The sequence below is a fragment of the Citrobacter sp. CK189 genome (genome assembly GCF_030333505.1).
In the GTDB taxonomy this organism is placed as follows: domain Bacteria; phylum Pseudomonadota; class Gammaproteobacteria; order Enterobacterales; family Enterobacteriaceae; genus Citrobacter_B; species Citrobacter_B koseri.
Genome location: NZ_JAOWFV010000032.1, coordinates 56,291 through 286,976, shown reverse-complemented (window position 1 = coordinate 286,976; position 230,686 = coordinate 56,291). Strand labels below are relative to the sequence as shown.

The following is a 230,686-nucleotide window of genomic DNA, read 5'->3' as shown; positions in this document are numbered from 1 at the left end:
AGGCATTTTGGCTCCGTGTCGTTGAGCAGCAGTTTCCTGGCCTCTTGCCCGCTGGCGCTGAGTTCTGCGCTGTTTGTGGCACGCCAGGCGAAACCGCTAACCCAGTCGTTTATGGGCAGTCAACTGACCCGTATTGAGCACCTTGGCAGCTATGCCTGTCGCAATATCTATCACCGGGCGGATGCGCGTCGCAGTGAACATGCCAGCGCGCAGGCGTGGGATATCAGCGGTTTTCAACTGGCGGACGGTCGAAAAGTTACGGTTCTGCGGGGATGGAAGGATGAGAAAACCGCCCCCTGGCTGCGCGCGATGCTTAACGCCAGTTGCACTTATTATGGCAATGGACTGGGGCCGGAGTACAACGCCGCGCACGCCAACCATTTCCATCTCGGTATGCGCGGATACGGGCTTTGTCGTTGAAGCATAAATCCCTGTTCTGAGCGGGTATATAATGTGACATATTTCACAAATCTGATGAACGGGGAGATAAAATAGCAAAATAGAGGTTACCGCATCTCTGGAACCACTTCTGCTGGCGCAACTTGCTAAGCTGGTGAGCGTTTTCAGCTATTTATCGTTATGAGCACTTATGGAATCCTGGAAGGTTAATCTTATCTCCGTCTGGTTCGGCTGCTTTTTTACCGGGCTGGCGATCAGTCAGATCCTGCCATTTTTACCGCTATATATCTCGCAAATGGGCGTCACTTCGCATGAAGCGCTCTCCATGTGGTCTGGCTTAACCTTCAGTATCACCTTTCTCATCTCCGCGATTGTTTCGCCCATGTGGGGCAGTCTGGCTGACCGTAAAGGCCGCAAACTGATGCTACTGCGCGCATCGCTCGGCATGGCGATCGCGATTTTACTTCAGGCGTTTGCGACCAATGTCTGGCAACTGTTTCTTTTGCGCGGCGTCATGGGGCTTACCTCCGGGTACATTCCTAACGCGATGGCGCTGGTGGCTTCGCAGGTGCCGAGAGAGCGTAGCGGCTGGGCGCTCAGCACGCTTTCCACCGCCCAGATCAGCGGGGTGATCGGCGGGCCGTTAATGGGCGGAGTTATTGCCGATCATATCGGGCTGCGGGCGGTCTTTTTTATTACCGCCACGCTGTTGATGGTGAGCTTTCTGGTAACGCTGTTTTTAATTAAAGAGGGCGTTCGTCCGACTCTCAAAAAGAGTGAACGACTGAGCGGCAAAGCGGTTTTTGCCTCATTGCCCTATCCGGGTCTGGTGATTAGCCTGTTTTTCACGACGATGGTGATCCAGCTCTGTAACGGTTCGATCAGCCCCATCCTGGCGCTGTTTATCAAATCCATGCTGCCGGACAGCACGAACATTGCCTTTTTGAGCGGATTAATTGCGTCGGTGCCTGGCGTTTCAGCGCTCATTTCCGCCCCCCGCCTTGGCAAACTTGGCGACAGGATCGGGACGGAAAGGATTTTGATGGCGACGCTGGTCTGTGCCGTGGTGCTGTTTTTCGCCATGTCGTGGGTGACGACGCCGTTCCAGTTGGGGGTTCTGCGTTTTCTGTTAGGTTTTGCCGATGGCGCGATGCTGCCTGCCGTACAGACCTTATTGGTGAAGTATTCCAGCGATCGAATAACCGGCCGTATCTTTGGTTATAACCAGTCGTTTATGTATCTCGGAAATGTGGCCGGGCCGCTGATGGGGGCATCCGTATCGGCGATGGCGGGCTTTCGCTGGGTATTTGTCGCGACGGCGCTCATTGTGCTGTTGAATATCTGGCAACTGGCGATTGCGTTGCGCCGCCGTCACGCTGCCTGAGATCTGCTGCTAATCGTGATCATGTGCAGAAAGCATTCTGTACATGATCCTTTCTTTGCTGCCAAATCCAATGTAGATCACAAATTGACCATTAGTTGTGTAAGAGAACTTCTTTTTTCTACTGTTACGCGTATACAGTTACGCGTAACAGCTATCGAAAAAGAGGTTTTTGATGAAAAGTATTTTTAGTCTTGCAGGTAAACGCGCATTGATTACGGGGTCAGCGCAGGGAATCGGTAATTTGCTGGCAAGGGGGCTGGCAGAGCATGGCGCCAGCCTGGTGATTAACGACATTACGCAGCAGCGGGCGGAACAGGCCGCGAGCACTCTGACGGCTCTGGGTTATGACGCCGTGGGTTATGGATTTGATGTCACTCACGCGGCGGAGGTGGAAAAAGCGATTGCGCATATTGAGCAGGAAATTGGGGCGATTGATATTCTCATCAATAATGCCGGTATCCAGCGTCGTTACCCCCTGACAGAATTTCCTGAAGCAGAGTGGGATCGCGTTATTGATGTCAATCAGAAATCCGTCTTCCTTGTTTCTCAACAGGTGGCCAAATATATGATGGCGCGCCGGGAAGGGAAGATTATTAATATTTGTTCCATGCAGAGTGAATTAGGCCGGAAAACAATTACACCCTACGCTGCCTCAAAAGGCGCGGTGAAAATGTTGACGCGAGGAATGTGCGTGGAACTGGCGGAATATAATATTCAGGTTAACGGTATTGCGCCGGGCTATTTTGCCACAGAGATGACGGAAGCGCTGGTGAACGACGACGCCTTTTCTGCCTGGCTGTACCAGCGCACGCCTGCCGCGCGCTGGGGAAAGCCGGAGGAGTTGATTGGCGCGGCGGTTTATCTTGCGGCCCCGGCCTCGAATTTTGTTAACGGTCATATTCTCTTCGTCGACGGCGGAATGTTAGCTGCGGTATAGACTCATTATCAAAAGGAATGTGTATGAACGCTCTTGCTAAATTACCAGCCCGGCGCTGGTGGTATTTAATGCCGATTATTTTTATTACTTACAGCTTAGCGTATCTCGATCGCGCCAATTATGGTTTTGCCGCTGCGGCAGGTATTGAAACCGATCTGGGTATTACGAAAGGAACCGCATCCTTAATTGGCGCGCTTTTTTTCCTCGGGTATTTCTTTTTTCAGGTGCCGGGGGCTTTGTACGCCGTTAAACGCAGCGTACGGAAAATGATCTTTTTCAGCCTGATCCTGTGGGGAATATGTGCTGCCGCGACGGGGTTTGTCAGTAATATTCCCATGCTGATGGCGATCCGTTTTACTCTTGGCGTGGTTGAGGCGGCGGTGATGCCAGCCATGCTGATTTATATCAGCAACTGGTTTACGAAAACCGAACGCTCGCGGGCGAATACCTTTTTGATTTTGGGTAATCCTGTCACCGTGTTGTGGATGTCGATTGTCTCTGGTTATCTGATTCAGGCCTGGGGATGGCGCGAGATGTTCATTATTGAGGGCATCCCGGCGGTACTGTGGGCATTTTGTTGGTGGGTGCTGGTTCGTGATAAACCGGCCGATGCCAGCTGGCTGACGGCGGAGGAAAAAGAGACGCTGCAACAGGCGATGGATCGTGAGCAAACCCATATTAAACCGGTACGTAACTACGGCGAAGCCATGCGCTCGCGTAACGTTGTCATGCTGTGCGCGGTACATGCTTTGTGGAGTATCGGCGTGTACGGATTCATGATGTGGATGCCATCCATCCTGAAATCAGCGGCCCAAATGGATATCGTATCCGTCGGCTGGCTGGCCGCCGTGCCTTATCTGGCGGCGATCTGTCTGATGCTTACCGTATCGTGGTTATCGGATAAGTTTCAGAACCGTAAGCTGTTTATCTGGCCGTTGCTGCTGATTGCCGCCATCGCTTTCTTATGTTCCTGGCTGTTGGGGAGCAACGCTTTCTGGCTCTCTTATGGATTGCTGGTGGTTGCCGCAGCTTGCATGTATGCGCCTTACGGCCCGTTTTTTGCCTTAATTCCTGAACTGTTGCCGCGTAATGTGGCGGGCGTGTCGATGGGCTTAATCAACAGTTTCGGCGCGTTAGGGGCATTCCTCGGCGCATGGCTGGTGGGGTATCTCAATGGCCTGACGGGCGGGCCGGGCGTTTCGTACACCTTTATGGCGATTTCCCTGCTGGCCTCGGTGGTATTGATGTATAACGTGCGCGCTAACCAGGCGCCGTCGTCCACATCCTTACAAACCGGGAAAGCGGTGGGCTAATCCGGTCGGATAAGATGCAGTCCCTCGCTGGCTGTGTTAAGGTTCTCTGCGAATTGATCACGCTGTCTTTCGCAGAGAACTTCATGAAAAACAATCGGATGACCTTGCAGGATATCGCCACGCTGGCTGGGCTAAATAAGATGACGGTAAGCCGTTATCTTCGCGATCCCAATCAGGTCTCGCAGCGTAGCCGCGAGCTGATTTCGAAGATCATGGAGGAGAATAATTATATTCCCAATCGCGCCCCCGAGATTTTGCTTAATGCGCGCAGTAAAACGATCGGGGTGCTGATTCCCTCCTTTCGCAACCAGATTTTTGCCGATGTCCTGGCGGGGATTGAGTCGGTGACTTCCGCTCACCAATACCAGACGCTGATCGCTAACTATGAATATGACCCGGAGCGGGAAGAACGCGAAGTGCTTAACCTGCTCTCCTACAACATTGATGCGCTGATTCTGACCGGAAAACAACATACTGAACGTATGGTGCAGTATGTGCGCGCCAGCGGTATCCCCGTGGCGGAGTTAATGGATATCACCGAGCATTGTCTGGATATGCAGGTTGGTATTGATAACGAAAAAGCCGCATGGGATATGACTCAGGCGTTTCTGGAGGCGGGAAAACGCGCCGTGGCGTTTTTCGGCTCAATGGACGACCCGCGTGATGTCAGTCGCTATCGCGGCGTTGAGCGTGCGCTGAGCGAGCAGGGGTTACAGCCTTACCATGTGGTGCCAAAAGCCATTTCGTCACTGGCCTTAGGTCGTCAGTTGTTTTTGCAGACGATGCGCGACAGACCGGATATTAACGCGATTTTTTGCACCAACGACGACTTAGCCGTTGGCGCGCTGCTGGAGTGTCAGTCGCAGCAGATCCCCGTTCCGCAACAGGTTGCTATTGCCGGATTTCATGGCCTGGAAATCGGCCGCGCACGTTTGCAAAAAATAGCGAGCGTGATTACCCCCCGCTACGATATGGGAAGCGTAGCCGCAGATATGCTGATTAAACGTCTGGGCGGAAAAGAGACGCTGGACAGGGTCAATCTGGGATATCAAATATATTATGGCGATACGCTTTAAGTTAAATTATGGCGTATTTACCATAACTTTAATTTATGCAATGGCGTGACTATTTATACCCTGATTTTTTACGGTTGAATTATTTTCTCGCGAGAAACGTTTCGCTCCATTTTGTCAGCGCATTATTTACAGAAAGTCTTTCCTTTATCATAAAAATACTACTTTTACCCTCTAGGCAGTCGTGAACCATAATGATAACGTCAGCATTCCTCGGATAAGGAAATACGGTCATGAAAAATCTCATTTCAGAGTTGTTGCTGAGGCTCGCCCAAAAAGAAGAAGAGTCGAAAGAACTGGTTGCTCAGGTAGAAGCGTTAGAGATTATTGTCACGGCGATGCTGCGTAATATGGCGCAAAATGAGCAGCAGAAGCTCATTCATCAGGTTGAGGATGCGCTCGACGGCGTAAAGCCGGATGCCAGCGTTCCAGATTACGATACGGAATTGCTGCGCCAGTATGTAAAAAAGTTACTGAGGCATCCTCGTAGCTGATCGTATTCAGAGTAAACACTGTCATAACCTTGTCACGTCAGTTACCTATAGTCGCTTTGTTTTTATTTTACTGTATTTATACCCGTTGTACTTCAGGTTGCATATGTATTGGCTTTCTGTAACCCGAATTATTTAGGGTAGGCACATGGAGAAAATAAAGTGAAACAAAGCGCTATTGCTATTGCCCTGTTACCTCTGCTGTTTACCCCCATTACGCATGCCAGGACGTCCGCGATGACGGTGCTGGATAATCGTGCCGCACAGGGAGATATTACCACGCCGGGCGGGGCGCGCCGATTAGCGGGCGATCAAACGGCGGCGCTGCGAGATTCGTTGAGCGATAAACCGGCCAAAAATATTATCCTGCTGATTGGCGACGGTATGGGTGATTCTGAAATCACTGCGGCGCGAAATTATGCGCAAGGGGCCGGCGGCTTTTTTAAAGGAATTGATGCTTTACCGTTGACCGGGCAATACACCCATTACGCGCTGGATAAAGAAACGGGCAAACCGGATTACGTCACAGATTCCGCCGCGTCGGCAACGGCGTGGTCGACGGGAGTAAAAACCTATAACGGCGCGTTAGGCGTCGATATCCACGAAAAAGATCACACCACGATCCTGGAGATGGCCAAAGCGGCAGGTCTGGCGACGGGCAACGTCTCGACCGCAGAATTACAGGATGCGACACCCGCTGCGTTAGTCTCCCATGTAACCTCACGCAAATGCTACGGCCCCAGCCTTACCAGCACTCTTTGTCCGACAAACGCGCTGGAGAAGGGTGGAAAAGGGTCGATCACCGAGCAACTGCTGAATGCGCGGGCGGACGTTACGCTTGGCGGCGGCGCGGCCACCTTTGCTGAAATGGCGACAGCAGGCGAATGGCAGGGGAAAACGCTGCGTGAGCAGGCGCTGGCGCGGGGATATCAGCTGGTGAACGATGCCGCCTCGCTGAAGGCGGTAACGGCGGCAAATCAGGATAAGCCGCTGCTGGGCTTGTTCTCCGACGGCAACATGCCGGTTCGCTGGGAAGGCCCGAAAGCCTCTTATCACGGCAACCTTGAACAACCTGCGGTGACCTGCAAGGCAAACCCGCAGCGCGATGATACCGTGCCTACGCTGGCGCAAATGACGGACAAAGCGATTGAGCTGTTGAGTAAGAATGAAAAAGGCTTCTTCTTGCAGGTTGAAGGCGCATCCATCGATAAACAGGATCACGCCGCCAACCCATGCGGGCAGATTGGCGAAACGGTCGATCTGGACGAAGCCGTACAGCGTGCGCTCGCATTCGCTAAAAAAGAGGGCAATACCCTGGTTGTGGTGACTGCCGATCATGCGCATTCCAGCCAGATTATCGCGCCGGAAAGCAAAGCGCCGGGACTGACGCAGGCGTTAAATACCAAAGATGGCGCGGTGATGGTCATCAGCTACGGCAACTCGGAAGAGGAGTCGCAGGAACATACCGGCAGCCAGTTGCGCATTGCCGCATACGGCCCGCATGCGGCGAATGTCGTCGGATTAACGGACCAGACCGATCTGTTTTACACCATGAAAGCGGCGTTGGGACTGAAGTAAACGGACTCCTGACGGCAATACTTTTGCCGTCAGGTGGTATTTTCGTCGTCAGCAGCCAGACTTAGAGTTAGCCTCCTTCGGTTACGGCGCACGTAACCAGAAGGATGACGTGTAGTGTCAATACTCACAGAAGGATGGTGCTATGAAAATAACATTACTGGTTACCCTGCTGTTTGGGCTGGTTTTTTTAACCGCCGTCGGCGCTGCCGAGAAGACATTAACCCCGCAACAACAACGTATGACGAGCTGCAATCAGCAGGCGACGGCGCAGGCGTTAAAAGGGGATGCGCGTAAGACCTACATGAGCGATTGCCTGAAAAACAGTAAATCTGCCCCTGGTGAGAAAAGCCTGACGCCGCAGCAACAGAGAATGCGTGAGTGCAACCAGCAGGCGACGGACCAGTCGCTGAAAGGCGACGATCGCAGCAAGTTTATGAGTGCCTGTCTGAAAAAATCCGCATAGTGCTAACGGGTGAGCTGAGAAAATCACTCACCCGAAATTTCATACTTCCTTCACAATCCCCCTCTCTATAATTTGGGAAAATTGTTTCAGAATGTTCCCAAAAAATAATGAATGATGAAAACTTTTACAAAAAAGCGGTCGCACAGAGTGAGCCACCTCACTCTCCTCAAAATGACCATCAACGCTCCGGGCTGCGATTCGCCAGGCGGGTGAGACTGCCGCGTGCGGTAGGACTGGGATGGATGTTTCTCCCGATCGCCGCCGTACTGGCTTCACAACCGATTGCGGGAGGATGGTGGTTGTTTCTGGTCGGCTGGTCTTTCGTCTGGCCGCACCTGGCGTGGCAACTGGCGAGTAAAGCCATCGATCCTTTAAGCCGGGAAATATACAACTTAAAGGCGGACGCCATTCTTGCTGGCGTCTGGGTTGGGGTGATGGGCGTCAACGTGCTGCCCTCCACGGCTCTGCTGATGATGATGTGTATGAATTTGATGGGCGCGGGAGGGCTGCGGCTCTTTATTGCCGGTATGGTGTTAATGGTTGTGTCATGTCTGGTGACGTTACAGCTGACCGGAATTACCGTGGCTTTTCGCAGCGCGCCGCTGGAGTGGTGGTTCTCCCTGCCGGTGATTGTGATTTATCCCTTACTGTTTGCCTGGGTGAGTTACCAGACGGCGACCAAACTGGCGGAACATAAACGCAGGCTACAGGTGATGAGCATGCGGGATGGCATGACCGGCGTCTATAACCGGCGTCACTGGGAAATATTGTTGCGTAATGAATTTGATAACTGTCGCCGCTACCACCGGGACGCCACGTTGCTCATCATCGATATCGATCACTTTAAGAGCATTAACGATACCTGGGGGCACGATGTCGGAGATGAGGCGATTATTGCCCTGACGCGCCAGTTGCAGATGACGCTGCGCGGCAGCGATGTGATAGGACGTTTTGGCGGCGACGAGTTTGCGGTGATCATGTGCGGTACGCCAGCGGATAACGCGATTGCCGCGATGTCGCGGGTTCATGAGCGATTAAACGCGTTACGCCTGCCGTGCGCGCCACAGGTTATTTTGCGCATCAGCGTGGGCGTTGCGCCATTGACCACGCAAATCGGACACTACCGGGAATGGCTGAAATCGGCGGATATGGCGCTTTATAAAGCAAAGAACGCCGGACGTAACCGTACCGAAGTGGCGGCCTGACGTCCGGCAACTGGCTCAGGATTTACTGAGTTTCTCTGATTTTTCCATACACTTCGCCATCGCTTCGATAATCGACGCCCGGAACCCTCGCTCCTCCAGCACGCGAACGGCTTCAATGGTCGTCCCGCCAGGCGAGCACACCATATCTTTCAGTTCACCCGGATGTTTACCCGTTTCGAGCACCATTTTGGCTGAGCCCATTACGGCCTGCGCGGCGAATTGATAGGCCTGCGCGCGAGGCATTCCGCCCAGCACCGCAGCATCGGCCATCGCCTCAATAAACATGAAGACATAAGCCGGAGCGGAACCGCTGACCCCAACGACGGGGTGGATCATCGACTCGGCAATCACTTCCGCTTCGCCAAAGCAGCGGAAAATGTTCAGCACGTCAGCGGTATCTTCCGGCGTGACCAGCGCATTTGGCGTTATGGAGGTCATGCCCGCGTTGACTAAAGACGGCGTGTTTGGCATCGCGCGAACAATTTTGCGATCGTGCCCCAGCGCGCGCGCCAGCTGATCGAGCGTGACCCCCGCAGCGATAGAGACGACTAATGAGTCCTTGTTCAGGCTGGAGCTGATTTCGCTCAGCACTTTAATCATGATGCCCGGCTTCACGGCGCCGAAAACGATATCCGCAACCTGCGCGACGTCCTGCGCACTCTGCGCCGCATTGATGCCGTACCGATCGTGCAGCGCGGCGACGTTATCCGGGGACGGGGTATAGACCCAGATTTGCCCGGGGAGAACCTGACCGCTGGCAATCAGGCCGCCCAGAATGGCTTTTCCCATATTACCGCAACCGATAAAACCGATTTTCTTCTCCATTTCGTCACTCCCTATGCGTATTTTTAGTTGGGGTTATTAGCTTAACGTGGATTGAAAGTCTCATGAAGGAGAAACAGCACTTTGACGGAAGACAAAAGCACGAGACAATAGACGATTGCACATGAGCCTGGAGCGGTTATGACAATATGGGTGGATGCGGATGCGTGTCCGAATGTGATTAAAGAGATTCTGTACCGTGCGTCTGAACGTATGCAGATGCCGCTTATTCTGGTGGCAAACCAGAATTTACGCGTACCGCCTTCGCGTTTTATCCGCACACTGCGCGTACCCGCCGGATTTGATGTCGCTGACAACGAGATTGTGCGTCAGTGCGAAGCCGGAGATTTGGTCATTACGGCGGATATCCCGCTGGCCTCTGAAGTGCTGGAAAAAGGGGCGGCGGCGCTGAATCCACGCGGTGAACGCTATACGGAGTCAACGATCCGCGAACGCCTGACAATGCGTGATTTTATGGATACCCTGCGCGCCAGCGGGATTCAGACGGGCGGGCCGGACAGCCTTTCTCCGCGCGATCGCCAGCATTTCGCCGCCGAGCTGGATAAGTGGTGGCTGGAAGTCCAGCGCAGAACGCGCTAAATGTAATGTTATTTTTACACTTTGCTGCTGATGATTTCTTGTTATAGTAAGCGCGTACAATCTTTCACGGTTTTTGTGGAATGATTTATTTACATTTAACGATGTACTAGTTTGGTGGTATGATTATTACTTTGATGACATCAGATCCCGCACCTTTGCGGCTCTCTGGGGAAAGCCCGCTATGACGCAACCTCTCTTTCTTGTTGGCCCTCGCGGCTGTGGTAAAACAACAACCGGTATGGCGCTTGCGCAGGCAGTGGATTTCCAGTTTGTCGATACCGATCGGTGGTTGCAATCGCACGTCCAGATGACGGTTGCGGAGATTGTTGACCGGGAAGGGTGGGACAGCTTTCGCGCCAGAGAAACAGCAGCGCTGAAGGCAGTTACCGCGCCGTCAACGGTGGTTGCGACGGGGGGAGGGAGCATCCTCACCGAATACAATCGTCGCTATATGCGCGAAAATGGCATTGTGATTTATTTAAGCGCGCCAGTGTCCACGCTGGTGAACCGGCTGGAGGCTGCGCCAGAAGAGGGACTGCGCCCGACGCTAACCGGCAAGCCCTTAAGTGAAGAGGTGCAGGAAGTGCTCGAACAGCGCGACGCGCTGTATCGTGAAGCCGCGCATTACATCATCGATGCGAGCCATGCCCCTGACCAGGTTGTTTCTGAAATTCTTGCGGCGTTGTCGCAGGCGGCGCAACGATTGCAGGGCGGCGTCTATAATTAAAGTTCATCCAGTAAAAAGGAAGAACTATGCCAACAAAACCGCCTTATCCCCGGGAAGCGTATATCGTCACCGTTGAGAAAGGAACGCCAGGTCAGACGGTGACCTGGTATCAGCTCCGCGCCGACTATCCCGAACCTAACGCACTGATCAGCGAGCATCCTTCCGCGCAGGAAGCGATGGATGCCAAAACGCGCTATGAAGATCCCGATAAAAGCTGATAAATCCTGAAGTGTGGAACGCCCGGCAAGGCGACTGAGTCACGTCACAACGTACTTGCATCACACTTTTCACTCATTGCCGCATTCTGCTAAAACTGAAAATTAAACGATAACAATATACTACTGGAGTGATTTGGAATCTTTACACAATGCATTGCCGATCTCCTGCTACGCTTTTCTGCATTTGTAGCGCAGGGCAGGTAAGTGTCCAGGCATTTACCCGGGAATTAACGACGAAGTAAAAAGAAGGTGGAACAGAAAATGAGTGCGTCGTTGGCTATCCTCACGATCGGCGTTGTGCCAATGAGCGAAGTGCTGCCGCTTCTGACGGAGTATATCGATGAGCAACATATTACCCATCATAGTCTGTTGGGTGAGATCAGCCGTGAAGAGGTGTTGGCGGAGTACGCCGTTGAGGCCGGAGACGATCCGCTATTAACGTTGCTCAGTGATAACCAAATCGTCCATGTTTCGCGCCAGAAAGTGGAGCGCGACCTGCAAAGTATTATCGAAGTGCTGGATAACCAGGGCTACGATGTCATTTTATTGATGAATACCGCCGCGATTAACAGTATGACCGCGCGTAACACGATCCTGCTGGAGCCGTTGCGTATTATCCCGCCGTTAGTGGCGTCGATTGTTGATGGCCACCAGGTGGGCGTGATTGTGCCGGTTGAAGAGTTACTGGATGTACAGGCGAGAAAATGGCAGGTCTTACAACGTCCTCCGGTCTTTTCTTTGGCGAATCCCGTTCAGGGATCGGAACAACAACTGATTGATGCCGGTAAAGATTTGCTGGAACAGGGCGCGGATGTGATCATGCTGGATTCCATTGGATTTAATCAGCGTCATCGTGATTTATTGCAAAGAGCGCTGGATGTTCCGGTCTTGCTCTCTAATGTATTGATTGCACGGCTGGCTTCGGAATTACTCGGTTAATTTTGCGTGACAGGCAGAAGGTCGCGACCCTATATTGGTGCTTAACGTAACCATGAGAAAGGGCCAGTTTATGCTACAAAGTAACGAATACTTTTCCGGCAAAGTGAAATCGATCGGCTTTACCAGCAGCAGTACTGGTCGCGCCAGTGTCGGCGTGATGGCGGAAGGCGAATATGCCTTTAGCACTGCTGCGCCGGAGGAGATGACGGTGGTCAGTGGCGCGTTGAACGTACTGCTTCCGGGGGAAACCGAGTGGAAAGTCTACGCAGCGGGCGAGGTGTTTAACGTCCCTGGCCAAAGTGAGTTCCATTTGCAGGTGGCTGAACCGACGTCCTATCTTTGCCGCTATTTATAATGGCGCTTCCCTCTCCCGGCGGAGAGGGAATATTCACTTAGCGTTGCGCTTCGCCGCCCAGACCTTCAACCAGGCTTTGAATTAACGCCGCCAACTCACCCGTCATCAGAATGAAATCGGCATCAAAACGCTGAGCGTAGTCTTCGCGATCGATATCTTCGTTTTGATCGCGCAGTTCATCGCTGAACTTCAGGCGTTTGATCGAACCGTCATCGCAGATCAAAAACTGAATGTGCTGCTGCCAGTCGAGCGCCAGTTTCGTGACCACTTTACCCGCTTCAATGTGCACGGCGATCTCGTCGCTGACCAGATCCTGTTTCTTCGCGCGGATCACGCCGCCGTCTTCCAGCATTGCTTTCAGCTCTGCTTCGTCCAGCAACTGGAATCCCTGCGCCACCGTACCGGAACGCACCCATTCGGTGAGCGTCAGCTCGATAGGATTTTCCAGCGCCAGCGGAACCACCGGCAGCGAGCCGAGGCTTTTACGCAGCAACGCCAGCGTATCTTCCGCTTTTTTAGCGCTTGCGCAATCGACCATGATCAGACCGTTAACGGTGTCGATCCACATCATTGTCTGACTAAAACGGCTAAAGGCGCGCGGCAACAGTGAGTGCAGCACTTCATCTTTCAGCGAGTCTTTTTCCGTTTTTTTCAGCTTGCGCCCCTGATCAGCTTCCAGTTTGGCGATTTTCGCTTCCAGCGCTTGCTTGATCACCGGCGACGGCAGAATCTTCTCTTCTTTGCGCGCGCAGATAATAATTTGGCCATTGGCGGTATGCGTTAACGCATCGCTGTGCGATCCCATTGGCGGAACCCAGCCCATTTTTGCCATATCCTGGCTGCCGCAAGGGGTAAACGTCATCGAGGCTAGCTGTTTTTCCATCTCCTCGGCGCGCAACGAAATATCGCGGCTAAGACGGTAAACCATTAAATTTTTGAACCACAGCATGATAATTTCCACGGCCTTGTCGTTAAATCCAGCGGGTATAATAACGAATTGTCGGCGGGCTTGCATTGCCAACCAGAACACCCGCCTCTACTCTGTTGATATTCCCTAAAAATGAGGAGCGATGTGTGCGTATAGGTATCGATTTAGGCGGCACGAAAACGGAAGTAATTGCGCTCGGCGATGCGGGGGAACAGCTGTTTCGCCATCGTCTGCCTACGCCGCGGGATGATTATCGACAAACGATAGAGACCATCGCTTCGCTGGTCGAGATGGCGGAAAAGGCGACGGGCCAGACGGGTACGGTAGGGATGGGTATTCCCGGTTCGATCTCGCCCTATACCGGCGTGGTAAAGAACGCCAACTCAACCTGGCTTAACGGTCAGCCGTTCGATAAAGATTTGAGTGCGCGTTTGCAGCGGGAAGTGCGCCTGGCGAACGACGCTAACTGTCTGGCGGTGTCCGAAGCGGTGGATGGCGCGGCGGCCGGAGCGCAGACCGTTTTTGCGGTGATCATCGGCACCGGGTGCGGGGCTGGCGTGGCGCTGAACGGTCGGGCGCATACCGGCGGCAACGGTACGGCAGGCGAGTGGGGACACAATCCCTTGCCGTGGATGGATGAAGATGAACTGCGCTACCGTGAAGAAGTGCCCTGCTACTGTGGCAAACAAGGCTGCATTGAAACCTTTATCTCAGGAACCGGGTTTGCCACGGATTACCATCGTCTGAGTGGTCATCCGCTGAAAGGGAATGACATTATCCGTCTGGTTAACGAGCAGGACGCGCTGGCGGAACGGGCGCTTAGCCGTTATGAACTGCGCCTGGCGAAATCGTTAGCCCATGTGGTCAACATCCTCGACCCGGACGTTATCGTGTTAGGCGGCGGGATGAGCAATGTCGATCGGTTGTACAACACCGTGCCATCGTTGATTAAACCGTTTGTTTTTGGCGGCGAATGCGAAACGCCGGTTCGTAAGGCGTTACATGGCGATTCCAGCGGCGTTCGCGGCGCGGCATGGTTGTGGCCGCAGGAGTAATCGTTTTTTGCCGGATAAGGCATAATGCCCGGTGGCGCTACGCTTACCGGGCCTACAGCATGCTCTCTGTAGGCCGGATAAGGCGTTTACGCCGCCATCCGGCAAAACAACCGTCATTCCACAGCAAACATCTTATCCAGTTTGCTGTAACCCAGCCCGTTGATTTTCTTCACCTTAATTTGCACAGGAATGCGTTCTTTCATCGCTTCCACATGGCTTATTACGCCAATTGTCTTACCGGTGGCATTCAGCGCGTCCAGGGCATCCAGCGCGGTATCCAGCGTCTCGCTGTCCAGCGTGCCGAACCCTTCATCAAGGAACAGGGAGTCGATGCGCGTTTTGTGGCTGACCAGATCGGACAACGCCAACGCCAGTGCCAGACTGACCAGGAAACTTTCGCCGCCGGACAGCGTGCGGGTATCGCGAACGGCATCCGCTTGCCAGGTATCGACCACCTCCAGTTCCAGCGCTTCGCTGGCCTTGCGCTGGAGCAGGTAACGACCATGCAGGCGAGTCAGCTGATTGTTCGCCAGCCAGACCAGGTTATCCAGCGTCAGTCCCTGAGCAAATTTGCGGAATTTATCGCCCTCTTTAGAGCCGATTAACGCGTTCAGATAACCCCAGTCCTCCACCTGCTGCGAGGCGTTTTCAATCTCCAGCATCAGAGACTGCTGCTGTTGGCGGTTACCCGCATCCTGTTTGAGCTGCTGGCGGATCTCCCCCTGACGCGTCGTATTGTCCCGCAGTTGTCCGGTTAATTGCGTCACGGCCTGCTGAATGTGTTCAGGCGTGAGCGTGAGATCCAGCCCCTCGGGCGGATGTTGTTGATGTTCTGCCAGCGCCTGGCTCGCCTGAGCGGCTAAGGCCTGCGCCTGCTGTAACTGGTTTTCCAGCGCCTGGCGATGTTGTTCGAGGCGGGCGATGGCCTCATCATCCAGCAGCGCGGCAAGGAAGGCGGCGCGATCGTCAAATACGCTGGCCTTGAGCGCGGCGTCAAAGTGCGCCTGCGCCTGTGCTATCCGCTGCATTTCCTGCGCTTCCTGCTGCTGCAAGGTCTGCCACTGGCTCTGTAGCGAAACGCAATCATCATGTACCTGCCGCCAGTTATCCAGCGCCACGCGCTCGTCGCTCTCCGGGAGAATATCTGTTTCCGGTAGTGTTTCCAGCAGGGGAACCAACTGCGCGATGCGCGTTTGTAGCTCGCCCAGTTCCGTCTGGCGCTGTTGCCATGTTTGCGCGTCATCCGCGCGGGCGTTTAACCACGACGCTTCTTCTCCGTCGGCGGGCAGAGATAACCCGTAGCGGCGCAGTTCAGACAGCAGCGTAGTTTGACGCTGGTCGATTTGCTGCTGAAACTGCGTAACCTGCCCGGTATGGGCGGCGATCTGCGCCTGCAACATATGGCGCTGGCTGAGCTGATACAGCTGTTGTTCATAGTCCTGCCGGGCGGTAAGCCACGGTGAAATATCGTCCTGAGGGTGCAGCGTAATTTTCAGCGCGTCACACAGCGTCTGCCATTCTTGAGTGAGCGCTTGCTCCTCTTTTACCAGTGCCTGCGCTTCGCTTTCGTCGCGGTGTAGCTGCTGCGTTAATGTTTCCAGTTGCCCGCGTAAGGCGGCGCCTTCTTCCGCCAGCGTCTTGACCTCTTTTTCCAGTGCATCGCGCCGCGCCTGATTCACGCCGGGTTCGAGTGCCTGATAGGATGCAATCGCCGGATGCGAGGTCGAGCCGCAGAGCGGGCATGGCTGGCCGGATTGCAGCAGCGCTCGCTGGCTTTCCAGATCTTTGATGCGCGCCTCCTGCTCGCAAATCGTTTTCACATCCATGAACTGCTGATTTTTTTCTTTATATTTCTGTCGCTTATCCTCCAGCGCCGCATTGCGTCGGGCCAACTCCTGCTGACTATTCTGGATCGCGGTTTGCAGTTGTTCCCGTCGTTTTTGCTTAGGCGCTATCTGCCCATGCAGGCTGGCGAGACGCTGACGCAGCGGCTGCTGTTGCGTATGCTGCGCCAGCGCTGCCGTGGCCTCTTCTGGCGTAAGCGTCAGAGGATTCGGTGGAAGCGCGTCACGCTTGCGGATATCGCTTGCACACTGCTGCTGCCATTTAAGCAACTGCGCTTTATCGCTGGACTGTTGAGCAAACAGCGCACGCCAGCCTGCCAGTTCACTGCTCCACAAGCGGAAGCGTTCATGTTCGGTGAGCCACCCGGTCAGCGTCTGCATGGTGGCGCGCAGTTCGGCGGATTGTTGTTGAGCGCTGTGTCGAATGCGGCTGCGCAGGTGTAATACGCTTTGTAAGCGAGTATTTACTTCCTGAATTTGCTGACGTGTGCGCCCGGCGGCAGCGGTTTGTTCCTCAATGCGTTCCCAGTGTGGGCGTAACTGCCGGGCAGGATGCGCCAGCTTCAGCGCGGCCAGCTGCGGCTGCGCGTTTTCCTGTTCTTCCTGGGCAACCCGCAGCGCCTGCTGGCGGCGATTCATTTCAGCCTGCAACTCATTCTGACGGGTCATCCAGTGCAGATGTTGCTGGTGAAGCTGCTGGCGGGCGAGCAGCTGTTTTTCTTCGTCAGTGAGCGCCTGCAAACTTTCATTGAGGGAATGCTGCTGCTCCGGCGCTAACAGCGAGACGCCGCTGGCCTGCGCCTGAAGCTTTTCCAGGTCGGTGCGGGCGGTCTTGTGCTTTTCAAACACCAGTGCGGAGATCTGCCCGTAGATTTCGGTTCCGGTCAGTTCTTCCAGAAGCTCGGCGCGCTCTTTTGGCTTCGCATTGAGAAACGCAGCGAACTGCCCCTGCGACAGCAGCATGGAGCGGGTAAAGCGTCCGTAATCCAGCCCGGTAAGCGATGCCGTCATCTCCAGCTTATCTTTGACCTTATCGGCGAGGATTTTTCCGTCGGCGCAGCGCGCCAGCTCCACGCGCGGCACTTGCAGGTTTCCGTCCGACTGATTGCGGGCGCGGTTCTGGCTCCAGAAAGCGCGGTAAGACTCGCCTTTAACCTCGAACTCCACTTCGGCGAGGCATTCGGCCGTATCGCGGGTCATCAGATCGTTTTGCGATTGCGAAACGGTGCTCAGGCGCGGCGTCTCGTGATAGAGCGCAAGACAGATGGCGTCGAGCAGCGTGGTTTTCCCCGCGCCGGTCGGCCCGGTGATGGCAAACAGCCCGTTGCTGGCAAAAGGTTCTGCTGTGAAATCGACTTTCCATTCTCCCTTCAGGGAGTTGAGGTTTTTCAGGCGCAGGCTGAGAATCTTCATGCGTCATGCTCCCCGGCCAGAGAATGTAGGGTGGTGGTAAAAAGCTGCGTCAGACGTTCACGCTGGGGCTCATCCAGCTCTTCCAGCGCCAGACGGCGGGTAAAAACGTCTTCCACGCGCAGTTCGCTCAGGGTTTCACGTCGTTCGTTAGCCATAATGCGTTCGCGATTTTCCCGACTGCGGCGCACCAGCAAAACCTCAACGGGCAGCGACTCCGTTAATGCCTGAATTTTGCGCTGCATATCGTGAAGGTATTCGTCGGTGGTGATTTCAATATCCAGCCAGACGGGAGGCTCCTGGTGAGCATCTCGCCATTGCTCAAGTTGTTCGGTGATGGAGGCCAGATCGCCTTTCAGCACCGCCAGCGGTTGAGTGACGGGAACGGTGAGGTTCTCTACTTGATGTAATTTGCCGTTTGCAAAACTGACCAGATGGACGCATTTGCTTTTGCCGCACTCATCAAAGCTCAGCGCGATCGGAGAGCCGCAGTAGCGGATGTGTTCCGTGCCGCCAATGATCTGCGCCCGGTGAATGTGTCCCAGCGCGATATAATCGGCAGGAGGGAAGTTTTGCGCCGGGAAGGCATCCAGCGTGCCGATATAGATGTCACGTACCGCGTCACTTTTACTGGCGCCAACGGTGGTCAGGTGCCCGGTGGCGATAACCGGCAGAGTTTGATCGCCGTCGCCGCGCAGCTTACAGGCTTCCTGATACTGTTGTTGGTAATAATCAGTGATCGCCCCGAGCAGATGCTGCTGTTTTTCATTGCCCGAAAGCCCCGCCTGGCTGGTGATGATGTCGCGCGGGCGTAAAAACGGAATCGGGCAAAGCACGGCGCCCGGCGTGCCGTCGCGACGGTAAAGGTACTGCGGCGCGTGGCCTGCGCTGGCGACCACGGTGGTGTTGAGAAACGCCAGAATATCGCGGGATTCGTTGAGCGTGGCGACGGAGTCATGGTTTCCGGCCAGCACCACCAGATGACAGCCGGTTTGCTGTAAATTGACAACAAACCGGTTGTACAACTCGCGGGCATAGCTTGGCGGCGATCCTGTATCAAAAATGTCACCCGCGACAATAATCGCATCCACCTGGTGAGATTGCGCGGTTTCCAGCAGCCAGTCGAGAAACGCCTGGTGCTCGGCGGCGCGGCTTTTGCTGTAGAAGTTTTGTCCCAGATGCCAGTCAGAGGTGTGAAGGATGCGCATAACGGTTCCATGACGAAAAAGCGTGGGCAGGATTATAACCCGTCGGGAACGGTAATATCTTGTTTCGTGACTGTCATAAATCAATAACCTGAGCCGAATGTCGACTATCTTTTTCATAAATCTGTCATAAATCTGACGCATAATGGCGCCGCATTGATGACAACGACTTATTTAAACAGGGCAAATCATGGCGAGACGTATTCTGGTCGTAGAAGATGAAGCTCCAATTCGTGAAATGGTCTGCTTCGTGCTCGAGCAAAATGGCTTTCAGCCAGTAGAAGCCGAAGATTATGACAGTGCTGTGAACCAACTGAATGAACCCTGGCCGGATTTAATCCTCCTTGACTGGATGTTGCCCGGCGGGTCGGGCCTTCAGTTTATTAAACACCTCAAGCGTGAAGCGATGACCCGGGATATCCCTGTGGTTATGCTGACGGCAAGAGGCGAAGAGGAAGACCGCGTGCGCGGGCTGGAAACCGGGGCGGATGACTATGTCACCAAGCCGTTTTCCCCTAAAGAGCTGGTGGCGCGTATCAAAGCTGTGATGCGCCGCATTTCGCCGATGGCGGTAGAAGAGGTGATTGAGATGCAGGGGCTTAGTCTCGATCCAACCTCGCACCGCGTGATGACCGGGGAAAATCCGCTCGATATGGGGCCGACCGAATTTAAATTGTTACACTTCTTTATGACGCACCCTGAGCGCGTCTACAGTCGCGAGCAACTCCTCAACCATGTCTGGGGAACGAATGTGTATGTTGAAGACCGTACGGTCGATGTGCATATTCGTCGTTTGCGTAAAGCGCTGGAGCACAGCGGTCACGATCGTATGGTGCAAACGGTACGCGGAACCGGGTATCGCTTTTCGACCCGTTTTTAATACCTTGCCGCCAGACCGGCATCTCGGTGTGGCGGGCGGGTTTACTATTCTGAAGGGAGTGTGACGCGTGCTGGAACGGCTGTCATGGAAAAGGCTGGTGCTGGAGCTGATCCTCTGCTGCATCCCCGCTTTTATCCTCAGTGCTTTTTTTGGTTATCTGCCCTGGTTTTTACTGGCGTCGGTAACGGGATTGCTGATCTGGCATTTCTGGAATTTATTGCGCCTCTCCTGGTGGCTGTGGGTCGATATGAGTATGACGCCGCCGCCGGGACGCGGGAGCTGGGAGCCGCTGCTGTACGGTCTGCACCAGATGCAGTTGCGTAATAAAAAGCGGCGTCGCGAACTGGGAAACCTGATTAAACGCTTTCGCAGCGGGGCGGAATCCCTCCCCGACGCGGTGGTGCTGACAACCGAAGACGGCGGGATTTTCTGGTGTAACGGACTGGCGCAACAGGTGCTTGGGCTGCGCTGGCCGGACGACAACGGGCAAAACATTCTGAACCTGCTGCGCTACCCGGAATTTACGCAGTATCTCAAAACACGCGATTTTATCCGGCCGCTCAATCTGGTGCTCAACACCGGGCGGCATCTGGAGATCCGCGTGATGCCTTATACCGATCAGCAACTATTGATGGTCGCACGCGACGTGACGCAGATGCACCAGCTTGAGGGCGCGCGGCGCAATTTCTTCGCGAACGTCAGCCATGAACTACGCACGCCGCTCACCGTCTTGCAGGGCTATCTGGAGATGATGCAGGAGCAGCCTCTGGAAGGCGCGACGCGGGAGAAGGCGCTGCATACGATGCGTGAGCAAACGCACCGGATGGAAGGGCTGGTGAAACAACTGCTGACGCTGTCGAAAATTGAGGCGGCGCCCGCGCTGCTGTTGAACGAAAGGGTGGACGTGCCGATGATGCTGCGTGTTGTTGAGCGTGAGGCGCAGGCGCTCAGCCAGCAGAAACACACCTTTACGTTTGAAGTGGATGCCCGGCTGAGCGTATTGGGCAACGAAGAACAGTTGCGCAGCGCGATTTCGAACCTGGTCTATAACGCGGTAAATCATACGCCTGCGGGAACGCATATTACCGTGCGCTGGCAGCATGTGACCCACGGTGCGGAGTTCAGCGTGGAAGATAACGGGCCGGGGATTGCGCCTGAGCATATTCCGCGTCTGACGGAGCGTTTCTACCGTGTGGACAAAGCGCGGTCGCGGCAAACCGGGGGAAGCGGATTAGGTCTGGCGATTGTGAAACATGCGCTGAATCATCACGAGAGTCGATTGATTATCGACAGTTCGCCGGGTAAAGGGACGCGCTTCAGCTTTGTGCTGCCGGAACGATTAATTGCCAAAAATTGCGCTTAATTGTGGTTCGTAAGGTTAGCTTTCCATAAGCCAGCGGATGCTGGCTTATTTTCTTTGCAGTAAAGAAGACTCTGCTGAATTTTTCAACGTCTGATGCTTTTTTGTTCGCATGATTAGCCATGACTTTTTCTTATGGATAGCGTTTTGTACTGGTTGCTAATTTCATATCGCTATATTCTTCTGGTTTTTGGATCTCACCTTGCTTTAAAACGTTATAAGCGTTTAAATTGCGCTCCAGATGCTGTCATACCGACTGCATTTACGCGGTAAATCGAAAAACTATTCTTCGCCGCGCCAGCCCAGGAGCATATCCCGCTGGAATTGCTTAAAAATGCCGCTGTATCGTCCCGCAGGGAAGGGCAGAAAATTTAACGTTTTCAACACCACATCCACAGGCAGTAAAACTTTATGACCCATCAGTTAAAATCGCGCGATATTATCGCTCTGGGCTTTATGACATTTGCGCTGTTCGTTGGCGCAGGCAATATTATCTTTCCGCCGATGGTCGGTTTGCAGGCAGGCGAACACGTCTGGACTGCGGCGTTCGGCTTTCTGATTACTGCCGTTGGTCTTCCGGTACTTACCGTTGTGGCGCTGGCGAAAGTCGGCGGCGGCGTTGATAGCCTGAGCACCCCGATTGGTAAAGTGGCTGGCGTTCTGCTGGCGACCGTCTGTTATCTGGCGGTGGGGCCGTTATTCGCAACGCCGCGTACGGCGACCGTCTCCTTTGAAGTCGGGATTGCGCCGCTGACCGGCGATTCCGCACTGCCGCTGTTTATCTACAGCCTGGTGTATTTCGCCATTGTGATTCTGGTATCGCTCTATCCGGGCAAGCTGCTGGACACGGTGGGTAACTTCCTGGCGCCGCTGAAAATCATCGCGCTGATTATTCTCTCCGTTGCGGCAATCATCTGGCCTGCCGGCCCGATTAGCGACGCGATGGACGCCTACCAGAACGCGGCGTTCTCTAATGGCTTTGTGAATGGCTATCTGACGATGGATACGCTGGGCGCAATGGTGTTTGGTATCGTTATCGTCAATGCGGCGCGCTCGCGCGGCGTTAAAGAAGCGCGTCTGCTGACCCGTTATACCGTCTGGGCGGGCCTGATGGCGGGTGTGGGTTTGACGCTGCTGTACCTTGCGCTGTTCCGTCTGGGATCGGATAGCGCGACGCTGGTCGATCAGTCTGCTAACGGCGCGGCAATCCTGCACGCTTACGTTCAGCATACCTTCGGCGGCGCGGGTAGCCTGCTGCTGGCGGCGCTGATTTTCATCGCCTGTCTGGTGACGGCGGTTGGCCTGACCTGCGCATGTGCGGAGTTCTTTGCGCAGTACGTCCCACTCTCTTATCGCACGCTGGTGTTTATTCTGGGCGGCTTCTCAATGGTGGTATCGAATCTGGGTCTGAGCCATCTGATTCAGATTTCTATTCCGGTGCTGACAGCCATCTATCCGCCGTGTATCGCACTGGTTGTATTAAGCTTTACCCGCTCATGGTGGCATAATTCTTCCCGCGTCATTGCTCCGGCGATGTTTATCAGCTTGGTTTTTGGTATCCTTGACGGGATTAAAGCCTCTGCGATTGGTGACATCTTACCGGCCTGGACCCAGCGTTTACCGCTGGCGGAACAGGGGCTGGCGTGGTTGATGCCAACAGTGGTGATGGTTGTTCTGGCAATTATCTGGGATCGCGCCGCAGGTCGACAAGTGACCTCCAGCGCTCACTAAGATCACTGACAGTATGTTTTAACCACGGGGCTACAGGCCCCGTGGTTTTTTTATTATTTTGATGGGTTCGGAATTGATGGAAAGCAATAACAAGCTAAAGCGTGGGCTGAGCACCCGGCACATTCGCTTTATGGCATTGGGATCGGCAATTGGCACCGGATTATTTTATGGCTCGGCAGACGCCATCAAAATGGCCGGGCCAAGCGTGTTGCTGGCCTACATTATCGGCGGGGTCGCGGCGTACATTATTATGCGCGCGCTGGGCGAAATGTCCGTGCATAACCCCGCCGCCAGCTCGTTCTCGCGCTATGCGCAGGAAAACCTCGGCCCGCTCGCGGGTTACATTACCGGCTGGACTTACTGTTTTGAAATTCTGATTGTCGCCATTGCCGACGTGACCGCCTTCGGTATCTATATGGGGGTCTGGTTCCCTACGGTGCCGCACTGGATCTGGGTGCTGAGCGTGGTGCTACTTATCTGCGCCATCAACCTGATGAGCGTGAAGGTATTCGGCGAACTGGAATTCTGGTTCTCGTTCTTTAAAGTCGCCACTATCATCATCATGATTGTCGCCGGCTTCGGCATCATTATCTGGGGGATTGGCAACGGCGGGCAGCCGACCGGGGTCCACAACCTGTGGAGCAACGGCGGGTTCTTCAGCAACGGCTGGCTGGGAATGGTGATGTCGCTGCAAATGGTGATGTTCGCTTACGGCGGGATTGAAATTATCGGCATCACCGCCGGAGAAGCGAAAGACCCGGAGAAATCTATTCCGCGCGCCATCAATTCCGTGCCGATGCGTATTCTGGTGTTCTACGTGGGCACGCTGTTCGTCATCATGTCTATCTACCCGTGGAACCAGGTTGGCACCAACGGCAGCCCGTTCGTCCTGACCTTCCAGCATCTTGGCATTACGTTTGCCGCCAGCATCCTGAATTTTGTGGTGCTGACCGCTTCGCTGTCGGCGATTAACTCCGACGTGTTCGGCGTGGGGCGTATGCTGCACGGTATGGCGGAGCAGGGCAGTGCGCCGAAAGTGTTCGCTAAAACGTCGCGTCGCGGTATTCCGTGGGTGACGGTTATGGTGATGACCATTGCGCTGCTGTTCGCGGTTTACCTGAACTACATCATGCCGGAAAACGTCTTCCTGGTGATTGCTTCGCTGGCGACCTTTGCCACGGTATGGGTATGGATTATGATCCTGCTGTCGCAGATTGCGTTCCGCCGCCGTCTGCCGCCGGAAGAGGTGAAGGCGCTGAAATTTAAAGTGCCGGGCGGCGTGGCGACAACCGTTACGGGCCTGATCTTCCTGGTCTTTATTATCGCGCTTATCGGCTACCATCCAGATACCCGTATTTCGCTGTACGTCGGTTTCGCCTGGATCGCACTGCTGCTGGTCGGCTGGATGTTTAAACGCCGCCGCGACCGCCAACTGGCTGAAGTGGGGTGATTCCCCGCCGGATGGCGCTAACGCTTATCCGGCCTACAGGCAACCGTAGGCCGGGTCAGGCGAAGCCGCCGCCCGGCAGTATCAAACAATATCCTCCCCCGGACTCCTCCCCCAATAAACATTAAGATGATGAGTTATCCTTGATGTCGCTATGGCAAGGTGGCTTCATTTTCATCAAAGGGGATACGTGATGTTGAACGCCTGGCACCTTCCGGTTGCCCCATTTGTTAAGCAAAACAAAGAACAACTGACCATTACGTTATGGCTGAGCGGGGAAAACCCGCCCCAGCGTGTGACGCTACGCGCTGAGAACGATAATGAAGAAATCTCGCTGGCGATGCATCGGCTGCGCAGTCAACCGCAACCGGGCGTCACGGCGTGGCGGGCGGCGATCGATCTCGCCAGCGGACAGCCGCGCCGTCGCTACAGCTTTAAGCTGCTCTGGCACGATCGCCAGCTGTGGTTCACGCCGCAGGGATTTAGCCGTTTCCCGCCCGCGCGGCTGGAGCAGTTTGCCGTCGATGTGCCGGATAATGGCCCACAATGGGTCGCCGATCAGATTTTCTATCAAATCTTCCCGGATCGCTTTGCTCGCAGCCAGCCGCGCGAAGCGGAACAGGATAATGTCTATTACCATCATGCCGCCGGTCAGGATATCGTCTTGCACGACTGGGACGATCCGGTGACTGCGCAGGCCGGGGGATCGACGTTCTACGGCGGCGATCTGGACGGGATCAGCGAGAAACTGCCGTACCTGAAAAAACTGGGGGTGACGGCGCTGTACCTGAACCCGGTCTTTAGCGCGCCAAGCGTCCATAAATACGATACGGAAGATTATCGTCACGTTGATCCGCAGTTTGGCGGCGATCGGGCGCTGCTGCGCCTGCGGCAGCATACGCAGCAGCAGGGAATGCGCCTGGTGCTGGACGGCGTCTTTAACCATAGCGGCGACTCGCACGCCTGGTTTGACAGGCACAATCGGGGAAGCGGCGGCGCATGCCACAACCCGGAATCGCCCTGGCGTGACTGGTACTCTTTCTCCCCGGAGGGCGTGGCGCTGGACTGGCTGGGGTATCCGAGTCTGCCCAAGCTGGATTTCCAGTCGGAAAGCCTGGTCAATGAAATCTACCGCGGTGAAGACAGCATTGTGCGTCACTGGCTGAAAGCGCCGTGGCATATGGACGGCTGGCGGCTTGATGTGGTGCATATGCTGGGCGAGGCCGGAGGTGCGCGCAATAATCTGCAACACGTTGCCGGCATTACGCAGGCGGCAAAAGAGACGCAGCCTGACGCCTATATCGTTGGCGAGCATTTTGGCGATGCGCGGCAATGGCTCCAGGCGGATGCGGAAGACGCCGCCATGAACTATCGCGGCTTCACTTTCCCGCTATGGGGATTTCTCGCCAATACCGATATCTCTTACGATCCGCAGCACATTGACGCGCAAACCTGCATCGCCTGGATGGATAACTACCGCGCTGGCCTGTCGCATCAGCAGCAGTTACGGATGTTTAACCAACTGGACAGCCACGATACCGCCCGTTTTAAATCGCTGCTGGGCAAAGACGTGGCGCGTTTGCCGCTGGCGGTTGTCTGGCTGTTTACCTGGCCTGGCGTTCCCTGCATCTATTACGGCGATGAAGTGGGGCTGGACGGCAATAACGATCCGTTCTGTCGTAAGCCGTTCCCGTGGCAGGTTGAAAAACAGGATGCCACGCTGTTGGCGCTGTACCAGCGTCTGGGGAAACTTCGCCAGCGCACGCAGGCGCTACGTCACGGCGGTTGCCAGGTGATTTATGCCGAAGAAGATGTGGTGGTTTTTGTGCGAGTCTATCACCAGCAGCGCGTACTGGTGGCGATCAACCGGGGCGAGGCCTGTGAGGTCGTATTGCCTGCCTCACCGTTGCTTAACGTCAGCGAATGGCGAGGCAAAGAGGGGAAAGGCCAACTGGCTGAGGGCGTTCTCAGCCTGCCCGCCATTTCCGCTACGGTCTGGGTGAATCACTGATAGAGCTGCGCGACTTCCGGGCTGGCGAGCAGGGCTTCTCGCCACCAGCGCTGCGCCAGACCGTCGCTGTGGTTGCGCCATGCCATATAGGCGACATCTTTCTGCCGAAAAGAGATGACGGATTTTTCCACCAGCTCGCCGGTGGCAAGCCACGGTCTGACAATATGGCGGGGGAGGAATCCGCACCCTAAACCGGCGCGCAGCAGCGTCACTTTGCTGTCGAAGTCATCCACGCGAATTTGCGGCTGCTCATCCATTAAATTGGATTGCAGGGGATGGCAGAAGCGGGCGCTGTCGCTGATCACCACCGCCCGATGCAGACAGAGTTGCTCATTGGTCAGACCGTCCGTGGCGGCGGCCAGCGGGTGCGAAGGCGCGACCACAAATACGTTGTCCAGGGTGCCGAGCATTTTATATGACCAGGCGGCGGAGGTCGGAGGCTCGTTAATTGCGCCGAGAATGATGTCCGCGCCGTTGTGCGTCAGCTCTTCCCACGATCCCGCCAGCGTATGGTGTGTAAAATTGAGGCGCGTTTGCTTATTCAGCGCATAAAACGCATCAATAACGGGCAGCAGCGTCTCGAAAGGGAAGGAATCATCCAGCGCTATTGCCAGCTCTTTTTCCCAGCCAGAGCTTAACTGCACGGCTTGTTTCTCCAGGTCTTTTGCGGCGTTGAGCAGCAGACGCCCTTTTTCCAGCATCATTCGTCCGGTATCGGTAAATTTCGCCCGGTGGCCGGAGCGATCGAGAAGCTCAATATCGAGATCGTTTTCCAGTTTCTGAATCATATAGCTAAGCGCCGCGGGGGTTTTAAACAGCGACCCGGCCGCAGCGGCAAACGAGCCGTGTTTGTCGATAGCATCAAGAATGAGCAGAACGTCCAGATTGATTCGCATGATCTGAAAATATCCTGAAAATGAAATAAGTACGTTGTACAGACTGTCGAAAAACAATGCCAGTGAATAATTTAGACCAAAGCATGGCATTTTTTTGAGGGTGTCTGTTATGCAAAATAAGATGAAATAACCACGTTATTAGCATGGTTCATTTCCTCAATAATGCATTAAAAATGGTCGGCTCTATTCGCCCCGAAGCCGCGTTCTGGTTTACGCCGCGATCCGGCATTTTCACCTTCAGGGATGGCAAAAATGTAATAATCTATGTCATTCTGGTCTGTCCTTGTACAGTGAAGGTGGAAACATGGATGAGCTTTTAATCCTTGGCTGCATTGTTTTATTCTTCGCGCTGGTGGTGGTTCCCATTCTCGCGATTGTCGCGCTCAACCGCAGCGCGGCGGTTCGCTTTGAGCTGGCGGTGTTGCGCCGACGGGTTGAGCAACTTGAACAGCAGCGTGCGGGAGAAGCGCCAGCGGTACAGGTGACGGCGGAACCTTCGCTACCTGCGAAAGAGCGTGTCGCGCCATCGCCGCCTGATGCCATCGAAGCGGCCATACCTGAGCCGGAAAATCCCTGGGCTGCGCAGGAAATCCTCGCAAAACCGCTTCCGGCGCCTGCGAAAAAGGCGAAACCTTCCGCGTTCGGCGGCGTTTTCACCTCGCTGGCGCGCTGGTTTATGCAGGGAAATCCGCTGGCGAAGCTGGGCATTCTGCTCCTCTTTTTCGGTTTATCCTTCCTGTTGCGTTATACGGTTGAACACGCGCTGTTTCCGCTTGAACTGCGTCTTGTCACTGCGGCGCTGTGTGCCGTAGTGCTGCTCGCGACAGGCTGGCGTTTGCGACGCAAACAGCCGGTCTATGCGCTGATCCTGCAAGGCGGCGCGACAGGCGCGCTCTATCTGACCGTCTTTGGCGCATTCCGGCTGTGGCAAATGCTGCCGATGACGCTGGCGTTTGCGCTGCTGGTGCTGATTTGCGCCGCAAGCGTAGGGCTGGCTATTTTGCAAAAAGCGCTTAGCCTGGCGATGCTGGCCAGCCTGGGCGGCTATCTTGCGCCGCTGCTGCTGTCGACGGGCGGCGGGAACTATGTGGCGCTGTTCTCGTTCTATCTCCTGCTGTCGGCAGGCATTCTTGCCATAAGCGTCTGGCAGCACTGGCGTGAGCTTAATCTGCTGGGGTTATTATTCACTTTCGGGGTCGGCGGCCTGTGGGGCGTCAGTGACTACCGGCCTGAATACTGGCTCAACTGCCAGCTTTTCCTGATTGCCAATATCATTATTTTCGGTGTGCTGAGCGTGGCGCTGTCGCTGCGGGCGCAGGAAAAAGGCAAACATATTGTTGATGGCGTGCTGTTGTTTGCGCCGCCGCTGGTTGGGTTTGGCATGCAGTACGCCATTACCCAACATATGGATTATGGTCCGGCGCTCAGTGCGCTGGGCTACGGCGCCTTCTATATGGCGCTGGCGTGGCTGGCGCTGCGCCGCTACCCGTCGATGGGAAGGCCGCTGGTGCTGGCGGCGCTCGCGTTGGGCGGCGCGTTTACCACCCTCGCCATCCCGCTGGCGCTTTCGGCGCGCTGGACGGCAATGGCCTGGGCGCTGGAGGGGCTTGGCGTATTGTGGCTGGGTATGCAGCAACAGCAGCGGCGGATGAGCTATAGTGGCACTGCGCTCATGCTACTGGCTGTGGGCAGCGCGCTGTGGGCGCTGGCCGATGACGCCGCGCCGCTGACGGTGATGATGATCTTCGCCGTGCTGAGTTTGTGCTGGCTGGGCGGCGCGTGGCTGTGGCGCAGCGAGAAGAAGGAGGTCAGTTGGGCGCTGCTGGCGGGCGGCATCGCCTTCTGGATCGTCGCGCTGACGGGGGCCTCGCAACTGGCGCTGGCGCGTTATGCTGCCGAATGGTCTGGCGTGTTGGCGCTACTCGCCGCGTCCGCCTGGCTATGGCGTTATCTGAGCGGGCGGCTCGCCTGGCAGGCGTTAGGTTACAGCCCCTGGCTGCTGTGGCCTGCGATGCTGCTGGCATTGCTGTACCAGATTGAAGAACGCCAGATTTTCGCCGCAGGCTGGCAAAATCTGGCGTGGTGCGTGGCGCTGCCTTGTGCGGTGCTCATGCTTTATCGTGATGATGCGCATCTGCCGCCGCGCATCTCCCGGACGCTGCATTTATCCTTGTTCTGGATGGTGCTTTTAGCGCTCGGGATGGAGCTGTTCTGGTTTGTGCAGTCGTTGCCGTGGGGAATGGACGCCTGGCGCAGCGGGTTGATGATGGCGGCGGGCGGAATCGTCATACTGCTGGTACACGCCGCGCTGCGCCGCGATTTGTGGCCGTTCAAATGCTGGCCTGCGTTGTACGGCGCGCTGGCGCTGGCGCCCGTGGCAGCGATCCTGCTGTTGCTTCTGGTGCTGGCGAATTTACAGGATGGCGTGGTTTTCCAACAGCGCTATCTGCCAGTGGTGAATCCGCTTGAGGAGGGAGCCGCTTTCGCCTTGCTGGGATTGTTCCTCCTTGCGCGTTTCTCTCGTCGTTTTCTGCCGTCGCCGTTAGCGAAATATCGCGCATGGGCGCCTGTGGTGCTGGCGGCGCTCGCATTCTGGTGGTTGAACGGAGGGCTGATGCGGGCGCTGGCGTGGTATGGCGAGGTGGCGTGGAGCATGGAGACATTGTGGCATTCGCGGTTGATCCAGACCTGTTTCGCCCTGTTCTGGATGCTGACGGCGTTAATTATGATGTTGCTCGCGACCCGTCGCCGTTCGCGGCGGGAATGGTTATGCGGCGCGGTGCTTTTGGGGATCGTCATTGTTAAGCTGATGCTGGTGGATAGCGCGCGCGGCGGCGGGCTGGCGCGTGCCATCGCTTTTATCGGCGTGGCGATCCTGGTACTTATCGTCGGGTATTTCTCACCGTTACCGCCCAAAGCAGGAGAAGAAAAATGAAATGGATGAAAGCGGTAGTCTGGAGCGCGTTGCTGAGTACGGCGTGGCCGGCGTTCAGCCGTGACGAAGCCCCGGAAACGCCGCAGGATTACGCCACCGGCATGATGCTGGAAGCGACGGGTTCATCGCCGTGGTATCGCGTTTCGCTGCCGCTGGCGCTTTACCAACAAAGCGCCTGGCCGGATTTACGCGATGTGCGGGTTTTTAACCGCCAGGGCGATACGGTGCCCTTTGCGCTGACGGCGCAGAAAACGCCGTCTGTCACGCCAGAGACGGTGGCGCTGCGGCTTTTTCCTCTGGATATGTCGCCAGTATCACCGCGGGAAGGGGAGCGCCGTGGAAGCGAATCCTTTGTCTTGCGTTCAAAGACCGGCGTGGAAATTCATCTGGAAAGCGATGACGTTAACGCGGTTGGGCAGAGCTATTTACTGACTCTGCCGGAAGAGATGACGGCGGCCTTTTCGCTGGCGCAACTGCGCCTGAACTGGAACACGCCTGCGGGCAACTGGCAGGGGAAGGCGTCCGTTTATGCCAGCCGTGATTTACGTTACTGGCAACCTGTGCAAGAAGACGCGCCGCTGATGGATCTGACGCGCGATAACGATCGGCTGAAAATGGACACCATCAGCGCCAGCCTGACGCTCTCTGCGGAAGGCCGTCGCTACCTGCTGGTGATTCTCGATTCGCAAAGTCCGCCGCTGACCTTAAACAGCGTAAGCGCCATTGCGGACAGCGGAGAACCGGCGTCGGAGCGTATTGCGCTGGAGGCCCACGCAAAGAACGTGTCGGAAACAGAAGCCGTATGGCGCTGGAATCAGCCGCAGCCGCTGACGTCGCTCAGAATTGCGCTGGAAAACGAGGGCGTTTTACCGGTTGAGCTGGCATGGCGCGGCGGGGAAAAAGAGGCGTGGCGCCCACTGACGAAAACGATCCTGTACCGCCTCGACGGGAAGCGTTCGGAGGATATTTTTCTTTCAGGTCAACAGGTTGAAGCTATCCGTATGACCACCATCAACGCCCGATTGCCGGAAACGCTGCCTGCGCTGAGCGGCGCGCGGGACAGTTATCAACTGGTGTTCAATACGCAGGGGAAAGGCCCGTATATGCTGGCCTGGGGAAACCGGGCGGCGGAAAAAGCCGATGTTGAGCTGGATATGCTGATCCCGGCGTCGCTGCGCAAAACGCAGGATGTTAACGACCTGCCCTGGGCGATGACGCAGCAGCGCGTAACGCTGGGCGGTGAGGCGCGGCTGACGGCAACGTCGGCTGCGGAGCAGCAAAGCCGCTGGAAAACGTTACTGGTGTGGGGGGCGCTGATTGCTGGCGTCGCGGTACTGTTGGTGATGGCGTGGCGAATCTGGCGCGAGGTGAAAAAGGACGGCGCGGCGTAAACGCGACATGTTTGTAGGCCCGGTAAACGGCGTGCCACCGGGCACTACGCCGGATGACGGCGAAACACCTTATCCGGGCTACAAAAATCCGTAGGCCGGATAAGCGCAATAAAAAAGCTCGCCATAGCGAGCTTTTTTCAATTCGAGCCGATTACAGGCTGGCGACGTTTTCAGTCAGGTATTTTGCCACGCCGTCTGGAGAGGCGTTCATCCCTTCTTTGCCTTTTTCCCACTGTGCCGGGCACACTTCGCCGTGCTCTTCGTGGAACTGCAACGCGTCAACCATACGCAGCATTTCGTCGATGTTACGGCCCAGTGGCAGGTCGTTAACCACCTGGTGACGAACCACGCCGTTGGCGTCGATCAGGAAAGAACCGCGCAGGGCAACGCCCGCTTCCGGGTGTTCGATACCGTAGGCTTTCTGGATTTCACGCTTCACGTCAGCAACCATTGCGTATTTCACTGCACCGATGCCGCCTTTATCGACAGGGGTGTTACGCCATGCGTTGTGGACGAATTCAGAGTCAAAAGAAACGCCGACAACTTCTACGCCACGCGCCTGGAACTCTTCATAACGTTTGTCGAAAGCAATCAGTTCAGACGGGCAAACGAAGGTGAAGTCCATCGGCCAGAAGAACAGAACGGTTGCTTTGCCGTTGGTGTGCTGTTTGAAGTTGAAGTTTTCAACGATCTCACCGCTACCCAGTACGGCGGCTGCTGTGAAGTCCGGGGCCTGACGAGTAACCAGTACCATATAAATACTCCTGCAAAGTTAAGGGGTTTGGAACGCAACGCGGGCAAGTATAGGGAGGGGAAGAGGGCAACTCAACGCGGTGCTGACAATCAATGAGACAGGTTTCACCTATCAATTTTTTGCCTGATGGCGTTACGCTTATCAGGCAGCTAAAGCGATTTCTGACGCGCCTGCGCCATCATGCGCGGGTAGAAGCGCCAGAAGCGCGCTTCTAACGCATCGTAGTGCGCATCCAGATCGTACCAGGAATCGCGCAGGGCATCGAGGCGTGGGCGGCGATTCGCCATCCCGTTGAGGACATTCTGGATAAAATCCATATCGCGATAACGCTCCAGCCACTTTTCCGACCACAGATAATCGTTCAGATTCACGAAACGCGGCGGCGAGTCGGGCAAAATAGTGCTGACCTGCGCATGGGCGTAGCCCACGAATGCCTGCAACGGGAAATCGGGAGATATTGTCGACCAGTGGCGCGACAGGAAGTGGTCCCACATCACATCCAGAGTGATGGGGGCTACACGACGGGTTTCGCTGCGAAACCATTCCCGCGCTTCACGCACTTCCGGCAGATTATCGGTCATGACGTCAATCCGCCGATGCATATAAATCCCTTCCACCACGTCAGGGGGAAAATTAGCCTCCGGGTTTCCCCGAACAAAATCGGCCAGCAAATTGCCGGAAAGCGAGCTGTCGGCGAGATGCGCTAAGTGCAGGTGTGCAAGAAAATTCATATCCACTTCATCCTTCAAACTGCCTCTTTGTTGGCTGCGAGTTACTCGGCCCATCCCCGGGCCTCACCCCTGCGACTTACTTGAGTAAGCGCCTGGAGACTCATTCAGTTGCCGCCTCGATACATCCTGAATGATTTTGTCTATAGCTTATATCTCTTAACTTGAGGGGTAACGGTTGCAGGGAGCGCGCCCCGGCACTAGACTACCCGCCTCTTATTTTAGTCTGAGTCAGTGTCATGCGCGTTACCGATTTTTCCTTTGAATTACCCGAATCCCTGATTGCCCACTATCCGCAGCCTGAGCGCAGTCGTTGCCGCTTGCTGTCACTGGACGGGCCGACGGGCGCGCTGACGCACGGTACTTTCACCGATCTGCTCGATAAGCTCAACCCTGGCGATCTGCTGGTCTTTAATAATACCCGCGTCATCCCGGCGCGTCTGTTTGGCCGTAAAGCCAGCGGCGGCAAGATTGAAGTACTGGTTGAGCGGATGCTGGATGACAAACGCATTCTGGCGCATATTCGCGCTTCCAAAGCGCCGAAACCGGGCGCGGAACTGCTGTTGGGCGATGACGAAAGCATTAACGCCACCATGACCGCACGTCATGGCGCGCTGTTTGAAGTTGAGTTCAACGACGCGCGCCCGGTTCTGGAGATCCTCAACGCGATCGGCCATATGCCGCTGCCGCCGTACATCGACCGCCCGGATGAAGACGCCGACCGTGAGTTGTATCAGACGGTCTACAGTGAAAAACCGGGAGCCGTTGCCGCGCCAACCGCGGGTTTGCACTTTGACGATCCGCTGCTGGCCGCGCTGCGCGAAAAAGGCATTGAGATGGCGTTTGTGACGCTGCACGTCGGCGCGGGGACGTTCCAGCCGGTGCGTGTGGAGACCATTGAAGATCACATCATGCACTCGGAGTACGCCGAAGTCCCGCAGGAGGTGGTTGATGCGGTGCTGGCGGCAAAAGCGCGGGGCAATCGGATCATCGCGGTGGGCACCACCTCGGTACGCTCGCTGGAGAGTGCGGCGCAGGCGGCGAAAAACGACCTGATCGAACCGTTCTTCGGCGATACGCAAATCTTCATCTACCCAGGTTATCAATACAAAGTGATTGATGCGCTGGTGACCAATTTCCATCTGCCGGAATCGACGCTGATTATGCTGGTGTCCGCTTTTGCGGGTTATCAGCACACGATGAATGCGTACAAGGCTGCGGTAGAACAAAATTATCGCTTTTTTAGCTACGGGGACGCGATGTTTATCACGTACAATCCGCAGGCTTTGAATGAGCGTGTCGGGAAGTAGGTTCGCGGCACAGGTTTAAACGTCAGACTGTTTTTCTGGCGTATGGAGAGAAAATGAAATTCGAACTGGATACTACCGACGGACGCGCTCGCCGTGGCCGCCTGGTGTTTGATCGTGGCGTAGTGGAAACGCCTGCTTTTATGCCTGTCGGTACGTATGGCACCGTTAAAGGCATGACGCCGGAAGAAGTTGAAGCCACTGGCGCACAAATTATTCTCGGCAACACCTTCCACCTGTGGCTGCGCCCGGGTCAGGAAATCATGAAACTGCATGGCGATCTGCATGATTTCATGCAGTGGAAAGGCCCGATCCTGACGGACTCCGGCGGTTTCCAGGTGTTCAGCCTCGGCGATATTCGCAAGATCACCGAGCAGGGCGTGCATTTCCGCAACCCGATCAACGGCGATCCGATTTTCCTCGATCCTGAAAAATCTATGGAGATTCAGTACGATCTCGGTTCCGATATCGTCATGATTTTCGACGAATGTACGCCGTATCCGGCGGACTGGGACTATGCTAAACGCTCTATGGAGATGTCTTTACGCTGGGCGAAGCGCAGCCGCGACCGTTTTGATGGTTTGGGCAACAAAAATGCGCTTTTTGGCATCATTCAGGGCAGCGTTTACGAAGATTTACGCGATATCTCTGTCAAAGGTCTGGTAGAGATTGGCTTTGATGGCTACGCTGTCGGCGGTCTGGCTGTGGGTGAGCCGAAGGAAGACATGCACCGCATTCTGGAGCATGTCTGCCCGCAAATCCCGGCGGACAAACCTCGTTACCTGATGGGCGTCGGCAAACCGGAAGATCTGGTGGAAGGCGTGCGTCGCGGTATCGATATGTTTGACTGCGTTATGCCAACACGCAATGCCCGTAATGGTCACCTGTTCGTGACTGACGGCGTGGTGAAAATTCGTAATGCGAAGCATAAAAGCGACACCAGCCCGCTCGATGCCGAGTGTGATTGCTACACCTGTCGCAATTATTCGCGTGCCTACTTGCATCATCTCGACCGTTGCAACGAAATATTGGGCGCGCGACTCAACACGATTCATAACCTGCGTTACTACCAGCGTTTGATGGCGGGTTTACGCAAGGCTATTGAAGAGGGTAAATTAGAGAGCTTCGTGACCGATTTTTACCAACGTCAGGGTCGACCTGTTCCACCTTTGAACGTTGATTAATTTTAATAATGAGGGAAATTTAATGAGCTTTTTTATTTCTGATGCGGTAGCGGCAACAGGTGCTCCGGCGCAGGGCAGCCCGATGTCTCTGATTTTGATGCTGGTGGTGTTTGGTCTGATTTTCTACTTCATGATCCTGCGTCCACAGCAGAAGCGCACCAAAGAACACAAAAACCTGATGAGCTCCATCGCAAAAGGCGATGAAGTGCTGACTAACGGTGGCCTGGTGGGTCGCGTAACGAAAGTAGCGGAATCCGGCTACATCGTTATCGCGCTGAATGACACCACTGAAGTGGTTATCAAACGTGACTTCGTAGCTGCCGTTCTGCCGAAAGGCACTATGAAGGCGCTGTAATCTATTGTTTTCCCAAAGGGAACTGCCGTGTTAAACCGTTATCCTTTGTGGAAGTACATCATGCTGGTCGTCGTGATTGTCGTCGGCCTGCTTTACGCACTTCCCAACCTGTATGGTGAGGATCCGGCTGTTCAAATCACTGGCGCGCGCGGCGTCGCCGCCAGTGAGCAAACGCTGATCCAGGTCCAGAAAACGTTACAAGAAGAAAAAATTACCGCTAAGTCTGTGGCTCTGGAAGAGGGCGCTATTCTTGCGCGCTTCGACACCACCGACATCCAGCTGCGCGCCCGTGAAGCGCTGGTTGGCGTGCTGGGTGATAAATACGTCGTGGCGCTTAACCTTGCTCCGGCAACGCCTCGTTGGCTGGCGGCCATTAAAGCCGAGCCGATGAAACTTGGCCTTGACCTGCGTGGCGGCGTTCACTTCCTGATGGAAGTGGATATGGACACCGCGTTAGGTAAACTTCAGGAGCAAAATATCGATAGCCTGCGCAGCGACCTGCGTGAAAAAGGCATTCCTTATACCACTGTTCGCAAAGAAGATAACTACGGTCTGAGCATCACGTTCCGCGATAACAAAGCGCGTGATGAAGCGATCTCTTATCTGAGCGGGCGTCACCGCGATCTGGTGATTACCAGCCAGGGCAATACGGTGCTGCGTGCGGTCATGTCTGATGCGCGTCTGAGCGAAGCGCGTGAATATGCCGTTCAGCAGAACATCAACATTCTGCGTAACCGTGTAAACCAATTGGGCGTGGCTGAGCCGGTTGTCCAGCGTCAGGGTGCGGATCGCATCGTCGTTGAGCTGCCGGGTATTCAGGATACCGCGCGTGCGAAAGAGATTCTGGGCGCTACCGCGACCCTCGAATTCCGTCTGGTAAACACCAACGTTGACCAGTCTGCGGCGGCATCCGGGCGCGTACCGGGTGACTCGGAAGTGAAACAGACGCGCGAAGGCCAGCCGGTTGTGCTGTACAAACGCGTGATCCTGACCGGTGACCATATCACCGACTCCACTTCCAGCCAGGACGAATACAACCAACCGCAGGTTAACATCTCGCTGGATAGCGCAGGTGGCAACATCATGTCTAACTTCACCAAAGACAATATCGGCAAGCCGATGGCGACCTTGTTTGTGGAGTACAAAGACAGCGGTAAGAAAGATGCCAACGGTCGTGCGGTACTGGTGAAGCAGGAAGAGGTGATCAACATCGCCAACATCCAGTCTCGCCTGGGCAACAGCTTCCGTATTACCGGTATCAACAACCCGAATGAAGCCCGCCAGCTCTCTCTGCTGCTGCGCGCCGGGGCGCTGATTGCGCCGATTCAGATTGTTGAAGAACGGACTATCGGCCCGACGCTGGGTATGCAGAACATCAAACAGGGCCTGGAAGCGTGTCTGGCCGGTCTGGTGGTCTCCATTCTGTTCATGATCTTCTTCTACAAGAAGTTCGGTCTGATTGCGACAAGCGCGCTGGTGGCCAACCTGGTATTGATTGTCGGTATCATGTCGCTGCTGCCGGGGGCCACGCTGAGTATGCCGGGGATTGCCGGTATCGTGCTAACCCTTGCGGTGGCGGTCGACGCCAACGTACTGATCAACGAACGTATTAAAGAAGAGTTGAGCAACGGGCGTACGGTTCAGCAGGCGATTGATGAAGGTTATAAAGGCGCGTTCAGTTCCATCTTCGATGCGAACATCACCACGCTGATTAAAGTCATCATCCTGTACGCAGTCGGCACCGGGGCAATTAAAGGGTTCGCGATTACTACCGGTATCGGTGTGGCGACGTCGATGTTTACCGCGATTGTCGGTACGCGTGCCATCGTAAACCTGTTGTATGGCGGCAAACGCATCAACAAGCTGTCAATCTGAGGAGTGCGATGTGGCACAGGAATATACTGTTGAACAATTGAACCACGGCCGTAAAGTCTATGACTTTATGCGCTGGGACTACTGGGCTTTCGGCATCTCTGGTTTCCTGCTGATTGCGGCCATCGTGGTGATGGGCGTGCGCGGTTTTAACTGGGGTCTCGATTTTACCGGTGGTACGGTTATCGAAATCACGCTGGAAAAACCGGCCGAAATGGACGTGATGCGCGATGCGCTGGAAAAAGCGGGCTTTGCCGAGCCGCTGTTGCAGAACTTCGGTAGCAGCCACGACATTATGGTGCGTATGCCGCCGACGGAAGGTGAAGACGGCGGTCAGGTGCTGGGTAGCAAGGTGCTGAGCGTGATTAACGAAGCCACCAGCCAGAACGCCGCCGTGAAGCGTATTGAGTTTGTCGGGCCGAGCGTGGGCGCCGATCTGGCGCAAACCGGTGCGATGGCGCTGATTGTCGCGCTGATCTCTATCCTCATTTATGTCGGTTTCCGCTTTGAGTGGCGACTGGCTGCGGGGGTGGTTATCGCGCTGGCGCACGACGTGATTATCACCTTAGGGATTCTGTCGTTGTTCCATATTGAGATCGACCTGACGATCGTTGCATCGTTGATGTCGGTTATCGGTTACTCGCTGAACGACAGTATCGTGGTATCTGACCGTATTCGTGAAAACTTCCGCAAAATTCGTCGCGGGACGCCTTACGAAATCTTTAACGTGTCGTTGACCCAGACGCTGCACCGTACGTTGATCACCTCCGGGACGACGTTAGTGGTGATTCTGATGCTGTACCTCTTCGGTGGTCCGGTACTGGAAGGCTTCTCTCTGACCATGCTGATCGGTGTTTCTATCGGTACGGCATCGTCGATCTACGTGGCCTCGGCGCTGGCGCTGAAGCTGGGCATGAAGCGCGAGCATATGTTGCAGCAGAAAGTTGAGAAAGAAGGGGCGGATCAGCCGTCTATTCTGCCTTAATCACGCAGTCACGTTATTACTGGAATCCCGGTCGTATGGCCGGGATTTTTTTATCGCTAAAAAAGCCTGCGGTTAAGCGGGCTTCTGCATCCTTCACGGGCAATGGGGTACGCAGAGTGTTAAACTTGCTCATAACCCTACATTCAACGCAGATACAGAGTCACTATGGCGATTATCCCTAAAAACTATACGCGGCTGGAAAACGGCTATCGTGAAAAGGCGCTCAAATTATTTCCGTGGGTATGCGGGCGATGCTCTCGCGAATTTGTTTATTCTAACCTGCGCGAATTAACCGTCCATCATATCGATCACGACCACACCAATAACCCGGAAGACGGCAGTAACTGGGAGTTGCTGTGTCTGTACTGTCACGATCATGAGCATTCGAAATATACCGAAGCCGATCAGTATGGCTCAACCGTTATTGCCGGGGAGGATGCGCAGAAAGATGTCGGTGCTGCGATGCATAACCCTTTCGCTAATTTGAAAGCGATGATGGATCAGAAGAAATAAAAAAGCACCGGCGCGTTGCGCGTTCGGTGCTCTTTCTGTGCCCGGCGTTGTACTGGCCGGGCGGCAAATAAACAGCTTAGAAGTTGTAACCGACAACCAGGTAGCCACCCCAACCGGTAGCTTTAACCGTTTCGGATTGCCATACCGGCTGAGCGCCGTTTTCCCACTGTCCGCCGTTATGGAAGTAACGAGCCACCACAGAGTAGTGCCAGTGATCGTAGTTCAGCGCCAGGATGTGGCTGGATGCGATAGAGTTGCTGGTACGGTACTGAGAGTCGCCCAGATCGGAGCCCCAGTCAAAGTTAGTGAAACCGATGTAGCTCAGGTTACCGCCCCACAGCTCGGTGAGTGGCACAAAGTATTTCACTTTGAAACGGTAGCCGTCCCACTCGTTTTCGTTATCAGCCAGGTAGTTCTGCCACTGGTACTTCGCATAGACGTTCAGGGACAGGCTCATCGGCAGACCGGTTTCGATGTCAGTACCCAGACCCATGTACCAGGTGCTCTGACGGCCAGACTTGTTACGACCCATGTCATAGATGTAGTTGTTAGCGAAATACCACTCTTTGAACGGGCCAAAGCTCAGGTCGGCTCCGGTCAGTTTGTCGATAGAGAAACGCGGTTCAATTTCCATGAACAGCGGGGAACCGTGGTTCCAGATACCCTTCGCGTTGGTGTTACCGCCGAAGAATACCGGCGCATCCATATAGCCGTAGAAATCGAACCAGTCTTTTTTCGCGAATGCTTCATATTCCAGATAGGTATCGTTACGGAGCTGCGGTCCGAAACGGGTATGGTAGCTGCCTACGACGTTAACGCTCTGGTGCCACCAGTCTGAAAGGTATTGCGGTTTGTCATTTTCTGCTGCGTTAACAGTAAAGGACGATGAGAGCGCCAGCACTGCACCGGCTGCAAGTAATGTTTTTTTCATATTGTATGCCACTGTTGAAATCCCTTGAAGGGAATGAAAAAGGCGCAATTTGCGTTTCTAAATATTTCGTGTTTCTGCGGAGCCTATTATAGAAATCATTGCTCACAAAAATATGTCTTGTTTCACAGATCTATCATCTACGTAATCGATTGCGTTCACGTTTGCGTACTTTAAGCGCGGCGATTGTACTGACTTTCATGAATGTTGCCAACTTTTAGCAAAAATTGCGGTGATGTCAGGGGAGTAACAAAAAGCCGGGGAGGGATGTTGCGGAACGCACAAAACGCTCCGCCGGAGGTTTATTGATTAACAGGCTGGATATCGTGAACGCGGACAAAACCTAACTGGTCGGGCGTTAATCCATTTAATTGTAACGGGATGTCCACATCGCTCGGCGCCAGGATGCTGGCCGGGGCGTTAATCAGTTGATTCTGGACATTCACTTCCTGATAGTTATCCGTGGTGCCCTGAATCTGCCCGTATTCGACAGTACCGCTAAACGCCGGTAACGGATCGTTGGACTCACCCTGAATGCGCAGCGTCACGCGTGTGCCGTCGGCATTGGGCGCGATATTCACCAGGGACATACGCAGCGTACCGATCTGACTGTTCAGGCGGGCAGGCGTTTTTGAACCCGGCAGCAGATAGACCCCGCTGGTGGATTTCGCATTCAACATATTTTGCTGAGTAATCTTCACGGTTTCCTGGTTTAACTGCGCCATTTCCGTATTCAGCGTGCTGACGCTTTGGTTCATCTGGCGAACTTCGCTCTGCTGCGCGCAGGCGCTCAGGCTAAAGAGGCTTCCCACCAGGAGAATTCTTAGGTAACGTCTTGTCATGTAGATTATTTCCTTCATGGTCGCGATACCCTAATGGTAGATCGCAAAGGGGTGTAAGGTATCGATCCTTTGTCTCAAAAGTGCTCCGCCTTTGTTGTCGCGCCAGTTCAGGGTAAAATAGATTTCTGTTAACCACCTGGTCAGGACGCCGTATGCATTGCCCATTCTGTTTCGCCGTAGACACTAAGGTTATTGACTCTCGTCTCGTGGGTGAGGGCTCTTCCGTACGCCGCCGTCGGCAGTGTCTGGTCTGTAATGAACGTTTCACTACCTTTGAAGTGGCAGAGCTTGTTATGCCGCGCGTAGTGAAAAGTAACGATGTGCGTGAACCTTTCAACGAAGAGAAGTTGCGCAGCGGTATGCTAAGAGCGCTGGAAAAACGCCCTGTCAGCTCTGATGACGTCGAAATGGCGTTGAATCACATCAAATCACAGCTGCGAGCCACCGGGGAACGCGAAGTTCCCAGCAAAATGATTGGCAACCTGGTGATGGAGCAACTGAAAAAGCTCGATAAAGTGGCTTACATCCGCTTTGCCTCCGTCTATCGGAGTTTCGAAGACATCAAAGAATTCGGCGAAGAGATTGCTCGCCTACAGGATTAAGCCATGCTGGATGAGTTTTACATGGCGCGTGCGCTGAAGCTGGCGCAGCGCGGGCGTTTCACCACGCACCCGAACCCGAATGTAGGCTGTGTGATCGTCAAAGATGGCGAAATCGTTGGCGAAGGCTACCATCATCGCGCGGGTGAACCGCATGCTGAAGTCCATGCGCTGCGTATGGCGGGAGACAAAGCCAAAGGCGCGACCGCGTATGTCACGCTTGAACCGTGCAGCCATCATGGCCGTACGCCGCCGTGCTGCGATGCGTTGATTGCCGCTGGCGTGGCGCGGGTCGTTGCGGCGATGCAGGACCCCAATCCGCAGGTCGCGGGACGTGGGCTGTACCGTTTGCAGCAGGCGGGGATCGACGTCAGCCACGGGCTGATGATGAGCGAAACGGAACAGCTAAACAAAGGTTTCCTCAAGCGGATGCGCACCGGCTTCCCGTATGTGCAGCTCAAGCTCGGCGCATCGCTGGATGGCCGCACGGCGATGGCCAGCGGTGAAAGCCAGTGGATTACCTCCCCGCAGGCGCGGCGCGATGTGCAGCGTTTACGGGCGCAAAGCCATGCGATTCTGACCAGCAGCGCGACGGTGCTGGCCGACGACCCGGCGTTAACGGTTCGCTGGCCTGAACTGGATGCCTCAACCCAGACTCTCTATCCGCAGGAAAACCTGTGTCAGCCGATTCGCATTGTCCTCGACAGCCAAAACCGCGTGACGCCGGAGCACCGTATTGTACAGCAGCCGGGAGAAACCTGGTTTGCCCGTACACAGGACGATTCCCGCATCTGGCCTGAGACGGTTCGCAGCCTGCGGGTGCCGGAGCATAACGGTCATCTGGATCTGGTGGTGCTGATGATGCTGTTGGGTAAACAGCAGATTAACAGCATCTGGGTGGAGGCCGGGCCGGTGCTTGCGGGCGCGCTGTTGCAGGCGGGCGTGGTGGACGAGCTTATCGTCTATGTTGCGCCTAAACTGTTAGGAAGTGATGCGCGAGGATTATGTGTGCTGCCGGGGCTTGAGAAACTGAGCGAGGCACCCCATTTTAAATTCAACGAGATACGCCATGTAGGCCCGGATGTTTGCCTGCATTTGATTCCCGCGTAAAGGCTTCGAAATAGAGAAGCGGCGCGTCGAGTATTATGATAAAATCCGCCCCCCTGCGGGGCCATATCGAACCCGAAGGAAGAATATGAACATTATTGAAGCTAACGTTGCTACCCCGGACGCTCGCGTCGCCATCACCATTGCGCGTTTCAACAATTTTATCAATGACAGCCTGCTGGAAGGCGCGATTGACGCCCTGAAGCGTATTGGTCAGGTAAAAGATGAAAATATTACCGTGGTTTGGGTTCCTGGCGCGTATGAACTGCCGCTGGCGGCTGGCGCATTGGCAAAAACCGGTAAATATGACGCGGTGATTGCGCTGGGTACAGTGATTCGTGGCGGTACCGCGCACTTTGAATATGTGGCTGGCGGTGCAAGCAACGGCCTGGCGCATGTCGCCCAGGACAGCGAAATCCCGGTAGCCTTTGGTGTTCTGACCACTGAAAGTATTGAACAAGCCATCGAACGTGCTGGCACTAAAGCTGGCAACAAAGGTGCGGAAGCCGCACTGACCGCGCTTGAAATGATTAATGTATTGAAAGCCATCAAGGCCTGATTTTTGTAAGGGGAAATCCGTGAAACCTGCTGCTCGTCGCCGCGCTCGTGAGTGTGCCGTTCAGGCGCTCTACTCCTGGCAGTTGTCCCAGAACGACATCGCTGATGTTGAATACCAGTTCCTGGCGGAACAGGACGTAAAAGATGTCGACGTTCTGTATTTCCGTGAACTGCTGTCCGGGGTGGCGACTAACAGCGCGTACCTGGACGGATTGATGAAACCGTACCTGTCTCGTCTGCTGGAAGAGCTGGGTCAGGTAGAAAAAGCTGTGCTGCGTATTGCGCTGTTTGAACTGTCTAAACGTAGCGATGTGCCATATAAAGTGGCCATCAACGAAGCGATTGAACTGGCGAAGACCTTCGGCGCCGAAGACAGCCACAAGTTCGTCAACGGCGTACTGGACAAAGCAGCACCTGTGATTCGCCCCAACAAAAAGTAATCTCCAGGTCGGCTGGTGGCGGGATGTATTCCCGCTATCTCCGGCCTTTTCTTTTTTTCTGCTGAGGCATAACGTATGGCATGCGGCGAGTTCTCCCTGATTGCCCGTTATTTTGACCGTGTTAGAAGCTCTCGTCTCGACGTCGAAACCGGTATCGGTGACGATTGCGCTCTCCTGAATATTCCTGAAAAACAGACGCTGGCGATCAGTACCGATACGCTGGTGGCGGGCAACCATTTCCTGACTGATATCGATCCTGCCGATCTGGCCTGGAAAGCGCTGGCGGTTAACTTAAGCGATCTGGCGGCGATGGGGGCCGATCCGGCCTGGCTGACGCTGGCCCTGACGTTGCCGGACGTTGACGAAGCGTGGCTGGAAGCGTTTAGCGACAGCCTGTTTGACCAGCTGAATTACTACGATATGCAGCTGATTGGCGGCGACACCACGCGTGGGCCGCTGTCGATGACGCTGGGTATTCATGGCTATGTGCCCGTGGGACGCGCGCTCAAGCGTTCCGGGGCAAAACCTGGCGACAGGATTTACATCACCGGCACGCCGGGGGACAGCGCCGCTGGGCTGGCGATTTTACAGCATCGCTTACAGGTGGCGGATGCGAAAGACGCAGACTACTTGATTAAGCGGCACCTGCGCCCGACGCCGCGTATTTTGCAGGGGCAAGCTCTGCGCGACCTGGCGAATGCGGCGATCGATCTTTCCGATGGCCTGATTTCTGATTTGCGGCATATCGTTAACGCCAGCGGCTGTGGCGCGCGGGTGGATGTGGATGCGCTGCGGTATTCTGAGGCGGTTACCCGTCATGTTGATCCCGGGCAGGCGCTGCGCTGGGCGCTTTCCGGCGGTGAAGATTATGAATTATGCTTCACTGTACCGGAGTTGAACCGTGGCGCGCTGGATGTGGCGCTGGGGAATCTTGGCGTACCGTTTACCTGCATCGGACAAATGAGTGCGGATGTGGAAGGCATCAGCTTCATGCGTGACGGAAAGCCTGTCACTTTTGACTGGAAAGGATATGACCATTTTGCCACGCCATAAAGATGTTGCCAAAAGTCGGCTGAGCCTGCGTAATCCGTGGCACTTGCTGGCTACCGGGTTTGGCAGCGGCCTCAGCCCGATTATTCCGGGAACAATGGGGTCGTTAGCGGCGATCCCATTCTGGTATCTGATGACATTTCTGCCCTGGCAGCTCTACTCGCTGGTGGTGATGTTGGGGATCTGTATTGGCGTTTATCTTTGCCACCGAACGGCGAAGGATATGGGTGTTCACGATCACGGCAGTATTGTCTGGGATGAGTTTATCGGGATGTGGATCACCCTGATGGCGCTCCCTACGATGGACTGGCAGTGGGTTGCCGCCGGATTTGTGATTTTCCGTATTCTGGATATGTGGAAACCCTGGCCGATTCGCTGGTTCGACCGTAACGTACACGGTGGAATGGGGATAATGGTTGACGATATCGTCGCAGGGGTTATTTCCGCCGGTCTGCTTTATTTCATCGGGCACCATTGGCCCATCGGGTTGTTTTAAACCTGTAGGCCCGATAAGCGTAGCGCCATCGAGCGTGGTATGGCCGGATGGCGACATACATGCCTTATCCGGCCTACATGCTCATCGGGCAATATTATTTAAATCCGACCACCGGGTGCTGTTTATATGGCGTTTCCAGCTCGGCAATCTGCTCTGGCTTCAACGTCAAATCCACCGCGCCGAGCAACTCATCCAGCTGTTCTTCCCGTGATGTACCGATAATCGGCGCAGCGATGCCTGGTTTACTCAATAGCCATGCCAGCGCCACCTGCGCACGCGTTGCGCCAAGATCCTCACTGACGCCCGTCAGACGCTCTGCAATCCGTGCGTCATTCTCATCGCTCTCGCTGTACAGCGTCTTGCCGAACTCATCGGATACCGAACGCGCGGTGGTTTCTCCCCACGGGCGCGTCAGTCGTCCTCGTGCCAGCGGGCTCCACGGAATCACCGCGATCCCTTCGTGATAGCACAGCGGCAGCATTTCGCGCTCTTCTTCGCGATAGATGAGATTGTAATGATCCTGCATACTGACAAACTGCGCCCAGCCGTGCTGTTTTTGCAGCGCCAGCGCCTGGGCAAACTGCGCGGCGTGCATGGAGGAGGCGCCGATATAGCGCGCCTTACCGGCCTTCACCACATCATTCAGCGCTTCCAGCGTCTCTTCTATCGGCGTGTTGTAATCCCAGCGGTGAATTTGCAGGATATCCACATAGTCCATACCCAGACGTTTCAGGCTGTCATCAATGGAACGCAGGATTTGCGCGCGGGATAATCCTTCTGGCAGGTCGCCGACGCGATGAAAAACTTTGGTGGCGACCACCACTTCTTCGCGGCGGGCGAAATCACGCAGCGCGCGACCCACAATCTCTTCGCTGCTGCCTGCGGAATAGCTATTGGCGGTATCAAAAAAGTTAATACCGCCTTCAAGCGCGCGCTTAATGATGGGGCGGCTGCTTTCTTCCGGTAGCGTCCAGGCGTGATTGCCGCGATCCGGTTCACCGAACGTCATGCAGCCCAGACAAAGGCGAGAAACCCGTAGATCTGTTTTTCCTAAGGTGTTGTATTGCATTGTTCCGCTCCTGTTATACCCGTTATTGATTAAGCATAGCAGGAGCGGGGAGGGGATTATGCCAGCCAGTCCTTGATTTTGGCCTCAATTCCGGCGGCATCCAGACCGAGTTCCGCGCGGGCCTCGTCCTGTGTACCCTGCGGGATAAAGAAGTCCGGCAGGCCGATATTCAGTACCGGAACGACTTTACGATGCGCCATCAGCACTTCGTTAACGCCGCTGCCTGCGCCGCCCATAATGGCGTTCTCTTCAAGCGTGATCAGCACTTCGTGACGTTCAGCCATCTCCAGAATCAACGTTTCATCCAGCGGTTTCACAAAGCGCATGTCGACTAAGGTCGCGTTCAGGGACTCGGCGACTTTTGCCGCTTCCGGCAGTAGCGTACCAAAGTTCAGAATTGCCAGTTTTTCACCCTGACGTTTGACGAGTCCTTTGCCGATCGGCAGTTTTTCCAGCGGCGTCAGTTCCACGCCAACGGCGTTGCCACGCGGATAACGCACTGCCGTTGGGCCATCATTATAGTGATAGCCGGTGTACAGCATCTGGCGGCACTCGTTTTCATCGCCCGGCGTCATAATGACCATTTCCGGGATGCAGCGCAGGTAAGAGAGATCAAACGCTCCCTGGTGCGTCTGCCCGTCAGCGCCGACGATACCGGCGCGGTCGATAGCAAACATCACCGGCAGTTTTTGGATCGCGACGTCATGCAGCACCTGATCGTAGGCGCGTTGCAGGAAGGTGGAGTAGATCGCCACGATCGGCTTATAACCACCGATCGCCAGACCGGCGGCAAAGGTCACTGCATGCTGCTCGGCAATCGCCACGTCAAAGTAGCGGTCGGGGAATTTACGTGAGAACTCCACCATGCCGGAACCTTCGCGCATTGCCGGGGTGATCGCCATCAGCTTGCTGTCTTTGGCGGCGGTTTCGCACAGCCAGTCGCCAAAGATCTTTGAATAGCTCGGCAGGCCGCCGCTGCTTTTTGGCAGGCAGCCGCTGGACGGATCGAATTTTGGCACCGCGTGGAAGGTGATCGGATCTTTTTCCGCCGGTTCATAGCCACGACCTTTTTTGGTCATGATATGCAGGAACTGCGGGCCTTTCAGATCGCGCATGTTCTTCAGCGTGGTAATCAGCCCCAGCACGTCGTGACCATCGACCGGGCCGATATAGTTAAAGCCCAGCTCTTCAAACAGCGTGCCTGGCACGACCATGCCTTTGATATGTTCTTCGGTGCGTTTGAGCAGCTCTTTGATAGGCGGCACGCCGGAGAACACTTTCTTCCCGCCTTCACGCAGGGACGAGTAGAGCTTGCCGGAAAGCAGCTGCGCCAGGTGGTTGTTCAGCGCGCCGACGTTTTCCGAGATCGACATTTCGTTGTCGTTGAGAATGACCAGCATGTCCGGCTTGATATCGCCCGCGTGGTTCATCGCTTCAAACGCCATCCCGGCGGTGATCGCCCCGTCGCCAATGACGCAAACGGTGCGGCGGTCTTTGCCTTCTTTTTCTGCGGCGACCGCAATGCCAATGCCTGCGCTAATGGAGGTAGAGGAGTGGCCGACGCTCAGTACGTCGTATTCGCTTTCACCGCGCCACGGGAAGGGGTGCAAACCGCCTTTCTGGCGAATGGTGCCTATTTTATCCCGACGCCCGGTGAGAATTTTGTGCGGATAAGCCTGATGCCCAACGTCCCAGATTAACTGGTCAAACGGAGTGTTATAGACATAGTGCAGCGCCACGGTGAGCTCCACCGTGCCCAGCCCGGAGGCGAAATGTCCGCTGGAACGACTGACGCTGTCGAGTAAATAGCGGCGCAGTTCGTCGCAGAGTTTCGGCAGACTCTCTTTTGGTAGCAGGCGTAACTCCGAAGTGGAGTCGACCAGTGCCAGGGTCGGGTATTTGGCTATATCAAAACTCATCAGAGGCCTATTAAGTAAGACTTGTTGTTTGTTTATTTATCACGCTGGATTATGTAGTCCGCTAGCGCTTCCAGTGCCGAGGTATCGAGTGAGAGGTCTGCCAGCTGCGTTAACGACTGGCGGGCGTCTTCGATCAGATCCCGGGCTTTATTCCGGGCTTGCTCAAGGCCCAGAAGTGCAGGGTAGGTACTTTTGCCAAGTTGCTGGTCAGCACCCTGACGTTTACCCAACGTTGCAGTATCGCCCACCACATCCAGAATGTCATCCTGGACCTGGAAGGCAAGGCCGATACTTTCTGCGTACTTATCGAGTATCGGCAAGGCGTTTCGTCCGTTTTCTCCGGCACTTAGCGCGCCAAGACGAACCGCAGCGCGAATCAGCGCGCCCGTTTTATGACGATGGATACGCTCCAGCGCCTCCAGCGGCACCTGTTTCCCTTCGGCATCAAGATCCAACGCCTGGCCACCGCACATTCCGGCGATGCCGCTGGCGTTCGCCAGTTCAGAAATCATAGCAATGCGGTCGCGGTCGGCCACTTCCGGCATCGGGGCATCGCTGATGATAGAAAACGCCAGCGTTTGCAGGGCATCTCCGGCCAGAATGGCATTCGCTTCGCCAAATTTGACGTGGCAGGTCGGCAGACCGCGACGCAGGTCGTCGTCGTCCATCGCGGGTAAATCGTCATGAATCAACGAATAAGCGTGAATGCACTCAACGGCGGCTGCCGGGGCATCCAGCGTGGGCAGGCTTACGCCAAACATCCTGCCCGTTGCGTAAACCAGGAACGGGCGCAGACGTTTACCGCCTAATAATGCGCCATACTGCATGGTTTCGACCACGGGAGTGTTCTGAAAGGGCAGTGGTGCGATAAAACGGCTCAGCGCCTGGTTGGCCTGCTCGACGCAGGCCTGTAGCTGCTGCGAAAAATCCATTTACTCATTATCCGGTGTAAAAGGCTCAGGAGATGCATCTTCATTGTCAGACAGCAGAATCTGCACACGCTGTTCGGCCTGTTGCAACTTTGCCTGCCCCTGACGCGCCAGCTGCACGCCACGTTCAAATTCGTTCAGCGCCTCTTCCAGCGGCAGGTCGCCGCTTTCCAGACGGGTAACAATCTGTTCCAGCTCGCTCAGCGCTGTTTCAAAGCTGGCGGGCGCCTCATTTTTCTTCGGCATAATGAATATCTGACTCTCAATATTTTCAGCTCTGATATGGTAACGGACTCAGAGCAATTATCAAATAACGCGCAATGTGCACAGGACGACCATGATGGTGGTATACTTCCGCGCCTGGATGCAGCTTCATGTATGGGCTGCTGTACTCTTTTCTCCACGACAAGCCTTGATGCTTGCTTAAGAACCATTGCCGCCATGAAGTTTATCATTAAATTGTTCCCGGAAATCACTATCAAAAGCCAATCTGTGCGTTTGCGCTTTATAAAAATTCTGACCGGGAACATCCGTAACGTGTTAAAGCACTACGATGAGACCCTCGCCGTTGTTCGCCACTGGGATAACATTGAAGTTCGCGCCAAAGATGAAAATCAACGCCTGGCGATTCGCGACGCGCTGACCCGTATTCCGGGCATCCACCATATTCTCGAAGTCGAAGATGTGCCGTTCACTGATATGCACGATATCTTTGAGAAAGCGCTGGTGCAGTATCGCGATCGGCTTGAGGGCAAAACCTTCTGTGTGCGCGTTAAACGTCGTGGTAAGCATGAGTTTAGCTCCATTGAGGTGGAACGTTACGTTGGCGGCGGTTTAAATCAGCATATTGAATCGGCGCGCGTGAAGCTGACAAACCCGGATGTGACGGTACACCTGGAAGTGGAAGACGATCGTCTGCTGCTGATTAAAGGGCGTTACGAAGGTATCGGCGGTTTCCCGATCGGCACCCAGGAAGATGTCCTGTCGCTGATCTCCGGCGGTTTTGACTCCGGCGTTTCCAGCTATATGCTGATGCGTCGCGGTTGCCGCGTACACTACTGCTTCTTTAACCTTGGCGGCGCGGCGCATGAAATCGGCGTTCGCCAGGTGGCGCATTACCTGTGGAACCGCTTTGGCAGTTCGCATCGCGTGCGTTTTGTCGCCATCAACTTTGAACCGGTGGTCGGCGAGATCCTCGAAAAAGTCGATGACGGTCAGATGGGCGTGGTGCTGAAGCGCATGATGGTGCGCGCGGCGTCGAAAGTGGCGGAGCGCTACGGCGTACAGGCGCTGGTGACGGGTGAAGCGCTGGGGCAGGTTTCCAGCCAGACGCTGACTAACCTGCGTCTTATCGACAACGTTTCCGATACGCTGATCCTGCGCCCGCTGATCTCTTACGACAAAGAGCACATCATCAACCTGGCGCGCCAGATTGGTACGGAAGATTTTGCCCGCACGATGCCGGAATACTGCGGCGTTATCTCGAAAAGCCCGACGGTGAAAGCGATCAAGGCGAAGATTGAAGCGGAAGAAGAGCACTTCGACTTTAGCATTCTCGATAAAGTGGTTGAGGAAGCGAGCAATGTCGATATTCGCGAAATCGCCCAGCAGACCGGGCAGGACGTGGTGGAAGTGGAAACCGTCAGCGGTTTTGGCCCGAACGACGTGATACTGGATATTCGCTCCGTTGATGAGCAGGATGACAAACCGCTGAAAATCGAAGGCGTGGATGTGGTTTCTCTGCCGTTTTACAAGCTGAGCACGAAGTTTGGCGATCTCGACCAGAGCAAAACCTGGCTGCTGTGGTGTGAGCGCGGCGTGATGAGCCGTTTGCAGGCGCTCTATCTGCGTGAGCAGGGCTTCCAGAATGTGAAGGTGTATCGTCCGTAATTGTTAGCATGATTGCAGGCCTGATATGCATCGCGCTATCAGGCGCAACGTATTGCCGGATGACGGCGTAACCGCCTTATCCGGCCTACGCACCGCCATCCGGCGCTATTCGTAGTAATTATAAATTCCCGCCGCCATCACCAGCTGTGACGCCACTTCATGGGCTTTTTCACGGCCAACCAGCAGATCGATAATTTTCAGTCCGAAGTCAATCGACGTCCCTGGCGCCTGGCTGGTCAGCAGCTTCACGCGCGGGTCCCACACCACACGTTTATCCTGCCACTGTTCGGCGGGAATGTTGTCTTTCAACGCCGGGAAGCCGGTCATATTGCCGATGGGAAAGATATCGTGCGGAACGAGAACCGTGGCGGCCGCTGCGCAAATCGCGGCGACAATACGCCCGGAACGGTGGAACTGCTTAACGGTTTCGACCAGCAACGGGCTGTCGCGAAAACACTCCGCGCCCTTAATGCCGCCAGGCAATACAATGATGTCGTAATCGCCGTCGGCCACCTCGACCAGCGGCGCATCCGCCAGCAGTTTTACGCCACGCGAACAGACAATGGTGAGATTTCCGTCGCTGGCGACGCTCGCGGTCGTGACCTGAATACCACCACGAACCAGCAGATCGATAGTGGTGACCGCTTCGGTCTCTTCACTACCAGGGGCGAGGCATACCAGTGCCGATGCGCTCATACTCACTCTCCTTTCGCTTTACCATTTCAAACAGACGGGCATTTTCCGGGACGGCGATGCCATGCGCGCGGGCGCGTTTTAACAAATAACCCGTAATATAGTCGATCTCGGTATGACGCAGGGCACGCATGTCCTGCAACATAGACGAGATATTTTCTGCCGTACTCTCAATCACTTGATCGACATAATAACGTAAATCGTCCGCCGACGTATGGTGTCCTTCGCGCTCGATAACCGCAGCGACCTCCTGACATATCGCCATTACCGCTTCCGGGTGGTGGCGTAATTCGCCGTTGGGGCAGTCCCATAGCGCGGTAAGGGGATTAATCACACAGTTTACCGCCAGTTTGCGCCACATCTCTGCGCGAATGTTGTTGTGCCAGGCGACGTCAGGCAGCACGCCCTGCAAAATATCGGCCAGATAGCTGTAGTCCCCGTCCTGCTCACGCGCCGGGCCAATATGGGTAGTGCCGTTGGCGACATGAATGATGACATTCCCGTCGCGTCTGGCGGCATGCGTCGTGGTGCCCATCAGTAACGGCTGCGGGATGTTTTGCAACTCTTCGATTGTGCCCATCCCGTTGTGAATCAGCAGGATCGGCGTGGTTTCAGGCAGAGTGGCGACCAGACCTCTTACGGCATCGTAGACCTGCCAGGCTTTCAGCGTGACCAGCAGCAGATCGCTGTTGGCCAGAAAATCAGGATCGTTCGCCGTCAGGGATTCGTTAAATATTGAACCGTCCGTCTCTATCAGATTCACGCTGCAATAGGGTTGCGGTACGCGCAGCCAACCCTGTACTTCATGTCCATGTTTGCACAGCGCTGTAAGCCAAAGTTGCCCTAAGGCTCCGCATCCCAGTACGGTAATTTTCATTGTTCCTCCTCACCTGCAACAGCGCCAGGTGTTATGGCCTAAGTATAGCGCCATCAGCTAAGCTTCTCGTTATGTCTCGTTACGGGTATTATGCTTCGCATCAAAAACGAAGGGAGAGGAAAAGATGCCATCTTTCGATATTGTCTCTGAAGTCGATCTTCAGGAAGCGCGTAACGCAGTAGATAATGCGACTCGCGAAGTCGAATCACGCTTTGATTTTCGTGGCGTTGAGGCCACGTTTGAATTAAACGACGCGAACAAAACCATCAAAGTACTGAGCGAATCGGATTTCCAGGTGAATCAGCTGCTGGATATTCTGCGCGCGAAGCTGCTCAAGCGCGGCATTGAAGGCAGTTCGCTGGATGTGCCGGAAGCGTTCGTCCACAGCGGTAAAACCTGGTTTGTGGAAGCGAAGCTGAAGCAGGGCATTGAAAGCGCGGTTCAGAAGAAGATCGTGAAGCTGATTAAAGACAGCAAGCTGAAAGTGCAGGCGCAAATTCAGGGGGAAGAGATCCGTGTGACCGGAAAATCCCGTGACGATCTGCAATCCGTCATGGCGCTGGTGCGCGGCGGGGATTTGGGACAGCCGTTCCAGTTCAAAAACTTCCGCGATTAAGTTGTGATGCCTGATGGCGCTGCGCTTATCCGGCCTACGGACAATGCGGTCTTGTAGGCCGGATAAGGCGCAGCCGCCATCCAGCATTATGCCCGGTGGCGCGATGCTTACCGGGCCTACAACGTGCGTGCTCTGTAGGCCGGATAAGGCGGTAGCCGCCATCCGGCACTTCTCACGCCAGCCTGATCGCCTGCTCAACCTCAAAACGGTTGGTCACTTTGCTGTCGATCTTCACATAGGCGGAATGCTCTTTCTCTGCGATCAGTACCTCACTCACACCTTCAGTCGCCAGCAAACGCTGTTTCAGCGCGTTATCGGCGGCAATCTCCGGCGGAATTTCCACGCGTAAGCTGCTGACATACGGCGGTTCTTTCATCGTACTTGCTACCGCCAGCCAGACGACGGTCAACAATGCGCCAGCCAGAAATACCGCCTGACCGCCGAACAGACCATTCACCCAGCCGCCCAGCGAGCCGCCAATCGCGACGCCGAGGAACTGGCTGGTGGAGTAAACGCCCATCGCGGTGCCCTTATAACCAGCAGGAGACTCTTTGCTGATCAGCGAGGGGAGGAGGGCTTCCATCAGGTTAAAAGCGAGGAAGAACAGCTGTACCCCGGCAATTAACCCCCAGAAGTGCACGCCTGCGCCCCACAGCACGACTTCGGCAATCAGTATCAACGCGACGCACAGCAGAAAGACCCGCTTCATCCGGCGTTTGACTTCGGCGTAGATAATGAACGGGACTACGGAGCCAAATGAGATCAGCATTGTGACCAGATAAATCTTCCAGTGTTCGGCGGCGGGGAAACCGGCAGCGGCAAGCTGGCCGGGGAGGGCGACGAAGGTCGACATCAGCAGAATATGCAGACACATGATGCCGAAGTTAAGCTTCAACAGCTTAGGTTCGGCCAGCACTTTGCTGAAACTGCCTTTCACCATGCCGGATTCACGGTTCAATACGTGGGTCGTGCTGTTGGGGACAACCCAAACGGTCAGGGCGATGCCGAGCGCGGCGAGTGCGGCAATCATCCAGAACAGGGCGTTCAGCCCCAGTTTGTGGGTGACGATCGGCCCAAGCACCATCGCAATGGCGAAGGTAATACCAAAACTGACGCCGATAAACGCCATCGCTTTGGTTCGGTTTTGCTCGCGGGTTAAGTCAGACAGCAGCGCCATGACGGCGGCGGCGATTGCGCCAGAGCCTTGCAGCGCGCGGCCAAGAATAATCCCCCAGATGGAGTCAGACAGCGCGGCGATCACGCTACCCAGCACGAACACGGCCAGACCTCCGATAATTAACGGCTTACGCCCGACGCGGTCTGAGAGTAACCCAAAGGGGATCTGGAAAACGGCTTGCGCCAGGCCGTAAATACCGATAGCAATGCCGATCAAGGCTTCGCTGGCGCCCTGAAGCGCCATACCATAGGTGGTCAGAACCGGCAGGACCATAAACATGCCAAGCATGCGCAAAGAAAATACAGTCCCTAAACCCCAGGTGGCGCGCAACTCACCCGGCGTCATTTTGTAATCGTTCATTCCCACCTCTGTATAAAATCCGCGACTAGTGTAAAGCGGTAAACGGGTGGGGTAAATACGTGCTTAATGAACAAATGTTGCGTTTGTGAGGGGGATTTTATCAGGCAATAAAATGCCGGATGGCAACGCGAAAGCGTTTTATCCGGCCTACTCGCTGAGCGCGTTGCGTAATGCCCAATGGCGCTGTGCGGTTTCCGTAGGCCGGATAAGGCGTAAGCCTCCATCCGGCAGAAGATTTGTTGCAGGGCGGGTGTTACCAGACCGAAGCCAGCAGGCTGTGTGAGTCCGGCACCATAAAGTCGACGGACATCATCACGCTTAACGCAGTGATGGCGATGATGGAAAAGCCGAACAGCTTACGCGCCCAGACTTTGTCATCTTCCACTTTGTAACCGCGCAGAGCCATACCGAGCCACCAGACGCTCACGGCTGCCGCGACCACCAGATATTTATATCCGGCATAGCCACCCAGGGAGAGCATCAGCGTCGCAACGGCAAAGGCGATGATGTACAGCGTGATATGGTTCTTCGCCACCGAGATGCCTTTCACCACCGGCAGAACCGGAATGTTGGCAGCCTGATAATCCTTGAAGCGGAAAATCGCGATGGCGTAAGAGTGCGGCATCTGCCACAGGCTAAAGATCGCCAGCAGAATCAGCGCGCCGCTGTCGAACTCGCCCGTTACGGCGCAGTAGCCAATCACCGGCGGCGCAGCGCCGGAGAGAGAACCAATCAGCGTGCCGTAAACGGAGTGGCGTTTCATGTACAGACTATAAATGCCGACATACACCACGAAGCCCATCACCCCCAGCCAGCAGGCCAGAGGATTCGCGCCAAACCACAGCAGCATAAAGCCAGCAATACCCAGCAAGGTGGCGTACACCAGCGAGACAGCAGGAGAAATCAGGCCTTTGACCAGCACCCGATTCTTGGTCCTTTCCATCTTCCTGTCGATATCCCTGTCGATGTAGTTGTTAAATACACAACCCGACGCCACAACCAGTGACACCCCGACCAGCGTATAGATAAACAGGGGATAGTCGATGCTGCCTTTAGAAGCCAGCAGGAATCCCCCAATCACCGAGATCAGGTTGCCAAAGATGATGCCTGGTTTCGTTACTTGCAGGTATTGCTTAAACATCATAACCGCCGCTCTTAGTGCATCATCATATTGTAGTTCAGGTTCCACATAATCCAGATGGAGCCCACCACCAGAATGGCAATGATCAGCACGGTAAAGACAAAGGCCGTCATGTTCCAGCCTTCGTCAGATTTCGTATTCATGTGCAGGAAGCACACCAGATGCACCAGAATCTGCACCACTGCCATCGCCAGGATAGTCCCCAGAATCACGGCCGGGGAACCTGTACCCGTCATCACCATCCAGAACGGAATGACCGTCAGGATGATCGACAGAATAAAACCTGTCATGTAAGTTTTTACGCTGCCGTGGGACGCGCCGCTGTGATCGGTAGAATGACTCATTACATCGCCCCCATCAGATAAACAACAGTGAACACACAGATCCACACCACATCCAGGAAGTGCCAGAACAGGCTCAGGCACATGATGCGGGTACGGTTAGTGCTGGTCAGGCCGCGACGGGCGATCTGCACCATCAGCACGGCCATCCAGATAAGACCGGAGGTGACGTGCAGACCGTGCGTACCGACCAGCGCGAAGAACGCAGACAGGAAGCCGCTGCGATCCGGGCCCATGCCTTCAACAATCAGGTGATGGAATTCGTAGATTTCCATCCCGATAAATCCGGCACCGAACAAGAAGGTCAACGCCAGCCAGGAGACAACCTGGCTCTTGTTATCCTTGTGCATGGCGATAGCCGCCATGCCGTAGGTGATGGAGCTGAACAACAGCAGGAAAGTTTCAACCAGAACGAACGGCAGTTCAAAAATGTCCTTACCTGTCGGGCCGCCTGCGGTGCCGTTCACCAGAACGGCATAGGTCGCGAACAGAATAGAGAACAGAATGCAGTCGCTCATCAGGTAGATCCAAAATCCGAAGATTTTGGTCTGGCCTGCATCGTGGTGCCCGTGTTCGTGCGCGTGGGCAGTCGCGTGCGTTTGCGCTAAAGTATCAGTTGCCATTTTTCAGCCCTGCCTTAGAAATCTCATCGAAATGCTGGTTTTCCAGTTTTTCGACTTCCGGGACTGGTACGTAGTAGTCCACGTCCTCGTCAAAGCTCTTAACAATCCAGCTGATGATCATGCCTGCGAAGCTTGCAATCGCCAGCCACCAGATATGCCAGATCATGGCGAAACCAAAAATAGTGGAGAAGGCGGCGATAACGATGCCCGCACCGCTGTTTTTCGGCATATGAATTTCTTCATAATGCGCAGGCTGTTTGTACGCTTCGCCTTTTTCTTTCATTTCCCAGAAGGCATCACGCTCGTGAACGTGCGGCACAACGGCAAAGTTATAGAACGGAGGCGGAGAAGAGGTTGCCCACTCCAGCGTACGCGCGCCCCACGGGTCGCCGGTCAGGTCGCGGTTCTGCTCGCGGTCGCGAATAGAAACGAAGATCTGAATCAGCTGGCACAGGATGCCCAGTGCAATCAGCGCGGCGCCACAGGCGGCAATCAGCAGCATTGGATGGAACTGCGGGTCAATCTGCTGGCTGAGACGACGGGTCATCCCCATGAAGCCCAGCACGTACAGCGGCATAAACGCCACGAAGAAGCCGATGATCCAGAACCAGAATGCGCGTTTACCCCAGGTCTCGTTCAGCGTGAAGCCGAACGCTTTTGGCCACCAGTAGGTCATACCGGCGAAGCACCCGAAGACCACACCGCCGATGATAACGTTATGGAAGTGCGCAATCAGGAACAGGCTGTTGTGCAGAACGAAGTCCGCGCCCGGAACCGCCAGCAGAACGCCAGTCATACCGCCGACCGAGAAGGTCACGATAAAGCCGATCGTCCACAGCATCGCTGAGTGGAAGACGATACGCCCCTGGTACATGGTGAACAGCCAGTTGAAGATCTTAACCCCGGTCGGGATCGCGATAATCATCGTGGTAATACCGAAGAAGGCGTTTACGTTCGCGCCCGCACCCATGGTGAAGAAGTGGTGCAGCCAAACGATGAACGACAGAACGGTGATACACACGGTCGCCCAAACCAGCGAGGTGTAACCAAACAGGCGTTTACGCGAGAAGGTTGCGGCGATTTCGGAGAACACCCCGAAGACCGGCAGTACCAGGATGTACACTTCCGGGTGGCCCCAGGCCCAAATCAGGTTGATGTACATCATCATGTTGCCGCCCATATCGTTGGTAAAGAAATGGGTGCCCAGATAGCGATCCAGGGTCAGCAGCGCGATGGTGACAGTCAGAATTGGGAAGGAGGCGATAATCAGGATGTTCGCGCACAGCGATGCCCAGGTAAATACCGGCATCTTGAACATGGTCATGCCTGGCGCACGCATCTTCAGAATCGTCACGAAGAAGTTGATACCGGTCAGCGTCGTACCGATACCGGATAGCTGGAGACTCCAGATCCAGTAATCGACCCCGACACTCGGACTGTACTCTATTCCCGAGAGCGGCGGATAAGCCAGCCAGCCGGTCTGCGCGAACTCACCAACGCCCAGAGACAGGTTAACCAGGATAACGCCGACAACGGTGAACCAGAAGCTCAGGTTGTTCAGGAACGGGAACGCAACGTCACGCGCGCCGATCTGCAACGGAACCACCAGGTTCATCAGACCGATAACGAATGGCATTGCCACGAAGAAGATCATGATCACGCCGTGAGCGGTGAAGATCTGATCGTAGTGATGCGGCGGCAGGAAGCCTGCTTCGCCCGCAGAAGCCAGCGCCTGCTGGCTACGCATCATGATGGCGTCGGCAAAGCCGCGTATCAACATAACAATTGCGACGATGACATACATGATGCCAAGACGCTTGTGGTCAACCGAAGTAAGCCACTCTTTCCATAGGTAGGTCCACTTACCGAAGTAAGTGATCAAGGCTAAAAGCGCCAGACCCCCGACGATAATGGCAGCGATCGTAACCATGACGATAGGTTCATGGAACGGGACTGCATCCAGTGTCAATTTTCCGAACATCGTTTTCTTCCTCGGCCCCTTAGTGAGCGGATTCCGCGTGGCTCATGTCCATGCCTTCCATGCCTTCATGCGAGCTGTGCTCACCTTCCGGTTGGGTCATGTCCATGCTCTTACCGTGAGCCATAAATTTGTTAATGACGTCTTTAAACAAATCCGGTTTCACGTTGGAGAAATATTCCACCTGGTTGTATTCGCTTGGCGCAGCCACTTTCTCGAACGCAGCCATGTCGCTCATGGTGTTCGGTGACTGTTTAGCTTTAGCAACCCACTGGTCGAATGTGGCGCGGTCCGGCGTGGCGATAGCTTTGAACTTCATACCGGAGAAACCAGGGCCGCTATAGCTTGCGGAAATACCATCATAGGTACCGGCTTCGTTGGCGATCAGATGCAGTCGAGTCTGCATACCGGCCATGGCATAAATCTGGCTACCCAGACGCGGGATAAAGAAGGAGTTCATCACGGAGTTGGAGGTCACTTTGAAATAAACCGGAGTGTTCGCCGGGAAGGCGATTTCATTCACGGTTGCAATGCCCTGTTCCGGGTAGATGAAGAACCATTTCCAGTCCATGGAAACCACTTCGATGGTAATGGGCTTCTCGTCATGCGCCAGCGGCTTGCTTGGCTCAAGAGCGTGAGTGGTTTTCCAGGTAAGTACAGCAAGGAAAATGATGATCAGAATCGGCACCGTCCAGACCACAGCTTCCACTTTATTGGAGTGTGACCAGTTCGGGCTGTACTTCGCATCTTTATTGCTCGCACGGTACTTCCAGGCGAAACCAACAGCCATCAAGATGGCGGGAATCACGACAATCAACATCAGGCCAAAAGCCGTCAGTATCAGTGAACGTTGTTCCAGTCCAATCTGTCCTTTGGGGTCAAGAAGTGCAGAATTACAGCCACTGAGTAATGCAGTGCCTGCAATTAATGACAACCATCCCAAACTTTTATTGTATTTCCTGAGTCTCATTTAACGACCTCAATTCCACGGGACCTGGTGGCGTTTAAAGTGTGTGGGCATTTTACGGGAAGGTTACATTACTGTAAACATGATTGGATCTGTGTTACTGGGTTCTGCCGGGCATGTCACATATGTTGCAGGATATGTCGCGTTGACTTTAAGAACCTGTTGCAACATCACGTTATAACGAAAGAGGGCAGGAAAGCAGGGCTTACAGGGTAATTGGTATAACCAATGCGAAATTAAAACAATTGTTTAACAATTAATTATCAACAAAGAGACAAATGAAAAACAAAAAATAAAACTATATTGGCTGAATCGAGTAAGGAAAATAAAATCTATAAAAGGCGTCAATAATTTCCAGATGCTATTGCGCACAAAACAACAAATATTATTTTTCGCAACTGCTGCTTATTTAGCCGTTATAATTTCGCTCTGTTATTACAACGGCAAATAACGTTGCCCGCTTACACAAGACGTGTTTTGCGTAGCGCCAGATAATCCAGCACCCCGCCGAACAAAATGCCGCATATCGCCACCATGACCCCCGCCTCAAGCAGTTCGGGCAGGAAGGAGAAGCGAGTGTAGTCCACGGCGTTCATCGTCAGCAGCAACAGCCATACCGCCAGCAGGCCGCAACCGATCATTAGCGTCAGCAGCGCCAGACCATACGCCCCGCGAAATTCCGTACGGGGGATGAAGCTTTCGCTTTCCCAACTGTGTTCAAGGGTTTGACGACAAACCAGCAGAAGCAGAAGGCCAGGCACGGCCGCTGCGACAGAAAAGAGATAAAACGTGGGCCAGCCATGCGCTTCGACAAACCATCCGGCAACGGGGCCGACATACACGCGTCCCACCGCAGAGAGCGCGGAGAGCAGGGCAAACTGGGTGGCGGAAAACGATTTGTTGCACAGCGTCATTAACAATGCGACAAAGGCCGCCGTTCCCATCCCGCCGCACAGGTTCTCGAAGAAGACCGCTGCGGCCATGCTGAACATATGCTTGTCCGTCACGGAAAGCAGCCAGTAACCGGCGTTGGAAACGCCTTGCAAAATGCCGAAAATCAGCAGCGCGCGGAAAAGGGAAAGGCGCTGCATCAGGATGCCGCCGTACAGCGCGCCGACAATTGTCGCCAGCAGTCCCAGCGTTTTATTGACCACGCCGACTTCACCGGCATCAAAACCAACGCCGCGAATCAAAAAGGTGGTGGTCAGGCTCATGGCGAACGCGTCGCCCAGCTTATACAGCACGATTAACAACAAGATCAGCCAGGCGTTGTTGCGGCCAAAAAAGTCGCGCAGCGGAGCGGCGACCGCCTGTTCCAGCGTTTTAGGCACTGGAATGGAATCTTCAGGTTCAGGGGCCAGGAGCGTGGCGATAATACAGGGTACAAGCAGCGCCGCCATCAGCCAGTACATCCCCTGCCAGCCGAGCCAGCGATCCGCCAGCCACAGCGCCAGACCACCGGAGACCAGCATCCCTAGCCGATAGCCCAGTACGCTAATCGCCGCCCCGGTGCCGCGTTCTTCCGCAGGCAGAACATCTGTTTTCCACGCGTCAAAGACAATGTCCTGAGATGCGGAACAGAAGGCGATGATAACCGCCAGCGCCGCCATCCAGCGCAGCTGCGTGCCGGGTTCCAGAAAACCCATCGCCGCAATGGCGAGCAGCAGCAGAATCTGCGTGGTAATCAGCCAGCCGCGACGACGACCTAAAAAAGGTGGCGTGTAACGGTCCATGACCGGAGACCAGAGGAATTTAAAGACGTAGGCCTGGCCCACCAGAGAGAAGAAACCAATGGTTTTGAGATCGATATTCTCAACGGTCATCCAGGCCTGTAGCGTGCCGGAGGTGAGCGCGAGGGGTAAACCTGATGCAAACCCCAGAATCAACAGGATAGCTGAACGCGGTTGCTGAAAAATACGTAAATATTGGTTGGGCATGGGCATCTACAGGCCCGACAAGCGCCGGGCCATCTGGACAGAAATTAACGTGCGTTCTGCTTAATGAATTCGTGAATGCTGGTGTCCTGAGACATATCAGCGATGGTGTCGGTCAGGACGCTGTTAACCGCGTTGGCGATATTCTGGTTGGACGCCTGGAATGCGCCTTCAACAGAGTAGCTCGCACGGTAGTTTTTCGTCATCTTGTTGCCGTTTGCCGCCGTCGCGATGATGGCGATATCCGCTTTGGTGGCGATGTTGTAGCGAACGTTACCCTGAGATACATCGGCATACAGCTGATTTACGATGATTTGCAGGTTAACAGCGCCGTTTGGCCCCACCATATAACCGCGTGCGGTCATCTGTTTTTCCAGCACTTCTTGCAGCAGGAAGCGCAGATCGCGGGAGGCGGTCAGAGTAACCAGTTGGTTATTACGCGTAACTTTCGCCAGCGCCTGATCCTGACGCTGGTCGGCGCCGTTGATGCTCACAGTAACGCCCATCAGGCTTGGATCTTGTTGCGGCAGTGTGATTTTCGGCGATACGTCAATGGTTGTCGGCGGTGTTGCGCACCCTGCCAGCATAACCAGAGCAATTAATGGAAAGAGGATTTTCTTTAACATGTTCGGGCTCTCAGTGACTCTTAAGCGTGATAGATAAAAATTCCCGCCATCATAACATTGCCAACGGCGAGGGGAAGTGGTCAACGCATGTAAATTCATCGCGTTGTCTGTTTTCTGACCCTCGGTACACCTTACTTCGGGTTTTCGCAACCAAATGAATGGATAAGTCAGTAAACTTCATACGTTTGAATGAAAATATCAGACGAACGCTAAATTTTTGTTGTCATGATGTAATGTAAACGGTAAAAGCGGCTAGTATTTAAAGGGATGGGTGACATCTCAGCGTTGTCGGAGGAGATATTTCATGATGATACGTGAGCAAATAGAAGAAAAATTAAGGGCAGCGTTCGAACCCGTGTTCCTCGAAGTTGTGGATGAAAGCTATCGTCACAATGTTCCGGCAGGCTCTGAGAGCCACTTTAAGGTTGTGCTGGTCAGCGATCGCTTCACTGGCGAACGTTTTCTTAATCGCCACCGGATGATTTACGGTACGTTAACGGCAGAACTCTCCACAACCGTACATGCGCTGGCCCTGCATACCTATACCATTAAGGAGTGGGAAGGATTGCAGGATACGATCTTCGCATCGCCTCCTTGCCGTGGCGCAGGAAGCATCGCGTAGAAAAACGCATTTGCAACTGTTGGCGCTTTTCCAGTCTGTTGCTACAGATTATGTGAAAACGGCCTGCGGGCCGTTTTGTTTTGTCTGAATTTTGAGCGAGATGTACAGTATTCAGACCAAAATTAGCCGGGAATTGTGAAAAAAGCCGCAGCAACGCGCGATAACCGTTCTCGACTCATAAAAGTGATGCCGCTATAATGCGGCGTCTTATTTTTCGGAATGTCTTCGGGATGATTCTGACGACAGGGAATGTGATTGATTATGAGAACATCCCGGTTCCGCGAAGCCAACAACCTGTGCTTGCGGAGTAGAGTTGACCGAGCACTGTGATTTTTTGAGGTAACAAGATGCAAGTTTCAGTTGAAACCACTCAAGGCCTTGGCCGCCGTGTAACGATTACTATCGCTGCTGACAGCATCGAGACCGCTGTGAAAAGCGAGCTGGTCAACGTAGCGAAGAAAGTGCGTATTGACGGCTTCCGCAAGGGCAAAGTACCGATGAATGTTGTTGCTCAGCGTTATGGCGCTTCTGTTCGCCAGGACGTTCTGGGTGACCTGATGAGCCGTAACTTCGTTGACGCGATCATCAAAGAAAAAATCAACCCGGCTGGCGCACCGAACTATGTTCCGGGCGAATACAAACTGGGTGAAGACTTCACCTACGCTGTAGAATTTGAAGTCTACCCGGAAGTTGAACTGACCGGTCTGGAATCCATCGAAGTTGAAAAACCGGTTGTTGAAGTGACCGACGCCGATGTTGACGTGATGCTGGACACCCTGCGTAAACAGCAGGCAACCTGGAAAGACAAAGACGGCGCTGCTGATGCAGAAGACCGTGTAACCATCGACTTCACCGGTTCTGTTGACGGTGAAGAGTTCGAAGGCGGCAAAGCGTCTGACTTCGTACTGGCGATGGGCCAGGGTCGTATGATCCCGGGCTTTGAAGACGGTATCAAAGGTCACAAAGCAGGCGAAGAGTTCACTATCGACGTGACCTTCCCGGAAGAATATCACGCTGAAAACCTGAAAGGTAAAGCCGCTAAATTCGCTATCAACCTGAAGAAAGTTGAAGAGCGCGAGCTGCCGGAACTGACCGAAGAATTCATCAAGCGTTTCGGCGTTGAAGATGGTTCTGTTGCCGGTCTGCGTACTGAAGTGCGTAAAAACATGGAACGCGAGCTGAAAGGCGCTGTGCGTAACCGCGTGAAGTCTCAGGCGATTGAGGGCCTGGTGAAAGCGAACGACATCGACGTTCCGTCTGCGCTGATCGACAGCGAAGTTGACGTTCTGCGTCGTCAGGCTGCACAGCGTTTCGGCGGCAACGAGAAACAAGCGCTGGAACTGCCGCGTGAACTGTTCGAAGAACAGGCTAAGCGTCGCGTTGTTGTCGGCCTGCTGCTGGGCGAAGTGATTCGCACTCAGGAGCTGAAAGCTGACGAAGAGCGCGTTAAAGGTCTGATCGAAGAGATGGCTTCTGCGTACGAAGATCCGAAAGAAGTTATCGAGTTCTACAGCAAAAACAAAGAGCTGATGGACAACATGCGTAACGTCGCTCTGGAAGAGCAGGCTGTTGAAGCCGTTCTGGCAAAAGCGAAAGTGACTGAAAAAGCCACTTCCTTCAACGAACTGATGAACCAGCAGGCGTAATTCGTCGCTTAATTAGCACGAAATTCGCACAAGAGCCCGTCACCTCCAGGTGGCGGGCTTTTTTTTGTCACGCATTTTGCATGGAAGAGTGCGAAAACAGCGTTTCAGTGTTAGCGTTACAACAAAAGATTGTTATGCTTGAATTATGGCGATGCCGTACCCATAACAGAGGGACTAGCTGATAATCCGTCCATAAGGTTACAATCGGTACAGCAGGTTTTTTCAATTTTTATCCAGGAGACGGAAATGTCATACAGCGGCGAACGAGATAACTTTGCACCCCATATGGCGCTGGTGCCGATGGTCATTGAACAGACCTCACGTGGTGAGCGCTCTTTTGATATCTATTCTCGTCTACTTAAGGAACGTGTCATTTTTCTGACTGGCCAGGTCGAAGACCATATGGCTAACCTGATTGTGGCGCAGATGCTGTTCCTGGAAGCGGAAAACCCGGAAAAAGATATCTATCTGTACATTAACTCCCCAGGCGGGGTTATCACCGCAGGGATGTCTATCTACGACACCATGCAGTTTATTAAGCCGGACGTTAGCACGATTTGTATGGGCCAGGCGGCTTCTATGGGCGCGTTCCTGCTGACTGCTGGCGCAAAAGGCAAACGTTTCTGCCTGCCTAACTCTCGCGTCATGATTCACCAGCCTCTCGGCGGTTATCAGGGCCAGGCGACAGATATTGAAATTCATGCCCGTGAAATCCTGAAGGTGAAAGGGCGCATGAATGAACTTATGGCGCACCATACGGGTCAGTCTCTTGAGCAGATTGAACGTGATACCGAGCGCGACCGCTTCCTCTCCGCGTCTGAAGCGGTGGAGTACGGTCTGGTCGACTCGATTTTGACCCATCGTAATTGATGCCCAGGGCGCAGGTGTGCCGCTATAATACTATCCAGGGGCGGCACAACGCTGACAAGCGACTTGCGCCTGAGAATGGCATTTGCGTCGTCGTGTGCGGCACAAAGAACAAAGAAGAGGTTTTGACTCATGACAGATAAACGCAAAGATGGCTCGGGCAAATTGTTGTACTGCTCTTTTTGCGGCAAAAGCCAGCATGAAGTGCGCAAGCTGATTGCCGGTCCATCCGTGTATATCTGCGACGAATGTGTTGATCTATGTAACGACATCATTCGCGAAGAGATTAAGGAAGTGGCACCGCACCGTGAACGCAGTGCGCTGCCGACGCCACATGAAATTCGCAACCATCTGGACGATTATGTTATCGGCCAGGAGCAGGCGAAAAAAGTGCTGGCGGTCGCGGTATACAACCACTACAAACGTCTGCGCAACGGCGACACCAGCAATGGCGTTGAGTTGGGCAAAAGTAACATTCTGCTGATCGGGCCGACCGGTTCCGGTAAAACGCTGCTGGCCGAAACGCTGGCGCGCCTGCTGGACGTACCGTTCACCATGGCGGATGCCACCACCCTGACCGAAGCCGGTTATGTGGGCGAAGATGTTGAGAACATCATTCAGAAGCTGTTGCAAAAATGCGATTATGATGTGCAGAAAGCGCAGCGCGGTATTGTCTACATTGATGAAATCGACAAGATTTCCCGTAAGTCTGACAACCCGTCCATTACCCGTGACGTTTCCGGTGAAGGCGTACAGCAGGCGCTGTTGAAACTGATCGAAGGGACGGTTGCCGCCGTTCCGCCGCAGGGAGGACGCAAGCATCCGCAGCAGGAGTTCTTGCAGGTTGATACCTCTAAGATCCTGTTTATCTGCGGCGGCGCGTTCGCCGGTCTGGATAAAGTGATTGCTAACCGTGTTGAAACCGGCTCCGGCATTGGTTTTGGCGCAACGGTTAAAGCGAAATCCGACAAGGCCAGCGAAGGCGAACTGCTGGCGCAGGTTGAGCCGGAAGATCTGATCAAATTTGGTCTGATTCCTGAGTTCATTGGTCGTCTGCCGGTTGTGGCGACGCTGAATGAGCTGAGTGAGGAAGCGCTGATCCAGATCCTGAAAGAGCCGAAAAACGCCCTGACCAAACAGTATCAGGCGCTGTTTAACCTGGAAGGTGTCGATCTGGAATTTCGTGACGAAGCGCTGGATGCTATCGCGAAGAAAGCGATGGCGCGTAAAACCGGCGCCCGTGGTCTGCGTTCCATCGTTGAAGCGGCGCTGCTTGATACCATGTACGATCTGCCTTCTATGGAAGACGTCGAAAAAGTGGTTATCGACGAGTCCGTCATCGGCGGTCAGAGCAAGCCGTTGCTGATTTACGGCAAGCCGGAAGCGCAGCAGGCATCCGGTGAATAATTAACCAACTCATACAATCAGTTAACGAAAAAGGGGGGATTTTATCCCCCCTTTTATTTTTCCGTAAACATGGCGTTGAATGTGTGGGAAACATCCCCATATACTGACATACATGTTAATGGCTGCGTGAAGCACAGTCGCGCAGTCTGATTACCTGGCGGACACTAAACTAAGAGAGAGCTCTATGAATCCTGAGCGTTCTGAACGCATTGAAATCCCCGTATTGCCGTTGCGCGATGTGGTGGTTTATCCGCACATGGTCATACCCTTATTTGTAGGGCGGGAAAAATCTATCCGTTGTCTGGAAGCGGCTATGGACCATGATAAAAAAATCATGCTGGTCGCCCAGAAAGAAGCATCAACGGATGAGCCGGGTGTAAATGATCTTTTCACCGTCGGGACCGTGGCCTCAATTTTGCAAATGCTGAAACTGCCTGACGGTACTGTCAAAGTGCTGGTTGAGGGGTTGCAGCGCGCGCGTATTTCTGCGCTGTCAGATAACGGCGAACACTTTTCCGCTAAGGCGGAATACCTTGAATCGCCGGCGATTGATGAGCGCGAGCAGGAAGTGCTGGTGCGCACTGCCATCAGTCAGTTCGAAGGCTACATCAAGCTGAACAAAAAAATCCCACCGGAAGTGCTGACGTCGCTCAATAGCATTGACGATCCTGCGCGTCTGGCGGACACCATCGCTGCCCATATGCCGCTGAAACTGGCGGATAAGCAGTCCGTGCTGGAGATGTCCGACGTTAACGAACGTCTGGAGTATCTGATGGCGATGATGGAATCTGAAATCGATCTGTTGCAGGTTGAGAAGCGTATTCGCAACCGCGTTAAAAAGCAGATGGAGAAATCTCAGCGTGAGTACTATCTGAATGAGCAAATGAAAGCCATTCAGAAAGAACTGGGCGAGATGGACGACGCGCCGGATGAAAACGAAGCGCTGAAGCGTAAAATCGATGCGGCGAAAATGCCGAAAGAGGCAAAAGAGAAAGCGGAAGCAGAATTGCAGAAGCTGAAAATGATGTCTCCGATGTCGGCGGAAGCGACGGTTGTACGCGGCTACATCGACTGGATGGTGCAGGTGCCGTGGAACGCGCGTAGCAAGGTCAAAAAAGACCTGCGTCAGGCACAGGAAATTCTCGACACAGACCATTACGGTCTGGAGCGTGTGAAAGATCGCATCCTTGAGTATCTCGCGGTACAAAGCCGTGTAAACAAAATCAAAGGGCCGATCCTGTGTCTGGTTGGGCCGCCGGGGGTAGGTAAAACCTCTCTGGGTCAGTCCATCGCCAAAGCGACCGGGCGTAAATATATCCGTATGGCGCTCGGCGGCGTGCGTGATGAAGCAGAAATCCGCGGCCACCGCCGGACATACATCGGCTCTATGCCGGGTAAACTGATCCAGAAAATGGCTAAAGTGGGCGTTAAAAACCCACTGTTCCTGCTCGATGAGATCGACAAAATGTCTTCCGACATGCGTGGCGATCCGGCCTCTGCGCTGCTTGAGGTGCTGGACCCTGAGCAGAACGTGGCGTTCAGCGATCACTACCTGGAAGTGGATTACGATCTCAGCGACGTGATGTTCGTTGCCACCTCCAACTCCATGAACATTCCGGCGCCACTGCTGGATCGTATGGAAGTGATTCGTCTGTCCGGTTATACCGAAGACGAGAAGCTGAACATTGCTAAACAGCACCTGCTGCCGAAACAGATCGAGCGTAACGCGCTGAAGAAAGGCGAGCTGACGGTTGAGGATAGCGCCATTATCGGCATTATCCGTTACTACACCCGTGAAGCGGGCGTGCGTAGCCTGGAGCGTGAAATCTCCAAACTGTGCCGCAAAGCCGTGAAACAGCTGCTGCTGGATAAGTCGCTGAAACACATTGTGATCGATGGCGATAACCTGCATGACTACCTCGGCGTACAGCGCTTTGACTATGGCCGCGCGGACAACGAAAACCGTGTGGGTCAGGTAACGGGTCTGGCATGGACGGAAGTGGGCGGCGACCTGCTGACCATCGAAACCGCCTGTGTGCCGGGTAAAGGCAAACTGACTTACACCGGTTCTCTCGGTGAGGTTATGCAGGAGTCTATTCAGGCTGCGCTGACCGTGGTGCGTGCGCGTGCGGAAAAACTGGGTATTAATCCAGACTTTTACGAAAAACGTGACATCCACGTTCACGTACCGGAAGGGGCGACGCCGAAAGACGGCCCGAGCGCCGGTATTGCGATGTGTACCGCGCTGGTCTCCTGCCTGACGGGTAATCCTGTTCGCGCTGATGTGGCGATGACCGGGGAAATTACCCTGCGAGGCCAGGTACTGCCTATCGGCGGCCTGAAAGAGAAACTGCTGGCGGCGCACCGTGGCGGGATCAAAACCGTGTTAATTCCGTTTGAGAATAAACGCGATCTGGAAGAGATTCCAGACAACGTTATTGCCGATCTGGACATTCATCCGGTGAAACGCATTGAGGAAGTTCTGACTCTTGCGTTGCAAAATGAGCCGTCCGGCATACAGGTTGTCACCGCAAAATAGTGACCTCGCGCAAATAGCGCTAAGAAAAACAGGGCTGGCAGGGCATTTCGTGCTTGCCAGCCTTTTTTTGTATAGCTAATTTAGATGACGGATCGGGCTTGCCATCATTAACGGGTGTTGTAAGGGCATGGCAGGCCTGATATAACTGCTGCGCGGTCGCACTTTGAAGGATTCCGGTGCGATATAAATTATAAAAGAGGAAGAGAAGAGTGAATAAATCTCAACTGATCGACAAAATTGCTGCAGGGGCTGATATCTCTAAGGCTGCGGCTGGACGTGCGTTAGATGCAATTATTGCTTCTGTCACTGAATCACTGAAAGAAGGTGATGATGTAGCGCTGGTAGGTTTTGGTACTTTTGCTGTTAAAGAGCGTGCTGCCCGTACTGGTCGCAACCCGCAAACAGGTAAAGAGATCACCATCGCCGCCGCTAAAGTGCCGGGTTTCCGTGCAGGTAAAGCGCTGAAAGACGCGGTAAACTAAGAGCTTCTCCCCCTGGGGATGTGACAAAGTACAAGGGCGCATCATCTGATGTGCCTTTTTTATTTGTCCAGTACTACTTTATTTGAGTTTATGCTGGTTGTGGGCTGACAATTACCCCGGTTTCTTGTCACAATACAGCTTTCCGCGCAGCGTTCAGAAAACGCTATGCTGCGTGAAGTATGAATACGCAAAACAGTCACCTACAGCGGAGTGTGGTTACACCATGATGGACAGCTTACGCACGGCTGCTAACAGTCTCGTGCTCAAGATTATTTTCGGTATCATTATCGTGTCGTTCATTTTGACCGGCGTGAGTGGTTACCTGATTGGCGGAAGCAATAACTACGCCGCAAAAGTGAATGACCAGGAAATCAGCCGCTCGCAGTTTGAGAATGCGTTTAACAGCGAACGTAATCGTATGCAGCAGCAGCTGGGCGATCAGTATTCTGAACTGGCGGCGAATGAAGGCTACATGAAAACGCTGCGTCAGCAGGTACTGAATCGTCTTATCGATGAAGCCTTGCTGGATCAATACGCGCATGAGCTTAAACTCAGCATCAGCGACGAACAGGTTAAGCAGGCCATCTTTTCAACGGCGGCTTTCCAGGTTGACGGCAAATTTGATAACAACCGCTACAACGCGATTGTGAATCAGATGGGGATGACAGCCGATCAGTATGCTCAGGCATTGCGTAACCAGCTCACCACCCAACAACTGATTGCTGGCGTTGCCGGTACTGATTTCATGCTGAAAGGTGAAACGGACGAGCTGGCGGCGTTAGTCGCGCAGCAGCGTGTGGTGCGTGAAGCGACGATTGACGTTAACGCACTGGCTGCGAAGCAGCAGACTACCGATCAGGAAGTGTCCAGCTACTACGAGCAGAACAAGAACCGCTTTATGACCCCGGAGCAGTTCCGCGTGAGCTACATCAAGCTGGATGCGGCTGCCATGCAGGAAACGGTCAACGATGCGGATATCCAGTCTTACTATGACCAGCATCAGGATCAGTTCACCCAGCCGCAGCGTAACCGTTACAGCGTCATTCAGACCAAAACGGAAGATGAAGCGAAAGCGGTGCTGGACGCGCTGAACAAAGGCGGTGATTTTGCCGCGCTGGCGAAAGAGAAATCCGCAGACATTATCTCTGCGCGCAACGGCGGCGATATGGGCTGGCTGGAAGACGCCACCACGCCGGACGAACTGAAAAATGCCGGCCTGAAAGAAAAAGGCCAGCTGTCTGGCGTGATTAAATCCTCTGTTGGCTTCCTGGTTGCGCGTCTGGATGATGTTCAGACTGCGAAAGTGAAGCCGTTGAGCGAAGCGCGTGATGACATTGCCGCGAAAGTGAAGCAGGAAAAAGCGCTGGATGCCTATTACGCGCTGCAACAAAAAGTCAGCGATGCGGCGAGCAACGATACCGAATCTCTGGCGGGCGCTGAACAGGCCGCTGGCGTGAAAGCGGTTGAAACCGGCTGGTTCAGCCATGACAACCTGCCAGAAGAGCTGAATTTTAAACCGGTTGTCGATGCTATCTTCAACGGTGGTCTGGTTGGCGAGAACGGTACGCCGGGCAGCAACTCCGATATCATCACCGTGGATGGCGACCGCGCATTCGTGCTGCGCATCAGCGAGCATAAACCTGAAGCGGTTAAGCCTCTGGCTGACGTGAAAGAGCAGGTGGCTGCGCTCGTTAAGCACAACAAAGCAGAGCAGCAGGCAAAACTGGATGCTGACAAACTGCTGGTTGAGCTGAAAGCGGGTAAAGGCGCAGAAGCGATGAAAGCGGCCGGTCTGAGCTTTGGCGAAGCGAAAACGCTGAGCCGTACCGGGCAGGACCCGGTAAGCCAGGCTGCGTTTGCGCTGGGTCTGCCAGAGAAAGATAAGCCGAGCTATGGCGTCGCTAACGATATGCAGGGCAACGTTGTGCTGCTGGCGCTGGACGACGTGAAAGCGGGCTCTATGCCGGAAGAGCAGAAAAAAGCGATGGTTCAGGGTATTACCCAGAATAACGCGCAGATTACCTTTGAAGCGCTGATGAGTAACTTGCGTAAAGCGGCGAAAATCAAAGTCGGCGATGCGCTGGAACAGCAGTAATCACCGAGACGCTTCGCAAAAAACTGCAAAAAGTTGTAACCCTCAAAGGCCGCCTTCGCGGCCTTTTCCATTTCTGATATTTGCTATTTGTTTGCCTTTCGCCGCCCCGCTATCGTGATGCCACTGTTAACACACAAGGAGAAAACAGTATGAAACATGGAATCAACGCACTGCTGGTCACGATGACTCTGGCCTGCGCAGGCATGACGCACAACGCGCTGGCTGCCGGAACGGTAGAGAAAAATCAGGCGGTACAAACAAAGGCGGATTCGTCTGCGTCCACGCAGACTAAAGCCTCCGTGCCTGCAAAGGCCAGCGATGATGAAGGCGCGAGGGTCAGTATCAACACGGCTTCAGCGGAAGATCTGGCGCGGGTGATGAATGGCGTCGGGCTGAAAAAAGCGCAGGCGATAGTCAACTATCGGGAAGAGTATGGGCCGTTTAAAACGGTGGATGATTTAAAGCAGGTTCCGGGGATGGGGAGTTCGCTGGTGGAACGCAATCTGGCGGTGCTGACGCTGTAATAACTTGCACTGTGGCAAAAGTTTGCCAGGATAATGAGGTCATACCAGTTATGGCCTCTGTTCCTATAACAACAACGTAAGGTTATTGCGCTATGCAAACACAAATCAAAGTCCGTGGTTATCACCTTGATGTTTATCAGCACGTTAATAATGCCCGCTATCTTGAGTTTCTTGAAGAAGCACGCTGGGATGGGCTGGAAAACAGTGACAGCTTTCAATGGATGACGGCCCGCAACATCGCTTTTGTGGTGGTGAATATTAATATTAACTACCGTCGCCCTGCCGTGCTGAGCGATCTGCTGACCGTCACCAGTCAGGTGCAGCAGTTAAACGGGAAGAGCGGCATTTTAAGCCAGGTCATTACGCTTGAGCCGGAAGGGCAGGTTGTGGTGGACGCGCAGATTACTTTTGTCTGTATTGATTTGAAAACGCAGAAAGCATTGCCGCTGGAAGGTGAGTTACGCGAGAAACTGGAGCAGATGGTGAAGTAACGGAAAGTTGCCGGATAAGGTGCGTGCACCGCCATCCGGCAAAACGATCACTTTAACCCTGTTTTCTGCTTCATTGCCGCCATCACTGCCGGTTTATCCGCCAGATAATGGTTCAGACCGTTGGCGCGCAGATTACAGGCGGCGCACTGCCCGCAACCGTCACCTTTGATGCCGTTATAACAGGTCAGCGTCTCTTCGCGCACCAGATCCAGCTTGCCCCAGTAATCAGCGAGTGCCCAGGTTTCGGCTTTATCAATCCACATCAGCGGGGTTTCAAAGCGAATATCCTTCGCCATACCCAGGGTGACGGCATGGTTCAGCGCTTTGACAAACTCATCGCGGCAGTCCGGGTAGCCGGAGAAATCCGTCTCGCAAACGCCGGTGATCACCGCTTCGGCTTTCACCTGATAAGCGTAAATTGCCGCCAGAGTCAGAAACAGAATATTACGCCCAGGGACAAACGTATTCGGAATACCGTCGGCATCCGGTTCATAGTCCGGTACGGGAATGTTATCGCGCGTCAGGCTACTGACCGCCAGTTCGCTCAGCAGCGTTACGTCCAGCACCTTATGCGCACGCGCGCCGAGTTTTAAGGCCAGATCACGTGCGACATCAATCTCAGCGCGATGGCGCTGACCATAATCAAAGGTGACGCAGTGCACTTCATCATACTGATGCAGCGCTTGCGCCAGACAGGTTGTGGAGTCCTGGCCTCCACTGAATACAACGACGGCACGTTTCATAACTTATCCTGACAAAAACGAAAAACGCTATGGTAGCGCCTGCGGATGGCCGCGACCAGCTTCTTCACCGCGCGGCGGTGGAAGCCATGCTTTCTCAAACTCAAACCAGCCGCGTGGATTGAGTTGAACACCATTGACGCCCGGCGGCGCGCTAATACGGTAGTGATAGTTAAAAAGCGGCGTAAGCGTGGCGTCATTCATCAGACTCGTGAATACCTGTTGTAACGCAGTATAGCGGTCGTCTTCACCGGGCTGCGTTTGTAAGGCATCCAGCGTGGCCTGAAGATGGGCGAAAGCAGGGGCATCCAGCACATGCGGCCAGAGTTGATCGCAGCGTAGCCACTGCTCAAGCGTATATTCCGGCGCTTCGCCAATCAGTCTGTCGCCCATCATGAGATCCGCTTTTGCCAGCGAAGGGCAGTTATCCCAGTTTTTCGCGTTGTGGAAAATCAACGTTAATTCACAGCCGAGCGTTGCCAGATATTGCTGGAGTTGCTCCGCCATGGTGTGCAACTCAACGGGAAGGTGGTAGACCAGCGTCAGTTTTTTCGGTAATTCAACGGATTCCAGCCCCTTCCATTGCGGCATTACCCAGCCCGGCAGCAGCGCGTTGCTGGGCGTGATCAGATTTTCATCTACCGGCAGCGTCTGTAATAACGACGTATGATGAATGATGTCTACCAGGCGACGCGCCTGTTGCAGGCTGAGTTTCGAGCCTTTTTTAAGCGTCAGGTAGCAAAATCCCAGGCTAATACCGCTGCTCACCTGGCTAAGTGAGGCCAGCTCCTCAGGGTTGCCGATGGCGATCTGTACCGGATGACGGCAACTGGTGCCTAAATCCTGGTCAAAAAGCTGAGGCGTGATCCAGTATTCAATCGCCTTTAGCAGCGGGTGGCAAAGGTGATAATTGTCGTGGCTTTCCAGGCGTACCAGCTCCGGCGTAAATAACGTCAGCCGAAAAGGTCCGGTGCCTGACAGCGGCTGATGCGGGTGCGCCAGGTGGCTACAGTAGCTTGCCAGACGGTGCGCCAGCCAGTAATCAGGGCGATGGAGAATGAACGTCAGGCATTGCGGATGGGTGACTTCAATACGCTTGACGCTGATAAACAATTTATTGAGGGCTGGCAGGTCAAGCAGCATCAGCAGGCGCGCGTGCAGTTGCGCAGTTTCTACCGTATCGCCATTATGCCAGTGCAGGGTAGAGCGAATATAAAAATCCCAGCGCATACCGTCGGCGGAGATATCCCAGTGATGTGCTAAATCCCCGCAGGGGCGCTGGCTGGCGTTGTCAAAGCGGGTGAGGCCGGAGAAAATTTGTCCTGCAAGATGCTGTTCTGCGCGACCGGGCAGAAATCCCGGATGCAACGGGTCCAGCGGACGATAGTAGGGAATACGCAGGGTTGGCGTGTCGTTTTGCCACTGCCCGCCCATAAACGGTTGCAGCATGGTACGCAGTTCGCCTGGCGCCAGCTGTGCCAGCTCCAGCACATTAAGCTGCTGACCTTTTTCCAGCGCTTGTTCCATCATGGTATTGCGCAGTGACTCCGGCGTGACCAGAAATTGCAGTTTACCGCGCTTACCCCGCCCGGATTGCGCCTCCCATGTTAACCAACCGGCTTCCTGCGCCTGGCGTAATAGCGTACGGATGTGGCGTTCGCTACAAAAACAGCGCTCCGCCAGTTCCCCAACGGTGACCGACTGAGGTTCTCCGGCTGAGGGCTGCCAGAGACGTTGATATTGTTTTAAACGGTTGAGAAGTCGCATTGAAACCCGGAACAATTCATTTTATCTATTCACTATTACTTCCGTATATCTCAGGTGATACTCAATCACAAGTTAATTGCGTCACAGTGTGGAGAAAGAGATGGCTCGTCTGGCTGCATTTGATATGGATGGCACGCTTTTGATGCCAAACCACCATCTGGGTCATGAGACCCTTGCAACGCTGGCGCGCCTGCGTGAACGCGATATCACTTTGACGTTTGCGACCGGTCGGCATGTGCTGGAAATGCGGCATATTCTGGGGGCCATCTCAATGGATGCGTTTTTGATAACCGGCAACGGGACGCGCATTCATTCGCAGGAAGGCGATATGCTGCATCGCCAGGATCTGGACCCCGCCATTGCGGATCGCGTATTGCACCAGGCGTGGGATACCCGGGCCAGTATGCACGTATTCAACGATAACGGCTGGTTTACGGGGAGCGCGATCCCCGCGCTATTACAGGCGCATGTCTACAGCGGATTCCACTATCAGATCGTGGATGTCAAACGTATCCCGGCCCACCAGGTCACTAAGATCTGTTTCTGTGGCGATCACGACGATCTGATCCGGCTGCGTATTCAACTGAATGAGGCGCTGGGCGAGCGGGCGAATCTCTGCTTTTCCGCTGTGGATTGCCTGGAAGTGCTGCCGCTCGGCTGTAATAAAGGTTCCGCGCTGGCGGTATTAAGCGACCATTTGGGGCTGTCGCTGACGGAATGCATGGCGTTTGGCGATGCGATGAACGATCGCGAAATGCTGGAGAGCGTGGGACGTGGTTTGATTATGGGCAACGCGATGCCGCAACTGATCGCTGAACTGCCTCATCTTTCAGTGATTGGCCATTGTCGTAATCAGGCGGTCTCTCACTTTTTAACGCATTGGCTGGATAATCCGCATCTACCTTATTCCCCCGAATGAGCGATCCTTTCCAGCAAGCCAGGCCCGTAAAGCCTGGTTTTTTTTATGCCGCTTAACGGACGTTCAGCAGTTGGGCAATTTCCGCCTGCCACGGCGCTAAATCGCCAATGTGATCGTTAACCCACTGGGGATTGTAATAGGTGTCGAGATAGCGTTCGCCGCTGTCACACAGCAGCGTGACGAGAGAACCGGTCTCTCCGGCGTCGCGCATTCTGGCCGCGATCTGCAACGTTCCCCACATATTAGTGCCGGTGGAGGCGCCCACTTTACGGCCCAATTGCGTTTCCAGCCAGTGCGCGGTCGCGACGCTGGCGGCGTCGGGTACGCGCAGCATTTCGTCCACCACATCCGGGATGAAGGAAGGTTCCACGCGCGGGCGGCCAATCCCTTCAATTTTGCTGCCCACCGGGCTGCGCAATGTAGCGTCGCGATTCTGCCAGTAGGGCAGGAAGACCGAGTTTTCCGGGTCAACCACCATCAGGCGCGTGTCATACCCATGACAGCGAATATAGCGGCCAATTGTCGCTGACGTGCCGCCCGTCCCCGCGCTCATCACGATATGCTTCGGCACCGGATTCGGCTCACGCTGCATCTGATGGAAAATACTGTCGGCGATATTATTATTGCCGCGCCAGTCGGTGGCGCGTTCGGCATAGGTGAACTGATCCATATAGTGACCGTTCAGTTCGTGCGCCAGTTGCTCAGAGGCGGCGTAAATCTCGCAGGCGCTTTCGACAAAGTGGCAGCGACCGCCATAAAACGCAATTTGTTCGATTTTGCGTTTTGCCGTGCAGGAAGGCATTACCGCGATAAACGGCAGGCCGAGCAGTCGGGCGAACCAGGCTTCGGAAACCGCCGTTGAACCGGAGGAGGATTCAATAATGGTCGTGTTTTCTTTAATCCAGCCGTTACACAACCCATACAGGAACAATGAACGCGCCAGACGGTGCTTCAGGCTGCCGGTCGGATGGGTGCTTTCATCCTTCAGGTAGATCTGGATGCCCGGAAACGCCGGTAGCGACAACCGGATCAGATGCGTGTCGGCTGAACGCTGATAGTCAGCGTTAATTTCATTAATGGCGTTTTTAACCCAGGTGCTATTCATCATTAATTTCCATTTGTCATTTTGTGCCCAGATTAGCGAAAAGCACGGAAAAAATTGTTGCCATTTCACCTTTAAAATAGAATGTAGGGAGAAAAATCTTCTCTGTGGGGTGGGTATGTTAGATAAAATTGACCGTAAGCTGCTGCTTTTGTTGCAGCAGGACTGCACCCTCTCTTTGCAGGCGCTGGCCGATGCCGTTAATCTGACCACCACACCCTGCTGGAAACGGCTGAAACGTCTGGAAGACGACGGCATTCTCCTCGGTAAAGTCGCGCTGCTGGACCCAGAGAAATTGGGTCTGGGGTTAACGGCGTTCGTACTGATCAAAACCCAGCATCACAGCAGTGAATGGTACAGCCGCTTCGTGACGGTGGTCACCGAAATGCCGGAAGTGTTGGGGTTCTGGCGTATGGCCGGGGAATACGACTATCTGATGCGGGTTCAGGTAGCAGATATGAAGCGTTATGACGACTTCTACAAACGTCTGGTGAACAGTGTTCCGGGATTGTCAGACGTAACGTCGAGCTTTGCGATGGAACAGATTAAGTACACAACCGCTCTGCCTATTGAATAATTCTCCCGGAAAATATTGCCGGAAATCATGTCAGGATATAACGCGTGCGATTATTTGCTCAATTAAGCTGGTACTTCCGTCGGGAGTGGCGTCGCTATCTCGGCGCCGTGGCCTTGCTTATCATTATCGCTGTCCTTCAGTTGATCCCGCCCAAAGTGGTCGGGATCGTTGTGGATGGCGTCACTGCGCAACATTTCACTACCGGTCAGGTATTGATGTGGGTGGGCACGATGGCCATGATTGCGGTAATCGTCTATTTGTTGCGCTATGTCTGGCGCGTGCTGCTGTTCGGCGCCTCTTATCAACTGGCGGTTGAACTGCGTGAAGATTACTACCGCCAGCTCAGTCGCCAGCACCCGGAATTTTATCTGCGACATCGCACCGGCGACTTAATGGCGCGCGCGACTAACGACGTCGATCGTGTCGTCTTTGCCGCCGGGGAAGGGGTGCTCACGCTGGTGGATTCGCTGGTGATGGGCTGCGCCGTGCTGATCGTGATGTCAACGCAGCTCAGTTGGCAACTGACGCTGTTCGCGCTGCTGCCTATGCCGGTTATGGCGCTGATGATCAAGCGCTACGGCGACCGTCTGCATAACCGCTTCAAACTGGCGCAGGCGGCATTTTCCAGCCTGAACGATCGTACCCAGGAGAGCCTGACCAGCATTCGCATGATCAAAGCCTTTGGCCTTGAAGATCGACAGTCGTCGCTGTTTGCGGCGGACGCGGAAGACACCGGGAAGAAAAACATGCGGGTAGCGCGTATCGACGCCCGTTTTGATCCCACGATTTATATTGCCATCGGCATGGCTAATCTGCTCGCCATCGGCGGCGGAAGCTGGATGGTAGTGCACGGTACGCTGACGCTTGGGGAACTGACCAGCTTTATGATGTACCTCGGGCTGATGATCTGGCCTATGTTAGCGCTGGCCTGGATGTTTAACATTGTGGAACGCGGTAGCGCAGCGTACAGCCGTATCCGCGCGATGCTGGCGGAAGCGCCGGTCGTCAACGACGGAACGGAGACGGTGCCGGAAGGTCGGGGAGCGCTGACGGTCTCCATTCGTGAATTCAGCTACCCGCAAACCGCGCATCCGGCGCTGGAAAATGTACAATTCCAGCTTGAGCCAGGGCAGATGCTGGGGATCTGCGGGCCGACGGGCGCGGGGAAAAGCACTCTTCTTTCGCTTATTCAGCGCCATTTCGATATTACGCAGGGGGATATCCGTTTTCATGATATTCCGCTGACGCGCTTGCAGCTTGATAGCTGGCGCAGTCGCTTGGCGGTCGTCAGCCAGACGCCGTTCCTGTTCTCCGACACGGTCGGCAATAACATCGCGCTGGGGCGCCCAAACGCGACGCAGGAAGAGATTGAACAGGTGGCGCGGCTGGCCAGCGTGCATGAGGATATTTTGCGTCTGCCTCAAGGATATGACACCGAAGTGGGCGAACGCGGCGTCATGCTGTCCGGCGGGCAAAAACAGCGCATTTCTATTGCGCGCGCGTTACTGCTCAATGCGGAAATCCTGATTCTGGATGATGCGCTGTCGGCGGTGGATGGCCGTACCGAACACCAGATTCTGCATAATTTACGCCAGTGGGGAGAGGGGCGCACCGTGATTATTAGCGCGCACCGCTTATCCGCTCTGACGGAAGCCAACGAGATTATCGTGATGCAGCATGGCCATATCGCCCAGCGTGGCGATCACGATGAATTAGTGCTGCAAACGGGCTGGTATCGCGATATGTATCGCTATCAGCAACTGGAGGCGGCGCTGACTGACGCTCCTGAAATCAACGAGGAGACGGCAGATGCGTAGTTTTGGACAGTTATGGCCGACCCTGAAAAGGCTGCTGGCGTATGGTTCGCCGTGGCGTAAACCGCTTGCCATCGCCGTGGTGATGCTGTGGATCGCGGCGGCGGCGGAAGTCAGCGGCCCGTTACTTATCAGCTACTTTATCGACAATATGGTCGCGAAGAGCCACCTGCCGCTGGGCACGGTCGCGGGGCTGGTGGCGGCGTACATTGGCTTACAGTTTCTGGCGGCGGGGCTGCATTATGCGCAGTCGCTGTTGTTTAATCAGGCGGCCGTCGGCGTAGTGCAACAGCTGCGTACTGATGTGATGGATGCCGCTTTGCGCCAGCCACTGAGCGCCTTTGACACGCAGCCGGTGGGGCAACTGATCTCTCGCGTGACCAATGATACGGAAGTCATCCGCGACCTTTACGTTACGGTCGTGGCGACGGTGCTGCGTAGCGCGGCGTTAATTGGCGCGATGCTGGTCGCCATGTTCAGCCTCGACTGGCGGATGGCGCTGGTCGCGATGGCGATTTTCCCGGCGGTGCTGGTGGTGATGGTGATTTACCAGCGCTATAGCACGCCGATTGTGCGCCGCGTGCGGGCATATCTGGCGGACATCAATGATGGCTTCAATGAGGTCATTAACGGCATGAGCGTCATTCAGCAGTTCCGCCAGCAGGCGCGGTTTGGCGAGAGAATGGGGGAGGCCAGCCGCTCGCACTATATGGCGCGGATGCAGACCCTGCGACTGGACGGCTTTTTATTGCGCCCGCTGCTCAGCCTTTTTTCCGCGCTGATCCTCTGCGGATTACTGATGCTGTTTAGCTTTACCTCGCGCGGCACCATTGAAGTCGGGGTGTTGTACGCCTTTATCAGCTATCTGGGGCGTCTGAACGAGCCATTGATTGAACTGACGACCCAACAGTCGATGTTGCAGCAGGCTGCGGTGGCGGGGGAGCGCGTATTCGAACTGATGGACGGCCCACGCCAGGATTATGGTCGGGATGAGCGCCCGTTGCAGTCGGGCAGGATTGACGTTGATGACGTCTCCTTCGCCTACCGTGACGACAATCTGGTGCTGCAAAACATTACGCTCTCCGTTCCGTCGCGCAGCTTTGTGGCGCTGGTCGGGCATACCGGCAGCGGCAAGAGTACCCTCGCCAGCCTGCTGATGGGGTATTACCCGCTTACACAGGGAGACATTCGCCTTGACGACCGTTCGCTGTCAACGTTGAGCCACGGGGTTTTACGTCAGGGAGTCGCGATGGTGCAGCAGGACCCGGTGGTGATGGCGGATACGTTCCTGGCAAACGTCACGCTGGGGCGCGATATTTCTGAGGAACAGGTCTGGCAGGCGCTGGAAACCGTGCAACTGGCGGAGCTGGCGCGTAGTCTGAGCGAGGGTATCCACACCCGGCTGGGCGAGCAGGGCAATAATCTGTCCGTCGGGCAGAAACAGCTGCTGGCGCTGGCGCGGGTGCTGGTTGATACGCCGCAGGTTCTGATTCTGGATGAAGCCACCGCCAGCATTGACTCCGGTACTGAGCAGGCGATTCAGCAAGCGCTGGCGGCAGTGCGTGAACACACCACGCTGGTGGTGATTGCACATCGCCTGTCAACCATTGTTGATGCGGACACCATTCTGGTGCTGCATCGCGGGCAGGCGGTCGAGCGCGGTACGCATCAACAACTGCTCGAAGCGCAAGGGCGTTACTGGCAGATGTACCAACTACAGCTTGCCGGTGAAGAGCTGGCGGCCAGCGCGCGTGAGGAATCGCTCAGCGCCTGATGGCGCTGCGCTTATCAGGCCTACGGACAATGCGCTCTTGTAGGCCGAATAAGGTGCTTACGCCGCCATCCGGCAATCAACAATCTGGTGCAAAAATGTAACGTACCATGCACCGTTATAGTGCGTTTTTTCTTTTCCTTCCCCAGCCGCACCCTACAAGCCTGAATTATCCCGCGTTTTTCATTTCTGGCACACCCCTTGCAATATCCCTGTCGTGAAGCGGCAGACATTATCGAATTCTGACAGGAGGGGATCTATGAAGCTGGTTACCGTGGTAATCAAACCGTTCAAACTGGAAGACGTCCGTGAAGCACTGTCTTCGATTGGTATTCAAGGGCTGACAGTCACCGAAGTAAAAGGCTTCGGGCGTCAGAAAGGTCATGCCGAGCTGTACCGCGGTGCGGAATACAGCGTCAACTTCCTGCCCAAAGTGAAGATTGATGTGGCGATTGCCGACGACCAGCTTGATGAAGTCATTGAGGTCATCAGCAAGGCGGCCTACACCGGAAAAATTGGCGACGGCAAAATTTTTGTCGCTGAGCTGCAACGTGTCATTCGTATTCGTACCGGCGAAGCCGACGAAGCGGCACTGTAACTCCTGGCACACAGTGATAGGGAACGAAAAGATGAAGATAGCAACGATGAAAACTGGCCTTGCTTCACTGGCTTTGCTTCCAGGTCTGGCAATGGCGGCCCCGGCGGTTGTGGATAAAGCCGACAATGCCTTTATGATGATTTGCACCGCGCTGGTGCTGTTCATGACCATTCCGGGCATTGCTCTGTTCTATGGCGGGTTGATCCGTGGAAAGAACGTGCTGTCGATGTTGACGCAGGTTGCCGTCACCTTCGCGCTGGTCTGTATTTTGTGGGTTGTTTACGGCTATTCGCTGGCCTTTGGCGAGGGGAACAACTTCTTTGGCGACTTCAACTGGGTGATGCTGAAAAATATTGAGCTCACGGCAGTGATGGGCAGTTTCTACCAGTATATTCACGTTGCTTTCCAGGGCTCTTTCGCCTGCATTACCGTCGGGCTGATCGTAGGGGCGCTGGCTGAACGTATCCGCTTCTCTGCGGTACTGATTTTCGTGGTGGTGTGGCTGACGCTCTCCTATATCCCGATTGCGCATATGGTCTGGGGCGGCGGTTTGCTGGCTTCTCACGGCGCGCTGGATTTTGCGGGCGGTACGGTCGTGCATATCAATGCGGCGATTGCTGGTCTGGTGGGGGCTTATCTGATTGGCAAACGCGTCGGCTTTGGTAAAGAGGCGTTCAAACCCCATAACCTGCCGATGGTTTTCACCGGCACCGCGATCCTCTATATCGGCTGGTTTGGCTTTAACGCCGGGTCGGCGGGCATGGCGAACGAGATTGCTGCACTGGCCTTTGTTAACACCGTGGTGGCAACGGCTGCCGCTATTCTGGGGTGGATTTTCGGCGAGTGGGCGCTGCGCGGTAAACCGTCTCTGCTGGGCGCCTGCTCCGGCGCTATCGCGGGACTGGTCGGCATAACGCCAGCCTGTGGTTACATTGGCGTCGGCGGCGCGTTGATTCTCGGTGTCGTTGCGGGGCTGGCGGGTCTGTGGGGCGTGACGATGCTTAAACGTCTGCTGCGTGTGGACGATCCTTGCGATGTGTTTGGCATCCACGGCGTTTGCGGCATCGTTGGGTGTATCCTGACCGGGATCTTTGCGTCCACCACCCTCGGCGGTGTAGGGTTTGCCGAAGGCGTGACGATGGGGCATCAGCTGCTGGTGCAGCTGGAGAGTATCGCTATCACCATCGTCTGGTCTGGCGTAGTGGCGTTTATCGGCTACAAACTGGCGGATATCACCGTTGGGCTGCGTGTACCGGAAGAGCAGGAGCGCGAAGGTCTGGACGTCAACAGCCACGGCGAGAATGCGTATAACGCCTGATCATCAACAGGCCGGAGGCGACGCTTTTGCGTCGCCATTCGGCCATTTTCAATTGCGATTGCGCATCACGCCTTCCTGAACGGTCGATGCGACCATCACGCCATCCCGCGTGTAAAACTCCCCACGAACAAAACCACGGGCGCTGGAAGCTGAGGTGCTCTCTACGCTGTACAGCAACCATTCGTTCATGTTGAAAGGGCGATGGAACCACATTGAATGGTCGATCGTGGCAATTTGCAGACCTTTTTCCAGGAAGCCGATGCCGTAGGGTTGCAGCGCGACGGGCAGGAAATTCAGATCGGAAGCATAACCCAGCAGATACTGATGAATGCGGATATCATCCGGTATCGTACCGTTGGCGCGGATCCAGACCTGGCGCGTCGGGTTCGCAACGTGGCCTTTTAACGGGTTGTGGAACTCTACCGGGCGGATCTCCAGCGGGCGGTCGCTGATAAATTTCTCTTTCAGCACGGGCGGCAGCAGATGCGCCAATGAACGGGCGATCTCCGTCTCCGATTGCAGCGTTTCCGGCGCAGGGGCGTCCGGCATGGTTTTCTGATGCTCAAATCCCTCTTCCGGCGCCTGGAAGGAGGCTGTCATATAGAAAATAGGCTTCCCGTTCTGGATGGCGGCGACGCGACGCGCGCTGAAACTGTTGCCGTCGCGCAGAACTTCCACATCGTAAATAATGGGCTTCAGGCTGTCGCCGGGGCGCAGAAAGTAGCTGTGAAAAGAGTGAACCAGACGTTGTTCAGGTACGGTCTCTTTGGCAGCATACAGCGCCTGACCGACCACCTGACCACCAAAAACCTGACGTAATCCTAAGTCTTCACTTTGGCCCCGAAAGAGTCCTTCTTCAATTTTTTCCAGATCTAACAATGACAGCAAATTATTCAGTGCCTGACTCATACGTGCTCTCCAGGTAACAACGGCGCCGAAGCGAGGTAGGCAGAGTATAACGCAATTTTGAAAGTGGTCCGATGGGTGCAATAGTCTGAATTACGGACTAATTCCAGGCAAAAATAAGTGAGATATGCCACACTTAGTCACGTTATGTCTTTGTTAACCACTCTTCCGGCGGGTAAAGCACCTCCCGCTGATGCATTGATGATAAGGAGAATTTAATGAAACTCGTGCACATGGTAAGTGGTTTAGCGGTTGCGGTTGCTCTGGCAGCCTGCGCAGACAGAAGCGCAGATATCCAGACGCCTGCGCCTGACCCAAATACTTCTGGCGTGGCTACACAGTCAACTATTCAGCAACCTAATGTCTCCGGTACTGTCTGGATCCGTCAGAAAGTGGCCCTGCCACCGGATGCCGTACTGACCGTGACGCTGTCTGATGCCTCACTGGCGGATGCGCCGTCGAAAGTGCTGTCGCAGAAAGCGGTGCGCACCGAGGGGAAACAGTCGCCATTTAGCTTTGTACTGCCGTTTAACCCGGCTGACATCCAGCCAAATGCGCGGATTCTGTTGAGCGCCGCCGTGACGATTAATGACAAACTGGTCTTTATCACCGATACCGTACAGCCAGTCATTAATCAGGGCGGCACGAAAGCGGATCTGACGCTGGTGCCGGTTCAGCAAACGGCAGTGCCTGTTCAGGCCAGCGGCGGCGCAGCGACAACCGTACCGTCAACGTCGCCGACGCAGGTGAACCCGTCTTCCGCCGTACCGGCGCCGACACAGTACTAAGCTCTCACAGGACAACCCTCTCCGGCCGGAGAGGGTTAATAAATCCAGCGATATCGTTGCATATCGATTTGCCCACTCCCCGAGACCACCACGCCTTCTGACAGTAACGCCTGACGTTGGCGTTGCAGGTCTGGCCCGGTCAGGGAGATGGCGCCATGACGATTCACGACCCGATGCCAGGGGAGGGTGCTGCCTTCCGGCAATCGTTTTAATACGCCGCCGACCTGACGCGCGGCACGAGGTGAACCGGCGAGGCGGGCGACGTCGCCATAAGTCGTGACAAACCCTTCGGGGATTGAGGCCACGATTTGCCAGACGCGTTGGGGGAAAGTGTCTTGTCTGTCCATCATTCATTCCTGCGATAATCTTCCAGCATAATCGTGAACCGCCGGGGAGTGAAGCCTCATTGCGCAAGAAAACAGCATCCGATGTTGGATGGGTTGCATTTACAGGGGCCAGCAGTGATAATGCGCCTGCGCGTTGGTTAACAACGCTCTCAATGGGGGCTCTGTTGGTTCTCCCGCAACGCTACTCTGTTTACCAGGTCAGGTCCGGAAGGAAGCAGCCAGAGCAGATGACGTGTGTGCCGGGATGTAGCTGGCAGGGCCCCCACCCAATTCTGCTAAGTGCATGATATCCATCATGTAACCCTCTTTTTTTCGTGCATTGAAACGGCGGTGATACAACTTTTATGTATCACTTAGGACGCTAATCAATGTCGCATCTTATGCTTTCCCGTCACGGGATCTGGTACTACCGCAGGGTCTACCTGACACCTCGGAAACGCCGTGAAATTCGTATTTCTCTTCGTACACGTTCCAGGTGTGAAGCCTTGCTCCGTGTGGAGAAATATTTCACCTCGCAGCCTTTCCACTGTGTTCCGCAGTCCATCCCGGCACACACTGCAACCCCGTCTGCTTCCTTCCAACAACCACAACAGAAGAAGCCTTTCAAGAGCTTGAAGAGTGAACTTGATAAGTATACGAAAAGCAAAGCGGGATCTGTTGGTGTGCGTGAAATACTGACGATCAACAGGTGTGTGAGTGCATATTTGAATTCCACAACGGAGCCTTTCAGCAAGAGAAGCGCGGCGGCGTTTGTTGATGGTCTTGAAGGATCTGCATCTACCAGGAATCGTTACATCAAGAAGAACTCAGCATTTTTCAAATGGCTTGCTACTCGTACTGATGAAGATATTCGAAACCCATTTGAAGGAATGGGAGTGAAGGAAACCACATCACCAATGGATCGCCTTCTTGCGTATACACTCGACGATCTGAAACGATTGCACATTGCTTTACATAGTGTGAGAGACTGGAAACGCTGGATCATTTTAATCGGTCGCTATTCTGGCATGAGGCAGAATGAAATCTGCCAGCTTTACCACAATGACGTGATGAAGGTAGACGGAATCTGGTGCTTTCGTGTTGATAACTTGAACCCTAATCAGACGCTTAAAACGGACAGTTCTCGGCGGTTCGTTCCGATCCATTCGAAACTGCTGACGCTTGGTCTGCTTGATTTCATCGAAGACAGAAAAGGGCATTTATTCCCTGAGCTAACCTTGCACCTTGGCAGTTATGGTCACTACTTCAGCCGCTGGTTCACACGGTTCCGGGGCAGGCATGGTTTACCTGAATACCATTCGTTGCGACACTATAGCAGCCACCACATTTAAACCGCCGGGATTCTCAGAGCAGTTTGCGTCCCAGGTGCTCGGATACTCGAATGCCACGATCACGTACAACCGATACGGGAAGGGCGTTGATGCCTCGCGGTTGGTTGAAGTGATAGAAACTCTTTGAGCCCTGTATCAAGTGGGAGCCAGCATTAACGCTGGCTAATAAAGATCAATGTGCGTTTTTTATAAACAGGGAAAAAATGGCATAGTCTGCTATTAAAATAAGAGCACCAGAGATCAGGAGAAAAAACTTGATTTTTATCCAGGATGTTTTTTGTTTTGGCTGTTCACGAATGAACTTATACAAATCTTTGTTTATGTTTCGAACAAAAAAACTATTCTCTTTGAATAACAAAGCTAATAAAAAATGAATATCTTTCTGAAATGTTAATAATAAACCACCTCTTTCATATGCGGAAATGTCATCAGGATAATATCCGTATTCTTTATAGAAATCTGTGCATAATATTTTATGCTGATTATTTTTCAATGTCGAATACATGAATGACATAAAAATAACCAGTATTCCTACTGGCGTTAATAACATAAAAAGAGTATGCATGTTATTTACCTACGGATTCATATATAGAATCGCCGAAACTTTGGCCTAAATCAGCTCCTTCTTGACCTAACCAATAGCCTCCACCTGTACCCAGTATTACGCCACAAGCTAATGCACCAGCCCCACCAACTTCTACTGTTGCGCCACCTAAGATGAGAGTACATAACCCCATACCTATTGCGCCTCCTGCATATCCTCCAGCAAGACCTCCAGTGAAACTACCGATCTCAGTATATTTTTTCTTAGTACATTCAGCTTCACGACCAGTTGAGCAAGCCTCATTTATCTCATTGATTGAGTGAACCGCACTAAACGCTATTCCAACGTAACCAGTATAACTCATCGCCTTGGTATATTTAGCTGCTCGCTCGATATGCGTTGCGTAACCTTCAATATCACTGATCCCTGTCTCATTCCATTTATGAGTGATTGAACTGGTAGATAAACCAAGCACATTTTTTATTTTCGTATACTTACCAAAATTCATGAACTTATTTAGGAAGCCAACTTTTAGCACACGTTCAAGCTCTTTGAATAACTGAGTACGCCTCACATAAAACTGTTCACCAATTAATGCACCTCGTGTCATGTACGTATTTTTGTAAGTTTCTTGGATCTCTTTGAGAATCTTTTCAATATTCTCAAAATACTTCCCAACCGGATCGGCTGCAAGGCCAATACCTTTATCGGCAATATTAGAGAAGTTGGCTATGGTAGCGTAATGTTTATGCAGGAAGTTAGCTTCCTGGATTGTCAGCGGTTCTAACGCCGCATCGACTCGCGCTTTCGCGGCTTTCATGTGGGCGATCTGTTCGTCGTCCTGCTTATCAGGATCAACCAGCAGCAGAATAGAACCTGCCTTGTATTCCTTACCTGCACCATTCAATGAGCGGTAAAGTTCGCGTGTTCCTTCCGGCTGACCGCCAGCAAACAGGATGCTTCCGAAAGATTCGGTTGTCGATTGTTCAGGAACTACGCAGAAACCAGCATCAACGCCAGTACGTTTCTTTTTAGCTGCCCGTGCGTGTTGTTCTGGCTCAGGTATATCACCACTGAGCATCGGGGATAGGCCCAGTAACGGTGAACGTTGCAGTGCCGCTCGCTTGCCGCACTCATGTACCGGGGACTTAAATGTCGCATTCCCGATGGTGACATTACCGCTGCCGGAGATAACCACCCCGCCACAGCTAATGCCGCACCCCACACTGACCGCTGGCTTGCCATTGATGAATACAGTGGCAGATCCTTCGGCTATGGAGCGGGAGTGGGTTCCACAACCATTTCCGCAGGTGCAAGTATGTGGTGCAGCCGCATCGCCAACTCGGGCGGCAGGCTGACCGTTGATAAAAACATTCGGACTGCCTTCGATAATCGGGGTATCAGGAAAACACCCGTGGCCCTTTGCTATGTCTCCTTTCCTTGCCGCTTCAGGCATAATATATCCTTATATGACAGTTGATTTTTTTAGGTTTTTCTCGTTTGTGACCGTTGCAGAGGTAGGGCTGTTTAGCTTTTGTAGGGAAAGCGAAATTCACTGTTTAAAGTAGTGCTCCGTAGATGTTATACCGCGCAACTCACTATTTTAGATGTGGAAATAACCACGGAGGTCATTTTACAAGCAATAACTACATGCACAACAAGTATTAGACTTAAGTAAAACTACATTTCGTAACAACCAGTTAAGGGGGCTAATCTTCCTCGAAAGACCTGGTGTATTTGCACTCCTGGGATTGCTTGATCTGCATTATCTCTCGTTTCCCTGATTGGTTTGCTGACAAAGATAAGCCAGCGACCCAGGCTCTCTATGATGGTGCTGTGGACGGTTCTGCTAATGCTACGGCGGATTGGATTCAGGATAAGACGGGGTTTGATACTCGAAGCGTTGATCCTGCGATCATGGATTGGTTGGGGGTTGGTGGTAATGCGCCAGTATACACGGTGAATCCTACATTCAATTTGAATCTTGAAGCATCCGTACCGCTCACTATTGCCAGCGATTCGAGCAGACTTGCGGATTATGTCGATTTCATGGCTAAAGCAAGTCAGGCGAGCTTTATGCAATCGCTCACGTTATCAGCGTTAAGCGGTCAGAGCAGCACAGGCGGGTGATGGTATTGCGTGACAGAGATGGACTGTTGCGCAATGAATGGAAGGAGAAGTTGCTGGCGGTAAACCTGCTTGCTCATTCTCATTTCAGGTGGTACAAATAATGTGTTCCACTTGCCTCCATTGCATTGAAAAATAAGGTTTATAGTTGACTGGCAGGGCCCCACCAATTCTGCCGTCCGGCAACCTCTTCATTTTCCTCCTCTTGTCATATTAACGTCATTATTTTGTCATCAAATGCTGGCAGAGTGTTATCGGGACGTTATTAATCAGTTTGTGCCCTGATATTCACGCGGTGACGATAGCTGTGTCGCACACGACGTGTTTTGCCTGTTTACAAGGACTCTTTACGATGGCTACTGCTGTACTAAATGTCAAAATCGATGAGACGTTAAAAGAGAAGCTTCGCCATTATGCCGAAGCAAATAATGAGAACTTAAGTATCACCACAGAAAAACTGCTGCTGATTGCATTTGAGGCCGCAGAAGAGGCGGGAGTCTCGGCGAGTGATATCGACAGTCAGCATACGGAAGAATCCGTGGATGAGCCGCTTACTCCTAAAGAAATCAAAGCATTACGCAGATTACTCAAGAAGAAAAAATGAAACAACAACTCTCAATCGCCAGTAATTATGGCGAAGCCTGCGAATTACTGCGTTCCGGCTATGTGAAGCATGTTCGTCTTAACTGGAATGTTGGTAGTGATGAATTCTTTCGTATTGCCTCCGACTGGTGCGATGCCGGGGCAAAAATAAAGAAAGACGGCGAGAACTTCATTATTTCCCTGAAAGGTTTCCCCGTCCCACGCCAGCAATAAAACGACGATGACAGGCCATATTAGATAATTTTGCGTATTTTCCCTGCGCTGTTTTGTGAGCGCAGGTTGTCCCATATCGGCTGTAATGTCTGAAAAGCCGATCGCAGTGTTTCATCCGGCAGGGTGAACGGCATACGTAAGAAACGATCAAACGCACCCGCGAGACCAAAACGCGTACCGGTGCCCAGTTGAATCCCTTCGCTTTCGGCGCGCATTGCAAAGAGAGTGGCCAGCGTGTCGGGTAACTCCACCCAAAAAGAGAGTCCGCCCTGCGGCTGCCTGAAGCGCCATTCAGGAAAATGCGCGTGCATCAGTTCACAACACAGGTCGCGTCGTTGGGACAGCAACTGCCGTCTGTCAGGAAGAAAGCTGGCGGCATTATCAAGCAGCCAGCCGGTCGCTAACTGCTCCAGTACCGGCGATCCTAAATCAAACGTATCCCGGGTTTGTACCAGCGCGGCGATTGTCCGTGATGAGGCGCGAACCCACCCCAGACGCAACCCGCCCCAGAAACTTTTTCCTGCCGATCCCAGCATAATAATCGGCGCGTCGGCATTGTAATGCGCGAGTGGGGGCGGCGGCGGGGCGTTGTACCACAAATTAACCATCGTCTCGTCCACAACCAGCGTGGTATGCGTTCTGGCAGCAATATCCGCGACCGCTTGCCGCGTGGCGGCATCCATACAGCGCCCGGTGGGATTATGGAAATCCGGCATCAGATAAGCCATTCTCGGCGCGGTCTGCGCAATGGTCGCCATCAGACCGGCGGTGTCCCAACCCTGTTCGGGCAATGAGACGCCAACGGGGCGACAGGAGGCTCCCTGAATCGCGGCGATTGCGAGCGGGTAGGTCGGGTGATCCACCACCACGCGATCGCCTGGGCCCGTCAGGAGTCGCAGGAGCAGCGCCAGCCCGCTCACGGCGCCATTGACCACCATGATTTCATCAGGACGGGTTGGCAAGCCGCGCTCGCAATAGTGCCGGGCGATAGATTCACGTAAAGAGAGCAGACCTTGCGGCAGATACCCGGAACTCAGCAGATGCTGCGGCATTGCGCAAAGCGCCTGCTGGTAAGCCTGGTGAATTTCAGGGCCTGCGCTGAGCGCGGCGGTAGAGAGATCCAATGCCATATTGGCTCCGCCGCGCGTGGGCACAGGGTGGATGGCATCCGGTAAGATCACCCGCGAGCCGCTACCCTGACGGCTTTCCAGATAGCCTTCTTCCCGAAGTTGCGCCATTGCGCTGGCGACGGTGGTTCGGCTGATCTTCAATACGGCGGCCAGTTCGCGTTCGCCGGGCAGTCGGCTATCGAGCGCCAGTCGGCCATCAAGAATCAGCAGACGCAGGGCCTCCGCCAGCTGACGCCAGACAGGAGTACGTGAGGGGGTCTCCTGCCAGTGCCCAAGCAGGCGCTGAAGAGACTGGCTTCCATAGCGGCGTGATGACATAGCAGTCCACTTTTTTAAAACTGGACATTAATCATAGTGCCAATTGCGGTGAAGATGAAAGGTATCTGAACGGGGAGAATGGAAGAATGCTGCGTCGTCTGATTCAACTGTATACCGGTCTGGCTCTTTATGGCGTATCGACCGCAATGTTTGTGCGTGCGGACTTAGGGGCCGATCCGTGGAACGTTTTCCACCTTGGCGTGGCGAATTTACTGTCAATGAACATTGGCATGGTGATTATCGCCGTTGGCGTGCTGGTGTTATTACTGTGGATTCCGCTGCGTCAACGCCCGGGCCTTGGCACCATCAGCAACGTGATCGTTATTGGACTGGCGGCGGATGTTGCGCTGGCCGTATTGCCCGCTTTTGAGTCGTTGCTTGTCCGCAGTGTTCTGTTGATCTCCGCTGTAGTGGTCAACGCGCTGGCGACCAGCATGTATATTGGGGCCGGTTTCGGCGCAGGCCCGCGAGATGGCCTGATGACCGGGATTCACGCGCGCACCGGTTGGTCGATACGCGCCATCCGTACGGCGATTGAAGTTTCGGTATTACTGAGCGGCTGGTTGCTGGGGGGGACGCTGGGCGTCGGTACGGTATTGTATGCGCTGGCTATCGGGCCGCTGATTCAGATCTGCTTGCCGTGGTTTCGCTATCAACCCCGGGCACGCATTCGGGTTCGTCATTCGCCCACAGCAGAGTAACGCGATGGCGACTAGACTTAACAACGACTGACGCGGCCAGAATTGGCTTGCCGCGCAGTACGCTTCGGAGGTTTTTCTCATGAAGTATGTTGATGGTTTTGTGGTTGCCGTACCTGCTGAAAACAAGGAGGCGTATCGGGAAATGGCGGCAAAAGCGGCTCCTCTCTTTAAAGAGTTTGGGGCGTTACGCGTCGTTGAGTGTTGGGCTGATGATGTGCCGGACGGCAAATTGACCGACTTTCGCATGGCGGTAAAAGCGGAAGATCACGAAGAGGTGGTGTTTAGCTGGATTGAATACCCTTCGAAAGAGGTTCGCGACGCGGCGAATCAGAAAATGATGTCAGACCCACGAATGAAGGAGTTTGGCGATGCCATGCCTTTTGATGGCAAGCGCATGATTTACGGCGGATTCTCTCCCATTCTGGATGACTGAAGCGACAGGCTGTGCGGCGTGCCGCCAGCCGTCCCCATTCTAAATCCGTTTTTCCGCCCACAAAATAAATTCTGCGGCGGGCAGCGCTTTGCTGTAAAGCCATCCCTGACCATACTGCACGCCGTGCTGGCGTAACCAGTCCTCCTGATGCGTCGTTTCAATACCTTCCGCCACCATTTTCAGCTTCAGCGTTTTCGCCATTTCAATAATATGCGGCGTCACATTTTTGTAGGCCAGCGCATCAACAAAGGACTTGTCGATCTTCAGAATATCCACGTCCAGATTCTGTAAGTAGCAAAGACTGGAATAGCCAGTGCCAAAGTCATCAAGATAAATCGCGTGACCGGCTTTGCGGTATCTGGCAATGACTGGCGCGCTGGTTTTGGGATCGGCAAACTCACGCTCGGTCAACTCCAGCGCGATTTGCGACGGTGAAATCTGACTCCGGTTAAGCAACTGACTGAGATGTACCGGAAGTTTCTCCGACGCAAGGGTCGTTGCCTCAATATTGATAGAAATGTGCTGCTCAGGGTGTTGTCGCAGCCATGTTCCCATCTCCTCAAAAACGGTCTCTAAAATCAGGTGGGTGAGCGGTTCGGAAAGCCCCGTTTGTTCTGCGAGGGGAATAAATATTTCTGGCGAAAGGTAGCTGCCGTCGGTTTGCGGCCAGCGAGCCAGCGCTTCCGCGCCTGCTATCTTCCCGCTACTCAGCGAAATAATCGGCTGATAATGCACCTTAATATCACGGTTATGGATGGCGTCCAGTAAACGGTGGTGTGGTGATTGTAAGCGGCGAAGAATGCGCAGAATAAACGCCGCCGCCAGCAGGCTCGCCATCATCCCCAGCGGTAGCCAGATAAAAGCCTGGCGATACCAGTTCTTTTGTAGCGGTAGCGTGGAGGCCCAGGTCACGATGGCGATGTTCATTTCAGGAGAGCGCTGAATTGTGTAGACACTGTTGCGATCTTCCCGGTATTGACCGGGCGACTGCTGCAATTGTCGAATAATGTCGGGATCGAGCCGATTGCTACTGGCGGCCACGATGTTATTTGCTTCGCCAATAATAGCGGCATCAATATGCCATGAACTAAATGGGATCACATCAATGAAGGAGGCGGGGTCCATCATGACCACATAGTGTCCTTTACCCACAGCGACCATAAAGCGCTTGAGCCCTAAATCATTTTGCGAGGTAAGCCATATGCGGTAGCCGTCCTGGGTGATCTTTTCCGGTTTGGGGAAAACGAAGGGGGCGCTTTTTTGCTCCAGCGATGAGCAAACAGGCATATTTTGGTCGAGGTATAGCACTTCCTGAATGTAGCGCAGACTGTAAGATATTCGGCGCATTGTCAGTAAATGCGCATTACTACAAGGCGTACCGCGAAAGGCGTTTAGCTGGTCTAACGCCAGTTTGCTCTGGGAGGCAACTTTGTCAGCGCGTAAGGCTACGCGTGATGAATAGACGTTAAGTTCCTCAATAAATTTCTTTTCAACCTGGCGATGAGCGAGCCAGAGGCTTAATCCCACAGGGGCAAGGACAGACAGAATGAGCACCCCTGTGACCAGGCTGACCAAATGTCGTGTTGTCACGGTGATATCCTTATTGATGCAGCATATGGCGAGTATATCTGAACGTAAAAAAGCCCTTCGTTTAATCACGTTATTCTAACTGCTTTTGCTCTTTCTGGCTCAATAAGGGCTTGTTTCGACTTAAAACGTACAATGTTGAAGGATAACCACATCATTATGAGGGTTGAAAAGCGGCAATTTGCAACGTATTTTATTGTTACGTTATAACATAATATTGAGGCTGTCATGAAACCGAATATCCATCCTGCCTATCGCACCGTGGTGTTCCACGATACCAGTGCGAATGAATACTTTAAGGTGGGGTCAACGATCAAAACCGAACGTGAGATTGAACTTGAGGGCGTGACCTATCCGTATGTCACCATTGAGGTGTCTTCTAAATCACACCCTTATTACACCGGAAAACAAAAAACCTTTGATAACGAAGGCAGCGCAGCACGTTTCCAGAAACGTTTCGGAAATTTTATTGGCGCTAAGCGAGGATAAGATGCAGGTACTGAATTCATTGCGTAGCGCAAAGCAGCGGCACCCGGACTGCCAGATAGTTAAACGCAAAGGGCGTTTATATGTGATCTGCAAATCCAATCCACGTTTTAAAGCGGTGCAGGGTCGTAAAAAAAGACGTTAATGATTTGCCAACATTGCAGGGACTACAGTGCGTGCCAGGGACGGTACGCACTTTTTACATCTGCAACAGTGAGAAAACTAACGGCTTGCCTCTGTGCGAGTGAGCGTGAAAACATCGTAGAAAGAGAGTTCGCCTTTACGCGTTATCATCTTCTGTAATTGTGCTTTCTGGTCGCTGCCAACATGCGGTGACTGAAGAATAGCGTGGATCAGCGCAGGGGGAACGAAGCGCGTGTTATACCATTCTCCGTTATAGCAAACCCTGAAATCCAGCACGTCGATATCCTCGTAGCGATAACGCGGGGCGACATCAAAAAAGAAAAAACCATTCAACAGGACGAATAATACGACCAGCAGCCACACTGAATCCACCAGCGTGTCTGATTGCAGCATGACGGCCAGCGTGGCAAACCAGGCGATATACATGCCAATAAACAGCCCCGGATGTTTGCGGATAAAACTAATACTGAAACGCGGTCTGTTGTCGCGTTTCTCGCGAGCATTGAGATCGTCAATCGTTTCCGTCAGCAGGCGCTGTATTTCTGTCATCATTTGCCTTTGTGATTTCTGTAACATTCAGGGAACAGCCCATTTTAGAAGGGCGAACTTCATGAAAAAAGTAACAGATTAACCACAATTTATCATAACAGTTACAATTCGCTTTACAGCGTTTTAATGATTCGCGCGGGATTTCCACCGACCACAACGTTGGCCGGAACGCTTTTGGTCACGACGGCGCCTGATGCGATAACGGCGTTATCGCCAATGGTGACGCCAGGGTTAATCACGGCGCGACCGCCGATCCAGACATTATTCCCGATGGTTACAGGTTTACCCAGTTCCTTACCGCTATTGCGTTCTGTGGCATCCAGCGGGTGCGTCGCCGTATAGATATGCACGCCAGGCGCGAGCATACAATTGTCGCCGATATGAATCGGGCAGACATCCAGCATCACACAGTCGAAGTTAGCGTAAAATGCTTTGCCGAGGTAAATATTGTAACCGTAATCACAGCGGAAGGAGGGTTCAATATACGCACCGTCGCTCTGGCCTAGCAGGTCGCTCAGAATAGCCTGTCGCGCATTCTTCTCGTCCGGTGCGGAGTGGTTGTATCGATGAAGCAACTGGCGCGCCCGCAGGCGGTCGTTGCGCAATGTCTCATCGGCCGGGCAATATAACTCACCGGCAATCATCTTCTGCTTTTCTTCGCTCATTATGCACTCTTCTGTTTGTGGATTAACTGCCGCAGTACAGTAAAGCGCAACGCCTTTTAAGGGAACGTTCCCGTTACCTTGATGTGATCTAAATCACGAGACGTAAAATAGGAATTAACGGTAAATACAGGGAAGCCCTCGGTCAGGCAGAACGAACGTATTCTCCATAGCGTTATGCAAAAATTAGCGAATGAATTTCCACACGGAGGTGGGAATCTTGTCGTAGAGCTTATTCATCGTCAATTCTGCAAGACGGTGATCTGCTGCTGAGTAAAATACAGCCAATTCATTGTCAGACAATTCATATTTATTTTTCTCTATTACACGTTCCAGCGTGTCTATTGTCTGGCAGCGTCGTAAACGCATCAAATAATCTGTTTTCGTTAATGGTTTATCGGACATAAATCTTACCTATGATTGTAATAATTTTTAACATGACAAGCTAACAGGATTCGCCCTGGTGGCATTGACGAAGCAGCGAAACAGGCGGTTTCCTGATTTTCGCCATTTTTGCAGATCCTGCGCATTAATGCCGTAACTGCTGAACAACATAAAGGTGTCATCCAGATATTCATCTATCTGTGCAATCAGCTTATTGTCCTCATTATACTTAATTTTATAATTAAGTGCGAAGGTTGCAATATGCTCTATCAGTTCATTGAGCTGAAGATTGATTGCCGAAGTAGGGTCATTAACCCAACCGTGGTTGCTTTCTTCAAGGTTTGCAAGACAGTCATGATACAGGGTTTCACAGAGAAATTTAAGCTGTGCGATATCATGTCTTTTGGGTGAGTACTCATCCATAACGCATCCCCTTCTTAGTGGCTTGAACTAACCGAACACCTTTCGGGATGGATACAACTAACTGACCTGGAACTTGCGCTCTTCTCCTGATGTTTTAACTATAATCCACTCTAAAAAAGATTTCATCGTCCTATTACGAAAAATTACAATTAGGTAAAAGTATGTTGCCCCAACGCAATTTTACATTTTAACCGTAAAAGACGATGCCTGAAATGAGGCGATCTTTTTATTGTTTTTGCAATCATTGAGTTATCGTCATTTGTGCTAACAACGATTGTTAAGAAGGCTGTTACACTCACGATATACCAGGAATAATCTTAATGATTTCTTAATTAACGGAAAAAATAAGAAATGACCAGACTCTCTAAGAATAGCCTTTAGCACGCTGGGGATTATATGTCTTATTTATTCTACGGTGAATAAACAAACTAACAATAAGCGCTTTTTATGATTTTTATCCAGAAAAAAGGCCGCTTGCGCGGCCTTTTCACAGGAGATGAATCAATGATGCTCTACCGAATGGCTGTGCTCAATGTCTTCGCTCTTGCGGCTAAAGCGGCGGCGTACCACCACAAAGAAGACCGGAACGAAGAAGATAGCCAGAACCGTTGCGGTGACCATCCCGCCCATTACGCCGGTGCCCACAGCGTTCTGCGCGCCGGAACCTGCGCCAGAGCTGATAACCAGCGGCATAACACCGAGGATAAACGCCAGAGACGTCATCAGGATCGGGCGTAAACGCATACGTACCGCTTCCAGCGTTGCTTCTATCAGACCTTTGCCTTCTTTATCCATTAAGTCTTTGGCGAATTCGACGATAAGTATCGCGTTCTTCGCCGACAACCCAATGGTTGTGAGCAGGCCCACCTGGAAGTAAACGTCGTTGGTCAGGCCACGGAAGGTTGCCGCCAGCAGCGCGCCGATAACCCCGAGCGGCACCACCAGCATAACGGAGAACGGAATAGACCAGCTCTCATACAGAGCCGCCAGACACAGGAAGACCACGATCAGTGAAATGGCGTACAGGGCAGGCGCCTGGTTGCCGGACAGTCGTTCCTGATAAGACATCCCGGTCCAGTCGTAGCCGATGCCGGATGGCAGTTTGCTTGCCAGCTCTTCCATCATCGCCATTGCTTCACCGGTACTCTTACCTGGTGCCGCCTGGCCGAGGATTTCCATTGAAGGCAGACCGTTATAGCGTTCCAGACGCGGTGAACCGTATTCCCAGCGCGAGGAGGAGAAGGCCGAGAACGGCACCATCTGACCATCGCTACCGCGCACATACCAGTTTCCGATATCTTCCGGCAACATACGGTATTTCGCTTCAGACATGACGTAAACTTTCTTCACACGACCACGGTCGATGAAGTCGTTCACATAGCTGCCGCCCCATGCTGCGCCCAGCGTCGTGTTAATATCGCTAATGGAAACACCCAGCGCCTGTGCTTTTTCCTGATCGATATCGACCTTGAACTGCGGCGTATCTTCCAGACCGTTCGGACGAACGCCGACCAGCAGATCCGGGTGTTTTGCAACTTCGCCAAACAGCTGGTTACGCGCCTGCGTCAGTTTTTCATGACCGAGGCCGCCCTGGTCAATCAACTGGAAGTCGAAGCCCGTTGCCGTACCCAGTTCGACAATCGCTGGTAGGTTAAAGGCGAACACCATCGCATCTTTAATCTGGGAGAATGCGCCCATCGCGCGACCGGTGATCGCATCGACTTTATTCTCATCCCCCGGACGGTCGGCCCAGTCTTTCAACGAGACGAACGCGATACCGGTGTTCTGACCACGACCAGCAAAACCAAAGCCGTTAACCGCAAAGACGGATTCAACGTTATCTTTCTCTTTGGTGAGATAATAGTCGGTCATCTCATCGAGAACTTTCTGCGTACGCTCCTGGGTTGCGCCCGCTGGCAGCTGCGCCATGCTCAGAAAGACCCCCTGGTCCTCGTCCGGCAAGAAGGAGCTTGGCAGACGAACGAACAGGTAAGCCATGCCGACCACGATGATCAGATAGAGCAGCAGATAACGACCGGTGCTGCGCAGGATGTTGCCTACGCTGTCGGTGTAGTGGTGCGTGCTCTTCTCGAACATGTTGTTGAACCAGCCAAAGAAACCTTTGGTTGACCCGTGGCTGCCTTTGGCAACCGGCTTAAGCATGGTGGCGCACAGGGCTGGCGTCAGGATCAATGCTACCAGCACTGACAGCGCCATTGCGGACACAATGGTGATGGAGAACTGACGATAAATAGCCCCTGTAGACCCGCCGAAGAAGGCCATCGGGATAAATACCGCTGACAGCACCATCGCGATCCCCACCAGCGCGCCCTGAATCTGGCCCATTGATTTTCGCGTGGCTTCTTTCGGCGGCAATCCTTCTTCGGACATTACACGCTCGACGTTCTCTACCACCACGATGGCGTCATCCACCAACAGGCCGATGGCGAGCACCATCCCGAACATTGTTAGCGTGTTTATCGAGAAACCGAACGCCGAAAGCACGGCGAATGTCCCCAACAGCACTACCGGCACCGCGATTGTCGGAATCAACGTCGCGCGGAAGTTTTGCAGGAACAGGTACATGACCAGGAACACGAGGATGATGGCTTCTACCAGCGTTTTCACCACTTCGTGAATGGAGATCGTCACGAACGGGGTGGTGTCATACGGGTAAACGATCTTCATCCCTGACGGGAAGAACGGTTCCATCTTCTTCAGTTCTGCACGGATGGCGTTTGCGGTATCCAGCGCGTTCGCACCGGTCGCCAGCTTGATCCCCAGACCAGACGCAGGCTGTCCGTTGAACTTCGCAATGATGTCGTAGTTCTCACCGCCCAGTTCAATTCTTGCTACATCGCGCAGGCGAACCTGGGAGCCGTCCTGGTTCACTTTCAGCAGAATTTTACCGAACTCTTCCGTAGAGGTCAGACGCGTTTGCGCGATGATGGAGGCGTTCAGTTGCTGGCCTTTCACCGGCGGCGTACCGCCAAGCTGACCGGCCGCAACCTGGGCGTTTTGCGCTTTGATCGCGTTAATCACATCCACTGGCGTGAGCTGGAAGTTGTTCAGCTTCGTTGGGTCCATCCAGATACGCATCGCGTACTGCGAACCAAACAGCTGCACGTCACCCACACCTGACGTACGGCTGATGGCGTCTTTCATGTTCGCCGCAACGTAGTCAGAGATATCCTCCTGGGTCATGGTGCCGTCGGTGTTGATGACGCCCACAACCATCAGGAAGCTGCTGGATGATTTCTCAACGCTCACACCCTGCTGTTGAACCTCCTGGGGAAGCAGCGGCATGGCCAGTTGCAGTTTGTTCTGCACCTGAACCTGCGCGATATCTGCATCCGTACCGGATTCGAAGGTCAGGGTGATCTGCACGGTACCCGTGGAGTCACTGTTTGAGGACATGTACATCAGGTTATCGATACCGTTCATGTTCTGTTCGATAACCTGCGTCACCGTGTCCTGCACGGTTTTCGCATCAGCGCCAGGGTAAGTCGCGGAGATCGTCACTGCGGGCGGCGCAATCGTTGGATATTGCGCTACCGGCAGTTTGAGGATCGCGAGGCCCCCTGCCAACATGATGATAATGGCGATCACCCACGCAAATATAGGGCGATCGATAAAGAAATTAGGCATGTCTTAACGGCTCCTGTTTAAGTTAAGACTTAGACTGTTCAGACGGGTTAGCGCTTGCGGCTTGCTGTTCATTATCCGCGGTGACTTCCTGCGCTTTAACCTGCGCGCCAGGACGCACTTTTTGCAGCCCGGTAACAATCACGCGATCGCCCGATTTGAGTCCATCAGTGACTAACCACTTATCGCCAATCGCCTGGTTTGCGACGATCTGACGGGTTTCCACTTTGTCATCGGCGCCGACAACCAACGCACTGGCATCACCGCGTGGCGTACGGGTAACGCCCTGCTGGGGAACCAGCAATGCATCAGGATTGGTGCCTTCTTCCAGACGTGCGCGAACAAACATACCAGGCAGTAAGGTATGGTCCGGGTTAGGGAAGATTGCGCGTAACGTAATAGAACCGGTGGTTTGGTCGACGGTGACGTCAGAAAACTCAAGCGTACCGGATTGCGGATAGGTAATGCCGTCGCTGGTGACCAGCTCGACTTTCGCTTTGCCGTTCTCTTGCTTCAGTTTGCCGCTCGCCAGCTCCTGTTTCAGGCGCAGGAAGTCGTTGCTTGACTGCGTTACATCCACATAGATCGGGTCGAGTTGCTGTACTGTCGCGAGGGCGGTAGCCTGCCCGTTTTGTACCAGCGCGCCTTCCGTTACGGATGATTTACCGATACGGCCGCTAATCGGGGAGGTCACTTTGGTATACGCCAGATTAATGCGTGCGGTTTCAACGGCCGCTTTTGCCGCCACAACAGACGCATTCGCCTGTTGCGCATCTGCCAGCGCGCTATCGTAGTCTTGTTGGCTGATGTATTTCGTACCCAACAGTTTCTGATAACGTTTAACCGTTAACTGAGCGATATTTGCAGCCGCCTGCGCTTTAGCGAGATCGCCTTTGGCGCTTTCGTAAGCCGCCTGGTAAGTCGCAGGATCAATCTGATAGAGAGACACACCCGCTTCAATGTCGCCGCCTTCCGTAAAGTTACGTTTCAGGATAATTCCGCTTACCTGAGGACGAACTTCCGCAATACGGTATGCATTGGTGCGACCCGGGAGTTCAGTAGTGATCTGTAGAGGTTCAGTTTTGAGCGTCACAACCCCAACTTCTGGCATCTGCTGACCACCTTGTTGGGCCTGTTTGTCGTCACATCCTGTTAGCGCTAAGCTGCCTGAGAGCATCAGAACGACCGCCAGAGGCGTAAACCCTCTGTTTTTGTTCATATGTAAACCTCGAGTGTCCGATTTCAAATTGATCAATGGTCAAAAGTCCACAAACCCATTGCTGCGTTTATATTATCGTCGTGCTATGGTACATACATCCACAAATGTATGTAAATCTAACGCCTGTAAATTCACCGACATATGGCACGAAAAACCAAACAACAAGCACAGGAAACTCGGCAACACATCCTGGATGTAGCTCTGCGTTTGTTCTCGCGACAAGGGGTATCATCCACTTCGCTCGCGGAGATTGCAAAAGCCGCTGGCGTCACACGCGGTGCAATCTATTGGCACTTCAAAAACAAGTCGGATTTATTCAGTGAAATCTGGGAGCTATCAGAATCCAATATTGGTGAGCTTGAGATTGAGTATCAGGCAAAATTCCCCGACGATCCACTATCAGTATTAAGAGAAATTTTAGTCCATCTTCTTGAAGCAACCGTGACGGAAGAGCGCCGACGTTTATTGATGGAAATTATATTCCACAAATGCGAATTCGTGGGTGAAATGGCGGTAGTGCAACAGGCGCAGCGAAGCATCTGCGTGGAAAGCTATGATCGCATTGAACAAACGCTAACACATTGTATTAAAGCAAAAATGCTCCCGGGAAACCTGATGACGCGTCGTGCGGCAATATTAATGCGCGGCTATATTTCCGGCATCATGGAAAACTGGCTCTTTGCGCCGCAATCCTTTGATCTGAAAAAAGAAGCGCGAGATTACGTCGCCATCTTGTTGGAAATGTATCTGCTTTGCCCGACGCTGAGAGCGGCGCCTGCCCTAGAAAGCCCCTGATATCATTCCAGGAATTATCCTGGACATTTTCCGTTCCGCTATTCTGTCCGTCACCGCCGTGATATTCTTGCGGCTTGACTATTTCCGGTCATTCTTCCGGTTCAGAAACCTTCACTCCCATGACTATGTTGCAGCTCTATAAACGTTCATCGCATCTTGTTTTTATCTCAATCATTTTCTTTGTGTTATTGCTGTGCGGTCAGTCGTCGGCGTTTGCCCGTGCGCAAACGAATGGCGATCTGCCGTCGAAAGCAGACGTGCAAAGCCAGCTGGATGCGCTGGGTAAACAGAAAGACCTCTCGGCGCTGGATAAACTGGTCCAGCAGGATCTCATCGATACGCTCGCCACGCTTGATAAAATCGATCGGGTAAAAGAGGAGACCACGCAATTACGCCAGAAAGTCGCGCAGGCGCCGGAAAAAATGCGTCAGGCGACGGACGCGCTGAATGCCCTCAGCGATGTGGATAATGACGACGAAACGCGAAAAACGTTGAGCACGCTTTCGCTGCGCCAGTTGGAACTTCGGGTTGCGCAGGTGCTGGACGATTTGCAGAACTCGCAAAACGATCTGGCGACTTACAATAGTCAGCTGGTTTCGCTCCAGACGCAGCCTGAGCGTGTGCAAAACGCGATGTATACCGCGTCGCAGCAAATGCAGCAAATCCGTAATCGATTGGACGGCACCAGTGTCGGGGACGGCGCATTGCGCCCGAGTCAACAGACTCTGCTACAGGCGCAACAGGCGTTGCTTAACGCGCAAATCGATCAGCAGCGCAAAAGTCTGGAAGGCAATACAGTTTTGCAGGATACCCTGCAAAAGCAACGCGATTACGTCACGGCGAACACCAATCGACTGGAACACCAGCTCCAGCTTTTGCAGGAAGCGGTCAACAGCAAACGTCTGACGCTAACCGAGAAGACGGCGCAGGAGGCGATCTCGCCGGATGAAACGGCGCGTATTCAGGCTAACCCTCTTGTGAAGCAGGAGCTGGATGTCAATCATCAACTGAGCCAGCGCCTGATCACGGCAACCGAAAACGGCAACGCGCTCATGCAGCAGAACATCAAAGTCAAAAACTGGCTTGATCGCGCGCTGCAATCAGAGCGCAATATCAAAGAGCAGATTGCGGTGCTGAGAGGCAGTTTGCTGTTGTCGCGTATCTTGTATCAGCAGCAGCAAACGCTGCCGTCGGCAGATGAACTTGTCGATATGACCAACCGGATTGCGGATTTGCGTCTGGAGCAGTTTGAAGTTAACCAGCAGCGTGACGCTTTGTTCCAGAACGACGCCTTTGTGGCCAAACTGGAAGAAGGGCACACTGACGAGGTTAATGACGAAGTGCATGATGCGCTGCTGCAAGTGGTTGATATGCGCAGGGAATTACTGGATCAGTTGAATAAGCAGCTGGGCAATCAGTTGATGATGGCCATTAACCTGCAAATCAATCAACAGCAGCTGATGAGCGTCTCGAAAAACCTTAAAGAGATCCTGACTCAGCAAATCTTTTGGGTTAACAGTAACCGCCCGATGGACTGGGACTGGATTAAAGCCTTCCCGCAAACGCTGAAAGATCAGTTCAGGTCGATGAAAATTACGGTGAACTGGGAAAAGGCCTGGCCTGCGGTATTCATCGCATTCCTCGCGGGGCTGCCTTTGCTGCTGATCGCCGGGGTGATTCGCTGGCGACTGAAATGGCTAAAAGCGTACCAGGAGAAGCTGGCGGCCGCGGTGGGATCATTGCGTAACGACAGCCAGCTCAATACGCCGAAAGCGATTTTCATCGATCTGATTCGCGCCTTGCCGGTTTGTCTGATAATCCTTGCGGTAGGGCTGATCCTCCTCACCATGCAGTTGAATATTAGCGACCTGTTATGGGCGTTCAGTAAAAAGCTGGCGTTGTTCTGGCTGGTATTCGGTCTGTGCTGGAAGGTGCTGGAGAAAGAGGGCGTTGCCATTCGGCACTTCGGCATGCCGGCGAAATTGACCAGCCACTGGCGCCGCCAGATTGTGCGCATCAGTCTGGCGTTACTGCCGCTGCATTTTTGGTCGGTGGTCGCTGAACTTTCTCCGCTGCATCTGATGGACGATGTGCTGGGGCAGGTGGTGATTTTCCTCAACCTTCTGCTTATTACTCTGCTGGTGTGGCCAATGTGCCGCGATAGCTGGCGTGATAAGGAGTCGCATGGTTTACGTCTGATCACGATTACCGTGCTCTCCATCATTCCCGTCGCGTTGATGGTGTTGACCGCGACGGGCTATTTCTATACCACGCTACGCCTGTCCGGGCGCTGGATTGAAACCGTCTATCTGGTGATTATCTGGAACCTGCTGTATCAGACCGTGTTACGCGGCCTGAGCGTCGCGGCGCGTCGTATTGCCTGGCGCCGTGCGCTGGCGCGTCGTCAGAATCTGGTGAAAGAGGGGGCAGAAGGCGCGGAGCCGCAGGAAGAACCGACCATTGCGCTGGAACAGGTTAACCAGCAAACGCTGCGCATCACCATGCTGCTGATGATTGCCCTGTTCGGGGTGATGTTCTGGGCGATTTGGTCCGATCTGATCACCGTGTTCAGCTATCTCGACAGCATCACGCTCTGGCACTACAACGGCACGGAAGCGGGCGCTGCGGTGGTTAAAAACGTTACGATGGGCAGCCTGCTGTTTGCCATTATTGTGTCAATGGTGGCCTGGGCGCTGATCCGTAACTTACCTGGCCTGCTGGAAGTTCTGGTACTTTCCAGACTGAAAATGCGCCAGGGGGCTTCGTATGCGATCACCACGATCCTCAACTACATCATCATTGCCGTTGGCGCGATGACGGTATTTGGATCGCTTGGCGTATCGTGGGACAAACTACAGTGGCTGGCGGCGGCGTTATCGGTTGGTCTTGGTTTCGGCTTGCAGGAGATTTTCGGTAACTTCGTCTCTGGCATTATTATCCTGTTTGAACGCCCGGTACGCATTGGCGATACGGTGACTATCGGCACCTTCTCCGGGACGGTCAGCAAGATCCGTATTCGTGCGACCACCATTACCGACTTCGATCGTAAAGAGGTGATCATTCCGAACAAAGCCTTCGTGACCGAACGATTGATCAACTGGTCGCTGTCCGACACCACCACCCGGCTGGTGATCCGCCTTGGCGTCGCCTATGGCTCGGATCTGGACAAAGTGAAAAAAGTGCTGTTGCAGGCGGCGACGGAGCACCCGAAAGTGATGCGTGAGCCAGAACCTGCGGTGTTCTTTACCACGTTTGGCGCCAGTACGCTCGATCATGAACTGCGTCTGTACGTGCGTGAACTGCGCGATCGCAGCCATACAGTGGATGAGCTGAACCGGACCATCGATCGTTTGTGCCGTGAAAATAACATCGACATCGCTTTTAACCAGCTTGAAGTGCATCTGCGCAATGAGAAAGGTGACGAAGTGACGGAAGTTAAACGCGAAATCAAAGGCGACGATCCGACGCCATCGGTGGGCTAAGTTCTGTTCAGGGCGGCCAGGCCGCCCTGAGTGTCTCTAATGGGAGAGCGCAGACAGCTCTTCTGGCGAGAGTCCGGTTAGGTGGGTGATCAGATCGGGGGCCAGACCGCTGTCGAGCATTTTGAGAGCGATGCTGCGTGCTTCGGCCTGACGACCTTCTTCTAAGCCCTTCTGCCGTCCTTGCTGCATTCCTTTTTGCAGCCCGTCTGCTCTGCCTTTCTCTTCCAGCCATTCGGCAATGCTCATCAGTTGCTCCTTATACTGGGGGGCGCTGCTGGCCAGTTTGCGGATCAACGCGCCGGGGTTCGTGGTATTCCCAACCTGCAACATATAGTGTATCAGCACGCTGATTTGGCTACGGGTCAGGTGTTCCTGCGTTAATAGCGTGATTAATTGATCCTGTAATTCGGCCAGATCGCGTCGGCGTATATGCTTTTGCAGTAACTCCAGCATCGCCATCCGCCGATGCCGCATGATCTGATTATCCGGCATTACGGTCAGGTCCACCAGCGCAAATTCATTGCTGTAAAGGCTATTGGCAAGCGCGGGCTCACAAAACATATTCTGCCAGTTCAGGCTGTAGGGCCACGGACTAATTGATCCGTGGTAGAACAGTAAGGGAACCACTAACGGCAGCGTGTCGTGCCCGGCATCAAGATGCCGCTGCATGGCGGCGATGGCATAACGCATCAGGCGAAACGCCATGAATTTATCGGGTTTGCTTTGATGCTCAATCAGCGCATAAACGTAGCCTGGTCCATGCGTAGTTTGCAGGGAATAGAGGATGTCTGAATAGCTGGCCCGTAAGTTCTCTTCGACAAAGCTTCCTGACTCCAGCGTCAGGGAATCCAGATTGCAGATGCGAAGAAAGGTGTCAGGTAAATGGATCTGTAAAAAATCCCGCGCGATCGCTTTTTGCGTCAGCAGTTGCCGAAATACCGCATCATGTGGCGTGGTTGAAAGTCGTTCCATGAACAGTCCGTCGTCATTGTGTCCCAACGCAGACTCTGACATTGACGGTGGAGACGCACCAGCTCCCTTTTAATCGCTTTGCGAGGCGTCTTCCGCGTTTTTTAGTTTGTTTTCATAATCACGCTTCACAATTTCCAGCGCGCGTAGCACGGTTTGCGCGGGCAGCTGATTCTCTTCAAGCAGGACGATCAGATCGACGGCCAGTTTGACGTCGTCCGGGGCATTCTCAAGCGACATATTTTCTCCAGTGGTTAACGGGTCAGGCGCGCCAGTACGCGCTCTATTTTTTCCAGCGCATGACGACAGCGCGCCAGACGGCCTTCAAACGCCTCGATTTCCCGGTGCAGCGCCTGCTGCTCGGTGAAGCCGGTGACCTGTGCCAGACGGGCTTTACGCTCCTCGGTCATTTCCAGCAGACGACGCTCAAACTCCTGATGTTTTACGCGTTTACGTTGCCAGCGCGCCAGCCCCGGGGAGGCGCTGTCCCACTCCCTGAGCGACCAGGTCGCGGTTTCCCGTGTTATCGCCTCAATCTGTGAAACCAGGCGCTCCGCCAGCCAGGCAATCTGCGGCAACGTCTGTTGTTCAACTGCATGGCGCAACGCGTCAAGGTTGGTTCCGGCTTCATCCAGATACGCCTTCAATAGCGTGCTGCGGGTGCGAAAAAGATGCCTGTCAAAGCGTGCGCTGAGCGTCGCATGCTGTGCCAGCGGCGCGCTCTGCTGGCGCAGACTGGCGAGCTGGCTTTCCAGCCTGTGTAACAGCATGGCGGTTTTCAATGTAACACTCCGATGAAAATGATAACTGTTATGCTACAGTAGCAGCCTTGTGTGCTACGTACTGTCATTATGAAACGTACTATTTTAATCATCATTGGCTGGCTGGCGGTAGTGTTAGGGACGCTGGGCGTCGTGTTGCCGCTATTGCCTACTACGCCATTTATTTTACTGGCGGCCTGGTGTTTTGCCCGTTCGTCGCCGCGCTTTCATGACTGGCTGCTTTACCGCTCCTGGTTTGGCGGCTATTTGCGTCACTGGCAAAAGCATCGCGCGATGCCGCCGGGGGCGAAACCACGCGCTATTGCATTGATATTGATTACATTCGGTATCTCGCTTTGGCTGGTGCATATGATGTGGGTACGAATACTGCTGCTGGCGATCCTGGCCTGCCTGTTGATTTTTATGTGGCGGATACCGGTGATTGATGAAAAGCAACAAAAGCACTGAAGCGCAATAATCGCTGTTGCAATTGTCTTACGCAGCCAGTAAATTCGACCGTTTTCGAGCACAGGCGCAGACGGTTAAAGGTTAAACAATCGTTACTTTGACCCCCTTAATTCGCGCCGTGAGTAACACCGTAATAGCAGGCATATATCCATGACCGCGACTGCACAGCAGCTTGAGTTTCTCAAAAATAGCATTAAAAGCATTCACGATTACCCGAAACCGGGCATTCTTTTCCGTGATGTCACCAGCTTGCTGGAAGACCCGAAAGCCTATGCGCTCAGCATTGAATTGCTGGTTGAACGATACAAAAATGCAGGCATCACCAAAGTTGTCGGCACCGAAGCGCGTGGCTTCCTGTTTGGCGCGCCGGTCGCGCTGGGCCTGGGCGTCGGGTTTGTTCCGGTGCGTAAACCGCGCAAACTGCCGCGTGAAACGATCGCTGAAAGCTATGAGCTGGAGTACGGCACCGATCAGCTGGAAATCCACGTTGATGCCATCAAACCGGGCGATAAAGTGCTGGTGGTGGACGATCTCCTGGCGACCGGCGGCACAATCGAAGCGACTGTGAAGCTGATCCGTCGCCTGGGTGGGGAAGTGACCGATGCCGCTTTCATCATCAATCTGTTCGATCTGGGTGGTGAGCAGCGTCTGGCAAAACAGGGGATTACCTGTTATAGCCTGGTTCCCTTCCCGGGGCACTGATTCAGGCTAGCTTATTCGCCACTCTGGTTCCGGCCAGTGCCCGACAAAACGCATTTGCGTTTTGAACGCCGCTTGCGGCGGCCCAAAAGGGTGAGCGTCGCGAATAAAGCCTCACAACCTCGCTGTATTTGCGAGGTTGTGTTAGCATTCCCCCCATGAATCCACCTTCCAGCGTTTCAGAGCCAGCCAATGAGTTATCAGGTCTTAGCCCGAAAATGGCGCCCACAAACCTTTGCTGACGTCGTCGGCCAGGAACATGTGCTGACCGCACTGGCGAACGGCTTGTCGTTAGGGCGTATTCATCACGCATATCTTTTTTCCGGCACCCGTGGCGTCGGTAAAACCTCCATCGCCCGTCTGCTGGCGAAGGGACTGAACTGTGAAACCGGTATCACCGCCACGCCGTGCGGCGTATGTGACAACTGCCGGGAAATCGAGCAGGGGCGTTTTGTCGATCTGATTGAGATCGACGCCGCGTCGCGCACCAAAGTGGAAGATACCCGCGACCTGCTGGACAACGTCCAGTACGCGCCCGCGCGCGGCCGCTTTAAGGTCTATCTGATCGACGAAGTGCATATGCTCTCGCGGCACAGCTTCAACGCGTTGCTTAAAACGCTCGAAGAACCGCCTGCACACGTCAAATTCCTGCTGGCGACCACCGATCCGCAGAAGCTGCCGGTGACGATTTTGTCGCGCTGCCTGCAATTCCATCTCAAGGCGCTGGATGTCGAACAAATTCGCCATCAGCTTGAGCATATCCTTAACGAAGAACATATCGCGCATGAGCCGCGCGCGCTGCAACTGCTCTCCCGCGCAGCGGACGGCAGCCTGCGCGATGCGCTAAGCCTGACCGACCAGGCGATCGCCAGCGGTGACGGGCAGGTCTCCACCCTGGCGGTGAGTGCGATGCTCGGTACGCTGGATGATGACCAGGCGCTTTCGCTGGTCGAGGCGGTGGTTGCCGCCAATGGCGAGCGCGTGATGTCGCTGGTGAACGATGCCGCCGCGCGCGGTATTGAGTGGGAAGCGCTGCTGGTCGAAATGCTGGGGCTGTTGCACCGCATTGCGATGGCGCAGCTGTCGCCTGCCGCGCTGGGTAACGATATGGCGGTGATTGAGCAGCGCATGCGTGAACTGGCGCGAACTGTGCCGCCAGCGGACATACAGCTTTATTACCAGACGCTGTTGATTGGCCGCAAAGAGCTGCCTTACGCGCCGGACAGACGGATGGGCGTTGAAATGACGCTATTACGCGCGCTGGCATTCCACCCACGTATGCCGCTGCCGGAACCGGAAAGACCGCAGCAATCTTTTGCGCCGGTCGCGCCAACGGCGGTGATGACGCCGACGCAGGTGCCTTCGCAACAATCCGCTCCGGTACGCCAGGAGGTGCCGTTGCCAGATGCCACCAGCCAGGTGCTGGCGGCGCGCAACCAGCTTCAGCGTGCTCAGGGAGCAACCAAAACAAAAAAGAGTGAACCGGCAGCCGCTTCCCGCGCGCGGCCGGTAAATAACGCTGCGCTGGAAAGATTAGCCTCTGTCTCTGAACGCGTTCAGGCGCGTCCGGCGCCGTCTGCGCTGGAACAGACGCCGACGAAGAAAGAAGCCTACCGCTGGAAGGCGACCAATCCGGTGGTGGAAGTAAAAGAGGTTGTGGCCACGCCGAAAGCGTTGAAAAAGGCGCTGGAGCATGAAAAAACACCGGAACTGGCGACCAAACTGGCCGCGGAAGCGACTGAACGCGATCCGTGGGCGGCACAAATTAGCCAGCTCTCCCTGCCGAAGCTGGTGGAACAGGTGGCGTTAAACGCCTGGAAAGAGGAGAACGGCAATACCATTTGCCTGCATCTGCGCTCCACGCAGCGACACCTTAACTCCACTGGCGCGCAGCAAAAGCTAGCGGAAGCATTGAGCGCCCTGACGGGAACGACGGTTGAACTGACCATCGTTGAAGATGATAATCCGGCGGTGCGAACGCCGCTGGAGTGGCGTCAGGCGATTTATGAAGAGAAACTTGCGCAGGCGCGTGAGTCGATTATCGCGGATAACAACATTCAGACGCTGCGTCGATTCTTTGACGCGGATCTGGATGAAGAGAGTATTCGCCCCATTTGATCGTAAGCCCGGCTTGCGATTGTAAACCATCAAGAGAGAGAGCTTATGTTTGGAAAAGGCGGTCTGGGCAACCTGATGAAGCAAGCCCAGCAGATGCAAGAAAAAATGCAGCAGATGCAGGAAGAAATCGCCAAACTGGAAGTCACCGGCGAGTCTGGCGCAGGTCTGGTGAAAGTGACCATTAACGGTGCGCACAACTGCCGTCGCGTGGAAATCGACCCAAGCCTGCTGGAAGACGACAAAGAGATGCTGGAAGATCTGGTCGCTGCGGCGTTCAACGATGCGGCGCGTCGCATTGAAGAGACCCAGAAAGAGAAGATGGCGTCTGTCTCCTCCGGTATGCAACTGCCGCCTGGCTTTAAGATGCCGTTCTGATGCAAACCAGCCCGCTGTTAACTCAGCTTATGGAAGCACTGCGCTGTCTGCCGGGCGTTGGCCCGAAGTCAGCGCAGCGCATGGCGTTTACGCTGCTTCAGCGTGACCGCAGCGGCGGGATGCGTCTGGCGCAAGCGCTCACCCGGGCGATGTCGGAAATCGGCCACTGCGCCGATTGCCGCACCTTCACTGAGCAGGACGTGTGCAATATCTGTTCGAATCCGCGTCGTCAGGAAAACGGTCAAATCTGCGTGGTGGAGAGTCCGGCGGACATCTACGCCATTGAGCAGACCGGGCAATTCTCTGGCCGCTACTTCGTGCTGATGGGGCATCTGTCGCCGCTCGACGGCATCGGGCCGGACGATATCGGTCTCGATCGTCTGGAGCAGCGTCTGGCGTCAGAACAGCTCAGCGAAGTGATCCTCGCGACTAACCCGACGGTCGAAGGGGAGGCTACCGCGAACTATATTGCCGAACTTTGCGCGCAATATGGCGTTGAAGCCAGCCGTATCGCCCACGGCGTACCGGTGGGCGGCGAACTGGAAATGGTCGACGGCACCACGCTGTCCCACTCGCTTGCCGGGCGTCATAAGATTCGTTTTTAATCAAACGGGAGAACATTCGCGTTCTCCCGCTTGAAAACTCATTTCCCGTCCCCATCTCTCCCTCAACGCATTTTGACCTTGTAAATGGCATTGTTGAGGTATTTATCCAATGAAAGGACAAGAAACTCGTGGTTTTCAGTCAGAAGTAAAACAGCTTCTGCACCTGATGATCCATTCTCTGTACTCCAATAAAGAAATTTTCCTGCGTGAGCTTATCTCTAACGCCTCAGATGCGGCGGACAAGCTGCGTTTTCGCGCGCTGTCGAACCCGGATCTGTATGAAGGCGACGGCGAGCTGCGCGTGCGTGTCTCCTTCGATAAAGATAAGCGTACGCTGACCATCGCCGATAATGGCGTGGGGATGAACCGTGATGACGTTATCGATCATCTGGGAACCATTGCGAAATCCGGCACTAAATCTTTCCTCGAATCAATGGGTTCCGATCAGGCGAAAGACAGCCAGTTGATCGGCCAGTTCGGGGTCGGCTTCTACTCTGCGTTTATCGTCGCGGATAAAGTGACCGTGCGTACCCGCGCGGCGGGCGATAAGCCGGAAAACGGCGTGTTCTGGGAATCGGCGGGCGAAGGTGAGTACACCGTCGCGGATATCACTAAAGACGATCGCGGTACGGAAATCACCCTGCACCTGCGTGAAGGCGAAGACGAGTTCCTTGATGACTGGCGCGTACGCTCCATCATCAGCAAATATTCCGACCATATCGCACTGCCGGTAGAGATTGAAAAACAGGAAGAAAAAGACGGTGAAACGATCGTCTCCTGGGAGAAAATCAACAAGGCGCAGGCGCTGTGGACGCGTAACAAGTCAGAAATCAAAGACGACGAGTATAACGAGTTCTACAAGCACATTGCTCACGACTTCACCGACCCGCTGACCTGGAGCCACAACCGCGTGGAAGGTAAGCAGGAGTACACCAGCCTGCTGTACATCCCGTCTCAGGCGCCGTGGGATATGTGGAACCGCGATCACAAACATGGGCTGAAACTGTACGTACAGCGTGTCTTTATCATGGACGACGCCGAGCAGTTTATGCCGAACTACCTGCGCTTCGTGCGTGGTTTGATTGATTCCAACGATCTGCCGCTGAACGTTTCCCGCGAAATCCTTCAGGACAGCACCGTTACCCGCAACTTGCGCAGCGCGTTGACCAAACGTGTTCTGCAAATGCTGGAAAAACTGGCGAAAGACGATGCGGAAAAATACCAGACCTTCTGGAAACAGTTTGGTCTGGTGCTGAAAGAAGGCCCGGCGGAAGATCATGCCAACCAGGAAGCCATCGCGAAACTGATGCGCTTTGCCTCAACGCATACGGACTCTTCCGCACAAACCGTCTCTCTGGAAGATTATATCTCCCGCATGAAAGAAGGGCAGGAGAAGATCTACTACATCACGGCAGACAGCTACGCGGCGGCGAAGAGCAGCCCGCACCTGGAGTTGCTGCGTAAGAAAGGCATCGAAGTGCTGCTGCTTTCCGATCGCATTGATGAGTGGATGATGAATTACCTGACCGAGTTCGACGGTAAGGCGTTCCAGTCCGTATCTAAAGTTGACGAATCGCTGGAAAAACTGGCGGATGAAGTCGATGAAAGCGCAAAAGAAGCGGAAAAAGCGCTGACGCCGTTCGTTGAGCGCGTGAAAACCCTGCTGGGCGATCGTGTGAAAGAGGTGCGTCTGACGCATCGTCTGACCGATACTCCGGCCATTGTCACCACCGACGCTGATGAGATGAGTACCCAGATGGCGAAGCTGTTTGCCGCTGCCGGTCAGGCCGTGCCGGAAGTGAAATACATCTTTGAACTCAACCCGGATCACGTACTGGTGAAACGCACGGCGGATACCCAGGACGAAGCGCAGTTTAACGAGTGGGTAGAGCTGCTGTTGGATCAGGCGCTGTTTGCCGAACGCGGTACGCTGGAAGATCCGAACCAGTTTATCCGTCGTATGAACCAGTTGCTGGTGTCTTAATCGGCACCGCGTCATGCCGGATGGCGCTAATGCTTATCCGGCCTACGAGCAGGTTGCTTATGTAGGCCCGATAAGCGCAGTGCCATCGGGCATTTTTTATTTTATCCTCTCTTTTTCTTCATTTTCCCGCCGTTAACCGTTTCAGCGCAGGGCGCCTTCCTTGAGCGAATTGCGTGATGGTGGTATCGTTTAGCGCTTTTTTAAAAAATATCGACAACCTTTAAGGGGATTTTCGTAATGCGTATCATTCTGCTTGGCGCTCCGGGCGCGGGTAAAGGAACTCAGGCTCAGTTCATCATGGAGAAATATGGTATTGTGCAAATCTCCACTGGCGACATGCTGCGTGCCGCCGTGAAATCTGGCTCCGAGCTGGGTAAACAAGCGAAAGACATCATGGACGCCGGCAAGCTGGTGACCGATGAGCTGGTGATTGCGCTGGTAAAAGAGCGTATCGCGCAGGACGATTGCCGCAACGGTTTCCTGCTGGACGGCTTCCCGCGTACAATTCCGCAGGCTGACGCCATGAAAGAAGCGGGCATTGCGGTTGACTATGTTCTCGAATTCGACGTACCGGACGAGCTGATCGTTGACCGCATCGTGGGCCGCCGCGTGCACGCGGCGTCTGGCCGTGTTTATCACATCAAATTCAATCCGCCGAAAGTGGAAGGCAAGGACGATGTGACCGGCGAAGAGCTGACCACCCGTAAAGACGATCAGGAAGAGACCGTTCGTAAGCGTCTGGTGGAATACCATCAGATGACTGCGCCGCTGATTGGTTACTACCAGAAAGAAGCGGAAGCGGGTAACACTAAATATGCGAAAGTGGACGGTACTCAGGCCGTTGCCGATGTGCGTGCCGACCTTGAAAAAATCCTCGGTTAATCCGTAAATTGCCCGATGGCGCTACGCTTATCGGGCCTACGGCCTACGATTTTCTTGTAGGCCTGATAAGCGCAGCGCCATCAGGCAAATTCTCATCTTACCTCTCACAGCAATTAGTTCTTCTTCCTCGCTTTTCCGCTACAATTATCAACAATTTGAATCAATAAGAGGCGGTAATGCGTCAGACGAAAACCGGTATCCTGCTGGCTAACCTCGGCACTCCCGATGCCCCAACTCCTGAAGCGGTTAAACGCTATCTGAAGCAATTTTTAAGCGATGAGCGCGTGGTGGATACTTCTCGCCTGCTGTGGTGGCCGCTTTTGCGTGGTGTGATTTTGCCGCTGCGCGCGCCGCGTGTCGCAAAACTGTACCAGTCTATCTGGCAGGAAGGCGGATCGCCGTTGCTGGTTTACAGCAGGGAGCAACAGCAGGCGCTGGCAGAGCGTCTCCCGGATACGCCCGTTGCGCTGGGGATGAGCTACGGTTCGCCGTCGCTGGAAAGCGCGGTCGATGAACTGCTGGCGAACCACGTCGATCACATCGTGGTGCTGCCGCTCTACCCACAATACTCCTGTTCGACGGTGGCGGCCGTCTGGGACGAACTGGCGCGTATTCTGGCGCGTAAACGCAGTATTCCAGGCGTCTCGTTTATTCGTGACTACGCTGATGACAATAGCTATATCACCGCCCTGGCAAATAGCGCCCGTGCCTCGTTTGCCCAACATGGCGAGCCGGACTTGCTGCTGCTCTCGTATCACGGCATCCCGCAGCGTTACGCTGATGAAGGCGACGACTACCCGCAACGCTGTCGCGATACTACCCGTGAACTGGTCTCCGCGCTTGGTCTGGCGCCAGAAAAAGTGATGATGACCTTCCAGTCGCGCTTTGGCCGCGAGCCGTGGCTGACGCCGTATACTGACGAAACGCTGAAAATGCTGGGCGAAAAAGGCACCGGGCATATTCAGGTGATGTGTCCGGGTTTTGCGGCGGATTGTCTGGAAACGCTGGAGGAGATCGCGTTGCAAAACCGGGAAATCTTCCTTGAGGCGGGCGGTAAAAAATACGAATACATTCCGGCGCTCAATGCCGCGCCGGAACACATCGATATGATGCTGAAGCTGACCGCACCGTACCTCTGAGGCTATTTTAACTGCGCCATAAAGAAACGCGCGCCATCCTGTAGCGCATCGTCCGCGGTTTTCATCATGCGTGAATAGTGCAGGAAGGCGTGCAGTGTGCCGGGGTACATCCGGTACTCACTGGGCTGATTATGCGCCTGGAGCGTCTGGTGCAGCAGACGGCTGTCATCAAGTAACGGATCGAACTCCGCGCCGGCAATAAAGCAGGGCGGCACATTGCGGGTCAGATCGTTATTGAACAGGCAATACCAGGGGGATTCGCGATCCTGCTCGTCACGCAGATAGGCGTTTTCATACCTCTCCAGATCCTGACGGGTTAAGCCGTCCCATTCTCCGCCAAACAAACGGCGGCTGGGCGAATCCTGTAACCCGTAGAGACCATACCACAGCAGCGTGGCGACCACGTTCCCGCATACAATCTGCTTATCGCGCAGCCACAGCGCGCTGGCGAGTGCCAGCATAGCACCTGCGGAATCCCCGGCAAAACCGATTTGCGCCATGTTCAATGCGTATTCATCGGCGCGTTGATGAAAGAACCGACATGCCGCGACGGTCTCCTCAATCGCCTGTGGGAAACGCGCCTCGGGAGAGAGCGTATAGTCGATGCCGACGACCGTACACCGCGTATAGCTCGCCAGCAGCCGCATAATGCGGTCATGAGTATCCAGATTGCCGAGAATAAATCCGCCGCCGTGCAGATAAAACAGCGTTGCCCTGCTGTTGTGCTGTGGATAATACAGACGCGTGGCGACCTCGCCGTAGGGTGTGGGAACAGCCGCCGTCCGCGTTGCCATCTGCGGCGCCCCGGCGTTCCAGAACCGGCGCTCGCGGGTGTAGTGCTGGCGCTGCGCCGCAATGTCATCCGCAGGCCATGGCGGCAGCTCCGCCTGATGAACGTTGATGACGGCCCTCATCTGCGCAGAAATAAGATCGAGAACGGGAATTTTGTTTTCCGGCTTCATAACGCGCTCCTTGTGAAATGCCTCCATTGTAGAAAGCGATCGCCAATAAACTGCGATCTCACCGTCCGATATTGAAACTCCGCGCCTCGTCGCGCGGGCAGGGGGGAATGTGCTACCATGCACCGCTCAGTTATCCACCTGTAAACACAATCATGAAATTTCCCGGTAAACGTAAATCCAAACACTATTTCCCCGTTAATGCCCGTGACCCGCTGTTGCAACAAATTCAGGCTGAAAATGAAACCAGCGCGTCATGGGTGGTTGGTATCGATCAGACGCTGGTGGATATTGAAGCGAAAGTCGATGATGACTTTGTGACACGTTATGGATTGAGCGCCGGGCATTCTCTGGTGATTGAGGATGATGTCGCAGAAGTGTTGTATCAGGAGCTGGTGCGTGAAAACCTGATCACCCACCAGTTTGCCGGTGGCACCATTGGTAACACCATGCACAACTACTCGGTGCTGGCGGACGATCGCTCCGTTCTGCTGGGCGTGATGTGCAGCAACATTGAGATTGGCAGCTACGCCTATCGCTATTTATGTAACACATCGAGCCGTACCGACCTCAACCACCTGCAAGGGGTTGATGGTCCCATTGGCCGCTGCTTTACGCTGATTGGCGAATCCGGCGAGCGTACCTTCGCCATCAGTCCCGGCCACATGAACCAGCTTCGGGCGGAGAGCATCCCGGAATCGGTGATTGCGGGCGCATCTGCGCTGGTGCTGACCTCCTATCTGGTGCGCTGTAAACCGGGCGAGCCGATGCCGGAAGCGACCATGAAAGCCATTGAGTACGCGAAAAAGCATAATGTGCCGGTGGTGCTGACCCTGGGGACGAAGTTTGTTATCGCCGATAATCCGCAGTGGTGGCAGGCGTTCCTCAAAGAGCATGTCTCCATTCTGGCGATGAATGAAGAAGAGGCGGAAGCGTTAACCGGCGAGAACGATCCGCTGCTGGCGTCTGATAAGGCGCTGGACTGGGTGGATCTGGTGCTGTGTACCGCTGGGCCAATTGGGTTGTATATGGCGGGCTTTACCGAAGATGAAGCGAAACGCAAAACCCAGCACCCGCTGCTGCCGGGAGCGATTGCCGAGTTTAATCAGTATGAGTTCAGCCGTGCGATGCGGCATAAAGATTGTCTCCATCCGCTGCGGGTCTACTCGCACATCGCCCCGTACATGGGCGGGCCGGAAAAAATCATGAACACCAATGGCGCGGGAGACGGCGCGCTGGCGGCGCTGTTACATGATATTACCGCCAATAATTATCACCGCACCAATGTGCCTAACTCCAGCAAGCATAAATTCACCTGGCTGACCTATTCGTCTTTGGCGCAGGTGTGTAAGTATGCGAACCGTGTGAGTTATCAGGTATTGAACCAGCATTCCCCGCGGTTGACGCGCGGTCTGCCGGAACGGGAAGACAGCCTCGAAGAGTCTTACTGGGATCGCTGAGTTATTGCCTGATGGCGCTGCGCTTATCGGGCCTACAAGAAAATCGTAGGCCGGATAAGGTGATTACACCGCCATCCGGCATCACACCGTTTAACCCGTCACCACTTCGCCTGCGGGCGGGGTTTCCAGCAGCTCCAGCATGGTGCGGGCAATTTCACGCTCGCCCATCACCACCTGATTCGCTCCGCGCTCGGTGATGTATTCCACCTCATCGTCATAATGCGCGCGTGCGATAATCTCAATGTGCGGGCATTTCTCGCGGGCGGAGGCCACGATTTCACCGGCCTCGTAACCGTTCGGAATGGTCAGCAACAGCCAGCGAGCGCAGTCCAGATGCGCCAGGTTCATGATCTCTTCGTTAGCGGCATTCCCCAGTACGGCGCGAATACCGCGCTCACGCAGCTCATCCACGCGGGTACGTGAAGTTTCAATGACCACCAGCGGAATGCCTGCCGCCATCAGTTTTTCGCCCAGCAGGCTACCGACGCGGCCAAAACCGACCAGCAGCGCGTGGTTGCAGATATCCACCGGAATCTGCTTCTCTTCTTCGATCGCTTCTTCCAGCGTCTGCTCTTCCAGCGTTTCCGTTTTGGCGAGGTATTTCTCTAACAGCGCAAACAGCACCGGGTTGAGCATAATCGACAGAATCGCGCCCGCCAGCACCAGGTTCTGCCCTGCCTGCGGCAGCAGATCCAACGCCATGCCCAGACCTGCCAGAATAAAGGCAAATTCACCAATCTGCGCCAGGCTGGCGGCGATGGTCAGCGCGGTGCGCGGCGAGTGCCCGAACAGGCGAACCAGGAAGAAAGCGGCAACCGATTTACCAAAGATAATAATGGCCAGCGTAGCCAGTACCGCCATCGGCTGTTGAATCAGGATTAACGGGTCAAACAGCATCCCGACGGAGACAAAGAACAGGACCGCAAAGGCGTCGCGAAGCGGCAGCGTATCGTGCGCGGCGCGGTGGCTCAATTCTGATTCGTTTAACACCATCCCGGCAAAGAAAGCGCCCAGCGCAAAGGAGACATCAAACAGCTCGACGGCGCCAAAGGCGATGCCCAGCGCCAGCGCCAGTACGGAAAGGGTAAACAGTTCACGGGAGCCGGTAGCGGCGCTGCGCGCCATAATCCACGGCACCAGACGGCGCCCAACCAGCATCATAATGGCGATAAACGCCACCACTTTACCGATGGTGATGCCCATATCAACTGCCAGCGACGCGAAGCCGACATCGCCTTTTTCCAGCATTCCCGCCACGGCGGGCAGAAGAACCAGCGTCAGAACCATCACCAGATCTTCCACAATCAGCCAGCCGATGGCGATTTGCCCGCGCTGACTGTCAATAAGCTGTCTCTCTTCAAGCGCGCGCAGCAGCACCACGGTACTGGCGGTTGAAAGACATAACCCGAAGACGATACCGGTCATGAGCGACCAACCCAACACCGCTGAAAGCGCCATACCCAGCAACGTCGCCACGGCTATCTGGGCGACCGCGCCGGGAATGGCGATGGCCTTTACCGCCATCAGATCCTTCAATGAAAAGTGCAACCCGACGCCGAACATCAGCAGGATTACGCCAAGCTCCGCCAGTTCAGGCGCAAGTTTGGTATCCGCGACAAAACCCGGAGTAAATGGCCCCGCAAGAACGCCCGCTAACAGATATCCCACCAGAGGAGAAATACGCAGTTTATTGGCAAGCATGCCGAGTATAAAAGCGAGCACGAGGCCGCCAACAATGGTGGTAATAAGCGGGGTGGCGTGATGCATTCCGTCTCCTTTGGTCGTTATGTTGATCCATTTTTGGTCGCCCTGGCGTCATCGCTCGCACAGCCTCACAAACGATGGTGCCAGAGAAACCAAAATTCCAGGTAATAGTTTATGACAATTTCGATGTTTATGTTTATGAATAATTGTTGAAATTTGATGAAAAGTGGAATTTAGAATAAAAAAGGCACGGATTGGAAAACTGGCGGGGTGTCTGTGAGCTAAAGGCTTACGGTGACTGGAAGAGAGTGCGACCAAAGTTTACCTTTGGCCGCAGAAAAATCAGGCTTTATGTCGGTTGTCAGGCAAGAATATGGTCAGTATTCCCAGAAGTGGCAGGAAAGCACATATTTTGTAGACCAAATCAATACTGGTGTGGTCGGCGAGCAGGCCTAATACCGCAGCGCCAAGGCCTCCCATACCGAACGCGAAACCGAAAAAGAGCCCAGAAACCATACCGATACGCCCCGGAAGCAGTTCCTGCGCATACACCAGGATGGCAGAAAAGGCCGATGCGAGGATAAAACCAATTATCACGGTTAAAATCCCCGTCCAGTGCAGGGTTGCATAGGGTAAAACGAGAGTAAACGGCGCTACACCCAGAATTGAGCCCCAAATAACATATTTTCGGCCTATTTTATCACCCAGAGGTCCGCCGATTACCGTTCCAGCCGCAACGGCAAACAGGAAGGCAAACAGATGAAACTGTGCGTTTTGTACCGATAATCCGAATTTTTGCATCAGATAAAAGGTGTAATAGCTGCTGATGCTCGCCATATAGAAGTATTTGGAGAAAATCAGGACTAACAGCACGCTGACGGCAAGTATCACTTTATTGCGCGGCAGCGGATTGACGATGGTCGCCTTCGGTTTTCCTTTACTTATCCGGTGTTGCGCGGCATACCAGCGGCTGATCTGTGCCAGCACAATAATGGCCAGCAACGCGGCTAATACAAACCAGGCCACATTACCTTTGCCATATGGCGCGATGATGACAGCAGCCAGTAGCGGCCCCAGCGAGCTGCCGAAGTTGCCGCCAACCTGGAAGATGGATTGCGCCAGCCCGTGGCGTCCGCCGGAGGCCATACGCGCCACGCGGGAAGATTCTGGATGAAATACCGAAGAACCGGTGCCGACCAGCGCCGCCGCCAGCAGCACGGCGCCAAAACTGCCCGCCAGCGCCAGCAGTACCAGACCGCTCAGCGTAAAGCACATCCCAATGGGGAGCGACCACGGCATGGGATATTTATCCGTCCAGTATCCGACGACCGGCTGGAGCAGGGAGGAGGCGAGCTGGAAGGTCAGGGTAATCATCCCTATCTGCATAAAGGTCAGGGAAAACTCTGATTGCAGCAGCGGGTAAATCGCTAAAATTAGCGACTGGATCATATCGTTCAACAAATGAGACAGGCTGATCGCGCCTAAGATGCCAAACGAGGTGCGTGCTTTAGTCGCCGCAGCAGAGGCGCCCGCTAACGGCTGGGTTGGTTCACTCATTGCCATAGAATGTCACTTCTGTTTTGTTTGCGATGTTGGGGATAATCGAATTTGTAATTATTACTCGACTAACATACCTGTGGACGGTGTTTGAAGGAAGTCTCAATTCTGAAAACATTTTCGACTATTATTTCAGATCATTGTAATTTCAGCGGTTGATATTGAGTCAGGGAGAGAAGCATGAAATTTTTGAAACGGGGTGTGGCGCTGGCATTGTTTGCCGCGTTTACGCTGGCAAGCCAGCCTGTTCAGGCTTATGAAAAAGATAAAACCTATAAAATCACCATTCTGCATACTAACGATCACCACGGCCATTTCTGGCGCAGCGAATACGGCGAGTACGGTTTATCGGCGCAAAAAACGCTGGTGGACGGCATTCGCAAAGAGGTTGCGGCTGAAGGCGGCAGCGTGCTGCTGCTTTCCGGCGGTGACATTAACACTGGCGTACCGGAGTCCGACTTGCAGGACGCGGAACCTGACTTTCGTGGTATGAACCTGATTGGCTACGATGCGATGGCCGTCGGTAATCATGAGTTTGATAATCCGCTCAGTGTGCTGCGTCAGCAGGAAAAGTGGGCCAAATTCCCCTTCCTCTCCGCCAATATCTACCAAAAGAGTACCGGAGAACGTCTGTTCAAGCCCTGGGCTATTTTTAAACGCCAGGATCTGAAGATCGCCGTCCTCGGATTGACGACGGACGACACCGCGAAGATCGGTAACCCGGAATTCTTCACCGATATCGAGTTCCGTAAACCGGCCGAAGAGGCGAAGGTGGTGATTCAGGAACTGCAAATGAATGAAAAGCCGGACATCATTATCGCCACTACCCACATGGGGCACTATGACAACGGCGATCACGGTTCGAACGCGCCGGGCGATGTTGAAATGGCGCGTAGTCTGCCAAAAGGCTCGCTGGCGATGATTGTGGGTGGTCACTCACAGGACCCGGTGTGCATGGCGTCCGAAAACAAAAAGCAGGTTGATTATGTGCCGGGTACGCCTTGCGCGCCGGATAAGCAGAACGGCATCTGGATTGTGCAGGCGCATGAGTGGGGAAAATACGTTGGCCGCGCGGACTTTGAGTTCCGTAACGGCGAGATGAAAATGGTCAACTATCAGCTCATTCCGGTAAACCTGAAGAAGAAAGTCACCTGGGATAACGGGAAAAGTGAGCGCGTACTTTACACCCCGGAAATTTCAGAAAATCAGCAAATGCTCTCGCTTCTGACGCCATTCCAGAACAAAGGTAAAGCGCAACTGGACGTGAAGATTGGCAGCGTCAATGGTCGTCTTGAAGGGGATCGCAACAAAGTTCGCTTTGTGCAGACTAATATGGGCCATCTGATTCTGGCCGCGCAAATCGCGCGCACCAGCGCCAATTTCGGCGTGATGAGCGGCGGGGGGATTCGCGACTCCATTGAAGGCGGCAACATTACCTATAAAAGCGTGCTCAAGGTGCAGCCGTTTGGCAACGTAGTGGTCTATGTCGACATGAGCGGTAAAGAAGTAATTGATTACCTGACCGCCGTCGCGCAGATGAAGCCGGATTCCGGGGCGTATCCGCAGTTTGCGAACGTCAGTTTTGTGGCGAAAGACGGCAAACTTCATGACCTGAAAATTAAAGACGAGCCTGTTGACCCGGCGAAAACCTACCGGATGGCGACGCTGAGCTTCAATGCGACGGGCGGCGACGGGTATCCGCAAATTGATAATAAACCGGGATACGTGAATACCGGGTTTATTGATGCGGAAGTGCTGAAAGAGTACGTGCAGAAGAACTCACCGCTGGATGCCAGCGCGTATGAGCCGAAGGGCGAAGTCAGCTGGCAGTAACAGGGCGTAGTGCCGGTACGGGTCAATGCGGTTTGTAGGCCTGATAAGCGTAGCGCCATCAGGCAATCATTCTAAAATCGCTTAATCCCGGCGAGCGATATCGGCGAATTTCGCATCCAGAATTTTGGCTAAATCGCCCGCCGCCAGCTCGATGTCCAGCCCGCGTTTGCCGCCGGAAACATAAATGGTGGCGAACGTTTGGGCTGGCGCGTCAATCAGCGTCGGCAGCCGTTTTTTCTGCCCCAGCGGGCTGATGCCGCCGACCAGATAACCTGTCGTCCGTTGGGCGACCATCGGATCGGCCATATCGACCTTTTTAGCCCCCAGCGCTTTCGCTACTTTTTTCAGATCCAGCTGTCCGGCAACGGGCGTTACCGCGACCGCCAGGTGCTTCATATCGCCGTTTACGGCAACCAGCAGCGTCTTGTAAACCTGATCAGGATTCAGGCCTAATTTGCGCACCACTTCATCGCCAAAATTGGTTTCTGACGGATCGTGATCGTAGGCGTGGATCTGAAAAGTAATGTTGTTTTTTTCGAGTAATTTTACGGCGGGTGTCATAGCAATTATTCCTGGCCCAGACAAAATACCCTTAAAGCATACGCCTGATGGTGGTCTAAAAAATAGTACCATCTTGCGCAATAGTATTGGCAGGATGGTGACTTTGAGCGACAATCGACATAACCAGGGCGCTACGTCCTGGCATAATAATAACGATGAAATTCCTCTTTGACGGGCCAATAGAAATATTGGCCATTTTTTTAACGCATTAGCGCAGGCAAATTGCCTTCCCCGTAAAGATGAAGCGCGCCGACCGCCACGACGTACCGCCCCGGCGGCATGGCATGCAGACGCTCCCGCCAGGCGACATTTCGCTGATGCATCAGCACATCATACAGCGACTGACTGAAGGTATTCGGCAACGAAATAGCATTATTCTGCGGGGGCGATTTCAGCCACCAGCTCATCATCTGTTGCAGCAGTCTGGCATTGGTATGCCAGTGCGTCAGGGTATCATCCAGTAGCGCCAGTCCGTTATCAGGGAGCTGGCACAGCAGATCGATCTGGCTGGAAGCGCCTTCCAGTTCGATGATCGGTTTTTGCGCCTGTTTTGCCGTTTTCAGCAACTGGTAATCAATACCGTATTCCGGTCGCAGCCCCAGTTGTTGCGCCTGAGTCGCCTGCAATATCATGGCGATTTGCCATAACGGCTGGGTCGAAAAGAGAGAAGGGGAAATGCCCAGTTCATGGGTGATTTTATGCAGGCGCTGACGTAACTCGTCGCTAATTCGCTCATCCAGGTCGGCAAAGGCAGGCAGGTCGGTAAAAGGCGAATCGTTGCCTGAAACATCGGCTTCAACAATCAGCGCGTCCGCCTGCCTGAGCTTTTTAAGCAGTTTTGCCGGAAGGGGGGCCATATCGCGCGTTCCCATGTGAATACTGCCCACAAGATGAAAACAGCGATCGCCGGGTAACATGATGTCGATGGCGGGCCAGGTATAATGGTTGCCGCGCAGTGCAGCCCATAACGCTTTTACCCGGTATAACAGATCCATACGCCCTCCCTTAGTGGAAAACCATGCTAGCGTGTGGCTCTGGAAGGTGCAATGCGTGAAATGCCGGATGGCGACGCAAAAGCATCTTATCCAGCCTACGATGAGAGTGCTGCGTAGGCCGGATAAGCGTTAGCGCAGGCGCCTTATTCTTTTGGTTTAAAGCGCAACAACCGGTTGGCGTTGCTCACCACGGTAATTGAGGAAAGCGCCATTGCCGCGCCTGCCACAACCGGGTTAAGCAGCGTGCCGGTGAACGGCCACAGAATCCCGGCGGCAACGGGGATGCCGATGCTGTTATAGATAAACGCGCCGAGCAGGTTCTGCTTCATGTTTCGCAGGGTCGCCCGTGAGATGGCCAGCGCGTCAGCTACGCCCATCAGGCTATGGCGCATCAGGGTTATCGCCGCAGTTTCAATCGCCACGTCGCTGCCGCCGCCCATCGCGATGCCGACATCCGCCTGCGCCAGCGCCGGTGCGTCGTTGATGCCATCGCCGACCATTGCGACCTGACGTCCCTGACTTTGCAGACGCTTAATCGCATCGGCTTTACCGTCCGGCAGCACGCCCGCGATCACCTCATCAATCCCGGCTTCTTTGGCAATGGCGTTGGCGGTGGTCGGGTTATCCCCGGTTAACATCACCAGACGATACCCGGCGCGGTGCAGGCGCTGAAGCGCTGCGACGCTGTCGCTGCGCAGCGGATCGCGGATCGCCAGCAGCGCCGCGGCTTTTCCGTCAATCGCCAGCAATACGGGCGTTGCCCCCTGAGAAGCCTGCGCTGAAATTTCAGCGTCCATTTCGGTCGTGACAACCTGTTGTTCATTCAGCAGCGCCTGATTGCCTAACAGCAACGTATGCCCGTCCGCTTCGCCGCTAACGCCTAAGCCACGTAACGTCCGAAAGTTATTCACCTGAGGCAGGGCGGCGTCGGCGGCTTTTTCCAGGATAGCGTGCGCCAGCGGGTGGCTGGAGCCTTGTTCCAGCGCGGCCGCCAGACGTAAGGCGCCCACCTCATCGGTATCGCCAAATGTCCTGATGGCGACGACCTGCGGTTTACCTTCCGTCAGCGTACCGGTTTTATCAAATATCACGGTGTCCAGCGTGCTGGCGCGTTGCAGCGCGTCGGCGTCGCGTACCAGGACGCCAAATTCAGCGGCGCGTCCGACGCCCGAGATAATCGACATCGGTGTCGCCAGACCCAGCGCACACGGACAGGCGATAATCAGGACGGTGGTGGCGATCACCAGCGTGTAAACAATTTGCGGCGCCGGCCCAAAGACATACCAGATACCTGCGCTCACCAGGGCAATCACCACCACGACTGGCACGAACACCGAGGAGATTTTATCGGCAAGCTGACCGATTTCCGGTTTGCTGCTCTGTGCCTGGCGCACCATGCGAATAATGCGCGACAGGGTGGTATGGCTGCCGACTGCGCTTGCGCGAAACAGCACGCTGCCGTCCTGCACCACGGTTCCGGCGTGAACGCTGTCGCCTTCGCCTTTCTGCTGCGGGATCGGTTCGCCAGTGAGCATCGCTTCATCCAGCCAGGCTTCACCCTGAGTGATTTCACCGTCTACCGGCACACGGTCGCCGGTGGTCAGACGCAGCAACATGCCCGGCTGTACATCCGCCAGAGGTACGCTTTTTTCACCGTCATCAGTGACCACGCGCGCCGTCGGCGGGGTTAAGTCGAGCAATTTTTCCAGCGCCTTAGAAGAGCGCTGGCGCGCGCGGGCTTCCAGCATGTGTCCGAGGTTGATCAGACCGATGATCATCGCACTGGCTTCATAATAGAGATGGCGCGCTTCCATCGGGAACCACTGCGGCCACAGGTTGACGCTCATCGAGTACAGCCAGGCCACCCCGGTGCCGAGCGCCACCAGCGTATCCATCGTGGCGGTGCCGTTCATCAGGCTTTTCCATGCGCTGCGGTAAAAGTGTCCACCCGCAAAAACCATCACGGCAAGGGTCGCCAGGCCGATTGCCAGCCACAGGCTGCGGTTATCGGCGGTGACCATCATGTTGTCGCCGAGCATCCCCCAGACCATCACCGGCACGCCGACCAGCAGCGCGACAATCGCCTGCCAGCGGAAGCGTTTCATGGTAGCGAGTGCGGTTTCCTGCTGGCGTTCGCGGCGTTTAACGTCATCTTCGATCGCTTCTGCGCCGTAGCCTGCTTTCTCTACCGCCTGCACTAAATCTGCGGCGGACGCGCTGCCCATTACCAGCGCAGTGCGTTCCGCCAGGTTTACCCGTGCCTGTGTGACGCCCGGTACGCTTTGCAACGCGTTTTGCACCCGGGAAACACAGCTGGCGCAGCTCATGCCGCTTAACAGCAGCTGTTGGCTTTCATCATCATCGGCCGTCGCTGCCGGAAGCTCAGGGGGAACCGCTGTCAGTGCTTCCGACGGGATTGATGACTCCGCCAGCGGTTTAGCCTTTGGGTGGCTTAACTCCGCGCCGTAACCGGCTTGTTTAATGGTTTCAATAAGCGCTTCGGCACTGGCGCTGCCGGTAATGTGCGCTTCGGTTACCGTGACGTCTGCCTGTTCAACGTCAGGACGTTGTTCAAGACTTTCTTTCACGCGTTTGACGCAGTGACCACAGGACAGACCGTCCAGGGTCAGGTCGATAGTTTGAGACATAACACACTCCTTTATGACAGGATTAACTGACTGTGATAAAGGGTAAACCTTCCAGCAAGGGGAAGGTCAAGAAGTTTGTTTTATACTCGTGTTTTTCAGTGTTCCAGCGCGATAGCGCAGACGTGTTCGAGCGTAGAAAGGTTGCTGTACAGTTCGGGCAAGGTTATTTTTTTTCTGATCACAACCTTAAGGTTGACCTCTATTTTTCCCTTTTTTACATCGCGGATAGTAATGGTCTCAATAATGCTTTTTTGCTGATTAATACTTTCTACCAGCGTTTGTAGCCCTGATTTTTCGTCAAGAATAATGCGGATTTTTACTTTGCCGGGGAGCTGGTTTTTTGTTTGTAAAAAGATCACAAAATAACTGAGCTTTATAGCCAGCAGAAATAACCCTGTGGCAAGCAGGGCATGAAGATAAAAACCGGCTCCGCTGGTAATTCCTATGCCAGCAGAAGCCCAGACGATGGCTGCGGTTGTTAGCCCGGATATCGCATCATCATGGCGATGGAGGATAACCCCGGCACCGAGAAAACCCACGCCACTGATGATTTGTGCGGCCAGGCGCATAGGATCGCTACGGATATTCATTGAAATCTCAGCGTAATACTCCGCAGATTGAATCGAAACAATGGTCAGGGCACAACTGGCTACTGAAATAATCACACATGTTTTAAACCCGACAGGCTTTCCCTTTGATTCTCTTTCAAGCCCGATGATTCCTCCCAGGAAAAAAGCGACGCAAATTTTGCATAATGTAATTAAAATTGGTTCTCCTTCACCAGAGAGGATGAGTGCTAACGTATTCATTTTTCCCCCAGAAAAACATAACCTTATACACTGCGCGAATATCTTCTTTTTCTGTGCAGCATCGCTATGCGCCGTAGCGATGGATGTAGTGTTCAATCAGCGAAAGAAGTTGATGGTTATCGATAGTCTGTAGAATTTTTATCATCGCGCCTTTGGGCTCGGGTATTCCCACGTCCAGGCGTAATGTGTCACGTCCATAACGACAGGTCATACCACGAGTAAGGCCTTCAAGCGAGACGTCCAGAAAGTCTTCTGTCGTTGCGGCGAGCGAGGGATCAAGCAACCAGGCGATCGTCAGAACATCGTGGATCCAGCAGCCAGGCAGATTGCGGGTCTGCATAGAGTAGGTGATCCACGGGCGAATGGTTTTCTCCAGATAGCGACCAAGAACGTTTTCTGCCGCAGCCAGACGATCCAAATCGGTATGAAGCATTTGGGTTTTTGTCGTGACATCCATCGGAACCAATGTGACCGGCGCACCGCTGGTGAGTACGGCATGAGCTGCTTCTGGATCAAGGCCAAAATTAGTGTCTTTCAGGTAGCCAGGAACATTGAATACTCCGCCCATGATCACGATATTCTTCACCACATGAACGAGCTGCGGATAGAGCTGTAGAGCAATGGCGACGTTGGTGAGTGGGCCTGTTGCAACCAGCGTTATCTCACCGGGGTTGTTGCATATCAGCTCACCTATCGCCTCAGGCGCAAGAGGCTTCGTGGCCTGGTATGCCTGCGGAACGGGGACATCAGCCCAGAGTTGGCGTAAGCCATATTGGTCTACACCATGATCAAGCTTTTCCCGCCAGGGCTGCGGATCTTCTCTGAGCGCGCGTGCGGCGCCACGGTAGACAGAAATGGGTACACCTAATTGTTGGACGAAGTCTTTGGCTACTGCATATCCGATTTCTACCGGTGTATTACCAGCCACCGTTGTGATCATCTCCAGAGAGATTTGCGGCGCGGCAATGGCGAGTGCCAGCGCGAGGCCGTCATCGATATTGGCGCCGGGAATGCCATTACCCGGATCGCAGTCGATAATCACGCGCATAGATTTATTTTTATCTGGTTTCAGGTTGTACTTCATGTCCCTGGCAGCCACACGACTCTCCCACTCGTAAAAAAAACTCAAATTCAACGCGGCGAACTTCTCCATCCCAGTTTTTCAACATATCAATTGCCGCACGAGCCATTTTGTCGACAGGCTGTCGGACGGCGGTCAGGGAAGGTACGTTGTAAGCCGATTCTTGTGTTGCGTTAAAGCAGACCAGCGCCACATCCTGTGGAACGCGTAATCCTTGTTCTGCCAGAGCGCGTAAACAGCCAAGCGCCTGCTGTTCGTTGGTTGCGAACAGCGCGCGCGGTGGTTTACCTTGTAACATGCGTTTTGTCGCCTCGTAACCTCCGGCGCGGGTATAGTTAGTCGAAAAGATCCAGGAGGGGTTGATAATTAGCGATGACTCTTCCAGCGCTAGCTGCCATCCCCGGATACGATCCTGGGTGTTCAACATTTCACGCGGACCACAAATAATGCCAATATCGCGGTAACCGTGATCAATCAGATGCTTCGTCACCTGCCAGGCCGCCAGTTGTTCATCTACCTGAATAACACTGACATTCAACCCAGGGTCCACGCGATCCAGCATGACGCAGGGGGTTCCGCTCTCCTGAATCAGCTCAATATAGGGATGCCGGTCAACACTGGTATAGATAAGCCCGTCGACCTGACGGTGTAGCATATTGTTAATCAGTTCACGCTCACGTCCGCTGTTGTCGCCCGCATCGCCCAGCAGGAGCACTTTCCCATCAGAAAATGCTTCACGTTGCAGGGCATGTGCCATTGAGGCGATAAACGGGTTAGAGATGTCTGGCGCAATGAGTCCATAGGTTTGCGTGCTGCCTGAAGCCAGGGCGCGCGCTATACCATTAGGTCGATAACCGGTTTTTTTTATGGCCTGCAATACGCGCTGTCGGGTCGCTTCGGCGACGGGGCGCGGACCGTTATTAATAACGTAACTGACAACAGCGACAGATGTTCCCGCTTCTTTTGCAACATCAGAACGTGTTACGCGTTGTGAATGTGATTGGGTCACAAGGCACCTACCTGATTGAGTTCAGAGTGATCTTTTTTCCTGACAGCATAAGGCGTTATGACCCAAAAATCTTTGGTAAAGAACGCGCAACTCACGTTCTCTGGCCTCAAATTGCATCCTCGGGCAAGTTGAGATCCCGCCCACGAGTCTCTGGCGCGAAGAAAGTCGTCACCAGCCCAATTGCGGCCATCAGGGTGAAATAGACGGCGATAGGCCACCAGTGTCCGTAAAATGAGAGCAGCGCCGAGGCGACAAGTGGCGCCGTACCGCCAGACATAATGGACCCCAGCTCTTTTGCGAAAGCCATTTTAGTATAACGGTTGGTCACACCGAAAAGCTCAACGCCCCATGCAGCCTGAACACCGAAAATGCCCAGTGAAGCGAGCCCCATTCCGGTAATGATCGTCGGGATAACAATCCACGGTTCACGAGAGTCCAGCAGCATGAATGCCGGAAATGCGTACAGAATCAGTAGCAGACAGAACCAACGGTAAGTGATACGTCTACCAAACCGGTCAGAAAGCCAACCCGCCAGCGGAATAATGGCAAATCCCAGAATAGAGGCGATAAATACCGCAACAGTGGGGACAGATTTATCAACCATCAGCACTTTGGCAACATAGCCAATGATGAATCCCTGGGCCAGATAGGAGGGGCCATTTTCGCCGATGCGTAATCCGACCATGGTCCAGAACGCTCTGGTGCGTTGCCAGAAGCTACGGGTGTCATACTGTTGCATCTCCTGACCCTGGCGAAGCGCGTTCTCTCGCTCGGCTTGCAGGAGTGCTTTTTGACGCTCAAAGACGGGCGTTTCACGCATATGGCGGCGAATAAACAGTGCTGCGGCGGCGATGAGGAAGCTGCAAAGAAAAGGGATGCGCCATCCCCAGCTAAGCAAGGCGTCTTTATCCATTTGCAGTACGATGAGCCAGACTAAAGAAGCCAGCAATGTTCCGCTATTTGAGCCCAGAGCGATAATCGAGGAGACCAGTCCGCGATGCTTAACTGGGGCATATTCACCGAGCATGACGGTGCCGCCTGAAAGCTCTGCCCCGGCGCCCAGCCCCTGGGAAAATCGTAAGATGACCAGGCATACCGGCGCCCAAACGCCAATCTGGGCGTAGCTGGGAATTAAACCGATCAACATGGTCGACATGCCCATTAACCCGATAGTGATAACCATGACAGTCTTCCGGCCATGACGGTCGCCTATCCAGCCGAACAACAGCGCGCCGATGGGGCGTGCTATAAACCCGACGGAATAGGCGGCGAAGCTGGAAAGTAGCGCCATAACTGGTGTGGCTTCAGGAAAAAAGACGTCGCCAAAGATAATGCCTGCGGCGAGGCCATACAGCGCAAAATCGGCATATTCCATTGTCGTGCCTAACCAGCAGGAAAATGTCGCTCGCCAGAATTCGCGGCGCCCCTCGGGGGTTTCCAGTCGTTCCTGAGCTGCCTGTTGGCCGTCCGTCAGGGGAACAGAGGATGAATGCGTGTTCATAAGAACTCCTTGAAGTTAGCTGTCGACATAAGTCGCAGGTTTATACTCTTCGCGTTCTACTCGCGTAGATATTATATTTTTACCGCAGATTAATAAATCTACCCGCGTAGAATGACCAGTTGAAAGAATCAGAATTGAGAAAGCGATCACTTATAACAGGCAATTGTTACAGAAAATGGAGCATCAGCATTCGATGCTCCGCAAGTTTTACCGATCGAGGACGATCAGCGGTGAGAGATTTGATGGATCGTTTAAAACCGTGATATCCGCGCCGTAAAGCGTTTTCAGCGCCTGTTGTTTCAGCACCTCCTGCGGCCTGCCGTTATCAATAAGGCGGCCATTTGCCATCAGCACCACCCGGTCGGCATAGCGTGCGGCAAGATTGAGATCGTGCAGCACGCAGCAGACGTTGAACTGCCGTTCACGCACCAGTTGGCGCAGCAGACGGAAAAGATGCTGCTGGTGGTGAATATCCAGCGCGGAGGTGGGTTCATCCAGAAACAGCCATTTGGGCGAGGGCTCGGGTTCCCAGAGCTGAACCAGCAGGCGCGCCAGCTGTACCCGCTGCTGTTCGCCGCCCGACAACTGCCGATAATCACGCGAGGCCAGCTGGCTGCAATCGCACAACGCCATGATGTGCTCGGTTTCATCGCGTGGATTATGCGTCCGATGAGGATGCCTGCCCATGCGAATGACTTCCCGAACGCTGAACGGGAACGCCATATGGCTGTTCTGGCGCATCACCGCGCGGGTCTTCGCCAGTTCCGTCAGCGGCCATTCGGTCAGCGGCTTGCCCAGAAGCGTACAGCGACCAGAGTCGGGTTTCAGATACCCGGTAAGCTGGCGCAGCAGCGTGGATTTCCCGGCGCCATTCGGCCCTAGAATAGCGACGATTTCACCACCAGGCAGAGTCAGCGAAACATTATCCGTTAAACGGCGTCCATGAATGCTGTAAACCAGATTTTGGGCATCAATCATACCACCCTCCGGCTGTTCAGAATGAGCCACAGGAACCAGGGGCCGCCAATCAGGCTGGTCAGAAGGCCGACCGGCATCTCCGCAGGCTGTACCAGCGTGCGTGCCAGCGTGTCGGCAACCAGGAGCAAACATGCCCCTGCAAGTGTAGAGCAGGGAATGAGCCAGCGATGGTCTGCGCCGATGATCATGCGAATTAAATGGGGAACCACCAGACCGATAAAGCCAATCACGCCGCTTACCGAAACGGCAGCGCCCACCAGCAGGGAGCTGAGCAACAACAGCTGCTGACGTTTACGCTTTACGTTTACCCCCAGATAGTGCGCCTCTTCATCCCCTAATTGCAGCAGGTTCAGCGTCCCGGAAAGACAGGCGGTGGCGGCGATGGCGGGCAGCGCGAACGAACTGGCCACCAGTAGCGTCGGCCACTGCGCCTGGCCGAGGCTGCCCATCATCCATAGCGTCAACTGACGTAATTGCTGTTCGTCGCCAACATAGCTCAGTATGCCGATAGCCGCCCCGCACAGCGCGTTAATCGCAATCCCGGCCAGCAGCAGTTGCATCATGCCGCCGTGAGCGTGGCGCAGGCTGATCAGAAAAATAACCGCGCAGACCACCACGCTGCCGGCGACGGCAAAGATCATCTGTTCATAGAGCGCCAGAACGACGGGCAACGAAAGAGGGAAAACGATCGCGACGCCGACCATTAACGCAGAGCCGCTGCTGACGCCGAGCAACCCCGGATCGGCCATCGGGTTGCGAAAAAGTCCCTGCATGATCACGCCCGCCGTCGCCAGCGCGCCGCCAACCAGCACGGCCAACAGAACGCGGGGCAAACGGATGTTCAGCCAGATATCCCGGTACTCTTGGTTAAACAGCGCGCTGAAGCTGATGTTCAGCGCCCCCTGGCTGGCGCCGAACAGCACCAGTGCGATCAGCAAGAGTGAAAGCCCCGTCAATACACTGAGGGAAGAGAGTGAATCCTTGAACACTCGAATCTCCATAACGTCATTGCGGCGCGGATGTCCGCGCCGCGAGGGGATCACACCGGCTTTAGTTCAGGCTCAACCAGACTGTAGATCTGATTGTTAAGCGCAGGCGCGCAGGCCAGTTCATGAATATGGGCGGCGACATCCGCACGCATCACAAACCCGTGGCACTCCTGTCCCTGGTAGCGCTGCGCTTTACCTGTCGCATCGCCATTCAGTAAACCGCCAGGCCGCAGGATGGCATAATCCAGCTGACTGGTTTGCAGCCAACTTTCCGCCAGCGTTTTTTCCCGCACGGCCTGGCCGAATGCGGCTTTCGCGCGAGGGGATAAAAATGCCCAACTGTCGCCGCATCCCAGCGACGTCACCAGAATCATGCGTTTGATGCCCACTTTTTCGGCTTCATCAATAACGGTTCTGTGCGCCAGATAATCCTGGTTTCCCCCCATTGATGAAATGACAAGCGCCTCCGGCCCTGCGGCATGGCAGGCGCAGGACACGACGCTTGCGTCGCAGGCATCGCCAATAAATACCTGAACGCCTTTGCTTTGCAAAAGGGCCGCGGTTTCCGGGTGACGAATCACGGCAACGACCGGGCGCTGTTGCGTCAGCGCGAGTTCAAGCGTTCTGGCACCCACGCCCGTACCGCCGGCACCGAAAAGTAACCACGGTGTCATCAGGCGTTTTCCTTCAGAGAGGAGGCCAGTGTGCGGAAGGCGTCAACCTGTTCGCCCAGTAGCTGACGATGCTCGTCGCGACCGAGGAAGACTTTAAACATGGCGCTGCCCGCCTGGTTGAGGAACAGAATAGACGCGGTGTCCATGCCCATAAATTTGCGCTCCACTAAGGCGATGTGCGTGCAGTTTTCCGCTTTGATATGGCCGGTCATGCCTTTTTTACCGCGCAGATTGAAATAACCGTGACGATGGAAGCCGGAGGGCAGTTCACCGGTAAATTCGAGAATGACATCGGCGGTGTGCACCAGGGTTGTGACTTTGCCCCATTCGCTGACGGTGTCCCAGACGGTATCGAATTTATCGCCGCTGACCAGGGTATGAGAGGGCAGGTTTTTGACTACGTCTAAAAGCGTGGTGTTGTACTGTGCGGCGATCGCTTCCAGCGTTCCGTCCGGCTCAGTGCGCAAAAAATCCTGTAAAGAGACATGGCTCATAAGTTACTCCTTTTATGGTTTATCTACCGCGATGCGCGGTGCGTTAAGTTCCTGAATCAGCTCGTCAAGAGACTGCAAAATATTGCTTGCCCAGAAGCGTCCTTCGTTGGTCAGACGCAGGCAGGTTGACGCATCGCGGGTCAGCCCCGCGTTGTGCCATTGGGTCAGTAATGGAATCAGTTGCTCCGCGTGAGGCGTCAGTTCATCAAGCGGTACGCGCGCCGTTTCAATCCCCGCCTGTAACGTATGGCGCCACTGAAAGCCGCGTTCGGCGGTACGCATCATCATCATTAACGGTTTTTTCCCGGCGGCGATAGTTTCATGCCAGGTGGAAAGGTTTCTCTCCACCATCCAGGAATAGCCGTTGACCGAACCGCCTGCGCCGGAGCCGAAGGCGAGGCAGTCAGCGCCTTGCTTGATCAGCAGGTTGTACAGGTTGCGTTCTCGAGTGGTACGCGCCCAGTGGCTGTTGCTGATGCAACGCCAGCCCGCGCTATCCATAAAATCGCAGCCCTGAAGGTAGAGGTCGCGACGCGCTGAGGGGGAAGGAACGGTCGTCCGGCCACTTTCAACCGCTTTACCGAGCGGCGTATTGGGAAGCAAATTCAGCGCATACAGATCGATCCCATCCAGCCCGATATCGCGGGCTATCGCCAGATCTTCGCCCCACAGGGCGGCATCCTGACCGGGCAGGCCGAACAGCAGATCGCACACCACGGCGGCGCGATCCCGCCGCACCAGGCCGTTCATAAAGGCGATGGCGGTTGGGCCGTCCGAGGTGCGCGCCATTTTCTTGCGGATCTTGCTGTTGAAAGACTGAATGCCGATAGAAAACCGATTGGCGCCCGCATCAAGACAGGCATCAACGCGGGCATCATCAAAGTTGAGCACCCGACCTTCGATAGTGATTTCGCAATCCGGCGCCAGCGGCAGTTTTTCACGCAGCGTGGTGATGATCCTGGCCAGATCCCTGGCCGACAGCGCAGACGGCGTTCCGCCGCCGAAATACACCGCATGAATGGGCGCTGACTGGTGCAGCGTGCTGTCGGCTTCCATCTCTATTTCACGTAGCAGGGCGTCGGTATAGCGTGCGCAGTGATCCTCTTCAAAGCGGTTCTGATAAAAACCGCAGAAAGTACAGTGGGTTGCGCAAAAAGGGATATGTAAATACACCAGTCTTTTGCGCGGTGGAACGGTCTGGCTGATGACGTTCTGCCAGGTTTGCGACAATTGCTCTTTTGCAACAGGAATCGCACCACGCCACGGCATCGTGGCCCGACGATCCTTAAAGGGCTGGTTCCCCTCCAGCGCGAAATGTGGAGTGAGATCCAGCGTGTGTTGAGTATTCATAATTGTAATGCCAAATCCATTTAATGAGGCCAGAGTTGCTGGTGCAGAGTTTCAACGGCGTCAGCGACGCGGGGACCCATCCCCAGAATCAACGCCTGATCAATGGCGACGATCCGCTGATTTTTCCAGGCGGAGGTATGGGTGATACCGGCAATGGCGCGCAGGCGATTGATGTCGCCCTCGACCATCTGTGATGTCACAACAATCACCTGCGGGTTTGCCGCAATCAGCGATTCCGCGCTGTAACTTTTATATTGCGCATGCTGGGCGACATTCTGCGCGCCTGCGAGGGTCAGAATCGCGTCAGCGACGCTGCCCTTACCGGCGATCTGCGGGGCGCTGCCCCCCGCAGAAAGAATAAACATCGCCTTAACCGGCGCGCCTTTCGCCTTCACGCTGTCCTGCACACGATCCAGCCGCTGGCGAATGTGGTTAACCAGCGCGTCGCCCTGCTCAGGAACCTGGAGTGTGTTCGCCAGGGCATGAATATTGGCATACATCTGGTCAACGGTGGCCGGAACGCGCGGCAGGGTGACAACGTTGACTTTTTGGGTGCGCAACTGCTCCAGCACAATATGCGGGCCCGCGTCCTGCCAGGTAATAAAGCTGTCCGGGCGCAGCGATAAAATGCCTTCACTGTTCAGTTGCTTCCAGTAGCCAATATGCGGCAGTGCAGCGGTTTCGGGGGGATAAGAGGTGGTTTCATCCACCCCGACAACGCGATCGCCGATGCCCATCGCAAAAATAAGCTCGCTGAGAGAACCGCCCGCCACCACCAGTCGTTCGGCCGCCTGCACGCTGAAGGCGCTAACCAGCGCCAGTAAGCCAATGACAAGTCTCTTCATCGTCAGAAATTCCACGCAAAACCAATCGCTGCGTTAAAGCCCGCCGCTGGAATGGATTCATGAGCGGTCTGGTAACGTTTATCGGTCAGGTTGTTCAGCGCCAGATTGACCTGATACTGATCCTGCGGACCAAACTCGGTATTAAAGGCGAGGTTAAGCGTCGCCCAGCCCGGATAGCGAATTTCAGTCTCTCCCGTGTTGTCTTTGGCGCTGGATGCCGCACGGATGAAGAGATCGGAAGTGATATTCGCGGCATTGAGCAGCAGCGTGTGTTTCAGACCTGCGCGGCCTGTCAGCATCGGTTCGCCGGTATCCCAGGTTTTCTGCACGTCGCCTTCATACTGACGACGAATCAGGTTGCCGCTCAGATAAGGCGATACGGCCCAGGCGTTGTATTCCGCCGTCAGCTCCATCCCCCAGGTTTTGGCGCGGTCGATATTGTCGTAGTAGTAGGATGAGGTGCTGCTGCCATTACAAATTGCTTGCCCTGAACAGGCGAGACTGGCGATATAGTCTTTGGCTTCGGAGTAGTAAATCGCCCCGTCAATCAGCCACATATTGCCTTTGTAACGCGCACCCAGTTCATAGTTATTGGAGTGCTCAGCCTTCAGGTCAGGATTGCCATAGGTGATTCTGCCGCCCGCAGACGTTTGCATAAACAACTGAACCAGCGTCGGGAAGACATATCCCTGAGCATAGGCTGCGCGTAGCTCAAGATTATCAAAACCGGAGTAACGCAGGCTGGTTGAGGTGACTAACTCATCGTCATGCGCTGACTTTCCACCGGATGACTGCCAGGTTGTGCCGCTCAGACTGTCGCTACGGTTCAGTTTAGAAGAGAGCCAGTACTGACGTGCGCCGACGGTCCAGGTCCAGTCATCGGCAAAACGCCAGTCGTTTTGCGCAAATATTGAGGCGTTACCTTGTTCAGCCTCAATATGTGACAGGGTATTGGTCTGGATATCGAAGACGCCGGTTGCCGCTGTCTGACGCGTGCTGCTATTGGTGTCCTGCTTCACTTTGTCGTGCTGATACTGCGTCCCGATAACCAGTTCGTTGTTCGCTGGCAGTGAGAAGTTGCTCTGTAACGTCACACCCTGCGTGTACTGTTTATCATTGGTGTTGGTCTGATTACTGACTGTCAGCGCCTGAATCATCGGGCTTGGGATGACCTGGGTGGTTTTTACCCGATTCTCAAATTTACGCTCAATGGTCTGGCTGTAAGCGTCGAGGTGGATTTTTTTCAGGTAATCGCCATCGGCATCATAGTCATAGAAAACGCCGACCTTTTCGCGTTCCAGTTTCGGAATTCGGACGCTGAATTCGTCATACTGGTTATCCGCATCGCTAATCCAGGTTTGGGTAGACGTTTTGTAGCGATCGAGTGATAGTCCAAATTTATGGCGATCGAGATTGTAGCCAAGCCAGACGCCCTGGCTGTTGTTGCGGAAATTGGTGTTGGGCAATCTGCCGTCAGGCGTGTCGCGGTTGCCCTGATCGGAATAACTGCCGTTAATGCGGTAGTCGAAGTTGCCGATGCTGCCCCAGGCGGCGGCCGACTCCTCCCAGCCTGCGGTCGCGGAGTTGTAAACGGCTTTGACGCTTCCGCCGAGCGGCTTATCGCCGCCTTTTTTCGTAATAAAGTTCACCACGCCGCCGATGGCCTGCGAGCCATAGAGTACCGAGTAGGGGCCTTTAACGATTTCAATACGCTCAAGCGACGATTCATCAATGAGCAAGCCGGCGCCGTAGTTTTGCCCGGCGCGCTGATAGCTGACGACCTGGCCGTCAATCAAAATTAATACGCGTGAAGAGGCTTCGCCGCGAATGCGGATCTGTTTGCGTCCTGCCAGAGAGTTATCAGTAACCTCAACGCCGGGGATGTCCTGTAGGTCGTCCGCAATCGACACGCTGGTGGAATTCTGTATGGCCTGGCGGTCGATAACCTGAATCGTGGCCGGGCTTTCCCAAAGGCTACTTTCTGAGCGGTTAGCGGTGACGATTAACGTGTCGTCATCCGATACTTTATGATGTTGTGCTGTAGTTGTCGTGGCTGCTGAAACAGCACCTGAAACGCATAATGTCAGGGCCGAAAGAATAAATGGCCGTTGGCTAATCCGTGGCAACATGTGAGAACCTTTATGAGTATGTAAATGATCATCATTATCATTCGCGTTTATATAGAAGATGTATCCACAAGTTCAAGGTTGAAAGGTGTATAATTAATGCACCTTTGATCTGTATCAATATGTTGCAAGCAAGACAGCCATAAGTGTGAGCGAGATCGCACATAACGGTAGGATTGCTAAGGATTTATTGCACAGGCGCCAGGGGCATTCCACCCCGTGATAGCATGGGGGCGATGTGGGTTATAATGAGCTTCGGCATCAACATGCTCTGCGGGGGGGAGATGTGAATATTAGCGATGTTGCGAAAAAAACAGGCTTAACCAGCAAGGCTATTCGATTTTATGAAGAGAAAGGGCTGGTGACGCCGCCGCTGCGCAGTGAAAACGGATACCGCACTTACAGCCAGCAGCATTTAAACGAGTTAACGCTGTTGCGTCAGGCGCGTCAGGTCGGTTTTAACCTGGAAGAGTGCGGTGAACTGGTGAATTTGTTTAACGATCCGGGGCGCCATAGCGCAGATGTGAAAAAACGTACGCTGGAAAAGGTCGCTGAGATTGAACGCCACATCAGCGAATTGCAGGCTATGCGCACGCAATTACTGACCCTGGCGGAGTCATGCCCGGGTGATGACAGCGCCGATTGCCCGATCATTGATAATCTTTCCGGCTGCTGTCATCACAAGGGTAAAGCCCGCCGTTGATCACACGGCCCTAATGCGCAACGTTATCCCTTCGATGGCAATCACCTCCACCTGCGTTCCGGCGCTCAGATCCGCGTCGGCGCTGACGGGCCAGGAGCTGTCGCCGACGCGCATGTGGCCGCGTCCGTTGACCAGCGCGGTTTCCAGAATAAAGCGGTGGCCTACCAGCTGTTTCCCGCGTTGATTAAGGTGACTGTCAGCCGGTTTTTGCTCACGCACGCGCCGTGCCAGCCACTTCCACCACAGCCAGGCCGCCAGCAGCGTCAATACGGCGAACATAACGCCTTGCCACTCCCAGCCGAGCGGCACCAGCCAGACCACCAGGCCAGTAATCACGGCGGCGACACCGCTCCACAGCAGGTAGCCGTTCCCTCCCAGCATCTCGGCGGCCAGCAGTAGCCCACCAAGACTCAGCCAGAAAATATGCGGGTGAACCAGAATCATCGCTATCATGATTTGTTCCGTTCGCTGGTGCTGTCCTTGATAAGTTCGGTGATCCCGGCAATGGAGCCCATCAGACTGCTGGCGTCCAGCGGCATCATGACAACCTTACTGTTGCCCGACGAACCAATCTGCTGCAACGCTTCGGTGTATTTCTGCGCCACGAAGTAGTTCACCGCCTGAATATCCCCGGCGGCGATCGCTTCAGAGACCATCTGGGTGGCGCGGGCTTCCGCTTCGGCGGAACGTTCACGCGCTTCAGCCTGTAAGAAGGCAGACTGGCGTTCGCCTTCCGCTTTCAGGATCTGCGACTGTTTTTCACCCTCAGCTTTCAGAATTTCAGCCTGGCGCACCCCTTCCGCCTCCAGAATGTAGGCGCGTTTGGTACGCTCTGCTTTCATCTGGGCGTTCATGGATGAAATCAATTCCGCCGGTGGACGAACATCGCGGATCTCAATACGCGTAACCTTGACGCCCCAGGGATTGGTGGCCTCATCGACAATGTGCAACAGGCGCGTGTTGATGCTGTCGCGCTGGGAAAGCATTTCATCCAGCTCCATTGACCCCAGTACGGTACGGATGTTGGTCATGGTGAGGTTGATAATGGCCAGCTCAAGATTGCTGACTTCATAGGCCGCGCGCGGAGCGTCGATAACCTGAATAAAGCACACTGCGTCAATGGTGACGTTGGCGTTATCTTTTGAGATAACCTCCTGCGACGGGATATCGAGTACCTGTTCCATCATATTGATCTTGCGACCAATTCTGTCCATAAACGGCACCACCAGGCTCAGGCCTGGTTGCAGGGTTTTGGTGTAACGGCCAAAACGCTCCACGGTCCACTGGTATCCCTGTGGGACAATTTTGACGCCTGCGCCGACTATCACCAACGCCACGAAAATGAGAATAGGGATAAAAATAAGCATTGATAAACCTCCTGTCGTGCTGTCCATGTAAAAAAACGGTCTTTGCGGTCTGTTTAATCAAATTATACCCGATTAATCAAAGTGAGTTCCCCTCTTATAAATTACAGGGATACACTGTTTACTTTAAAGATGTGAAAAATGGATGTGAGATGAAAGAGAGCAGCCCTTTGCTCCAGCTAAGAAAGGTGGGATACCAGGCTGGCGCCACGAAAATTCTCAATAACATCAGTTTCATGCTGAATGCCGGGGAATTTAAACTGATTACCGGCCCATCCGGGTGCGGTAAAAGCACATTGCTAAAGATTGTGGCGTCATTAATCAGCCCGGATACGGGGGATATCCTGTTCGAAGGCGAAGAGATTGCCACGCTTAAGCCCGAAACTTACCGCCAGCAGGTCTCTTATTGTGCCCAGACGCCAGTGCTGTTTGGCGATACGGTGTATGACAACCTGATTTTCCCCTGGCAGATCCGCAACAAAACGCCGGAACCGAAGGCTTTTCTCGCCGATCTGGCGCAGTTTGAGCTACCGGAAACCATTTTACAGAAAAACATTACGGCGCTTTCCGGCGGGGAAAAACAACGTATCTCATTGATCCGTAATTTACAGTTTATGCCGCAGGTTCTGCTGCTGGATGAGATCACCAGTGCGCTGGATGAGCGCAATAAAGAGAATGTGAATGACATTATTCATCGCTATGTTCGCGATAAAAATATTGCCGTGCTGTGGGTAACTCACGATAAAGATGAAATTAATCATGCGGATAATGTGATTACGCTTCAGCCTCATGCCGGAGAAATGCAGGAAGCTACCTATGAACGAGCATAATATAACGAATGAGTCGCTGGCGTTATCGATGATGCTGGTGGTTGTGGCTATTCTGATTAGCCACAAAGAGAAACTGGCACTGGAAAAAGATATTCTCTGGAGCGTTGCCCGGGCGGTAATCCAGCTTGTTATCGTCGGCTATGTTCTGAAATACATTTTTGGCGTCAATCACTCCATCCTGACATTATTGATGGTGCTGTTTATCTGTTTTAACGCGGCGTATAACGCGCAAAAACGCAGTAAATATATTGATAAAGCGTTTACCTCGTCGTTTATTGCGATTACGACCGGAGCGGGGCTGACGCTGGCGGTACTGGTATTGTCAGGATCTATCGAGTTTACGCCGATGCAGGTGATCCCAATTTCCGGCATGATTGCGGGTAACGCGATGGTGGCGGTAGGGCTGTGCTACAACAATCTGGGCCAGCGATTCAGCAGCGAGCAGCAGCAAATTCAGGAGAAGCTCAGTCTGGGCGCAACGCCGAAAACGGCGTCTGCGGGGCTTATTCGCGACAGTATTCGCGCGTCGCTGATCCCGACCATTGATTCGGCAAAAACGGTTGGGCTGGTGAGCTTACCGGGGATGATGTCCGGGTTGATTTTTGCCGGTATCGATCCGGTAAAAGCGATTAAGTATCAGATAATGGTGACTTTTATGCTGCTATCCACAGCAAGCCTGTCGACCATTATCGCCTGCTATTTAACCTACCGGAAATTCTATAATTCGCGCCACCAACTGGTGGTGACGCATTTAAAGAAGATGTGATGCCGGAGGGATCGGTATTTTTAGCGTTTGTAGGCCCGATAAGCGTAGCGCCATCGGGCAAAATGCAGCGGATTAGTACAACAGCGCGTACAGCTGGCGGCGGAATTTCGACGCCAGCGCATCGCCGGTGCCTAACGCGGCGAGGATCTCCTGGAACGTTTTTCGTGCCTGACCGTCTGCGGCGGCGAGATCTTTCTTCAAATGGCTGAACAATAACTCCAGCGCCTCTTCGTTACGCCCGACCTGATGCAGTTGCAGCGCCAGTTGCGCCGCCAGCGCCGCATCTTCTGGATTGTCCGCAACCTGCTGTTGCAGTTGCTGGATTTCCGGGGTGTCGGCCGCCTGTTTCAGTAAATCAATCTGCGCGACCAGACCCTGATAGCGGGTGTCCTGATCCTGTAACGGAATGGTTTTCAGCACGGCTTCGGCGTCTTCCGTACGGTTGAGGGCAATCTGGGTTTCCGCCAGCAGCAGGCCGATCTCGCCGTTCTGATGAGAGAGCTGCCAGGCGTCTTTCAGCAGCGGCAGCGCTTCAATGTAGTTGCCTTCCTGCATCAGTTGCATCGCCTGCTGCGCTTTCAGCTCTTCTTCACGCGGCAGCACTTTGTCGAGCAGCGCGCGAATCGCTTCTTCCGGCTGCGGCCCCTGGAAGCCGTCGACCGGCTGACCGTTCTGGAACAGATACACGGTAGGAATAGCGCGCAAGCCAAACTGGGAGGCGATCATCTGCTCGGCGTCGCAGTCAAGCTTCGCGAGGATAAACTGGCCGTTGTACTGTGCGGCAAGGCTTTCCAGCACCGGCGTCAGTTGCAGACAATGCTGGCTGCGTTCAGACCAAAAATAGAACAGAACCGGGGTGGTCATCGACTGTTCGAGGGTCTGTTGCAGGTTAGATTCGTTAATATTGACAATATTTTGTACGGACATGGAGTCACTCTCTTTATGTCTGGTTCTCTTTTACATGGGGGCTGACGCGCGCGCTTCAACTCAACCCTGCAAAATTTTGTCCATCGCGCGTCCCGGCAGCACGCGCTTCAGCAGCGTGACCGCCCACGTCACCATCGTAACCGGGTAGCGTAATTTCGGTTTGTCGCTCTCAAAAGCATGGCGGACTTTAGCGACAACGGCTTCCGGCCCGAGCGTAAAACGCGCGGCAATTCCCGGATTTTCTACCGGTTTGTCGCTCTGGGTCTGGCTGACGTTATCGGTAAACCGGGTACGAATTGGGCCGGGTTCGATCAGGCTGACCTTAATCCCCGTGTGGCGCAGCTCCATGCGCAGCGCATCAGACCAGGCTTCCAGCGCATATTTGCTGGCGGCATAGGCGCCGCGCCCTGGCGTGGAGATCAGCCCCATTACGGATGAGGTCATCACAATACGCCCTTCGCCGTACGGCAGCATAGCAGGGAGCAGGCGCATAGTGAGCTGGTGCGCGCCAAAGAAATTGGCGGAAAACTGCTGCTCCATCTGCGCGCGGCTGATAGTGGTAAGCGGGCCATACACGCCGTATCCGGCATTGTTAAAGATCCCATATAAACGATTATCGGTCAGGGCGATCACGTCGTCTGCGGCGCGATCCACGCTTTCCGGCGAGTCGAGGTCGATCAGCACGCCGGTGAATCCCATGCTGTTCATCCGCGTGACGTCATCGGGTTTACGGCAACCTGCCAGAATTTGAAAACCCTGACGTTTCAGTTCAAGAGCGCTTTCCAGACCGATTCCGCTGGAACATCCTGTAATTAAGACCGATTTTTGCATAACTTTACCTGTCAGGATCTCCGTTGATTTACGAGTCGTGGTTAACTAATGGGGTTAGTTGTTGCGCCATCCAGTCAGCAATAAACGGCTGGGCGTCGCGATTAGGATGAATACCGTCGTCCTGCATCCATTGTGGTTTCAGATAAACCTCTTCCATAAAAAAGGGCAGAAGCGGAATATCAAACTCTTTGGCAAGCCGTGGGTAGATGGCGCTAAAGGTTTCATTATAACGGCGACCATAGTTTGCGGGCAGACGAATTTGCATGAGCAACGGTTCGGCGTTTGCGGCCTTCACATCCAGCAGGATTTTACGCAGGGTTTGCTCGGTTTGCTGAGGTTGAAAACCGCGCAGGCCGTCATTGCCGCCAAGCTCGACCAGAACCCAGCGGGGCTGATGCTGCTTCAGCAGCGCAGGCAGACGCGCCAGGCCTTGCTGCGAGGTGTCGCCGCTAATGCTGGCATTGATGACCGGCGTTTTGTCCTGCCATTTGTCGTTAAGCAGCGCAGGCCAGGCCGCGCTGGCGGACATGCGGTATCCGGCGCTCAGGCTGTCACCCAGAATTAATAACGTGTCCGCTGCGGCGGCGCGGAACGTTAACAGGACCAGAAACAGGAAGGGCAAATGCCAGCGGAAAACATTGTTGAAGTTCATCGTCTTAAGAAGTCCGTCGGTCAGGGTGAGCATGAGCTTTCCATCCTTACCGGAGTTGAACTGGTTGTCAAACGCGCCGAGACTATTGCGCTGATCGGCGAGTCAGGATCGGGGAAATCGACGCTGCTGGCGATTCTGGCCGGGCTGGATGATGGCAGCAGCGGCGAGGTGAATCTGGTCGGGCAGTCTCTGCACACGATGGATGAAGAGGCGCGGGCGCAGCTGCGCGCGCAGCATGTCGGCTTTGTTTTCCAGTCTTTTATGTTGATTCCTACGCTGAATGCCCTGGAAAACGTTGAACTGCCCGCCTTGCTGCGGGGGGAGAACAGCGGGAAAAGCCGCGATGGCGCGAAAGCGTTGCTGGAACAGTTAGGCCTGGGGAAACGTCTTGATCATCTTCCGGCTCAGCTTTCCGGCGGCGAGCAGCAGCGTGTGGCGCTGGCGAGAGCGTTCAACGGGCGGCCAGACGTGCTGTTTGCCGATGAACCGACGGGAAACCTTGACCGGCAGACCGGGGATAAAATCGCCGATCTGCTGTTTTCGCTTAATCGCGAACATGGCACCACCCTGATTCTGGTGACGCACGACCCGCAGCTGGCGGCGCGTTGCGACCGGCGATTACGCCTGGTGGATGGGCAGTTGCAGGAGGAGGCATGATTGCACGCTGGTTCTGGCGCGAATGGCGCTCACCTTCCTTACTGATTGTCTGGCTGGCGCTGAGTCTGGCGGTGGCCTGCGTGCTGGCGCTGGGCAATATCAGCGACCGCATGGAAAAGGGTTTAAGTCAGCAAAGCCGTGATTTTATGGCCGGAGACCGGGCGCTGCGCAGTTCGCGCGAAGTGCCGCTGGCGTGGATCGATGAGGCGCGCAAACGCGGTCTGAAAGTGGGCGAACAGATGACCTTCGCCACCATGACCTTCGCGGACGATACGCCGCAGCTGGCCAGCGTCAAAGCGGTGGATGACGTTTATCCGATGTACGGTGAGCTGCAAACGAATCCGCCGGGGTTAAAACCGCAGCCGGGTTCCGTGTTGCTGGCGCCAAGACTGATGGCGCTCCTCAACCTGAAAACGGGTGACAGCATCGACGTCGGCGACGCCACGCTGCGTATTGCTGGCGAGGTGGTACAGGAGCCGGATTCCGGGTTTAACCCTTTCCAGATGGCGCCACGCCTGATGATGCACATTGCGGATGTTGAAAAAACGGGCGCAGTACAGCCGGGAAGTCGCGTGACGTGGCGTTATAAGTTTGGCGGTACGCCGCAGCAGCTGGACGGCTATGAAAAGTGGCTATTGCCGCAGCTTAAGCCTGAACATCGCTGGTACGGGCTGGAACAAGATGAAGGCGCGCTGGGCAAATCGCTTGAACGCTCGCAGCAGTTCCTGCTGCTGTCGGCGCTGTTAACGTTGCTGTTAGCTGTAGCGGCCGTGGCGGTGGCGATGAGCCACTACTGCCGTAGCCGCTACGATCTGATTGCGATCCTCAAAACGCTGGGGGCGGGCAGGGCGCAACTGCGCAGGCTGATCGTCGGGCAGTGGGGGATGCTACTGGCTCTTTCCGCCGTGACGGGAGGAGCCATTGGGTTGCTGTTCGAGAACGTGCTAATGGTGCTGCTTAAACCGGTGTTACCCGCCGTTCTGCCGCCAGCCAGCCTCTGGCCGTGGCTGTGGGCGCTGGGAACGATGATCATCATTTCTTTGCTGGTTGGACTGCGTCCGTATCGTCTGCTGCTGGCGACGCAGCCGTTGCGTGTGCTGCGGCGTGATGTGGTTGCGCGTGTCTGGCCGCTGAAGGTGTATCTTCCGGTGGTCACGGTTGTTGTCGTCGCGCTGCTCGCGGGGTTGATGGGCGGCAGCATGTTGCTGTGGGCGGTGCTGGCCGGTGCGGTGGTGCTGGCGCTACTTTGCGGTGTACTGGGCTGGATGCTGTTGAACGTGCTGCGCGGTATGACGTTGACATCGCTGCCTCTGCGCCTGGCCGTAAGCCGACTGCTGCGCCAGCCGTGGTCCACGTTAAGCCAGCTCTCGGCTTTTTCGCTCTCCTTTATGCTGCTGGCGCTTCTGCTGGTGCTGCGCGGCGATCTGCTGGATCGCTGGCAACAACAACTGCCGCCGGAAAGTCCGAACTATTTCCTCATCAATATCGCTTCTGAACAGGTGGTGCCGCTGAAAGCCTTCCTGTCTGAGCATCAGGTGATCCCGGAGGCATTCTTCCCGATCGTGCGGGCGCGACTGACGGAGATTAATGGTCTGCCGACCGAAGGAAATCAGGACGAAGCGCTTAACCGTGAGCTGAATCTGACGTGGCAGGATACGCGCCCGGATCATAACCCGATTACCGCCGGAAGCTGGCCGCCAAAAGCGGGAGAGGTCTCGATAGAGGAAGGGCTGGCGAAGCGGCTGAATATACAACTCGGCGATCGCGTGACCTTTATGGGCGATACCCAGGACTTTAGCGCGACGGTCAGCAGCCTGCGCAAAGTAGACTGGGAAAGTCTGCGGCCTAACTTCTTCTTTATCTTCCCCTCCGGCGCGCTGGACGGGCAGCCACAGAGCTGGCTTACCAGCTTCCGTTGGGAAAATGGCAACGGCATGCTGACGCAGCTTAATCGCGAGTTCCCGACCATCAGCCTGCTGGATATCGGCGCGATCCTGAAACAGGTCGGTCAGGTGCTGGAGCAAGTCAGCCGGGCGCTGGAGGTGATGGTGGTGCTGGTCACGGCCTGCGGCATGCTGTTGTTACTGGCGCAGGTTCAGGTCGGAATGCGTCAACGTCATCAGGAACTGGTGGTCTGGCGCACCTTAGGCGCGGGTAAAAAACTGCTGCGCACCACGCTCTGGTGTGAATTTGCCATGCTGGGTATGGTCTCCGGGCTGGTGGCGGCGATCGGCGCGGAAACTGCGCTGGCGGTGCTGCAAAGTCAGGTGTTCGATTTTCCGTGGGAACCGGACTGGCGCGTGTGGATTATTTTGCCCGTCTGCGGCGCATTATTACTTTCATTATGCGGCGGATGGCTCGGCGCGCGTCTGTTAAAAGGCAAAGCGTTATTTCGCCAATTTAATAATTAATTTATAGATGTGATGATCACACACCGGTTTTTATACCGGTGTGTAGTTTTAATAATATAATTTATATACGTGATGATTACGCACCGGTGTTTATACTGGTGTGTACTCCCTATGTGGCACGAATTGTTAACCCCTCGATTTTTAGTAGCACAAAACATTAAAAACCCGCCAACACGACAGGATTAATACCAGTTAATATTTAATTGCTAAATAGTTAGCGGGCTATGCCCGTTGTTTTTTACGTTGCCGGTATTTTGCCGGCAGTGCGAATAATGGCGGGTAAATCTATCAAGGAAAATATAATGACAATAAAAAAAACAGCGCTGGCGGCATCGATCGGCGCGGCAGTGGCATTAACGTCTTTCGCATCTCAGGCGGAAATCACTGTTCTGAAACAAGATCCACAGGCGGGTAATCCGCTGAGCCGTCTTAACTTCACCGTTGGCGGCAGTATTCGTCCTCAGTTCCAGAATATGGCTGGCGACGACGGTAAAAATGGTTACAAACGTAATGGCTTCGATGGCGGCACCCGTTTCCGTTTCGCGGCTGATTACTATCTGTTTGATGACATTAGCTGGGTCAGCTACTACGAGCTGGGCGTTAACTTCCCGGCGATGTTCAACTGGGATAATCACTACGCAGACGGCGCGAACGACACCACTCGTCGTATGCTGTACACCGGCCTGAAAAGCGATACCTGGGGTACGCTGACTTTCGGTCAACAGAACAGCGTTTATTATGATGTGGTTGGCGTGAAAACCGATATCTGGGACTATGACATGATTGGTCAGGCGCCAGGCAACGGTATCAACGGCGACTACGACGGTTCTTATCGTACCCGTAAATCCCTGAAGTATAAGAAAACAGTTGGCGACGTCGATCTCTACGCGTCTTATCTGTTCAGCGATGATTACAACCCGAACAACGGCCTGCGCTACAAGCGTAAAGGCGGCGGTTCTCTGGGTGCGGATTACCACATCACGGACGATCTGACCTGGGGTACGGCGTGGAACTATACGCGTGCGGAAATGCGCCCAGGTAACGGCGGCGACGGTAAAGACTACGATCAAAATATCGTTGGTACTGCGCTTAGCTGGACGCCGGATAACTGGACTTTCGCGCTGGGCGGCGGCTGGTATCAGAACTTCATGACCACCAAACGCGTAGACGCGCATGACTACTTTGCGGGCGACGCATGGGGTATTGAATACTTTGCCGGTTATAAATTCCCGATCAACCAGTATGCGGTGAAATCTATCCAGCCGTACTTTATGGGTGACCGTATTGAATATGTGAACGGCCGTAACTACCAGCGTATTGATAATGGCGTCGGTATTAGCTTCCAACTGGATTATGGTTTCCGCGTGGATTACGAACACGTATTCACCTCCAGCACCGACGATCTGGGCGATATGAACCTGGTTCGTCTGCGTTACGACTTCTAATTGACGCCTGCCAAACCGAATGCCCGATGGCGCTTGCGCTAATCGGGCCTACGAGTGCAGCGTAATAATAGAGCGTCCAGGCCGGATAAGGCACTTATGCCGCTATCCGGCTTTTTCATTTCTTCCCATCCCCTTTCAACGACATACTCTGCAACATCATGAAATAATTTCAAGGACAACAGGTTGTGAACTGTGTCATGTTAACAAATAGCCTTGTATTCAGGCCCAAATGAACAACGTCGCATCGCACGGCGTACTGCACTGCATCACAACATTTAAAAGGGAGAAGTTATGGGACTGCGTCAGAGTTTACGCGTTGCCGCCGGGGCGCTTTTGCTGGCCTGCGGCCTGCAATTTGCTCATGCTAGTAGCGATCCACAGACTATTGTATTCGGCGTCGCGCCGGGTCCGTATGGCGATATGGTCAAACAGGCCATCGCGCCAACGCTGAAAGAGAAAGGCTACAAGGTCGTGGTGCGCGAATTTAGCGACTATGTTCAGCCAAACATGGCGTTATCCAACGGCAGCATTGACGCTAACCTGTTCCAGCACACGCTCTATTTTGAAAAATTCACCGCCGATAAAGGGCTGAAACTGACGAAGCTGATCGTCGTGCCGACGGCCGGAATGGGGTTCTATTCCCGTAAAATCAATAGCCTGGACGAGCTGAAGAAAGGGGACATTATTACCCTGTCGAATGACCCGACCAATCTGGCGCGCGGTCTGCGTTTCCTGCAATCAATCGGTCTTATCACCATTAAAGACAATATCGACCCGACGAAAGCCTCCGAGCGTGATATCGCCAGCAACCCGAAAGGGCTGGTGTTTAAACCGCTGGAAGCGGCGCAGCTGCCGCGCACGCTGGATGGCGTGACCGGCGCGCTGGTTAACGGTAATTTCGCCGTTGCGGCGGGGCTGGATCTTTCCAGCGCGCTAAAACAAGAGCAACTGGATGAAAACCTGAAAAATATCATTGCCGTACGCAGTGAGGATGCCGACAAGCCGTTCGCGAAAGATATTGTCGATGCGGTGAAATCTCCGGCCTACCGTGCGGTCATTGACGATCCGAAGAATATTTACAGCGCCTTCCAGAAGCCGGAATGGATGACCGCAGACAAATAATCGCTGCGCAAGGGAATTAACGGGGCAGCGGCGACTGCCCTTTTCGCATTTCTGAGGTGAGCATGATTGAGATTGAAAAGGTCTGCGTGGATTTTACGGCAGGCCGTGGCGCATCGACCCGCGCGGTGGATGACGTCAGCCTGCGGATAGCGGCGGGCGAAATTTTTGGCATTGTCGGCACCAGCGGCGCGGGGAAAAGTACGCTGCTGCGTACCCTTAATGCCTTAACGCGCCCGAGTCAGGGAAGCGTGAAAGTGAACGGTGTGGCGATCTCTGCGCTGGAAGGGGCGAGTCTGCGTAAAGCCCGCCAGCGTATTGGGATGATTTTCCAGCACTTTAATCTGATGCATACCCGCACGGTGGCGCAAAACGTCGCTTTCAGCCTGAAATCCGCCGGATGGGAGCGCAGCAAGATCGCCCCGCGCGTCGCCGAAATTCTGGCGCTGGTCGGGCTGGCGGATAAGGCGAACCGCTTTCCGGTACAGCTTAGCGGCGGTCAAAAGCAGCGAGTGGGGATTGCCCGCGCGATCGCCAACCATCCAGATGTACTGCTCTGCGACGAACCGACTTCCGCGCTGGATCTGGAAACGTCAGCGACCATTCTGGCGCTGCTCAAACAGATTAACGAACAGCTGGGGATCACGATCGTGCTGATCACCCATGAGATGAATGTGATCAAGTCCATCTGCGATCGCGTGGCGGTGATGTCCGGCGGCAAAGTGGTGGAGTCGGGCGACGTGTTTGATGTTTTCGCGCATCCGCAGCACGCTTTCACACAGCAGCTGGTGTCGCACACCCTCAATCTGACGTTACCGGAACGTCTGCGCCAGCATTTGCCCGGACAGTTACTGAAAATTCTGTTTATCGGTGATTCGGCAGAGCAGCCGGTGTTGTCTGATGTGGCGGTGAAGTTCGGCGTAGCGGTGAACATTCTGCACGGCAAAATTGAATATATCGGTGAACGCGCGTTGGGGATTTTAGTGGTGCAACTGACTGCGCCGCACAACCCGTCAGCGGTGGATGCCGCGGTAGCGCATATTCGGCAACGTACTGCGCAGGTGGAGGTGATTCGTGGATGATTTACTGCCGGATTTAACGCTGGCGTTCAATGAAACCTTTCAAATGCTGAGCATTTCAACGGTGCTGGCGGTTGTCGGCGGGCTGCCGCTCGGCTTCCTTATCTTTGTCACCGACCGGAATCTGTTCTGGCAGAATCGCTTCGTGTATCTGGTGAGTTCGGTTCTGGTGAACATTATCCGCTCGGTGCCGTTCGTGATTTTGCTGGTGCTGCTGTTGCCGCTTACGCAATTTTTGCTCGGCAATACCATCGGGCCGATTGCCGCCTCCGTCCCTCTCTCTGTTGCGGCGATAGCGTTCTATGCGCGTCTGGTTGATAGCGCGCTGCGTGAGGTGGATAAAGGGATTATCGAAGCGGCAGAAGCGTTCGGCGCCAGCCCGATGCGCATTATCTGCACCGTACTGCTGCCAGAGGCCAGCGCCGGTCTGCTACGCGGGCTGACCATCACGCTGGTGAGTCTGATTGGCTATTCCGCGATGGCCGGGATTGTCGGCGGCGGCGGGGTCGGCGACCTGGCGATTCGCTACGGTTATTACCGCTACGAAACCCAGGTGATGATTGTCACCGTAGTCGCGTTGATTATTCTGGTGCAGGTTGTACAGATGCTCGGCGACTGGCTGGCGAAACGCGCCGATAAACGCGACAGACATTAGGGCATAATATTTGTAGGCCGGATAAGGCGTTAGCCGCCATCCGGCAGAATGCCAGCAATCGCTAGCTTTGAAGCCACTGTGCAACGTCCCGCCATATGCCGCGAAAGACGATTTTCGCGGCTTTCTTTTCTAGTTGATAGCGATACATCGGATCGTAGTATTCGTTGAGGAGCGGCACCAGCCAGGCCAGATGCCCGTCGGTACTGCCGCTGGCCTGCTGCATGGCCAGCGCAGCGTCTAGTTTTACCGTCAGCTCTTTAAAACGCTGCAAACCAAGGCGGCGCTGAATGGCGGAAAGCCCATGATGCAGATAGTCGCTGTACGCCTGCCAGCCATCTTCTTCTCCGCAGGCATGGGTGAAGTCGCGATGCATGCGGATAAAATACTCTTCGCGCAGCCGTTCCAGACGCAGCTCGAACGGATCGTCCACAACCGCAATGGATGCCTGCGCCATGCGTTCGCGCAGACATTCGGGCAGATGATTTGCGCCAATCATCCGGCCTTCGTCTTCCAGCACCCACATCTGCAACTCCTGACGGGCGTCGGTTTTCAACATCTCCACGGCGAGCTGGTTTTCAAAACTGGCCTGACTCAGCTGCGGCTTCAGCGTGCGGCCGAATGACGAACCGCGATGATGCGCCAGCCCTTCCAGATCCACGCCGTTCGGCTGCTGTCGAACCAGCTGTGTTTTTCCGCTGCCGGTACAGCCGCCAATTAAGATCATGGGTTTTTGTACCAGCGTGTCGGTGATGTGCATGGCCGCCTGGCGGAGCGCTTTGTAACCGCCCTGGATCAGCGGATAATCCACGCCGGACTCATGTAGCCATTGTTGTACGATATGCGAACGCTGACCGCCGCGCGCGCAGCAGAGATAACCCCGTGGATGTTGAATACAGGCTTTTCGCCAGGCCTCCAGCCGCCGTTGACGCTCGTCGCCGGCAACGAGTTTATGGCCCAACGCCAGTGCCGCTTCCGGCCCCTGGCGTTTGTAACAGGTGCCGACTGCCGCGCGTTCTTCATTATTCATTAAGGGCAGGTTAATCGCAGTGGGCATGGCGCCCTGCGTAAATTCTATCGGCGCGCGAACGTCGATTAAAGGCGTATCGGCCGCCAGAATGGCGCGATAGTCCGTCCCATCGTTCATTGTGGAATCCTGAAAAAAAACAAACGGCAATGACGGGGATTTTACGCGCTGAAGGAGGAGCCGGAAAAGGATAAGATTCCTTTCCCGGCATTTTATGTATTACTTAAGCTTACTTTGCGCCCAGATGATGCCGCTGGCGTATTCCGGCGGCAGCAAGGGAACTAAGGCTTCCAGCGTTGCGCTTAAGCGATCGGTATCGCTGTCGGTCAGGTTCAGGTGGCCCACTTTACGCCCCTCGCGAACCTCTTTGTCGTACCAGTGCAGATGCACCAGCGGCAGTTTCAGCCAGTCATAATTCAGAGCGCTGCCAATCAGGTTCACCATCACGGACGGGCTGTCCACGACCGGTGACGGTAACGGCAGGCCGGTGATCGCGCGCAGATGCAGCTCAAACTGGCTGATGCTGGCGCCGTTTTGCGTCCAGTGCCCGCTGTTGTGTACCCGCGGCGCCAGTTCGTTGATGAGCAACCCTTCCGGCGTGATAAAACACTCCATCGCCATGACGCCGACATAACCCAGTTCATGCATGATGGCGGAGAGCATGGCTTCCGCCTGTTCCTGCTGTTTCGCGTTGGCCTGCGGGAACGCTACGCTGGTGCGCAGAATCCCGTCCTGGTGCAGGTTGTGCGTCAGCGGGTAGAACACGGTGCTGCCGTCATGGGCGCGTGCGCCGACTAACGACACTTCGCCAGAGAAGTTAATGCCCTGTTCAACAATGCACTCGCCGTAACCGTCGTCCGGGAACTGAGCGGTTTCATCCGCGCGTAAACGCCACTGCCCACGGCCGTCGTAACCGCCAACGCGCCGTTTGACGATAGCCAGTTCGCCCAGACGCGCAAATACGGATGGCCACTCGTCCCGGCTTGCCAGCAACTGCCAGGGCGCCGTCGCCAGCGAGAGTTTGTCAAAAAGCTGCTTTTGCGTCAGGCGGTCGGCAATAATCGGGAAAACGTCGCGGTTGACGAAAGCCGGGTGGCGCGCCAGTTCGCGGGTCAGCGCGGTTTCCGGCCAGCGTTCGATTTCCGCTGTGATCACGCTTTGTTGAACCGGGACGGCGGTAGGTTCCGCGTCCAGCCCGACAGGCCAGACGGTGATGCCCAACGGTTCGCCCGCCTGACGCAGCATCCGTCCTAGCTGGCCGTTACCCAGTACGCAGACCTGCTTCATGCCGCACCTCGTGGGTCGGGATTCTCAAGCACCTCATCGGTCTGGGCTTTACGCCAGTCCGCCAGGCGTTGGCGCAGGTCTTTATCGTGTGTCGCCAGAATTTGCGCTGCCAGTAACGCCGCGTTCGCCGCGCCCGCTTTGCCGATCGCCAGCGTGCCGACCGGAATGCCGCGCGGCATCTGGACGATAGAGTAGAGGCTGTCCACGCCGCTCAGCGCAGCGCTTTGCACCGGTACGCCCAGTACCGGCACCAGCGTTTTTGCCGCAATCATTCCCGGCAGATGCGCCGCGCCGCCAGCACCGGCAATAATCACCAGATAACCCTTCTCTTCGGCGCTTTCGGCGAAGCTGAACAGCTTATCGGGGGTGCGGTGTGCGGAAACCACTTCAACGTGGTGTGGAACGTTCAGGATATCGAAGATTTCGGCGGCAAACTGCATGGTAGCCCAGTCGCTTTTGGACCCCATCACGATGGCGACACGCGCCGGATTATTGCGGGAAGACATGCGTCTTAAAACTCCTGTGGTGCACAACTCTCGGCTTTTGAGGGCACAGAGAATAGCACGGAAATACGCCAAGGAAAACGGTTGCGTACCTTATGACGTCGTCAATTCACGGGCGAGGTTAAAACGGGAAATGGAGAAGCTCAACGTCATCCGGCGTGACTTTTACCATCGACCCTTCGCTGTGCCAGGCGCCTAAAACAACGCGGAACGCGGGTTTGCCGTTAGCGCTCAGTTTGTGAACGTCCGGGCGATGAGTATGACCATGAATCAGCCATTGCACATGGTGTTTTTCCATTTCGGCCACCACGGCCTGTGGATTAACGTCCATGATCTCCAGTGACTTGCTGCTGTTGGCGGCTTTGCTGCCTGCGCGCATTCTGGCGGCAATACGATTGCGGATAAACAGCGGCAGGGCGAGGAACAGCGTCTGTAGCCAGGGTTTGTGAACTTTGGCGCGAAACGCCTGGTAACCGGCATCGTCGGTGCAGAGCGTGTCGCCGTGCATAATCAATACGCGACGGCCATAGAGGTCGAGCACCTTTTCCTGCGGCAATAGCGTCATTCCACTTTCACGGGCAAAGCGTTTGCCGATCAAAAAATCACGGTTACCGTGAATAAAGAAGCAGGGAACGCCGGAATCTACAACGGCTTTAATGGCTGCGGCCATTTCGCGGTGCAGCGGGTTGGGATCGTCGTCGCCTATCCAGGCTTCGAAAAGGTCGCCAAGAATGTACAGCGCATCGGCCAGGCGCGCGTCACCGGCTAAAAAACGCAGAAAACCGGCGGTGATCGCCGGTTCTTCCGTGCAGAGGTGAAGGTCTGCAATAAACAGTGTCGCCACGATTACTCGCTGACGGTCACGTTTTCGATGATAACGTCTTCTTTCGGCACGTCCTGATGCATACCGCTGCGGCCTGTTGATACGCCTTTGATTTTATCAACCACGTCCATGCCTTCCACGACTTCAGCGAATACGCAGTAGCCCCAGCCCTGCATGCTTTCGCCAGAGAAGTTCAGGAAGTCGTTGTCGGCCACGTTGATAAAGAACTGCGCCGTTGCGGAGTGTGGAGCCTGAGTACGCGCCATTGCCAGCGTGCCACGGGTGTTTTTCAGACCGTTGTTGGCTTCGTTTTTGATCGCTTCTTTGGTCGCTTTCTGCTTCATGCCAGGTTCAAAACCGCCGCCCTGAATCATGAAACCGTTAATAACACGGTGGAAAATGGTGTTGTTGTAAAAACCTTCGCGGCAGTAGTCCAGGAAGTTTTTAACTGTTTCAGGCGCTTTGTCATCAAACGTTTTGATTACGATATCGCCGTGATTAGTGTGGAAAGTAACCATTTTTGCATCCTGTTCCGATATAGTGGTGCTTCGACCCCGATAAGGGTCACATATAGGGGGGTGTTATAGCATAACCGCACGCTGCGATCACCTCGCAAAGTGTGCTGCTTCGATTACGAATAATATGTATCATACGGATATTATTACCCACACACGTCTATACGGAATCTTCGATGTTAAAAATCTTTAATACACTGACGCGCCAAAAAGAGGAATTCAAACCTATTCATGCCGGGGAAGTCGGCATGTACGTGTGTGGTATTACCGTTTACGACCTCTGTCATATCGGTCACGGGCGTACGTTTGTCGCCTTCGACGTCGTCGCGCGCTATTTGCGTTTCCTCGGTTATACGCTGAAGTACGTGCGTAACATTACCGATATCGACGACAAGATCATTAAACGGGCGAACGAAAACGGTGAAAGCTTTGTCGCGCTGGTCGATCGTATGATTGCGGAGATGCACAAAGATTTTGATGCGCTGAATATTCTGCGCCCGGATCTGGAGCCGCGTGCAACGCACCATATCGCCGAAATTATTGAGATCACCGAACAGCTGATCGCCAAAGGTCACGCTTATGTGGCGGACAATGGCGACGTGATGTTCGACGTGCCGACCGACCCGAACTACGGTCAGCTGTCGCGCCAGGATCTGGAACAGCTACAGGCGGGCGCCCGCGTTGACGTCGTTGACGTAAAACACAACCCGATGGACTTCGTGCTGTGGAAGATGTCCAAAGAGGGCGAACCGAGCTGGCCGTCGCCGTGGGGCGCGGGTCGTCCGGGTTGGCACATTGAATGTTCCGCCATGAACTGCAAACAGCTGGGCAACCATTTTGATATTCATGGCGGCGGTTCCGACTTGATGTTCCCGCACCATGAGAACGAAATCGCCCAGTCTACCTGCGCGCACGACGGCGAGTATGTGAACTACTGGATGCACTCCGGCATGGTGATGGTGGATCGTGAGAAGATGTCGAAATCGCTGGGCAACTTCTTTACCGTGCGCGATGTGCTGAAATACTACGACGCGGAAACCGTTCGTTACTTCCTGATGTCCGGCCACTATCGTAGCCAGCTCAACTACAGCGAAGAGAACCTCAAGCAGGCGCGCTCCGCCCTGGAGCGTCTGTACACCGCGCTGCGCGGAACGGACAAAACCGTTGCGCCTGCGGGCGGCGAAGCGTTTGAAGCGCGTTTTGTGGAGGCAATGAACGACGATTTCAACACGCCGGAAGCCTACTCCGTGCTGTTTGATATGGCGCGTGAGGTGAACCGTCTGAAGAGTGAGGATATGGCTGCCGCGAATGCGATGGCGTCACATCTGCGTAAAATTTCCGGCGTACTGGGGCTGCTGGAGCAGGAGCCGGAAGCGTTCCTGCAAAGCGGAGCGCAGGCGGATGACGGCGAAGTGGCTGAAATCGAAGCGTTAATTCAACAGCGTCTGGATGCGCGTAAAGCCAAAGACTGGGCGGCGGCGGATGCGGCGCGTGACCGTCTGAATGAGATGGGCATCGTGCTGGAAGATGGTCCGCAAGGGACAACCTGGCGCCGTAAATAACGTCATTGCCGAATGGCGGCTAACGCCTTATCCGGCCTACACTGGCATAACCAGTAGGCCGGATAAGACGCGATAGCGTCGCCATCCGGCACTCTGAATCAGGCGACGACGTTAACGCTTTGCCCTGCGAAGCTGATGGTTTGCCCGGCAACAATTTTGCAGCGTTTGCGGGTTTCAACCGCGCCATCAACCTTCACTAAACCTTCTGCAATGGCAATTTTCGCCTGGGCACCGCTTTCGCTCCAGCCTTCCAGTTTGAGCAGGTCGCACAACTCAACGTGCGGGTGCTTGCCTAAAGAGAATGTTGCCATGTTATTTACCTTGTGGATCGTGATATTCAACGCACGCCTGTAGCGTGTTTTCGATAAGTGTTGCGACCGTCATCGGACCGACGCCGCCCGGCACCGGGGTGATATAGGATGCGCGCGCGGCAGCGTCTTCAAAGACCACATCGCCGACCACTTTACCATTTTCCAGTCGGTTGATTCCGACATCAATCACGATGGCGCCTTCTTTAATCCACTCGCCGGGAATAAATCCGGGTTTGCCGACGGCGACAATCAGCAGATCGGCGTGTTCAACATGGCGACGCAGATCTTTGGTGAAGCGGTGAGTCACGGTCGTTGTGCAGCCTGCCAGCAGCAGTTCCATGCTCATCGGGCGACCGACGATATTCGAGGCGCCGATGACGACGGCATTCAGTCCGAAGGTATCGATGTTGTAACGCTCCAGCAGCGTGACGATGCCGCGCGGCGTACAGGGGCGCAGACGCGGCGCGCGCTGGCACAGACGGCCTACATTGTAGGGATGGAAACCGTCTACGTCTTTGTCCGGCGCAATGCGTTCCAGCACTTTGACGTTATCGATGCCCGCCGGTAACGGCAACTGCACCAGAATACCGTCGATAGTGTTGTCGGCGTTAAGCGTATCAATCAGCTCCAGCAGTTCTGCTTCGCTGGTGGTTTCGGGCAGGTCATAGGAGCGGGAGACGAATCCCACCTCTTCACAGGCTTTACGCTTACTCGCCACATAAATCTGCGAAGCCGGGTTGCTGCCTACCAATACAACGGCCAACCCTGGGGCGCGAAGTCCGGCCGCGACACGCGCCTGAACTTTTTGAGCAACCTCAGAGCGCACCTGCTGCGCAATCGTTTTACCGTCAATAATCTTTGCTGCCATCAGAGAGAGGATTCCGTCTGTTACATTAAGTCGAAGGGGATGTGGCTATTTTGTCAGAAGCGGGGCGCGCTGTCAGTTATCGTTTGCGTCTTTACGTGTGATCGGTGCAGTGACCGCTGCGATACGGGCTGCGGCGAGGGGCAAAATCCTGTGGGCAATTAATGAGCAACCTAATCAAAATTAACCTAAAAGAAACAATTCATCACCCTGCTAAAATTAGGGGGAATGCCGCGAAAAACGTGGCGTTAAGTGTGATATTGAACACTTTTATATAAAAAAGGCTTAGACCTGTCCTATATCCCAATAAGAATTTACCTGGGCTAATTAAAGAGATTGAAGGTATTTTTCACTTATTGAAATGTTTAATTTATCCCTGTGACGAATTGTCATATTCGTAAAGATTAATTAGTGAATCTAATGCTCAGGAGAGTTGGGGTAAAAAGGTTAGCTAATTCTCTTTCGATATATATCTTTACAGGATGCAGAGATAATTAGCCTGACATTATTATGTCGATAGTGATTCAAACGGTTCCCGCAGGAAACTGGAGCCGAATGTGCGTAATTCAAGGGAAATCCATGAAACTTAAATTAATGACCTCTTCCGTTATTGCTGGCCTGATGTTTGCTGCTGGTGCGGCTCATGCCGATCCGGTAAGCGTTAGCGGCGGTACGGTTCACTTTGAAGGTGAGCTGGTCAATGCAGCGTGTGCCGTTAGCACGAAATCTGCCGATCAGACCGTGACCCTGGGCCAGTATCGTACCGCCAGCTTTACCGCTGTTGGCGATACCAGCGCACAGATTCCGTTCACCATTGTACTGAATGACTGCGATCCGAGCGTAGCAGCGACCGCTGCCGTTGCGTTCTCTGGTCAGGCTGACGGTACAAACGACAGCCTGCTGGCAGTCGTGTCTGGTGACAATGGCACCACGGCAGGCGGTGTAGGGATCGAAATTCTTGATAACACCTCTTCTCCGCTGAAGCCAGACGGCGCGACCTTCTCTACGGCTCAGGCGCTGGTAGAAGGTAGCAACACGCTGCGTTTCACCGCGCGTTATAAAGCGACTGCTGCGGACACCACGCCGGGTCAGGCTAACGCCGACGCAACCTTCATCATGAAGTACGAATAAACCCACCAGGGATTCAGGGATGTGGCAAGCCTCAATGGATGAGGCGCTATCCGGGGACGATAAGTGATACAGCAGATGATTAGCAAAGGCGTGGCGCTGGTGGGGCTGATTTGCGCGATGCCCGCATTCGCGCATACGGTGATACTGGAGAGCGGTAATCTTCACCTGCGAGGCCAGCTGGTAAACGGTGCCTGCGCGGTGAATTCCGAAAGCCAGGATCTCCGTGTACAGATGGGGCAATACCGCACCAATGTCTTTTCTGGCACCGGGAGTTTCGCCCCGACCAGTATTCCTTTCTCGCTGCGATTAACCGATTGTAGTTCAGAGGTTTATAGCCATGTTGGGATCGCTTTTTCCGGTGTGACTCCCGCAGAAGATCCGCAGGTATTCCTGGCGCGCAGCGACACGGCGGCGACCTCCGGTATTGGTCTGGCATTATTTGATGAAGAACAACGGCAAATCATACCCAATTCCTTGCCGCTTCATTATGCCCCTATTTTAACGCAAGAAATGACATTTCATTTCACGGCTCGCTATCGGGCAATCTCGGAAAATATGACGCCGGGAAGTATTCATTCAGATGTGTGGTTTACGCTGGTTTACCCCTGATTTGTTTTCCGGGCGTTGATAAAACGCAAAAGGTATTTTTTGCCATGCTTAATTATATAAAATCAGGCCTTATTATTTTTATTGCCTTATTTACTTCAATGAGTGCGCAGGCGGCCGGGGGAATTGCATTAGGCGCCACCCGCGTTATTTATCCGGCGGACGCCAAACAGACCTCGCTGGCAATTAGCAACAGCGCATCGAAAGAGCGTTATCTGGTTAATTCATGGATTGAGAACAGCGCCGGCGTCAAAGAAAAATCGTTCGTTGTTACACCGCCGCTGTTTGTCAGCGAACCCAAAAGTGAAAACACGCTGCGTATTATTTATGCCGGACAACCCCTGCCTGCCGATCGGGAGTCTTTGTTCTGGATGAACGTGAAAGCGATACCGTCGGTGGATAAAAACAGCCTTGAAGGCAAAAACGTCCTGCAACTGGCGATCCTGTCGCGCATTAAGCTGTTTGTTCGCCCTGCCAATCTGCCGCAGGTGCAGGAAGACGCGCCAGGAATGCTGCAATTCTCCCGTTCCGGGAACCACCTGAAAATCACCAATCCGTCTGCTTACTATCTCACGCTGGTCAATCTCAAAGTGGGAAGTCAGAAGGTTGATAACGTCATGGTCGCGCCGAAGAACAATACCCAGATTCTGCTTCCGGCAGGCGCGCAGGGAAGTGTGACGTTCCAGACGGTAAATGATTACGGTGCGCTGACACCGGCGAAAACGGTTAGCTTGCGCTGATCGGAACGTGTGAAGCCACACTGAGAAAACGATGAAGAAGATAACGTATCTTCCCGGTTCACTGCCGGGGTATACGCCACATCTGACGGGGGTGGCGTTGTCCATACTGGCGGCGCTCTATCCGGCGATAAGTCATGGCGAAAGTTACTTTAACCCGGCTTTTTTGTCGGCAGATGCTGCGTCCGTGGCAGATTTGTCACGTTTTGAGAAAGGCAATCACCAGCCCCCGGGCATCTATCGGGTGGATATCTGGCGCAACGATGAGTTCGTCGCGACCCAGGATATTCGCTTTGAAACCTCGTCGACGAAAACCGGTGAAAAATCAGGCGGATTAATGCCCTGTTTTGATCTGGCGTGGATCAAAAGGCTGGGGGTAAATACCACCGCCTTTCCTGTGCTTGGGCAAAGTCAGGAGGAGACCTGCATCAATTTGCCAGAGGCGATTCCCGGCGCTGAAATCGCTTTTGATTTTTCCTCAATGCGTTTAAATATCAGTCTTCCGCAGGCGTCAATGCTGAACAGCGCGCGCGGGTATATCCCGCCGGAAGAGTGGGATGAGGGGATTCCCGCCGCGCTTATCAACTACAGTTTCACCGGCAGTCGCGGGACGAACAGCGACAGCTATTTTTTAAGCCTGATGAGCGGCCTGAACTATGGCCCGTGGCGGTTGCGTAACAACGGCGCGTGGAGCTATTCCAAAGGCGACGGATACCACTCGCAAAGCTGGAAAAACATCGGCACCTGGGTACAACGCGCCATCATCCCGTTGAAAAGCGAACTGGTGATGGGGGACAGCAACACCGGCAACGACGTGTTTGACAGCGTGGGCTTTCGCGGGGCGCGGCTCTACTCGTCTGACAATATGTACCCTGATAGCCTGCAAGGCTATGCGCCGACCGTGCGTGGGATCGCCCGTACCGCCGCAAAACTGACTATCCGCCAGAACGGCTATGTGATCTATCAGAGCTATGTCTCACCGGGCGCTTTCGCGATCACCGACCTCAACCCAACGTCTTCAAGCGGCGACCTGGACGTGACGGTTGATGAGAAAGACGGCAGTCAGCAGCGCTATACGGTGCCGTACTCCACCGTTCCGCTGTTGCAGCGCGAAGGACGTATGAAGTTCGACCTGGTGGCGGGGGATTTCCGCAGCGGCAATAGCCAGCAATCTTCGCCATTCTTCTTCCAGGGAACGCTGATCGCCGGTCTGCCTGAAGGGTATACCGCTTATGGCGGCACGCAACTGGCTTCGCGCTACAGCTCGGTGGTGCTGGGGGCCGGACGGAACCTGGGCGACTGGGGCGCGGTTTCGGTAGACGTCACCCACGCCCGCAGCCAACTGGCGGATGACAGCACCCACCAGGGGCAGTCGCTGCGTTTCCTGTACGCCAAGTCGTTGAACAACTACGGCACTAACTTCCAGTTACTGGGCTATCGCTATTCCACGCGCGGATTCTACACGCTTGACGATGTGGCGTATCGCAGTATGGAAGGGTACGAGTATGAATATGACAGCGAAGGTAAGCGTCATAAAGTGCCGGTAGTGCAGAGCTATCACAACCTGAACTACAGCAAAAAAGGCCGATTCCAGGTCAACATTTCACAGAATCTGGGGGATTACGGCTCGCTGTATATCTCCGGCAGTCAGCAAACATACTGGAACACGTCGGATGCCAATACCTGGTATCAACTGGGATATGCCAGCGGCTGGCAAGGGATCAGCTACTCCCTTTCCTGGTCGTGGAATGAATCCGTAGGGATTTCCGGCACCGATCGCATTCTGGCATTCAACATGTCGGTTCCGTTCAGCGTGCTCACCGGGCGACGCTACTCGCGCGACAATGCCCTGGATCGCACCTACGCCACCTTTAACGCGAACCGGAACAGCAATGGACAGAACAGCTGGCAGACCGGCATCGGCGGGACATTGTTAGACGGGCGTAACCTGAGCTACAGCGTGAACCAGGGACACAGCAGCACCAATGGCTACAGCGGCAGCGCCAGCGCGAACTGGCAGGCGGCTTACGGGACGCTCGGCGTGGGGTACAACTACGATCGAGACCAGCATGACTACAACTGGCAGCTGTCTGGCGGTGTGGTCGGTCATGCGGACGGCATCACGCTCAGTCAGCCTTTAGGCGATACCAACGTCCTGATTAAAGCGCCAGGCGCCGAAGGGGTGCATATAGAAAACCAGACCGGGGTGCAAACCGACTGGCGCGGATATGCGGTCATGCCTTACGCCACCGTATATCGCTATAACCGTGTCGCGCTGGATACCAACTCAATGGATAACCACACCGATGTGGAAAATAACGTCAGCAGCGTGGTGCCGACGCAAGGGGCGCTGGTACGCGCTGCCTTTGACACGCGAATCGGCGTGCGCGCAATTGTCACCGCAAAACAGGGCGATCGCCCGGTGCCGTTTGGCTCAATTGTGCGCGAAACCGCCAGCGGCGTCACCAGTATGGCGGGCGATGACGGGCAAATTTATCTGAGCGGACTGCCGCTGAAAGGGGAACTGCTGATTCAGTGGGGAGAGGGAGCGAACGCCCGCTGCGTGGCGCATTATTCCCTGCCTGAAGAGAGCCTGAAGCAGGCGGTGACGCTGCTTAATGCAACCTGTAAACGTCCGTCGTCATGAAAGGTAAGAAAAGATGAAAATGAAATCAGGGTTGTTGCCGGGCGCCATCGCATTATTGCTGGCGAATCCGGCATGGGCGACGGTCTGCCATAACTCGAACGGTACGCCGACCGATGTGTTTTACGATCTGTCGAATGTTTTTACCAGCAGCAATAATCAGGTAGGACAGGTGGTGACGCTGCCGGAGAAATCGGGCTGGGTTGGCGTACAGGCGACGTGTCCTGCTGGTACGAATGTGGATTATACCTTTCGAAGCTATGTGACCGAACTTCCCGTGCAAAGTACGGAAGGGGGATTCCAGTATCTCAAGCTCAATGACTACCTGCTGGGGGCGATGAGCATCACCGACAGCTATGCCGGATTATTTTATCCGCCCCGTAATTATATTCGCATGGGGACGCACCCCAATGTACCGAAACAAAAGCCCTTCGGCGTGATGGACTCTAAGCTGATCTTTAAACTCAAAGTGATACGGCCTTTTATCAACATGGTGCCGATTCCCCGCCAGACCATGTTCTCGGTGTATGTCACCACCAGCACCGGCGATGCCCTGAGCACGCCGGTTTATACCATCAGCTACAGCGGTAAAGTCGAGGTTCCGCAAAGCTGTGAAGTGAATGCCGGGCAGGTTGTGGAATTTGATTTTGGCGATATCGGCGCCGCGCTGTTCAGCAAAGCCGGGGCGGGAAATCGCCCGGAAGGGGTGACACCGCAGACAAAAACGGTCGCCATAAAATGTACGAACGTCGCGGCGCAGGCCTATTTGTCGATGCGTCTGGAGGCGGAGAAAATCTCCGGGCAGGCGATGGTCTCTGATAATCCCGACCTGGGCTTTATCGTTTCCGACAGCGGCGGCGTGCCGCTGACGCCTAACAATCTGGCCAGCAAAATTCCATTCCGTCTGGATGACAGCGCCGCCGCCAGCGTAGGGATCCGCGCATGGCCGGTAAGCATCACGGGGAGTAAACCGACGGAAGGGCCTTTTACCGCTCGTGGGTATCTGCGTGTGGATTACGACTAAGGGGAGCGCACAGCCATGAGACTTTTGCTGGCTATTTTTTGCAGCGTGTTGCTGAGCTCGCTTTGCCGGGCTGACACCGCTCTGGGCGAGATTAATATTGAACTGCGCGGTAATGTTGTGGACTTCACCTGCACCGCAGTGACCGGTGACAGTAACAAAACGGTCGAGCTGGGCACCTGGCCCACGAAGCAGTTGAAAACCAGCGGCGATACCACCCAGCCCGTGCCTTTCAGCATCAAACTTGAGGGCTGCCCGCCGGGCGCGGCGTCGATGACCTTTTCAGGAACGCCAGCGGCGGGGACGTCGCTGCTGGCGCTGGATGATGCGGTCATGGCGCAAAAAGTGGCCATTGAGATCCGCGACAGCGATCGCAGCAGATTACCGCTTGAGCAAGCCAGCCAGGCGGTAAGCGTTGATGAAAACGGTAATGCTACGCTGACGTTTTATGCGAATTACATTGCGTTGGCCGATGGCGTTCAGCCAGGAGTCGCAAAGGCGGATGCGACTTTTATGATCAATTACAACTGAAGTCCGATCCCGATAACGTACTCCCGAACGATCTCTCGTCGGGAGTCAGCCACGATCACAGCAAGTCGTGTACCTTCGCGTAATCAATAAGCTCAACAATGGTATGCAGGCCGAGTTTCGAAAATATGTTCGCTTTATGCGCGCTGATGGTTTTGTTACTCAGCAAGAGCTGCTCTGCGATTTCTTTATTCGATAAACCGTTGGCGAGATAGCGCAGTACCGTAACCTCCCTGTTTGAGAGCGGCATATCATTGTGCTCACCTTTTCGTGAACTGGTATTACTGATAAAATTTAGCGTCTCTGAAGGAAAAAAAGAATATCCTGATAAGATCATTTTCACTGCGTTATAAATATCATTGAGATCCTTTCTTTTACTGACAAATCCGTTTGCGCCTGCCCGGATAGCTCTCCCGGCATAAAAAGATTCAGATTTAGACGACAAGAAAAGAATTTTGGTATTTTCTTGTATTGATTTGATTCGTTTAAGCAGTGTAAATCCATCTGTACCCGGCAGCTCTATATCCAGGATGACCAGATCCACAGGATATGTGCGCAGATAATCTACCGCGGTACGATTGTCATCGGTTTTCAGGACAACCTGGATATTACTATTCTTTTCGAGAAGCACTTCTATCGACATTCTGACAATAGGGTGTTCGTCCATAATGATAACGGATGCAGGTTTCATTGTTGTATGCCTCAGACTGTTTGCGCGTCTTCCGTTTGCGGATAAGCGTCAGACACTATTAATTATCAAATAGCCAGAATATACCTCACGAACCTGGGAAGTAGTGAAGGTAATACCATCCTTGTTAACTGACTATTTTGCGTAAGAGCAATAAGCGTGGGGAATATCCATTTCGCACCAACAAAAAAGAAAATTCTGATTAACTAAGAATAGGGAGATTATACCTGGTCTATTTTTTCGGAAAAGGCTTACGGTACACAAATCGGTGCTGGCTGTTAGGATGTTCTGCATGTTTTAGACTGTTTAATAGCGTTTGGTTTTATTCTCTGTTGAATCAATGTTTTGTGGCTAAAAGTATTTTTTTAAATATAAAAACAACACAAAAAACCAATTGTTTAGTTTCTGTTATGTGATTTTTGGGCGAATTTTCAACGATGAGGCCGTGAGAGCCCGTCAATTGAAGGATTATAGAGAAAGAGGGATTTTCCTATGATACCAGGAATAGTTGTAAATATTAATTTTATGTAAAAAATTTACATTTAGTCAGGCGTTAAAATAAGTAATTTCTTAAAAAATCTTATAGCTTAAGAGGTTAGCGTGTTAAATTAAGTGAAGAGAAGTGACGCTAAGGCGGTGTATCAGATACAGCAAACTGTGTCGATGCGGCAAATCCAACTGAGTAATAAGTTGATTGAGTCGATAGATCACCCGGTGATAAGGCGTATTGAGTAAAAGCGCGATTTCCTTTAAAGACATACCCTGAGATAACGCGGAAATGATCTTCCAGTCAGTATGGCTAAAGGTGCCATCAGTATTTTTAACGGAGGGGGGAGATAATAAGGCGTTACGTAATGATGAGAGATTCTGGCGACGTTGCAGAATATAAAACTTACCGGCTTTTTGCATAAAACGCGTCAGACTAACATCCTTATCCGGCACCAGTAAGTAAACCTGGATATCGCTTCGCTCTCGGATAAGCAGGCGTAACCGCTCAAGCGTTTCGTAGCAGGAGACCGCCAGTCCAGCCATATCAACAATCAATTGTCTGATGCCCGTCTCTTCCAGCCTGCGTGAGGGTGATTCCAGAGAGCTGAACACCGCCGTGCGTTTTCCAGAAAATAAATAGCGATTCAGTGTATATCCGAGATAGTTATCCGTCGTGATAATAACCTGAGAGATTGTATTGTCCGGTAGGGCATAATTGAGACGTTGGGTCAGATATTCCAGACGATCAAATACCTGTGGTTCAAGGTGATGGTAGTGGTGAGTGCAATCAGTATTTCTTAAACGGCGATGTCTTTCTTTGCGAAGTGCGCTGCGCATCCTTTCCCTTTCCGTTTTTCTACTCTTTGTTTTGCAAAAGCGCGGGCCATAAGTATCCCTGGCCTAATTGGGCGCCAGAATGAAAAGCAATTTCTTTTTGCGCATGATTTTCAATACCTTCAATGAGTATGACATCTGCAATGTTATACCCCATAAAAATCACCTGGCGCAGTTTCTGAGGATGCAGAATTAGATCCCAGAACGCATTTTTATCCAGTTTCAGACCACTAAAACGCCAGCGGGCGGCAGCCACTTCTTTGATCAAATTTTCATCGACATCATCCAGCCAGACGGGAATTCCGATAGACTCAACCTGTTTTATTTTTTCATAGAGTTGGGAACGCTGGCGGCTATTAAGTGAAAAAAACGTTTCTGGGTCCTGGATTTCAAGGATCAGATTGGACGGGTAGGGGGTTACTCCTGAATTAAAAAAATCCAGGTGTAAAAATACCTTCAGCGGTAAATTAAGAAAATAATGTACGCCTTTGGGATAATGCGTAATAGTGGCGACTTGCTGATAAAAATTCGCCACTATTTTTTCTGGCGAGAGGTGGTGAAAAAAATGCTCAGTATTGACATGAAAAGGAACCTGAGTCAGAACTTCATAGCCAAAGGTACGGGCAGAAGATAAATGAACTATCGGTTCAAGCTTTAAAGGATATTCCCAACAAAAAGGACGTTCCTTTTGAGTGCGCAATGTTGCAGAGTCAAGAATATTTCCCTGTAATACCGGGCGAGTTGCCACAAAAACACTCCTGTAGGCATAAAGAATGCCGCCGAATATTTTCGGTTCCTGACGGTTGTGCAATCAGGAAATATGATAAGTGTCATTGTGGCAGTATGCGAAAAATCGCTGTAGATGACGTTACTTAATCATCTGTGAGATATTTCTCAACATGATGGATGGAAAATTGAGAATATGTCTATTCTTGCAGAAAACCCAGGTTAACTCTGATGTAATTTAAGAACTGCTGTTCATTTTTTACGTGCAGTTTCTTCATGATGCTACGGCGAATTGATTTGGTTTGTTCTTCGCTCAACGAAAGGAGTACGGCAATTTCGCTTAACCGGTGCCCGCGGGCGACCATCTTTAAAAACTGGCGTTCCAGAATGGAGAAATGGCGAGTCGTACAGTAATGGCAAACAGAAGGGGGAACGCTGCGGCGAAGTGCCCGTTTATGCAGGATAAGCACCATCTTTTTGGTTATCTCATCAACATCGTCCTCCCGGTAAATATGCGGCAGCATATAGAGACACGGCCTGAACATAAGTTTGTCTTTATCGTATTCATTACAAATAATGACTCTCTGCTGGTGCCGGGTATGTACCGGTATCTGATAACATCCGGCACTAAACCAGTCTTCATCCAGCGATAAAAATGCGATATCCGCTTTGTCTATATCATCAGCAGGTAGAAATTGAATTTTCTGATGCCACTGATGAGTCAGACGAGTCATGATGATTTTAAGACCGTGTTCGAAATGGCTATTTTGTTCTTTTATGGCGACACTCAGCATAAAAAATATCCTGAACAGCTGGGAAGTGGGGAGGAAATAGTAAGTAAACGCATTAATTTTCTAAATACATTTATCCTTAAAATGCCACTTTATGCAGGCCGAGTTCTTACCAGGTGATTTCCTGGATACTTGCGTAGCGCCAGAAAAAAAGATATTCGTACACTTCCTCAGCAACCAGAACAAAAGCCATTGACTCAGCAGGCGCTCACCGTATAATTCACGCGTTTCATCCGCATGAAGCCATCGCTTCACACAGTGCGCCCTTAGCTCAGTTGGATAGAGCAACGGCCTTCTAAGCCGTGGGTCGCAGGTTCGAATCCTGCAGGGCGCGCCAGTCTTTATTCTCGCCTTTCTGTCAGACTCCATTTCGCTGCGTCGTTATCACTGCATTTCAATCGCCATGTTTCGGCAATGTCAGAATAAAGCGCGTTGCGCGCAGATCGGACGTTACGGACACGGTTCCCTGATGGGCGATGACGATTGATTTGACAATCGCCAGCCCAATTCCGCTGCCTTCGCCCTTACGCTGTCGGGAAGGGTCAACCCGGTAGAAGCGGTCAAACAGGCGCGGTAAATGTTCTGGCGCAATGGGGGCGCCGGGGTTTTCAACGGTAATCTGCGCCTGTCTGTCCATTTCTTTGAGCCGCACGGTAACGGCTTCGCCTTTCGGGGTGTAGCGCATGGCGTTAGACAGCAAGTTGCTGAGCGCTCTGCGTAACATGATGGGATCGCCGGATACCCAACACGCGCGTCCTTCAAAATGCAAACGCACTTCGCGTTCTTCCGCCCAGGCTTCAAAAAAGTCGAACACCTTGTGGACTTCATCCGCCAGGTCGAGCGCCTTTTTCTCCGGGATGAGCTGGTTATTGTCGGCCTGAGCCAGAAACAGCATGTCGCTTACCATCTTCGACATACGGCCAAACTCTTCGAGGTTGGAGTAGAGTACGTCTTCCAGCTCTTTCTGGCTGCGGGTCTGGCTTAGCGCAATCTCTGTTTGCGTCACCAGATTCGTAATCGGGGTGCGAATTTCATGGGCGATATCCGCAGAGAAATTCGACTGGCGGGTAAAAACATCCTCAATGCGTTCAAGCATATGGTTAAACGAGAGCACCAGCCGCTCCAGCTCAATCGGAACGGCCTGCGGGTCAAGACGCACATCGAGGTCTTTCGACGTAATATTTTGAATCCGGCGGCTGACGCTGCGAATCGGTTCATGGCCTTTGTAGACGGCGAACAGCACAATAAAAATGATCATCATGCTAATCAGCGAAGCCGTCATAATCAGCTTATTTTTCAGATCGTTAATATAGTGAAGATGGAAGTCGATCGATAACGCCATATAGAGCGTGTAGGCCGGTTGCCCGTCCGCGAGTTGCCCGACCGGCAGGCGAATCATGCGCCATGCGGAATGGGTACCGTGCCCGTTAGCGTGCCTCTTGCTTTGTAAGTCCGGGCTGGACAACAAAAAGACATCGCCGTTACGCGCGCTGCTATCCGGCGTGGCTTTGGCGATAAACTGGCGAAGATCAGGTGAACCGGGAGAGTGAAAAATCGCCCGCTGGTTGGCATCTTCCAGCGAAATAATGACGTTCGAGTAACCGGCGGCAACGTTTTTTAGGATTTCCAGCCGACGCGCTTCCGGTTCGTCGGGATGTGTGAGGATTCGCTCCAGCGTCGCGCTGATCTCTTTCAGGTCATTGATATCCTGCTCGGCAAAATGCACTTTCACGGAGTGAATCATGATCCAGGCAAACGCAAAAAAAGAGGCAATGGTGGCGAGGCTGATGAAAAATGTCAGGCGCGTCGCCAGCGAGAAAGGGCGCTGAAAGCGTTTAGTCACCATCCGGTACCTCAAGCACATAGCCCACGCCGCGCACGGTCTGGATGAGTTTCGGTTCGAACTCGTTATCGATTTTCGCGCGCAGCCGTTTAACGGCAACGTCAATCGCGTTGGTATCGCTGTCAAAGTTCATATCCCAGACCTGGGAAGCGATCAGCGAGCGGGGCAAGACTTCACCCTGGTGGCGAACGAAAAACTCCAGTAGCGTAAACTCTTTACTGGTGAGCGTGATGCGCATGCCGTTGCGGGTCACTTTTCTGCTGACCAGATCGAGCGTCAAATCCGCGACCTGAAACTGACTTTCGACCATCACCGCCGCGCCGCGCCGCAGCAGCGTTCTGACGCGAGCCAGTAATTCAGCGAAAGCGAACGGTTTAACCAGATAGTCGTCAGCCCCCAGCTCCAGACCTTTTACCCGGTGTTCAATGGTGCCCAGCGCGGTAAGAAGAAGGATTGGCATGCCTTTGTTGGCGGTGCGCAGCATACGGACAATATCCCAGCCATTCACATCCGGCAGCATGATGTCGAGGATCAGCAGATCGTAATCTCCCGTCATCGCCAGGTGATACCCGTTAAGCCCGTTATCCGCCAGGTCCACCACGAAGCCCGCTTCCGTCAGACCTTTGGTCAGGTATTCACCGGTTTTTTTCTCGTCTTCGACTATCAGAATCTTCATCACGTCTTCCTTCACGCAAAGGTTGGGCGGGTTTTCAATTCTAGAGGAGCAGGATCGGATAGCAATCGGTTATTGGGAAAATGACAACTTTGTCATTTTCCTGTCACGGGCCGAACAGAGTCACTTCGTTAAGGTACAGGGCATAAATTCACATTCACTATATGGTTATCAGTCCCGTTGGGACGAGAAACGCTATGCGCAAATTTAAGCTTCTTACCCTCAGCGTGATGCTTGTTCTGACGGGCTGTTCGCTGGCGCCGGACTATCAGCGGCCCGCGTTGCCGGTGCCGCAACAATTCTCCCTGAGCCAGAATGCGCTGGTTTCTGCGCCTGCGGGGTATCAGGAGACCGGCTGGCGAACCTTTTTTGTTGATGAGCAAGTAAAGTTGCTGATCGGCGAGGCGTTACGCAATAACCGTGACTTGCGCATGGCGACGCTGAAAGTGCAGGAAGCCAGAGCGCAATACCGGGTGACGGATGCCGATCGTTATCCGCAGCTTAATTCCGATGCCAGCGGAAGCTGGGAAGGAAAATTAAAGGGTGACAGCAGCAGTACCCGCGAATATGAAGCCGGGCTGAATCTGAGTTTTGATCTGGACTTTTTTGGCCGGCTGAAAAACATGAGTGAGGCTGACCGACAGAACTATTTTGCCAGCGAAGAAGCGCGCCGGGCAGTGCATATCTTATTAATCTCAAACGTGGCGCAAAGTTATTTTAATCAACGGCTGGCGTACGCGCAGTTGCAAATCGCACAAGAAACGCTGGAAAACTATACACGCTCTTACGCATTTGTAGAAAAGCAGTTGCTGACCGGCAGCACGACCGTGCTGGCGCTGGAACAGGCGCGGGGCGTGATTGAAAGCACCCGCAGCGATATTGCGAAACGACAGGGCGAGCTGGCGCAGGCCAATAATGCGCTGCAATTGCTGTTGGGCACTTATTCTGTGCTGCCGGATGACAGGGCGCGCGATAGCGGAGATATTAAAAACGTGACGCTCCCGCCGTCGCTTTCCTCGCAAATCTTGTTGCAGCGCCCGGATATTATGGAAGCTGAACATTCGTTGATGGCGGCGAATGCCAATATTGGCGCGGCGCGCGCGGCCTTTTTTCCCTCCATTACCCTGACCAGCGGGGTGTCCGGCAGCAGCAGCGATCTCTCCCGTTTATTTAATGCCGCGAGCGGGATGTGGAATTTTATCCCGAAAGTGGAACTGCCGATTTTTAACGCCGGACGTAATCAGGCCAACCTCGATCTGGCGGAAATTCGCCAGCAGCAATCGGTTGTGAATTATGAACAGAAGATCCAGACCGCGTTTAAAGAGGTGGCGGATGCGCTGGCTTTGCGCCAGAGCCTGACCGACCAGATAACCGCGCAACAGCGTTATCTGAGCTCGCTGCGTATTACGCTGCAACGCGCCAGAGCGCTCTATCAGCATGGCGCGGTCAGCTATATCGAAGTGCTGGATGCGGAGCGCTCTCTGTTTTCAACCCAGCAAACGTTACTCGATCTGAATTACGCCCGACAGGCTAATGAAATTACGCTGTTCACCGCGCTGGGCGGCGGTTGGGTGGAATAAAAATTTATCGTTATTTTCAGGAGAAAGCATGATGAACAATACAGTAAAAGCGGCGATTTTGGGTCTGTTCTCCGCCGTGGTATTTAGCGTTCAGGCGAATGAACATCACCACGGCGAGATGATGAATAACGCGTCAGCGGCGCAGCCGGAGCAGGTGATTCATTCAACCGGCGTGGTTAAAGCCATCGACAAAGACACGAAAAAAGTGACTATCGATCATGAACCTATTCCGGCGGTCAACTGGCCTGCGATGACGATGCGCTTTACCCTGACCCCGGAAACCCGTTCCGGTGACATTAAACCCGGCGACAAAGTGGCGTTTACTTTCGTTCAGCAGGGCAATCTCTCTTTATTACGCGATATTCAGGTCAGCCAGTAAAGCGTATTCGCTGTCTCTTTGTTCTTGCCCGGGTTTACAGAAGCGCGGGCATATCTCCCGCGTAACTGATCCAGAAAATGGATCGAATGGAAGTCACTATGGCGTCTTTAAAAATAAAAACTACCGCGCTTATTCTCGGCAGTATGATCGTCGGAGGGATTATCTCGGTCGGCGTTTACGCTTATTTTGCGTCTGCGCATCAGCCTGTCGATACTGCGCCTGCCTCCGAAAAGGAGGCCCGTAAGGTTCTGTTCTGGTATGACCCCATGTATCCGAATACGCGCTTTGATAAGCCCGGTAAATCGCCGTTTATGGATATGGATCTGGTGGCGAAATACGCTGACGAAGAGTCAGACACGACCTCTGCGCCAGGCGTGCGTATCGATCCGGTACAGACGCAGAATTTAGGGTTAAAGACGGAGGCTGTCCGCCGTGGGCCGCTGCGCTACGCGCAAACTTTTCCGGCTAACGTCAGTTTCAATGAATACCAGTTTGTGATTGTGCAGGCGCGTTCCGCAGGCTTTATCGATAAAGTCTGGCCGCTGACGGTGGGGGATAAAATTAAGAAAGGAACGCCGCTGATCGACCTGACCATTCCTGACTGGGTTGAAGCCCAGAGTGAATATTTACTGCTGCGGGAAACGGGCGGTACGGCAACGCAGGTGGAAGGCATTCTTGAACGACTGCGTCTGGCCGGGATGCCGGAAGAGGATATCCGCCGCTTAGTCTCGACCCGTAAAATTCAAACCCGCTTTACCCTGAAAGCGCCTATTGATGGGGTGATCACCGCGTTCGATCTGCGCGCCGGGATGAATATCGCCAAAGATAACGTGGTGGCGAAAATCCAGGGGATGGACCCGGTGTGGATCAGCGCGGCCGTTCCTGAATCCATCGCATGGCTGATTAAAGATGCCTCGCAGTTCGATATTACCGTGCCCGCGTGGCCGGATAAACGCTTCACCATCAGTAAATGGGCGATTCTGCCAAGCGTGGACGCCACCACCCGAACCCTCCAGTTGCGCTTACAGGTTGATAACCCGGATGAAGCGCTCAAGCCCGGAATGAATGCGTACCTGAAGCTGAAAACGCAAAGCGAACCGATGCTGCTAATCCCGTCTAAGGCATTGATTGATAACGGAACGGAACAGCGGGTGATCGCTGTCGACAACGACGGTCGCTTTGTGCCGAAACAGGTCTCGGTGTTCCATGAATCACAAGGCGTGACGGCGATTCGCGGCGGGCTTACCGAAGGTGAAAAAGTGGTCTCCAGCGGACTGTTCCTGATTGACTCCGAAGCCAATATCTCCGGCGCGCTGGATCGTATGCGGGCGCAATCTGCTGCGCCCGATCATGCGACCCATTCACATTGAGGGAATGACAAATGATTGAATGGATTATCCGCCGCTCCGTAGCGAACCGTTTTCTGGTTGTGATGGGGGCGCTGTTCCTCAGCATCTGGGGAACCTGGACCATCATTAACACGCCGGTTGATGCGCTGCCTGACCTGTCTGACGTGCAGGTGATTGTGAAAACCAGCTATCCGGGACAGGCGCCGCAGATTGTTGAAAATCAGGTGACCTATCCATTGACGACCACCATGCTGTCAGTGCCAGGCGCGAAGACGGTGCGCGGTTTCTCGCAGTTTGGCGATTCTTACGTGTACGTCATTTTTGAAGATGGCACCGATCCCTACTGGGCGCGTTCCCGCGTGCTGGAGTACCTCAATCAGGTGCAGGGGAAACTGCCTGCGGGCGTCAGCGCGGAAATGGGGCCAGACGCCACCGGCGTCGGCTGGATATTTGAATATGCGCTGGTGGATCGCAGCGGTAAACACGATCTGGCGGAACTGCGCTCTTTACAGGACTGGTTTTTAAAGTATGAGCTGAAAACCATTCCGAATGTGGCGGAAGTGGCCTCGGTCGGCGGCGTGGTGAAAGAGTACCAGGTCGTTATCGACCCGATGAAACTCACGCAGTATGGCATCAGCCTTGCGCAGGTGAAGTCGGCTCTGGACATGTCCAACCAGGAGGCGGGGGGCTCCTCCGTCGAACTGTCAGAAGCGGAATACATGGTGCGAGCCAGCGGCTATTTGCAGACCCTCGATGACTTCAACAACATTGTGCTGAAATCCGGTGAGAACGGCGTTCCGGTGTACCTTCGCGATGTCGCCCGCGTACAGATTGGCCCGGAAATGCGCCGGGGCATTGCTGAGCTGAACGGCGAAGGCGAAGTGGCGGGCGGGGTGGTGATCCTGCGTTCCGGTAAAAACGCCCGGGACGTTATTTCCGCCGTGAAGACGAAGCTGGAAACGCTGAAAAGCAGCCTGCCGGAAGGCGTTGACGTCGTGACAACCTACGATCGCAGCCAGCTGATTGACCGCGCTATTGATAACCTCAGCTACAAATTGCTCGAAGAGTTTATTGTGGTTGCGCTGGTCTGCGCGCTGTTCCTGTGGCATGTCCGCTCTGCGCTGGTGGCGATCATTTCGTTGCCGCTGGGCCTCTGTATTGCCTTTATCGTGATGCATTTTCAGGGGCTGAACGCCAATATAATGTCGCTCGGCGGGATCGCCATTGCGGTAGGGGCAATGGTGGATGCCGCGATTGTGATGATCGAAAACGCGCATAAGCGGCTGGAGGAGTGGGCGCACCAGCATCCCGGCGACCCGCTGGATAACGAAACGCGCTGGAAGGTTATCACGAACGCCTCGGTGGAAGTGGGCCCGGCGCTGTTTATCAGTCTGCTGATTATTACCCTGTCGTTCATCCCGATTTTTACCCTCGAAGGGCAGGAAGGACGCCTGTTCGGCCCGCTGGCATTCACTAAAACCTATGCGATGGCAGGGGCGGCCTTCCTGGCGATCGTGGTGATCCCGATCCTGATGGGCTACTGGATTCGCGGCAAGATCCCGGCAGAGAGCAGTAATCCGCTTAACCGCTTTTTGATCCGCATTTATCACCCGCTGCTGTTGAAAGTGCTGCACTGGCCGAAGACCACGCTGCTGGTGGCGGTACTTTCGATCCTGACGGTCATCTGGCCGCTTAATAAAGTGGGCGGGGAGTTCTTACCGCAAATTAACGAGGGCGATCTGCTGTATATGCCTTCCACGCTACCGGGGATTTCGGCGGCGCAGGCGGCGGATATGCTGCAAAAAACCGATAAGCTGATCATGACGGTGCCGGAAGTGGCGCGCGTGTTCGGCAAAACCGGCAAGGCGGAAACGGCCACCGACTCTGCGCCGCTGGAGATGGTGGAAACGACGATCCAACTGAAACCGCAGGATCAGTGGCGACCGGGAATGACGATGGACAAAATCATCGAAGAACTGGATAAAACGGTGCGCTTACCGGGGCTGGCGAATCTGTGGGTGCCGCCAATCCGTAACCGAATCGACATGTTGTCTACCGGAATAAAAAGCCCGATCGGTATTAAAGTGTCCGGCACCGTGCTGGCTGATATTGATGCCACGGCGGAGCAGATCGAAGAGGTTGCCAGAACCGTACCGGGCGTTGCATCGGCGCTGGCGGAACGGCTGGAAGGAGGCCGTTACCTCAATATCGACATTCATCGTGAAAAAGCCGCCCGTTACGGGATGACCGTCGGTGATGTACAACTGTTTATTACCTCCGCAGTCGGTGGGGCGATGGTAAGCGAAACCGTGGAAGGGATTGCGCGTTATCCCATTAATCTGCGCTACCCGCAGCGCTATCGCGACAGCCCGGAAACCTTACGTCAACTGCCGATTCTGACGCCAATGCAGCAGCAAATTACCCTGGCGGATGTGGCGGACGTGAAGATTGCGGCAGGGCCGTCGATGTTGAAAACCGAAAATGCCCGGCCTGCAAGCTGGATCTATATTGATGCGCGCGATCGTGACATGGTGTCGGTAGTTAACGACCTGAAAAAAGCGATCGCGGAAAAGGTGCAGTTGAAACCGGGAACCAGCGTGGCGTTTTCCGGGCAGTTTGAGCTGCTTGAACGCGCCAGCCATAAGCTGAAGCTGATGGTGCCGATGACGCTGATGATTATTTTCGTTCTGCTGTATCTGGCGTTTCGTCGGGTGGGGGAAGCGCTGCTGATCATTACCAGCGTTCCTTTCGCCCTGGTCGGCGGGATCTGGTTCCTGTACTGGATGGGCTTTCATTTGTCCGTTGCCACCGGAACAGGATTCATCGCGCTGGCAGGCGTCGCCGCAGAGTTTGGCGTGGTCATGCTGATGTACTTGCGTCATGCGATTGAAGCGGAGCCGTCTCTGGATAATCCACAAACCTTTACGGTAGAGAAACTTGATGAGGCGCTGTACCACGGTGCGGTTCTTCGCGTGCGGCCAAAGGCCATGACCGTGGCGGTGATTATCGCCGGTCTGTTACCTATTTTATGGGGAACCGGGGCGGGTTCAGAAGTGATGAGCCGTATTGCCGCGCCGATGATTGGCGGTATGATCACCGCGCCGCTGCTGTCGCTATTTATCATTCCGGCGGCGTATAAACTGATGTGGTTGCGCACGCATCAACATAAGCGCTCATAACGTTATACCTGCTGCGCCAGTCGTCCGGCCCGTGGAGTACGCTTCATGGGCCGGATGAGATGCCATAGCGTATTGAACGGTGAATTATGTTTATCTTTTAAAATCAAGTTATTACTGTTGCGTGGTGAATATTTTGTCTTTATCGCCGCAAAGAAAGTAAGCCTTAACAGGTTAATTTATTTTAAGTGTTTCTGCTCAGGTTCATTATTATTTTTTCCCTCCTGACGTTACATTTTTGTTCTCCAGATCTTCTTCAATATTAAAGACGATGCCGCAGTGTAAATTCCACGCATAATGAAAAAATCCGACAGTCTACTCCTTTAGTTTATATTGCAATCCCTCTTTTTTTATTTCAGAATCGCGGCGCGAGCAGCGATGTTATTCCAAATTGTTATAATTTTGAGTTAAATTTGTATTGTGTAGCACATAAGTTACGCTAACTTTAATCATTTATGAATGTTTTTATGTATCAATAAAACGGCAAAAATAGTTAAAAACTTAATTTCTCACGAATTATTTGATCTGGAATCCATTATGGTAATCAAAAGCTAGGGATGGGGGACGATTTTGCGTTTTTCACATAAACGAGAATGAGATGTATCTCGAATAAAAAATAAGGACTTGCTGATGAGTTTTGGATTGATGAAGGATAACAAGTTTGAAATTATCGCTGTTTTCCGTGAAGAGCTACTAAAGAAGACTAAACTAGAGCTTAAATATGCCAACACTAGTGTGGTCACGCAGCTGGAAAAAGTTGATTTTGAACATTTTGTTATCCCTCACCATAAGGATATTGTCACCAAAAAGATCCAAACGTTTATTCTCCATAGTGAAAATGGAATTATAAAATTTAACGCCAGAATTGATCAGGAAATGTCAGACGGCATGGAGAATGCGCTGGCGTATTTCATTCCCGAGATGGTCTTTCTTATACAACGACGCCAGCATCAGCGCTTCTCCTTCCTGAAGGGACACAGTTTCAACTGCTTTGGACGATATAAAAATGGAGAGAATTATTCTTTCAAAATTAAAAATATGTCCAGGGGGGGATGCGCATTAATTGCGCAGGATGCGAATACGCGTTTTCTCTATAAAGATGCCGTCATAAAAGGCGCGTCTCTGGATTTTGAACAATTCGGCTATTTGCAACTCGACTTAAAAGTGGTGGATGTGGTGATGGTCAATGAATTTGATTCAGAGAATAAGCTGTATTCCTGTTATCAGGTCTCCTGCCGTTTTGATTTTAAAAATTCGCGTGAAGAAGCAGAGATCGAAAGAATCATCATTAGTTTTTTAATGGGCAATAAAGTTCGACGGCTATAAAGGGTAAAGGGTGGTCATGATGATGTTGTGAGCAGCCTCCCTGACGCTCCGCCTTACCCGGCGAGGATCTCTTGTTCCGCATGTTTTACCTGAACTTCCAGCGTATCGCGAATTTCCGCTAATGCGCGCTCCTGCTCGGCAAAGTACGCTTCTTTGTCGGTTACGGATGTGGCAAGACGCCAGGCGTTCTCCGTTTCCAGCTCGCTTATCTCTTTGAGCAGGGCGTTAATTTGCGTTCTGAGTTGCTCTATCTTACTGCGCAGATGGGCAAGATTGTTCAGCCTGTCGCTCGCCATCATCGGCTCCAGACCGCTTTGCAACTGGGTAAGTAGCGAACGGATCGTGGCCAGGTCGGCATTCTGCCTGGCCTGGTTAAGTTGAACCATCATCTGGTGCGCTTTTTCTTTCAGCTCATCGGCGACCACGTCCGGGTGGCAGAGTCGGCTGGCCTGGCGCCACAGGCGTTTAAGCTCATTACGTTCATCAGCAGAGAGGCGCTGATCGCGCGCATAGCGGTGCTGCGCATCCTGATGCTGCTCCTGATATTCCTCATATTCGTGATCGGCCTCTTCACGCGCCTGCCGGGTTGCGCTGTCATCCTGACGCGAGAAATCATTCTCCAGCTCGCGAATTTCCGCCAGCAGGGAGGTGATAAGTTCCGTCTGCTGCTGAATACGCTCTCTGGTTTCCACCGCTTCCCGGGAGGTTGAGCTAAGGCTTACCCAGTGCTGTTTAAGCTTCACTAACTGATCGATAGCCTGAGAAATATACTGCTGGCAGGACTGATAGTCCTTTTCACGTCGTCTGAGTTCGGCCTCTTGCCTACGCTGCGCGCTGGCGGCCAGCTGTTTGCGCAGCTCCAGAATACGGCCCATGAGCGGGCCAAGGCGCAAGTGATACAAATCGTTGAAGTCGTCGAGGATCTGGATGCGGGCATTGCGTTTGTCGATCAGCTCGCGTAGCTGCGTTTCGAGCGCTTTCAGTTCCAGCTTGCTGGCGGCGATGCCGGGGTCCTGCCACGTCGAGACGGCGCGCTGGGACTGTAACCAGGCGGCAATTTCACGCATCGCGTCGCCGAAACGTCGCTCCTCGATCGCCAGGGCAATGGTGCCGATGGCCGCATCCAGAGAGGCGTCTTTCAGGTGCGCAAGTTGCTGATGGATGATCTCCTCATCCTCAAGTTCGATGGCGCTTTTGACGATCTCTAACCGTTTAATGATTTTATTCATGACAGCCGATGCCCGACGTGACTCAAAAACGAGTGACAGATAGTAGATCCGACTCACGCGTTTGAAAATATAGAAAAAAAATTAAAACATATTCTGTGGTGTGTGAAGCCTTTTCGTCCAGAACAATTCATGAAAATTATACGACGTGCCCTGGTATGCCCATCTGGCTTGTACTTCAAACCACCGTTTTGAAATTTCGTCTTTCGGGTGAATTATTCTTGCTTCGCTAAAGAGAATAAGTATAGTTCTCATTCTCTTTATTATTTAATGGCCTGGCGGCGAATGCGCTTACGGTTCGTAAGACTTTCCCTCTCTACACGGATGGTTCATCACGTCACTGCCGCGTGCAAAGGACGTTATCAGGCTTTTTTCACATGGTTCACATTACCCAGGTAAGGATTTCCAAAATGAAAAAGACAACATCCGCGTTGGCTCTGCTGATTGCCGTTGCATTAAGTGGTTGTGCGGCCACTTCCGGTTCTTCAACCCCCGTTGCGCCGCAGGCAACGCCGACTGCGCCAGCCGTTGCGACCGATGTTCAGAAACGTGATTTAGCCGATGGACTGTATGAAATGGCGTTAAGCCCGTCAGGCGATGCGCTTTACGTTGCCAGCGCCGAAGGTTTTAAAGATGTGCAGGGCGGGGTGGTCTACAAACTGGACCCGAAGACGCTGAAAACCATTGGCGCCAGCCACACTGACCTGAAAAACTTCGGTATGGCGATTTCGCCAGACGGTAAAACCGTCTATGTCACCAATTCGCTGGATGGCGGCGTGAGCGCGCTGAATACCGCCGACGGCAAAGTGAAAAACCGTGTGCTCTTCCCGGAACGTAACCCGGAAGGATTCCCGTACGGCGTGCGTCAGGTTCTGCTGCATAACGGCCTGCTGTATATCGGCGCCGTTGCCGATCCGGCGGTGATCTGGGTCGTCGATGCCGACACCCTGAAGCTGAAAACCCGCATCAAAAATACCGGTAAATGGATGACCGGTCTGCACTACTCTGACAGCACGCAGCGTATCTATGCCGCGAATGGCGGCGGTGAAATTCTGGTTATCAATCCTCGCACGCAGCGCGTAGAAAAACGCTGGAAACCGCTGGGTGATAAACCGGCGCTGCTGCTGAATATGGCGGAAGATACGCAAACCGGTCGCCTGTTTGTTACCGACAACTCCAAAGCGAAAACCACGCTGGTGCTGGATATCCATACGGGCAAACTCATCAAACAGTTGGATGTGGGCGATTCCTTATCGGTGAAATTCAACCCGAAACGCAATGAACTTTATATTTCTCAGCGTGAGTCCGGGAAGTTGCTCAGCCTCAACGCGACGGATTACAGCGTGAAGAAATCCTGGGATCTGCCGCCGAATCCAAACAGCCTGCTGCTGTCCGCCGATGGTCAGACGCTGTATGTCACGGTGAAACAGAAATTCAATAAAGATCACTCGACTGATGCGCCAGACAGCGTGGTGCGTATTGATCTGAACAAATAATAAATAGCGTTGCCTCGGGGCGTCAGGCAGGGATGCCTGGCGCATCCCTGAGGATTGTGCCTTGCGGCAACTATAGCGAAATGTTAAAAGGTGCCCCTTCAATAAAAACGATACAGGGGTAGGGCGTGAAAAACGCGTCAACTGCATCTGGCAACAGTTTGCCTGATGCTGCGTCGAACGGAGAGCCGACGCTTCAACGGGGGTTGCAAAACCGCCATATTCAATTGATTGCGCTGGGCGGCGCAATTGGTACAGGTCTGTTTCTGGGGATTGGCCCCGCCATTCAAATGGCTGGCCCGGCGGTTCTGCTGGGTTACGGCGTCGCCGGAATTATCGCTTTCCTCATCATGCGCCAACTGGGTGAAATGGTGGTTGAAGAACCCGTTTCCGGCTCTTTCGCGCACTTTGCATACAGATACTGGGGCCCCTTCGCCGGTTTTCTTTCCGGCTGGAACTACTGGGTCATGTTCGTACTGGTCGGGATGGCGGAACTGACCGCCGCCGGTATCTATATGCAATACTGGCTTCCCGATGTTCCAACCTGGATCTGGGCCGCCGCGTTCTTCATTATCATCAACGCCGTTAACCTCGTGAACGTGCGCCTGTACGGTGAAACGGAGTTCTGGTTTGCGCTAATCAAAGTGCTGGCGATTATCGGCATGATCGGCTTTGGCCTGTGGATGCTCTTTTCTGGTAACGGGGGAGAACATGCCAGTATCGAGAATCTCTGGCGCTACAACGGCTTTTTCGCTACCGGCTGGAACGGGCTGATCCTCTCTCTGGCGGTGATCATGTTCTCTTTTGGTGGGCTTGAGCTTATTGGGATCACCGCCGCTGAAGCGCGCGATCCGCATAAAAGCATTCCAAAAGCGGTGAATCAGGTGGTTTACCGTATTCTGCTGTTTTATATCGGTTCGCTGGTGGTGCTGTTAGCGCTTTATCCGTGGGTGGAAGTGCAATCCAACAGCAGCCCGTTCGTGATGATTTTCCATAATCTCGACAGTAACGTGGTGGCTTCTGCGCTGAACTTTGTCATTCTGGTGGCCTCGCTGTCGGTTTATAACAGCGGCGTCTATTCCAACAGCCGTATGCTGTTCGGTCTTTCCGTTCAGGGAAATGCGCCGAAGTTTTTAACCCGCGTCAGTCGCCGTGGCGTACCGGTGAACTCGTTGGTGCTCTCTGGCGCTATCACCTCGCTGGTGGTACTCATCAACTATCTGCTGCCGCAGAAAGCCTTTGGCTTACTGATGGCGCTGGTGGTCGCCACGCTGCTGCTGAACTGGATTATGATCTGCCTGGCGCACCTGCGTTTTCGCGCGGCGATGCGGCGCAAAGGTCGCGACACGCAGTTCAGGGCGTTGCTGTACCCTGCCGGGAACTACCTGTGCATTGCTTTTCTGGCGATGATTCTGGTTCTGATGTGTACCATTGACGATATGCGCATGTCGGCGATATTGCTGCCGGTATGGATACTGTTCCTGTTCGTTGCCTTTAAATTACTGCGCCGTAAAACCCGTTAATCCTGCTGCCCGGTGGCGTTGCGCTTACCGGGCCTGCACAGCCGCCACCCGCAATATCGCGCGCCGCGCCACACTTCACCTTTATCGTGACTCTCCTCGCAATTCTTATTTGATCCGCAGGATCTTTGTTTTGTAATCGATTACTTTTCATTTTGAGTTTATTTGTAATCGATTACTTTTTAAAGGTGAGGCAAAAAAATGGTGTCGACAACCGAAAGTAGTGGAAAACAGACCGTACAGTACCGGCTGCTGGTGCCGAGACTGTCGTTAATGATGTTCTTACAGTTCTTCATCTGGGGGAGCTGGTCGGTGACGCTGGGGCTGGTGATGACCCAGTACAACATGTCGCTGCTGATTGGCGATGCGTTTTCCGCCGGGCCGATCGCCTCCATCCTGTCGCCGTTTGTACTGGGGATGCTGGTGGATCGCTTCTTTGCGTCGCAAAAAGTGATGGCGGTGATGCATGTGGTGGGGGCGGCGATTCTGTGGTTTGTGCCGCAGGCGCTGGTGGCGCAAAACGGGGCATTGCTCATCGGGCTGCTGTTTGGCTATACGCTGTGCTACATGCCAACGCTGGCGCTGACCAACAACATCGCCTTTCATAGCCTGTCAGATAAAGATAAAACCTTCCCGGTTGTACGCGTGTTCGGCACGATTGGCTGGATTGTGGCCGGTATTTTTATCGGCGTGACGGGGATTTCCGACACCACCGGGATCTTCACGCTTGCCGCGCTCTGCTCTGTGATTCTGGCGCTCTACAGCCTGACGCTGCCGCACACCCCTGCGCCAGCGAAGGGGTTGCCGGTGAAGATACGCGATCTTTTTTGCGCTGATGCGTTTGCATTACTCAAGACCCGCCACTTCTTTGTGTTCTCGCTTTGCGCGACGTTAATCTCCGTGCCGCTGGGAACTTACTACGCCTATACCGCCTCGTTCCTGGCGGATGCTGGCGTGGGCGATGTCAGCACCGCGATGTCATTCGGCCAGATGTCCGAAATCGTCTTTATGCTGGTGATCCCCTTCCTGTTCCGCCGTCTGGGGGTGAAATACATGCTGCTGATCGGGATGTGCGCCTGGTTTGTCCGTTATGCCTTCTTTGCGCTCGGCATCAGCGAAGAGGGGCGCTTCCTGCTCTATCTCGGTATTTTGCTTCATGGCGTGTGCTATGACTTTTTCTTTGTGGTGGGTTTTATCTATACCGACCGCATTGCCGGAGAAAAGGTGAAAGGGCAGGCGCAAAGTATGATCGTCATGTTTACCTATGGCATCGGTATGCTGCTCGGCTCGCAGATTTCCGGCGCGCTGTACAACCGCCTGGTGGCGGGGCAGGCGGTTCCCCAGGCCTGGGTGACGTTCTGGTGGCTCCCGGCAGTGGCCGCTGCGGTGATTGCCGCGATTTTCCTTTTCGCTTTCAAGTATGACGAAAAAGAGCAGGCGTAATTTTCAGGAGGGGTTATGAGAACCATTAAGGGACCGGGTATTTTTCTGGCGCAGTTTATCGGGGGGCAACCCCCGTTTAATACGCTGGAAGGGCTGGCCGGTTGGGCGGCAGGGCTGGGTTATAAGGCCTTGCAGATCCCCTGCAATCATAAAGCGTTGTTTGATGTTGAACAGGCCGCCGTGAGCCAGACCTACTGTGATGATATTCGCGGGATGCTGGCGGATCACGGCCTGGTCATCAGTGAATTATCGACCCATCTTGAAGGTCAACTGATTGCGGTACACCCGGCCTATGATGAGGCGTTTGCCGGTTTTGCGCCGCCGTCGGTGCGCGGAAACCCGCAGGCGCGACAGGCATGGGCGACGCAGACGTTGCAACAGGCTGCCGCCGCTTCGCAAAAACTGGGGCTGACCGCACATGCCACCTTCTCAGGTTCGCTCGCCTGGCCCTATTTTTACCCCTGGCCGCCGCATAATCGTCAGCGTTTTGACGAGGCGTTCAGCGAACTGGCGCGCCGCTGGCGACCGATTCTCGACTGCTTTGATGAGCATGGCGTGGACGTGTGTTATGAGATTCACCCCAGCGAAGATTTGCACGATGGCGTCACGTTCGAGCGTTTTTTAGCACTGGTCGACGATCATCCGCGTTGCCATATTCTGTACGATCCCAGCCACCTGCTGCTGCAACAGATGGATTATCTGGGCTTTGTGGATGTGTACCACTCGCGCATTAAAGCGTTTCATGTGAAAGATGCCGAGTATCGCGCCAGCAGCCGTAGCGGCGTATACGGCGGGTATCAACCCTGGATTGAACGGGCCGGGCGGTTTCGTTCGCCGGGCGACGGACAGGTGGATTTCAAAACGCTGTTCAGCAAGTTCGCCCAATATGATTACCCCGGCTGGGCGGTACTGGAGTGGGAGTGCTGCCTGAAAGAAGCCGCCACCGGCGCGCGTGAGGGCAGTGAATTTATTCGCCGTCATATTATTCCGGTTTCGGAGCATGCGTTTGATGATTTCGCTGCGGGTGATGAGGTACGTAAATGATTCAGGTTGGCATTATCGGAACCGGGTTTATTGGCCCTGCGCATATTGAAGCCTTGCGCCGACCGGGAAACGTATCGGTGGTTGCGCTTTGCGACAGTTCGCTGGAGAAGGCGCAGGAGAAAGCCCGGGCGCTAAACGTTCCGCACGCTTACGGCAGCGTGGAGGCATTACTGGCGCATCCGGGATTGCAGGTGGTACACAACTGCACGCCAAACCACCTTCATGCCGACATCAATCGCCAGGCGTTGCGGGCGGGGTTGTCTGTGTTCTCCGAAAAACCGCTCTGCATGACGCCGGATGAAGCGCGTGAACTGGCCGCGCTGGCGGAGCAGGCGGGGGTGGTGCATGGCGTGAGTTTTGTCTACCGGCAGTTTGCGATGGTGCAGCAGGCCGCCAGCATGGTACGCGCCGGGAGCGTCGGGCGGCAGTTTTCCGTGCAGGGCAGTTATTTGCAGGACTGGATGCTGCTGGAAACCGACTATAACTGGCGCGTAGACCCTGCGCTTGGCGGGGGCTCACGCGCGGTGGCGGATATCGGTTCACACTGGTGCGACACGGTGCAGTTTGTTACCGGAAAGCGGATTGTGGAGGTGATGGCGGATCTCGCCACGGTCTGGCCAACGCGTAAGGCCAGCGTGGAAGGGAACTCGACGTTTACTCAGCCGCTCACGGAGCGCCAGTGGGTAGATAAACCGGTCAGTACGGAAGACAGAGGCGCGGTACTGGTGCGTTTTGATGACGGCAGCAAAGGCTGTTTCAGCGTTTCACAGGTGAGCGCCGGGCGGAAAAACCAGCTGACATTTGAGATTAACGGCAGTCACTGTTCGCTGGCCTGGGATCAGGAAGTGCCGCAGCAGTTGTGGATCGGCCACCGGCAGCAGGCGAATCAGATCCTGACGGACGACCCCGGATTAATGAACGCGGATGTGGCTGGCAGCGCGCACTTTCCCGGTGGGCATATTGAGGGCTGGCCGGATGCCTTTAAAAACATGATGCAGCAGTTTTATCTTGCGGTGCAGGCAGGAAAAATGCCCGCGCCGGAGGTGCGTCGTTTTGCCTCGTTCGCGGACGGTGCTGACGTGATGTATATCATTGACGCCATTGTGAAAAGCCATCAACACCAGCGGTGGGTGAGCGTGATGCGGTAAACCTTCGCCCGGTTCGCCGGAGGGCGATTTTATGGTAGCCTCAACACAAAGCGCAAACCGCAGGATGTGTCGCCGTTATGTCTATTCAAAAAATCGCCCAGCTCGCCGGTGTGTCGGTGGCGACGGTATCACGCGTGCTCAATAACAGTGATACCGTCAAAGCCAAAAACCGCGAGCGCGTGCTGCAAGCCATCAAGGAAAGTAACTATCAGCCCAACCTGCTGGCGCGCCAGCTTCGCACCGCGCGCAGTTCAATGATTCTGGTGATGGTTTCAAATATTGCGAACCCTTTTTGCGCAGAAGTGGTGAAGGGCATTGAAGAAGAGGCGGAGAAAAACGGGTATCGCATTCTGCTGTGTAATTCAGGCTCGGATATGGCGCGTTCAAAATCGGCGCTGAAACTGCTCTCGGGGAAAATTGTCGATGGCATTATCACTATGGACGCGTTTTCAAAATTACCGGAGCTGACCACCATGATCGGCGATGCGCCGTGGGTGCAGTGCGCGGAATACGCCGATAAAGGCGCGGTCTCCTGTGTGGGGATCAATGACGTTGATGCCGCACAGTCGGTCATCTCCCATCTGGTCGAAAAGGGGTATCAGCGGATTGCGCTGATCAACCATGACTTAAGCTATAAATATGCGCGTCTGAGGGAACGGGGGTATAAGGCGGCGCTTCATGCCTGGTCTCTGGATTATCAGGCGGTAGAGTATGCCAGCGAACTGAGTTCCAGCGCCGGAATGGCGGCGATGGACGTTTTGCTGGCGGCAGAAACGCGCCCGGATGCGGTTTTTGCGGTATCGGATACCCTGGCGGCAGGCGCCATGCGCGCCATTGCCAACGCCGGATTGCGCATCCCGCAGGATATCGCCGTCGTGGGTTTTGACGGTACGGAGCTGGCGGAGATGGTCTCCCCGCAACTGACCACTATCGAGCAGCCTTCCCGCGATATTGGCCGTAAAGCGGTCGGGCTGCTGCTGAACCGGATTGAACACCCGGATGCGTCAACCGAAAGGGTGATGATGGACTGGCGCTATATTTCCCGCGCCAGTACCTGATATTAGCGCTGAAACGCCCCGGACAGCGCGCGAATATCGTTTCCTGTAGGGGACTGGTGAATCCGTAAGCCAAACTCTTCGACCACGGCAAAAATGTGGTCGAAAATATCGGCCTGAATACTTTCATATTCCAGCCACACCACGGTATTGGTAAACGCGTAAATCTCAATGGGTAAACCCTGATCGTCCGGCGCAAGCTGGCGTACCATCATGGTCATATCTTTGCGGATACGCGGATGGTGGCGTAAATATTCATTCAGGTAGGCGCGGAAAGTGCCAATATTGGTCATTCGACGATGATTGAGTACGGATTCCGGCGCAGTCTGCTGTTGGTTCCATTCCTGGATTTCCTGATGACGGGTGGTTAAATAGGGCTTTAACAAATGCGCTTTATATAAACGCTGCTGCTCATCCTCATCAAGAAAATGAATGCTGGTGGCGTCGATACTGATGCTGCGTTTAATTCGGCGACCGCCAGAGGCGGACATGCCGCTCCAGTTTTTGAAAGAGTCCGAAACCAGGGACCAGGTGGGGATGGTGGTAATGGTATTATCCCAGTTGCGCACTTTCACGGTGGTTAAGCCGATATCGATCACCGCGCCGTCCGCGCCGTATTTCGGCATTTCCAGCCAGTCGCCAAGCTTCAACATATCGTTCGCTGAAAGCTGTATACCCGCGACCAGACCGAGAATGGGGTCTTTAAACACCAGCATTAAGACGGCGGCCATCGCGCCGAGACCGCTAATGAGAATGGCCGGAGACTGACCTATCAGCAGGGAGATCATCAAAATACCGATGATAATGGCGCCGATGAGTTTGATGCCCTGGAATATCCCTTTCAGCGGAAGCTGAGAGGCCGCCGGGAATTTTTGCGACAGGTTGAGAATAACATCCAGTAACGAAAAGACGGACAACAGGGCATACATCATGATCCACAGTTGTGCGCAGGTGGTTAATATCTCAGCCGCCTCAGTCCCCTTTTGTAGCCAGAGCACAGCCTGAATATTGACGATAATCCCCTGGAGCGTAAACGCCAGGCGGTGAAATAATTTATTCTGGGTAATGATTTGCAGCCACAGGCGTGAACTGGCGCTGGCGCGCTTTTCAAAGGCTCGCAGCACCACCCAATGCAAAATAATATGCACAATGATGGCAGTGAGAAAAATAATGCCAAAAATCATCACCAGCGAGGTGGTGTGATTCATTTCGATCCCGAGTTCTTCTACCTGAGATATTAATTCCTGCATAACGTCTCCTTTATAAACAGCGGTCTATGATGACCGCTGTGCGGATATTATGCAAATTGCGCGGCGCAGGTTTGCTATTTTGACGCCATACAGGGGCGGGTTGCATTGATATTCAATGCGCGGCGAAACCATAATGTCGCCAGAACCAGACTGAGCATCATGGCGGCTTCGACGGCCAGAAAACCGATCACCGACTGCGTATAATCGCCGTGACTATTGTGTTGCAGATGCAAAAATAACGCCCCCAGCACCGCCGGGCCAAGCCCCAATGTGGCTTGCTGCAACGTGCTTAAAATAGCGCTTCCAGCTCCGGCATCCTGCGTGCTGATATCGCGCATGCCGATACGATAAAAGCTGTTCACGATCAGCGCCTGTCCATAACCTATCAGGGCCGTTGCCGGCGCCAGCGCGAAGGTGGATGTTTGCATGCCCGAATGCCAGAAGGTCATCATTAACCCGGCTAAGCCGACTATCTGGATCGCCAGACCCATCAACAGAATGCGCCCCATGCTGTAGCGCGCAATCAATCGCGGTGCGTAGCAGGCCGAGATGAAATAGGCCGCGCCGAGGGCGATAAAGCTGTTACCGGATTCCCACGGCGCCATCCCCAGACCCATTTGCAGAGTCAGCGCCATACAGAACATAAAACCCGACCATGCGCTAAAAAACAGCAATGCGATCAGAATGCCGAAACGGATGCTGGTCAGCCGTAACAGGCGCGGCGGCAGAAGCGGGTGCTGGTGGCGCAGCTCCTGCCGGAGCGCATTTTTACGCATCCACCATCCCAGCGGGAGAATGGCAAATAGCGCCGCCTGAGCCTGCCAGGGCCAGCCGGTTTCTGGCCCCAGCGCCATAGGAAAAAGCAGGCAGCAGAGGATGGCGGCCAGACAGACGGTGCCCAACCAGTCGATGTCGGCGCGGGTTCCGCTGGCCGTTTCGGGAACGTAGCGGCGGCTGAATGCCAGTACCAGAAGGCAGACCGGGACATTAATAAAAAATGCGTTGCGCCAGCCAAGCCCGGCGATATCCGCCGAGACCAGCCAGCCACCGCCCATTTGGCCGACGATAAAGGCAATGCCGCCAATACCGCCATACAAACTGATGGCCTTTGCGTGCGCGCTTCCTTTTAGCGTGACGTGAAGCGTGGCGAGAATTTGCGGCACGATCAACGCTGCGCCAGCCCCCTGCAAAATACGGGCGCCCAGCAGCATGTGAATAGAGTTCGCCAGACCGCAGAACAGGGAGGCGACGCCAAAGAATGCGACTCCCCACATAAACAGGCGGCGGCGACCGTAGTTATCGCCGAGCTTGCTCCCCAGCGCCAGACAGACCGCGAACGTTATCCCATAGAGGGCGACAATTAACTCCAGTTGCGTCGTTGTCGCCTGCAAAGAGCGGGTAATGGACTCCAGGGCGACGTTGGTAATCGATGTATCAATAAGCGGCAGCATTTGGCCTGTCAGCAAGAGCGATAGCCCGGTGCGACTGAGTGAAACGACTGACGTATTCATGGTAACTCCATTGCGTCATTCAACAGATGGACGTAGCATTACTGAAGAATTAAACGGGTACCAGTTCCTGGTTATACTGGTATTGGTACTACCATGCTGGAGGTAATATGACGGTGATGACGCGACGTGAGCCCACGGTGATGCAACCCGCAGACAACCGGAAGCAGCTCGGCGCATTTTTACGCGCCCGGCGGGAAAGCCTCGATCCGCAACGTATGGGGCTGCCGCGCGTCGGTCGGCGGCGAACGCCCGGTCTGCGCCGCGAAGAGGTGGCGATGCTGGCGGAAGTTGGCGTGACCTGGTACACCTGGCTGGAACAGGGGCGGGAGGTGAATCCCTCTGAGTCGGTACTGGTTGGCGTTGCGAATGCGCTGCAATGCAGCCCGCTGGAAACCCGACACCTGTTTGTACTGGCCGGGCTGACGCCGCCGGAATCGACGCAGATCACCGTGTGCGAGGGGATCAGTGCGGGAACCCGCCGTATGCTTGATAGCCTGATGCCGCAGCCAGCCAGCATTCAGAAACCTAATTTTGATATTGTGGCGTGGAATGAGAGTTTTTGTCGGCTGATGGGCGTGGATTTTGCCACGATCCCGGATGACGATCGCAACTGTATTTACCTCTACCTCACCAACGAAACCTGGCGCAGTCGCATAGAAAACCGCGACGTGCTGCCGACGTTTGTCTCTTATTTCCGTGCGGCAATGGCGGAACACCGTGGCGATCCGAGGTGGGAAAATAAACTGGCGCGCTTTTTCGCCGCATCTTCCGAGTTTGAAGCGTTATGGCATCAGCGTTATGAAGTGCGTGGCGTGGAAAACCAGGTGAAGAATTTTCTCCATCCCCGGTTAGGGCGTTTTAGTTTGCAGCAGATGTACTGGTATTCCGCACCGCGTAACGGCTCCCGGTTGTTGGTGTATTTACCGATGGATGAGGCCGGAGAACAGGCGCTGGCGTGGCTGGATAAGCAGTAAAAGGCCCGGTGGCGCTACGCTTACCGGGCCTACAATAACACGTGCTTCGTAGGCCGGATAAGGCGCAGCCGCCATCCGGCATAACAAGAAATCAGACTTCCGTCAGCTCTGTAGGCCGGATAAGGCGCAGCCGCCATCCGGCATAACAAGAAATCAGACTTCCGTCAGGGTGGTTTCCTGCGGCAGGCGGGATTTCGGCAGCGCAGCGTTAAAATCTTCTACGCTGTGATGGCCGACAGGCACCACGACCAGGCTGGTATAACCTTTCTCTTTCAGGCCAAATTCAGCGTCAAGAACCGCGGCGTCGAAGCCTTCAATCGGTACGGCGTCCAGACCCATCGCGGCGACGCCCAGCAGGAAGTTGCCAACGTTCAGGTATACCTGTTTCGCCATCCACTGATCGTCATCTTTCAGGTCGCGGCGGTGCAGATCCGCGAAAAAGCGACGGCCTTTGTTATTTGCCGCTTTGGCTTCCGGCGTGGCAAAACGGCCATCAGCATCTTCCTGATCGACAACGCGATCCAGCCAGGCGTCGTCCATTGCGGTTTTTGCGCAAAACACGACGACATGGGAAGCATCCAGCATTTTGCGCTCGTTAAACACGAAATTACCAGCGGCGGATTTCGCAACGCGCGCTTTCCCTTCTTCGGTGCTGGCGACGATGAAATGCCACGGCTGAGAGTTGGTGCTGGAAGGGCTATATTGCAGCAATGTTTTGAGTTTTTCCGCTTCGTCTGCGGTCAGTTGTTTGCTGGGATCGAACGCCTTAGTGGAGTAGCGTTTTAAGGCGACAGAAACGATATCCATAAATACTCCTGATGTTTTTTAATACCCTGCGGGTGCGTTTTCGTGCCAGCAGGGTACAGGGTTAGCGCATAAAAGATAAGAGAGAAAAATGCGAAAACACTTATCGATATCAACGATAAATCAGGTGGGGCGCAGACGCTTTTGATCTTTTTTAGCCAGACCATCCACCACCAGATTCCAGGAGTCGCCGATCAGGTCGGCGAGCAGCGACGGCGTGATATCGTCTCCTGCGTAAACGGAAATCCAGTGTTTTTTGTTCATGTGGTAACCGGGTTCAATACTGCGATAAATCTGCTGATTTAACAGGGATTTCTGTGGATCGGACTTCAGGTTCACAAACCGACGGCCGCGTTGTTCTGAAACGATCATGAATATCTTGCCGCCGACTTTAAAGACATCAAACTCCGGGCCGAACGGCCAGCAGTGTTCGGTGAAAGGCAGTTCGAGCGCGATGCGTTTCGCACAACGATGCAGCGTCTGGCCGTCCATTATTTTTCCTCGCGGGTGAGGGCGCGCCACATCGCTTCAAAACCCAGCGAGATGTACTCATTTGCGTGGGCCGGATCGCGGGCGGCAAATTCCATCGTGGTTTCCGCCAGGGTGAGGAACAGGGCATCGCCAAAGGCGCGGTATTCGTCAGACATGAAAATGGGCAGAACCGAACGATGGCAGAGATCGCGCAGTTCCGGGAACATATCGTCTGCCAGTTGCTCGGTTTCTTTCGTGATTTTCTCACTAACCGCAAGCTGGCGGATGGTGCGGTGCCCGTTAGTGTTGTTCAGACCCCAGTTGATGTAGCTGTTCCAGATAAAGTGCGTCATGGTCCTGGTGTCGGTGATTGAGCGGTCCAGATTCGCCATCATCGACTGGCAGAGATCCTGCTTCAAATGCAGATAAAGCTCGTTGATTAAGTCATCTTTTGTCGCGAAATAGCGAAACAATGTTCCCTCAGCAACACCTGCGTTGCGAGCAATGACGGCGGTGGAGGCGGCAATGCCGGATTGCGCGATCGCTTTTGTTGCGGCTTCCAGTAACGCCAGTTTTTTGTCTTCACTCTTCGGACGAGCCACTACACTTTACCCTTAATGATGTAAAAAACATGATTGAAACACGCTCTTTGCAGCGCCGCAACGGTGAATGTCAAAGATTGAAAATCATCTTGACGAGATTCCTTCGCTTTCTATAATGAGTGCTTACTCACTCATAATCAAGTGACAGTCGCGCAAACCAGCGGAAAGGGGCGCGTTTTCGGATCAGGATATGAAGCGTCTCACAATTTGTGTGGTTGTTATTATGCTTATTGCTTCTACAGCGAGTCTGCCGTTTGTCCTTAACGCCGGGTTTGGTCAGGTGCCGCAGGGCGCTCAACTGAGCCTGGTGGAACAGTCTCCACACTATCGTGATGGACAGTTTCATAATCAATTACCCACTCCCGGTTACACCGGGGATAAGGGGATGCTCGCCGCATGGTGGGAGTTTCTGGTCGCTAAACGTGAAAACGCGCGGCCTGCCCAACCGTTGCCGCTGGTAAACACCGATCTCGCCAGCGTACCGCGCGATCGGGACACGCTCATCTGGCTGGGCCATTCCTCCTGGTATCTGCAACTGGCGGGAAAACGCATTCTGATCGACCCGGTATTCAGCAGCTATGCCGCGCCGTTTTCGTTTCTGAATAAAGCCTTTGCCGGAGACTACCCCTGGACGGCGCAAAATATGCCGGAGATCGACCTGCTGATCATCTCGCACGATCACTATGACCATCTGGACTACGCCACCATCAAAGCGCTGATGCCGAAGATTAAGCGAGTCATTACGCCGCTGGGTGTGGGATCGCATTTGCGCTACTGGGGCATGAATGGCGGGATTATCGACGAGCGCGACTGGAACCAGTCCGTCAGGATCGATGACGCGCTGCTGATCCACGTCCTGCCCGCGCGCCATTTTTCTGGTCGGGGGCTCAAACGTAACCAGACGCTGTGGGCGAGTTTTATGTTTGAGACGCCTGAACAGAAGGTTTATTACAGCGGGGACTCCGGTTACGGGCCGCATTTTAAGGCGATTGGAGAACAGTTCGGCTCAGTCGATCTGGCCATCATGGAAAACGGTCAGTACGACCGGGACTGGCGATACATTCACATGATGCCGGAAGAGACCGCGCAGGCGGCGCAGGACCTGCGCGCAAAAGCGATTTTACCCGGTCATGCCGGGCGTTTTGTCCTGGCGAAACACAGCTGGGACGATCCGTATAAACGTCTGGCGCTGGCGAGTCGTCATAAACGCTACCGTCTGCTGACGCCGACGCTGGGAGAACCGGTGATGTTGGCCGATCCGACCCAGCAGTTTACGGCCTGGTGGGAATAAGCGACCATTTTTCGGAGGGGGAGAGCACGATGACCATTTCCGCTCAGGTAATCGACACTATTGTCGAGTGGATTGATGATAATTTAAATCAACCGTTGCGCATTGATGATATTGCCCGCCACGCCGGGTACTCCAAATGGCATCTGCAACGCCTGTTTATGCAGTACAAAGGGGAGAGTCTGGGGCGCTATATCCGGGAGCGTAAGCTGCGGCTGGCGGCGCGTGATTTACGCGATACCGACCAAAGGGTGTATGACATCTGCCTGAAGTACGGTTTTGATTCGCAGCAGACCTTTACGCGGATCTTCACCCGAACCTTTAATCAGCCGCCGGGTGCCTACCGTAAAGAGAATCACAGCCGTACGCACTGAGTTTCCCCGGCAGCGCCTGGCTGCCGGGAATCTTTCTTACCAGGAATAGCTCACTGTTGCCGTAACCGTGCGACCTACGCCATAGAAGCAGGCGGTGTCGCTGGCGCAAGAGGCCACGTATTTCGTATCGGCGATATTATTGACATTAAACTGTACGGCTGCGCCTTTCAGGCTGCTGTTCAGTTCTCCCAGTTCGTAGCTCACCATCGCGTCATACAGATCCACTGCCGGCACTTTAAAGGTGTTTTTCGCATCGCCGTAGCTGGTGCCGATGTAGCGTACGCCCACGCCGGTCGTCAGGCTTTTCAGCGGGCCGCCGGGGAAGGTATAACTGGCGAAGGCGGAAGCCATGTGGGCAGGAATACGGGCAGGCGTTTTCCCTTCCGTACCCGCTACCGTAGTGTTGACGGTTTCCGCATCCGTGTAGGTATACGAACCAATCAGGTTGACGCTATCCCACAGTGAAGAGTGAATTTCCGCTTCCACGCCTTTGGAACGCACTTCCCCTGCGTTTTCGAACCAGCCCAGCGTGCTGTTGTAAGTGGACACATTGCTCTGTTTGAGATCGTATAACGCCAGCGACATCAGCGTGTTATCCACCGGCTGATACTTCACGCCCACTTCGGTTTGTTTACCGGTGGTGGGTTTAAACGGCGCGCTGCCCGGCGCGCGGTTGGTTTGCAGATTAGGCTCATACGAGGTGCTGTAGCTGATGTATGGCGAGAGGCCGAAATCAAAGGCATACAGCAAGCCGGTACGCCAGGTGAACTTGTTGTCGTTCTGCTGCGTTTTCTCACTGTTGATGTAATCGGTGGTGCGAACTTCCGTCCAGTCATAGCGCCCGGAGAGCAGCAGCTCCCAGTTGTTCCAGCTCATCTGATCCTGCAAATAGAGGCCCATCTGATCGAGGTTCTGCTGTTCGTGGCTGGCGGGGCTGAAGGTGCTTTCATCGACGTTTACGCCATAAACCGGGTGCGTCCAGTCCATATCGTACTGCGAGCCGGAACCGCGCATTAACAGTTGCTTGTCGTTGCTGGACTTGTAATCCAGCCCGCCGAGCAGCGTATGGTTCATCTGCGCGGTCGCAAACTGTGCTTCCAGTTGGTTATCAATGCCAAACTCATTGGTCGTGCGCTCCTCATGCTGGGCGCGACGGCTGAGCAGCGTGCTTTCCGGTTTGCTGTTGAAGTAAACCAGATAGCGGTATTTTTGCTTGATGCTGGCATAGCGGGCATTCTGGCGGAAGGTCATCATGTCATTGAACTGATGTTCAAACTCATAACCCACCATCGTCTGCTCACGCCATGACTGATCGTAATCAGGATCGCTGACGTTAAAATCGAGCGGAATATATTTTCCGTTAGCGCTGGTGACGGTGCCATAAGCAGGCAGGAAGTTACGGTAGCCCGCATCGGGATCTTTCTGGTAGCTGGTCAGCAGTGTGAAACGGGTCTGATCGTTTGGATACCAGGTGATAGCCGGAGCAATCGCGACGCGCGAATCTTTATAGTCTTCAACCTGGTTATGCTGAGTGCGGGCGATCCCGTTCAGGCGATACAATACCCGGCCGTCATCGCTCAGCGGGCCGCCGAAATCAAATGCGCCTTCCGCCAGATCGCGATTACCGGTGCTGAACTGAACCTTATGAATCGGTTCGCTGGTGGGGCGTTTGCTGGTCATGCTGATAAGCCCGCCGGGGTTCACCTGGCCAAACAGAACCGAAGCCGGGCCGCGTACCAGCTCTACCCGCTCCAGCAGCCACGGATCAACGGTGCCGGTTTGCGATGACGCCGTTGCGCCAAAGCTCAGACCATCAAGGAATTTAGGAACGTAGCTGAAGCCGCGTACAAACACTTCATCGTTACGGTTGGATGAGCCGCGATACTCCGTAAATGCCCCGGCGGTGTAGCGTAGCGCCTGGGAGACGGAGGTGGCGTCCAGCGCGTCCATCTGGTCGCGGGTAACGACGGAGACGGACTGCGGCGTTTTCACCAGCTCCGCGGAGGTTTTGGTTGCCGACAGGGTTTTGGTCGCCACCATTCCCTTCACCGGCGCAGTGGGTTCCTGGCTGACGCCTTGCGTCACCAGAATGGTCTCCTCCTGCGTTTTGGCAAACGTCGTCGTACTGACGGTCGCCAGACTGAGAACCCAGAGCTGCATTATCTTGTTATTTTTAAATATCATTTAGCATCCTTTTCTATGCCATACCTGAAATTGTCCGGTCGTCCTGTCAGACAAATGCCGGACTGCCATCCTCATTAAACGCGACAGATGTTATTGCAAATCATTACCATTTGCATTAGCGTTGTTAACAAATTTCATCAGGAAAGCACCGTTAATGAAGATGGCATGGAGTGGTTTGGTGATTGGGCTGGGGACGATGTCGGCTCAGGCGATGCCGTGTTCGACGCCCTCCGTTCAGGGAGAGCAGCAGGGGAAATTTGATGCCAGCGGCGAGATCTGCTTTGTGCTTCCCGCGCTGAGTGAAAATTATGTTTCGGCCACCCTGTCGGGGATTACCGATGCTCGTTTGCTGGACGGCCAGAACCGTCGCATCCGTACTTTACTGGAAGGCGGCCCGGCCGATGGCGAGCATCAGCTGTTGTTTTCTTTGCCGGTACAACAGGCCACCTCGCTGGTGTTGCACGGTAATGAGGGCGCTCGCTGGCGGTTTACATGGCAGATGAAAGAGACCACGCCGCTGCCGAAAATACAGCGCGTCGCTCCCGTCAGCCCAACCTTGCAGCAACTGGAAAAAGCGCTGGCGGCAGGAGCCGGAACCGCCCATTTCTGGCAGGATCTACAGCGCAACGGCACGCCGCTGGTGGAGCCAGTTGACGACAGCCATAAGCGGGTTACGTTTCTGTGGCGCGGTGCGAAGCAGAACGTTTTTATTCTCGGTTCTCCGGCAGGCGATCACGATCCCCTGTTCCGCCTGGGCGATTCCGACGTCTGGTTCCGCAGCTATGTGGTGCCTGCGGATACGGTAATGCAGTACAAACTGGCGCCGGATGTTCCGTTGGTGAACGGTTCGCCGCGCGATCAGCGGCGGGCGATTCTGGTCAGCGCGCAGAGAGATCCGCTTAACCCGCTGACGCTTGGCGAGAAGTATGCCGATCGCTGGAATCAGTTTTCCCTTCTCGATCTGAGTCCCGCGCGCTTTTGCTCTGCGCAAGCTACCGCGCAGCCTGTTCGTTACGGTTCGCTTACGCGCAAAACATTGTTCAGCGAACGTCTGGGCAACAGTCGTGAAATTGCGATTTATCGCCCACACAGCGCGCAACCGGCACGCTGGACGCTGATGCTGTTTGACGGCAAAACGTATCTTGATGATTACCATATCGATCGCGTGCTGGATGGGCTGATCGCGCGCCATCAACTGCCGCCGATAAACGTGGTGTTTATTGATACGCTCGATCACGCCAGACGGGCGAAAGAGCTGCCGCCGAACCCTGATTTTGCCGACTTTATGGCGCATGAATTATTGCCCTGGCTGCGTCAGCAGGGGGTGACTACGCAACGACAAAAAACGGTGCTGGCGGGCTCCAGCTATGGCGGGCTGGCGTCATCCTGGGTCGCGTTGCGCTATCCGCGTCTGTTCGGTAACGTGCTGAGTTTATCCGGTTCGTACTGGTGGGCGCCAAAAGACGAGGAGGCCAGCTGGCTGACGCGTCAGTACCAGAATTCGCCGCGTTATCCTGTCCGCTTCTGGTTGCAGGCTGGCCGCTTTGAAACCAAAGGCCCGGACGGCGGTATTTATCGCAACACGCTGGAATTTTCGCAGGTACTACGTGAAAAAGGCTATCCGGTGAGTTTTCATCCGTGGTCAAGCGGACACGATTACGCCGCGTGGTGTGAAGCGCTGGTTCACGGTATGCGGGATTTCACCGGCTTAGTCAGCCAGCGAAAACCAGCGACGCCAGATAAAGCGGATCACGAAATATTCGAGAGCGCCAAGCGTTAAAAACCACAGGCAAAACAGCAGGGTGTAAAGCTGGTTGAGATCCATTAAATGGAAGGTCGCAACCAGCTTTTGCGCCAGTACCATGCCAGGCGAGGGCACAGGCAGCAGCAGGCAGGAGAGAAAAGCCATCAGCAGGATGCCAGCAGCGGTCATCAACGATTCAAGCGGGTGTTTCATGGCATTGTTAAACTTGAGTTAAAAAGCCATTGTCCGGGATATCGCCGGGTAACGCAAATCGTCGCCTACTGACCCGCCCAGATCTCGCAATGTTTTTTCACCAGCCCAATCAGTGAACCGCCATCCGTCACAAACTCCCGCATCTGCCGCGCTTCATTCAGCCCGTTTTTCACCTGTAGGCGCAGAGCGTTAATGGCGCTGGCGGCGCCGACGTTATCTGCGGAGGAGGCGACATTCTCCAGCAGGCGCAGCGTGTCATCAGACAGCAGGTGATGGTCGCCGGTGTGGACATCGGTCAATGTTCCCTCCAGACCATACCGACAGGCCTGAAAGCGGTTGAACTTGTACAGCAGATAATCCCGCTCCTGATGCCTGAACGGGCGCTCGGTCAGCAGCCAGTGGGCCGTCGCCTGAATCAGCCCCGCGATATTGACCGCATGAGCAAGGGTCAGAGGCGTATCCATTACCCGAACTTCTACCGTGCCGAAGTGAGGGCTGGGACGGATATCCCAGTGCAGATCTTTGATGCTGTCGATCATGCTGGTGTACGCGAGGCGGCGGAACAGCCCTTCACATTCCTGCCAGTCGCTGGCCCACGGCATCGGGCCGTTATCAGGAAAGCTTGAGAAGATATTCAGCCGGGCGCTGGAAAAACGGGTATCTGACCCTTGCATATACGGCGATGCCGCCGCCAGCGCAATAAAGTGAGGAACAAAGCGCGACAGACCATGCAGGAGGTAGATAGCGTCATCACCGTTAGCGCATCCAATATGGACGTGCTGACCAAATACCGTCGCCTGCTGAATCAGATAACCGAAGTTTTCCAGCGTACGCTGGTAGCGCGCATTGTCGCACACCTCCTGGCGCTGCCATTTTTGAAAAGGGTGCGTGCCCCCGCCGCAGATTTCAAGATGATGGTCTGCGGCAGCCTGCAAAATCGCCTTCTGCATGGCGGAGAACTGCGCCGCCGCCTGGTCAATGTTGCGGCAGACTCCCGTCGCCATCTCAAGCATGCTTTCGGTGATATCGTGCTTCACTTCTCCGGCGGTGAGTTGGGATTTGACGGCGTCAATCAGGGTGGAAGAGTCCTGGCTTAAATCGTAACCCGGCGGATTGACCACCTGCATTTCCAGTTCAATTCCCAGCGTAAACGGTTCGGAAACGTGAAAATCGGGTAGCGGCATAACGTTCTCTTTTGTCAGGGCGTTGCGTTGAGTATAGATGTCAGGGAGGAGGAGGAGGGGGGCGTGGTCTTTTCCCGCTCAGCAGCAGAGCGGGAAAAAGAGGTGGGATTAACGCAGCGGCGGCTGACGCACGGGCGCATCACCTGCGACGTAATAGCTCGCGGTGCTCTTTGCCAGCGGTTCGCGGCCACGAATCGCATCGGCCATCTTCTCGCCGATCATAATGGTGGTGGCGTTCAGGTTGCCGGTGATAATTTGCGGCATAATGGAGGCGTCCACCACGCGCAGATTTTCCACGCCGTGAACCCGGCCTTCGCCGTCGACTACCGCCATTTCGTCGTAACCCATCTTGCAGGTGCCGCAAGGATGAAACGCGGTCTCCGCGTGGTCGCGCACAAACGCATCCAGCTGTTCGTCGGTCTGGCACGTAATGCCGGGGCTGATTTCGCGTCCACGGTATTTGTCCAGCGCAGGCTGGTTGATGATTTCACGCGTGATGCGTATGGCATCGCGGAACTCCTGCCAGTCCTGCCCGGTAGACATATAGTTAAACAGAATGGCCGGATGCTCGCGCGGATCGCGCGATTTAATGTGCACATGCCCACGGCTGGGTGAGCGCATCGAACCGACATGACACTGAAAACCGTGTTCTTTCACCGCATTCGAGCCGTTGTAATTAATCGCCACTGGCAGGAAGTGATACTGAATATTCGGCCAGCTAAACGCTTCGCTGCTGCGGATAAATCCACCTGCCTCAAAATGGTTGCTGGCGCCCACGCCGGTGCCGCCAAATAACCACTCAGCGCCAATTTTCGGCTGGTTCCACCATTGCAACGCCGGGTAGAGAGAGACGGGTTCTTTGCACTCATACTGTAGATACATCTCCAGATGGTCCTGCAAGTTTTCACCCACGCCCGGCAGGTGGTGCACCAGCGGAATATCAAACGCTTTCAGTAGCGATGCGTCACCCACGCCGGAGCGTTGCAGGATTTGCGGCGACGCAATGGCGCCCGCGCACAGCAACACCTCTTTACGCGCCGTCGCCCGGGTCGGGATGGTGCTGTCGCCTTCCAGCCACTCAACGCCTGACGCTTTTTTACCTTCGAATAGAATATGGTCGGTCAGCGCATGGGTGATGATGGTCAGATTCGGCCGACCTTTGGCCTGATCGAGATACCCGCGTGCCGTACTGGCGCGTCGTCCTTGCGGCGTCACGGTTCTGTCCATCGGCCCAAACCCCTCCTGCTGATAGCCGTTGAGGTCGTCGGTACGTGGATATCCCGCCTGGACGCCTGCTTCTATCATCGCATGGAACAGTGGGTTGTTATTGTGCTTTGGCGTGGCGACGCTTACCGGGCCGTCGCCGCCGTGGTAGTCGTTGGGGCCGATATCACGGGTTTCCGCCTTGCGGTAATAGGGCAGGCAGTTGAGGTAACTCCAGTGTTCGAGGCCTGGCTCCTGCGCCCAGTTGTCGAGATCCATCGCGTTGCCGCGAATGTAACACATGCCGTTAATCAGCGATGAGCCGCCCAGCCCTTTACCACGGCCGCACTCCATGCGGCGGTAGTTCATATGCGGCTCCGGTTCGGTCTCATACGCCCAGTTATAACGTTTACCCTGTAGCGGAAACGCCAGCGCGGCAGGCATCTGGGTGCGGAAATCCGCACGGTAGTCCGGGCCGCCCGCTTCCAGCAGCAACACGGTGGTGTCGCTGTCTTCAGTCAGCCGTGTTGCCAGTACGTTGCCCGCCGAACCGGCGCCAATAATGATGTAGTCAAAATGCAAACAAACCTCCTGGTTAAAATATGGATTGAAACTGACCCATCTCAACCTGGATGGACTTCACCTGGGTGTAGCTTTGCAGCGTCATGATGCCGTTCTCGCGACCAATACCGGAATGCTTGTAGCCGCCGACCGGCATTTCAGCAGGAGATTCCCCCCAGGTATTGATCCAGCAGATCCCCGCTTCAAGCTGGTGGATTGCGCGATGAGCGCGGTTGAGATCGGCTGTCACTACCCCGGCGGCCAGTCCGTAATCGGTGTTATTGGCGCGGCGGATCGCCTCTTCTTCGTTTTCGTAGGTCAGAATGGACATCACCGGGCCGAAAATTTCTTCGCGTACGATGGTCATCTCATCCCGGCAGTCGGTGAATACGGTGGGGGCGACCCAGGCGCCGTTATCAAACGCCTCGCCTTTTAATACGTCGCCGCCGCAAAGCAGCGTTGCGCCTTCCGCTTTTCCGCTGGCGATATAGCGCAGAACGTTGTCGCGATGGGGGAAGCTCACCAGTGGGCCAAAATTGGTTGCCGGGTCAGACAGATCGCCTGCGCGAATGCGGCTTACGCGCGCCAGAATTTTTTGCTCGAAGGCGCCTTTCATGTGCGCCGGAATGAATACGCGCGTGCCGTTGGTGCAGACCTGGCCGGAGCTGAAGAAGTTCGCCATCATGGCGATATCCGCCGCGAGGTCGAGGTCCGCGTCGTCAAAGATAATCAGCGGTGATTTACCGCCCAGCTCCATCGTCACCTCTTTCAGCGATGAAGCCGCTGAATTGGCCATCACTTTCTTGCCGCTGGCGACGCCGCCGGTGAAGGAGATTTTGGCGATATCAGGGTGTTCCGTCAGGAACTGCCCTGTTTCCGCGCCGGTGCCTGGCAGCACGTTGAACACGCCGTCCGGGAGACCGGCTTCGCTGTAGATTTCCGCCAGTTTTAACGCGGTTAGCGGCGTGACTTCACTGGGTTTGAAGATCATGGCATTGCCTGCCGCCAGCGCCGGAGCGGATTTCCACAGGGCGATTTGAATGGGGTAGTTCCATGCGCCGATCCCGGCCACCACGCCCAGCGGCTCGCGACGGGTGTAGACGAATGACGTCTCGCGTAGCGGGATCTGGCTGCCTTCCAGGGCAGGGATCAGCCCGGCGTAATACTCAAGCACGTCAGCGCCGGTGGCGATGTCTACGCTGGCGGTTTCGCTCAGTGGTTTACCGGTATCGAGCGTTTCCAGTTGCGCCAGCTCGTCATTGCGTTCACGCAGAATATCAACTGCCCGACGCAGGATTCGCGAGCGCGCCATTGCGCTCATCGCGGCCCACATTTTTTGCCCGCGCTGCGCGCTTTTCACGGCGCGATCGACATCGTCGCGGCCTGCGGCCTGTACGGTAGCCAGTACCTCGCCGTTAGCGGGATTGATCGTCTCAAAGGTGCGACCGCTGGTGGCGGCAGTATATGCGCCGTCAATATAAAGCTGTTGTTCTGCCATTCGGGGCATGGGTTCTCCTCGGTTAGTCAGTGGCGTTCGGCAAATGCTGACTGATGAAATGGGTGGTCAGCGCCTGAGCGAGACTGAGATTAAACGGTTTTCCGCTCAGCGCGGCGCGTAGCCACAGTCCATCGATAAGCGCCGCCAGGCCATAGCCGGCCTGTTGAGCCTGCTGGCGCGGAAGTTCGCGCCTGAATTCATACACAATGTTTGACAGTAGCCGCTTGCTGGCGACCTGTTGCAGGCGGTAGAGCATCGGCTGATGCATGCTGCTTGCCCAGAATGCGAGCCAGGCTTTCATCGCGGCCTGGCTTATCTGGCTGTCGTCAAAGTTGCCCGCTACGATGGCGCGCAAACGCAATTCAGCGCTGGCCTCTGGAAGGGCGTGCAACCGACGCAGGACGGCATAGCGAAGCTGGCTGGTGATGTCGCGCATCGTCGCTTCCAGCAATCCATTTTTATCCTTGAAATAGTGACTGATGATGCCGGTCGACACGCCTGCTCGCCGGGCTATTTGCGCAATGGTCGCGTCATGCATCCCGACTTCATTAATGGCCTCCAGGGTGGCGTCAATCAGTTGCCTGCGACGAAGGGTTTGCATCCCCACTTTGGGCATTTTTATCGCTCCAGTCATCAGTTATGGTTATGTATTAAACCGTTTTTTGATTGGACGTTCAATATAAAATGTGTCTTAATTGTTATCAATTTAGCGGTTAACAGGTAAGGGGAATGTAATGGGATATTAGATAAAATTAATAAAAACAATAGATTGAAAATATCATCATTTCTGTTAATAAGGCTATTTTTGCAAATCTGTTAAAAATGCCATCGCCTTACAGAATCTCAAAAAGTTAGCTGCTCGACAGAGTAGTCACCGTTACTTAATCAGAGGTAATCGATGACGAACCTTGCTCAGAACAGAGAAAAGGACAAAATCAATCCCGTTGTGTTTTATACGTCTGCCGGACTGATTTTGTTGTTTTCCCTGACGACCATTTTTTTTAGTGATTTCTCCGCAGTCTGGATCGGCCGCACGCTGAACTGGGTCTCCAGAACGTTTGGCTGGTACTATCTGCTGGCCGCCACGCTCTATATCGTTTTTGTCATATTCATTGCCTGCTCGCGTTTCGGTTCCGTCAAGCTCGGGCCTGAGCAGTCAAAGCCGGAATTTAGTCTGCTAAGCTGGGCGGCAATGCTTTTCGCCGCCGGGATTGGCATCGACCTGATGTTCTTCTCGGTGGCGGAGCCTGTCACCCAATATATGCAGCCGCCGGAAGGCGCAGGGCAGACCATTGAAGCCGCCCGCCAGTCGATGGTCTGGACGCTGTTTCACTACGGCCTGACCGGTTGGTCGATGTATGCGTTAATGGGGATGGCGCTTGGCTACTTTAGCTATCGCTATAACCTGCCGCTGACCATTCGCTCAGCGCTCTATCCAATCTTCGGTAAGCGCATCAACGGGCCGATTGGGCATAGCGTGGATATTGCCGCGGTTATCGGCACCATCTTTGGTATCGCCACGACGCTGGGGATTGGTGTGGTGCAGCTCAATTACGGTCTGAGCGTGCTGTTTGATATCCCGGATTCAATGGCGGCCAAAGCGGCGCTGATTGTGCTGTCGGTGGTGATCGCCACGATCTCGGTGACTTCTGGCGTGGACAAAGGCATTCGGGTTCTGTCGGAGCTGAATGTGCTGCTGGCGCTGGGGTTGATCCTCTTTGTGCTGTTTATGGGGGACACCTCATTCCTGCTCAATGCGCTGGTGCTGAATGTGGGCGACTACGTTAACCGCTTTATGGGGATGACGTTGAACAGCTTTGCGTTCGACAGGCCGGTTGAGTGGATGAACAACTGGACGCTCTTTTTCTGGGCGTGGTGGGTTGCGTGGTCGCCGTTTGTCGGGCTGTTCCTGGCGCGTATTTCGCGTGGCCGCACCATTCGCCAGTTTGTCTTCGGTACGTTGATTATCCCGTTCACTTTCACCCTGCTGTGGCTGTCGGTGTTTGGCAATAGCGCGCTGTATGAAATCATTCATGGCGATGCCGGTTTTGCCGAGGAAGCGATGGCGCACCCTGAGCGCGGCTTTTATAGCCTGCTGGCGCAGTATCCGGCCTTCACCTTCAGCGCGTCTGTCGCCACAATCACCGGTCTGTTGTTCTACGTGACATCGGCGGACTCCGGTGCGCTGGTGCTGGGCAATTTCACCTCAAAACTGAAAGACATCAACAGCGATGCGCCAGCCTGGCTGCGTGTTTTCTGGTCGGTAGCGATTGGCCTGCTGACGCTGGGGATGCTGATGACCAACGGGATTTCAGCGCTGCAAAACACGACGGTAATCATGGGGCTGCCGTTTAGTTTTGTGATCTTCTTCATTATGGCAGGATTGTATAAATCATTGAAAGTTGAAGATTATCGTCGGGAAAGCGCCAGTCGTCATACCGCGCCGCGTCCGATAGGCGTACAGGACCGGCTGAGCTGGAAAAAACGACTGTCGCGCCTGATGAACTACCCGGGAACGCGCTATACCCGCGAAATGATGGAGAAGGTATGTTTTCCGGCAATGGAAGAGGTCGCCCATGAGCTACAACTGCGCGGCGCATCGGTGGAGCTGAAAAGTATGCCGCCGCAGGAAGGGGAAAACCTTGGTCATCTGGATCTGCGGGTTCATATGGGCGATGAGCGCAACTTTATCTATCAGATCTGGCCGCAGCAGTACGCAATCCCCGGCTTTACCTACCGGGCGCGTAGCGGCAAATCGAGCTATTACCGGCTGGAAACGTTCCTGCTGGAAGGAAGCCAGGGAAATGACCTGATGGACTACAGCAAAGAGCAGGTGATTACGGACATTCTCGATCAGTATGAACGTCATCTGAACTTTATTCATCTGGATCGTGAAGCGCCTGGCAACGGGGTGTTGTTCCCGGGAATGTAAGCGGATCTCACGTTTTCTGAAAATAGTTCCGTCAACCTTGAGGCTAACAACCCGAACACGACAATTCGGCTTGTTAGTCTCTTCTTCGCATGGAGGCGATATATGCTGACGAAATACGCTTTTATGGCAATGCTTGTGCTCCGCAGTCAGCAATGGCTGCGGGCAAATTCTACAGGGCGGACGCGCAGAGCGTAATGACCTGACCGTCGTACTCACGCCACGAAATATCCACTGTGCAATCAGCAAGCTGCGGCGAAAACGCCGACGTCATTTGCATGGTTAGATGTGTTTTCGTCACTGAAACGATCCTGGCGCTGGCAAAACCCGGTAACGTTGCCGCGCGATTGGAGAACGCTTTATAGACGCTCTCTTTGGCGGAAAACGCCAGGGTTAATGCGAGCGGATAAGGGAGGGAACTGCGCTGTAAAACGCGTTGTTCATCGTTATCGACGATACTGCTGGTGAGTTCTGCCGCCGTTTGAGGCGTGAAGATTGCTTCGATATCAACCCCTACCGGAGTGAGGGAGACGACTGCCAGCGCCGTGGCGGCGCTGTGGCTGATACTGCCGAACAGACCTTCCGGCCACAAGGGCTGCCGTTTATCGCCGATAGCGGGTACGGTTTTGTGCCCATATTCAGTCAGAGCATGAAACGCGGCGAGACGTCCCGCTAAATGTTCAGCCTGACGTTTTCGCCCGGCGGGAAGCAACTGCGCATGGTGCGGCAACCAGAGCAGATCGTGTTCGTGGAAGCTATCGATATCGAACCCGATAAGATGAAGTTTGTGGCGGGAAAAAGAGAGGGGGGTGTAAATGGTTCGCATGGTTTCTCATAAAAACCCTCTCCCCGTTCAGGGAGAGGGCGGTCGTTATCAGAAGCGCGTGTTAACGCCCATGTACCATGTACGACCCGGTTCGTTGTAGGTGTAAGCACCTGCACCGTACATATAAGCGCCGGTCGCGTCGTTACCCGTGGTCTGGGCATTCCCCGCACGCCATTGACGCTTGTCGAAGACGTTATCCACGCCGCCGGTCAGGCTGACGTTTTTGGTTACGTCCCAGGTCGCGCTCAGGCCGACAATGCTGTACGGGCTGACTTCATCTTTCTCAGAGCCGGTAGCAGGCTGGCCCTTATAGTTGTATTTCTTCGGCTGCTGCTTGCCGTACCAGGTGAAGGTTGACTGCACTGACACATCCTGATGTACCTGCCAGCTCAGGGTTGAGTTCAGCGTGTACTCCGGGATGATCGACAGACGATCGCCGGTTGTTTTGTTCTTGCTCTGTAGCATGTAGGTAATGTTGTTGGTCCAGTTTATCGCATCGCTGACCGGAATATTCAACGATCCTTCCAGACCTTCTACTACGGCCTTCGGCACGTTTTCCCACTGGTAGATATCGGTTTGCACTTTACCTGAAGAGGTATGGCCGACTGGCGCATAGCCCGCTTCAATCTTATCGCGGTAGTCGTTACGGAACCAGGTCACACCGGCCTGCCAGCCGTCGTGTTTCCACTCAAGACCAATCTCTTTGTTGACGCTGGTTTCCGCTTTCAGGTCATCGTTACCCATCATGTAGCAACCGACGCCATCGGAGCTTGCATAGCAACCCTGGCCTTTGCTGTACAGCAGGTAGTTCGGGTTGGTCTGATAGAGGCTCGGTGCTTTATAGGCACGGGCGATACCCATCTTCAGGGTGAAATCATCGCCCAGCGCCTGCGACAGGTTCAGGGACGGGCTCCAGTTGTTGCCGACGATAGTGTGGTGATCAAAGCGCAGCGCCGGGGTCAGCATGGTGCTGTCAGTTATCTCCATGTTGTTCTCGGCAAACAGGGAGAAGATTTCTGCGGATGAGTACGGACTGCGGTCGTCGCTCATGCCTGGGATGGCTCCGCCCTGTTGAGCCTGAGTATTCGAGGCGGAATCCTTCATACGCTGCTGGTTCCACTCAGTACCCAGCGTCAGGTTTTGATTAACGATGAAATCAAGCGGCAGGTTAATTTCACTGTGCAACATCACGTCGGCCAGGTCGGTGTCGGTGAATTCGTCGCTGTTGAACAACCCTTCGAGACCGCCCGCCAGCCCTTCGCCCAGACGCGAGTTGCGGGTGTGTTCGTACTGTGCCCAGTTGCTGGTGGTGATACCGTTATCCCAGCCGCCGTTCCAGGTCACTGCGAAGTTCTGGCGATAAATACGGTTAGTCTCTTTACCGTAGTTTTTCTTCACCAGAGCATTGTCGTTATTGGTGTTTTGGGTGTCACCCGCGTAAAGGTTGTTCTGGCGGCTGTAGCCTGCTTCAAACTCCAGCGCCTGCATCGGTGCGAAATCCCAACGTACGACACCATTAATATCTTTGTTTTCAACCCCTTCACGACCTGCTGGCAGGGTGTTGGCGTAGGCGCCGGTACGCTCAGACTGGTGGCCCTGGTTGATGTCCCAGGCGTCGGCCTGAGTTTTATCCAGGTTGCCGTACATGCGGAAGCTGAATTCGCCGCCCAGCGGGCCGCTCAGGCTAAAGTTGGTGCGCTTGGTGGAACCTTCGTCTTTGTGTTCCGGCGCATTCAGATAGGTGTTCCACGAACCGTGCCACTGATCGTCGAATTTTTTGGTGATGATGTTTACCACGCCGCCCGCTGCGCCGTTGCCGTAACGTGCCGCCGCAGGGCCACGAATCACATCAATGCGTTCGATCATCTCTGGCGGCACCCAACCGGTATCGCCACGGGTGTCACGCTCACCGCGCCAGCCCAGACGGATGGAGTTACGGCTGGTCACCGGTTTGCCGTCGATCAGAATCAGGGTGTTTTCCGGGCCCATGCCGCGAATGTCGATCTGGCGGTTGTTGCCGCGCTGGCCGCTGGTTGAGTTACCGGTCAGGTTCACGCCCGGCATGGTGCGGATGATTTCGGCAACGTCGCGAGCGGGAGGATTTTTACGGATTTCGTCGGCGGTGATGGTCGATACGCCCGGTGCCTGGAGGTTCTGCTGGGCGGCGGTGACCACGATGGTGTCTTCATGAAGCGCTGCGCTATCAGTGGTCTCCTCCGCCATAACAGGCAGTGCGACCCCATAAATTCCCAGATTGACCAGTAAGGCCAGGGAATGAATCTTATTGTTCATTGTGTTTCCTGCTTATCTTTATTTAGCCACATGCGCCAAACTCTCGTGGTGAGGTGTTTAGCCTGATGTCGCCCACATCTGCGAAAGCCATACATTCCAGAAAAAGCACGCAGTGCAGGTTTCAGGTTGTGTTTCTCATTTGAACGTGGCGTCAATGCACGAATGAGAGACCCAGCCTGGGTGGTGAAATAATGTTCGCGCTTCCCACGGCGCGACAATACGCTATTGCAAATGAAAATAGTTATCAATAATATTATCAATATATTTCATCATTAAATAAAAAATTACACAATAAACATGGGGTTATGACGGTGACGGCGTTAACGACAGGAAGTAAGACCTGGTGGCAGTCAAAACATGGTCCCGAATGGGAGCGTGAAACAGACGAAAAATATCGGGTGACTTTCTGGTGGCGCGATCCGCAGGGGACGGAAAGCCGCTCTTCAATTCGCCGCGTATGGGTCTACATTACAGGCGTCACCGACCATCACCAGAATGCGGTTCCGCAATCCATGCAGCGTATTGCGGGCACGGATGTCTGGCGATGGAGCACGACATTAAGCGCCGACTGGCGTGGTAGTTACTGTTTCATCCCTTCTGAACGCGATGATATTTTTGCTTCTCTGGCAGTAGATGAAACGCCTGACAGAACCACGCTGCGTGAAGGCTGGCGTCAGTTATTGCCGCAGGCGATTGCCGATCCTCTTAACCCGGTGAGCTGGAAGGGGGGGCGGGGCCATGCGGTTTCCGCGCTGGAAATGCCTGGCGCGCCAGCACAACCCGGCTGGGATAAGCCTGAAAATCCGTCAGCTCCCCCGGTATGTTTGCAATGGCGCAGCGAGCGGCTGGGCAATACGCGTCGCGTGTGGGTGTTCACGACCGGCGACGCCCGACCTGAACGTCCGCTAGCGATTCTGCTCGACGGGCAGTTTTGGGCGGAAAGCATGCCCGTCTGGCCCGCGCTCACCTCACTGACCCGGCGGCGTCAGCTCCCTCCTGCGGTCTACCTGCTGATTGATGCCATTGATACCCCCCACCGTAGCCGTGAACTGCCCTGCAATGCCGATTTCTGGCTGGCGGTACAACAAGAACTCCTGCCGCTGGTGAAAACCGTTGCGCCATTCAGCGATTGTGCAAAAAGGACGGTCGTCGCCGGGCAGAGTTTTGGCGGGCTCTCCTCGCTGTATGCCGGTCTGAACTGGCCTGAGCGCTTTGGCTGCGTACTGAGCCAGTCTGGATCGTTCTGGTGGCCGCAGCGCGGCGCAGATCGGGAAGGCGAGATTATTGAACAACTGAAGGCGGGCACATTGACCGCCAGAGGATTGCGCATCGTGCTGGAGGCCGGTATCAGAGAGCCGCTTATTTTCCGGGCGAATCAGGCGCTTTACAGCCAACTACACACTACGCAGCAGTCGGTTTTCTGGCGTCAGGTTGACGGCGGACATGATGCGCTTTGCTGGCGTGGCGGATTAATGCAGGGGTTGATGACCCTCTGGCAACCGTTAACCGACACGCTGTAGCTGGCGATTTTCCACGACAGGAGTTGAGTATGGAATTCAGTAATCCCTTCGATAACCCGCAGGGACAATTTTACATTCTGCAAAACCCGCAGCGTCAATTTAGCCTCTGGCCACAGCAGTGTTCTCTCCCTGCTGGCTGGCAGGTGGTGTGCGAACCGCAATCGCAGGCGCTTTGCCAGCAGTGGCTGGATGCACACTGGACCACGCTAACTCCCGCCCATTACGCCGCTGCGCAGGAGGCTCAATGACTACGCGTTTACCGTTAGTGGCCGCCCAGCCAGGGATCTGGATGGCGGAAAAACTCTCTACGCTGCCTTCCGCCTGGAGCGTGGCGCACTATGTGGAATTACACGGCACGCTGAATGCCCCTCTGCTGGCGCAGGCGGTTGTAACCGGTATGGCGCAAGCGGATACCCTCCGTATGCGATTTACTGAAGATAACGGCGAGGTCTGGCAGTGGGTGGACCCGGCATTCACGTTTGCACAACCTGAGCTTATCGATCTGCGTGACGAGCCCGATCCGCATGCGGCGGCGCTGGCGCGGATGCAGGCCGATCTGCGACAAAATTTACGCGTTGATGGCGGCAAACCGCTGGCGTTCCACCAGTTGATTCAGGTCGATGATACCCGTTGGTACTGGTATCAGCGTTATCACCATCTACTGGTGGATGGCTTCAGTTTCCCGGCGATAACCCGTCAGATCGCGGCGATTTACCGCGCCTGGCAGTGTAACGCCCCGACGCCCGACTCGCCGTTTACGCCATTTGCTGACGTGGTGGAGGAGTATCAGCGTTACCGTGAGAGCGAGGCTTATCAACGCGATGGCGCCTTCTGGGCGGAGCAGCGTCGCCAGTTGCCGCCTCCCGCTTCGCTGTCGGCTGCGCCGCTTCCCGGGCGGGCGGCCAGCGCCGATATTTTGCGTATGAAACTGGATATGCCCGACGGTGTTTTCCGTCAGCTGGCGGCACGTATGTCTGATATTCAGCGTGCGGATTTAGCGCTGGCGCTGGTGGCGCTATGGCTGGGCCGCCTGTGCGGCCGGATGGACTATGCTGCCGGATTTATATTCATGCGGCGTATGGGATCGGCGGCGTTAACGGCGACCGGCCCGGTACTGAACGTCCTGCCGTTAGGGGTGAGCATTAATGCGGCGGAAACGCTGCCGGAACTGGCGACGCGTCTTGCCGGGCAGATGAAAAAAATGCGTCGCCATCAGCGTTATGACGCCGAACAGATCGTTCGCGACAGCGGCCGCGCGGCGGGTGAAGAGCCGCTGTTTGGCCCGGTACTGAACGTGAAGGTCTTTGATTATCAACTGGATATTCCCGGTGTACAGGCGCAAACCCATACGCTGGCGACCGGCCCGGTTAACGATCTTGAACTGGCGCTGTTCCCGGATGAAGAGGGCGGCCTGAGCATTGAAATCTTAGCCAACAAACAGCGCTATGATGAGGCGACGTTATCCTGCCATGCGTCGCGGCTGACGGCGCTGATACGCCAGTTTGCGGACAATCCGGCGCTGCGCTGCGGCGATGCCGAAATGCTCCTGCCTGCCGAATATGCGCAACTGGCGCAGATTAATGATACGGCGGTAAGCATACCGCTCACGACGCTCAGCGCGCTGGTTGACGAACAGACACGCAAAACGCCGGACGCGCCCGCGCTGGCTGATGCGCGCCATCAGCTCAGTTATCAGGAGATGCGCGAGCAGGTGATCGCCCTGGCGCACCTGCTGCGTGAACGTGGCGTTAAACCGGGCGACAGCGTCGCGGTAGCGTTGCCGCGCTCGGTTTTCCTGACGCTGGCGCTGCACGGTATTGTGGAAGCCGGAGCCGCCTGGCTGCCGTTAGATACGGGGTATCCCGACGATCGTCTGCGAATGATGCTCGAAGACGCGCAGCCGAAATTACTGATCACAACCGCAGAACAGCTGCCGCGATTTAACGATATCCCCGGCGTAGAAAGCCTGTGCTACAACGCGCTGCTGCCGACGAGCGGCGCTGAATCGCTGGCGTTGTCGTTGCCGCACCATACGGCATACATCATCTTTACATCCGGTTCGACCGGCAGACCGAAAGGGGTAATGGTCGGGCAAACCGCGATCGTGAATCGCCTGCTGTGGATGCAGGATCACTATCCGTTAACGGCAGAGGATGTGGTCGCACAAAAAACGCCGTGCAGTTTCGATGTTTCGGTGTGGGAGTTCTTCTGGCCGTTTATTGCCGGGGCGAAGCTGGTGATGGCGGAGCCGGACGCGCACCGCGATCCGATTGCCATGCAGCATTTCTTTGCGAAGTATGGTGTGACCACCACCCATTTTGTCCCGTCAATGCTGGCGGCGTTCGTCGCCTCGCTCACCCCTGAATCCGCTCATGAAAGCTGCGCTACGCTACAGCGCGTATTTTGTAGCGGCGAGGCGCTGCCCACCGGGCTGTGCCGCGAGTGGGAACAGTTGACCGGCGCGCCGCTGCACAATCTGTACGGGCCGACGGAAGCGGCGGTGGATGTCAGTTGGTATCCCGCCTGCGGCAAAGAACTGGCGGATGTCACCGGAAACAGCGTGCCGATTGGCTATCCGGTCTGGAATACCGGGCTGCGCATTCTTGATGCGATGATGCGCCCGGTGCCGCCGGGCACCGCGGGTGATTTATACCTGACCGGCATCCAGTTGGCGCAGGGGTATCTGGGGCGCCCGGATCTGACGGCGAGTCGCTTTATTGCCGATCCGTTTATGCCGGGCGAACGCATGTATCGCACCGGAGACGTGGCGCGCTGGCTGGAAAATGGCGCGGTAGAGTACCTTGGCCGCAGCGACGATCAGCTAAAAATTCGTGGTCAGCGCATTGAACTGGGCGAGATTGATCGGGTTATGCAAACGCTGCCGGACGTCGAGCACGCCGTGGCTCACGCCTGCGTGTTTAACCTGGCGGCCGCGACAGGAGGCGATGCCCGCCAACTGGTAGGCTATCTGGTGTCACAATCCGGCTTACCGCTGGATATTCCGGCGCTTCAGGAACGGTTACGCGAGACATTACCGCCGCATATGGTGCCTGTGGTTCTGCTACAGCTTGCGGAACTGCCGCTCAGCGCAAACGGGAAACTGGATCGTAAAGCGCTGCCGATGCCGCAACTGACGCAACGTACGCCGGGGCGCGCGCCATTACCAGGGACGGAAAAAACGGTGGCTGACGCCTTTGCCGGCCTGCTGGGTTGCGAGGTCAATGATGTGGAGGCCGACTTCTTTGCGCTGGGCGGGCATTCGTTACTGGCGATGAAACTCGCCGCGCAGTTGAGTCGCGCGTCCGGGCGTCAGGTGACGCCGGGGCAGGTGATGGTGGCGTCAACCGTTGGTCAGCTTAGCGCGTTGCTGGATTCCGCCGATGACGAGCAATCTCAGCGTCTGGGCTTTGAAACGCTCCTGCCGCTGCGTGAAAGCAGTGGACCAACGTTATTCTGCTTCCATCCGGCGTCCGGTTTTGCCTGGCAGTTTAGCGTGCTGGCTCGTTATCTCAGCCCACACTGGTCAATTACGGGGATTCAGTCGCCAAGGCTTGATGGACCGATGCAAACGGCCACGAATCTGGATGAGGTGTGCGAGCGTCATCTGGAAACGCTGCTGGCGCAGCAGCCGCACGGGCCTTACTACCTGCTGGGGTATTCGCTGGGCGGAACGCTGGCCCAGGGCATTGCGGCGCGCTTGCGTGCGCGTGGCGAAACGGTTGCCTTCCTCGGGCTGCTGGATACCTGGCCGCCGGAAACGCAAAACTGGCAGGAAAAAGAGGCCAATGGTCTGGACCCTGAAGTGTTAGCGGAGATCGCGCGTGAACGCGAAGCGTTCCTTGCTGCGCAACAGGGAAATGCCTCCGGGGAGTTATTCAGCACCATCGAAGGAAACTACGCCGATGCCGTGCGGCTTCTGACAACCGCGCATAGCGTACCGTTCGATGGACGCGCAACGCTGTTTGTCGCGGAGCGCACCCTGCCGGAAGGAATAAGTCCTGAACGCAGCTGGGCGCCGTGGATGGCAGAACTGGATATCTACCGCCAGGATTGCGCCCACGTCGATATTATTTCACCTGCCGCGTTTGAGAATATCGGGCCGATTATTCGCGCATTGCTCGACCAGTAAGCGAAGCGTTCTGACGCCTTTAAAAATTTAATTCTACTGATGCCCATAATAGCTACCAATTATTATGGGCTTTTTATTTGTCTTCAGCATTGATTTAACATAAGTGAAACATAATCAGACGGTTAGTGAAATTCCGAAAGTTGCATGCTACCTGTGGGAACAGGCAAAGATCGTTTCGGATAATTCTGAGATGCTGTTAGAATATTAGAAAGGATGTTTTTATTCATTGGACTCAATGTCAGGTTACACAACATGTCATCACTCAATGTTAAGCAGGAAAAAGATTCGGAATTTACTGGCTATCCGTTAGCGCCGTCAAACAGTAATGAAATTGATTTGTTAAGCCTTGTTGATGTTTTATGGCGGGCGAAAAATCGCATTATTGCGACTGTTTTTGCGTTTGCGCTGGCAGGTATTCTGCTGTCCTTTATTCTGCCGCAGAAATGGACCAGTCGGGCGATTGTCACCCCGGCAGAGGCCGTACAGTGGCAGGCGCTGGAAAAAACGCTGACCACATTGCGTGTGCTGAACCTCGACATTAATTTGCAGCGAGACGCCGTCTTTACGCTTTTCATTAAGAAGTTCAGCTCAACATCGCTGCTGGATGAATATCTTCGCGCCTCCCCGTATGTGATGGATCAATTAAAAGGGGCGGATATTGATGAAATGGAACTGCATCGGGCGATTGTTGCGCTCAGTGAAAAGATGAACGCGGTGGATACCAACGCCGGTAAGAAAAACGAGACGTCGTTATTTACCTCGTGGACATTGAGTTTTACTGCGCCAACGAAAGAAGAGGCGCAGAAGGTGCTGACCGGCTATATCCAGTATGTGTCGGACATCGTCGTGAAAGAGACGCTGGAGAATATTCGTAACCAGCTGGACACCAGAACGCATTTCGAGAAAGAAAAACTGGCGATGGACCGGGTGAGATTGCGCAACCAGCTTGATGCGAACATTCAGCGACTCAATTATTCCCTGGAGATTGCCAACGCCGCCGGGATTAAGAAGCCGGTCTACAGTAATGGTCAGGCGGTAAAAGACGACCCGGATTTCTCTATTTCTCTGGGCGCCGACGGTATTGCGCAAAAATTGCAAATTGAAAAGTCCGTCACGGACGTTGCGGAAATTAACGCTGAAATACGCAACCGTCAGTATTACGTAGAGCAACTGACCGCGATGAATATCAATGATGTGAAATTTATGCCGTTTAAATATCAGCTATCGCCTTCGCTGCCAGTGAAAAAAGACGGCCCGGGCAAAGCGTTGATCGTGATTCTGGCTGCGTTGCTGGGCGGTATGATCGCGTGCGGCGGTGTTCTGCTGCGTCATGCCATGCTGTCCCGTAAACTGGATGATGCGATTCAACTGGAAGAACGGTTAGTCTAAGCGCCATCCGGCAAATCGCCCGGTGGCGCTGTCGCTGACCGGGCCTGCATGGTTAACCCTCCGCCATTGAGATTACTTCGGGCGACCCAGCGGCACAACCAGCGGCGTTCCGGCGATCGGATCGTCGATGATCGTGCAACGTAATCCATAAATTTTCTCAATAAGATCCGCTGTCACAATCTCCTTTGGCGCTCCCTCTGCGACGATCTTGCCTTCACGTAACGCGATTAAATGCGTGGCGTACCGGCAGGCCTGGTTAAGGTCGTGCAGAACCGCAGCGAGGGTGTAACCTTTCTCGCGATTCAGCTCGCTCAACAGCTCCAGCAGATCGATCTGGTGGCTGATATCCAGCCAGGTCGTCGGTTCATCCAGCAACATGATGGACGTTTCCTGCGCCAGCACCATGGCTATCCATGCTCGCTGCCGCTGCCCGCCGGAAAGCGTGTCCACGCTTTGCGTCGCCAGGTGGGTAATCCCCGTGGCGCGCATCGCACCGGCGACGGCGTCTTCGTCTTCTTTGCGCCAGCGGGTAAACAAAGGCTGATGCGGATAGCGGCCCCGGGCAACCAGCTCCTGTACGGTGATATCGCCCGGCGTGGTGGCGTTTTGCGCCAGCAGGCCGATTCGTCGCGCCACCTCTTTACTGGCGTAGTGCTGAATATGCTCGCCGTCGAGCCAGACGTGGCCATGTACGGGCGACATCAGACGGCTTAGCGTACGCAATAATGTTGATTTGCCGCAGCCATTCGGCCCAATAATGGCAGTGAAGTGACCATCCGGGATAGAAACATTCAGATTCTCCGCGACGGTATACTTGCCATAACCCAGCGTTAACTGGTCGCCACGCAAACGGGCTACTGATTCGGTCATTTTTTGCGGGACTCCTGAATTAACAAGACGATAAGGTAAATACCGCCGAGGCTTACGGTGACGACGCCTACCGGAAGCTGGTAAGGCATAAACAGTTGTTGGGCGCACAGGTCGGCGGCCAGCAGCAATAGCGCGCCGCACAATGCGGACTGGGTTAACCCCCAGCGTGCCGTGCCGCTAAGGCGCCGCGCGATGTGCGGCGCAACCAGCGCAATGAAAGAGATCGGGCCTGCGAGCGCCGTCGCGGCGGCGGTCAGCACCACGGCGACCAGCATCATCATTAACCGGGAACGTTCAACGCTGACGCCAAGCGCGCAGGCGCTGTCATCGCCCATTTCCAGCAAGCGCAGACGGCGTACCAGCAATGCGGCACACGCCAGCATCAGAACGATCAGCGGTGCCGAGGGCCACGTTTTGGCCCAGGTCAGTCCGTTGAGCGACCCGGCGTTCCACAATCCGGCGGAGAGGGCCGTTTCTAACGACGCCTGCAACAGCAGCCAGGTGTTGAACGCCACCAGCATGGCGCGCACGCCGATGCCGATAATAATTAGCCGGAAGGTCTCAATGCCGTTGCGCCAGGCAAGCAGCCAGACGATCAGCGAGGTGAGAATCCCGCCAGCCATTGCCGCCATCGCGATCGCCGTCAGGTTCTGGCCAAACAGCACCATTGCCACCAGCACGCCGCTCCAGGCCCCGGTGTTAAAACCCATTACGTCCGGGCTACCCAGCGGGTTGCGCATCAACGACTGAAAAATCGCGCCGCTGACGCCCAACGCGGCGCCAATCAGCAGCGCCATCAGCACGCGAGGCAGACGCCATTCGGTCACCACCAGGGTAATGCTGCGCGGGGCGTCTCCCAGCAACGCATTGATGATTTGCGAGACTTCCAGCGTAACGGCGCCGCTGCGCAGGCTCCACAAGCCGACAGCGATACAGCCGAGCACCAGCAACAGACAGCTTATGATCAGGCGGCGGGAAAGGTGCATCATACGGCACCTCCGCGCTGCTTGCGCCGCACGAGGAAAATAAGCACTGGCGCGCCGAGAAAGGCGCTGACAACCGAAACGCGCAATTCACCGGGAACGATGAGTCGCCCGATAATATCGGCAAACAGCAGCAGGGTCGGGGTCGCCAGCAACGTGACCGGCAGCGACCAGCGGTGATCCGCCCCCACCAGCCAGCGGGCCATGTGCGGCATCATCAGACCGATAAACGCGATGGGGCCAACAACCGCCGTCGCGCTGCCGCATAACACGGTAATCACCAGCAGGCCGATGAGCTGGGTACGCGCCACTTTGCTGCCCAGCGCGGTGGCAGTATCGCTACCGAGACTCAGGCTGTTCAGCGCGCGGCTGAGAAACAACGCGGTAGCACCGGCAATCAGCACCGGTACGACAATAACCTTGAGCGTTTGCAGACTGCGAATGTCCAGCGAGCCGGCCTGCCAGAAACGGAGCTGATCGTACACATCCGGGTTCAGCAACGCGATACCGTTGGAAAGCCCCTCCAGCACTGCGCCGAGCGCGACACCCGCCAGCGTGAGGCGAACCGGGCTTAACTGCCCGGCGCCTTGGCTGCCGGTAAAGGCGACAATCAGCGAGGCGACCAGCGCCCCGGCAAATGCCATCAGCAACTGTTCCTGCGGAGAGGAAAAACCAAACAGCGCCGCGCCGAGTACGATCGCGAAACTGGCGCCGGAATTGACGCCGAGAATGCCCGGGTCGGCAAGCGGGTTGCGGGTGAGCGTTTGCATTAACGCCCCGGCGAGCCCCAGTGCGCCGCCAGCCAACAGGCCAGCCAGCGTGCGCGGCAATCGCGCGTCCAGCACGATGGTGCAGTCAGCGCTTTGGCAGGTGCCGGTAATTGCTTCAAGTACGACGGACGCAGGCAGTGATTTTGCGCCGATAGCCAGACTTAATGCCGTGGCGAGAATAAGTAATAACAACAAGCCGGGCACGGCGATGGCGCGTGCCACGGAAACAGAGCATGACATATCAACTTCCCTGATAATGATAGTAATTATCGTTATCGATCTTATTCGGTTATGTTAGCATGTGCAGCCATTGAATGGATATTTAAAAAAAGTTCGCATTAAGGCGTTGTAATGAATCGACAATCCTGGCTGCTGAATCTCAGCCTGTTGAAGACGCACCCTGCATTTCGCGCTGTCTTCCTCGCCCGTTTTATCTCTATTGTCTCGCTGGGTCTGCTGGGCGTAGCGGTGCCGGTACAGATCCAGATGATGACCCACTCGACGTGGCAGGTTGGTCTGTCGGTGACGCTGACCGGTAGCGCGATGTTTGTTGGCCTGATGGTCGGCGGCGTGCTGGCGGATCGTTATGAACGTAAAAAGGTGATCCTGCTGGCGCGCGGCACCTGCGGTATTGGCTTTATTGGCCTGTGTCTGAACGCGCTGTTGCCGGAACCTTCGCTGCTGGCAATCTATCTGCTCGGTCTGTGGGATGGCTTTTTTGCCTCGCTGGGGGTTACGGCGCTACTGGCGGCGACGCCTGCGCTGGTAGGGCGAGAAAACCTTATGCAGGCCGGGGCGATTACGATGCTGACGGTGCGTCTGGGATCGGTGATTTCACCGATGCTGGGCGGCGTATTGCTGGCTACCGGCGGCGTGGCCTGGAACTACGGTCTGGCGGCGGCAGGAACATTTATCACACTGCTGCCGTTGCTGAGCCTTCCGGCGCTCCCGCCGCCGCCGCAACCGCGTGAGCATCCGTTGAAATCGCTGTTGGCGGCGTTCCGTTTCTTGCTCTCCAGTCCGCTCATTGGCGGCATTGCGTTGCTTGGCGGACTTTTGACGATGGCAAGCGCGGTGCGAGTGCTTTATCCGGCGCTGGCGATTAACTGGCATATGTCCGCCGCGCAAATCGGTTTACTTTATGCTGCTATCCCGCTGGGGGCGGCTGTTGGCGCGTTAACCAGCGGGCAACTGGCGCACAGCGTTCGCCCTGGACTGTTGATGCTGGTTTCCACCGTAGGGTCGTTCCTGGCGATTGGGTTGTTTGGTCTGATGCCTGTCTGGCTGCTCGGGGTGATCTGTCTGGCGCTGTTTGGCTGGCTCAGCGCGATTAGCTCGTTACTGCAATACACCCTGTTGCAGACGCAAACGCCGGAAGCCATGCTCGGGCGAATCAACGGCCTGTGGACGGCGCAAAACGTGACCGGTGACGCCATCGGCGCAGCGCTGTTGGGCGGGCTGGGCGCCATGATGACGCCGGTTGCGTCAGCGAGCGTGAGCGGGTTTGGGTTGGTGATCGTTGGGTTGTTGTTAATGCTGCTGCTGGGCGAGTTGCGTCGTTTTCGCCAGCCGCCGCCGGTGCCAGATGGTGCACCGCTTTAAAATGCAGGCCGGACAGGGCATTGGCCGCTATCCGGCAAGTAAGTTAAAACAGCGCGGCGAGACGGTTAAGCAGTAACGTTGCGCTGTAGTAGTCCAGACGGAACGTTTCGGTGCCCAGCGCATAAACGCGCTTGTTTTGCACGGCAGGCAGGTGAGCAAGCAGTGGGTTGGCGTAAATAGCGTCGGCATCTTTGCTGTCACCGGCAAACAGGAACAGCGCTTCGCCGTTCAGACCTGCCGCCAGGTTTTCCCCGCCAAGCTGGATGATGTCATGACGTTTGCCCTGGCTTTTACTGGTTTGCAGTCCGGCAGGGAGGGGCGCCAGCGTAAAGCCTAACTGCTCCATCAGCTTGCCCTGGGCTGAATCCTGCGTCCACAGGTTGGCGCTGTGTGCGGCAGCGGTGTAGACCAGCGCGCTGACCGGTTGCGGCGGTAATGTGAGCTGTTGTTTAACGGTCGCCAGTTGTTTATCAAATTCCGCGATGCGCGCAGCGGCCTGTTTTTCCTGGCCGGTGATCTCGCCCAGTTGCGTCAGCAGAGACTGCCAGCTTTTATCGTCGTAATTGATGATAAGCGTAGGGGCAATAGTAGAAAGCTGATCGTACAGCGCCAGCGCAGAGTCGCCACCGGTTGCGCTAATCAGAATAAGGTCCGGCATTTGTGCGGCAACGGCTTCAGCGCTTGGTTCGCCGATGTACAGGCGCGCCAGCTTGCGCGCTTTCGCAACGTCGCTCCATTGACGCAGAAATCCCCGATCGTCGGCAAAGCGGTTGTTAGGGGTGGTCGCTCCGCTGGCGACAACGGGAGCATCAATCGCCAGCAGCGAGCCCGTCAGGGTCACGCTGGTAGAGACGATACGTTCAGGTTTATGGTCCAGCGTATGCGTGCCGCGGCTGTCGGTGATCTGGCGCGGCCAGTCAGCGGCATGACCTAAAGAAATTCCTGAAATGAAAAGCCCAACCAGTATCAGGGATGTTCTGCAAAGCAGGGGAAGTCTCACGAATCAGCGTCCTGTTATTAATGGAGTTAATGCTTCTCATTTTCATTGTTAGCGGGAAGGGATGCAAGTCTAAGTCGCACATTGTGCTACCCCAAGAGTTGACATGCTGTCTGTTTACTTTTAGGTTAGCGCCCGAAAATATAAATGATAATCATTATTAAAGCCTTTATCATTTTTGGAGGATGATATGGATACGTCACTGGCCGAGGAAGTTCAGCAGAAAATGGCAACGCTCACCCCCGATCGCTTTTTCTTTATGTCGCCGTATCGCAGCTTTACGACGTCAGGATGCTTCGCCCGTTTCGCTGAACCAGCGGTTGACGGGGATTCGTTAGACAGCCCCTTCCAACAAAAATTACAGCAAGCCTTTGCCGACGCCAGAGCGCAGGGTATCGCAAATCCTGTTATGGTCGGCGCTATCCCCTTTGATACCCGCCAGCCATCCTCGCTGTTCATTCCTGAGTCCTGGCAGACCTTCTCCCGACCGGCAAAGCAACAATCCTCGCGTTACTTTACCGGGCATCAGGCACTGAATGTTGTTGATCGTAAAAGTATCCCTGAACAGGAAACGTTTGAAGCGATGGTTGCGCGCGCGGCAGCGCTGACGGCGACGCCTGAAGTCGACAAAGTGGTTCTGTCACGCCTGATTGATATTACGACCGATGCCACCATTGACAGCGGCGCGCTGCTGGAGCGGCTGGTGGCGCAGAATCCGGTGAGTTACAACTTCCATGTGCCTCTGGAGGATGGCGGCGTGCTGCTTGGCGCCAGCCCGGAATTGCTGCTGCGTAAAGAGGGCGATCGCTTTAGTTCGCTGCCGTTGGCCGGGTCGGCGCGTCGCCAGCCTGATGATGTGCTGGATCGTGAAGCGGGCAACCGACTGCTGGCTTCTGAAAAAGACAGACACGAACATGAGTTGGTCACTCAGGCCATGAAGACGGTGCTGCGCGACCGCAGCAGTGAATTACAACTGCCTGCATCTCCACAATTGATCACCACCCCGACGTTATGGCATCTCGGTACGCCGTTCGAAGGTAAGGCGAATGCGGAAGAAAATGCCCTGACGCTGGCGTGTCTGCTGCATCCGACGCCTGCGTTGAGCGGTTTCCCGCATCAGGTGGCGAAAAAATTAATTGCCGAACTGGAGCCGTTCGATCGTGAACTGTTCGGCGGCATCGTCGGCTGGTGTGACGCCGAAGGAAACGGCGAGTGGGTCGTGACGATTCGTTGCGCGAAGCTGCGACAAAACCAGGTTCGCCTGTTCGCGGGCGCCGGGATTGTGCCTGCTTCGTCTCCGGTCGCGGAGTGGCGCGAGACCGGCGTTAAGCTTTCTACCATGTTGAACGTTTTTGGACTGCATTAAGGAGCGATGATGACCATTCCTTTCACCCGTTGGCCGGAGGAGTTTGCCCGCCGCTATCGTGAAAAAGGGTACTGGCAGGATCTGCCGCTGACCGATATTTTAACCCGCCACGCAGACAGCGATAAAACGGCGGTGATTGATGGCGATCGACACCTGAGCTATCGCGAACTGAACCAGGCGGCGGATAATCTGGCCTGTAGCCTGCGCCGTCAGGGGATCAAACCCGGCGAAACCGCGCTGGTGCAACTGGGCAACGTGGCGGAGCTGTATATCACTTTCTTTGCCCTGCTGAAGCTTGGCGTCGCACCGGTTCTGGCGCTGTTCAGCCATCAACGGACGGAACTTAACGCTTATGCGAAGCAAATTGAACCGGCGCTGGTGATTGCTGACCGCCAGCACGCGCTGTTCACCGGGGACGATTTCCTCAATACGTTTATTGCCGAACACAATTCCGTGCGTGTGGTGTTGTTGCTCAACGATGCGGGTGAACACAACCTGCAAACGGCGATTGACCAGCCTGCGGTTGATTTTACCGCCACGCCATCACCTGCCGATGAGGTGGCTTATTTCCAGCTTTCCGGCGGGACAACCGGAACGCCGAAGCTGATCCCGCGCACCCATAATGATTATTACTACAGCGTGCGCCGCAGCAATGAAATTTGCCACTTTACCGAAGCCACGCGTTTCTTATGCGCGATTCCGGCTGCGCATAACTACGCCATGAGTTCGCCGGGATCGCTGGGCGTCTTTCTGGCTCAGGGAACGGTGGTGCTGGCGGCTGACCCGAGCGCTACGCTCTGTTTCCCGTTAATTGAAAAGCATCAGATTAATTCAACGGCGCTGGTGCCGCCTGCGGTGAGCCTGTGGTTGCAGGCGATTCAGGAGTGGGGCAGCAACGCGCAACTGGCCTCGTTGAAACTGTTGCAGGTAGGCGGCGCGCGGCTGTCAGCGACGCTTGCCGCGCGTATTCCGGCGGAAATCGGCTGTCAGTTGCAGCAGGTATTCGGCATGGCGGAAGGACTGGTGAATTACACCCGTCTGGACGACAGCCCGGAGCGCATCATCAATACTCAGGGTTGCCCGATGTGCCCGGACGATGAGGTCTGGGTGGCTGACGCTGACGGCAATCCGCTGCCGCAGGGGGAAACGGGACGCCTGATGACGCGCGGGCCGTACACGTTTCGCGGCTATTTTAAAAGCCCGGAGCATAACGCCAGCGCGTTTGATGCCAACGGCTTTTACTGCTCCGGCGATCTGATCTCCATTGATCCAGATGGCTATATCACCGTGCAGGGACGTGAAAAAGATCAGATCAATCGCGGCGGGGAGAAGATCGCCGCGGAAGAGATTGAAAACCTGTTACTGCGCCACCCGGCCGTAATCCATGCCGCGCTGGTCAGCATGGAAGATGAGCTGATGGGGGAAAAAAGCTGCGCCTGGCTGGTGGTGAAAGAGCCGCTGCGCGCGGTACAGATACGCCGCTTCCTGCGTGAGCAGGGGGTCGCCGAATTCAAATTGCCGGATCGCGTGGAGTGCGTCGAGGCGTTGCCTCTGACCCCGGTCGGTAAAGTCGATAAAAAACAATTACGTCAGTGGCTGGCGTCACGTTCACTGACCTGAAGGAGAAAGAGAGATGGCAATTCCGAAATTGCAGGCGTACGCGCTGCCTGGCGCGCTCGATATTCCGCCCAATAAAGTGAACTGGGCCTTTGAACCTGAACGCGCTGCGTTGTTGATCCACGATATGCAGGATTATTTTGTCAGCTTCTGGGGCGACAACTGCCCGATGATGGAACAGGTGATCGCGAATATCGCCGCCCTGCGTCAGTACTGCAAAGAGCACAACATTCCGGTCTATTACACCGCTCAGCCGAAAGATCAGAGCGATGAAGATCGCGCCCTGTTGAACGATATGTGGGGGCCGGGCCTGACGCGTTCTCCCGAGCAGCAAAAGATTGTCGATGCGCTGGCGCCGGACGAGGCGGATACCGTGCTGGTGAAATGGCGTTACAGCGCGTTTCACCGTTCGCCGCTGGAGCAGATGTTAAAAGAAACCGGGCGTAATCAGCTGATTATCACGGGTGTGTATGCGCACATTGGCTGTATGACCACGGCGACCGACGCTTTCATGCGCGATATCAAGCCGTTTATGGTGGCGGATGCGCTGGCCGATTTCAGCCGTGAAGAACATGTGATGTCGCTTAACTATGTTGCCGGTCGCTCCGGTCGCGTGGTGATGACGCAGGAACTGCTGCCGACGCCGGTTCCGGCGAGCAAAGCAGAGTTGCGGGCGCTGATCCTGCCGCTGCTGGATGAATCCGACGAGCCGCTGGATGATGAAAACCTGATTGATTACGGGCTGGACTCTGTACGTATGATGGCGCTGGCGGCTCGCTGGCGTAAAGTGCATGGCGATATCGACTTCGTGATGCTGGCGAAAAACCCGACGATTGATGCCTGGTGGACGCTGCTTTCCCGTGAGGTGAAGTGATGGCCGGATTGGATTTTAACGGCAAAACCGTCTGGGTGACCGGCGCGGGAAAAGGAATTGGTTATACCACGGCGTTGGAGTTTGTTGCGGCTGGTGCGCAGGTGACGGGATTCGATCGCGAGTTCACGCAGGATGCGTATCCCTTTGCGACCGAAGTGCTGGATGTCGCAGACGCCGCGCAGGTCGCGCAGGTTTGCCAGCGCGTGCTGGCGCAAACCGAACGGCTGGATGTGCTGGTGAATGCCGCCGGGATTTTACGGATGGGGGTGACCGATGCGCTAAGCGCCGAGGACTGGCAACAGACGTTCGCCGTCAACGTCGGCGGCGCGTTTAACCTCTTCCAGCAGACGATGGCGCAATTTCGTCAGCAGCAGGGCGGGGCGATTGTTACCGTCGCGTCTGATGCGGCGCACACGCCGCGCATTGGCATGAGCGCCTATGGCGCGTCCAAAGCGGCGCTGAAAAGCCTGGCGCTGACCGTTGGGCTGGAGCTGGCGGGCAGCGGCGTTCGCTGTAACGTTGTCTCTCCGGGATCTACCGATACCGATATGCAGCGCACGCTGTGGGTGAGCGATGATGCGGAGCAACAGCGTATTCGTGGCTTTGGCGAGCAGTTTAAGCTTGGCATTCCGCTGGGAAAAATCGCGCGTCCGCAGGAAATCGCGAATACCATTTTATTCCTCGCATCCGATCTGGCCAGCCACATTACGCTACAGGACATTGTGGTTGACGGCGGTTCAACCCTGGGAGCGTAACGATGATCTGGAAACGCCATTTAACGCTTGATGAGCTGAACGCCACCAGTCTGAACACGATGGTGGCGCATCTGGCGATCGTCTATACCCGTCTGGGCGATGACGTGCTGGAGGCGGAAATGCCCGTCGACACGCGAACGCATCAGCCTTTCGGCCTGTTACACGGCGGCGCTTCGGCGGCGCTGGCGGAGACCCTGGGGTCAATGGCCGGGTATCTGATGACCCGTGACGGCCAGTGCGTGGTGGGAACCGAGCTGAATGCCACGCATCATCGCGCCGTGTCGCAGGGGAAGGTGCGCGGCGTTTGCCAGCCGCTGCATCTGGGCCGGCAAAGCCAGAGCTGGGAAATTGTGATTTTTGACGAACAGGGACGGCGTTGCTGTACCTGCCGCCTGGGGACGGCGGTGATGGGCTAGGCCCAACAAAATGCAATGATGTTGCAGCGTTGACCGACCAATGAAGTGATCCAGTTAACAATGCAATGTAAATAATCAGTTTTATAGCGTTGTCAGGTTGTTAAAACCAGCAGAGGTGTTATAGAAACAAAATGTAACATCTCTCTGGAACACAACACGCAAACGGACAACAACTATGAACAAATCAGGGAAATACCTCGTCTGGACATTGCTCTCCGTTATGGGAGCATTTGCCCTGGGATATATTGCGTTAAACCGTGGGGAACAGATCAACGCGCTATGGATCGTCGTGGCGTCAGTTTGTGTCTACCTCATTGCCTACCGTTTTTATGGTCTGTATATCGCCAAAAATGTGCTGGCGGTTGACCCGACGCGCATGACGCCTGCGGTGCGTCATAACGATGGTCTGGACTACGTACCTACCGATAAGAAAGTGCTGTTCGGTCACCATTTTGCGGCGATTGCCGGGGCAGGGCCGTTGGTTGGGCCGGTGCTGGCGGCGCAGATGGGGTATCTGCCCGGTATGATCTGGCTGCTTGCCGGGGTTGTGCTGGCAGGCGCGGTGCAGGACTTTATGGTGCTGTTTGTTTCTACCCGTCGTGACGGTCGCTCGCTGGGTGAACTGGTTAAAGAAGAGATGGGCCCAACGGCTGGTGTGATCGCGCTGGTAGCCTGTTTCATGATCATGGTGATTATCCTTGCGGTACTGGCGATGATCGTCGTGAAAGCCCTGACCCACAGCCCGTGGGGGACGTACACCGTTGCGTTCACCATTCCGTTGGCCATTTTTATGGGCGTCTACCTGCGTTACCTGCGTCCGGGACGTATTGGCGAGGTGTCTGTTATTGGCCTGGTGTTCCTTGTCTTTGCCATCATCTCCGGTGGCTGGGTGGCGGAAAGCCCAACCTGGGCGCCGTATTTTGACTTTACCGGCGTACAGTTAACCTGGATGCTGGTGGGCTACGGCTTTGTGGCGGCGGTTCTGCCGGTATGGCTGCTGCTGGCGCCGCGTGATTACCTCTCAACCTTCCTGAAGATTGGTACGATTGTCGGTCTGGCCGTCGGCATTCTGATTATGCGTCCGACGCTGACGATGCCTGCGCTGACCAAATTTGTGGATGGCACCGGCCCGGTGTGGACCGGTAACCTGTTCCCGTTCTTGTTCATCACCATTGCCTGTGGCGCGGTGTCTGGCTTCCATGCGCTGATCTCTTCCGGCACCACGCCGAAGATGCTGGCGAACGAAGGGCAGGCCTGCTTTATCGGCTACGGCGGGATGTTGATGGAATCCTTCGTGGCGATTATGGCGCTGGTTTCCGCATGTATCATCGATCCGGGCGTTTACTTCGCCATGAACAGCCCAATGGCCGTACTGGCGCCAGCCGGAACCGCTGATGTGGTTGCTTCTGCTGCGCAGGTGGTCAGTAGCTGGGGCTTTGCGATTACGCCTGATACGCTGCATCAGATTGCCAACGAAGTGGGCGAACAATCCATTATTTCTCGTGCCGGTGGCGCGCCAACGCTGGCGGTGGGGATGGCTTACATCCTGCACGGGGCGCTGGGCGGTATGATGGATGTGGCGTTCTG

General features: G+C 54.5%; 207 protein-coding genes, 1 tRNA gene, 1 other RNA gene, 2 pseudogenes and 1 other annotated feature (2 of these 212 cut by a window edge). Of the genes and pseudogenes, 117 read left to right on the top strand and 94 right to left on the bottom strand.

The window, feature by feature from the left end; all coding sequences use genetic code 11:
• The 9 genes from OGV83_RS02830 to adrA all read left to right on the top strand — a co-directional run.
• Nucleotides 1-420: the 3' portion of an extensin-like domain-containing protein gene (locus OGV83_RS02830; RefSeq protein WP_115615018.1), read on the top strand. Its footprint begins 264 nt before the window's first position; the window shows 420 of its 684 coding nt (coding positions 265-684); the start codon falls outside the window, past its left edge; its stop codon occupies nucleotides 418-420.
• A 169-nt stretch (nucleotides 421-589) separates the two neighbouring features.
• On the top strand, nucleotides 590-1,783 hold the full coding sequence (locus OGV83_RS02825; protein ID WP_248622862.1) for a multidrug efflux MFS transporter: 1,194 nt from the start codon (nucleotides 590-592) through the stop codon (nucleotides 1,781-1,783).
• A gap of 172 nt (nucleotides 1,784-1,955) precedes the next feature.
• A complete protein-coding gene (gene idnO / locus OGV83_RS02820; protein ID WP_012133612.1) occupies nucleotides 1,956-2,720 on the top strand; it encodes a gluconate 5-dehydrogenase in 765 nt (254 codons plus the stop codon).
• 23 nt (nucleotides 2,721-2,743) lie between these two features.
• Nucleotides 2,744-4,033 (top strand): MFS transporter, encoded by a 1,290-nt coding sequence (locus tag OGV83_RS02815; RefSeq protein ID WP_024130608.1) that lies wholly within the window; start codon nucleotides 2,744-2,746, stop codon nucleotides 4,031-4,033.
• Between the two features lie 83 nt (nucleotides 4,034-4,116).
• Nucleotides 4,117-5,109, top strand: coding sequence for a DNA-binding transcriptional regulator IdnR (gene idnR, locus OGV83_RS02810; RefSeq protein ID WP_058668690.1), 993 nt, complete (start codon nucleotides 4,117-4,119; stop codon nucleotides 5,107-5,109).
• Between the two features lie 230 nt (nucleotides 5,110-5,339).
• Entirely contained in the window at nucleotides 5,340-5,600 is a 261-nt protein-coding gene (gene iraP, locus OGV83_RS02805; protein ID WP_012133608.1) for an anti-adapter protein IraP, read from the top strand.
• A 159-nt stretch (nucleotides 5,601-5,759) separates the two neighbouring features.
• Entirely contained in the window at nucleotides 5,760-7,175 is a 1,416-nt protein-coding gene (phoA, locus tag OGV83_RS02800; protein WP_104869008.1) for an alkaline phosphatase, read from the top strand.
• Nucleotides 7,176-7,317: 142 nt separating this feature from the next.
• The gene (gene psiF / locus OGV83_RS02795) at nucleotides 7,318-7,638 is read left to right on the top strand and encodes a phosphate starvation-inducible protein PsiF (RefSeq protein ID WP_012133606.1); all 321 of its coding nucleotides are present in this window, start codon (nucleotides 7,318-7,320) and stop codon (nucleotides 7,636-7,638) included.
• Between the two features lie 107 nt (nucleotides 7,639-7,745).
• Nucleotides 7,746-8,843 carry a diguanylate cyclase AdrA gene (adrA, locus tag OGV83_RS02790; protein ID WP_012133605.1) on the top strand — a complete coding sequence of 366 codons (1,098 nt, stop codon included), beginning with the start codon at nucleotides 7,746-7,748 and terminating at the stop codon, nucleotides 8,841-8,843.
• A gap of 15 nt (nucleotides 8,844-8,858) precedes the next feature.
• On the opposite strand, the gene proC is transcribed toward adrA, so the two are convergent.
• Nucleotides 8,859-9,668, bottom strand: a complete 810-nt coding sequence (proC, locus tag OGV83_RS02785; RefSeq protein WP_104869007.1) for a pyrroline-5-carboxylate reductase — start codon at nucleotides 9,666-9,668, stop codon at nucleotides 8,859-8,861.
• Between the two features lie 138 nt (nucleotides 9,669-9,806).
• Between proC and OGV83_RS02780 the strand changes: the two genes are divergently transcribed.
• From OGV83_RS02780 to ppnP, 5 genes are all read left to right on the top strand, one after another.
• Nucleotides 9,807-10,265 (top strand): YaiI/YqxD family protein, encoded by a 459-nt coding sequence (locus OGV83_RS02780; RefSeq protein WP_012133603.1) that lies wholly within the window; start codon nucleotides 9,807-9,809, stop codon nucleotides 10,263-10,265.
• Nucleotides 10,266-10,446: 181 nt separating this feature from the next.
• Nucleotides 10,447-10,992: a shikimate kinase AroL gene (gene aroL / locus OGV83_RS02775; protein WP_248622861.1), complete on the top strand. Its 546-nt coding sequence runs from the start codon at nucleotides 10,447-10,449 to the stop codon at nucleotides 10,990-10,992.
• 26 nt (nucleotides 10,993-11,018) lie between these two features.
• Nucleotides 11,019-11,210 carry a protein YaiA gene (gene yaiA, locus OGV83_RS02770; RefSeq protein WP_012133601.1) on the top strand — a complete coding sequence of 64 codons (192 nt, stop codon included), beginning with the start codon at nucleotides 11,019-11,021 and terminating at the stop codon, nucleotides 11,208-11,210.
• Between the two features lie 261 nt (nucleotides 11,211-11,471).
• Nucleotides 11,472-12,149, top strand: coding sequence for an AroM family protein (locus tag OGV83_RS02765; RefSeq protein WP_012133600.1), 678 nt, complete (start codon nucleotides 11,472-11,474; stop codon nucleotides 12,147-12,149).
• A gap of 70 nt (nucleotides 12,150-12,219) precedes the next feature.
• Nucleotides 12,220-12,504: a pyrimidine/purine nucleoside phosphorylase gene (gene ppnP, locus OGV83_RS02760; RefSeq protein WP_024130605.1), complete on the top strand. Its 285-nt coding sequence runs from the start codon at nucleotides 12,220-12,222 to the stop codon at nucleotides 12,502-12,504.
• Nucleotides 12,505-12,541: 37 nt separating this feature from the next.
• Here the strand turns inward: ppnP and rdgC are convergent, their stop codons facing one another.
• Nucleotides 12,542-13,453: a recombination-associated protein RdgC gene (rdgC, locus tag OGV83_RS02755; RefSeq protein WP_248622860.1), complete on the bottom strand. Its 912-nt coding sequence runs from the start codon at nucleotides 13,451-13,453 to the stop codon at nucleotides 12,542-12,544.
• A 125-nt stretch (nucleotides 13,454-13,578) separates the two neighbouring features.
• Here rdgC and mak point away from each other — a divergent pair, with 125 nt between their 5' ends.
• The gene (gene mak, locus OGV83_RS02750) at nucleotides 13,579-14,487 is read left to right on the top strand and encodes a fructokinase (protein ID WP_047458524.1); all 909 of its coding nucleotides are present in this window, start codon (nucleotides 13,579-13,581) and stop codon (nucleotides 14,485-14,487) included.
• Between the two features lie 113 nt (nucleotides 14,488-14,600).
• On the opposite strand, the gene sbcC is transcribed toward mak, so the two are convergent.
• Entirely contained in the window at nucleotides 14,601-17,744 is a 3,144-nt protein-coding gene (gene sbcC, locus OGV83_RS02745) for an exonuclease subunit SbcC (protein ID WP_286463113.1), read from the bottom strand.
• The gene (gene sbcD, locus OGV83_RS02740) at nucleotides 17,741-18,949 is read right to left on the bottom strand and encodes an exonuclease subunit SbcD (protein WP_058669151.1); all 1,209 of its coding nucleotides are present in this window, start codon (nucleotides 18,947-18,949) and stop codon (nucleotides 17,741-17,743) included. The genes sbcC and sbcD overlap by 4 nt, the downstream gene beginning before the upstream one ends.
• A 187-nt stretch (nucleotides 18,950-19,136) precedes the next feature.
• Between sbcD and phoB the strand changes: the two genes are divergently transcribed.
• The 5 genes from phoB (at nucleotide 19,137) to malZ (ending at nucleotide 26,375) form a co-directional block, all read left to right on the top strand.
• Entirely contained in the window at nucleotides 19,137-19,826 is a 690-nt protein-coding gene (phoB, locus tag OGV83_RS02735; RefSeq protein WP_012133591.1) for a phosphate response regulator transcription factor PhoB, read from the top strand.
• A gap of 67 nt (nucleotides 19,827-19,893) precedes the next feature.
• Entirely contained in the window at nucleotides 19,894-21,189 is a 1,296-nt protein-coding gene (gene phoR, locus OGV83_RS02730; protein WP_012133590.1) for a phosphate regulon sensor histidine kinase PhoR, read from the top strand.
• 408 nt (nucleotides 21,190-21,597) lie between these two features.
• Nucleotides 21,598-22,917, top strand: coding sequence for a branched-chain amino acid transporter carrier protein BrnQ (brnQ, locus tag OGV83_RS02725; protein WP_012133587.1), 1,320 nt, complete (start codon nucleotides 21,598-21,600; stop codon nucleotides 22,915-22,917).
• A gap of 76 nt (nucleotides 22,918-22,993) precedes the next feature.
• Nucleotides 22,994-24,367 carry a proline-specific permease ProY gene (gene proY, locus OGV83_RS02720; RefSeq protein WP_286463112.1) on the top strand — a complete coding sequence of 458 codons (1,374 nt, stop codon included), beginning with the start codon at nucleotides 22,994-22,996 and terminating at the stop codon, nucleotides 24,365-24,367.
• A gap of 190 nt (nucleotides 24,368-24,557) precedes the next feature.
• Nucleotides 24,558-26,375 carry a maltodextrin glucosidase gene (gene malZ, locus OGV83_RS02715; RefSeq protein ID WP_286449406.1) on the top strand — a complete coding sequence of 606 codons (1,818 nt, stop codon included), beginning with the start codon at nucleotides 24,558-24,560 and terminating at the stop codon, nucleotides 26,373-26,375.
• On the opposite strand, the gene OGV83_RS02710 is transcribed toward malZ, so the two are convergent.
• Nucleotides 26,369-27,271, bottom strand: coding sequence for a LysR family transcriptional regulator (locus OGV83_RS02710; RefSeq protein ID WP_024130600.1), 903 nt, complete (start codon nucleotides 27,269-27,271; stop codon nucleotides 26,369-26,371). The two genes, malZ and OGV83_RS02710, sit on opposite strands and share 7 nt — an antisense overlap.
• Nucleotides 27,272-27,575: 304 nt before the next feature.
• Here OGV83_RS02710 and OGV83_RS02705 point away from each other — a divergent pair, with 304 nt between their 5' ends.
• Both OGV83_RS02705 and OGV83_RS02700 read left to right on the top strand, forming a co-directional pair.
• Nucleotides 27,576-30,206, top strand: coding sequence for a DUF2339 domain-containing protein (locus tag OGV83_RS02705; protein WP_286463111.1), 2,631 nt, complete (start codon nucleotides 27,576-27,578; stop codon nucleotides 30,204-30,206).
• Nucleotides 30,203-31,597 carry a DUF3999 domain-containing protein gene (locus OGV83_RS02700; protein ID WP_286463110.1) on the top strand — a complete coding sequence of 465 codons (1,395 nt, stop codon included), beginning with the start codon at nucleotides 30,203-30,205 and terminating at the stop codon, nucleotides 31,595-31,597. The genes OGV83_RS02705 and OGV83_RS02700 overlap by 4 nt, the downstream gene beginning before the upstream one ends.
• Nucleotides 31,598-31,748: 151 nt before the next feature.
• Here OGV83_RS02700 and OGV83_RS02695 read toward each other — a convergent pair whose 3' ends face one another.
• Nucleotides 31,749-32,351 carry a peroxiredoxin gene (locus OGV83_RS02695; RefSeq protein ID WP_012133577.1) on the bottom strand — a complete coding sequence of 201 codons (603 nt, stop codon included), beginning with the start codon at nucleotides 32,349-32,351 and terminating at the stop codon, nucleotides 31,749-31,751.
• 149 nt (nucleotides 32,352-32,500) lie between these two features.
• Entirely contained in the window at nucleotides 32,501-33,082 is a 582-nt protein-coding gene (gene acpH, locus OGV83_RS02690) for an ACP phosphodiesterase (protein WP_024130599.1), read from the bottom strand.
• A gap of 236 nt (nucleotides 33,083-33,318) precedes the next feature.
• Here acpH and queA point away from each other — a divergent pair, with 236 nt between their 5' ends.
• From queA to yajD, 6 genes are all read left to right on the top strand, one after another.
• On the top strand, nucleotides 33,319-34,389 hold the full coding sequence (queA, locus tag OGV83_RS02685; RefSeq protein WP_012133575.1) for a tRNA preQ1(34) S-adenosylmethionine ribosyltransferase-isomerase QueA: 1,071 nt from the start codon (nucleotides 33,319-33,321) through the stop codon (nucleotides 34,387-34,389).
• A gap of 53 nt (nucleotides 34,390-34,442) precedes the next feature.
• Nucleotides 34,443-35,570: a tRNA guanosine(34) transglycosylase Tgt gene (gene tgt, locus OGV83_RS02680; protein WP_012133574.1), complete on the top strand. Its 1,128-nt coding sequence runs from the start codon at nucleotides 34,443-34,445 to the stop codon at nucleotides 35,568-35,570.
• 22 nt (nucleotides 35,571-35,592) lie between these two features.
• Nucleotides 35,593-35,925 carry a preprotein translocase subunit YajC gene (gene yajC, locus OGV83_RS02675; protein ID WP_012133573.1) on the top strand — a complete coding sequence of 111 codons (333 nt, stop codon included), beginning with the start codon at nucleotides 35,593-35,595 and terminating at the stop codon, nucleotides 35,923-35,925.
• Between the two features lie 27 nt (nucleotides 35,926-35,952).
• Complete coding sequence (gene secD, locus OGV83_RS02670) at nucleotides 35,953-37,800, top strand: protein translocase subunit SecD (protein WP_048902403.1); 1,848 nt, start codon at nucleotides 35,953-35,955, stop codon at nucleotides 37,798-37,800.
• Between the two features lie 10 nt (nucleotides 37,801-37,810).
• Nucleotides 37,811-38,782 carry a protein translocase subunit SecF gene (secF, locus tag OGV83_RS02665; RefSeq protein ID WP_024130598.1) on the top strand — a complete coding sequence of 324 codons (972 nt, stop codon included), beginning with the start codon at nucleotides 37,811-37,813 and terminating at the stop codon, nucleotides 38,780-38,782.
• A 165-nt stretch (nucleotides 38,783-38,947) separates the two neighbouring features.
• Nucleotides 38,948-39,295 carry an HNH nuclease YajD gene (gene yajD, locus OGV83_RS02660; protein WP_047458501.1) on the top strand — a complete coding sequence of 116 codons (348 nt, stop codon included), beginning with the start codon at nucleotides 38,948-38,950 and terminating at the stop codon, nucleotides 39,293-39,295.
• Nucleotides 39,296-39,371: 76 nt separating this feature from the next.
• On the opposite strand, the gene OGV83_RS02655 is transcribed toward yajD, so the two are convergent.
• Nucleotides 39,372-40,226: a nucleoside-specific channel-forming protein Tsx gene (locus OGV83_RS02655; RefSeq protein WP_012133569.1), complete on the bottom strand. Its 855-nt coding sequence runs from the start codon at nucleotides 40,224-40,226 to the stop codon at nucleotides 39,372-39,374.
• A gap of 299 nt (nucleotides 40,227-40,525) precedes the next feature.
• The gene (locus tag OGV83_RS02650; RefSeq protein WP_024130597.1) at nucleotides 40,526-41,065 is read right to left on the bottom strand and encodes a SadB/YajI family lipoprotein; all 540 of its coding nucleotides are present in this window, start codon (nucleotides 41,063-41,065) and stop codon (nucleotides 40,526-40,528) included.
• 152 nt (nucleotides 41,066-41,217) lie between these two features.
• On the opposite strand from OGV83_RS02650, the gene nrdR reads away from it, so the two are divergent.
• The 6 genes from nrdR (at nucleotide 41,218) to pgpA (ending at nucleotide 45,315) form a co-directional block, all read left to right on the top strand.
• Nucleotides 41,218-41,667 carry a transcriptional regulator NrdR gene (nrdR, locus tag OGV83_RS02645; protein ID WP_012904816.1) on the top strand — a complete coding sequence of 150 codons (450 nt, stop codon included), beginning with the start codon at nucleotides 41,218-41,220 and terminating at the stop codon, nucleotides 41,665-41,667.
• Between the two features lie 3 nt (nucleotides 41,668-41,670).
• Nucleotides 41,671-42,774 (top strand): bifunctional diaminohydroxyphosphoribosylaminopyrimidine deaminase/5-amino-6-(5-phosphoribosylamino)uracil reductase RibD, encoded by a 1,104-nt coding sequence (ribD, locus tag OGV83_RS02640; protein ID WP_199976764.1) that lies wholly within the window; start codon nucleotides 41,671-41,673, stop codon nucleotides 42,772-42,774.
• A gap of 85 nt (nucleotides 42,775-42,859) precedes the next feature.
• The gene (gene ribH, locus OGV83_RS02635; protein ID WP_001021161.1) at nucleotides 42,860-43,330 is read left to right on the top strand and encodes a 6,7-dimethyl-8-ribityllumazine synthase; all 471 of its coding nucleotides are present in this window, start codon (nucleotides 42,860-42,862) and stop codon (nucleotides 43,328-43,330) included.
• A 19-nt stretch (nucleotides 43,331-43,349) separates the two neighbouring features.
• The gene (gene nusB / locus OGV83_RS02630) at nucleotides 43,350-43,769 is read left to right on the top strand and encodes a transcription antitermination factor NusB (RefSeq protein WP_000801129.1); all 420 of its coding nucleotides are present in this window, start codon (nucleotides 43,350-43,352) and stop codon (nucleotides 43,767-43,769) included.
• A 75-nt stretch (nucleotides 43,770-43,844) separates the two neighbouring features.
• Nucleotides 43,845-44,822: a thiamine-phosphate kinase gene (gene thiL, locus OGV83_RS02625; RefSeq protein ID WP_058668696.1), complete on the top strand. Its 978-nt coding sequence runs from the start codon at nucleotides 43,845-43,847 to the stop codon at nucleotides 44,820-44,822.
• The gene (pgpA, locus tag OGV83_RS02620) at nucleotides 44,800-45,315 is read left to right on the top strand and encodes a phosphatidylglycerophosphatase A (protein WP_012133564.1); all 516 of its coding nucleotides are present in this window, start codon (nucleotides 44,800-44,802) and stop codon (nucleotides 45,313-45,315) included. The genes thiL and pgpA overlap by 23 nt, the downstream gene beginning before the upstream one ends.
• Before the next feature lie 94 nt (nucleotides 45,316-45,409).
• Here pgpA and yajO read toward each other — a convergent pair whose 3' ends face one another.
• The 4 genes from yajO to xseB are packed head-to-tail and all read right to left on the bottom strand — an operon-like array spanning nucleotide 45,410 to nucleotide 49,478.
• Nucleotides 45,410-46,384: a 1-deoxyxylulose-5-phosphate synthase YajO gene (gene yajO / locus OGV83_RS02615; RefSeq protein WP_024130596.1), complete on the bottom strand. Its 975-nt coding sequence runs from the start codon at nucleotides 46,382-46,384 to the stop codon at nucleotides 45,410-45,412.
• Between the two features lie 56 nt (nucleotides 46,385-46,440).
• Nucleotides 46,441-48,303 (bottom strand): 1-deoxy-D-xylulose-5-phosphate synthase, encoded by a 1,863-nt coding sequence (gene dxs, locus OGV83_RS02610; RefSeq protein WP_012133562.1) that lies wholly within the window; start codon nucleotides 48,301-48,303, stop codon nucleotides 46,441-46,443.
• Between the two features lie 32 nt (nucleotides 48,304-48,335).
• Nucleotides 48,336-49,235: a (2E,6E)-farnesyl diphosphate synthase gene (gene ispA / locus OGV83_RS02605; protein ID WP_110494591.1), complete on the bottom strand. Its 900-nt coding sequence runs from the start codon at nucleotides 49,233-49,235 to the stop codon at nucleotides 48,336-48,338.
• Nucleotides 49,236-49,478, bottom strand: a complete 243-nt coding sequence (xseB, locus tag OGV83_RS02600) for an exodeoxyribonuclease VII small subunit (RefSeq protein WP_012133560.1) — start codon at nucleotides 49,476-49,478, stop codon at nucleotides 49,236-49,238.
• Nucleotides 49,479-49,673: 195 nt separating this feature from the next.
• Here xseB and thiI point away from each other — a divergent pair, with 195 nt between their 5' ends.
• Nucleotides 49,674-51,122, top strand: coding sequence for a tRNA uracil 4-sulfurtransferase ThiI (gene thiI / locus OGV83_RS02595; protein WP_049008398.1), 1,449 nt, complete (start codon nucleotides 49,674-49,676; stop codon nucleotides 51,120-51,122).
• Between the two features lie 105 nt (nucleotides 51,123-51,227).
• On the opposite strand, the gene yajL is transcribed toward thiI, so the two are convergent.
• Nucleotides 51,228-51,818: a protein deglycase YajL gene (yajL, locus tag OGV83_RS02590; RefSeq protein ID WP_012133558.1), complete on the bottom strand. Its 591-nt coding sequence runs from the start codon at nucleotides 51,816-51,818 to the stop codon at nucleotides 51,228-51,230.
• A complete protein-coding gene (panE, locus tag OGV83_RS02585) occupies nucleotides 51,781-52,692 on the bottom strand; it encodes a 2-dehydropantoate 2-reductase (RefSeq protein ID WP_047458477.1) in 912 nt (303 codons plus the stop codon). The genes yajL and panE overlap by 38 nt, the downstream gene beginning before the upstream one ends.
• Before the next feature lie 124 nt (nucleotides 52,693-52,816).
• Here panE and OGV83_RS02580 point away from each other — a divergent pair, with 124 nt between their 5' ends.
• Complete coding sequence (locus OGV83_RS02580; RefSeq protein WP_012133556.1) at nucleotides 52,817-53,308, top strand: YajQ family cyclic di-GMP-binding protein; 492 nt, start codon at nucleotides 52,817-52,819, stop codon at nucleotides 53,306-53,308.
• Between the two features lie 172 nt (nucleotides 53,309-53,480).
• Here the strand turns inward: OGV83_RS02580 and OGV83_RS02575 are convergent, their stop codons facing one another.
• The 8 genes from OGV83_RS02575 to OGV83_RS02540 form a co-directional block, all read right to left on the bottom strand.
• Nucleotides 53,481-54,845 (bottom strand): MFS transporter, encoded by a 1,365-nt coding sequence (locus OGV83_RS02575; RefSeq protein ID WP_058668699.1) that lies wholly within the window; start codon nucleotides 54,843-54,845, stop codon nucleotides 53,481-53,483.
• 253 nt (nucleotides 54,846-55,098) lie between these two features.
• Nucleotides 55,099-55,989, bottom strand: a complete 891-nt coding sequence (cyoE, locus tag OGV83_RS02570) for a heme o synthase (RefSeq protein ID WP_072025291.1) — start codon at nucleotides 55,987-55,989, stop codon at nucleotides 55,099-55,101.
• Between the two features lie 11 nt (nucleotides 55,990-56,000).
• Nucleotides 56,001-56,330, bottom strand: a complete 330-nt coding sequence (locus tag OGV83_RS02565; protein WP_012133553.1) for a cytochrome o ubiquinol oxidase subunit IV — start codon at nucleotides 56,328-56,330, stop codon at nucleotides 56,001-56,003.
• Entirely contained in the window at nucleotides 56,330-56,950 is a 621-nt protein-coding gene (locus OGV83_RS02560) for a cytochrome o ubiquinol oxidase subunit III (RefSeq protein WP_012133552.1), read from the bottom strand. Before OGV83_RS02560 ends, OGV83_RS02565 begins: the two co-directional genes overlap by 1 nt.
• Nucleotides 56,940-58,931 carry a cytochrome o ubiquinol oxidase subunit I gene (cyoB, locus tag OGV83_RS02555; protein WP_012133551.1) on the bottom strand — a complete coding sequence of 664 codons (1,992 nt, stop codon included), beginning with the start codon at nucleotides 58,929-58,931 and terminating at the stop codon, nucleotides 56,940-56,942. The genes OGV83_RS02560 and cyoB overlap by 11 nt, the downstream gene beginning before the upstream one ends.
• Nucleotides 58,932-58,950: 19 nt before the next feature.
• Nucleotides 58,951-59,898: a cytochrome o ubiquinol oxidase subunit II gene (gene cyoA, locus OGV83_RS02550; protein ID WP_012133550.1), complete on the bottom strand. Its 948-nt coding sequence runs from the start codon at nucleotides 59,896-59,898 to the stop codon at nucleotides 58,951-58,953.
• Between the two features lie 458 nt (nucleotides 59,899-60,356).
• Complete coding sequence (ampG, locus tag OGV83_RS02545) at nucleotides 60,357-61,832, bottom strand: muropeptide MFS transporter AmpG (protein ID WP_024130594.1); 1,476 nt, start codon at nucleotides 61,830-61,832, stop codon at nucleotides 60,357-60,359.
• A 44-nt stretch (nucleotides 61,833-61,876) separates the two neighbouring features.
• Nucleotides 61,877-62,455: a lipoprotein gene (locus OGV83_RS02540; RefSeq protein ID WP_012133548.1), complete on the bottom strand. Its 579-nt coding sequence runs from the start codon at nucleotides 62,453-62,455 to the stop codon at nucleotides 61,877-61,879.
• Between the two features lie 304 nt (nucleotides 62,456-62,759).
• On the opposite strand from OGV83_RS02540, the gene bolA reads away from it, so the two are divergent.
• The 9 genes from bolA to fadM all read left to right on the top strand — a co-directional run bounded on the left by bolA (nucleotide 62,760) and on the right by fadM (nucleotide 73,128).
• Nucleotides 62,760-63,077 carry a transcriptional regulator BolA gene (bolA, locus tag OGV83_RS02535; protein ID WP_012133546.1) on the top strand — a complete coding sequence of 106 codons (318 nt, stop codon included), beginning with the start codon at nucleotides 62,760-62,762 and terminating at the stop codon, nucleotides 63,075-63,077.
• 347 nt (nucleotides 63,078-63,424) lie between these two features.
• A complete protein-coding gene (gene tig / locus OGV83_RS02530) occupies nucleotides 63,425-64,723 on the top strand; it encodes a trigger factor (RefSeq protein ID WP_012133545.1) in 1,299 nt (432 codons plus the stop codon).
• Between the two features lie 246 nt (nucleotides 64,724-64,969).
• The gene (clpP, locus tag OGV83_RS02525; protein ID WP_003021624.1) at nucleotides 64,970-65,593 is read left to right on the top strand and encodes an ATP-dependent Clp endopeptidase proteolytic subunit ClpP; all 624 of its coding nucleotides are present in this window, start codon (nucleotides 64,970-64,972) and stop codon (nucleotides 65,591-65,593) included.
• Nucleotides 65,594-65,722: 129 nt separating this feature from the next.
• Nucleotides 65,723-66,997: an ATP-dependent protease ATP-binding subunit ClpX gene (gene clpX / locus OGV83_RS02520; protein ID WP_012133543.1), complete on the top strand. Its 1,275-nt coding sequence runs from the start codon at nucleotides 65,723-65,725 to the stop codon at nucleotides 66,995-66,997.
• Nucleotides 66,998-67,181: 184 nt separating this feature from the next.
• Complete coding sequence (gene lon, locus OGV83_RS02515; protein WP_012133542.1) at nucleotides 67,182-69,536, top strand: endopeptidase La; 2,355 nt, start codon at nucleotides 67,182-67,184, stop codon at nucleotides 69,534-69,536.
• A 209-nt stretch (nucleotides 69,537-69,745) separates the two neighbouring features.
• The gene (hupB, locus tag OGV83_RS02510; protein WP_003021629.1) at nucleotides 69,746-70,018 is read left to right on the top strand and encodes a nucleoid-associated protein HU-beta; all 273 of its coding nucleotides are present in this window, start codon (nucleotides 69,746-69,748) and stop codon (nucleotides 70,016-70,018) included.
• A gap of 223 nt (nucleotides 70,019-70,241) precedes the next feature.
• Nucleotides 70,242-72,113 carry a peptidylprolyl isomerase gene (gene ppiD, locus OGV83_RS02505; protein ID WP_058668700.1) on the top strand — a complete coding sequence of 624 codons (1,872 nt, stop codon included), beginning with the start codon at nucleotides 70,242-70,244 and terminating at the stop codon, nucleotides 72,111-72,113.
• A 149-nt stretch (nucleotides 72,114-72,262) separates the two neighbouring features.
• Nucleotides 72,263-72,637, top strand: coding sequence for a helix-hairpin-helix domain-containing protein (locus OGV83_RS02500; RefSeq protein WP_047458466.1), 375 nt, complete (start codon nucleotides 72,263-72,265; stop codon nucleotides 72,635-72,637).
• Nucleotides 72,638-72,729: 92 nt separating this feature from the next.
• The gene (gene fadM, locus OGV83_RS02495) at nucleotides 72,730-73,128 is read left to right on the top strand and encodes a long-chain acyl-CoA thioesterase FadM (protein ID WP_012133539.1); all 399 of its coding nucleotides are present in this window, start codon (nucleotides 72,730-72,732) and stop codon (nucleotides 73,126-73,128) included.
• 47 nt (nucleotides 73,129-73,175) lie between these two features.
• On the opposite strand, the gene queC is transcribed toward fadM, so the two are convergent.
• Nucleotides 73,176-73,871, bottom strand: coding sequence for a 7-cyano-7-deazaguanine synthase QueC (queC, locus tag OGV83_RS02490; RefSeq protein WP_012133538.1), 696 nt, complete (start codon nucleotides 73,869-73,871; stop codon nucleotides 73,176-73,178).
• A gap of 27 nt (nucleotides 73,872-73,898) precedes the next feature.
• Nucleotides 73,899-75,635, bottom strand: coding sequence for an SgrR family transcriptional regulator (locus OGV83_RS02485; RefSeq protein WP_115626436.1), 1,737 nt, complete (start codon nucleotides 75,633-75,635; stop codon nucleotides 73,899-73,901).
• A gap of 100 nt (nucleotides 75,636-75,735) precedes the next feature.
• Between OGV83_RS02485 and cof the strand changes: the two genes are divergently transcribed.
• Nucleotides 75,736-76,554, top strand: a complete 819-nt coding sequence (gene cof / locus OGV83_RS02480) for an HMP-PP phosphatase (RefSeq protein WP_024130593.1) — start codon at nucleotides 75,736-75,738, stop codon at nucleotides 76,552-76,554.
• Nucleotides 76,555-76,606: 52 nt separating this feature from the next.
• On the opposite strand, the gene OGV83_RS02475 is transcribed toward cof, so the two are convergent.
• The gene (locus tag OGV83_RS02475; RefSeq protein ID WP_101743911.1) at nucleotides 76,607-77,662 is read right to left on the bottom strand and encodes a PLP-dependent cysteine synthase family protein; all 1,056 of its coding nucleotides are present in this window, start codon (nucleotides 77,660-77,662) and stop codon (nucleotides 76,607-76,609) included.
• 112 nt (nucleotides 77,663-77,774) lie between these two features.
• Here OGV83_RS02475 and decR point away from each other — a divergent pair, with 112 nt between their 5' ends.
• The 5 genes from decR (at nucleotide 77,775) to amtB (ending at nucleotide 83,734) form a co-directional block, all read left to right on the top strand.
• On the top strand, nucleotides 77,775-78,233 hold the full coding sequence (decR, locus tag OGV83_RS02470) for a DNA-binding transcriptional regulator DecR (protein ID WP_012133534.1): 459 nt from the start codon (nucleotides 77,775-77,777) through the stop codon (nucleotides 78,231-78,233).
• 44 nt (nucleotides 78,234-78,277) lie between these two features.
• Nucleotides 78,278-80,050: a SmdA family multidrug ABC transporter permease/ATP-binding protein gene (locus tag OGV83_RS02465; protein ID WP_200028381.1), complete on the top strand. Its 1,773-nt coding sequence runs from the start codon at nucleotides 78,278-78,280 to the stop codon at nucleotides 80,048-80,050.
• Nucleotides 80,043-81,821 (top strand): SmdB family multidrug efflux ABC transporter permease/ATP-binding protein, encoded by a 1,779-nt coding sequence (locus tag OGV83_RS02460; protein ID WP_134769670.1) that lies wholly within the window; start codon nucleotides 80,043-80,045, stop codon nucleotides 81,819-81,821. The genes OGV83_RS02465 and OGV83_RS02460 overlap by 8 nt, the downstream gene beginning before the upstream one ends.
• A 256-nt stretch (nucleotides 81,822-82,077) precedes the next feature.
• Entirely contained in the window at nucleotides 82,078-82,416 is a 339-nt protein-coding gene (glnK, locus tag OGV83_RS02455; protein ID WP_012133530.1) for a P-II family nitrogen regulator, read from the top strand.
• A 31-nt stretch (nucleotides 82,417-82,447) separates the two neighbouring features.
• The gene (gene amtB, locus OGV83_RS02450; RefSeq protein ID WP_024130590.1) at nucleotides 82,448-83,734 is read left to right on the top strand and encodes an ammonium transporter AmtB; all 1,287 of its coding nucleotides are present in this window, start codon (nucleotides 82,448-82,450) and stop codon (nucleotides 83,732-83,734) included.
• 48 nt (nucleotides 83,735-83,782) lie between these two features.
• Here the strand turns inward: amtB and tesB are convergent, their stop codons facing one another.
• Nucleotides 83,783-84,643 carry an acyl-CoA thioesterase II gene (gene tesB / locus OGV83_RS02445; RefSeq protein WP_012133528.1) on the bottom strand — a complete coding sequence of 287 codons (861 nt, stop codon included), beginning with the start codon at nucleotides 84,641-84,643 and terminating at the stop codon, nucleotides 83,783-83,785.
• Between the two features lie 215 nt (nucleotides 84,644-84,858).
• On the opposite strand from tesB, the gene OGV83_RS02440 reads away from it, so the two are divergent.
• Nucleotides 84,859-85,428, top strand: coding sequence for a YbaY family lipoprotein (locus tag OGV83_RS02440; RefSeq protein ID WP_012133527.1), 570 nt, complete (start codon nucleotides 84,859-84,861; stop codon nucleotides 85,426-85,428).
• Between the two features lie 35 nt (nucleotides 85,429-85,463).
• Here OGV83_RS02440 and OGV83_RS02435 read toward each other — a convergent pair.
• Nucleotides 85,464-85,853, bottom strand: a pseudogene (locus OGV83_RS02435) (MGMT family protein).
• An 84-nt stretch (nucleotides 85,854-85,937) separates the two neighbouring features.
• Here OGV83_RS02435 and ffs point away from each other — a divergent pair.
• Together ffs and OGV83_RS02425 are read left to right on the top strand one after the other, a co-directional pair.
• An RNA gene (gene ffs / locus OGV83_RS02430) (signal recognition particle sRNA small type) lies at nucleotides 85,938-86,034 on the top strand.
• A 109-nt stretch (nucleotides 86,035-86,143) separates the two neighbouring features.
• Entirely contained in the window at nucleotides 86,144-87,106 is a 963-nt protein-coding gene (locus OGV83_RS02425; protein ID WP_248622844.1) for a site-specific integrase, read from the top strand.
• Nucleotides 87,107-87,278: 172 nt separating this feature from the next.
• Here OGV83_RS02425 and OGV83_RS02420 read toward each other — a convergent pair whose 3' ends face one another.
• Together OGV83_RS02420 and OGV83_RS02415 are read right to left on the bottom strand one after the other, a co-directional pair.
• Nucleotides 87,279-87,671 (bottom strand): hypothetical protein, encoded by a 393-nt coding sequence (locus tag OGV83_RS02420; protein ID WP_134769668.1) that lies wholly within the window; start codon nucleotides 87,669-87,671, stop codon nucleotides 87,279-87,281.
• Nucleotide 87,672: 1 nt separating this feature from the next.
• A complete protein-coding gene (locus OGV83_RS02415) occupies nucleotides 87,673-89,106 on the bottom strand; it encodes a PAAR domain-containing protein (RefSeq protein ID WP_080975406.1) in 1,434 nt (477 codons plus the stop codon).
• 377 nt (nucleotides 89,107-89,483) lie between these two features.
• On the opposite strand from OGV83_RS02415, the pseudogene OGV83_RS02410 reads away from it, so the two are divergent.
• The 3 genes and pseudogenes from OGV83_RS02410 to OGV83_RS02400 form a co-directional block, all read left to right on the top strand.
• Nucleotides 89,484-89,780: pseudogene (locus OGV83_RS02410) on the top strand (hypothetical protein); the annotation flags it as partial.
• A gap of 349 nt (nucleotides 89,781-90,129) precedes the next feature.
• Nucleotides 90,130-90,381 (top strand): hypothetical protein, encoded by a 252-nt coding sequence (locus tag OGV83_RS02405; RefSeq protein WP_012133525.1) that lies wholly within the window; start codon nucleotides 90,130-90,132, stop codon nucleotides 90,379-90,381.
• The gene (locus tag OGV83_RS02400; RefSeq protein ID WP_012133524.1) at nucleotides 90,378-90,593 is read left to right on the top strand and encodes a hypothetical protein; all 216 of its coding nucleotides are present in this window, start codon (nucleotides 90,378-90,380) and stop codon (nucleotides 90,591-90,593) included. The genes OGV83_RS02405 and OGV83_RS02400 overlap by 4 nt, the downstream gene beginning before the upstream one ends.
• Nucleotides 90,594-90,613: 20 nt before the next feature.
• Here the strand turns inward: OGV83_RS02400 and yczR are convergent, their stop codons facing one another.
• A complete protein-coding gene (gene yczR / locus OGV83_RS02395) occupies nucleotides 90,614-92,041 on the bottom strand; it encodes a MocR-like transcription factor YczR (protein ID WP_248622843.1) in 1,428 nt (475 codons plus the stop codon).
• 86 nt (nucleotides 92,042-92,127) lie between these two features.
• On the opposite strand from yczR, the gene yczE reads away from it, so the two are divergent.
• Complete coding sequence (yczE, locus tag OGV83_RS02390) at nucleotides 92,128-92,742, top strand: membrane protein YczE (RefSeq protein WP_012133522.1); 615 nt, start codon at nucleotides 92,128-92,130, stop codon at nucleotides 92,740-92,742.
• Nucleotides 92,743-92,821: 79 nt separating this feature from the next.
• Nucleotides 92,822-93,175, top strand: a complete 354-nt coding sequence (locus tag OGV83_RS02385) for a DUF1428 domain-containing protein (RefSeq protein WP_012133521.1) — start codon at nucleotides 92,822-92,824, stop codon at nucleotides 93,173-93,175.
• A gap of 39 nt (nucleotides 93,176-93,214) precedes the next feature.
• Here OGV83_RS02385 and pdeB read toward each other — a convergent pair whose 3' ends face one another.
• Nucleotides 93,215-94,765 (bottom strand): cyclic di-3',5'-guanosine monophosphate phosphodiesterase PdeB, encoded by a 1,551-nt coding sequence (pdeB, locus tag OGV83_RS02380; RefSeq protein ID WP_047458434.1) that lies wholly within the window; start codon nucleotides 94,763-94,765, stop codon nucleotides 93,215-93,217.
• 225 nt (nucleotides 94,766-94,990) lie between these two features.
• On the opposite strand from pdeB, the gene OGV83_RS02375 reads away from it, so the two are divergent.
• On the top strand, nucleotides 94,991-95,251 hold the full coding sequence (locus OGV83_RS02375; RefSeq protein WP_012133519.1) for a type B 50S ribosomal protein L31: 261 nt from the start codon (nucleotides 94,991-94,993) through the stop codon (nucleotides 95,249-95,251).
• 1 nt (nucleotide 95,252) lies between these two features.
• Nucleotides 95,253-95,393 (top strand): type B 50S ribosomal protein L36, encoded by a 141-nt coding sequence (gene ykgO / locus OGV83_RS02370; protein WP_003859006.1) that lies wholly within the window; start codon nucleotides 95,253-95,255, stop codon nucleotides 95,391-95,393.
• Nucleotides 95,394-95,470: 77 nt separating this feature from the next.
• Here ykgO and OGV83_RS02365 read toward each other — a convergent pair whose 3' ends face one another.
• From OGV83_RS02365 to acrA, 6 genes are all read right to left on the bottom strand, one after another.
• Nucleotides 95,471-95,941 (bottom strand): YlaC family protein, encoded by a 471-nt coding sequence (locus tag OGV83_RS02365; RefSeq protein ID WP_115615350.1) that lies wholly within the window; start codon nucleotides 95,939-95,941, stop codon nucleotides 95,471-95,473.
• A gap of 113 nt (nucleotides 95,942-96,054) precedes the next feature.
• Nucleotides 96,055-96,606 carry a maltose O-acetyltransferase gene (gene maa, locus OGV83_RS02360; protein ID WP_012133515.1) on the bottom strand — a complete coding sequence of 184 codons (552 nt, stop codon included), beginning with the start codon at nucleotides 96,604-96,606 and terminating at the stop codon, nucleotides 96,055-96,057.
• A gap of 183 nt (nucleotides 96,607-96,789) precedes the next feature.
• Nucleotides 96,790-97,008, bottom strand: coding sequence for a hemolysin expression-modulating protein Hha (hha, locus tag OGV83_RS02355; protein ID WP_002892050.1), 219 nt, complete (start codon nucleotides 97,006-97,008; stop codon nucleotides 96,790-96,792).
• A 27-nt stretch (nucleotides 97,009-97,035) separates the two neighbouring features.
• Nucleotides 97,036-97,410, bottom strand: a complete 375-nt coding sequence (gene tomB / locus OGV83_RS02350) for an Hha toxicity modulator TomB (protein WP_012133514.1) — start codon at nucleotides 97,408-97,410, stop codon at nucleotides 97,036-97,038.
• A 501-nt stretch (nucleotides 97,411-97,911) separates the two neighbouring features.
• Nucleotides 97,912-101,058: an efflux RND transporter permease AcrB gene (gene acrB / locus OGV83_RS02345; protein WP_012133513.1), complete on the bottom strand. Its 3,147-nt coding sequence runs from the start codon at nucleotides 101,056-101,058 to the stop codon at nucleotides 97,912-97,914.
• Between the two features lie 22 nt (nucleotides 101,059-101,080).
• On the bottom strand, nucleotides 101,081-102,274 hold the full coding sequence (acrA, locus tag OGV83_RS02340) for a multidrug efflux RND transporter periplasmic adaptor subunit AcrA (RefSeq protein WP_012133512.1): 1,194 nt from the start codon (nucleotides 102,272-102,274) through the stop codon (nucleotides 101,081-101,083).
• 141 nt (nucleotides 102,275-102,415) lie between these two features.
• Between acrA and acrR the strand changes: the two genes are divergently transcribed.
• On the top strand, nucleotides 102,416-103,069 hold the full coding sequence (gene acrR / locus OGV83_RS02335) for a multidrug efflux transporter transcriptional repressor AcrR (protein ID WP_012133511.1): 654 nt from the start codon (nucleotides 102,416-102,418) through the stop codon (nucleotides 103,067-103,069).
• A gap of 119 nt (nucleotides 103,070-103,188) precedes the next feature.
• On the top strand, nucleotides 103,189-106,551 hold the full coding sequence (gene mscK / locus OGV83_RS02330) for a mechanosensitive channel MscK (protein ID WP_286463104.1): 3,363 nt from the start codon (nucleotides 103,189-103,191) through the stop codon (nucleotides 106,549-106,551).
• A gap of 36 nt (nucleotides 106,552-106,587) precedes the next feature.
• On the opposite strand, the gene OGV83_RS02325 is transcribed toward mscK, so the two are convergent.
• From OGV83_RS02325 to priC, 3 genes are all read right to left on the bottom strand, one after another.
• Nucleotides 106,588-107,523 carry an Rpn family recombination-promoting nuclease/putative transposase gene (locus tag OGV83_RS02325; protein ID WP_286449413.1) on the bottom strand — a complete coding sequence of 312 codons (936 nt, stop codon included), beginning with the start codon at nucleotides 107,521-107,523 and terminating at the stop codon, nucleotides 106,588-106,590.
• 69 nt (nucleotides 107,524-107,592) lie between these two features.
• The gene (rsmS, locus tag OGV83_RS02320) at nucleotides 107,593-107,760 is read right to left on the bottom strand and encodes a pleiotropic regulatory protein RsmS (RefSeq protein ID WP_012133507.1); all 168 of its coding nucleotides are present in this window, start codon (nucleotides 107,758-107,760) and stop codon (nucleotides 107,593-107,595) included.
• Nucleotides 107,761-107,774: 14 nt separating this feature from the next.
• Nucleotides 107,775-108,302 (bottom strand): primosomal replication protein N'', encoded by a 528-nt coding sequence (gene priC, locus OGV83_RS02315; protein ID WP_024130585.1) that lies wholly within the window; start codon nucleotides 108,300-108,302, stop codon nucleotides 107,775-107,777.
• A 69-nt stretch (nucleotides 108,303-108,371) separates the two neighbouring features.
• On the opposite strand from priC, the gene OGV83_RS02310 reads away from it, so the two are divergent.
• From OGV83_RS02310 to hemH, 8 genes are all read left to right on the top strand, one after another.
• Nucleotides 108,372-108,749, top strand: a complete 378-nt coding sequence (locus tag OGV83_RS02310) for a DUF454 family protein (RefSeq protein WP_012133505.1) — start codon at nucleotides 108,372-108,374, stop codon at nucleotides 108,747-108,749.
• 150 nt (nucleotides 108,750-108,899) lie between these two features.
• Nucleotides 108,900-109,451: an adenine phosphoribosyltransferase gene (gene apt / locus OGV83_RS02305; protein WP_012133504.1), complete on the top strand. Its 552-nt coding sequence runs from the start codon at nucleotides 108,900-108,902 to the stop codon at nucleotides 109,449-109,451.
• Between the two features lie 189 nt (nucleotides 109,452-109,640).
• Entirely contained in the window at nucleotides 109,641-111,566 is a 1,926-nt protein-coding gene (dnaX, locus tag OGV83_RS02300) for a DNA polymerase III subunit gamma/tau (protein WP_286463102.1), read from the top strand.
• Nucleotides 110,899-110,963, top strand: a sequence feature (DnaX frameshifting element). Its footprint overlaps the gene before it by 65 nt.
• 45 nt (nucleotides 111,567-111,611) lie before the next feature.
• Complete coding sequence (locus OGV83_RS02295) at nucleotides 111,612-111,941, top strand: YbaB/EbfC family nucleoid-associated protein (RefSeq protein ID WP_001515903.1); 330 nt, start codon at nucleotides 111,612-111,614, stop codon at nucleotides 111,939-111,941.
• The gene (gene recR, locus OGV83_RS02290; RefSeq protein ID WP_012133502.1) at nucleotides 111,941-112,546 is read left to right on the top strand and encodes a recombination mediator RecR; all 606 of its coding nucleotides are present in this window, start codon (nucleotides 111,941-111,943) and stop codon (nucleotides 112,544-112,546) included. Before OGV83_RS02295 ends, recR begins: the two co-directional genes overlap by 1 nt.
• Before the next feature lie 109 nt (nucleotides 112,547-112,655).
• Complete coding sequence (gene htpG, locus OGV83_RS02285; protein WP_012133501.1) at nucleotides 112,656-114,530, top strand: molecular chaperone HtpG; 1,875 nt, start codon at nucleotides 112,656-112,658, stop codon at nucleotides 114,528-114,530.
• Nucleotides 114,531-114,767: 237 nt separating this feature from the next.
• On the top strand, nucleotides 114,768-115,412 hold the full coding sequence (gene adk, locus OGV83_RS02280) for an adenylate kinase (RefSeq protein WP_012133500.1): 645 nt from the start codon (nucleotides 114,768-114,770) through the stop codon (nucleotides 115,410-115,412).
• Nucleotides 115,413-115,588: 176 nt separating this feature from the next.
• Nucleotides 115,589-116,551: a ferrochelatase gene (hemH, locus tag OGV83_RS02275; protein ID WP_047458399.1), complete on the top strand. Its 963-nt coding sequence runs from the start codon at nucleotides 115,589-115,591 to the stop codon at nucleotides 116,549-116,551.
• A gap of 2 nt (nucleotides 116,552-116,553) precedes the next feature.
• Here the strand turns inward: hemH and aes are convergent, their stop codons facing one another.
• Complete coding sequence (aes, locus tag OGV83_RS02270; RefSeq protein WP_286463101.1) at nucleotides 116,554-117,513, bottom strand: acetyl esterase; 960 nt, start codon at nucleotides 117,511-117,513, stop codon at nucleotides 116,554-116,556.
• A 152-nt stretch (nucleotides 117,514-117,665) separates the two neighbouring features.
• Here aes and gsk point away from each other — a divergent pair, with 152 nt between their 5' ends.
• Nucleotides 117,666-118,970: an inosine/guanosine kinase gene (gene gsk / locus OGV83_RS02265; RefSeq protein WP_286463100.1), complete on the top strand. Its 1,305-nt coding sequence runs from the start codon at nucleotides 117,666-117,668 to the stop codon at nucleotides 118,968-118,970.
• A 90-nt stretch (nucleotides 118,971-119,060) separates the two neighbouring features.
• Here gsk and ybaL read toward each other — a convergent pair whose 3' ends face one another.
• Nucleotides 119,061-120,737, bottom strand: coding sequence for a YbaL family putative K(+) efflux transporter (gene ybaL / locus OGV83_RS02260; RefSeq protein ID WP_047458388.1), 1,677 nt, complete (start codon nucleotides 120,735-120,737; stop codon nucleotides 119,061-119,063).
• A gap of 279 nt (nucleotides 120,738-121,016) precedes the next feature.
• Nucleotides 121,017-122,237, bottom strand: coding sequence for a fosmidomycin MFS transporter (gene fsr, locus OGV83_RS02255; protein ID WP_012133495.1), 1,221 nt, complete (start codon nucleotides 122,235-122,237; stop codon nucleotides 121,017-121,019).
• 174 nt (nucleotides 122,238-122,411) lie between these two features.
• On the opposite strand from fsr, the gene ushA reads away from it, so the two are divergent.
• Nucleotides 122,412-124,064: a bifunctional UDP-sugar hydrolase/5'-nucleotidase UshA gene (gene ushA / locus OGV83_RS02250; protein WP_286463099.1), complete on the top strand. Its 1,653-nt coding sequence runs from the start codon at nucleotides 122,412-122,414 to the stop codon at nucleotides 124,062-124,064.
• A gap of 81 nt (nucleotides 124,065-124,145) precedes the next feature.
• Here ushA and ybaK read toward each other — a convergent pair whose 3' ends face one another.
• The 14 genes from ybaK to OGV83_RS02180 form a co-directional block, all read right to left on the bottom strand.
• Complete coding sequence (ybaK, locus tag OGV83_RS02245) at nucleotides 124,146-124,625, bottom strand: Cys-tRNA(Pro)/Cys-tRNA(Cys) deacylase YbaK (protein ID WP_012133493.1); 480 nt, start codon at nucleotides 124,623-124,625, stop codon at nucleotides 124,146-124,148.
• Nucleotides 124,626-124,825: 200 nt separating this feature from the next.
• Nucleotides 124,826-125,620 carry a TraB/GumN family protein gene (locus OGV83_RS02240; protein ID WP_047458383.1) on the bottom strand — a complete coding sequence of 265 codons (795 nt, stop codon included), beginning with the start codon at nucleotides 125,618-125,620 and terminating at the stop codon, nucleotides 124,826-124,828.
• Between the two features lie 143 nt (nucleotides 125,621-125,763).
• On the bottom strand, nucleotides 125,764-128,268 hold the full coding sequence (gene copA / locus OGV83_RS02235) for a copper-exporting P-type ATPase CopA (protein ID WP_286463098.1): 2,505 nt from the start codon (nucleotides 128,266-128,268) through the stop codon (nucleotides 125,764-125,766).
• Nucleotides 128,269-128,363: 95 nt separating this feature from the next.
• A complete protein-coding gene (locus OGV83_RS02230; RefSeq protein WP_047458375.1) occupies nucleotides 128,364-129,077 on the bottom strand; it encodes an MgtC/SapB family protein in 714 nt (237 codons plus the stop codon).
• Between the two features lie 64 nt (nucleotides 129,078-129,141).
• Complete coding sequence (locus tag OGV83_RS02225; RefSeq protein ID WP_464225137.1) at nucleotides 129,142-130,125, bottom strand: nucleoside hydrolase; 984 nt, start codon at nucleotides 130,123-130,125, stop codon at nucleotides 129,142-129,144.
• A 10-nt stretch (nucleotides 130,126-130,135) separates the two neighbouring features.
• Nucleotides 130,136-131,167 (bottom strand): LacI family DNA-binding transcriptional regulator, encoded by a 1,032-nt coding sequence (locus OGV83_RS02220; RefSeq protein ID WP_024130582.1) that lies wholly within the window; start codon nucleotides 131,165-131,167, stop codon nucleotides 130,136-130,138.
• A 106-nt stretch (nucleotides 131,168-131,273) separates the two neighbouring features.
• On the bottom strand, nucleotides 131,274-132,668 hold the full coding sequence (locus OGV83_RS02215) for an MFS transporter (RefSeq protein WP_024130581.1): 1,395 nt from the start codon (nucleotides 132,666-132,668) through the stop codon (nucleotides 131,274-131,276).
• 207 nt (nucleotides 132,669-132,875) lie between these two features.
• Nucleotides 132,876-133,646: a heme ABC transporter ATP-binding protein gene (locus tag OGV83_RS02210; protein WP_012133486.1), complete on the bottom strand. Its 771-nt coding sequence runs from the start codon at nucleotides 133,644-133,646 to the stop codon at nucleotides 132,876-132,878.
• Nucleotides 133,643-134,635 carry a FecCD family ABC transporter permease gene (locus OGV83_RS02205; protein ID WP_049008811.1) on the bottom strand — a complete coding sequence of 331 codons (993 nt, stop codon included), beginning with the start codon at nucleotides 134,633-134,635 and terminating at the stop codon, nucleotides 133,643-133,645. Before OGV83_RS02205 ends, OGV83_RS02210 begins: the two co-directional genes overlap by 4 nt.
• Before the next feature lie 50 nt (nucleotides 134,636-134,685).
• Nucleotides 134,686-135,309 (bottom strand): anaerobilin reductase, encoded by a 624-nt coding sequence (gene chuY / locus OGV83_RS02200; RefSeq protein ID WP_112002138.1) that lies wholly within the window; start codon nucleotides 135,307-135,309, stop codon nucleotides 134,686-134,688.
• A complete protein-coding gene (hutX, locus tag OGV83_RS02195; protein ID WP_012133483.1) occupies nucleotides 135,309-135,803 on the bottom strand; it encodes a heme utilization cystosolic carrier protein HutX in 495 nt (164 codons plus the stop codon). The genes chuY and hutX overlap by 1 nt, the downstream gene beginning before the upstream one ends.
• A 12-nt stretch (nucleotides 135,804-135,815) precedes the next feature.
• The gene (gene hutW / locus OGV83_RS02190; protein ID WP_047458361.1) at nucleotides 135,816-137,153 is read right to left on the bottom strand and encodes a heme anaerobic degradation radical SAM methyltransferase ChuW/HutW; all 1,338 of its coding nucleotides are present in this window, start codon (nucleotides 137,151-137,153) and stop codon (nucleotides 135,816-135,818) included.
• A gap of 20 nt (nucleotides 137,154-137,173) precedes the next feature.
• Nucleotides 137,174-137,998, bottom strand: a complete 825-nt coding sequence (locus OGV83_RS02185) for a heme/hemin ABC transporter substrate-binding protein (protein WP_049010046.1) — start codon at nucleotides 137,996-137,998, stop codon at nucleotides 137,174-137,176.
• Nucleotides 137,999-138,000: 2 nt separating this feature from the next.
• A complete protein-coding gene (locus tag OGV83_RS02180) occupies nucleotides 138,001-140,127 on the bottom strand; it encodes a TonB-dependent receptor (protein WP_012133480.1) in 2,127 nt (708 codons plus the stop codon).
• A gap of 283 nt (nucleotides 140,128-140,410) precedes the next feature.
• On the opposite strand from OGV83_RS02180, the gene cueR reads away from it, so the two are divergent.
• Nucleotides 140,411-140,827, top strand: a complete 417-nt coding sequence (gene cueR, locus OGV83_RS02175; protein ID WP_012133479.1) for a Cu(I)-responsive transcriptional regulator — start codon at nucleotides 140,411-140,413, stop codon at nucleotides 140,825-140,827.
• Here the strand turns inward: cueR and OGV83_RS02170 are convergent, their stop codons facing one another.
• Together OGV83_RS02170 and OGV83_RS02165 are read right to left on the bottom strand one after the other, a co-directional pair.
• Nucleotides 140,828-141,280 carry an NfeD family protein gene (locus tag OGV83_RS02170; protein WP_012133478.1) on the bottom strand — a complete coding sequence of 151 codons (453 nt, stop codon included), beginning with the start codon at nucleotides 141,278-141,280 and terminating at the stop codon, nucleotides 140,828-140,830.
• Nucleotides 141,277-142,194, bottom strand: a complete 918-nt coding sequence (locus OGV83_RS02165; RefSeq protein ID WP_012133477.1) for an SPFH domain-containing protein — start codon at nucleotides 142,192-142,194, stop codon at nucleotides 141,277-141,279. The genes OGV83_RS02170 and OGV83_RS02165 overlap by 4 nt, the downstream gene beginning before the upstream one ends.
• A gap of 149 nt (nucleotides 142,195-142,343) precedes the next feature.
• Between OGV83_RS02165 and fetA the strand changes: the two genes are divergently transcribed.
• Nucleotides 142,344-143,021, top strand: a complete 678-nt coding sequence (fetA, locus tag OGV83_RS02160; RefSeq protein WP_115614996.1) for an iron efflux ABC transporter ATP-binding subunit FetA — start codon at nucleotides 142,344-142,346, stop codon at nucleotides 143,019-143,021.
• Nucleotides 143,008-143,787 carry an iron efflux ABC transporter permease subunit FetB gene (gene fetB / locus OGV83_RS02155; RefSeq protein ID WP_286463096.1) on the top strand — a complete coding sequence of 260 codons (780 nt, stop codon included), beginning with the start codon at nucleotides 143,008-143,010 and terminating at the stop codon, nucleotides 143,785-143,787. The genes fetA and fetB overlap by 14 nt, the downstream gene beginning before the upstream one ends.
• 72 nt (nucleotides 143,788-143,859) lie before the next feature.
• On the opposite strand, the gene OGV83_RS02150 is transcribed toward fetB, so the two are convergent.
• The 3 genes from OGV83_RS02150 to tesA are packed head-to-tail and all read right to left on the bottom strand — an operon-like array spanning nucleotide 143,860 to nucleotide 146,197.
• The gene (locus OGV83_RS02150) at nucleotides 143,860-144,714 is read right to left on the bottom strand and encodes a co-chaperone YbbN (protein WP_058668720.1); all 855 of its coding nucleotides are present in this window, start codon (nucleotides 144,712-144,714) and stop codon (nucleotides 143,860-143,862) included.
• A gap of 60 nt (nucleotides 144,715-144,774) precedes the next feature.
• Nucleotides 144,775-145,545 carry an SDR family oxidoreductase gene (locus tag OGV83_RS02145; protein ID WP_049009020.1) on the bottom strand — a complete coding sequence of 257 codons (771 nt, stop codon included), beginning with the start codon at nucleotides 145,543-145,545 and terminating at the stop codon, nucleotides 144,775-144,777.
• 28 nt (nucleotides 145,546-145,573) lie between these two features.
• Nucleotides 145,574-146,197, bottom strand: a complete 624-nt coding sequence (tesA, locus tag OGV83_RS02140; protein ID WP_024130579.1) for a multifunctional acyl-CoA thioesterase I/protease I/lysophospholipase L1 — start codon at nucleotides 146,195-146,197, stop codon at nucleotides 145,574-145,576.
• Here tesA and ybbA point away from each other — a divergent pair.
• The 6 genes from ybbA (at nucleotide 146,168) to OGV83_RS02110 (ending at nucleotide 153,563) form a co-directional block, all read left to right on the top strand.
• Complete coding sequence (gene ybbA, locus OGV83_RS02135) at nucleotides 146,168-146,854, top strand: putative ABC transporter ATP-binding protein YbbA (protein WP_012133471.1); 687 nt, start codon at nucleotides 146,168-146,170, stop codon at nucleotides 146,852-146,854. The two genes, tesA and ybbA, sit on opposite strands and share 30 nt — an antisense overlap.
• On the top strand, nucleotides 146,851-149,265 hold the full coding sequence (gene ybbP, locus OGV83_RS02130) for a putative ABC transporter permease subunit YbbP (protein ID WP_286463094.1): 2,415 nt from the start codon (nucleotides 146,851-146,853) through the stop codon (nucleotides 149,263-149,265). The genes ybbA and ybbP overlap by 4 nt, the downstream gene beginning before the upstream one ends.
• A 302-nt stretch (nucleotides 149,266-149,567) precedes the next feature.
• A complete protein-coding gene (locus OGV83_RS02125) occupies nucleotides 149,568-150,710 on the top strand; it encodes a porin (RefSeq protein ID WP_024130578.1) in 1,143 nt (380 codons plus the stop codon).
• Nucleotides 150,711-151,001: 291 nt separating this feature from the next.
• A complete protein-coding gene (locus tag OGV83_RS02120) occupies nucleotides 151,002-151,832 on the top strand; it encodes a MetQ/NlpA family ABC transporter substrate-binding protein (RefSeq protein WP_286463091.1) in 831 nt (276 codons plus the stop codon).
• Nucleotides 151,833-151,894: 62 nt separating this feature from the next.
• Nucleotides 151,895-152,911, top strand: coding sequence for a virulence-associated ABC transporter ATP-binding protein SfbB (gene sfbB, locus OGV83_RS02115; protein WP_071259857.1), 1,017 nt, complete (start codon nucleotides 151,895-151,897; stop codon nucleotides 152,909-152,911).
• Nucleotides 152,904-153,563, top strand: a complete 660-nt coding sequence (locus OGV83_RS02110; protein ID WP_012133464.1) for a methionine ABC transporter permease — start codon at nucleotides 152,904-152,906, stop codon at nucleotides 153,561-153,563. Before sfbB ends, OGV83_RS02110 begins: the two co-directional genes overlap by 8 nt.
• A gap of 61 nt (nucleotides 153,564-153,624) precedes the next feature.
• Here OGV83_RS02110 and mnmH read toward each other — a convergent pair whose 3' ends face one another.
• The 5 genes from mnmH to ppiB all read right to left on the bottom strand — a co-directional run bounded on the left by mnmH (nucleotide 153,625) and on the right by ppiB (nucleotide 157,718).
• Nucleotides 153,625-154,707, bottom strand: a complete 1,083-nt coding sequence (gene mnmH / locus OGV83_RS02105; protein WP_286463090.1) for a tRNA 2-selenouridine(34) synthase MnmH — start codon at nucleotides 154,705-154,707, stop codon at nucleotides 153,625-153,627.
• A 99-nt stretch (nucleotides 154,708-154,806) separates the two neighbouring features.
• Nucleotides 154,807-155,874 (bottom strand): 5-(carboxyamino)imidazole ribonucleotide synthase, encoded by a 1,068-nt coding sequence (purK, locus tag OGV83_RS02100; protein ID WP_058668724.1) that lies wholly within the window; start codon nucleotides 155,872-155,874, stop codon nucleotides 154,807-154,809.
• The gene (purE, locus tag OGV83_RS02095; RefSeq protein WP_286463089.1) at nucleotides 155,871-156,380 is read right to left on the bottom strand and encodes a 5-(carboxyamino)imidazole ribonucleotide mutase; all 510 of its coding nucleotides are present in this window, start codon (nucleotides 156,378-156,380) and stop codon (nucleotides 155,871-155,873) included. The genes purK and purE overlap by 4 nt, the downstream gene beginning before the upstream one ends.
• A 118-nt stretch (nucleotides 156,381-156,498) precedes the next feature.
• Nucleotides 156,499-157,221 carry a UDP-2,3-diacylglucosamine diphosphatase gene (lpxH, locus tag OGV83_RS02090; RefSeq protein ID WP_286463087.1) on the bottom strand — a complete coding sequence of 241 codons (723 nt, stop codon included), beginning with the start codon at nucleotides 157,219-157,221 and terminating at the stop codon, nucleotides 156,499-156,501.
• A gap of 2 nt (nucleotides 157,222-157,223) precedes the next feature.
• Nucleotides 157,224-157,718: a peptidylprolyl isomerase B gene (gene ppiB, locus OGV83_RS02085; protein ID WP_003021875.1), complete on the bottom strand. Its 495-nt coding sequence runs from the start codon at nucleotides 157,716-157,718 to the stop codon at nucleotides 157,224-157,226.
• Nucleotides 157,719-157,891: 173 nt separating this feature from the next.
• On the opposite strand from ppiB, the gene cysS reads away from it, so the two are divergent.
• Nucleotides 157,892-159,277: a cysteine--tRNA ligase gene (gene cysS / locus OGV83_RS02080; RefSeq protein ID WP_049011837.1), complete on the top strand. Its 1,386-nt coding sequence runs from the start codon at nucleotides 157,892-157,894 to the stop codon at nucleotides 159,275-159,277.
• A gap of 98 nt (nucleotides 159,278-159,375) precedes the next feature.
• On the opposite strand, the gene ybcJ is transcribed toward cysS, so the two are convergent.
• The gene (gene ybcJ / locus OGV83_RS02075; RefSeq protein ID WP_286463085.1) at nucleotides 159,376-159,588 is read right to left on the bottom strand and encodes a ribosome-associated protein YbcJ; all 213 of its coding nucleotides are present in this window, start codon (nucleotides 159,586-159,588) and stop codon (nucleotides 159,376-159,378) included.
• A 1-nt stretch (nucleotide 159,589) separates the two neighbouring features.
• On the bottom strand, nucleotides 159,590-160,456 hold the full coding sequence (gene folD / locus OGV83_RS02070; protein ID WP_012133456.1) for a bifunctional methylenetetrahydrofolate dehydrogenase/methenyltetrahydrofolate cyclohydrolase FolD: 867 nt from the start codon (nucleotides 160,454-160,456) through the stop codon (nucleotides 159,590-159,592).
• Nucleotides 160,457-161,032: 576 nt separating this feature from the next.
• Between folD and fimA the strand changes: the two genes are divergently transcribed.
• The 6 genes from fimA to sfmF all read left to right on the top strand — a co-directional run bounded on the left by fimA (nucleotide 161,033) and on the right by sfmF (nucleotide 167,123).
• Nucleotides 161,033-161,584 carry a type 1 fimbrial major subunit FimA gene (gene fimA / locus OGV83_RS02065; RefSeq protein ID WP_024130577.1) on the top strand — a complete coding sequence of 184 codons (552 nt, stop codon included), beginning with the start codon at nucleotides 161,033-161,035 and terminating at the stop codon, nucleotides 161,582-161,584.
• A 75-nt stretch (nucleotides 161,585-161,659) separates the two neighbouring features.
• Nucleotides 161,660-162,193: a type 1 fimbrial protein subunit FimI gene (fimI, locus tag OGV83_RS02060; protein WP_286459593.1), complete on the top strand. Its 534-nt coding sequence runs from the start codon at nucleotides 161,660-161,662 to the stop codon at nucleotides 162,191-162,193.
• A 44-nt stretch (nucleotides 162,194-162,237) separates the two neighbouring features.
• Nucleotides 162,238-162,930 carry a type 1 fimbria chaperone FimC gene (gene fimC, locus OGV83_RS02055; protein WP_104869160.1) on the top strand — a complete coding sequence of 231 codons (693 nt, stop codon included), beginning with the start codon at nucleotides 162,238-162,240 and terminating at the stop codon, nucleotides 162,928-162,930.
• Between the two features lie 31 nt (nucleotides 162,931-162,961).
• Nucleotides 162,962-165,574, top strand: coding sequence for a fimbrial biogenesis usher protein (locus OGV83_RS02050; RefSeq protein ID WP_058668727.1), 2,613 nt, complete (start codon nucleotides 162,962-162,964; stop codon nucleotides 165,572-165,574).
• A 13-nt stretch (nucleotides 165,575-165,587) separates the two neighbouring features.
• Nucleotides 165,588-166,595, top strand: coding sequence for a type 1 fimbria D-mannose specific adhesin FimH (fimH, locus tag OGV83_RS02045; protein ID WP_049011840.1), 1,008 nt, complete (start codon nucleotides 165,588-165,590; stop codon nucleotides 166,593-166,595).
• A gap of 15 nt (nucleotides 166,596-166,610) precedes the next feature.
• The gene (gene sfmF, locus OGV83_RS02040; protein ID WP_134769656.1) at nucleotides 166,611-167,123 is read left to right on the top strand and encodes a fimbria assembly protein; all 513 of its coding nucleotides are present in this window, start codon (nucleotides 166,611-166,613) and stop codon (nucleotides 167,121-167,123) included.
• A 55-nt stretch (nucleotides 167,124-167,178) separates the two neighbouring features.
• On the opposite strand, the gene fimZ is transcribed toward sfmF, so the two are convergent.
• The 4 genes from fimZ to fimW form a co-directional block, all read right to left on the bottom strand.
• Entirely contained in the window at nucleotides 167,179-167,811 is a 633-nt protein-coding gene (fimZ, locus tag OGV83_RS02035) for a fimbria biosynthesis transcriptional regulator FimZ (RefSeq protein WP_012133449.1), read from the bottom strand.
• A 600-nt stretch (nucleotides 167,812-168,411) separates the two neighbouring features.
• Nucleotides 168,412-169,134, bottom strand: coding sequence for a fimbria biosynthesis regulator FimY (gene fimY, locus OGV83_RS02030; RefSeq protein ID WP_049011841.1), 723 nt, complete (start codon nucleotides 169,132-169,134; stop codon nucleotides 168,412-168,414).
• A gap of 19 nt (nucleotides 169,135-169,153) precedes the next feature.
• On the bottom strand, nucleotides 169,154-169,879 hold the full coding sequence (locus OGV83_RS02025) for an EAL domain-containing protein (RefSeq protein ID WP_227657319.1): 726 nt from the start codon (nucleotides 169,877-169,879) through the stop codon (nucleotides 169,154-169,156).
• A 178-nt stretch (nucleotides 169,880-170,057) separates the two neighbouring features.
• On the bottom strand, nucleotides 170,058-170,651 hold the full coding sequence (fimW, locus tag OGV83_RS02020) for a fimbria biosynthesis transcriptional regulator FimW (protein WP_047458307.1): 594 nt from the start codon (nucleotides 170,649-170,651) through the stop codon (nucleotides 170,058-170,060).
• Nucleotides 170,652-170,908: 257 nt separating this feature from the next.
• Between fimW and OGV83_RS02015 the strand changes: the two genes are divergently transcribed.
• Nucleotides 170,909-170,985, top strand: a tRNA-Arg gene (locus tag OGV83_RS02015).
• 57 nt (nucleotides 170,986-171,042) lie between these two features.
• On the opposite strand, the gene OGV83_RS02010 is transcribed toward OGV83_RS02015, so the two are convergent.
• Together OGV83_RS02010 and cusR are read right to left on the bottom strand one after the other, a co-directional pair.
• The gene (locus OGV83_RS02010) at nucleotides 171,043-172,494 is read right to left on the bottom strand and encodes a Cu(+)/Ag(+) sensor histidine kinase (protein WP_012133444.1); all 1,452 of its coding nucleotides are present in this window, start codon (nucleotides 172,492-172,494) and stop codon (nucleotides 171,043-171,045) included.
• Nucleotides 172,484-173,167: a copper response regulator transcription factor CusR gene (gene cusR, locus OGV83_RS02005; RefSeq protein WP_024130574.1), complete on the bottom strand. Its 684-nt coding sequence runs from the start codon at nucleotides 173,165-173,167 to the stop codon at nucleotides 172,484-172,486. Before cusR ends, OGV83_RS02010 begins: the two co-directional genes overlap by 11 nt.
• Before the next feature lie 194 nt (nucleotides 173,168-173,361).
• Here cusR and OGV83_RS02000 point away from each other — a divergent pair, with 194 nt between their 5' ends.
• The 5 genes from OGV83_RS02000 (at nucleotide 173,362) to OGV83_RS01980 (ending at nucleotide 180,974) form a co-directional block, all read left to right on the top strand.
• Nucleotides 173,362-174,744 (top strand): efflux transporter outer membrane subunit, encoded by a 1,383-nt coding sequence (locus OGV83_RS02000; RefSeq protein ID WP_286463082.1) that lies wholly within the window; start codon nucleotides 173,362-173,364, stop codon nucleotides 174,742-174,744.
• A 31-nt stretch (nucleotides 174,745-174,775) separates the two neighbouring features.
• Nucleotides 174,776-175,123, top strand: coding sequence for a cation efflux system protein CusF (cusF, locus tag OGV83_RS01995; RefSeq protein WP_058669153.1), 348 nt, complete (start codon nucleotides 174,776-174,778; stop codon nucleotides 175,121-175,123).
• 98 nt (nucleotides 175,124-175,221) lie between these two features.
• On the top strand, nucleotides 175,222-176,493 hold the full coding sequence (locus OGV83_RS01990) for an efflux RND transporter periplasmic adaptor subunit (protein ID WP_058668731.1): 1,272 nt from the start codon (nucleotides 175,222-175,224) through the stop codon (nucleotides 176,491-176,493).
• A gap of 11 nt (nucleotides 176,494-176,504) precedes the next feature.
• Nucleotides 176,505-179,651, top strand: coding sequence for a CusA/CzcA family heavy metal efflux RND transporter (locus tag OGV83_RS01985; RefSeq protein WP_058668732.1), 3,147 nt, complete (start codon nucleotides 176,505-176,507; stop codon nucleotides 179,649-179,651).
• A 627-nt stretch (nucleotides 179,652-180,278) separates the two neighbouring features.
• Nucleotides 180,279-180,974 carry a flagellar brake protein gene (locus OGV83_RS01980; protein ID WP_058668733.1) on the top strand — a complete coding sequence of 232 codons (696 nt, stop codon included), beginning with the start codon at nucleotides 180,279-180,281 and terminating at the stop codon, nucleotides 180,972-180,974.
• Nucleotides 180,975-181,027: 53 nt separating this feature from the next.
• On the opposite strand, the gene OGV83_RS01975 is transcribed toward OGV83_RS01980, so the two are convergent.
• A complete protein-coding gene (locus tag OGV83_RS01975; protein WP_058668734.1) occupies nucleotides 181,028-182,203 on the bottom strand; it encodes a coiled-coil domain-containing protein in 1,176 nt (391 codons plus the stop codon).
• A gap of 407 nt (nucleotides 182,204-182,610) precedes the next feature.
• On the opposite strand from OGV83_RS01975, the gene OGV83_RS01970 reads away from it, so the two are divergent.
• From OGV83_RS01970 to OGV83_RS01945, 6 genes are all read left to right on the top strand, one after another.
• On the top strand, nucleotides 182,611-183,696 hold the full coding sequence (locus OGV83_RS01970) for a YncE family protein (RefSeq protein WP_286463080.1): 1,086 nt from the start codon (nucleotides 182,611-182,613) through the stop codon (nucleotides 183,694-183,696).
• A gap of 125 nt (nucleotides 183,697-183,821) precedes the next feature.
• Complete coding sequence (gene pheP, locus OGV83_RS01965; protein ID WP_286463078.1) at nucleotides 183,822-185,216, top strand: phenylalanine transporter; 1,395 nt, start codon at nucleotides 183,822-183,824, stop codon at nucleotides 185,214-185,216.
• Between the two features lie 198 nt (nucleotides 185,217-185,414).
• Entirely contained in the window at nucleotides 185,415-186,656 is a 1,242-nt protein-coding gene (locus OGV83_RS01960) for an MFS transporter (RefSeq protein ID WP_286463076.1), read from the top strand.
• A 15-nt stretch (nucleotides 186,657-186,671) separates the two neighbouring features.
• Nucleotides 186,672-187,700: a sugar phosphate isomerase/epimerase family protein gene (locus OGV83_RS01955; RefSeq protein ID WP_060815862.1), complete on the top strand. Its 1,029-nt coding sequence runs from the start codon at nucleotides 186,672-186,674 to the stop codon at nucleotides 187,698-187,700.
• A complete protein-coding gene (locus OGV83_RS01950; protein WP_286463072.1) occupies nucleotides 187,697-188,848 on the top strand; it encodes a Gfo/Idh/MocA family protein in 1,152 nt (383 codons plus the stop codon). Before OGV83_RS01955 ends, OGV83_RS01950 begins: the two co-directional genes overlap by 4 nt.
• A gap of 77 nt (nucleotides 188,849-188,925) precedes the next feature.
• Nucleotides 188,926-189,906: a LacI family DNA-binding transcriptional regulator gene (locus tag OGV83_RS01945; protein ID WP_071259815.1), complete on the top strand. Its 981-nt coding sequence runs from the start codon at nucleotides 188,926-188,928 to the stop codon at nucleotides 189,904-189,906.
• Nucleotides 189,907-189,908: 2 nt separating this feature from the next.
• Here OGV83_RS01945 and OGV83_RS01940 read toward each other — a convergent pair whose 3' ends face one another.
• On the bottom strand, nucleotides 189,909-191,153 hold the full coding sequence (locus tag OGV83_RS01940; RefSeq protein ID WP_012133427.1) for a mechanosensitive ion channel family protein: 1,245 nt from the start codon (nucleotides 191,151-191,153) through the stop codon (nucleotides 189,909-189,911).
• A gap of 74 nt (nucleotides 191,154-191,227) precedes the next feature.
• The gene (locus tag OGV83_RS01935; RefSeq protein ID WP_286463070.1) at nucleotides 191,228-192,664 is read right to left on the bottom strand and encodes an MFS transporter; all 1,437 of its coding nucleotides are present in this window, start codon (nucleotides 192,662-192,664) and stop codon (nucleotides 191,228-191,230) included.
• Between the two features lie 107 nt (nucleotides 192,665-192,771).
• Here OGV83_RS01935 and OGV83_RS01930 point away from each other — a divergent pair, with 107 nt between their 5' ends.
• On the top strand, nucleotides 192,772-193,638 hold the full coding sequence (locus OGV83_RS01930; RefSeq protein ID WP_012133425.1) for a helix-turn-helix transcriptional regulator: 867 nt from the start codon (nucleotides 192,772-192,774) through the stop codon (nucleotides 193,636-193,638).
• Between the two features lie 153 nt (nucleotides 193,639-193,791).
• Here OGV83_RS01930 and nfsB read toward each other — a convergent pair whose 3' ends face one another.
• From nfsB to OGV83_RS01915, 3 genes are all read right to left on the bottom strand, one after another.
• The gene (nfsB, locus tag OGV83_RS01925) at nucleotides 193,792-194,445 is read right to left on the bottom strand and encodes an oxygen-insensitive NAD(P)H nitroreductase (protein ID WP_047458272.1); all 654 of its coding nucleotides are present in this window, start codon (nucleotides 194,443-194,445) and stop codon (nucleotides 193,792-193,794) included.
• 120 nt (nucleotides 194,446-194,565) lie between these two features.
• Nucleotides 194,566-194,934: an MmcQ/YjbR family DNA-binding protein gene (locus OGV83_RS01920; RefSeq protein ID WP_058668738.1), complete on the bottom strand. Its 369-nt coding sequence runs from the start codon at nucleotides 194,932-194,934 to the stop codon at nucleotides 194,566-194,568.
• Entirely contained in the window at nucleotides 194,934-195,515 is a 582-nt protein-coding gene (locus OGV83_RS01915; RefSeq protein WP_012133421.1) for a TetR/AcrR family transcriptional regulator, read from the bottom strand. The genes OGV83_RS01920 and OGV83_RS01915 overlap by 1 nt, the downstream gene beginning before the upstream one ends.
• A 190-nt stretch (nucleotides 195,516-195,705) precedes the next feature.
• Here OGV83_RS01915 and OGV83_RS01910 point away from each other — a divergent pair, with 190 nt between their 5' ends.
• Nucleotides 195,706-196,806: an MBL fold metallo-hydrolase gene (locus tag OGV83_RS01910; protein WP_012133420.1), complete on the top strand. Its 1,101-nt coding sequence runs from the start codon at nucleotides 195,706-195,708 to the stop codon at nucleotides 196,804-196,806.
• A 29-nt stretch (nucleotides 196,807-196,835) separates the two neighbouring features.
• Entirely contained in the window at nucleotides 196,836-197,177 is a 342-nt protein-coding gene (locus OGV83_RS01905) for a RamA family antibiotic efflux transcriptional regulator (RefSeq protein ID WP_024130566.1), read from the top strand.
• A gap of 36 nt (nucleotides 197,178-197,213) precedes the next feature.
• On the opposite strand, the gene OGV83_RS01900 is transcribed toward OGV83_RS01905, so the two are convergent.
• Complete coding sequence (locus OGV83_RS01900) at nucleotides 197,214-199,358, bottom strand: TonB-dependent siderophore receptor (protein ID WP_060815872.1); 2,145 nt, start codon at nucleotides 199,356-199,358, stop codon at nucleotides 197,214-197,216.
• A 157-nt stretch (nucleotides 199,359-199,515) separates the two neighbouring features.
• On the opposite strand from OGV83_RS01900, the gene OGV83_RS01895 reads away from it, so the two are divergent.
• Nucleotides 199,516-201,141 carry an alpha/beta hydrolase-fold protein gene (locus OGV83_RS01895; protein ID WP_047458262.1) on the top strand — a complete coding sequence of 542 codons (1,626 nt, stop codon included), beginning with the start codon at nucleotides 199,516-199,518 and terminating at the stop codon, nucleotides 201,139-201,141.
• Here OGV83_RS01895 and OGV83_RS01890 read toward each other — a convergent pair.
• The 5 genes from OGV83_RS01890 to betI form a co-directional block, all read right to left on the bottom strand.
• Nucleotides 201,070-201,318 carry a DUF1158 domain-containing protein gene (locus OGV83_RS01890; protein ID WP_012133415.1) on the bottom strand — a complete coding sequence of 83 codons (249 nt, stop codon included), beginning with the start codon at nucleotides 201,316-201,318 and terminating at the stop codon, nucleotides 201,070-201,072. The two genes, OGV83_RS01895 and OGV83_RS01890, sit on opposite strands and share 72 nt — an antisense overlap.
• Before the next feature lie 65 nt (nucleotides 201,319-201,383).
• Nucleotides 201,384-202,502 carry a YbdK family carboxylate-amine ligase gene (locus OGV83_RS01885; protein ID WP_286463069.1) on the bottom strand — a complete coding sequence of 373 codons (1,119 nt, stop codon included), beginning with the start codon at nucleotides 202,500-202,502 and terminating at the stop codon, nucleotides 201,384-201,386.
• 108 nt (nucleotides 202,503-202,610) lie between these two features.
• Nucleotides 202,611-204,287, bottom strand: a complete 1,677-nt coding sequence (betA, locus tag OGV83_RS01880; RefSeq protein ID WP_058668741.1) for a choline dehydrogenase — start codon at nucleotides 204,285-204,287, stop codon at nucleotides 202,611-202,613.
• Nucleotides 204,288-204,300: 13 nt separating this feature from the next.
• Nucleotides 204,301-205,773, bottom strand: coding sequence for a betaine-aldehyde dehydrogenase (gene betB, locus OGV83_RS01875; protein ID WP_286463067.1), 1,473 nt, complete (start codon nucleotides 205,771-205,773; stop codon nucleotides 204,301-204,303).
• Nucleotides 205,774-205,786: 13 nt separating this feature from the next.
• Nucleotides 205,787-206,380 carry a transcriptional regulator BetI gene (gene betI, locus OGV83_RS01870; RefSeq protein WP_024130562.1) on the bottom strand — a complete coding sequence of 198 codons (594 nt, stop codon included), beginning with the start codon at nucleotides 206,378-206,380 and terminating at the stop codon, nucleotides 205,787-205,789.
• 282 nt (nucleotides 206,381-206,662) lie between these two features.
• Here betI and OGV83_RS01865 point away from each other — a divergent pair, with 282 nt between their 5' ends.
• Nucleotides 206,663-208,696: a choline transporter gene (locus tag OGV83_RS01865; RefSeq protein WP_286463066.1), complete on the top strand. Its 2,034-nt coding sequence runs from the start codon at nucleotides 206,663-206,665 to the stop codon at nucleotides 208,694-208,696.
• 169 nt (nucleotides 208,697-208,865) lie between these two features.
• Here OGV83_RS01865 and entD read toward each other — a convergent pair whose 3' ends face one another.
• Both entD and OGV83_RS01855 read right to left on the bottom strand, forming a co-directional pair.
• Nucleotides 208,866-209,519 (bottom strand): enterobactin synthase subunit EntD, encoded by a 654-nt coding sequence (gene entD / locus OGV83_RS01860; RefSeq protein ID WP_286463065.1) that lies wholly within the window; start codon nucleotides 209,517-209,519, stop codon nucleotides 208,866-208,868.
• Between the two features lie 48 nt (nucleotides 209,520-209,567).
• A complete protein-coding gene (locus OGV83_RS01855; protein WP_012133407.1) occupies nucleotides 209,568-211,811 on the bottom strand; it encodes a TonB-dependent siderophore receptor in 2,244 nt (747 codons plus the stop codon).
• Nucleotides 211,812-212,116: 305 nt separating this feature from the next.
• On the opposite strand from OGV83_RS01855, the gene fes reads away from it, so the two are divergent.
• The 4 genes from fes to wzz(fepE) all read left to right on the top strand — a co-directional run bounded on the left by fes (nucleotide 212,117) and on the right by wzz(fepE) (nucleotide 218,849).
• A complete protein-coding gene (fes, locus tag OGV83_RS01850) occupies nucleotides 212,117-213,331 on the top strand; it encodes an enterochelin esterase (protein WP_286463063.1) in 1,215 nt (404 codons plus the stop codon).
• A gap of 29 nt (nucleotides 213,332-213,360) precedes the next feature.
• Complete coding sequence (locus OGV83_RS01845) at nucleotides 213,361-213,579, top strand: MbtH family protein (RefSeq protein WP_058668745.1); 219 nt, start codon at nucleotides 213,361-213,363, stop codon at nucleotides 213,577-213,579.
• Nucleotides 213,576-217,460 carry an enterobactin non-ribosomal peptide synthetase EntF gene (gene entF / locus OGV83_RS01840; RefSeq protein ID WP_286463062.1) on the top strand — a complete coding sequence of 1,295 codons (3,885 nt, stop codon included), beginning with the start codon at nucleotides 213,576-213,578 and terminating at the stop codon, nucleotides 217,458-217,460. The genes OGV83_RS01845 and entF overlap by 4 nt, the downstream gene beginning before the upstream one ends.
• Before the next feature lie 252 nt (nucleotides 217,461-217,712).
• Complete coding sequence (gene wzz(fepE), locus OGV83_RS01835; protein WP_115181862.1) at nucleotides 217,713-218,849, top strand: LPS O-antigen length regulator Wzz(fepE); 1,137 nt, start codon at nucleotides 217,713-217,715, stop codon at nucleotides 218,847-218,849.
• Between the two features lie 72 nt (nucleotides 218,850-218,921).
• Here the strand turns inward: wzz(fepE) and fepC are convergent, their stop codons facing one another.
• Genes fepC through fepD form a run of 3 tightly spaced genes read right to left on the bottom strand, consistent with a single transcriptional unit; the run spans nucleotide 218,922 to nucleotide 221,712 of the window.
• On the bottom strand, nucleotides 218,922-219,719 hold the full coding sequence (gene fepC, locus OGV83_RS01830) for an iron-enterobactin ABC transporter ATP-binding protein (protein ID WP_047458235.1): 798 nt from the start codon (nucleotides 219,717-219,719) through the stop codon (nucleotides 218,922-218,924).
• Complete coding sequence (gene fepG / locus OGV83_RS01825) at nucleotides 219,716-220,708, bottom strand: iron-enterobactin ABC transporter permease (RefSeq protein WP_012133400.1); 993 nt, start codon at nucleotides 220,706-220,708, stop codon at nucleotides 219,716-219,718. The genes fepC and fepG overlap by 4 nt, the downstream gene beginning before the upstream one ends.
• Entirely contained in the window at nucleotides 220,705-221,712 is a 1,008-nt protein-coding gene (fepD, locus tag OGV83_RS01820; protein ID WP_012133399.1) for a Fe(3+)-siderophore ABC transporter permease, read from the bottom strand. Before fepD ends, fepG begins: the two co-directional genes overlap by 4 nt.
• A 111-nt stretch (nucleotides 221,713-221,823) precedes the next feature.
• Between fepD and entS the strand changes: the two genes are divergently transcribed.
• Nucleotides 221,824-223,074, top strand: coding sequence for an enterobactin transporter EntS (gene entS, locus OGV83_RS01815; RefSeq protein WP_104868940.1), 1,251 nt, complete (start codon nucleotides 221,824-221,826; stop codon nucleotides 223,072-223,074).
• Nucleotides 223,075-223,117: 43 nt separating this feature from the next.
• Here the strand turns inward: entS and fepB are convergent, their stop codons facing one another.
• A complete protein-coding gene (gene fepB / locus OGV83_RS01810) occupies nucleotides 223,118-224,074 on the bottom strand; it encodes a Fe2+-enterobactin ABC transporter substrate-binding protein (RefSeq protein WP_110494549.1) in 957 nt (318 codons plus the stop codon).
• A gap of 187 nt (nucleotides 224,075-224,261) precedes the next feature.
• Here fepB and entC point away from each other — a divergent pair, with 187 nt between their 5' ends.
• From entC to cstA, 6 genes are all read left to right on the top strand, one after another.
• Complete coding sequence (entC, locus tag OGV83_RS01805) at nucleotides 224,262-225,437, top strand: isochorismate synthase EntC (protein WP_049010316.1); 1,176 nt, start codon at nucleotides 224,262-224,264, stop codon at nucleotides 225,435-225,437.
• Nucleotides 225,438-225,446: 9 nt separating this feature from the next.
• Nucleotides 225,447-227,057 (top strand): (2,3-dihydroxybenzoyl)adenylate synthase EntE, encoded by a 1,611-nt coding sequence (entE, locus tag OGV83_RS01800; protein WP_286463060.1) that lies wholly within the window; start codon nucleotides 225,447-225,449, stop codon nucleotides 227,055-227,057.
• 13 nt (nucleotides 227,058-227,070) lie between these two features.
• Nucleotides 227,071-227,928, top strand: coding sequence for an isochorismatase (locus OGV83_RS01795; protein WP_047458220.1), 858 nt, complete (start codon nucleotides 227,071-227,073; stop codon nucleotides 227,926-227,928).
• Nucleotides 227,928-228,683, top strand: a complete 756-nt coding sequence (gene entA / locus OGV83_RS01790; RefSeq protein ID WP_286463059.1) for a 2,3-dihydro-2,3-dihydroxybenzoate dehydrogenase EntA — start codon at nucleotides 227,928-227,930, stop codon at nucleotides 228,681-228,683. The genes OGV83_RS01795 and entA overlap by 1 nt, the downstream gene beginning before the upstream one ends.
• Before the next feature lie 2 nt (nucleotides 228,684-228,685).
• Complete coding sequence (gene entH / locus OGV83_RS01785; RefSeq protein ID WP_134769641.1) at nucleotides 228,686-229,099, top strand: proofreading thioesterase EntH; 414 nt, start codon at nucleotides 228,686-228,688, stop codon at nucleotides 229,097-229,099.
• Nucleotides 229,100-229,274: 175 nt separating this feature from the next.
• Nucleotides 229,275-230,686: the 5' portion of a pyruvate/proton symporter CstA gene (gene cstA, locus OGV83_RS01780; protein ID WP_012133391.1), read on the top strand. The gene runs 694 nt beyond the window's last position; only the first 1,412 of its 2,106 coding nucleotides appear in the window; it begins with the start codon at nucleotides 229,275-229,277; its stop codon lies off the right edge, out of view.

Excerpts from the sequence above, each read along its gene's own strand:
- OGV83_RS02765 (WP_012133600.1), top strand. The coding sequence starts at position 11,472 with ATGAGTGCGTCGTTGGCTATCCTCACGATCGGCGTTGTGCCAATGAGC.
- OGV83_RS02580 (WP_012133556.1), top strand. The coding sequence starts at position 52,817 with ATGCCATCTTTCGATATTGTCTCTGAAGTCGATCTTCAGGAAGCGCGT.
- entS (WP_104868940.1), top strand. The coding sequence starts at position 221,824 with ATGAATCGACAATCCTGGCTGCTGAATCTCAGCCTGTTGAAGACGCAC.
- malZ (WP_286449406.1), top strand. The coding sequence starts at position 24,558 with ATGTTGAACGCCTGGCACCTTCCGGTTGCCCCATTTGTTAAGCAAAAC.
- fimY (WP_049011841.1), bottom strand. The coding sequence starts at position 169,134 with ATGCGCAGCGCACTTCGCAAAGAAAGACATCGCCGTTTAAGAAATACT.
- chuY (WP_112002138.1), bottom strand. The coding sequence starts at position 135,309 with ATGACACCGTGGTTACTTTTCGGTGCCGGCGGTACGGGCGTGGGTGCC.
- OGV83_RS02295 (WP_001515903.1), top strand. The coding sequence starts at position 111,612 with ATGTTTGGAAAAGGCGGTCTGGGCAACCTGATGAAGCAAGCCCAGCAG.
- OGV83_RS02440 (WP_012133527.1), top strand. The coding sequence starts at position 84,859 with ATGAAACTCGTGCACATGGTAAGTGGTTTAGCGGTTGCGGTTGCTCTG.
- ppiB (WP_003021875.1), bottom strand. The coding sequence starts at position 157,718 with ATGGTTACTTTCCACACTAATCACGGCGATATCGTAATCAAAACGTTT.
- OGV83_RS01865 (WP_286463066.1), top strand. The coding sequence starts at position 206,663 with ATGACGAACCTTGCTCAGAACAGAGAAAAGGACAAAATCAATCCCGTT.
- ribD (WP_199976764.1), top strand. The coding sequence starts at position 41,671 with ATGCTGGATGAGTTTTACATGGCGCGTGCGCTGAAGCTGGCGCAGCGC.
- OGV83_RS01985 (WP_058668732.1), top strand. The coding sequence starts at position 176,505 with ATGATTGAATGGATTATCCGCCGCTCCGTAGCGAACCGTTTTCTGGTT.
- panE (WP_047458477.1), bottom strand. The coding sequence starts at position 52,692 with ATGAAAATTACCGTACTGGGATGCGGAGCCTTAGGGCAACTTTGGCTT.
- yajD (WP_047458501.1), top strand. The coding sequence starts at position 38,948 with ATGGCGATTATCCCTAAAAACTATACGCGGCTGGAAAACGGCTATCGT.
- yajO (WP_024130596.1), bottom strand. The coding sequence starts at position 46,384 with ATGCAATACAACACCTTAGGAAAAACAGATCTACGGGTTTCTCGCCTT.
- OGV83_RS02010 (WP_012133444.1), bottom strand. The coding sequence starts at position 172,494 with ATGGTGACTAAACGCTTTCAGCGCCCTTTCTCGCTGGCGACGCGCCTG.
- ykgO (WP_003859006.1), top strand. The coding sequence starts at position 95,253 with ATGCAGGTACTGAATTCATTGCGTAGCGCAAAGCAGCGGCACCCGGAC.
- OGV83_RS02000 (WP_286463082.1), top strand. The coding sequence starts at position 173,362 with ATGCGCAAATTTAAGCTTCTTACCCTCAGCGTGATGCTTGTTCTGACG.
- adrA (WP_012133605.1), top strand. The coding sequence starts at position 7,746 with ATGAATGATGAAAACTTTTACAAAAAAGCGGTCGCACAGAGTGAGCCA.
- OGV83_RS01890 (WP_012133415.1), bottom strand. The coding sequence starts at position 201,318 with ATGAAACACCCGCTTGAATCGTTGATGACCGCTGCTGGCATCCTGCTG.
- OGV83_RS01910 (WP_012133420.1), top strand. The coding sequence starts at position 195,706 with ATGAAGCGTCTCACAATTTGTGTGGTTGTTATTATGCTTATTGCTTCT.
- clpP (WP_003021624.1), top strand. The coding sequence starts at position 64,970 with ATGTCATACAGCGGCGAACGAGATAACTTTGCACCCCATATGGCGCTG.
- ppiD (WP_058668700.1), top strand. The coding sequence starts at position 70,242 with ATGATGGACAGCTTACGCACGGCTGCTAACAGTCTCGTGCTCAAGATT.
- decR (WP_012133534.1), top strand. The coding sequence starts at position 77,775 with ATGTTAGATAAAATTGACCGTAAGCTGCTGCTTTTGTTGCAGCAGGAC.
- OGV83_RS02170 (WP_012133478.1), bottom strand. The coding sequence starts at position 141,280 with ATGATAGCGATGATTCTGGTTCACCCGCATATTTTCTGGCTGAGTCTT.
- OGV83_RS02210 (WP_012133486.1), bottom strand. The coding sequence starts at position 133,646 with ATGATTGATGCCCAAAATCTGGTTTACAGCATTCATGGACGCCGTTTA.
- aes (WP_286463101.1), bottom strand. The coding sequence starts at position 117,513 with ATGAAGCCGGAAAACAAAATTCCCGTTCTCGATCTTATTTCTGCGCAG.
- OGV83_RS01960 (WP_286463076.1), top strand. The coding sequence starts at position 185,415 with ATGGTGTCGACAACCGAAAGTAGTGGAAAACAGACCGTACAGTACCGG.
- yczE (WP_012133522.1), top strand. The coding sequence starts at position 92,128 with ATGCTGCGTCGTCTGATTCAACTGTATACCGGTCTGGCTCTTTATGGC.
- fsr (WP_012133495.1), bottom strand. The coding sequence starts at position 122,237 with ATGGCAATGAGTGAACCAACCCAGCCGTTAGCGGGCGCCTCTGCTGCG.
- fimC (WP_104869160.1), top strand. The coding sequence starts at position 162,238 with ATGCTTAATTATATAAAATCAGGCCTTATTATTTTTATTGCCTTATTT.
- fes (WP_286463063.1), top strand. The coding sequence starts at position 212,117 with ATGACGGTGACGGCGTTAACGACAGGAAGTAAGACCTGGTGGCAGTCA.
- pgpA (WP_012133564.1), top strand. The coding sequence starts at position 44,800 with ATGACCATTTTGCCACGCCATAAAGATGTTGCCAAAAGTCGGCTGAGC.
- clpX (WP_012133543.1), top strand. The coding sequence starts at position 65,723 with ATGACAGATAAACGCAAAGATGGCTCGGGCAAATTGTTGTACTGCTCT.
- OGV83_RS02165 (WP_012133477.1), bottom strand. The coding sequence starts at position 142,194 with ATGCTTATTTTTATCCCTATTCTCATTTTCGTGGCGTTGGTGATAGTC.
- OGV83_RS02325 (WP_286449413.1), bottom strand. The coding sequence starts at position 107,523 with ATGGAACGACTTTCAACCACGCCACATGATGCGGTATTTCGGCAACTG.
- copA (WP_286463098.1), bottom strand. The coding sequence starts at position 128,268 with ATGTCTCAAACTATCGACCTGACCCTGGACGGTCTGTCCTGTGGTCAC.
- lon (WP_012133542.1), top strand. The coding sequence starts at position 67,182 with ATGAATCCTGAGCGTTCTGAACGCATTGAAATCCCCGTATTGCCGTTG.
- mscK (WP_286463104.1), top strand. The coding sequence starts at position 103,189 with ATGACTATGTTGCAGCTCTATAAACGTTCATCGCATCTTGTTTTTATC.
- thiL (WP_058668696.1), top strand. The coding sequence starts at position 43,845 with ATGGCATGCGGCGAGTTCTCCCTGATTGCCCGTTATTTTGACCGTGTT.
- hemH (WP_047458399.1), top strand. The coding sequence starts at position 115,589 with ATGCGTCAGACGAAAACCGGTATCCTGCTGGCTAACCTCGGCACTCCC.
- cof (WP_024130593.1), top strand. The coding sequence starts at position 75,736 with ATGGCTCGTCTGGCTGCATTTGATATGGATGGCACGCTTTTGATGCCA.
- ybbP (WP_286463094.1), top strand. The coding sequence starts at position 146,851 with ATGATTGCACGCTGGTTCTGGCGCGAATGGCGCTCACCTTCCTTACTG.
- glnK (WP_012133530.1), top strand. The coding sequence starts at position 82,078 with ATGAAGCTGGTTACCGTGGTAATCAAACCGTTCAAACTGGAAGACGTC.
- queA (WP_012133575.1), top strand. The coding sequence starts at position 33,319 with ATGCGCGTTACCGATTTTTCCTTTGAATTACCCGAATCCCTGATTGCC.
- yczR (WP_248622843.1), bottom strand. The coding sequence starts at position 92,041 with ATGTCATCACGCCGCTATGGAAGCCAGTCTCTTCAGCGCCTGCTTGGG.
- cusF (WP_058669153.1), top strand. The coding sequence starts at position 174,776 with ATGAACAATACAGTAAAAGCGGCGATTTTGGGTCTGTTCTCCGCCGTG.
- ppnP (WP_024130605.1), top strand. The coding sequence starts at position 12,220 with ATGCTACAAAGTAACGAATACTTTTCCGGCAAAGTGAAATCGATCGGC.
- sfbB (WP_071259857.1), top strand. The coding sequence starts at position 151,895 with ATGATTGAGATTGAAAAGGTCTGCGTGGATTTTACGGCAGGCCGTGGC.
- OGV83_RS02310 (WP_012133505.1), top strand. The coding sequence starts at position 108,372 with ATGAAACGTACTATTTTAATCATCATTGGCTGGCTGGCGGTAGTGTTA.
- acpH (WP_024130599.1), bottom strand. The coding sequence starts at position 33,082 with ATGAATTTTCTTGCACACCTGCACTTAGCGCATCTCGCCGACAGCTCG.
- ybaL (WP_047458388.1), bottom strand. The coding sequence starts at position 120,737 with ATGCATCACGCCACCCCGCTTATTACCACCATTGTTGGCGGCCTCGTG.
- idnR (WP_058668690.1), top strand. The coding sequence starts at position 4,117 with ATGAAAAACAATCGGATGACCTTGCAGGATATCGCCACGCTGGCTGGG.
- tesA (WP_024130579.1), bottom strand. The coding sequence starts at position 146,197 with ATGAACTTCAACAATGTTTTCCGCTGGCATTTGCCCTTCCTGTTTCTG.
- OGV83_RS02240 (WP_047458383.1), bottom strand. The coding sequence starts at position 125,620 with ATGGATCTGTTATACCGGGTAAAAGCGTTATGGGCTGCACTGCGCGGC.
- OGV83_RS02460 (WP_134769670.1), top strand. The coding sequence starts at position 80,043 with ATGCGTAGTTTTGGACAGTTATGGCCGACCCTGAAAAGGCTGCTGGCG.
- OGV83_RS02375 (WP_012133519.1), top strand. The coding sequence starts at position 94,991 with ATGAAACCGAATATCCATCCTGCCTATCGCACCGTGGTGTTCCACGAT.
- OGV83_RS02180 (WP_012133480.1), bottom strand. The coding sequence starts at position 140,127 with ATGTTGCCACGGATTAGCCAACGGCCATTTATTCTTTCGGCCCTGACA.
- ybcJ (WP_286463085.1), bottom strand. The coding sequence starts at position 159,588 with ATGGCAACATTCTCTTTAGGCAAGCACCCGCACGTTGAGTTGTGCGAC.
- maa (WP_012133515.1), bottom strand. The coding sequence starts at position 96,606 with ATGAGCGAAGAAAAGCAGAAGATGATTGCCGGTGAGTTATATTGCCCG.
- fepC (WP_047458235.1), bottom strand. The coding sequence starts at position 219,719 with ATGACCGAATCAGTAGCCCGTTTGCGTGGCGACCAGTTAACGCTGGGT.
- xseB (WP_012133560.1), bottom strand. The coding sequence starts at position 49,478 with ATGCCGAAGAAAAATGAGGCGCCCGCCAGCTTTGAAACAGCGCTGAGC.
- OGV83_RS02695 (WP_012133577.1), bottom strand. The coding sequence starts at position 32,351 with ATGGTACTGGTTACTCGTCAGGCCCCGGACTTCACAGCAGCCGCCGTA.
- OGV83_RS01795 (WP_047458220.1), top strand. The coding sequence starts at position 227,071 with ATGGCAATTCCGAAATTGCAGGCGTACGCGCTGCCTGGCGCGCTCGAT.
- fimH (WP_049011840.1), top strand. The coding sequence starts at position 165,588 with ATGAAAATGAAATCAGGGTTGTTGCCGGGCGCCATCGCATTATTGCTG.
- tgt (WP_012133574.1), top strand. The coding sequence starts at position 34,443 with ATGAAATTCGAACTGGATACTACCGACGGACGCGCTCGCCGTGGCCGC.
- hutX (WP_012133483.1), bottom strand. The coding sequence starts at position 135,803 with ATGAGCCATGTCTCTTTACAGGATTTTTTGCGCACTGAGCCGGACGGA.
- tesB (WP_012133528.1), bottom strand. The coding sequence starts at position 84,643 with ATGAGTCAGGCACTGAATAATTTGCTGTCATTGTTAGATCTGGAAAAA.
- OGV83_RS02485 (WP_115626436.1), bottom strand. The coding sequence starts at position 75,635 with ATGCGACTTCTCAACCGTTTAAAACAATATCAACGTCTCTGGCAGCCC.
- entC (WP_049010316.1), top strand. The coding sequence starts at position 224,262 with ATGGATACGTCACTGGCCGAGGAAGTTCAGCAGAAAATGGCAACGCTC.
- dxs (WP_012133562.1), bottom strand. The coding sequence starts at position 48,303 with ATGAGTTTTGATATAGCCAAATACCCGACCCTGGCACTGGTCGACTCC.
- sbcC (WP_286463113.1), bottom strand. The coding sequence starts at position 17,744 with ATGAAGATTCTCAGCCTGCGCCTGAAAAACCTCAACTCCCTGAAGGGA.
- rsmS (WP_012133507.1), bottom strand. The coding sequence starts at position 107,760 with ATGTCGCTTGAGAATGCCCCGGACGACGTCAAACTGGCCGTCGATCTG.
- OGV83_RS02415 (WP_080975406.1), bottom strand. The coding sequence starts at position 89,106 with ATGCCTGAAGCGGCAAGGAAAGGAGACATAGCAAAGGGCCACGGGTGT.
- OGV83_RS01920 (WP_058668738.1), bottom strand. The coding sequence starts at position 194,934 with ATGGACGGCCAGACGCTGCATCGTTGTGCGAAACGCATCGCGCTCGAA.
- sfmF (WP_134769656.1), top strand. The coding sequence starts at position 166,611 with ATGAGACTTTTGCTGGCTATTTTTTGCAGCGTGTTGCTGAGCTCGCTT.
- OGV83_RS02425 (WP_248622844.1), top strand. The coding sequence starts at position 86,144 with ATGTCGCATCTTATGCTTTCCCGTCACGGGATCTGGTACTACCGCAGG.
- dnaX (WP_286463102.1), top strand. The coding sequence starts at position 109,641 with ATGAGTTATCAGGTCTTAGCCCGAAAATGGCGCCCACAAACCTTTGCT.
- hha (WP_002892050.1), bottom strand. The coding sequence starts at position 97,008 with ATGTCCGATAAACCATTAACGAAAACAGATTATTTGATGCGTTTACGA.
- OGV83_RS01955 (WP_060815862.1), top strand. The coding sequence starts at position 186,672 with ATGAGAACCATTAAGGGACCGGGTATTTTTCTGGCGCAGTTTATCGGG.
- tomB (WP_012133514.1), bottom strand. The coding sequence starts at position 97,410 with ATGGATGAGTACTCACCCAAAAGACATGATATCGCACAGCTTAAATTT.
- OGV83_RS01950 (WP_286463072.1), top strand. The coding sequence starts at position 187,697 with ATGATTCAGGTTGGCATTATCGGAACCGGGTTTATTGGCCCTGCGCAT.
- OGV83_RS01940 (WP_012133427.1), bottom strand. The coding sequence starts at position 191,153 with ATGCAGGAATTAATATCTCAGGTAGAAGAACTCGGGATCGAAATGAAT.
- fetA (WP_115614996.1), top strand. The coding sequence starts at position 142,344 with ATGAAAGAGAGCAGCCCTTTGCTCCAGCTAAGAAAGGTGGGATACCAG.
- ampG (WP_024130594.1), bottom strand. The coding sequence starts at position 61,832 with ATGCCCAACCAATATTTACGTATTTTTCAGCAACCGCGTTCAGCTATC.
- acrR (WP_012133511.1), top strand. The coding sequence starts at position 102,416 with ATGGCACGAAAAACCAAACAACAAGCACAGGAAACTCGGCAACACATC.
- OGV83_RS01885 (WP_286463069.1), bottom strand. The coding sequence starts at position 202,502 with ATGCCGCTACCCGATTTTCACGTTTCCGAACCGTTTACGCTGGGAATT.
- OGV83_RS02560 (WP_012133552.1), bottom strand. The coding sequence starts at position 56,950 with ATGGCAACTGATACTTTAGCGCAAACGCACGCGACTGCCCACGCGCAC.
- recR (WP_012133502.1), top strand. The coding sequence starts at position 111,941 with ATGCAAACCAGCCCGCTGTTAACTCAGCTTATGGAAGCACTGCGCTGT.
- fepD (WP_012133399.1), bottom strand. The coding sequence starts at position 221,712 with ATGTCATGCTCTGTTTCCGTGGCACGCGCCATCGCCGTGCCCGGCTTG.
- entA (WP_286463059.1), top strand. The coding sequence starts at position 227,928 with ATGGCCGGATTGGATTTTAACGGCAAAACCGTCTGGGTGACCGGCGCG.
- OGV83_RS02215 (WP_024130581.1), bottom strand. The coding sequence starts at position 132,668 with ATGAACACGCATTCATCCTCTGTTCCCCTGACGGACGGCCAACAGGCA.
- OGV83_RS02365 (WP_115615350.1), bottom strand. The coding sequence starts at position 95,941 with ATGACAGAAATACAGCGCCTGCTGACGGAAACGATTGACGATCTCAAT.
- OGV83_RS02150 (WP_058668720.1), bottom strand. The coding sequence starts at position 144,714 with ATGTCCGTACAAAATATTGTCAATATTAACGAATCTAACCTGCAACAG.
- OGV83_RS02565 (WP_012133553.1), bottom strand. The coding sequence starts at position 56,330 with ATGAGTCATTCTACCGATCACAGCGGCGCGTCCCACGGCAGCGTAAAA.
- OGV83_RS02780 (WP_012133603.1), top strand. The coding sequence starts at position 9,807 with ATGACAATATGGGTGGATGCGGATGCGTGTCCGAATGTGATTAAAGAG.
- ribH (WP_001021161.1), top strand. The coding sequence starts at position 42,860 with ATGAACATTATTGAAGCTAACGTTGCTACCCCGGACGCTCGCGTCGCC.
- ybaK (WP_012133493.1), bottom strand. The coding sequence starts at position 124,625 with ATGACACCCGCCGTAAAATTACTCGAAAAAAACAACATTACTTTTCAG.
- apt (WP_012133504.1), top strand. The coding sequence starts at position 108,900 with ATGACCGCGACTGCACAGCAGCTTGAGTTTCTCAAAAATAGCATTAAA.
- OGV83_RS02185 (WP_049010046.1), bottom strand. The coding sequence starts at position 137,998 with ATGAAGAGACTTGTCATTGGCTTACTGGCGCTGGTTAGCGCCTTCAGC.
- cyoA (WP_012133550.1), bottom strand. The coding sequence starts at position 59,898 with ATGAGACTCAGGAAATACAATAAAAGTTTGGGATGGTTGTCATTAATT.
- ushA (WP_286463099.1), top strand. The coding sequence starts at position 122,412 with ATGAAATTTTTGAAACGGGGTGTGGCGCTGGCATTGTTTGCCGCGTTT.
- nrdR (WP_012904816.1), top strand. The coding sequence starts at position 41,218 with ATGCATTGCCCATTCTGTTTCGCCGTAGACACTAAGGTTATTGACTCT.
- psiF (WP_012133606.1), top strand. The coding sequence starts at position 7,318 with ATGAAAATAACATTACTGGTTACCCTGCTGTTTGGGCTGGTTTTTTTA.
- OGV83_RS02815 (WP_024130608.1), top strand. The coding sequence starts at position 2,744 with ATGAACGCTCTTGCTAAATTACCAGCCCGGCGCTGGTGGTATTTAATG.
- OGV83_RS01905 (WP_024130566.1), top strand. The coding sequence starts at position 196,836 with ATGACCATTTCCGCTCAGGTAATCGACACTATTGTCGAGTGGATTGAT.
- nfsB (WP_047458272.1), bottom strand. The coding sequence starts at position 194,445 with ATGGATATCGTTTCTGTCGCCTTAAAACGCTACTCCACTAAGGCGTTC.
- mnmH (WP_286463090.1), bottom strand. The coding sequence starts at position 154,707 with ATGAACGATGGGACGGACTATCGCGCCATTCTGGCGGCCGATACGCCT.
- OGV83_RS01990 (WP_058668731.1), top strand. The coding sequence starts at position 175,222 with ATGGCGTCTTTAAAAATAAAAACTACCGCGCTTATTCTCGGCAGTATG.
- OGV83_RS02405 (WP_012133525.1), top strand. The coding sequence starts at position 90,130 with ATGGCTACTGCTGTACTAAATGTCAAAATCGATGAGACGTTAAAAGAG.
- bolA (WP_012133546.1), top strand. The coding sequence starts at position 62,760 with ATGATGATACGTGAGCAAATAGAAGAAAAATTAAGGGCAGCGTTCGAA.
- OGV83_RS02230 (WP_047458375.1), bottom strand. The coding sequence starts at position 129,077 with ATGAATACGTTAGCACTCATCCTCTCTGGTGAAGGAGAACCAATTTTA.
- sbcD (WP_058669151.1), bottom strand. The coding sequence starts at position 18,949 with ATGCGCATCCTTCACACCTCTGACTGGCATCTGGGACAAAACTTCTAC.
- OGV83_RS02125 (WP_024130578.1), top strand. The coding sequence starts at position 149,568 with ATGACAATAAAAAAAACAGCGCTGGCGGCATCGATCGGCGCGGCAGTG.
- queC (WP_012133538.1), bottom strand. The coding sequence starts at position 73,871 with ATGAAACGTGCCGTCGTTGTATTCAGTGGAGGCCAGGACTCCACAACC.
- OGV83_RS01980 (WP_058668733.1), top strand. The coding sequence starts at position 180,279 with ATGAGTTTTGGATTGATGAAGGATAACAAGTTTGAAATTATCGCTGTT.
- OGV83_RS02475 (WP_101743911.1), bottom strand. The coding sequence starts at position 77,662 with ATGATGAATAGCACCTGGGTTAAAAACGCCATTAATGAAATTAACGCT.
- acrB (WP_012133513.1), bottom strand. The coding sequence starts at position 101,058 with ATGCCTAATTTCTTTATCGATCGCCCTATATTTGCGTGGGTGATCGCC.
- OGV83_RS02420 (WP_134769668.1), bottom strand. The coding sequence starts at position 87,671 with ATGCATACTCTTTTTATGTTATTAACGCCAGTAGGAATACTGGTTATT.
- OGV83_RS01855 (WP_012133407.1), bottom strand. The coding sequence starts at position 211,811 with ATGAACAATAAGATTCATTCCCTGGCCTTACTGGTCAATCTGGGAATT.
- cyoE (WP_072025291.1), bottom strand. The coding sequence starts at position 55,989 with ATGATGTTTAAGCAATACCTGCAAGTAACGAAACCAGGCATCATCTTT.
- fadM (WP_012133539.1), top strand. The coding sequence starts at position 72,730 with ATGCAAACACAAATCAAAGTCCGTGGTTATCACCTTGATGTTTATCAG.
- OGV83_RS02500 (WP_047458466.1), top strand. The coding sequence starts at position 72,263 with ATGAAACATGGAATCAACGCACTGCTGGTCACGATGACTCTGGCCTGC.
- fimZ (WP_012133449.1), bottom strand. The coding sequence starts at position 167,811 with ATGAAACCTGCATCCGTTATCATTATGGACGAACACCCTATTGTCAGA.
- acrA (WP_012133512.1), bottom strand. The coding sequence starts at position 102,274 with ATGAACAAAAACAGAGGGTTTACGCCTCTGGCGGTCGTTCTGATGCTC.
- OGV83_RS02225 (WP_464225137.1), bottom strand. The coding sequence starts at position 130,125 with ATGCGCGTGATTATCGACTGCGATCCGGGTAATGGCATTCCCGGCGCC.
- cyoB (WP_012133551.1), bottom strand. The coding sequence starts at position 58,931 with ATGTTCGGAAAATTGACACTGGATGCAGTCCCGTTCCATGAACCTATC.
- ybbA (WP_012133471.1), top strand. The coding sequence starts at position 146,168 with ATGCCAGCGGAAAACATTGTTGAAGTTCATCGTCTTAAGAAGTCCGTC.
- OGV83_RS02710 (WP_024130600.1), bottom strand. The coding sequence starts at position 27,271 with ATGCGAATCAATCTGGACGTTCTGCTCATTCTTGATGCTATCGACAAA.
- rdgC (WP_248622860.1), bottom strand. The coding sequence starts at position 13,453 with ATGCTGTGGTTCAAAAATTTAATGGTTTACCGTCTTAGCCGCGATATT.
- fepG (WP_012133400.1), bottom strand. The coding sequence starts at position 220,708 with ATGATGCACCTTTCCCGCCGCCTGATCATAAGCTGTCTGTTGCTGGTG.
- fimI (WP_286459593.1), top strand. The coding sequence starts at position 161,660 with ATGATTAGCAAAGGCGTGGCGCTGGTGGGGCTGATTTGCGCGATGCCC.
- cusR (WP_024130574.1), bottom strand. The coding sequence starts at position 173,167 with ATGAAGATTCTGATAGTCGAAGACGAGAAAAAAACCGGTGAATACCTG.
- fimW (WP_047458307.1), bottom strand. The coding sequence starts at position 170,651 with ATGCTGAGTGTCGCCATAAAAGAACAAAATAGCCATTTCGAACACGGT.
- betI (WP_024130562.1), bottom strand. The coding sequence starts at position 206,380 with ATGCCCAAAGTGGGGATGCAAACCCTTCGTCGCAGGCAACTGATTGAC.
- OGV83_RS01845 (WP_058668745.1), top strand. The coding sequence starts at position 213,361 with ATGGAATTCAGTAATCCCTTCGATAACCCGCAGGGACAATTTTACATT.
- OGV83_RS02385 (WP_012133521.1), top strand. The coding sequence starts at position 92,822 with ATGAAGTATGTTGATGGTTTTGTGGTTGCCGTACCTGCTGAAAACAAG.
- OGV83_RS02120 (WP_286463091.1), top strand. The coding sequence starts at position 151,002 with ATGGGACTGCGTCAGAGTTTACGCGTTGCCGCCGGGGCGCTTTTGCTG.
- folD (WP_012133456.1), bottom strand. The coding sequence starts at position 160,456 with ATGGCAGCAAAGATTATTGACGGTAAAACGATTGCGCAGCAGGTGCGC.
- OGV83_RS01930 (WP_012133425.1), top strand. The coding sequence starts at position 192,772 with ATGACGGTGATGACGCGACGTGAGCCCACGGTGATGCAACCCGCAGAC.
- OGV83_RS02050 (WP_058668727.1), top strand. The coding sequence starts at position 162,962 with ATGAAGAAGATAACGTATCTTCCCGGTTCACTGCCGGGGTATACGCCA.
- purE (WP_286463089.1), bottom strand. The coding sequence starts at position 156,380 with ATGTCTTCCCGCAATAATCCGGCGCGTGTCGCCATCGTGATGGGGTCC.
- idnO (WP_012133612.1), top strand. The coding sequence starts at position 1,956 with ATGAAAAGTATTTTTAGTCTTGCAGGTAAACGCGCATTGATTACGGGG.
- OGV83_RS02700 (WP_286463110.1), top strand. The coding sequence starts at position 30,203 with ATGAAATGGATGAAAGCGGTAGTCTGGAGCGCGTTGCTGAGTACGGCG.
- entF (WP_286463062.1), top strand. The coding sequence starts at position 213,576 with ATGACTACGCGTTTACCGTTAGTGGCCGCCCAGCCAGGGATCTGGATG.
- yaiA (WP_012133601.1), top strand. The coding sequence starts at position 11,019 with ATGCCAACAAAACCGCCTTATCCCCGGGAAGCGTATATCGTCACCGTT.
- OGV83_RS02540 (WP_012133548.1), bottom strand. The coding sequence starts at position 62,455 with ATGTTAAAGAAAATCCTCTTTCCATTAATTGCTCTGGTTATGCTGGCA.
- fimA (WP_024130577.1), top strand. The coding sequence starts at position 161,033 with ATGAAACTTAAATTAATGACCTCTTCCGTTATTGCTGGCCTGATGTTT.
- yajL (WP_012133558.1), bottom strand. The coding sequence starts at position 51,818 with ATGAGCGCATCGGCACTGGTATGCCTCGCCCCTGGTAGTGAAGAGACC.
- ispA (WP_110494591.1), bottom strand. The coding sequence starts at position 49,235 with ATGGATTTTTCGCAGCAGCTACAGGCCTGCGTCGAGCAGGCCAACCAG.
- entD (WP_286463065.1), bottom strand. The coding sequence starts at position 209,519 with ATGCGAACCATTTACACCCCCCTCTCTTTTTCCCGCCACAAACTTCAT.
- purK (WP_058668724.1), bottom strand. The coding sequence starts at position 155,874 with ATGAAGCAGGTCTGCGTACTGGGTAACGGCCAGCTAGGACGGATGCTG.
- OGV83_RS01970 (WP_286463080.1), top strand. The coding sequence starts at position 182,611 with ATGAAAAAGACAACATCCGCGTTGGCTCTGCTGATTGCCGTTGCATTA.
- OGV83_RS02705 (WP_286463111.1), top strand. The coding sequence starts at position 27,576 with ATGGATGAGCTTTTAATCCTTGGCTGCATTGTTTTATTCTTCGCGCTG.
- fetB (WP_286463096.1), top strand. The coding sequence starts at position 143,008 with ATGAACGAGCATAATATAACGAATGAGTCGCTGGCGTTATCGATGATG.
- OGV83_RS02575 (WP_058668699.1), bottom strand. The coding sequence starts at position 54,845 with ATGAACGATTACAAAATGACGCCGGGTGAGTTGCGCGCCACCTGGGGT.
- OGV83_RS01975 (WP_058668734.1), bottom strand. The coding sequence starts at position 182,203 with ATGAATAAAATCATTAAACGGTTAGAGATCGTCAAAAGCGCCATCGAA.
- phoB (WP_012133591.1), top strand. The coding sequence starts at position 19,137 with ATGGCGAGACGTATTCTGGTCGTAGAAGATGAAGCTCCAATTCGTGAA.
- OGV83_RS02145 (WP_049009020.1), bottom strand. The coding sequence starts at position 145,545 with ATGCAAAAATCGGTCTTAATTACAGGATGTTCCAGCGGAATCGGTCTG.
- OGV83_RS01945 (WP_071259815.1), top strand. The coding sequence starts at position 188,926 with ATGTCTATTCAAAAAATCGCCCAGCTCGCCGGTGTGTCGGTGGCGACG.
- OGV83_RS02400 (WP_012133524.1), top strand. The coding sequence starts at position 90,378 with ATGAAACAACAACTCTCAATCGCCAGTAATTATGGCGAAGCCTGCGAA.
- thiI (WP_049008398.1), top strand. The coding sequence starts at position 49,674 with ATGAAGTTTATCATTAAATTGTTCCCGGAAATCACTATCAAAAGCCAA.
- entE (WP_286463060.1), top strand. The coding sequence starts at position 225,447 with ATGACCATTCCTTTCACCCGTTGGCCGGAGGAGTTTGCCCGCCGCTAT.
- OGV83_RS02650 (WP_024130597.1), bottom strand. The coding sequence starts at position 41,065 with ATGACAAGACGTTACCTAAGAATTCTCCTGGTGGGAAGCCTCTTTAGC.
- OGV83_RS02655 (WP_012133569.1), bottom strand. The coding sequence starts at position 40,226 with ATGAAAAAAACATTACTTGCAGCCGGTGCAGTGCTGGCGCTCTCATCG.
- entH (WP_134769641.1), top strand. The coding sequence starts at position 228,686 with ATGATCTGGAAACGCCATTTAACGCTTGATGAGCTGAACGCCACCAGT.
- brnQ (WP_012133587.1), top strand. The coding sequence starts at position 21,598 with ATGACCCATCAGTTAAAATCGCGCGATATTATCGCTCTGGGCTTTATG.
- amtB (WP_024130590.1), top strand. The coding sequence starts at position 82,448 with ATGAAGATAGCAACGATGAAAACTGGCCTTGCTTCACTGGCTTTGCTT.
- gsk (WP_286463100.1), top strand. The coding sequence starts at position 117,666 with ATGAAATTTCCCGGTAAACGTAAATCCAAACACTATTTCCCCGTTAAT.
- OGV83_RS02825 (WP_248622862.1), top strand. The coding sequence starts at position 590 with ATGGAATCCTGGAAGGTTAATCTTATCTCCGTCTGGTTCGGCTGCTTT.
- cysS (WP_049011837.1), top strand. The coding sequence starts at position 157,892 with ATGTTAAAAATCTTTAATACACTGACGCGCCAAAAAGAGGAATTCAAA.
- proC (WP_104869007.1), bottom strand. The coding sequence starts at position 9,668 with ATGGAGAAGAAAATCGGTTTTATCGGTTGCGGTAATATGGGAAAAGCC.
- OGV83_RS01935 (WP_286463070.1), bottom strand. The coding sequence starts at position 192,664 with ATGAATACGTCAGTCGTTTCACTCAGTCGCACCGGGCTATCGCTCTTG.
- iraP (WP_012133608.1), top strand. The coding sequence starts at position 5,340 with ATGAAAAATCTCATTTCAGAGTTGTTGCTGAGGCTCGCCCAAAAAGAA.
- aroL (WP_248622861.1), top strand. The coding sequence starts at position 10,447 with ATGACGCAACCTCTCTTTCTTGTTGGCCCTCGCGGCTGTGGTAAAACA.
- adk (WP_012133500.1), top strand. The coding sequence starts at position 114,768 with ATGCGTATCATTCTGCTTGGCGCTCCGGGCGCGGGTAAAGGAACTCAG.
- htpG (WP_012133501.1), top strand. The coding sequence starts at position 112,656 with ATGAAAGGACAAGAAACTCGTGGTTTTCAGTCAGAAGTAAAACAGCTT.
- tig (WP_012133545.1), top strand. The coding sequence starts at position 63,425 with ATGCAAGTTTCAGTTGAAACCACTCAAGGCCTTGGCCGCCGTGTAACG.
- hutW (WP_047458361.1), bottom strand. The coding sequence starts at position 137,153 with ATGAATACTCAACACACGCTGGATCTCACTCCACATTTCGCGCTGGAG.
- yajC (WP_012133573.1), top strand. The coding sequence starts at position 35,593 with ATGAGCTTTTTTATTTCTGATGCGGTAGCGGCAACAGGTGCTCCGGCG.
- proY (WP_286463112.1), top strand. The coding sequence starts at position 22,994 with ATGGAAAGCAATAACAAGCTAAAGCGTGGGCTGAGCACCCGGCACATT.
- betB (WP_286463067.1), bottom strand. The coding sequence starts at position 205,773 with ATGCCCCGAATGGCAGAACAACAGCTTTATATTGACGGCGCATATACT.
- OGV83_RS01895 (WP_047458262.1), top strand. The coding sequence starts at position 199,516 with ATGAAGATGGCATGGAGTGGTTTGGTGATTGGGCTGGGGACGATGTCG.